This is a genomic window from Gillisella taibaishanensis, assembly GCF_001938985.1.
In the GTDB taxonomy this organism is placed as follows: domain Bacteria; phylum Pseudomonadota; class Alphaproteobacteria; order Rhizobiales; family Rhizobiaceae; genus Allorhizobium; species Allorhizobium taibaishanense.
Genome location: NZ_MKIN01000027.1, coordinates 113434 through 341864 on the forward strand (window position 1 = coordinate 113434; position 228431 = coordinate 341864).

The 228431-nt window shown below is 59.8% G+C and carries 215 protein-coding genes, 2 tRNA genes and 1 pseudogene (2 of these 218 only partly in view); 131 read left to right on the plus strand and 87 right to left on the minus strand.

Going from position 1 to position 228431, the window contains the following annotated elements:
* Positions 1 to 1097: the 3' portion of a GNAT family N-acetyltransferase gene (locus BJF91_RS22020; protein ID WP_075616679.1), read on the plus strand. Its footprint begins 121 nt before the window's first position; only the last 1097 of its 1218 coding nucleotides appear in the window; the start codon falls outside the window, past its left edge; the stop codon is at positions 1095 to 1097.
* Positions 1098 to 1168: 71 nt separating this feature from the next.
* Here BJF91_RS22020 and BJF91_RS22025 read toward each other — a convergent pair whose 3' ends face one another.
* Positions 1169 to 3511, minus strand: a complete 2343-nt coding sequence (locus BJF91_RS22025; RefSeq protein WP_075616680.1) for an exopolysaccharide transport family protein — start codon at positions 3509 to 3511, stop codon at positions 1169 to 1171.
* Positions 3512 to 3805: 294 nt separating this feature from the next.
* Here BJF91_RS22025 and BJF91_RS22030 point away from each other — a divergent pair, with 294 nt between their 5' ends.
* The 6 genes from BJF91_RS22030 to BJF91_RS25110 all read left to right on the plus strand — a co-directional run bounded on the left by BJF91_RS22030 (position 3806) and on the right by BJF91_RS25110 (position 10116).
* Positions 3806 to 4375, plus strand: a complete 570-nt coding sequence (locus BJF91_RS22030; protein WP_075616681.1) for a polysaccharide biosynthesis/export family protein — start codon at positions 3806 to 3808, stop codon at positions 4373 to 4375.
* Positions 4375 to 5547, plus strand: coding sequence for a glycosyltransferase family 4 protein (locus BJF91_RS22035; RefSeq protein WP_075616682.1), 1173 nt, complete (start codon positions 4375 to 4377; stop codon positions 5545 to 5547). Before BJF91_RS22030 ends, BJF91_RS22035 begins: the two co-directional genes overlap by 1 nt.
* A gap of 136 nt (positions 5548 to 5683) precedes the next feature.
* The gene (locus BJF91_RS22040) at positions 5684 to 7237 is read left to right on the plus strand and encodes an undecaprenyl-phosphate glucose phosphotransferase (protein ID WP_075616683.1); all 1554 of its coding nucleotides are present in this window, start codon (positions 5684 to 5686) and stop codon (positions 7235 to 7237) included.
* A complete protein-coding gene (locus tag BJF91_RS22045) occupies positions 7234 to 8610 on the plus strand; it encodes an O-antigen ligase family protein (protein ID WP_083943436.1) in 1377 nt (458 codons plus the stop codon). The genes BJF91_RS22040 and BJF91_RS22045 overlap by 4 nt, the downstream gene beginning before the upstream one ends.
* Positions 8603 to 9862, plus strand: coding sequence for a glycosyltransferase (locus BJF91_RS22050; protein WP_139310818.1), 1260 nt, complete (start codon positions 8603 to 8605; stop codon positions 9860 to 9862). Before BJF91_RS22045 ends, BJF91_RS22050 begins: the two co-directional genes overlap by 8 nt.
* 104 nt (positions 9863 to 9966) lie before the next feature.
* Entirely contained in the window at positions 9967 to 10116 is a 150-nt protein-coding gene (locus tag BJF91_RS25110) for a hypothetical protein (RefSeq protein WP_162843907.1), read from the plus strand.
* 206 nt (positions 10117 to 10322) lie between these two features.
* Here the strand turns inward: BJF91_RS25110 and BJF91_RS22055 are convergent, their stop codons facing one another.
* Positions 10323 to 11372: an extracellular catalytic domain type 1 short-chain-length polyhydroxyalkanoate depolymerase gene (locus tag BJF91_RS22055; RefSeq protein WP_075616684.1), complete on the minus strand. Its 1050-nt coding sequence runs from the start codon at positions 11370 to 11372 to the stop codon at positions 10323 to 10325.
* A 539-nt stretch (positions 11373 to 11911) separates the two neighbouring features.
* Positions 11912 to 11985: transfer RNA gene (locus tag BJF91_RS22065), tRNA-Pro, on the minus strand.
* A 269-nt stretch (positions 11986 to 12254) separates the two neighbouring features.
* On the opposite strand from BJF91_RS22065, the gene BJF91_RS22070 reads away from it, so the two are divergent.
* A complete protein-coding gene (locus tag BJF91_RS22070) occupies positions 12255 to 12767 on the plus strand; it encodes a 2'-5' RNA ligase family protein (protein ID WP_075616686.1) in 513 nt (170 codons plus the stop codon).
* A gap of 219 nt (positions 12768 to 12986) precedes the next feature.
* Positions 12987 to 13748 carry a hypothetical protein gene (locus tag BJF91_RS22075; protein ID WP_075616687.1) on the plus strand — a complete coding sequence of 254 codons (762 nt, stop codon included), beginning with the start codon at positions 12987 to 12989 and terminating at the stop codon, positions 13746 to 13748.
* A 146-nt stretch (positions 13749 to 13894) separates the two neighbouring features.
* Here BJF91_RS22075 and BJF91_RS22080 read toward each other — a convergent pair whose 3' ends face one another.
* On the minus strand, positions 13895 to 15379 hold the full coding sequence (locus tag BJF91_RS22080; protein ID WP_075617011.1) for an FAD-dependent oxidoreductase: 1485 nt from the start codon (positions 15377 to 15379) through the stop codon (positions 13895 to 13897).
* A gap of 63 nt (positions 15380 to 15442) precedes the next feature.
* Between BJF91_RS22080 and BJF91_RS22085 the strand changes: the two genes are divergently transcribed.
* Positions 15443 to 15913, plus strand: coding sequence for a MarR family winged helix-turn-helix transcriptional regulator (locus BJF91_RS22085; RefSeq protein ID WP_083943437.1), 471 nt, complete (start codon positions 15443 to 15445; stop codon positions 15911 to 15913).
* Positions 15914 to 16173: 260 nt separating this feature from the next.
* Positions 16174 to 16449, plus strand: coding sequence for a DUF982 domain-containing protein (locus tag BJF91_RS22090; protein WP_075616689.1), 276 nt, complete (start codon positions 16174 to 16176; stop codon positions 16447 to 16449).
* A 95-nt stretch (positions 16450 to 16544) separates the two neighbouring features.
* On the opposite strand, the gene BJF91_RS22095 is transcribed toward BJF91_RS22090, so the two are convergent.
* The 6 genes from BJF91_RS22095 to BJF91_RS22120 all read right to left on the minus strand — a co-directional run bounded on the left by BJF91_RS22095 (position 16545) and on the right by BJF91_RS22120 (position 21163).
* Positions 16545 to 17087, minus strand: a complete 543-nt coding sequence (locus BJF91_RS22095; RefSeq protein ID WP_075616690.1) for a MerR family transcriptional regulator — start codon at positions 17085 to 17087, stop codon at positions 16545 to 16547.
* A 223-nt stretch (positions 17088 to 17310) separates the two neighbouring features.
* Positions 17311 to 17649: an integration host factor subunit alpha gene (locus BJF91_RS22100; RefSeq protein ID WP_075616691.1), complete on the minus strand. Its 339-nt coding sequence runs from the start codon at positions 17647 to 17649 to the stop codon at positions 17311 to 17313.
* Between the two features lie 100 nt (positions 17650 to 17749).
* Entirely contained in the window at positions 17750 to 18721 is a 972-nt protein-coding gene (locus tag BJF91_RS22105; protein ID WP_075616692.1) for a beta-ketoacyl-ACP synthase III, read from the minus strand.
* A gap of 20 nt (positions 18722 to 18741) precedes the next feature.
* The gene (gene plsX / locus BJF91_RS22110; protein ID WP_075616693.1) at positions 18742 to 19809 is read right to left on the minus strand and encodes a phosphate acyltransferase PlsX; all 1068 of its coding nucleotides are present in this window, start codon (positions 19807 to 19809) and stop codon (positions 18742 to 18744) included.
* 230 nt (positions 19810 to 20039) lie between these two features.
* On the minus strand, positions 20040 to 20603 hold the full coding sequence (locus BJF91_RS22115) for a YceD family protein (protein ID WP_075616694.1): 564 nt from the start codon (positions 20601 to 20603) through the stop codon (positions 20040 to 20042).
* Complete coding sequence (locus BJF91_RS22120; RefSeq protein ID WP_075616695.1) at positions 20600 to 21163, minus strand: ubiquinol-cytochrome C chaperone family protein; 564 nt, start codon at positions 21161 to 21163, stop codon at positions 20600 to 20602. Before BJF91_RS22120 ends, BJF91_RS22115 begins: the two co-directional genes overlap by 4 nt.
* Between BJF91_RS22120 and BJF91_RS25450 the strand changes: the two genes are divergently transcribed.
* Complete coding sequence (locus BJF91_RS25450; protein ID WP_267890185.1) at positions 21162 to 21296, plus strand: hypothetical protein; 135 nt, start codon at positions 21162 to 21164, stop codon at positions 21294 to 21296. The two genes, BJF91_RS22120 and BJF91_RS25450, sit on opposite strands and share 2 nt — an antisense overlap.
* Before the next feature lie 254 nt (positions 21297 to 21550).
* A complete protein-coding gene (locus BJF91_RS22125; protein ID WP_407639903.1) occupies positions 21551 to 22060 on the plus strand; it encodes an outer membrane protein assembly factor BamE in 510 nt (169 codons plus the stop codon).
* 75 nt (positions 22061 to 22135) lie between these two features.
* Here BJF91_RS22125 and BJF91_RS22130 read toward each other — a convergent pair whose 3' ends face one another.
* The 4 genes from BJF91_RS22130 to ribH form a co-directional block, all read right to left on the minus strand.
* Positions 22136 to 24274 carry a sodium-translocating pyrophosphatase gene (locus BJF91_RS22130; protein ID WP_075616696.1) on the minus strand — a complete coding sequence of 713 codons (2139 nt, stop codon included), beginning with the start codon at positions 24272 to 24274 and terminating at the stop codon, positions 22136 to 22138.
* Between the two features lie 308 nt (positions 24275 to 24582).
* Positions 24583 to 25803, minus strand: a complete 1221-nt coding sequence (locus tag BJF91_RS22135; RefSeq protein WP_075616697.1) for an MFS transporter — start codon at positions 25801 to 25803, stop codon at positions 24583 to 24585.
* A gap of 90 nt (positions 25804 to 25893) precedes the next feature.
* Entirely contained in the window at positions 25894 to 26376 is a 483-nt protein-coding gene (gene nusB, locus BJF91_RS22140; RefSeq protein ID WP_075616698.1) for a transcription antitermination factor NusB, read from the minus strand.
* Positions 26377 to 26380: 4 nt separating this feature from the next.
* The gene (gene ribH, locus BJF91_RS22145) at positions 26381 to 26839 is read right to left on the minus strand and encodes a 6,7-dimethyl-8-ribityllumazine synthase (protein WP_075617013.1); all 459 of its coding nucleotides are present in this window, start codon (positions 26837 to 26839) and stop codon (positions 26381 to 26383) included.
* Between the two features lie 536 nt (positions 26840 to 27375).
* Here ribH and BJF91_RS22150 point away from each other — a divergent pair.
* Complete coding sequence (locus BJF91_RS22150; protein ID WP_075616699.1) at positions 27376 to 27732, plus strand: hypothetical protein; 357 nt, start codon at positions 27376 to 27378, stop codon at positions 27730 to 27732.
* A 59-nt stretch (positions 27733 to 27791) separates the two neighbouring features.
* Here the strand turns inward: BJF91_RS22150 and BJF91_RS22155 are convergent, their stop codons facing one another.
* The 6 genes from BJF91_RS22155 to BJF91_RS22180 all read right to left on the minus strand — a co-directional run bounded on the left by BJF91_RS22155 (position 27792) and on the right by BJF91_RS22180 (position 33505).
* A complete protein-coding gene (locus BJF91_RS22155) occupies positions 27792 to 28403 on the minus strand; it encodes a riboflavin synthase (RefSeq protein ID WP_075616700.1) in 612 nt (203 codons plus the stop codon).
* Positions 28403 to 29518, minus strand: coding sequence for a bifunctional diaminohydroxyphosphoribosylaminopyrimidine deaminase/5-amino-6-(5-phosphoribosylamino)uracil reductase RibD (ribD, locus tag BJF91_RS22160; protein WP_075617014.1), 1116 nt, complete (start codon positions 29516 to 29518; stop codon positions 28403 to 28405). The genes BJF91_RS22155 and ribD overlap by 1 nt, the downstream gene beginning before the upstream one ends.
* A 15-nt stretch (positions 29519 to 29533) precedes the next feature.
* Positions 29534 to 30010: a transcriptional regulator NrdR gene (gene nrdR / locus BJF91_RS22165; protein WP_015915579.1), complete on the minus strand. Its 477-nt coding sequence runs from the start codon at positions 30008 to 30010 to the stop codon at positions 29534 to 29536.
* A gap of 9 nt (positions 30011 to 30019) precedes the next feature.
* On the minus strand, positions 30020 to 31309 hold the full coding sequence (glyA, locus tag BJF91_RS22170; RefSeq protein ID WP_075616701.1) for a serine hydroxymethyltransferase: 1290 nt from the start codon (positions 31307 to 31309) through the stop codon (positions 30020 to 30022).
* Positions 31310 to 31511: 202 nt separating this feature from the next.
* A complete protein-coding gene (locus BJF91_RS22175; protein WP_075616702.1) occupies positions 31512 to 32846 on the minus strand; it encodes a L,D-transpeptidase family protein in 1335 nt (444 codons plus the stop codon).
* A 377-nt stretch (positions 32847 to 33223) separates the two neighbouring features.
* Positions 33224 to 33505, minus strand: a complete 282-nt coding sequence (locus BJF91_RS22180; protein ID WP_139310819.1) for a DUF5681 domain-containing protein — start codon at positions 33503 to 33505, stop codon at positions 33224 to 33226.
* A gap of 73 nt (positions 33506 to 33578) precedes the next feature.
* Between BJF91_RS22180 and BJF91_RS22185 the strand changes: the two genes are divergently transcribed.
* Positions 33579 to 34358 (plus strand): hypothetical protein, encoded by a 780-nt coding sequence (locus BJF91_RS22185; RefSeq protein WP_139310820.1) that lies wholly within the window; start codon positions 33579 to 33581, stop codon positions 34356 to 34358.
* A 450-nt stretch (positions 34359 to 34808) separates the two neighbouring features.
* Complete coding sequence (locus BJF91_RS25595; protein WP_162843908.1) at positions 34809 to 35171, plus strand: HNH endonuclease; 363 nt, start codon at positions 34809 to 34811, stop codon at positions 35169 to 35171.
* Positions 35172 to 35260: 89 nt separating this feature from the next.
* On the opposite strand, the gene ldtR is transcribed toward BJF91_RS25595, so the two are convergent.
* Together ldtR and BJF91_RS22195 are read right to left on the minus strand one after the other, a co-directional pair.
* Positions 35261 to 35773 carry a transcriptional regulator LdtR gene (gene ldtR / locus BJF91_RS22190; RefSeq protein ID WP_075616705.1) on the minus strand — a complete coding sequence of 171 codons (513 nt, stop codon included), beginning with the start codon at positions 35771 to 35773 and terminating at the stop codon, positions 35261 to 35263.
* A gap of 149 nt (positions 35774 to 35922) precedes the next feature.
* The gene (locus BJF91_RS22195; protein WP_075616706.1) at positions 35923 to 36339 is read right to left on the minus strand and encodes a DUF6163 family protein; all 417 of its coding nucleotides are present in this window, start codon (positions 36337 to 36339) and stop codon (positions 35923 to 35925) included.
* 253 nt (positions 36340 to 36592) lie between these two features.
* Between BJF91_RS22195 and hemB the strand changes: the two genes are divergently transcribed.
* The 3 genes from hemB to BJF91_RS22210 all read left to right on the plus strand — a co-directional run bounded on the left by hemB (position 36593) and on the right by BJF91_RS22210 (position 39192).
* Positions 36593 to 37606, plus strand: a complete 1014-nt coding sequence (gene hemB, locus BJF91_RS22200; RefSeq protein WP_075616707.1) for a porphobilinogen synthase — start codon at positions 36593 to 36595, stop codon at positions 37604 to 37606.
* A 187-nt stretch (positions 37607 to 37793) separates the two neighbouring features.
* Complete coding sequence (locus BJF91_RS22205) at positions 37794 to 38252, plus strand: RDD family protein (RefSeq protein ID WP_075616708.1); 459 nt, start codon at positions 37794 to 37796, stop codon at positions 38250 to 38252.
* 166 nt (positions 38253 to 38418) lie between these two features.
* Positions 38419 to 39192: an arginyltransferase gene (locus tag BJF91_RS22210; protein WP_075616709.1), complete on the plus strand. Its 774-nt coding sequence runs from the start codon at positions 38419 to 38421 to the stop codon at positions 39190 to 39192.
* A gap of 4 nt (positions 39193 to 39196) precedes the next feature.
* Here BJF91_RS22210 and BJF91_RS22215 read toward each other — a convergent pair whose 3' ends face one another.
* Both BJF91_RS22215 and BJF91_RS22220 read right to left on the minus strand, forming a co-directional pair.
* A complete protein-coding gene (locus BJF91_RS22215) occupies positions 39197 to 40975 on the minus strand; it encodes a sensor domain-containing phosphodiesterase (protein WP_075616710.1) in 1779 nt (592 codons plus the stop codon).
* 351 nt (positions 40976 to 41326) lie between these two features.
* The gene (locus BJF91_RS22220) at positions 41327 to 42373 is read right to left on the minus strand and encodes a class I SAM-dependent methyltransferase (protein WP_075616711.1); all 1047 of its coding nucleotides are present in this window, start codon (positions 42371 to 42373) and stop codon (positions 41327 to 41329) included.
* A 320-nt stretch (positions 42374 to 42693) separates the two neighbouring features.
* Between BJF91_RS22220 and BJF91_RS22225 the strand changes: the two genes are divergently transcribed.
* Positions 42694 to 44718: a putative bifunctional diguanylate cyclase/phosphodiesterase gene (locus tag BJF91_RS22225; protein WP_075616712.1), complete on the plus strand. Its 2025-nt coding sequence runs from the start codon at positions 42694 to 42696 to the stop codon at positions 44716 to 44718.
* 154 nt (positions 44719 to 44872) lie between these two features.
* Here the strand turns inward: BJF91_RS22225 and parC are convergent, their stop codons facing one another.
* Positions 44873 to 47149, minus strand: a complete 2277-nt coding sequence (gene parC, locus BJF91_RS22230; protein WP_075616713.1) for a DNA topoisomerase IV subunit A — start codon at positions 47147 to 47149, stop codon at positions 44873 to 44875.
* A 198-nt stretch (positions 47150 to 47347) separates the two neighbouring features.
* Here parC and BJF91_RS22235 point away from each other — a divergent pair, with 198 nt between their 5' ends.
* On the plus strand, positions 47348 to 48559 hold the full coding sequence (locus tag BJF91_RS22235; protein WP_075616714.1) for a hypothetical protein: 1212 nt from the start codon (positions 47348 to 47350) through the stop codon (positions 48557 to 48559).
* Positions 48560 to 48913: 354 nt separating this feature from the next.
* Here the strand turns inward: BJF91_RS22235 and BJF91_RS22245 are convergent, their stop codons facing one another.
* Together BJF91_RS22245 and aspS are read right to left on the minus strand one after the other, a co-directional pair.
* The gene (locus BJF91_RS22245; RefSeq protein ID WP_075616715.1) at positions 48914 to 49447 is read right to left on the minus strand and encodes an FUSC family protein; all 534 of its coding nucleotides are present in this window, start codon (positions 49445 to 49447) and stop codon (positions 48914 to 48916) included.
* A gap of 4 nt (positions 49448 to 49451) precedes the next feature.
* Complete coding sequence (gene aspS / locus BJF91_RS22250) at positions 49452 to 51257, minus strand: aspartate--tRNA ligase (RefSeq protein WP_075617015.1); 1806 nt, start codon at positions 51255 to 51257, stop codon at positions 49452 to 49454.
* Between the two features lie 217 nt (positions 51258 to 51474).
* On the opposite strand from aspS, the gene BJF91_RS22255 reads away from it, so the two are divergent.
* From BJF91_RS22255 to BJF91_RS22280, 6 genes are all read left to right on the plus strand, one after another.
* Positions 51475 to 52710 carry an MFS transporter gene (locus BJF91_RS22255; protein WP_075616716.1) on the plus strand — a complete coding sequence of 412 codons (1236 nt, stop codon included), beginning with the start codon at positions 51475 to 51477 and terminating at the stop codon, positions 52708 to 52710.
* An 87-nt stretch (positions 52711 to 52797) separates the two neighbouring features.
* Positions 52798 to 54225 carry a multicopper oxidase family protein gene (locus BJF91_RS22260; RefSeq protein ID WP_184412760.1) on the plus strand — a complete coding sequence of 476 codons (1428 nt, stop codon included), beginning with the start codon at positions 52798 to 52800 and terminating at the stop codon, positions 54223 to 54225.
* A 253-nt stretch (positions 54226 to 54478) separates the two neighbouring features.
* Positions 54479 to 55633 carry a ribonuclease D gene (gene rnd / locus BJF91_RS22265; RefSeq protein ID WP_075616717.1) on the plus strand — a complete coding sequence of 385 codons (1155 nt, stop codon included), beginning with the start codon at positions 54479 to 54481 and terminating at the stop codon, positions 55631 to 55633.
* On the plus strand, positions 55633 to 56130 hold the full coding sequence (locus BJF91_RS22270) for a GNAT family N-acetyltransferase (RefSeq protein WP_075616718.1): 498 nt from the start codon (positions 55633 to 55635) through the stop codon (positions 56128 to 56130). The genes rnd and BJF91_RS22270 overlap by 1 nt, the downstream gene beginning before the upstream one ends.
* A gap of 38 nt (positions 56131 to 56168) precedes the next feature.
* A complete protein-coding gene (locus BJF91_RS22275; protein ID WP_075616719.1) occupies positions 56169 to 57149 on the plus strand; it encodes a small ribosomal subunit Rsm22 family protein in 981 nt (326 codons plus the stop codon).
* A complete protein-coding gene (locus BJF91_RS22280) occupies positions 57146 to 58156 on the plus strand; it encodes a DUF2891 domain-containing protein (RefSeq protein WP_075616720.1) in 1011 nt (336 codons plus the stop codon). Before BJF91_RS22275 ends, BJF91_RS22280 begins: the two co-directional genes overlap by 4 nt.
* Here the strand turns inward: BJF91_RS22280 and BJF91_RS22285 are convergent.
* The gene (locus tag BJF91_RS22285) at positions 58140 to 59501 is read right to left on the minus strand and encodes an Nramp family divalent metal transporter (RefSeq protein ID WP_075616721.1); all 1362 of its coding nucleotides are present in this window, start codon (positions 59499 to 59501) and stop codon (positions 58140 to 58142) included. The genes BJF91_RS22280 and BJF91_RS22285 overlap by 17 nt on opposite strands.
* 278 nt (positions 59502 to 59779) lie before the next feature.
* On the opposite strand from BJF91_RS22285, the gene mntR reads away from it, so the two are divergent.
* Positions 59780 to 60289 carry a manganese-binding transcriptional regulator MntR gene (gene mntR, locus BJF91_RS22290; RefSeq protein ID WP_407639906.1) on the plus strand — a complete coding sequence of 170 codons (510 nt, stop codon included), beginning with the start codon at positions 59780 to 59782 and terminating at the stop codon, positions 60287 to 60289.
* Positions 60290 to 60316: 27 nt separating this feature from the next.
* Here mntR and ppx read toward each other — a convergent pair whose 3' ends face one another.
* The 4 genes from ppx to BJF91_RS22310 form a co-directional block, all read right to left on the minus strand.
* Positions 60317 to 61837, minus strand: coding sequence for an exopolyphosphatase (gene ppx / locus BJF91_RS22295; RefSeq protein ID WP_075616722.1), 1521 nt, complete (start codon positions 61835 to 61837; stop codon positions 60317 to 60319).
* Positions 61838 to 61868: 31 nt separating this feature from the next.
* Positions 61869 to 64073, minus strand: a complete 2205-nt coding sequence (locus BJF91_RS22300; RefSeq protein ID WP_075616723.1) for an RNA degradosome polyphosphate kinase — start codon at positions 64071 to 64073, stop codon at positions 61869 to 61871.
* Positions 64074 to 64285: 212 nt separating this feature from the next.
* Positions 64286 to 64990 carry a DnaA regulatory inactivator HdaA gene (gene hdaA / locus BJF91_RS22305; protein ID WP_075616724.1) on the minus strand — a complete coding sequence of 235 codons (705 nt, stop codon included), beginning with the start codon at positions 64988 to 64990 and terminating at the stop codon, positions 64286 to 64288.
* Positions 64991 to 66130: an AI-2E family transporter gene (locus BJF91_RS22310; RefSeq protein WP_075616725.1), complete on the minus strand. Its 1140-nt coding sequence runs from the start codon at positions 66128 to 66130 to the stop codon at positions 64991 to 64993. It lies immediately after the preceding gene.
* A 295-nt stretch (positions 66131 to 66425) separates the two neighbouring features.
* Between BJF91_RS22310 and purM the strand changes: the two genes are divergently transcribed.
* A complete protein-coding gene (gene purM, locus BJF91_RS22315; RefSeq protein WP_075616726.1) occupies positions 66426 to 67499 on the plus strand; it encodes a phosphoribosylformylglycinamidine cyclo-ligase in 1074 nt (357 codons plus the stop codon).
* Positions 67496 to 68167 (plus strand): phosphoribosylglycinamide formyltransferase, encoded by a 672-nt coding sequence (purN, locus tag BJF91_RS22320; protein ID WP_075616727.1) that lies wholly within the window; start codon positions 67496 to 67498, stop codon positions 68165 to 68167. The genes purM and purN overlap by 4 nt, the downstream gene beginning before the upstream one ends.
* Here the strand turns inward: purN and BJF91_RS22325 are convergent.
* The 7 genes and pseudogenes from BJF91_RS22325 to BJF91_RS22355 all read right to left on the minus strand — a co-directional run bounded on the left by BJF91_RS22325 (position 68157) and on the right by BJF91_RS22355 (position 74225).
* Positions 68157 to 68935 (minus strand): annotated as a pseudogene (locus tag BJF91_RS22325) (sulfite exporter TauE/SafE family protein). The gene purN and the pseudogene BJF91_RS22325 overlap by 11 nt on opposite strands.
* Positions 68932 to 69369: a YeeE/YedE family protein gene (locus tag BJF91_RS22330; RefSeq protein ID WP_075616728.1), complete on the minus strand. Its 438-nt coding sequence runs from the start codon at positions 69367 to 69369 to the stop codon at positions 68932 to 68934. The pseudogene BJF91_RS22325 and the gene BJF91_RS22330 overlap by 4 nt, the downstream one beginning before the upstream one ends.
* Positions 69366 to 69773: a YeeE/YedE family protein gene (locus BJF91_RS22335; protein WP_075616729.1), complete on the minus strand. Its 408-nt coding sequence runs from the start codon at positions 69771 to 69773 to the stop codon at positions 69366 to 69368. The genes BJF91_RS22330 and BJF91_RS22335 overlap by 4 nt, the downstream gene beginning before the upstream one ends.
* A complete protein-coding gene (bigR, locus tag BJF91_RS22340) occupies positions 69770 to 70117 on the minus strand; it encodes a sulfite-sensing transcriptional repressor BigR (protein WP_075616730.1) in 348 nt (115 codons plus the stop codon). Before bigR ends, BJF91_RS22335 begins: the two co-directional genes overlap by 4 nt.
* Positions 70111 to 71397, minus strand: coding sequence for a bifunctional sulfur transferase/dioxygenase Blh (gene blh / locus BJF91_RS22345; RefSeq protein ID WP_075616731.1), 1287 nt, complete (start codon positions 71395 to 71397; stop codon positions 70111 to 70113). The genes bigR and blh overlap by 7 nt, the downstream gene beginning before the upstream one ends.
* A 132-nt stretch (positions 71398 to 71529) precedes the next feature.
* A complete protein-coding gene (locus BJF91_RS22350) occupies positions 71530 to 72114 on the minus strand; it encodes an NUDIX domain-containing protein (protein ID WP_075616732.1) in 585 nt (194 codons plus the stop codon).
* Positions 72111 to 74225: a molybdopterin-containing oxidoreductase family protein gene (locus tag BJF91_RS22355; RefSeq protein WP_083943439.1), complete on the minus strand. Its 2115-nt coding sequence runs from the start codon at positions 74223 to 74225 to the stop codon at positions 72111 to 72113. Before BJF91_RS22355 ends, BJF91_RS22350 begins: the two co-directional genes overlap by 4 nt.
* A gap of 74 nt (positions 74226 to 74299) precedes the next feature.
* On the opposite strand from BJF91_RS22355, the gene BJF91_RS22360 reads away from it, so the two are divergent.
* Together BJF91_RS22360 and BJF91_RS22365 are read left to right on the plus strand one after the other, a co-directional pair.
* Positions 74300 to 75151: a 23S rRNA (adenine(2030)-N(6))-methyltransferase RlmJ gene (locus BJF91_RS22360; RefSeq protein ID WP_075616734.1), complete on the plus strand. Its 852-nt coding sequence runs from the start codon at positions 74300 to 74302 to the stop codon at positions 75149 to 75151.
* Between the two features lie 52 nt (positions 75152 to 75203).
* Complete coding sequence (locus BJF91_RS22365) at positions 75204 to 75800, plus strand: glutathione S-transferase family protein (protein WP_075616735.1); 597 nt, start codon at positions 75204 to 75206, stop codon at positions 75798 to 75800.
* A gap of 129 nt (positions 75801 to 75929) precedes the next feature.
* On the opposite strand, the gene BJF91_RS22370 is transcribed toward BJF91_RS22365, so the two are convergent.
* Complete coding sequence (locus BJF91_RS22370; RefSeq protein ID WP_075616736.1) at positions 75930 to 76568, minus strand: outer membrane protein; 639 nt, start codon at positions 76566 to 76568, stop codon at positions 75930 to 75932.
* A gap of 405 nt (positions 76569 to 76973) precedes the next feature.
* On the opposite strand from BJF91_RS22370, the gene BJF91_RS22375 reads away from it, so the two are divergent.
* From BJF91_RS22375 to BJF91_RS22395, 5 genes are all read left to right on the plus strand, one after another.
* Positions 76974 to 77744 carry an SDR family oxidoreductase gene (locus tag BJF91_RS22375; RefSeq protein ID WP_075616737.1) on the plus strand — a complete coding sequence of 257 codons (771 nt, stop codon included), beginning with the start codon at positions 76974 to 76976 and terminating at the stop codon, positions 77742 to 77744.
* Entirely contained in the window at positions 77741 to 79768 is a 2028-nt protein-coding gene (uvrC, locus tag BJF91_RS22380) for an excinuclease ABC subunit UvrC (protein ID WP_075616738.1), read from the plus strand. The genes BJF91_RS22375 and uvrC overlap by 4 nt, the downstream gene beginning before the upstream one ends.
* A 276-nt stretch (positions 79769 to 80044) precedes the next feature.
* Positions 80045 to 80635 carry a CDP-diacylglycerol--glycerol-3-phosphate 3-phosphatidyltransferase gene (gene pgsA / locus BJF91_RS22385; protein WP_075616739.1) on the plus strand — a complete coding sequence of 197 codons (591 nt, stop codon included), beginning with the start codon at positions 80045 to 80047 and terminating at the stop codon, positions 80633 to 80635.
* Positions 80632 to 80889 carry a molybdopterin converting factor subunit 1 gene (gene moaD / locus BJF91_RS22390; RefSeq protein WP_075616740.1) on the plus strand — a complete coding sequence of 86 codons (258 nt, stop codon included), beginning with the start codon at positions 80632 to 80634 and terminating at the stop codon, positions 80887 to 80889. Before pgsA ends, moaD begins: the two co-directional genes overlap by 4 nt.
* 4 nt (positions 80890 to 80893) lie before the next feature.
* A complete protein-coding gene (locus BJF91_RS22395) occupies positions 80894 to 81364 on the plus strand; it encodes a molybdenum cofactor biosynthesis protein MoaE (RefSeq protein ID WP_075616741.1) in 471 nt (156 codons plus the stop codon).
* On the opposite strand, the gene BJF91_RS22400 is transcribed toward BJF91_RS22395, so the two are convergent.
* Positions 81354 to 82253: a branched-chain amino acid ABC transporter permease gene (locus BJF91_RS22400; protein WP_075616742.1), complete on the minus strand. Its 900-nt coding sequence runs from the start codon at positions 82251 to 82253 to the stop codon at positions 81354 to 81356. The genes BJF91_RS22395 and BJF91_RS22400 overlap by 11 nt on opposite strands.
* 71 nt (positions 82254 to 82324) lie before the next feature.
* Here BJF91_RS22400 and BJF91_RS22405 point away from each other — a divergent pair, with 71 nt between their 5' ends.
* Positions 82325 to 82903, plus strand: a complete 579-nt coding sequence (locus tag BJF91_RS22405; RefSeq protein WP_075616743.1) for a CGNR zinc finger domain-containing protein — start codon at positions 82325 to 82327, stop codon at positions 82901 to 82903.
* Positions 82900 to 83433: a hypothetical protein gene (locus BJF91_RS22410; RefSeq protein WP_075616744.1), complete on the plus strand. Its 534-nt coding sequence runs from the start codon at positions 82900 to 82902 to the stop codon at positions 83431 to 83433. The genes BJF91_RS22405 and BJF91_RS22410 overlap by 4 nt, the downstream gene beginning before the upstream one ends.
* A gap of 76 nt (positions 83434 to 83509) precedes the next feature.
* Here the strand turns inward: BJF91_RS22410 and ndk are convergent, their stop codons facing one another.
* Positions 83510 to 83932, minus strand: coding sequence for a nucleoside-diphosphate kinase (gene ndk, locus BJF91_RS22415; protein WP_075616745.1), 423 nt, complete (start codon positions 83930 to 83932; stop codon positions 83510 to 83512).
* Between the two features lie 200 nt (positions 83933 to 84132).
* Here ndk and BJF91_RS22420 point away from each other — a divergent pair, with 200 nt between their 5' ends.
* Complete coding sequence (locus BJF91_RS22420; protein WP_139310821.1) at positions 84133 to 84963, plus strand: helix-turn-helix transcriptional regulator; 831 nt, start codon at positions 84133 to 84135, stop codon at positions 84961 to 84963.
* Positions 84964 to 85093: 130 nt separating this feature from the next.
* On the plus strand, positions 85094 to 85654 hold the full coding sequence (locus BJF91_RS22425) for a YbhB/YbcL family Raf kinase inhibitor-like protein (protein ID WP_083943440.1): 561 nt from the start codon (positions 85094 to 85096) through the stop codon (positions 85652 to 85654).
* 29 nt (positions 85655 to 85683) lie between these two features.
* Here BJF91_RS22425 and BJF91_RS22430 read toward each other — a convergent pair whose 3' ends face one another.
* Positions 85684 to 86367, minus strand: coding sequence for a glutathione S-transferase family protein (locus tag BJF91_RS22430; RefSeq protein ID WP_075616747.1), 684 nt, complete (start codon positions 86365 to 86367; stop codon positions 85684 to 85686).
* 177 nt (positions 86368 to 86544) lie between these two features.
* On the opposite strand from BJF91_RS22430, the gene BJF91_RS22435 reads away from it, so the two are divergent.
* The 4 genes from BJF91_RS22435 to BJF91_RS22450 all read left to right on the plus strand — a co-directional run bounded on the left by BJF91_RS22435 (position 86545) and on the right by BJF91_RS22450 (position 92421).
* Positions 86545 to 87048: a DinB family protein gene (locus BJF91_RS22435; RefSeq protein ID WP_075616748.1), complete on the plus strand. Its 504-nt coding sequence runs from the start codon at positions 86545 to 86547 to the stop codon at positions 87046 to 87048.
* 42 nt (positions 87049 to 87090) lie between these two features.
* Positions 87091 to 88974, plus strand: a complete 1884-nt coding sequence (locus BJF91_RS22440; protein WP_075616749.1) for an ABC-F family ATP-binding cassette domain-containing protein — start codon at positions 87091 to 87093, stop codon at positions 88972 to 88974.
* 534 nt (positions 88975 to 89508) lie between these two features.
* A complete protein-coding gene (locus BJF91_RS22445; RefSeq protein WP_075616750.1) occupies positions 89509 to 91416 on the plus strand; it encodes a HAMP domain-containing methyl-accepting chemotaxis protein in 1908 nt (635 codons plus the stop codon).
* Positions 91417 to 91587: 171 nt separating this feature from the next.
* On the plus strand, positions 91588 to 92421 hold the full coding sequence (locus BJF91_RS22450) for a polysaccharide deacetylase family protein (RefSeq protein WP_075616751.1): 834 nt from the start codon (positions 91588 to 91590) through the stop codon (positions 92419 to 92421).
* A gap of 52 nt (positions 92422 to 92473) precedes the next feature.
* Here the strand turns inward: BJF91_RS22450 and BJF91_RS22455 are convergent, their stop codons facing one another.
* The gene (locus BJF91_RS22455) at positions 92474 to 92923 is read right to left on the minus strand and encodes a DNA polymerase III subunit chi (RefSeq protein WP_075616752.1); all 450 of its coding nucleotides are present in this window, start codon (positions 92921 to 92923) and stop codon (positions 92474 to 92476) included.
* A 15-nt stretch (positions 92924 to 92938) separates the two neighbouring features.
* Positions 92939 to 94432, minus strand: coding sequence for a leucyl aminopeptidase (locus BJF91_RS22460; RefSeq protein WP_075616753.1), 1494 nt, complete (start codon positions 94430 to 94432; stop codon positions 92939 to 92941).
* Positions 94433 to 94738: 306 nt separating this feature from the next.
* Between BJF91_RS22460 and BJF91_RS22470 the strand changes: the two genes are divergently transcribed.
* The 7 genes from BJF91_RS22470 to rsmA all read left to right on the plus strand — a co-directional run bounded on the left by BJF91_RS22470 (position 94739) and on the right by rsmA (position 103533).
* Positions 94739 to 95572: a phosphatase PAP2 family protein gene (locus BJF91_RS22470; protein WP_083943441.1), complete on the plus strand. Its 834-nt coding sequence runs from the start codon at positions 94739 to 94741 to the stop codon at positions 95570 to 95572.
* 129 nt (positions 95573 to 95701) lie between these two features.
* Positions 95702 to 96877, plus strand: a complete 1176-nt coding sequence (gene lptF, locus BJF91_RS22475; RefSeq protein ID WP_075616755.1) for an LPS export ABC transporter permease LptF — start codon at positions 95702 to 95704, stop codon at positions 96875 to 96877.
* Positions 96874 to 97962 (plus strand): LPS export ABC transporter permease LptG, encoded by a 1089-nt coding sequence (gene lptG / locus BJF91_RS22480; RefSeq protein WP_075616756.1) that lies wholly within the window; start codon positions 96874 to 96876, stop codon positions 97960 to 97962. Before lptF ends, lptG begins: the two co-directional genes overlap by 4 nt.
* Positions 97962 to 100295, plus strand: coding sequence for an LPS-assembly protein LptD (locus BJF91_RS22485; protein ID WP_075616757.1), 2334 nt, complete (start codon positions 97962 to 97964; stop codon positions 100293 to 100295). The genes lptG and BJF91_RS22485 overlap by 1 nt, the downstream gene beginning before the upstream one ends.
* A gap of 414 nt (positions 100296 to 100709) precedes the next feature.
* Positions 100710 to 101657 (plus strand): SurA N-terminal domain-containing protein, encoded by a 948-nt coding sequence (locus BJF91_RS22490; RefSeq protein WP_075617019.1) that lies wholly within the window; start codon positions 100710 to 100712, stop codon positions 101655 to 101657.
* An 8-nt stretch (positions 101658 to 101665) separates the two neighbouring features.
* Positions 101666 to 102706, plus strand: a complete 1041-nt coding sequence (gene pdxA, locus BJF91_RS22495) for a 4-hydroxythreonine-4-phosphate dehydrogenase PdxA (protein WP_075617020.1) — start codon at positions 101666 to 101668, stop codon at positions 102704 to 102706.
* Positions 102706 to 103533 carry a 16S rRNA (adenine(1518)-N(6)/adenine(1519)-N(6))-dimethyltransferase RsmA gene (gene rsmA / locus BJF91_RS22500; protein ID WP_075616758.1) on the plus strand — a complete coding sequence of 276 codons (828 nt, stop codon included), beginning with the start codon at positions 102706 to 102708 and terminating at the stop codon, positions 103531 to 103533. Before pdxA ends, rsmA begins: the two co-directional genes overlap by 1 nt.
* A gap of 11 nt (positions 103534 to 103544) precedes the next feature.
* Here rsmA and BJF91_RS22505 read toward each other — a convergent pair whose 3' ends face one another.
* From BJF91_RS22505 to fabD, 8 genes are all read right to left on the minus strand, one after another.
* Entirely contained in the window at positions 103545 to 104219 is a 675-nt protein-coding gene (locus BJF91_RS22505; RefSeq protein ID WP_075616759.1) for a class I SAM-dependent methyltransferase, read from the minus strand.
* Between the two features lie 50 nt (positions 104220 to 104269).
* On the minus strand, positions 104270 to 104932 hold the full coding sequence (gmk, locus tag BJF91_RS22510) for a guanylate kinase (RefSeq protein WP_075616760.1): 663 nt from the start codon (positions 104930 to 104932) through the stop codon (positions 104270 to 104272).
* A gap of 3 nt (positions 104933 to 104935) precedes the next feature.
* Complete coding sequence (locus tag BJF91_RS22515; RefSeq protein WP_075616761.1) at positions 104936 to 105826, minus strand: YicC/YloC family endoribonuclease; 891 nt, start codon at positions 105824 to 105826, stop codon at positions 104936 to 104938.
* Between the two features lie 58 nt (positions 105827 to 105884).
* Positions 105885 to 107147: an endolytic transglycosylase MltG gene (gene mltG, locus BJF91_RS22520; RefSeq protein ID WP_184412757.1), complete on the minus strand. Its 1263-nt coding sequence runs from the start codon at positions 107145 to 107147 to the stop codon at positions 105885 to 105887.
* Positions 107148 to 107421: 274 nt separating this feature from the next.
* Positions 107422 to 108684, minus strand: coding sequence for a beta-ketoacyl-ACP synthase II (gene fabF, locus BJF91_RS22525; protein ID WP_075616762.1), 1263 nt, complete (start codon positions 108682 to 108684; stop codon positions 107422 to 107424).
* Positions 108685 to 108905: 221 nt separating this feature from the next.
* Positions 108906 to 109142 (minus strand): acyl carrier protein, encoded by a 237-nt coding sequence (locus BJF91_RS22530; RefSeq protein WP_015915517.1) that lies wholly within the window; start codon positions 109140 to 109142, stop codon positions 108906 to 108908.
* A gap of 336 nt (positions 109143 to 109478) precedes the next feature.
* Positions 109479 to 110216 (minus strand): 3-oxoacyl-[acyl-carrier-protein] reductase, encoded by a 738-nt coding sequence (gene fabG, locus BJF91_RS22535; RefSeq protein ID WP_075616763.1) that lies wholly within the window; start codon positions 110214 to 110216, stop codon positions 109479 to 109481.
* 128 nt (positions 110217 to 110344) lie between these two features.
* Positions 110345 to 111289 carry an ACP S-malonyltransferase gene (gene fabD, locus BJF91_RS22540; RefSeq protein WP_075616764.1) on the minus strand — a complete coding sequence of 315 codons (945 nt, stop codon included), beginning with the start codon at positions 111287 to 111289 and terminating at the stop codon, positions 110345 to 110347.
* Positions 111290 to 111497: 208 nt separating this feature from the next.
* On the opposite strand from fabD, the gene BJF91_RS22545 reads away from it, so the two are divergent.
* From BJF91_RS22545 to rplI, 8 genes are all read left to right on the plus strand, one after another.
* Positions 111498 to 112541: an aldo/keto reductase gene (locus BJF91_RS22545; RefSeq protein ID WP_075616765.1), complete on the plus strand. Its 1044-nt coding sequence runs from the start codon at positions 111498 to 111500 to the stop codon at positions 112539 to 112541.
* Between the two features lie 235 nt (positions 112542 to 112776).
* A complete protein-coding gene (locus BJF91_RS22550; protein ID WP_075616766.1) occupies positions 112777 to 113700 on the plus strand; it encodes an RTX toxin in 924 nt (307 codons plus the stop codon).
* Positions 113701 to 113840: 140 nt separating this feature from the next.
* Entirely contained in the window at positions 113841 to 114884 is a 1044-nt protein-coding gene (locus BJF91_RS22555) for a M4 family metallopeptidase (protein ID WP_075616767.1), read from the plus strand.
* Positions 114885 to 114968: 84 nt separating this feature from the next.
* The gene (locus BJF91_RS22560; RefSeq protein ID WP_075616768.1) at positions 114969 to 115262 is read left to right on the plus strand and encodes a protealysin inhibitor emfourin; all 294 of its coding nucleotides are present in this window, start codon (positions 114969 to 114971) and stop codon (positions 115260 to 115262) included.
* Between the two features lie 286 nt (positions 115263 to 115548).
* Entirely contained in the window at positions 115549 to 116001 is a 453-nt protein-coding gene (rpsF, locus tag BJF91_RS22565; protein WP_075617022.1) for a 30S ribosomal protein S6, read from the plus strand.
* A gap of 12 nt (positions 116002 to 116013) precedes the next feature.
* Positions 116014 to 116262, plus strand: coding sequence for a 30S ribosomal protein S18 (gene rpsR / locus BJF91_RS22570; RefSeq protein WP_015915510.1), 249 nt, complete (start codon positions 116014 to 116016; stop codon positions 116260 to 116262).
* 130 nt (positions 116263 to 116392) lie between these two features.
* Positions 116393 to 117397, plus strand: coding sequence for a DUF2232 domain-containing protein (locus tag BJF91_RS22575; RefSeq protein ID WP_075617023.1), 1005 nt, complete (start codon positions 116393 to 116395; stop codon positions 117395 to 117397).
* Between the two features lie 31 nt (positions 117398 to 117428).
* A complete protein-coding gene (rplI, locus tag BJF91_RS22580; protein ID WP_075616769.1) occupies positions 117429 to 118004 on the plus strand; it encodes a 50S ribosomal protein L9 in 576 nt (191 codons plus the stop codon).
* Between the two features lie 121 nt (positions 118005 to 118125).
* Here the strand turns inward: rplI and BJF91_RS22585 are convergent, their stop codons facing one another.
* Both BJF91_RS22585 and BJF91_RS22590 read right to left on the minus strand, forming a co-directional pair.
* On the minus strand, positions 118126 to 119136 hold the full coding sequence (locus BJF91_RS22585; RefSeq protein WP_075616770.1) for a cupin domain-containing protein: 1011 nt from the start codon (positions 119134 to 119136) through the stop codon (positions 118126 to 118128).
* 83 nt (positions 119137 to 119219) lie between these two features.
* Positions 119220 to 120020 carry an alpha/beta hydrolase gene (locus BJF91_RS22590; protein WP_083943442.1) on the minus strand — a complete coding sequence of 267 codons (801 nt, stop codon included), beginning with the start codon at positions 120018 to 120020 and terminating at the stop codon, positions 119220 to 119222.
* A 588-nt stretch (positions 120021 to 120608) separates the two neighbouring features.
* On the opposite strand from BJF91_RS22590, the gene BJF91_RS22595 reads away from it, so the two are divergent.
* The 4 genes from BJF91_RS22595 to BJF91_RS22610 all read left to right on the plus strand — a co-directional run bounded on the left by BJF91_RS22595 (position 120609) and on the right by BJF91_RS22610 (position 124454).
* A complete protein-coding gene (locus BJF91_RS22595) occupies positions 120609 to 122105 on the plus strand; it encodes a replicative DNA helicase (RefSeq protein ID WP_075617024.1) in 1497 nt (498 codons plus the stop codon).
* A gap of 148 nt (positions 122106 to 122253) precedes the next feature.
* Positions 122254 to 123036 (plus strand): transporter substrate-binding domain-containing protein, encoded by a 783-nt coding sequence (locus tag BJF91_RS22600; RefSeq protein ID WP_210288999.1) that lies wholly within the window; start codon positions 122254 to 122256, stop codon positions 123034 to 123036.
* Positions 123037 to 123126: 90 nt separating this feature from the next.
* Positions 123127 to 123798, plus strand: coding sequence for an amino acid ABC transporter permease (locus BJF91_RS22605; RefSeq protein ID WP_075616772.1), 672 nt, complete (start codon positions 123127 to 123129; stop codon positions 123796 to 123798).
* Complete coding sequence (locus tag BJF91_RS22610; protein ID WP_075616773.1) at positions 123795 to 124454, plus strand: amino acid ABC transporter permease; 660 nt, start codon at positions 123795 to 123797, stop codon at positions 124452 to 124454. Before BJF91_RS22605 ends, BJF91_RS22610 begins: the two co-directional genes overlap by 4 nt.
* A gap of 8 nt (positions 124455 to 124462) precedes the next feature.
* Here the strand turns inward: BJF91_RS22610 and BJF91_RS22615 are convergent, their stop codons facing one another.
* Positions 124463 to 125317 (minus strand): helix-turn-helix transcriptional regulator, encoded by an 855-nt coding sequence (locus BJF91_RS22615; protein ID WP_075616774.1) that lies wholly within the window; start codon positions 125315 to 125317, stop codon positions 124463 to 124465.
* Between the two features lie 194 nt (positions 125318 to 125511).
* Between BJF91_RS22615 and alr the strand changes: the two genes are divergently transcribed.
* The 9 genes from alr to BJF91_RS22660 all read left to right on the plus strand — a co-directional run bounded on the left by alr (position 125512) and on the right by BJF91_RS22660 (position 136265).
* Positions 125512 to 126675, plus strand: coding sequence for an alanine racemase (gene alr, locus BJF91_RS22620; protein WP_075616775.1), 1164 nt, complete (start codon positions 125512 to 125514; stop codon positions 126673 to 126675).
* 88 nt (positions 126676 to 126763) lie between these two features.
* Entirely contained in the window at positions 126764 to 127771 is a 1008-nt protein-coding gene (locus BJF91_RS22625) for a LysM peptidoglycan-binding domain-containing protein (protein ID WP_075616776.1), read from the plus strand.
* A 134-nt stretch (positions 127772 to 127905) separates the two neighbouring features.
* On the plus strand, positions 127906 to 129306 hold the full coding sequence (radA, locus tag BJF91_RS22630) for a DNA repair protein RadA (protein ID WP_075616777.1): 1401 nt from the start codon (positions 127906 to 127908) through the stop codon (positions 129304 to 129306).
* Positions 129307 to 129496: 190 nt separating this feature from the next.
* A complete protein-coding gene (locus tag BJF91_RS22635; RefSeq protein WP_139310836.1) occupies positions 129497 to 130477 on the plus strand; it encodes a UDP-glucuronic acid decarboxylase family protein in 981 nt (326 codons plus the stop codon).
* Complete coding sequence (gene galE, locus BJF91_RS22640; protein ID WP_075616779.1) at positions 130474 to 131448, plus strand: UDP-glucose 4-epimerase GalE; 975 nt, start codon at positions 130474 to 130476, stop codon at positions 131446 to 131448. Before BJF91_RS22635 ends, galE begins: the two co-directional genes overlap by 4 nt.
* Positions 131449 to 131552: 104 nt before the next feature.
* The gene (locus BJF91_RS22645; protein ID WP_075616780.1) at positions 131553 to 132869 is read left to right on the plus strand and encodes a UDP-glucose dehydrogenase family protein; all 1317 of its coding nucleotides are present in this window, start codon (positions 131553 to 131555) and stop codon (positions 132867 to 132869) included.
* A gap of 244 nt (positions 132870 to 133113) precedes the next feature.
* Positions 133114 to 133713 (plus strand): CvpA family protein, encoded by a 600-nt coding sequence (locus BJF91_RS22650; RefSeq protein ID WP_075616781.1) that lies wholly within the window; start codon positions 133114 to 133116, stop codon positions 133711 to 133713.
* 245 nt (positions 133714 to 133958) lie between these two features.
* Positions 133959 to 135449: an amidophosphoribosyltransferase gene (gene purF, locus BJF91_RS22655; RefSeq protein WP_075616782.1), complete on the plus strand. Its 1491-nt coding sequence runs from the start codon at positions 133959 to 133961 to the stop codon at positions 135447 to 135449.
* Between the two features lie 78 nt (positions 135450 to 135527).
* On the plus strand, positions 135528 to 136265 hold the full coding sequence (locus tag BJF91_RS22660) for an SDR family NAD(P)-dependent oxidoreductase (RefSeq protein WP_075616783.1): 738 nt from the start codon (positions 135528 to 135530) through the stop codon (positions 136263 to 136265).
* 32 nt (positions 136266 to 136297) lie between these two features.
* Here BJF91_RS22660 and BJF91_RS22665 read toward each other — a convergent pair whose 3' ends face one another.
* The 8 genes from BJF91_RS22665 to BJF91_RS25120 form a co-directional block, all read right to left on the minus strand.
* Positions 136298 to 137383 carry a glycosyltransferase family protein gene (locus tag BJF91_RS22665; RefSeq protein WP_075616784.1) on the minus strand — a complete coding sequence of 362 codons (1086 nt, stop codon included), beginning with the start codon at positions 137381 to 137383 and terminating at the stop codon, positions 136298 to 136300.
* Complete coding sequence (locus tag BJF91_RS22670) at positions 137380 to 139350, minus strand: glycosyltransferase family 2 protein (RefSeq protein WP_075616785.1); 1971 nt, start codon at positions 139348 to 139350, stop codon at positions 137380 to 137382. The genes BJF91_RS22665 and BJF91_RS22670 overlap by 4 nt, the downstream gene beginning before the upstream one ends.
* A 329-nt stretch (positions 139351 to 139679) precedes the next feature.
* Positions 139680 to 140543, minus strand: coding sequence for a glucose-1-phosphate thymidylyltransferase RfbA (gene rfbA, locus BJF91_RS22675; RefSeq protein ID WP_075616786.1), 864 nt, complete (start codon positions 140541 to 140543; stop codon positions 139680 to 139682).
* A 126-nt stretch (positions 140544 to 140669) separates the two neighbouring features.
* Positions 140670 to 141575, minus strand: coding sequence for a dTDP-4-dehydrorhamnose reductase (gene rfbD, locus BJF91_RS22680; RefSeq protein WP_075616787.1), 906 nt, complete (start codon positions 141573 to 141575; stop codon positions 140670 to 140672).
* On the minus strand, positions 141572 to 142633 hold the full coding sequence (gene rfbB, locus BJF91_RS22685) for a dTDP-glucose 4,6-dehydratase (protein ID WP_075616788.1): 1062 nt from the start codon (positions 142631 to 142633) through the stop codon (positions 141572 to 141574). Before rfbB ends, rfbD begins: the two co-directional genes overlap by 4 nt.
* Positions 142634 to 142791: 158 nt before the next feature.
* Positions 142792 to 143349, minus strand: a complete 558-nt coding sequence (gene rfbC, locus BJF91_RS22690; RefSeq protein ID WP_075616789.1) for a dTDP-4-dehydrorhamnose 3,5-epimerase — start codon at positions 143347 to 143349, stop codon at positions 142792 to 142794.
* Between the two features lie 180 nt (positions 143350 to 143529).
* Positions 143530 to 145179 carry a glycoside hydrolase family 28 protein gene (locus BJF91_RS22695; RefSeq protein ID WP_075616790.1) on the minus strand — a complete coding sequence of 550 codons (1650 nt, stop codon included), beginning with the start codon at positions 145177 to 145179 and terminating at the stop codon, positions 143530 to 143532.
* 118 nt (positions 145180 to 145297) lie between these two features.
* On the minus strand, positions 145298 to 145456 hold the full coding sequence (locus tag BJF91_RS25120; protein ID WP_162843909.1) for a hypothetical protein: 159 nt from the start codon (positions 145454 to 145456) through the stop codon (positions 145298 to 145300).
* 103 nt (positions 145457 to 145559) lie between these two features.
* Here BJF91_RS25120 and cysS point away from each other — a divergent pair, with 103 nt between their 5' ends.
* The 13 genes from cysS (at position 145560) to rarD (ending at position 155364) form a co-directional block, all read left to right on the plus strand.
* Positions 145560 to 146945: a cysteine--tRNA ligase gene (gene cysS / locus BJF91_RS22700; protein WP_075616791.1), complete on the plus strand. Its 1386-nt coding sequence runs from the start codon at positions 145560 to 145562 to the stop codon at positions 146943 to 146945.
* A 127-nt stretch (positions 146946 to 147072) separates the two neighbouring features.
* Positions 147073 to 147474, plus strand: a complete 402-nt coding sequence (locus BJF91_RS22705; protein WP_075616792.1) for a VOC family protein — start codon at positions 147073 to 147075, stop codon at positions 147472 to 147474.
* A 75-nt stretch (positions 147475 to 147549) separates the two neighbouring features.
* Positions 147550 to 147801, plus strand: coding sequence for an antitoxin (locus tag BJF91_RS22710; RefSeq protein ID WP_075616793.1), 252 nt, complete (start codon positions 147550 to 147552; stop codon positions 147799 to 147801).
* Positions 147798 to 148223, plus strand: coding sequence for a type II toxin-antitoxin system VapC family toxin (locus tag BJF91_RS22715; protein WP_075616794.1), 426 nt, complete (start codon positions 147798 to 147800; stop codon positions 148221 to 148223). The genes BJF91_RS22710 and BJF91_RS22715 overlap by 4 nt, the downstream gene beginning before the upstream one ends.
* A 2-nt stretch (positions 148224 to 148225) precedes the next feature.
* The gene (locus BJF91_RS22720) at positions 148226 to 148714 is read left to right on the plus strand and encodes a GFA family protein (RefSeq protein WP_075616795.1); all 489 of its coding nucleotides are present in this window, start codon (positions 148226 to 148228) and stop codon (positions 148712 to 148714) included.
* The gene (locus tag BJF91_RS22725) at positions 148711 to 149181 is read left to right on the plus strand and encodes a GFA family protein (protein ID WP_075616796.1); all 471 of its coding nucleotides are present in this window, start codon (positions 148711 to 148713) and stop codon (positions 149179 to 149181) included. The genes BJF91_RS22720 and BJF91_RS22725 overlap by 4 nt, the downstream gene beginning before the upstream one ends.
* Positions 149178 to 149684, plus strand: coding sequence for a GFA family protein (locus BJF91_RS22730; protein WP_075616797.1), 507 nt, complete (start codon positions 149178 to 149180; stop codon positions 149682 to 149684). Before BJF91_RS22725 ends, BJF91_RS22730 begins: the two co-directional genes overlap by 4 nt.
* Positions 149677 to 150633, plus strand: a complete 957-nt coding sequence (gene pip / locus BJF91_RS22735) for a prolyl aminopeptidase (protein ID WP_075616798.1) — start codon at positions 149677 to 149679, stop codon at positions 150631 to 150633. Before BJF91_RS22730 ends, pip begins: the two co-directional genes overlap by 8 nt.
* Position 150634: 1 nt before the next feature.
* Positions 150635 to 152251 carry a citramalate synthase gene (gene cimA, locus BJF91_RS22740; RefSeq protein WP_075616799.1) on the plus strand — a complete coding sequence of 539 codons (1617 nt, stop codon included), beginning with the start codon at positions 150635 to 150637 and terminating at the stop codon, positions 152249 to 152251.
* 110 nt (positions 152252 to 152361) lie between these two features.
* Positions 152362 to 152742: an ArsR/SmtB family transcription factor gene (locus BJF91_RS22745; RefSeq protein ID WP_075617027.1), complete on the plus strand. Its 381-nt coding sequence runs from the start codon at positions 152362 to 152364 to the stop codon at positions 152740 to 152742.
* Positions 152735 to 153190: an arsenate reductase (glutaredoxin) gene (gene arsC / locus BJF91_RS22750; protein WP_210288998.1), complete on the plus strand. Its 456-nt coding sequence runs from the start codon at positions 152735 to 152737 to the stop codon at positions 153188 to 153190. The genes BJF91_RS22745 and arsC overlap by 8 nt, the downstream gene beginning before the upstream one ends.
* Before the next feature lie 9 nt (positions 153191 to 153199).
* A complete protein-coding gene (arsB, locus tag BJF91_RS22755) occupies positions 153200 to 154231 on the plus strand; it encodes an ACR3 family arsenite efflux transporter (RefSeq protein ID WP_075616800.1) in 1032 nt (343 codons plus the stop codon).
* Positions 154232 to 154452: 221 nt separating this feature from the next.
* Complete coding sequence (rarD, locus tag BJF91_RS22760; RefSeq protein WP_075616801.1) at positions 154453 to 155364, plus strand: EamA family transporter RarD; 912 nt, start codon at positions 154453 to 154455, stop codon at positions 155362 to 155364.
* A 54-nt stretch (positions 155365 to 155418) separates the two neighbouring features.
* Here the strand turns inward: rarD and BJF91_RS22765 are convergent, their stop codons facing one another.
* The gene (locus BJF91_RS22765; protein WP_075617028.1) at positions 155419 to 156051 is read right to left on the minus strand and encodes an LOG family protein; all 633 of its coding nucleotides are present in this window, start codon (positions 156049 to 156051) and stop codon (positions 155419 to 155421) included.
* Positions 156052 to 156210: 159 nt separating this feature from the next.
* On the opposite strand from BJF91_RS22765, the gene BJF91_RS22770 reads away from it, so the two are divergent.
* From BJF91_RS22770 to BJF91_RS25125, 5 genes are all read left to right on the plus strand, one after another.
* The gene (locus tag BJF91_RS22770) at positions 156211 to 158187 is read left to right on the plus strand and encodes an Ig-like domain-containing protein (protein ID WP_075616802.1); all 1977 of its coding nucleotides are present in this window, start codon (positions 156211 to 156213) and stop codon (positions 158185 to 158187) included.
* 294 nt (positions 158188 to 158481) lie between these two features.
* On the plus strand, positions 158482 to 160368 hold the full coding sequence (locus tag BJF91_RS22775; RefSeq protein WP_075616803.1) for an ABCB family ABC transporter ATP-binding protein/permease: 1887 nt from the start codon (positions 158482 to 158484) through the stop codon (positions 160366 to 160368).
* A gap of 131 nt (positions 160369 to 160499) precedes the next feature.
* Positions 160500 to 161198 carry a phosphatidylserine decarboxylase gene (locus tag BJF91_RS22780; RefSeq protein WP_075616804.1) on the plus strand — a complete coding sequence of 233 codons (699 nt, stop codon included), beginning with the start codon at positions 160500 to 160502 and terminating at the stop codon, positions 161196 to 161198.
* A 41-nt stretch (positions 161199 to 161239) separates the two neighbouring features.
* Positions 161240 to 162139 (plus strand): CDP-alcohol phosphatidyltransferase family protein, encoded by a 900-nt coding sequence (locus BJF91_RS22785; RefSeq protein ID WP_075616805.1) that lies wholly within the window; start codon positions 161240 to 161242, stop codon positions 162137 to 162139.
* 297 nt (positions 162140 to 162436) lie between these two features.
* The gene (locus BJF91_RS25125) at positions 162437 to 162592 is read left to right on the plus strand and encodes a hypothetical protein (RefSeq protein WP_162843910.1); all 156 of its coding nucleotides are present in this window, start codon (positions 162437 to 162439) and stop codon (positions 162590 to 162592) included.
* Positions 162593 to 162696: 104 nt separating this feature from the next.
* Here the strand turns inward: BJF91_RS25125 and BJF91_RS22790 are convergent, their stop codons facing one another.
* Entirely contained in the window at positions 162697 to 163464 is a 768-nt protein-coding gene (locus tag BJF91_RS22790) for an SOS response-associated peptidase (protein WP_075616806.1), read from the minus strand.
* Between the two features lie 71 nt (positions 163465 to 163535).
* Between BJF91_RS22790 and BJF91_RS22795 the strand changes: the two genes are divergently transcribed.
* From BJF91_RS22795 to BJF91_RS22825, 7 genes are all read left to right on the plus strand, one after another.
* On the plus strand, positions 163536 to 163982 hold the full coding sequence (locus BJF91_RS22795; RefSeq protein WP_075616807.1) for an NUDIX hydrolase: 447 nt from the start codon (positions 163536 to 163538) through the stop codon (positions 163980 to 163982).
* Positions 163983 to 164049: 67 nt separating this feature from the next.
* A complete protein-coding gene (locus BJF91_RS22800) occupies positions 164050 to 164499 on the plus strand; it encodes a TIGR02301 family protein (RefSeq protein WP_075617029.1) in 450 nt (149 codons plus the stop codon).
* 99 nt (positions 164500 to 164598) lie between these two features.
* On the plus strand, positions 164599 to 164856 hold the full coding sequence (locus tag BJF91_RS22805; RefSeq protein ID WP_075616808.1) for a hypothetical protein: 258 nt from the start codon (positions 164599 to 164601) through the stop codon (positions 164854 to 164856).
* A gap of 17 nt (positions 164857 to 164873) precedes the next feature.
* Entirely contained in the window at positions 164874 to 165653 is a 780-nt protein-coding gene (locus BJF91_RS22810; protein WP_075616809.1) for a hypothetical protein, read from the plus strand.
* A gap of 247 nt (positions 165654 to 165900) precedes the next feature.
* Positions 165901 to 166743, plus strand: a complete 843-nt coding sequence (gene ygfZ, locus BJF91_RS22815) for a CAF17-like 4Fe-4S cluster assembly/insertion protein YgfZ (RefSeq protein ID WP_075617030.1) — start codon at positions 165901 to 165903, stop codon at positions 166741 to 166743.
* A gap of 91 nt (positions 166744 to 166834) precedes the next feature.
* Positions 166835 to 167446, plus strand: coding sequence for a YfbR-like 5'-deoxynucleotidase (locus BJF91_RS22820; protein ID WP_075617031.1), 612 nt, complete (start codon positions 166835 to 166837; stop codon positions 167444 to 167446).
* A complete protein-coding gene (locus BJF91_RS22825) occupies positions 167443 to 167985 on the plus strand; it encodes a tyrosine phosphatase family protein (RefSeq protein ID WP_075616810.1) in 543 nt (180 codons plus the stop codon). The genes BJF91_RS22820 and BJF91_RS22825 overlap by 4 nt, the downstream gene beginning before the upstream one ends.
* Before the next feature lie 185 nt (positions 167986 to 168170).
* Here BJF91_RS22825 and BJF91_RS22830 read toward each other — a convergent pair whose 3' ends face one another.
* The gene (locus BJF91_RS22830) at positions 168171 to 168818 is read right to left on the minus strand and encodes an EF-hand domain-containing protein (RefSeq protein WP_075616811.1); all 648 of its coding nucleotides are present in this window, start codon (positions 168816 to 168818) and stop codon (positions 168171 to 168173) included.
* Positions 168819 to 169211: 393 nt separating this feature from the next.
* Between BJF91_RS22830 and BJF91_RS22835 the strand changes: the two genes are divergently transcribed.
* The gene (locus BJF91_RS22835; protein ID WP_075616812.1) at positions 169212 to 169856 is read left to right on the plus strand and encodes an HD domain-containing protein; all 645 of its coding nucleotides are present in this window, start codon (positions 169212 to 169214) and stop codon (positions 169854 to 169856) included.
* A gap of 5 nt (positions 169857 to 169861) precedes the next feature.
* Complete coding sequence (locus BJF91_RS22840) at positions 169862 to 170719, plus strand: MOSC domain-containing protein (RefSeq protein ID WP_075616813.1); 858 nt, start codon at positions 169862 to 169864, stop codon at positions 170717 to 170719.
* On the opposite strand, the gene BJF91_RS22845 is transcribed toward BJF91_RS22840, so the two are convergent.
* Complete coding sequence (locus BJF91_RS22845) at positions 170716 to 171894, minus strand: MFS transporter (protein WP_324615729.1); 1179 nt, start codon at positions 171892 to 171894, stop codon at positions 170716 to 170718. The genes BJF91_RS22840 and BJF91_RS22845 overlap by 4 nt on opposite strands.
* A 726-nt stretch (positions 171895 to 172620) precedes the next feature.
* On the opposite strand from BJF91_RS22845, the gene BJF91_RS22850 reads away from it, so the two are divergent.
* Positions 172621 to 172869, plus strand: coding sequence for a hypothetical protein (locus BJF91_RS22850; protein ID WP_075616815.1), 249 nt, complete (start codon positions 172621 to 172623; stop codon positions 172867 to 172869).
* Here the strand turns inward: BJF91_RS22850 and recO are convergent.
* Entirely contained in the window at positions 172803 to 173594 is a 792-nt protein-coding gene (gene recO / locus BJF91_RS22855; protein WP_075616816.1) for a DNA repair protein RecO, read from the minus strand. The two genes, BJF91_RS22850 and recO, sit on opposite strands and share 67 nt — an antisense overlap.
* Positions 173595 to 173900: 306 nt before the next feature.
* On the opposite strand from recO, the gene BJF91_RS22860 reads away from it, so the two are divergent.
* Positions 173901 to 175034 (plus strand): AbrB family transcriptional regulator, encoded by a 1134-nt coding sequence (locus BJF91_RS22860; RefSeq protein WP_083943445.1) that lies wholly within the window; start codon positions 173901 to 173903, stop codon positions 175032 to 175034.
* 6 nt (positions 175035 to 175040) lie between these two features.
* Here the strand turns inward: BJF91_RS22860 and era are convergent, their stop codons facing one another.
* The 6 genes from era to rpoZ form a co-directional block, all read right to left on the minus strand.
* Positions 175041 to 176021: a GTPase Era gene (gene era, locus BJF91_RS22865; protein ID WP_210288997.1), complete on the minus strand. Its 981-nt coding sequence runs from the start codon at positions 176019 to 176021 to the stop codon at positions 175041 to 175043.
* A gap of 10 nt (positions 176022 to 176031) precedes the next feature.
* Positions 176032 to 176751: a ribonuclease III gene (gene rnc / locus BJF91_RS22870; protein WP_075616817.1), complete on the minus strand. Its 720-nt coding sequence runs from the start codon at positions 176749 to 176751 to the stop codon at positions 176032 to 176034.
* Entirely contained in the window at positions 176748 to 177491 is a 744-nt protein-coding gene (gene lepB, locus BJF91_RS22875) for a signal peptidase I (protein WP_075617034.1), read from the minus strand. The genes rnc and lepB overlap by 4 nt, the downstream gene beginning before the upstream one ends.
* A 725-nt stretch (positions 177492 to 178216) precedes the next feature.
* Positions 178217 to 178369: a DUF3563 family protein gene (locus tag BJF91_RS22880; protein WP_075616818.1), complete on the minus strand. Its 153-nt coding sequence runs from the start codon at positions 178367 to 178369 to the stop codon at positions 178217 to 178219.
* 253 nt (positions 178370 to 178622) lie between these two features.
* A complete protein-coding gene (locus tag BJF91_RS22885) occupies positions 178623 to 180905 on the minus strand; it encodes a RelA/SpoT family protein (RefSeq protein WP_075616819.1) in 2283 nt (760 codons plus the stop codon).
* A 178-nt stretch (positions 180906 to 181083) separates the two neighbouring features.
* Positions 181084 to 181482 (minus strand): DNA-directed RNA polymerase subunit omega, encoded by a 399-nt coding sequence (gene rpoZ / locus BJF91_RS22890; RefSeq protein WP_075616820.1) that lies wholly within the window; start codon positions 181480 to 181482, stop codon positions 181084 to 181086.
* Between the two features lie 289 nt (positions 181483 to 181771).
* Between rpoZ and BJF91_RS22895 the strand changes: the two genes are divergently transcribed.
* The 4 genes from BJF91_RS22895 (at position 181772) to BJF91_RS22910 (ending at position 186080) form a co-directional block, all read left to right on the plus strand.
* Positions 181772 to 182350, plus strand: coding sequence for a LabA-like NYN domain-containing protein (locus BJF91_RS22895; RefSeq protein ID WP_075616821.1), 579 nt, complete (start codon positions 181772 to 181774; stop codon positions 182348 to 182350).
* Positions 182351 to 182897: 547 nt separating this feature from the next.
* Positions 182898 to 184403: a globin-coupled sensor protein gene (locus BJF91_RS22900; RefSeq protein WP_075617035.1), complete on the plus strand. Its 1506-nt coding sequence runs from the start codon at positions 182898 to 182900 to the stop codon at positions 184401 to 184403.
* A gap of 91 nt (positions 184404 to 184494) precedes the next feature.
* Positions 184495 to 185565 carry a bifunctional transcriptional activator/DNA repair enzyme AdaA gene (locus tag BJF91_RS22905; protein ID WP_075616822.1) on the plus strand — a complete coding sequence of 357 codons (1071 nt, stop codon included), beginning with the start codon at positions 184495 to 184497 and terminating at the stop codon, positions 185563 to 185565.
* Positions 185566 to 185795: 230 nt separating this feature from the next.
* Entirely contained in the window at positions 185796 to 186080 is a 285-nt protein-coding gene (locus tag BJF91_RS22910) for a hypothetical protein (protein WP_075616823.1), read from the plus strand.
* Positions 186081 to 186196: 116 nt separating this feature from the next.
* On the opposite strand, the gene smpB is transcribed toward BJF91_RS22910, so the two are convergent.
* A complete protein-coding gene (smpB, locus tag BJF91_RS22915; RefSeq protein WP_075616824.1) occupies positions 186197 to 186673 on the minus strand; it encodes an SsrA-binding protein SmpB in 477 nt (158 codons plus the stop codon).
* Between the two features lie 135 nt (positions 186674 to 186808).
* Positions 186809 to 187693, minus strand: coding sequence for a 4-hydroxy-tetrahydrodipicolinate synthase (gene dapA, locus BJF91_RS22920; RefSeq protein WP_075616825.1), 885 nt, complete (start codon positions 187691 to 187693; stop codon positions 186809 to 186811).
* Between the two features lie 222 nt (positions 187694 to 187915).
* On the opposite strand from dapA, the gene BJF91_RS22925 reads away from it, so the two are divergent.
* Complete coding sequence (locus BJF91_RS22925; protein ID WP_234801700.1) at positions 187916 to 190027, plus strand: lytic transglycosylase domain-containing protein; 2112 nt, start codon at positions 187916 to 187918, stop codon at positions 190025 to 190027.
* Between the two features lie 111 nt (positions 190028 to 190138).
* Positions 190139 to 191029, plus strand: a complete 891-nt coding sequence (locus BJF91_RS22930) for an alpha/beta fold hydrolase (RefSeq protein WP_075617036.1) — start codon at positions 190139 to 190141, stop codon at positions 191027 to 191029.
* Between the two features lie 70 nt (positions 191030 to 191099).
* Here BJF91_RS22930 and BJF91_RS22935 read toward each other — a convergent pair.
* Positions 191100 to 191190, minus strand: a tRNA-Ser gene (locus BJF91_RS22935).
* Positions 191191 to 192058: 868 nt separating this feature from the next.
* Between BJF91_RS22935 and BJF91_RS22940 the strand changes: the two genes are divergently transcribed.
* Together BJF91_RS22940 and BJF91_RS22945 are read left to right on the plus strand one after the other, a co-directional pair.
* Positions 192059 to 193108, plus strand: coding sequence for a porin (locus BJF91_RS22940; RefSeq protein WP_075616827.1), 1050 nt, complete (start codon positions 192059 to 192061; stop codon positions 193106 to 193108).
* A 135-nt stretch (positions 193109 to 193243) separates the two neighbouring features.
* The gene (locus tag BJF91_RS22945) at positions 193244 to 194281 is read left to right on the plus strand and encodes a porin (protein WP_075616828.1); all 1038 of its coding nucleotides are present in this window, start codon (positions 193244 to 193246) and stop codon (positions 194279 to 194281) included.
* Positions 194282 to 194747: 466 nt separating this feature from the next.
* Here BJF91_RS22945 and BJF91_RS22950 read toward each other — a convergent pair whose 3' ends face one another.
* Positions 194748 to 195965 carry an NAD(P)/FAD-dependent oxidoreductase gene (locus tag BJF91_RS22950; RefSeq protein ID WP_139310826.1) on the minus strand — a complete coding sequence of 406 codons (1218 nt, stop codon included), beginning with the start codon at positions 195963 to 195965 and terminating at the stop codon, positions 194748 to 194750.
* Positions 195966 to 196262: 297 nt separating this feature from the next.
* Here BJF91_RS22950 and BJF91_RS25390 point away from each other — a divergent pair, with 297 nt between their 5' ends.
* The 3 genes from BJF91_RS25390 to BJF91_RS22965 all read left to right on the plus strand — a co-directional run bounded on the left by BJF91_RS25390 (position 196263) and on the right by BJF91_RS22965 (position 198458).
* Positions 196263 to 196616, plus strand: coding sequence for a hypothetical protein (locus BJF91_RS25390; protein ID WP_075616829.1), 354 nt, complete (start codon positions 196263 to 196265; stop codon positions 196614 to 196616).
* A gap of 171 nt (positions 196617 to 196787) precedes the next feature.
* Positions 196788 to 197198 carry a PilZ domain-containing protein gene (locus tag BJF91_RS22960; RefSeq protein WP_075616830.1) on the plus strand — a complete coding sequence of 137 codons (411 nt, stop codon included), beginning with the start codon at positions 196788 to 196790 and terminating at the stop codon, positions 197196 to 197198.
* Between the two features lie 147 nt (positions 197199 to 197345).
* Positions 197346 to 198458: a pyridoxal phosphate-dependent aminotransferase gene (locus tag BJF91_RS22965; protein WP_075616831.1), complete on the plus strand. Its 1113-nt coding sequence runs from the start codon at positions 197346 to 197348 to the stop codon at positions 198456 to 198458.
* A gap of 90 nt (positions 198459 to 198548) precedes the next feature.
* Here the strand turns inward: BJF91_RS22965 and BJF91_RS22970 are convergent, their stop codons facing one another.
* The gene (locus BJF91_RS22970; RefSeq protein ID WP_075616832.1) at positions 198549 to 198815 is read right to left on the minus strand and encodes an SEL1-like repeat protein; all 267 of its coding nucleotides are present in this window, start codon (positions 198813 to 198815) and stop codon (positions 198549 to 198551) included.
* Positions 198816 to 199371: 556 nt separating this feature from the next.
* Here BJF91_RS22970 and BJF91_RS22975 point away from each other — a divergent pair.
* The 3 genes from BJF91_RS22975 to BJF91_RS22985 all read left to right on the plus strand — a co-directional run bounded on the left by BJF91_RS22975 (position 199372) and on the right by BJF91_RS22985 (position 201614).
* Positions 199372 to 199689, plus strand: a complete 318-nt coding sequence (locus BJF91_RS22975) for a DUF2147 domain-containing protein (RefSeq protein ID WP_075617038.1) — start codon at positions 199372 to 199374, stop codon at positions 199687 to 199689.
* A gap of 172 nt (positions 199690 to 199861) precedes the next feature.
* Complete coding sequence (locus BJF91_RS22980) at positions 199862 to 200050, plus strand: hypothetical protein (RefSeq protein WP_075616833.1); 189 nt, start codon at positions 199862 to 199864, stop codon at positions 200048 to 200050.
* Between the two features lie 61 nt (positions 200051 to 200111).
* Positions 200112 to 201614 (plus strand): AMP nucleosidase, encoded by a 1503-nt coding sequence (locus BJF91_RS22985; RefSeq protein WP_075616834.1) that lies wholly within the window; start codon positions 200112 to 200114, stop codon positions 201612 to 201614.
* Positions 201615 to 201629: 15 nt separating this feature from the next.
* Here the strand turns inward: BJF91_RS22985 and BJF91_RS22990 are convergent, their stop codons facing one another.
* Complete coding sequence (locus BJF91_RS22990) at positions 201630 to 202610, minus strand: lysylphosphatidylglycerol synthase domain-containing protein (protein WP_075616835.1); 981 nt, start codon at positions 202608 to 202610, stop codon at positions 201630 to 201632.
* Positions 202611 to 202728: 118 nt separating this feature from the next.
* Between BJF91_RS22990 and BJF91_RS22995 the strand changes: the two genes are divergently transcribed.
* From BJF91_RS22995 to BJF91_RS23010, 4 genes are all read left to right on the plus strand, one after another.
* Positions 202729 to 203730, plus strand: coding sequence for a glycosyltransferase family 2 protein (locus BJF91_RS22995; RefSeq protein WP_075616836.1), 1002 nt, complete (start codon positions 202729 to 202731; stop codon positions 203728 to 203730).
* Position 203731: 1 nt separating this feature from the next.
* Positions 203732 to 205255 carry an ArnT family glycosyltransferase gene (locus BJF91_RS23000; protein ID WP_075616837.1) on the plus strand — a complete coding sequence of 508 codons (1524 nt, stop codon included), beginning with the start codon at positions 203732 to 203734 and terminating at the stop codon, positions 205253 to 205255.
* A 186-nt stretch (positions 205256 to 205441) separates the two neighbouring features.
* Entirely contained in the window at positions 205442 to 206062 is a 621-nt protein-coding gene (locus BJF91_RS23005) for a PadR family transcriptional regulator (RefSeq protein WP_083943448.1), read from the plus strand.
* Between the two features lie 2 nt (positions 206063 to 206064).
* Positions 206065 to 206352, plus strand: coding sequence for a DUF2218 domain-containing protein (locus BJF91_RS23010; RefSeq protein ID WP_075616838.1), 288 nt, complete (start codon positions 206065 to 206067; stop codon positions 206350 to 206352).
* A 29-nt stretch (positions 206353 to 206381) separates the two neighbouring features.
* Here BJF91_RS23010 and BJF91_RS23015 read toward each other — a convergent pair whose 3' ends face one another.
* Positions 206382 to 207752 (minus strand): aspartate aminotransferase family protein, encoded by a 1371-nt coding sequence (locus BJF91_RS23015; RefSeq protein WP_075617040.1) that lies wholly within the window; start codon positions 207750 to 207752, stop codon positions 206382 to 206384.
* Positions 207753 to 207909: 157 nt separating this feature from the next.
* On the opposite strand from BJF91_RS23015, the gene BJF91_RS23020 reads away from it, so the two are divergent.
* The 5 genes from BJF91_RS23020 to BJF91_RS23040 all read left to right on the plus strand — a co-directional run bounded on the left by BJF91_RS23020 (position 207910) and on the right by BJF91_RS23040 (position 214991).
* Positions 207910 to 209265 (plus strand): glutamine synthetase family protein, encoded by a 1356-nt coding sequence (locus BJF91_RS23020; protein ID WP_075616839.1) that lies wholly within the window; start codon positions 207910 to 207912, stop codon positions 209263 to 209265.
* Between the two features lie 308 nt (positions 209266 to 209573).
* Positions 209574 to 211172 (plus strand): peptide ABC transporter substrate-binding protein, encoded by a 1599-nt coding sequence (locus tag BJF91_RS23025; protein WP_075616840.1) that lies wholly within the window; start codon positions 209574 to 209576, stop codon positions 211170 to 211172.
* 174 nt (positions 211173 to 211346) lie between these two features.
* Positions 211347 to 212270, plus strand: a complete 924-nt coding sequence (gene oppB / locus BJF91_RS23030) for an oligopeptide ABC transporter permease OppB (RefSeq protein WP_075616841.1) — start codon at positions 211347 to 211349, stop codon at positions 212268 to 212270.
* Positions 212263 to 213384 (plus strand): ABC transporter permease, encoded by a 1122-nt coding sequence (locus BJF91_RS23035; RefSeq protein ID WP_075616842.1) that lies wholly within the window; start codon positions 212263 to 212265, stop codon positions 213382 to 213384. Before oppB ends, BJF91_RS23035 begins: the two co-directional genes overlap by 8 nt.
* Positions 213385 to 213386: 2 nt before the next feature.
* Positions 213387 to 214991, plus strand: a complete 1605-nt coding sequence (locus BJF91_RS23040; RefSeq protein WP_075616843.1) for an ABC transporter ATP-binding protein — start codon at positions 213387 to 213389, stop codon at positions 214989 to 214991.
* A 46-nt stretch (positions 214992 to 215037) separates the two neighbouring features.
* Here BJF91_RS23040 and BJF91_RS23045 read toward each other — a convergent pair whose 3' ends face one another.
* A complete protein-coding gene (locus BJF91_RS23045) occupies positions 215038 to 215946 on the minus strand; it encodes a diacylglycerol/lipid kinase family protein (RefSeq protein WP_075617041.1) in 909 nt (302 codons plus the stop codon).
* A 335-nt stretch (positions 215947 to 216281) separates the two neighbouring features.
* Between BJF91_RS23045 and BJF91_RS23050 the strand changes: the two genes are divergently transcribed.
* Complete coding sequence (locus tag BJF91_RS23050; protein ID WP_075616844.1) at positions 216282 to 217559, plus strand: MFS transporter; 1278 nt, start codon at positions 216282 to 216284, stop codon at positions 217557 to 217559.
* Between the two features lie 2 nt (positions 217560 to 217561).
* On the opposite strand, the gene BJF91_RS23055 is transcribed toward BJF91_RS23050, so the two are convergent.
* Positions 217562 to 217957, minus strand: coding sequence for a winged helix-turn-helix transcriptional regulator (locus BJF91_RS23055; protein WP_075616845.1), 396 nt, complete (start codon positions 217955 to 217957; stop codon positions 217562 to 217564).
* Between the two features lie 122 nt (positions 217958 to 218079).
* Here BJF91_RS23055 and BJF91_RS23060 point away from each other — a divergent pair, with 122 nt between their 5' ends.
* From BJF91_RS23060 to BJF91_RS23070, 3 genes are all read left to right on the plus strand, one after another.
* Positions 218080 to 219105, plus strand: coding sequence for a zinc-binding alcohol dehydrogenase family protein (locus BJF91_RS23060; RefSeq protein ID WP_075616846.1), 1026 nt, complete (start codon positions 218080 to 218082; stop codon positions 219103 to 219105).
* Between the two features lie 485 nt (positions 219106 to 219590).
* Entirely contained in the window at positions 219591 to 220967 is a 1377-nt protein-coding gene (gene mgtE / locus BJF91_RS23065; RefSeq protein ID WP_075616847.1) for a magnesium transporter, read from the plus strand.
* A gap of 138 nt (positions 220968 to 221105) precedes the next feature.
* A complete protein-coding gene (locus tag BJF91_RS23070; protein WP_075617042.1) occupies positions 221106 to 221411 on the plus strand; it encodes a hypothetical protein in 306 nt (101 codons plus the stop codon).
* 421 nt (positions 221412 to 221832) lie between these two features.
* Here BJF91_RS23070 and BJF91_RS23080 read toward each other — a convergent pair whose 3' ends face one another.
* From BJF91_RS23080 to BJF91_RS23090, 3 genes are all read right to left on the minus strand, one after another.
* Positions 221833 to 223110, minus strand: a complete 1278-nt coding sequence (locus BJF91_RS23080) for an SAM-dependent methyltransferase (protein ID WP_075616849.1) — start codon at positions 223108 to 223110, stop codon at positions 221833 to 221835.
* Positions 223111 to 223467: 357 nt separating this feature from the next.
* Positions 223468 to 224568 (minus strand): branched-chain amino acid aminotransferase, encoded by a 1101-nt coding sequence (locus tag BJF91_RS23085; protein ID WP_075616850.1) that lies wholly within the window; start codon positions 224566 to 224568, stop codon positions 223468 to 223470.
* 269 nt (positions 224569 to 224837) lie between these two features.
* Complete coding sequence (locus BJF91_RS23090) at positions 224838 to 226499, minus strand: electron transfer flavoprotein-ubiquinone oxidoreductase (protein ID WP_075616851.1); 1662 nt, start codon at positions 226497 to 226499, stop codon at positions 224838 to 224840.
* 406 nt (positions 226500 to 226905) lie between these two features.
* Here BJF91_RS23090 and BJF91_RS23095 point away from each other — a divergent pair, with 406 nt between their 5' ends.
* Positions 226906 to 227691 (plus strand): SDR family oxidoreductase, encoded by a 786-nt coding sequence (locus BJF91_RS23095; RefSeq protein ID WP_075616852.1) that lies wholly within the window; start codon positions 226906 to 226908, stop codon positions 227689 to 227691.
* A gap of 201 nt (positions 227692 to 227892) precedes the next feature.
* Positions 227893 to 228431, plus strand: the beginning of a protein-coding gene (locus BJF91_RS23100; RefSeq protein WP_075616853.1) for an efflux RND transporter periplasmic adaptor subunit. The gene runs 772 nt beyond the window's last position; only the first 539 of its 1311 coding nucleotides appear in the window; the start codon lies at positions 227893 to 227895; its stop codon lies off the right edge, out of view.

Consider the following 228431-nt stretch of genomic DNA (forward strand, 5'->3'; position numbering starts at 1 on the left):
TCGAGCGCGACAACGCGATCTCCCTGCATCAGAGCTATGACTGGTGCCGCGCCTGGGTGAAAACCCATGGCAATCCGCTTGCCATCGTCAGCGGTCGCAGTGATCAGGGCCACCGCTTTATCCTGCCGCTGGAAATCACCCGCCCAACGATGATCCGCAAGGCGAGCTTCATCGGCACGCGGTTTACCAATATCAATACCGGCCTGTTCGACCCGGCCTTTTTACGCCAGCCCTCGCCCATGGATGCGGCCCAGTTCGGAGCTAAGATCATCGCAGCGCTGGACGGGCGGGCCGATCTTATCCATCTCGGCAACGTGCCGCTCTCCTGGCGCGGTCTCACCCATCCCCTGGCCGGGCTCTGCGCCATCGAAAATCAGAACCACACTTTCCAACTGCCGCTGCTCGGTGATTTCGAAGCGACGCTGGCGCAAGTGAATGCCAAGCGCCGACGCAAGAAATATCGCAACCAGGTGCGCAAGTTGGAGGCGATCGGCGGCTTCGAACATGTGATCGCGTCAGGCGAGGATCAGAAGGCCTGGTTGCTCGACCTGTTCTTCCAGCAGAAGGCGGTCCGGTTCGAAGCGCTCGGGCTTCCCGATGTATTCCACGAGCCGGAAACGCAGGCCTTCTTCCAATTGCTGCTGCAATCTGAAAATGGCGGCCTCGACGTTCCCCTGGAACTGCATGCCCTGAAGCTGCATGGCACCCAAGAAGGCAAGATTGCCGCCATTGCCGGCCTATCGCGCAAGGGCGATCATGTCATCTGCCAGTTTGGCTCGATTGACGAGAGCCTCGCCCCGGAAGCCAGCCCCGGCGAGCTGCTGTTCTGGCTGATGATCGAGCAATGCTGTGCCGAAGGGGCGAGCCTTTTCGATTTCGGCATCGGCGATCAGATCTACAAGCGCAGTTGGTGTCCTGTCGAAACCGTCCAGCACGATATCCTCCTGCCCGTAACAGCCATAGGCCATCTCGCAGCAACGGCAGAGCGCGGCCTGACCCGGTCTAAGGCCGCGATCAAGGCGCACCCGCAGCTCTACGGCTTCCTGCAGAAACTCCGTGCCCGCAGCACCGCACCGGCGCGTGAGGCGGAAGACTGACGGCATCGACCGAGGCTTGATCAGACCACCAGAATAATCGAGCGCACAGGCTCCCTGCTGTGCCCAAAGCCTCACGCCACGCGACGGTCGTCTCCATCAGGCGAGGCAGGCGTCGCATCGCTCATCAGCACCAGATCGTCGTAACCGACGGCTTCGAAAGCGGCCATGATGCGGGCGAGTTCGTCGCGATCCGGATCGGGCGCGGACAGGATGACTTCATGCTCCTGCGCCTTGCAGAGGTCGACGACATTGTCGGCGCTGGCAGGACCGCATTCGATCAGCACGAGGTCATAGACATCGGCGAGCGCCTCGACCACCATCGACAAGCGCTCGACGCCATGCAGCGCCAGCCGGATATCGCTATTGCCCTTCGGCACGATATGGGCGCCGGACAGCCGATCGGAGTGAATGGTTTCGCCGAAGGCGACGTCGCCGCAGAGCAGATCGGTGACACCGGGCAGATCCGGCCGCTCGGCCATTAAAGCGGTGGGATGGCCGGAGCCGGTCATGTCGATCAGGATCACGGTGCGCCCGGCCTTGGCCACGGCCCGCGCCAGCAACACGGTCGCGGCAGACCCGTCATCGCCGGAGGGCGAGATGACCAGGGCTTTCGAGACGCCGTGGCGGGTCAGGTAGCGGGCAACCGAAGCGATGGAGAATTCGTGGTCGGCGCCATGCTCTTCGCCGAGATGCTCTTCACCACTTTGCTCTTGGACGTGATCGGCCTCGGCAGAAGTCGCTTCGAAGCTTTCGACGGCAGCGGCCTCGATGGCGTCATCAGCCGGGATGCGATGATTACGGGAAGATGCCGCATGGCCCTGCATGAAGGCTGCGGTCTCCAACACGGCTGCCCGGCTTGCGGCGGCAGCGGCTGCCGTCTCCGTGGCAACGCGCCTGTCGCTCTCAGGTGTAGCTGTCCGACTGCGTGGCAAGGGAGGCTCGGCATAACCGTCTCGACCAGTATCGCGGCGCGGATCACGGCCAGTATCTCGATTCGGATCAACAGGACCGACTGGCCGCAAGGCCCTTCCGCTGAACAGTTCAGCCAGCATGACCACGATCATGCTCAACACCAGCGCGGCGATGCCAGCGACGACTGTGATCGGCAGGACCTTGGGAAAATTCGGTTCGCTCGGTTCCGATGCGCGGGAGATCACACGGGCGTCGGCTGGGGTGGCATTGCTGTCCAGCCGGCTTGTCGCCTCGCGGTAGCGGGCCAGATAGGTTTCCAGCAGTTGCCGCTGGGCGCTCGCTTCGCGCTCAAGTGCTGCAAGCCCGACCTGGCTGTCGCCGGCTTTGGCGCTTTCGGCCTTGGCGGTGGTCAGCTGCTTGTCGAGCTGGGCTTCGCGCATGCGTGCCACTGTGGCATCATTTTCGAGGCTGGAAACGACTTTACGGGTCTCGTCGGTCAATTGCTGGCGCAGGTTGGCGAGCTGGGCCTTCAGCGCCTTGATACGCGGATGGCCATCGAGAAGGCTGGTTGAGAGGTCGGAAATCTGTGCCTGTACGGCGGCTTCGGCCTGCTTCAACTGCTGGACGGCAGGCGAAGCCATGACAACGTCGATATTGTCGGTGGGACGGCCCGCCTTCAGCGCCGTACGCGCGTTTTCGGCGCGGGCCTCGGCATTGGCGCGGTCGGCGCGCACCCGCGCCAGCTCGGTCGAGATGTCGTTCAACTGCTTGGAGGCAAAAGTACCGCCCTCACCCGTCGAAAGTAGATCGGCACCACGGCGATAATCGGCGACCTTCTTCTCGGCTTCGGCAACCTTCTGGCGCAGATTGGCGATTTCGGGCTCCAGCCAGCGGGCGGCGTCCTCGTTGCTGTCGAGCTTGGCGCCGCTCTGCACAGCCAGATAGACCTTGACCATTTCATTGGGAATGGCCGCGGTGAGCTTGGCGTCTTTCGAGGAAAACTCGATGCCGATGACCCGTGACTTCTCCACCTGATAGACCTGAAGCTTATCGAGGAAGGTGCGGATCACCCGGTCTTCCGGCGCAAGATCCAGCGGGTTCTTCTTGAGATGTAGCATGACCATCAGATCCGACATCGCGGACGGATGCAGATCGGGATCGAATTCCGGCAATTCGTAGAGCTTGAGGTCCTTGACCACTTGGCGGATCAGATCAGCGGAGCGAAACAGCTGAACCTGGCTGGCGATATTCAACTCGTCGAGGACAGGCTCGGAAGCCGCAGACTTGGCGTTTTCGGCATCGTAATTGGGCGCGCGCGGCTCGATCAGCACGGTGGTCTCAGCGCGGTAGGTGGGACGGATCAGGCTCGACCCGACAAAGGCAACGCCGGCCGCGAGGCAAGCGATCGCCAGAATGCGGCCCTTCCGCTGCCAGACGGCGCGAAACAGCTGCAACAGATCGATGTCCACATCCTGATGGGCGGTGACCGGCTGACCCGACATTCCATCCCTCCTTTTAATGCACCGGACCGAAACACACGGGAACCGGTCTTTGAGGCACTCCGACGCGAAAACAAAAAGCGAAGCACCGTGCAAATTCCGTTTTCCCGCAGGTCCTCTCGTATGGCGGGACGGTAAATGAACATAGTAACTCAACCGTTAACTGCTGCATCTCTCGTTGGGCGAAAACAACCATTGCAGCACATCTAGAAAGAGAGGCGACTGTTATCTTTACACTCTCTTAACCATACTGACCGATAAGACGGTGATTGTCTTTTATTGGGAGCGCGACTGCGCATGGCCACCGCGAAACAGATCTTGCTGGCATTCGCCGTCATCCTGCTGGCGGTGCTGTCCGGCTGCTCCACCTACAAGCCGGCACCGAAAGTCTTCAACGAAGCGCTGACACAGCCCTACCGGCTCGACAGCGGCGATCGGTTGCGCATCACCGTGTTCGACCAGGCAAGCCTTACCAATACCTATACGGTTGACCAGGCGGGCTATATCGCCTTCCCGCTGATCGGCCAGGTGACCGCGCGCGGCACCACCATGCAGCAACTGGAAGGCACGATTGCCCAGCGCCTGCGCAAGGGCTATCTGCGCGATCCCGACGTCAGCATCGAGATGGATCGCTACCGCTCCATCTTCGTGATGGGCGAAGTCGGCCAGCCCGGGCAATATTCCTACGTGCCTGGCATGACCGTGCAGAACGCCATCGCCGTGGCCGGCGGCTTTACCAGCCGTGCCAACCAGCGCGATGTCGACGTGACCCGCAAGGTCAATGGCACGATCGCCACCGGCCGCGTGCCGATTACCGATCCGATCATCGCCGGCGACACAGTCTATGTGCGTGAACGGCTGTTCTAATGCCGGACACGAAGCCGGATAGCTCCGACGAAAACCGGGCGCTGCGGATCATCCACTGCTTCCGCTCGCCGGTCGGCGGCATTTTCCGCCATGTGCGTGATCTGGTGGAGCATCACGATGCTCAAGGCCATTCTGTCGGCATCATCTGCGACAGCACCACCGGCGGCGCCCATGAGGACGCCCTGTTTGCAGAATTGCAACCCAAGCTGAAGCTCGGGCTGGTGCGCCTGCCAATCCGCCGCGCCATCGGCATAGAGGATATTGCGGCAGTCAGAACCTGCTATCGCCATATCAAGAGCCTGCAGCCCGATGTGCTGCACGGCCACGGCGCCAAGGGCGGTGCGCTAGCACGGCTGATCGGCACGGCGCTACGCGCACAGGGATCCGATGTGATCCGGCTTTATTCCCCCCACGGCGGCAGCCTGCATTATCGCCGCAGTCGGCCGATGGGCCGGGTGATCTTTGCGCTGGAACGGCTGCTGGAGCAGAAGACCGAGGCCATCGCCTTCGTCTGCGGCTTCGAGCAATGGTCCTACCGCACCAAGGTCGGCACGCCCAAATGCACGTCTCGACTAATCCTCAACGGTATCAGCGAGAGCGAATTCCGACCGATGCCGGCTGGTAGAGACGCTGTCGACTTCGCTTTCGTCGGCATGCTGCGTGATCTCAAGGGCCCCGACGTGTTCATCGACGCGGTCATGGAGGCAGAACGTTTGCTGGGGCGGCCGCTATCAGCCGTCGTTATCGGCGACGGCCCGGACCGTGATCGATACGAGCGCCGGATCGTGGAGCACGGCGTCGGCCGGCGCATTAAAATGCTGCCGGCGATGCGCGTGGCGGAGGCCTTTACCTATAGCAATATCGTCGTCGTTCCATCGCGGGCGGAATCCATGCCTTACATCGTGCTCGAGGCGATTGCGGCCGGCAAATCAGTGATTGCCAGCGCCGTTGGTGGCATTCCCGAAGCACTGGGCAAGACCAGCGCAGCGCTGGTGGCGCCTGATAACGTCGAGGCGCTCGCCGCCGTCATGGTCAAGGCGCTGAGCGAACCCGGCTGGCGTGATGCCGTCATGCCGGACCCGACAGAATTCCATGCCAGGTTTTCTGCCTCGGCCATGGCCAACCAGATGCTCGATCTCTACCGCAGCCTGCTGAAAACGCGCGCGGCCTGAGATCGACAGCAAAAACAGATATGCTCCATCGTTTGACAGCGGTGGTAGCGTGCTTCATCGTGGGACAAAGGTTGCAAAAGCTAAATATTTTTTAGCTTCTTTGCGGTAGTCCAGTCTGGCAAAATGAATTGCCGCGATGAAGGCGCTAGAGACTTTGGATGTAGCAAAGCTCCGTCAGAAACTGAAAGAAGAGGCCGAGCAGAAGACTGGCGGCCCACCCGGCTCGTCACCATCGGCGGCCGGTTTGTCACCACTCGCCGCCCGTGTGGCGGAACAGCTGCGCCGCGCCAACCGCTCTCCCAGCATGATACTCGGCCAGTTCGGGCTGATGGAATTTTCCTGGCTGGTGGCTACAAGCCTTTTGGCCGGATGGCTGTTTGTCGGCAGCAGTTCTGAGAGCCTTCTCTATCAAGCCGGTCTCGGCGCGCTCGGAGCCGGGATTTTCCTGGTCTTCGCCCAATTTGCCGACAGTTTCCAGATCCATACGTTGCGCAGACCCAAGCGGTCGCTCAAAAGGGCGTTGAGCTGCTGGCTCCTCGTGGTGTTCCTGATGCTCGGCGTCTGCCTGTTGCGCAATGCGCAATTGCCGACATTCTATTGGCTGGCCGGCTGGGCGTTGATGTCGGCGGTGCTTATCGTCATCGAGCGTTACGCCATGGCGTTGGCGATCCGCAATTGGACCCGAAACGGTATTATCGAGCGTCGCGCCGTCGTGGTCGGCGGCGGCGAACCAGCCAAACAGTTGATCCGGGCGCTGGAAAGCCAGACGGACAACGATATCCGCATCTGCGGCATTTTCGACGACCGACAGGGCGATCGCTCCCCCAGCATCGTCGCCGGCTATCCGAAGCTTGGCACGGTTGCCGAATTGGTCACCTTTGCCCGCGAAACGCGGATCGACATGCTGATCATCGCCCTGCCGATTACAGCAGAAGCGCGCATTCTCGAGCTTTTGAAAATGCTCTGGGTCCTGCCGGTCGATATCCGTCTTGCCGCCCATTCCAACAGCCTGCGCTTTCGGCCGCGCGCCTATTCCCATATCGGCGACGTGCCGATGCTTGATCTGGTCGACAAGCCGATCCGCGATTGGGACTCGGTGGCCAAACGCGTCTTCGACATCGTCTTCAGTCTGGGTGCGCTCGCGGTCTTCTGGCCCGTGATGTTGCTTGCCGCCATTGCCATCAAGGCAACCTCCAAGGGACCGGTTCTGTTCGTGCAGAAACGGCATGGCTTCAACAATGAAGTCATCAAGGTCCTGAAATTCCGCTCGATGTATACGGAAATGAGCGACCCGACCGCCAAGCTTGCCGTTACCAAGAACGATCCGCGTGTGACCCCGATCGGCCGCCTGCTGCGCAAATCGTCGATGGACGAGCTGCCGCAGCTGTTTAACGTGCTGCGCGGCGATCTATCGCTGGTGGGACCGCGCCCGCATGCCGTACAGGCCCAGACCCGCGACCGCCATTATGGCGATATCGTCGAGAGCTATTTCGCCCGCCACCGCGTCAAGCCTGGTGTCACCGGCTGGGCCCAGGTCAAGGGCTGGCGCGGGGAAGTCGACACCGATGAGAAGATCAAGGGTCGCACCGCTTGCGATCTCTATTATATCGAAAACTGGTCGCTGCTGCTGGATCTTAAAATCCTGGTCATGACGCCGATCAGCCTGTTCAATACGGAAAATGCCTATTGAGCGCCGCCCTCACCCATGCCGGAGGCCCGCTCGGGCCGCGGGTCTTGCGGCCAAGGCTTGCCGCCCTGCAGCTGACCGCATCGGCGCTGGTGGGGTTCGGGGTGTTCCTGCTCGGTTTCGTGTTCATGGAGCCGGCGCCCTATGAACTGTTCATGGCGATGCAGATCCCGCTCTGGTTCATCCTCGGCCTGCGCATCTCGCGCGGCACCGCTCCGCTTCTGGCACTGATGCTGACTTTCAATGTCGGCGGGCTGATCTCGCTGACCACCATGGCCGATCTCGATGTCGGGCCGCTCTATATCGCGGTGTCGACCTTCCTGGCGCTAACCTCGGTATTTTACGCGGCAATCATCGAGGAGCGGCATGAGCGGCTTCGGCTGATCTTTCGGGCCTGGGTGCTGGCGGCGGTGGCAACGGCTCTGCTTGGCATTCTCGGCTACTTCCATGCCTTTCCGGGCGCCGAGATGTTTACCCGCTACGACCGGGCCATGGGCGCCTTCCAGGACCCGAACGTGTTCGGCCCTTTCTTGATCGCGCCGTCGCTTTACCTGATCCACGGCCTGTTGACCGGCAAGCTGATGGCCGCGCCCTGGAAAATCCTCGGCTTGCTGATCATAGCGCTCGGGGTCTTTCTGTCGTTTTCGCGGGCGGCCTGGGCGCTGTTTCTGTTCTGTGCCATCGCCATGGTGCTGATCCTGCTGATCAAGGAGCGCAGCAGCGCCTTCCGGCTGAAGATCGTACTATTGTCGCTAACGGCGGCGATTGCTCTTGTTCTGGCGCTGGTCGTTGCCCTGCAATTCCAGCAGGTGCGCAATTTGTTCTCCAGCCGCACGCAACTCGTGCAGGACTATGATGGCGGCCATCTCGGCCGGTTCGAGCGCCACAAGATCGGCTTCCTGATGTCTATGGAAAGGCCGCTGGGCATCGGGCCGATGGTGTTCAGCAAGATCTTTCCGGAAGACGAGCATAATATCTGGCTGAAGACGCTGACCTCCTATGGCTGGCTCGGCTTCCTCTGCTTCGTGTCAATGTTGATCTGGACGATCTGCTTCGGCTTTCGGTTGCTACTGTACGACCGACCGTGGCAACCTTATCTGATGATCGCCTGGATTACGCTGATCGGCCATGCCGGGATCGGCAATGTCATCGATATCGATCACTGGCGTCATGTCTATCTGCTGTTCGGTGTTCTCTGGGGATGCCGGGCACTGGAGCGACGCTGGCAAAGACAAAACATACAACGGCAAACCCACCAAAAGGGTGAGGCATTCTTGCCAGTAAGCAGGCATACCAGGCCATGGGCCGGGCCGCACCAGCTTGCGACAGCAGGAAGACCAGCCGTAAAAACAGGTCGGGGGAAGACGGATGTCTGAGAGATATGAGGAGGATCAGGGCCCGCCCTTGCGGATCCTGCAAGTGTTGGAGCCAAGCGGTGGCGGCGCCGGCCGGCATTTCATCGATCTCTGCGCCGGGCTCGCGGCCCGCGGCCAGATCGTAACGGCAATCTATTCGCCAGTGCGCGCTGAAGACCGTTTTGTTTCGGAACTGTTCGCGCTGCCCCTTCACGAGGTCATCTCGCTTGACATGCGCCGGGCCGTCGGCCCCTGGGACTTCGGTCATGGCAGGGCGTTGCGTCAGTTGATCCGCGAAAAGGGGCCTTTCGACATCGTGCATGGCCATAGTTCCAAGGCTGGTGCGCTGACGCGGCTTGCGACACTGCCTGGGCGCAGTCCGCCGGTACTCTACACCCCGCATGCCTTTCGCACCATGGACCCGACACTCGGCTCCAAGGGGCGCCTCGTCTATGGTGGCGTCGAGCGGCTGCTGGGTCGGTTCTGCAGCGACCGGGTCATCTGTGTTTCGCCAGACGAGTATAACCATGCCCTGGACCAGGGTTTGCCGGCGCGGATCCTGCGGATCGTCACCAACGGCGTCGCCTATCCGCCGAGCGACCAGCGCGCGGTGATGCGCGCCAAGTTCGATCTTGCCGCCGACCAGTTGGCTTTCGGCTTCATCGGCCGCTTCGTTGCCCAGAAGGCGCCGGAACGACTGATCCGCGCCTTTGCCGAGGTCGCCGACCGTATGCCCAATGCTCGGCTGGTGATGATCGGTAGCGGCGAGCGGGAGGCAGAGGTGAACGCCTTGATCCAGGAACACGGCCTTGCCAACAAGATCCGCATCCATGGCGAAATTCGTGGCAACGACGCCATCCAGGCCTTTGACGTGCTGGTGGCGCCAAGCCGTTACGAAGCCATGTCCTACGCGATGCTGGAAGCCGCCGCCGGTGGCCTACCGATGGTGCTGAGCCGGGTCGGAGGAACCAGCGTCGTGCTGGAAGACGGCATCAACGGCTTCTCCGTACCCAATAGCGACGACACCGGCCCGCTGGTCGAGGCGATGATGGCGTTTCGCGATCCCCTCACCCGCGCCCGGCTTGCCGCCGGCGCCCTTGCAAAGCGCGGCAATTATCGGCTTGAGACCATGGTGACGCGCACATTGGCTGTCTACCGCGATCTCTTGCCTATCGCCGTGCCCAATTCGCTTATCGCGGCCGGCCAGATCTCTGATGAGAGCAGCGGACGACGCACTGATCCGTCTGCTGGAAAAAGCATGCCATCGAGATAGCTGACCGCTCGCAATAAGTTGTTTGAAATGGCAGGGAACTTATTGGCTATTGTCGCATTGTTTCGTGCGCAGACCCGATCGGTCCGCGGACAGAAGAGGTCAGAATGAGAAGTACGAACGGTCTTTACTTGATTATCGGTGCCCTAGTCGTGGCTGTCATCGGGCTTAGCGCCTATGTCTACCATGAGGAAACCAAGCCCAAGGGTGTCGAGCTCAGCATCGGCAAAGATGGCGTGGCCGTCGAACAGAAATAATCGACAGTAAGGCGGCTCCTAGCGCCGTCTCTACAGCACCCTATTGAGAAATTGGAACCGTCACGATGCTGTAAGCTTTTGCTTTAGCATCAAGACCTTCGAAAGCCGGTTCCAATTTCCGGCCAATGCCTTAACGGAATTTAAAAAAAGCGCCGCGCATCTCTGGATGCCGGCGCTTTTCTCTTTTCCAGACCTGCTCAATACAGTCAGGCGACCTTGCGCTTGCCAGCAGCAGTGCCAAGCCCCCAGCTTTCAACCAGCAAGGACGGCAGATGCATGTCGCTGGCCAGCATATACGGCATGGCGCGCCCCTCAACGGGTTTGATCGGCAGGCCGTGGCCATGGTTATTCAGAAGCGCGTATTCGACTTTCACGGCACCTGTCTCGTCGCGCCAAACGTAACCATCGTCGCGACCATAGCGGACCGGCTGTGCCTGGCCGCCCAGAAGCCCGTGCACGGCGAGCCATTGGATTACAAGCGAATCGGCATTCTTCTGGTGGACAACGTCGTCCTCCCTGCCCTGCCAGATGGAAATTCGCGGCCATTGCTGGCCTTCGGGCGCCGCCTGAAACACCAGTTGAGCCCATTCCTCCGGGGTCTTGGTAGTGCCGCTATGCATGAGACCCAGCGCGTTCATGGCGTCGCGCGCGCCACCAACGGGAAGACCAGCCACGACAGCACCGGCACTAAACACCTCCGGATAGGCGGCCAGCGCCGCCGCCGTCAACGCGCCACCGGCGGAGAGGCCCATGATGAAAACCCGGTTCGCGTCCAGGCTATGGGCCTCGACCATGGCGTCGATCATCTGGCGCACCGAGCCGGTCTCGCCACGGTCGCGTGCCACAGCACTCGGGCGGAACCAGTTGAAGCAGCCATTCGGATTGTTGGAACTGCGCTGTTCGGGATAGAGCAGCGCGAAACCGTGTTGACCGGCCAACCGGCTCCAGCCGCTGCCTTCATCGAATTCCTGGGCGGTCTGGCCGCAACCATGCAGCACAACGACCAGCGGCGCACCGGCTTCCAGGCCCGGCGGCACGTAGCACATCATTCGGAGATGCCCGGGATTGCTGCCAAAGCTCGTAACCTCGGCTAGAGGAGCGGGCGCGGCGCGACGGGCTTTCGACACGGAGGCCTTCGGAGGCGTGGAGGACTTGGTAGCAGGAGCAGCGCCGTCAATCAGCTCGACAAAGGCCTTCTGCAGCTTTTTCTGCCGACGGACCACGGCGGCCATCGACTTTGGAACATTCAATCGCATTTCATCTGCCTTCCTGACGGCTGCATTCTCTCGTCTGCTTCGCAAGCCGCCAAATGTCTCGGCCCTCACTTTTGTTCATCATTATTTTCGGATCGTACCAGACATCTCCCGATACGACCCAGGGATCAACGAAAAGCATATTGCTGCACTGCATCCAATATAAGGCATTGCTGCGGTTTAATCGATAGCCAGGGACGCCGAGCCTTGGCTTGAAGAGCCCATAGAATCCCTTAAGTCGGAAATATCGCTTCAAAAACAAAAGACTGACAGAAGAAGATTTTTATATGCATTGCACAACGGATCTAGCTCTTCAACCTGCGACCGCCTCCCAAACCTGCCGCCAATCCGGCAATTCTGCAGCAGTTTATAAGTGTTGCAGCATGTTATGTGCATTTGGTTAAGCGCCAAGAAGACCAATGTCTTAGAGGACACCAATGCAAACAGTCTGGCGCCCATGAAAAAGAGAAAGCCAGCCACTCATGGAGAGAGGCTGGCTTTCAAACTTAAAGCTAGCTGCAAGAGCAAGCCTTTGAAAAATCTCGGAATGGCGGGATTCGAACCCACGACCCCTTGACCCCCAGTCAAGTGCGCTACCGGGCTGCGCTACATTCCGTCAAGCTCCTAAGAGCAAGATGCGTATAGGTTTTCCGCCTTTGGCGCGCAAGCGAAAAATGCGGCAGGAAAAATAAAAATCGGAACAAGAAGACGCCAAATGCAGGCGATAGGGCAGAAAGTCCACGAATGTCCCGCTTTGTTCATCCAGAATGGTAGAACCCAATGGCGCAGCTAACCACATAGGATGGAAGCCCGTTAGCCTCCACGCGGAACCGACCGGTTGGGTATGACAAGCTGGACACCACCAAAGGAGGAATTGTTGAGCAGATGAAGACAGTCCAGCCACTCATTCTGACCGCACACATCGCCCCGCAGGATCTTGAACCGTTCGAGCGCCTGCGACAGGAGCATTTTCCATCCGATCGCAACTTTCTAAGCGCGCATCTCACGATGTTTCATCGGCTACCGGGGGAATATACCAGCCGCATCGTCGAGATCATCGAAGATGTCGGTCAGAGAAATGAACCTATTGCCGTGGAGGTCTCCAGCGTCCGCCATCTCGGCAACGGCGTCGCCTATTCCATCGAAAGCCCGCAATTCCTGGCCGTCCATGCCGAGCTGCGAGCGGCATTCATGCCGTGGCTGGGCGGGCAGGACATGCAGAAGTGGCGGCCGCATATCACGGTCCAGAATAAGGTTTCGCGTCAGACGGCTGATGCGCTTCACCGAAGGCTTGTCGCCGATTTCCAACCCGTCCTCATCAACATCATAGGGCTGGATCTCTGGCGCTACCTTGGCGGCCCCTGGGAGCACAAGACGACGACGCTGTTGCGGGCTTAGAGTCACTGACCTGATCTATCGCGGTCAATCGCGTTCGCCGCCGTTCCAACAGCTTCCTCGCTATCAGGCTTCAGTCAAAAGGCCTCGCGGCACGTCAGCAAAATCTCGCCCTTATCTGCGAAGTCAGTATGCTGCCATTGACGCTGCTGCGAACACCACTATTTCGCATAAATTGCGTCGTCTCATGTATTTGCGTGCAATCTCCGACAAGGGTTTTGAATGTCTGTTTCAATCCGCGTTTTTGCCATTGCGACCGCTTTTGCCGTTTCTTCAGTTCAGGCATCTGCCGAATTGCCGATTCATGCGCAAACATATCTGAACCAGAGCATCCATAAGCTCGATACCATTGCTCGTATTCGTCGCGCGGAAGGCAGCCTCCCAACACTAGCAGACGCGAGGGATGCGAAAGTTTTGGAAGCGCTATGGGATCGCAAAGCAATTCTCGGCAATGGGCCCTATCGCTCGACAGATGTGCCAATTCTTCTCGACATATTCGAGAAGGAAAATGCAGTGTTCAAGACATATATGCTTTTCTCGTCCGATCCGCAAAAGCTGCCGCAAACCGATCAAAATGCGGCTTTCTTCCAAAACGAGATATCTCGTTCTTCGGCGTTTCTACTCACCGTCTGTTCCTCCGCCGTTGAAGCGCTGGCGGATTTTGTTGCCCAGTTGAAACCCAGCGAGTTCAATGATGCAAGACGACAGGGACTGCAACAGACTCGACTGGGAATTCAAGAGTTCGTCAGCAGCGCAGTGATAATGATGCGCAGCCCCGCGCTTCGGGCAGAAAACCGCGTAATAATTGCTGATGCTTTGCAGGAAAATGCAAAACAGTTGGCGGCGACCATGTCGATTGTGGATCGCCAAGCGCTGGCGGCGATCGCGTCAACTGTTACGACGCCAGAGATAGCGCCGCAGCTGAGGTCGTTTACCGCGGCGATGCAGAGTACCGATTGCGTTGGCCTGTGCCTCATCCCGTAAGACCGTCCGCACAGCGCCGGCGGTTCTGATGGTGTCCGAGGCCGGAATGGATCGTGCAGACGCCAGATTCTAGGGATCTCCGAAGGTATTGAACCTTGGCTCGTCTCTCGCGCTCCGATCGAGAGCCAAGGCAAGACTTTACCCGTCTATAAGCCAACATTTGCCATGTAGGTTTCCAGAACCGCGTCTTGGCCCGCCGAGACGATTGCTCCGATGTAGCCGTCCGGACGCACCAGCACCCGATCGCCAGTCGCAACGCCGTAGGTGGCGTGGAATTGTCCGGCTTCATCGATCAGGTCACCGCGCTCACCGAATGTGTGCACGTGTAAGCCCGGCCGGGCGCTTATGGGCGCGGCCTCGTGGGTAAGGAGTGTCCAGTGGGATCCTTTGAATAAATCGAACAACCGATGCTGCTGTCCGGCAGTGCCTCGGATCAACGCGTCGGGCGCACGGTCGCCAGCGAACACTTCACCCTGCCGTTCCGGCGATTCCACCGCGAGTGGCGATAGCGGATAACCAATGTCGAGCTGTTGAACGCTGCGACCGCGTCGCATCACGCCTCGCTTCATCGCATCGAGCAGATCGGTCGCAAGACCAAGCATGGCTTGCGCTACAGGTCTGCGTTCAGCCTCATAGGTATCGAGCAGGTCCACCGGCGCACCGCGTATCGCTGCAGCCAGCTTCCAGCCAAGATTATAGGCGTCTTGAACACTGGTGTTGAGACCCTGGCCGCCTGTTGGGGGATGGATATGTGCGGCATCTCCAACAAGAAACACGCGGCCGACACGATAACGATCGGCAAGCCGGGCGTTCATCGAAAAGGCCGAAGCCCATGATACCGCGTGCACGAGAAGATCATCCCGGCCAGTCCGCCCCCGCAGCAATGCAGTCAGCCCGTTTGCCGTGAGGTCGATGTCACCCTCAAGCGGGATCGGCCCTTGAAGCTGGAAGAGGTCAGTTCCCGCCAAGGGGCATACTGAGATCTGCCGCCCCATGTCTCCCTCGCCAAAGCGGTGCCAGACGTCACGCGAGAAACCGGACAAGGTCACGTCGGCAACGAGGGCACGCACGCCCAGTGTTTTGCCTGGAAAGCCGACATCCAGCGCATGACGGACGAATGAACGGCCACCGTCGGCGCCAACCAGCCATCTCACATGGATCGTCTCTTCTCCTGCCTTCGTCGCGAGGCGTGCCGTCACCGCCTCGTCCTCTTGTTCAAAGCCTAGGAGTTCGCAGCCAAATTCCGGTCGATGACCAAGCTCGGCCAGCCGATCACGCATCACCCGCTCGGTCAGGAATTGCGGTACCATCAGCGGCAGGTGATACGGTTCGGCAGATGTTGCCGGCTCGACCTCGAATACGTTGGAATCGGTAAAGCTGCCGTCGACTGCATACTCACGCTGCATGGGGTAATAGCCGCCCGCTGCGACAATCCGGTCCAGAATACCGAGATCTTCGAAAATCTCCTGCGTGCGGGGCTGTATGCCCTTGCCGCGCGAACCACGAAAGGGGTCGTCCAACTTCTCGATAAGCCTGAACGACACGCCCCGCCGAGCCAAATCAATCGCTAAGGTAAGACCGGCCGCGCCCGCACCGCAGATCAGAACGTCAGCATCGAAATTATTTGTCATATTGCTCTCCATATGTGTATTATGCACACATACAGACGAGGCCATTGGGAGTCAAATAAATACATGCAAAATACACTTACATCATCAATGCTGCGTGAGCTGCACAGTGCGCTGATCGATATCGTCAGCGTCATGAACCGCCCGCAACGCGACGAAACGATGGTTCGCGAGGCCGGAATTTCGCTTGATCGCGCCTTGTTCCCACTGTTGGTCATGGTGGAACGCTTGGGTCCGATCGGCATCGTGGACCTTGCCGATCGCGTTGGACGCGACCACACAACTGTGAGCCGGCAGGTCTCCAAGCTTGAGGCCCTTGGCTTTGTCGAGCGCAAACCCAGCGCAACGGATGGACGGGCGCGCGAAGCAACGATCACGCCCAACGGACAGGCACTGACTGAGAAAATCGATGTGGCGCGCGAGGCGATGGCGCGCTCCATCTTTGCAGACTGGCCGGAACAGGATGTTGTCGAGCTGATCCGGCTGATGCGGCGCTTCGCCGATGCCGTACAGGATGATGCGCTCGATAAGGGCTGATGTTATCCGTTGAAATAACAAGCGGTTTGATACCAGCAAGGCCTGCAAGCATGTTACCTGCAGGCCAGACGGCAAAGCGTGACCACCACGGTTTCGAGCCTGACTAAATGATATGGCGCCCGCGCCGATGGCAGTCTGGCGGCCCGAGCCAAACCACCTGGCGTATGCAGGTCGTGCCCTGCGCTGCTATTCGTCAATTAAGTGCTCATCGGCTGGAACCAAACGTTAACCGTGGCGTTATCGGCCGCGGAGAACATGACATGACAATAGACAAACACTTCCAGCGGCCGGTCGCACTTATCATTGCCGGAACCACCCACATGGTCAGCTCAATTCGGGAAGCCGCCTGGCTTCTGGCGGATCAATGGCCAGATTTTTCCTGCGAATATTTTCGGCGCGCGCTCTCCGCCTGTGCGGCCGCGCTTGAAGGACGCCGCTCAGCGTCCTATGCAAGGCGCGCTTTGATCCTTGCGGCACACCGGGCCAATCTGGCGATCACGGATAACCGCGAGCCGAACCTGATTGCCGCTCAATAACACGCTCGAACGACCAATCCAGATTTCGATAAAAAACGATGAAGCCGGACATATCTGCCCGGCTTTTCAACGTTTACGGGTCGCTCATGATATAACTAGCGGACCTGATCCAATAGTCGCTTGCATTCCAGCAGATCGAACAAGGTCTCCTGCAGCAGGGCGCGATCTTCCTTATTGACTGAACTTTTTCCGGCTGAGATGTCGAGGGTGCCATCATCGCTGCCGCCGAAGTTGAAAAAGCGGCTGGCGGTGCGCGATTTGGCGTGGCCGACGACCTGATCGTCATCAGTCCCTAGTTTCGGATCGTCATTGCTGGACTGGCCGGCGGCGACGAGAGCTTCCATCGTGGCGAGGTCGCCTGAGGCAACCGCCATCACAAACTTGTTGCCATTGGTCTTCAGCAGCTTCTGTACGCCCTTGATCGTATAACCATGATCATAGAGCAGATGCCGGATGCCCTTCAGCAATTCGACGTCATCAGGCCGATAATAGCGCCGGCCGCCGCCGCGCTTCAGCGGCTTGATTTGCGGAAATCGGGTTTCCCAGAAGCGCAGCACATGTTGGGGAAGATCCAGATCGTCGGCTACTTCGCTGATCGTACGGAAAGCATCAGGGCTCTTATCCACTGCGGACTCCATCTTCTCGCGATAAACCAGATCACTCGTTGCGTATAGAGCATCGGCCCAAAAGTGGGAACCGGTTTTCGGATACGTCCAATGCGAAAACAAAAAACGGTAGCAGGATGTAGATTCCGTTTCTTCGGCTCGGCGCTCTCGCAAAGGCGGCAGCTACTAAATCGCCGTCACCAAACCGGCACAAGGTTGCCGGGAGTTACTGCCTGTCTGCGGAAATTTGCGTCCGTCAACTCGCGGGATTGGCGGGTTTCTGCTTGGCCTTACGGGCAAGATGCGAGCGCAGAATACGCTGCTTCAGAACGTTGGACGCCTTGAAGGTCATGACCTTGCGCGGAGAAATCGGGACTTCCTCGCCCGTCTTCGGGTTCCGGCCGATCCGCTCGTTCTTCGAGCGGACCTGGAAGGTGGCAAAAGACGAAAGCTTGACCATTTCGCCGCGCACGATGGCGTTGCAGATCTCATCGATCACGGTTTCAACGAGTTCGGCCGACTCGGTGCGGGATAGACCGACCTTGCGGAAAACCGATTCAGCCAAATCCGCCCGCGTTACCGTTTTGCCAGCCATAGCAACCCCGTCCATCATCAGTTCTAAGTTATTATACTAAGAAGACTATTGCGATGAACGCTTTCGGTCAAGCGCCGTTAACAACTTGTTTTTGCGAGAACTACCAGCGCAACAGCACCGCGCCCCAGGTAAAGCCGCCGCCCATCGCCTCGAGCAGGACGAGATCACCCTTTTTGATGCGCCCGTCAGCAACCGCGACGGACAAAGCCAGCGGAATAGAGGCAGCTGAAGTGTTGCCGTGCTGGTCGACGGTGATAACGACTTTTTCGAGCGGAATGGCGAGCTTTTTGGCGGCGCCGTCGATGATGCGACGGTTGGCCTGATGGGGAACGAGCCAGTCAACATCCTCAGCGGTCAGGCCTGAGGCAGCAAAGGATTGCTCGATGACATCGGTGATCATGCCAACGGCATATTTGAAGACTTCGCGGCCTTCCATGCGCAGATGACCGACAGTTCCGGTCGTCGAAGGCCCGCCGTCGACATAGAGCTTGTCCTTGTGCGAACCGTCCGAGCGCAAATGCGCGGTCAGAACGCCGCGAACCGCATTTACGCCTTGTTCCTCGGAGGCTTCGAGCACGATAGCACCGGCGCCGTCGCCGAACAGCACGCAGGTGGTGCGATCCTCCCAGTCGAGAATCCGCGAGAAGGTTTCCGCGCCGATGACAAGCACCCGCTTTGCAAGCCCGCCGCGAATATAGGCATCCGCCGTGGTGATCGCATAGACGAAGCCGGTACAAACGGCCTGCACATCGAACGCAAAGCCGTGGGTCATGCCAAGCCGAGCCTGGATATTCACCGCCGTTGAGGGAAAAGTATTGTCCGGGGTAGAGGTGGCACAGACGATCATGTCGATATCATCAGCGGTGATACCGGCTGCCTCGAGCGCCTTCTTGGCAGCTTCGGCACCGAGCGAGGCTGTGGTTTCCCCCTCACCCGCTATGTAACGCTGGCGAATACCGGTGCGCTGAACGATCCACTCGTCCGACGTATCGACCATCGTTTCCATTTCGCGGTTGGTCACCACCCGTTTGGGCAAGGCCGAACCAATGCCGCGAACAACTGAACGAATCATGTTTCTCTTTGTCCTGTCCGTCACGCCGCTTCCGGGCCTGCGCTGGGAGACCCATTGCGCGCGGCCAAGGGATAGCGTGCGTGATAAAGTTTCAAATCGTTTTCAATCTTCTTGGTTAGACCGTTGCGCGCCATGTCGTAGCCCACTTCGATCGCCGCCGCGTAACCTTCAGCATCAGTACCGCCATGGCTCTTGATGACGATGCCGTTCAGGCCCAGAAACACGCCGCCGTTGACCTTGCGCGGATCCATCTTCTCCTTCAGGGCATCGAAGGCGCCCTTGGCAAAGAAATAACCGATCTTCGACATCAGGCTGCGCGACATCGCGGCCCTGAGATAGGTCGCGATCTGGCGCGCCGTGCCTTCCGCTGCCTTCAGCGCGATATTGCCGGTAAAGCCTTCCGTCACCACGACGTCGACAGTACCCTTGCCGAGATCGTCGCCTTCGACGAAGCCGGCATAGTTCAGATAGTCCAGCCCTGCCTCACGCAGCATGCGGCCGGCCTCGCGCACTTCCTCCTGGCCCTTGATTTCCTCGGTGCCGACATTCAACAGGCCGATCAGCGGACGATCAATCTGGAATAAAGCCCGGGCCATAGCGCCGCCCATGACGGCGAAATCGAGCAGCTGTTGCGCATCGGCACCAATGGTCGCGCCGATATCGAGTACGATGCTCTCGCCTTTCAGCGTCGGCCAGATGCCGGCAATCGCCGGACGCTCGACATTGGCCATGGTGCGCAGGCAGAATTTCGCCATGGCCATTAGCGCGCCCGTATTGCCAGCGGACACGACCACGTCAGCCTCGCCGGTCTTTACCGCCTCGATGGAGCGCCACATGCTCGACACGTAGCGGCCGCGCCGCAGCGCCTGGCTGGGCTTTTCGTCCATGCTGATCGCGACTTCGCAATCGTGGAGTACGGATTTTTCCTTCAGCTTGGGGAAGCGGGCAAGCAAGGGCTCGCATTTGTCCCGCTGGCCAAACAGAATGAATGTAATCTCCGGATGGCGTTCCAGGGCCCGTGCGGCTCCGGGGATGACGACTTCGGGACCGAAATCGCCTCCCATGACGTCGAGAGAAATTTTGACCACGCGTGCTATCCCTTCTTTTTCACCGTCTGGTGAAATTTTCGGCCAAAATACCGGTTTTGGTCTGCCGTACAACTGATTTATCGGCCTCCGTCAAGGCGCCGACGGATAATTTCACCCTGCGTCCGGCGAAAACGCGCCGACATTTTCCAGCAAATCCCCGAAAATCAGGCTCAATTTTCAGGCATTTGATAGCTCGAAAGGCATGACTGGAAAGTCTCGGCCCCGTCAAGCTAGTCCTTCTTCCAGTCCTTCAGCGCAGCAAAAGGTGACGGACGGATGATTTCCGCGCCGGCAGCTTCGGTGTGGCCTGCAAACTCGACGCCCGATTTGCGCGGATAGGGATCAATGGCCATGGCAGCAAATTCGGCAACGAGTGCACCAGCGTCGATCGTGTCACCGACAAAGGGTTCCGGCGAGTCCGGACCATCTGGATCCAGCACCATTTCGCCCTGGCCGTCGAGCACCAGGCGCGCGAGCTTTGAGCCCTCAGGCACGAAAACCTGTTCCAGAGATTCGCTGATCCGGCTTTCCACCGGTTCCAGCGTCACCACGCAAGCTTGAACGATCTCACCTTCCACCGTGCCTTTGATACGGACACCGTCCCGCTTCCAGCGATTGACCTGCAGCTCAGCCTTTAGCGAGCGCACGGAAAGGACCTTCCACAGTTTGGCCAAGCCTTCGCGCTCGACCTCATCCGCCTCGATGGTCACGCGCACGGCATTGGCGGAGACATGGGCCACCTTGACGGGGTAGGAAAAAGGAGTGTCCGAAGAAGAGCGTCCTTGCGATTTCATGGCTGAACCTGCTGTTGCGGAAGCGGAAGGGTGAGCGACCCGGTTATCACCGCCTCTTCCGTCATATCCAAAAGAAATGTCTCAGTCGTCGCGGCCCATCGGGCAAGACCGACCATAACAGGCGCGTTTTCCACAGCCTCGCCTTTGCCGCCTGGATGGATGTTGCGCCTGAAACCGGCGGCAAGCGCGTCCTCATCCTTCAAATCGAGTGCCTTGCCGTAGGTTTCAAGGCGGCCATAGAACATTCCGGCCAGTTTTTTCATCCGTTTGGGCACGGTTTGATCGCCCACGCCCAGTTCGCGGATCGAATGATCAACATCCTGGAAGAAGGCGTCGATAATCTCCTGGGCGATTTCCTGGCCGCTGCGTTCAGATTTCGCGGTGCGCCTCAGATAGAGAATCAGCACCAGCGACAGCATTTCGAACCGGCCCATTACCGTATCCGGCACATCGAGCGCCTCATAGAATATTGGCTGGCGGGCCGTCTGTGTCAGGAGTTCATACTGACGATCGACGATCCTGCGATTGCTTCGCCGGTTCTTGAACAGGGAGAAAATCATGACTGCGCCTCTGCTACCTCTTGCCGGCTCGTTGCGCATCGCTTTAGAGTTTTCTGTCTTCGGGAAAGCCGGTGACTACTTTCCCCTGACAAACTTTAGAAAAGGTCGTTACGACCCCAGCGATGTTGCATGATGGCTAAAGCTGGTTTACCGAAGCAGGGATGAATTGCAAAGGCGTCGCCAGGCGTTTTACCCTTGGGTTTTCCAAGGGAACGAATGGTATAACTCCTGTGGCGGTGAAACATATCCCGTTGGCGTCTTTTCGGTTTCCCCGGAAAGGCCACAATGATATGGCCAACACGCGAAGCGAAAAGCGCTTTATGTCGCTGGCGCAGGAAATTGAACGGCGCAAGAACGGTCCTGGCCTGCAGGCGGGCAGAAGAGAGCATGATGGGAGATGCAGCATTGAAGAGACGGTATTTCCGGTCCGACGCCCGGGCCATCGGCCTGGCAGCGATGACCCTGCTGATCGCAACCGGCGGCCTTTCCGGCTGCACGACCGGCGAAGTCTTCCACAACGGCTATATCGTTGATCCCAAGGCGCTGGATCTGGTGCCGGTCGGCTCCAGCCGAGAGCAGGTGCTTATCTCGCTCGGTACACCCTCGACCACAGCGACCTTCGATGGCGAAGTCTTCTATTATATTTCGCAGACCCGCAAACGGCCGGCAGCTTTCATGAAGCAGCAACTGGTCGACCAGCAGGTCCTTGCGATCTATTTCGATAAGGACGGCACTGTTGCCCGGCGCGCCAATTACAGCATGAAGGACGGCAAAGTGTTCGACATGGTCTCGCGCACCACACCGACCGGCGGCAAGGATCTCAGCTTCCTGCAGCAGATTCTCTCGGGCGGCAATGGCGCGGCCAACAGCGTCAAGAACATGCTCGGCTTCCAGTAAGCGGAGCGCCAACAGCTCAAAAAGAACCCGCGATCGTCACGACCGCGGGTTTTTTGTTTGTCGTTCGAAGACGGATCAACCCGCCAGGACGGCCAACAGCAGCAGCGCTACGATATTGGTGATCTTGATCGCCGGATTGACGGCGGGGCCGGCAGTGTCCTTGTAGGGATCGCCGACGGTGTCACCCGTGACCGATGCTTTATGCGCCTCGGAACCTTTCAGGTGGCGTGTGCCATCCTTATCGACAAATCCGTCCTCGAAGCTCTTCTTGGCATTGTCCCAGGCGCCGCCGCCCGAGGTCATGGAGATCGCGACGAACAGGCCGTTGACGATGACACCAAGCAGCGATGCGCCGAGCGCCGCGAAGGCCGAGGCCTTTGAACCGGAGACTAGCAGCACGCCGAAATACACGACAATAGGCGCCAGTACCGGCAGCAGCGAAGGCACGATCATTTCGCGGATCGCGGCCTTGGTCAGGATGTCGACGGCACGACCGTAATCCGGCTTGTCCTTGCCCTGCATGATGCCTGGCTTTTCCCGGAACTGGCGGCGCACTTCCTCAACGATCGAACTGGCCGCCCGGCCGACCGCCGTCATGGCGATGCCCCCGAACAGATACGGGATCAGCCCGCCGAAGATCAGGCCCGCGACCACGTAAGGGTTGGAGAGGCTGAACGAGATATCGCCGATGCCGGCGAAGTAGGGATATTTGTCGCCATTGGCGGCAAAATATTGCAGGTCGTTGGAATAGGCGGCAAACAGCACGAGCGCGCCAAGGCCGGCTGAGCCGATGGCATAGCCCTTGGTGACCGCCTTGGTGGTGTTGCCGACTGCGTCCAGCGCATCGGTGGATTTGCGCACTTCCGGCGGCAGATGCGCCATTTCCGCGATACCACCTGCATTGTCGGTGACGGGACCGAAGGCATCGAGAGCGACAATCATGCCGGCAAGACCAAGCATGGTGGTGACGGCAATCGCCGTGCCGAACAGGCCAGCGAGTTGGTAGGTGGAGATGATGCCGCCGATGATGACCAGCGCCGGCAGAGCGGTTGACTCAAGGGAAACAGCCAGACCCTGGATGACATTGGTGCCGTGACCGGTGACCGATGCCTGAGCGATGGAATTGACCGGGCGTTTGTTGGTTCCGGTATAGTATTCGGTGATCACGACGATCAGCGCCGTAACGACCAGGCCAAGAATGCCGCAGACGAACAGGTTGGTACCGCTGATGGCCCGGCCCGCGACCGTACCGATTTCACCCCAACCGATCGTAACCTGCGTTGCAACCGCCAAGCCGACGATGGACAGCAGGCCGGTGACGATCAGGCCTTTGTAAAGCGCGCCCATGATCGAGCCGTTGACGCCGAGCTTGACGAAGAACGTGCCGGCAATCGAGGTCAGGATGCAGGTGCCGCAAATGGCCAGCGGATAGATCATCGCGCTGTCGAGCACGGCGCTGCCGGCAAAGAAGATTGCCGCAAGCACCATAGTGGCGACGACGGAGACCGCATAGGTCTCGAAAAGGTCGGCCGCCATGCCGGCGCAATCGCCGACATTGTCGCCGACATTGTCGGCAATGGTGGCCGGATTGCGCGGGTCATCCTCGGGAATGCCAGCTTCTACCTTGCCGACGAGATCGCCGCCGACATCTGCGCCCTTGGTGAAGATGCCGCCGCCCAAGCGGGCGAAGATCGAAATCAGCGAGGCACCGAAGCCGAGCGCCACCAGCGCGTCGATCACGTCACGCGAGCCGCCGGCATGGCCGAGACCATAGGTTAGGACGAAATAATAGATGGATACGCCAAGCAGGGCGAGGCCTGCGACCAGCATGCCTGTTATGGCGCCGGATTTGAAGGCGATGTCGAGGCCGGCTGCAAGACCCTGGGCCGAAGCCTGGGCGGTGCGGACATTGGCGCGCACCGAGACATGCATGCCGATAAAGCCGGCAGCGCCTGAAAGTACGGCGCCGATCAGGAAGCCGATTGCGGCTTCGCCAGACAGCAGCCACCAGGCAAGTACAAACACGACCGCCCCCACGATCGCGATGGTCAGATATTGCCGGGCCAAATAGGCCTGCGCGCCTTCACGGATATAGCCGGCGATTTCCTGCATGCGCGGGGTGCCCTGGTCGGCTGCGAGCACCGCTCGCGTTGCCCAGACCGCATAGACCACGGAAATCAAACCACATAGAATTACGCCTAACAGCACTGCCATTCCAACGCCTCCCTGTTGTTTAGCGCCCTCTCCTCAAAGGACACCATTCACTTTCACAGGCAGAGTGCGCTTCCAAACCGGAAAAGGTCAAGAGTGCACAACCGGAATCGGAAACGCTCTACCGTGCCGTCGCGCAATCAAGAAAAGGCTGGAAAGTTCCGTGCTTGGCAGAGGCCGACAAGCCATGCTGAACCCGCTAGAGTTTGTCAGGGAAAAGTGGAAACAGGTTTTCCCGAAAAGACAAACGAAACAGAGGACTCTAGCTTCTGTCTGGTTCAATCTGAACCTGACAGAAGCTAGGGCCGCCCTTAAACTTGGCTGCGGCGGGCGGCCATCATTTGCAGGCCGATCAGCACAAGGCAGAGGATGGTGACAGGCCAGATCACCAGGTTCATCACCGACCAGCCATAGGCGGTAAAGACCTTGCCAGAAGAAAAGGACGAGAGCGCGACAGTGCTGAACAGCACGATGTCGTGGAAGCCCTGAACCTTATCAGCCTCCTGTGGCCGGTAGGAGCCGGCGACGATGGCCGTGGCGCCGATGAAGCCGAAATTCCAGCCCAGGCCGAGCAGCACCAGCGCGCCCCAGAAGTTCCAGAGTTCGATGCCCATATGGGCAACGACCGCACAGCCCATCAGGATGACGAGGCCGCAGGCAACAATCGTCTCTGGGCCGAAGCGGCGGATCAGCTTTCCGGTAAAGAAGCTCGGTGCGAACATGGCAATCACGTGCCACTGAATACCAAGCGTCGCCTGATCGGAAGAGAAGCCGCAGCCGATCACCATGGCCAGCGGCGCACCGGTCATCATGAAGGTCATCAGCGCATAGGTGCAGATACCGCAAATCATGCCGGTCATAAACCGCTGCGTCAGTACGATCTCTTTCAGCGGCCGCGTCGGTTGGTCGCTTGCATCATGCGCGCCATTCCCCTGCCCCAGATGCACGAAGCTGAGGATCGCGATGGCAAGCAGCATCAGCGGCGCAAGCGCAAGGAAGGCACCGGCAAACAGAACCGGTTCGAAAAGGTCCTTCAACCAGATCGCCAATTGGGGTCCGAGAATGGCCGAAACGATGCCACCCGCCAAAATCCAGGAGATCGCCTCGCCCTTGAAATAGCTGGGCGAGCTATCGGCGGCGGCAAAGCGGATTTTCTGGGTAAAGCCGCTGGAGAGACCGATCAGCATCAGGCCGAAAGCAAACAGCCAGAAATCGACCTTGAACAGGGCGAGCGTCGCAACCAGTCCGCCGAGAGCTGCCGAGCCGGCGCCGAGCATGAAGGCCACCTTGCGGCCAAACAACCGGGCGGCGATGGCAATGGCGACAGCGCCGAGCGCGGTGCCGATATTGAAGCCGGTGAGCGGCGCCGTTGCCAGCGATTTGTCGGCGCCAAGAAGCTGGTAGCCAGCCAGGCCGCCGAGCGAGAAGGACAGCGGCGCAACGGAGCCAAGAATGGCCTGGGCGCCTGAGAGAATGGCGACGGTGCGCTTGGCGGACCGCAGCTGATGTTCAAGCCCGACGCTGCCGTCCATTACACCTACCCCTCACCGGCTCGCTCCGCTCTCACGTGCGCTTCACGCATTTCCGGATGGGAAACCGGTTCCCACTATCCCTGGAAACGCTTATTTCGCAGCCGGCACTCTGACCTGCTTGGCGATCTTGTCGAGCACGGCATTGACCAGCTTCGGCTCGTCTTCCTGGAAGAAGGCGTGAGCGATCTCGACATATTCAGTCACGATCACGGCGACCGGCACGTCCTTGCGCTCCAGCAGTTCGAAAGTGCCGGCACGCAGAATGGCGCGCACGGTGCTGTCGACACGTGTCAGCGACCAGTCGTCCTGCAGGTGCTGGCGGATGAGCGGATCGATCTTTGTCTGGTCACGTACCACGCCGGCAACGATCGAGCGGAACCAAGAGGCGTCGGCCTTCAGATAGGTCTCGCCGTCGACCTCCTGGCCGAGACGGTGTTCTTCGTATTCTGCCACCACTTCCAGGACGCCGCTGCCGGCCATGTCCATCTGATAGAGTGCCTGAACCGCGGCAAGCCTTGCGGCGCCACGCTGGTTGGCAGTCTTTACCGGCGGTTTGTTGCTTTCGGTCGTCATAGGTTCAGCCACCAAATTTCTGCTTCAAGGCAATCATCGTCAGGGCGGCGCGTGCTGCAAAGCCGCCCTTATCCTTGTCCGAGCGCTTGACGCGGGCCCAGGCCTGCTCGTCGTTTTCGACGGTCAGGATGCCGTTGCCGATCGCAAGCGATTCCGACACGGACAGATCCATCAGCGCGCGTGAGGATTCGTTGGCGACGATATCGAAGTGATAGGTCTCGCCCCGGATAACCATGCCGAGCGCAACGTAACCGTCATAAACCACGCCGCCATTGTCGGCACCATCAAGCGCCATGGAGATCGCCGCAGGAATTTCCAGGGCGCCCATGACCGTGACGATATCATAGCTCGCGCCGGCCTCGTCAAGCGCCGCCTTGGCACCCGCCAACAGCTCATCGGCCATGTCGTCATAGAAGCGCGCCTCGACGATGAGGAGATGCGGTGCAAAAGATTGGTCGGACATGGAGTCACCCCGAAGCGGATGGAAAAAATGGCGATGATTGGATGCGGGGTCAAACCACGCCCGCCCCGGAATGGCAAGCTTTTTTCGCCATGACTGGGTGAAATGCGCTGCACCAGGCATGTCAGCACATTAATGTGAGAGGGGTCGGCGAGCAGCAATTTGGAGCCGCAAACTTGAGCTTGACTGACTGACAAGTCATCGGATGTGGTGGAGCCCCCGGCATCGAGATCGTTGTCTAACTGCCGCAAGCCCTTCTTATGTATGAATTATTCCGCAGCTTTGCCGTCAACCTTGACGTTGGGGCAGAAGCCCGGCCAGCGAGCATTTCGGCGCGCGCTAAAAGCGGCGATTTGATGGAAATCAAGATGACAGATTTGTAACGCGTACTGAACCGTTCAGGTCTGGAAATCTCCTCTGTTGCAGCGCAAATCTAGGGTGCCGGAACGTCATGATCTGACAAAGGCCCGCAACAGGCAGGGTCACAATCAGAAACTTCATGAAGTGCACCGGTCGTGTATTGGATCAGGAGATTACCGATGAATCGTGTCGGACAAGTACTCAGCGCTTCCACTCTTGCCGCCGTTTCCTTTGGCGGCGCCTCCCAGGCTGCTATCGAATTCGTGTCTGAGGATGGCAAGTCTCACCAGTTGCACTCAATCGTCGGCAAGCGGCTGACCGTGGTGCCGCTGCAGGGCTTGCAGAGTTCCGACCCATTGCATCAGGTCGTGAAGACCGAGGATTCGCATTCCAGCCAGGCCCGCCGGCTGCAAGCAGCCATCATCGCCGATCCAAAATTGATGCGGCACATGGAAAGCCATCAGGTCGATGTTACCACTATTGTTGGTTTGGCCCAGGCCGATGACGGCAGCGTCACGGTGTTCACCTCAGCCTAAGGTCACCGCCGCCCGAAGGGCGGACATACGGGAGGGGCTGGCGCCCCTCACCGACCTGTTCAGGCTCGCGGAAACTCGGCGAGCCTTGCGGCATAGCGGGCCATAGTGTCGACTTCGAAATTCACGAAATCGCCGACCTTCCGGTCACCCCAGGTGGTCACCTCAAGCGTATGGCGGATCAGCAGGATGTCGAAGTCGCAGCTGGCGACTCCGTTGACGGTCAGCGAGGTTCCGTCCAGCGCGACGGAACCTTTTGGTGCGACGAACCGGGCAAGATGCTCGGGTACGCGCAGCGTGAAGCGCGTCGCGTCGCCCTCGGATTTGATATCGAGAATTTCGGCCATGCCATCGACATGGCCGGAGACGATATGGCCGCCCAGTTCGTCACCAATCTTCAGTGAGCGCTCGAGATTGATACGGGTGCCCTTCTTCCAGCCGGCGATCGTCGTCAGCCGCAGCGCTTCTTCCCACGCTTCCACTTCGAACCAGCGGGCATTGCTGCCCTCTTCCGGCAGGCCCGTGACCGTGAGGCAGGTGCCGGAATGGGCGATCGAGGCGCCCATGTCGATGGTCGAAGGATCGTAGCTGGTGGCGATGCGCAGCTTGACGCCTTCCTTTAGGGGAACCACGTCCTCGACTGTGCCGATGTCGGTAACAATGCCGGTAAACATCAGAGATCCTGCTCAAATTCATCAAAACGGTCGGCGCCAAGCATCAAGCTGCGCCGATGGCGGAACGTTCCCGGTATATTGGCGGGGTCGAGCGGCGATGCAACCCCGTCACCGCTGATTTCGTCCGGCCCCTGATAAAGATGAATACGATCCACCAGACATGCCTTCAGGAAAGCATCGGCTGCAGCCGCCCCGCCTTCCACCATCAGCGATGAAATGCCCTGCACTGCCAGTTGCCGCAGCAGATCGTGAAGATCGGTGACCGGCCAGACATGCACGCCGGCGTCTTGCAGGGCGCTGCGGCTTTGCTCGAAGCTTTCCGTGCAGGTAAATGTCGAGGGTTCGCCACAGGCGCAGAGGGTTTGCACCGTACGGGCGCCGCGCACCAGTTTCGAGCCAAGCGGCAATTCCAGTCGCCGGTCGAGAACGATACGCAGCGGCGAGCGATGCCCCTGCCCCGACAGCCGGACGGTCAGTTCGGGATCGTCGGCCTTGGCCGTGCCGATGCCGACAAGAATAGCGTCGCTCTCGGCGCGCAGCAGCTGCACCTGGGCCCGTGCGATCGGACCTGTAATTGCCACCTGCCCCTCGCCCGGTTTGGTACCGAGCCTGCCGATCATGCCGTTGCGCGACAGAGCCAGTTTCAATGTTACATGCGGGCGCTGCTTCGTCTGGCGGGTGAGGTAGCCGGCAAGGCTATAACGCGCCTCTTGCTCCAGCACGCCCGTCACGACCTCGATCCCGGCTCCCGCCAGAATCAACAGGCCGCGCCCCGAGACACGCGGATCAGGATCGGTGACGGCCACGACCACCCGCGCCACGCCGGCTTTAACCAGCGCATCGGCACAGGGTGGTGTCTTGCCGTGATGGGAACAGGGTTCGAGTGTAACGTACGCTGTCGCGCCGCGTGCTCTTTCACCAGCCAGGGCCAAGGCCTGCACCTCCGCATGCGGTCTGCCGCTGCGAGCGGTGACGGCGGAGCCGACGATCTTGCCATCGGCGACGATGACGCAGCCGACCGAAGGATTGGTCAGCGTCTGCCCGAGATGGCGGCGACCCATCCGAATGGCTGCGCCCATGAACCGCTCATCGTCGGAGAGATCGGGGTCAGACAGATCGGGCACGCCTGCTTACCCCGGCTCGTGATCTTGCGAGATCTTCGCGGTAATTTCGGAAATCACCTGCTCAAAATCCTCGGCATGGGAAAAATCCCTGTAAACCGAGGCATAGCGCACAAAGGCCACGTCATCGAGGCTCTTCAAGGCTTCCAGCACCTGCAGGCCGATCTGCTCGGAGGAGATCTCAGTCTCACCCGAGCTTTCCAGCCGGCGTACGATGCCGGAGACGGCCCGTTCGATCCGGTCGCGGTCTACAGGCCGCTTGCGCAGCGCGATCTCGAAAGAGCGCACCAGCTTGTTGCGATCGAACGGCGCCTTGCGGCCCGTCTTTTTCAGCACGGTCAGCTCGCGCAATTGCACGCGCTCAAAGGTGGTGAAGCGGCCGCCGCAGTCCGGACAGATCCGGCGCCGACGGATGGCACTATTGTCCTCCGCCGGGCGCGAATCCTTGACCTGTGTATCGTCCGAACCGCAAAACGGGCAACGCATCTCGCCGCCTTACAGGTAAGGATACATCGGGAAGCGGTTGGTGAGCGAGACGACCTTGTCACGCACGCCCGCTTCCACGGCAGCATTGCCTTCATCGGAATTGGCAACCTTCAGGCCGTCGAGGGTCTCGGCGATCAGATTGCCGATTTCCTTGAATTCGGCTTCCTTGAAGCCGCGGGTCGTGCCGGCAGGCGTACCGAGGCGGATACCCGAAGTGACGAAAGGCTTTTCCGGGTCGAAAGGAATGCCGTTCTTGTTGCAGGTGATGTAGGCGCGGCCAAGAGCTGCCTCGGCGCGCTTGCCGGTGGCGTTCTTCTTGCGCAGGTCGACCAGCATCAGGTGGTTGTCGGTACCGCCGGAAACGATGTCGAGATTGTGCGAGATCAGCGTGTCGGCCAGGACCTTGGCATTCTTGACGATCTGCGCGGCGTAATCCTTGAAGGACGGCTGCAGCGCCTCACCGAATGCCACGGCCTTGGCGGCGATGACATGCATCAGCGGGCCGCCCTGCAGGCCGGGGAAAACGGCCGAATTGAACTTCTTCGCCAGATCCTCGTCATTGGTGAGGATCATGCCGCCGCGCGGGCCTCGCAGCGACTTGTGGGTCGTGGTCGTGGCAACATGGCAATGCGGGAACGGCGACGGATGCTGATCACCAGCGACGAGACCGGCGATATGGGCCATGTCGACCATCAGGTAAGCACCGACGCTGTCGGCGATTTCGCGGAAACGCTTCCAGTCCCAGATGCGGGAATAGGCAGTACCGCCGGCAATGATCAGCTTAGGCTTGAACTGCTCGGCCTTCTTGGCGATGTCTTCCATGTCGAGCTGGTGGTCTTCCTCACGCACGCCGTAGGAGACGACGTTGAACCACTTGCCGGACATGTTGACCGGCGAACCATGGGTAAGATGGCCCCCGGAATTGAGGTCGAGACCCATGAAGGTATCGCCGGGCTGCAGCAGTGCCAGGAACACGGCCTGGTTCATCTGCGAACCGGAATTGGGCTGTACGTTTGCGAAGTTGACGCCGAACAGCTTTTTGGCGCGCTCGATGGCAAGTTCCTCGGCAATATCGACGAATTGACAGCCGCCGTAGTAGCGCTTGCCCGGATATCCCTCGGCATATTTGTTGGTCATGATCGAGCCCTGCGCTTCCAGAACGGCGCGCGAGACGATGTTTTCAGAGGCGATCAGCTCGATCTCATGGCGTTGACGACCGAGTTCCTTTTCAATCGCGCCAAAAATCTCCGGATCGGCGTCGGCCAGGGGGCGGGAAAAGAAAGCTTCGGTAGTGGACATGATCGCGTTCTCCTGAAGGCGTTGATGCCTGCGCGTCTTAACGGTCTGCGCGTCCGAGAGCAAGACTGCACGCGACATTTGCCGATCAAACTCCGCAGGTCAGACAGGATACGATGGGTGGCCAGCTGTGGATTGGCCAGGAACCCAAAGAAAAAGGCCGGCGTGAAGCCGACCCCATTCGTCAAACCATGCGAAATCACACTTACTGGCGCGGCAGGTTATCGTCTTCGATGCTGCCTGGGTTCTGCTCGACGCCGATATTCGACTGCAGCGCCAGCTGCTGGTCGCCATCGCGCTTGTAAATATCGTCGCGGAACTGAACCACGCCGTCACGGGTCGACCATGCGGTGACGTAGACGATGTAGACAGGCACTTCCTGCGACAGCTTGATAACGTTGTTCTGGCGGGTCGAGATGACGCGCTCGATTTCCTGGCGCGGCCAGCCGGGCGTGTCTCTCAGAAGCCAGGTGGTCAGGTCGCGCACATTCTGAACGCGCATGCAGCCAGATGATTCGAAGCGCATCAGCTTGTTGAACAGGCCCTGCTGCGGCGTATCGTGCAGGTATTCATTGTTCGGATTGTGGAAGTTGATCTTGGTCGACGCCATGGCGTTTATCTTGCCGGGATCCTGACGGAACATCAGGTTCGGCGCCTTGGGCGCATTCCAGTCAACAGTTTCAGGCGCAACTTCCTGGCCCTTGTTGTCGAACAGACGGATATTGTTGCGCGTCAGATAGGTCGGATCCTTGCGCATCAGCGGCACGATGTCTTTCTCGACGATCGAGCGCGGTGCGGTCCAGTAAGGATTGAGGATCACTTCGTAGATCTTCGAGTTGATCACATGGGTCGGGCGATCGATACGGCCGACAATGGCATTGGTGCGCAGTGCCACGCGATCGTTCTCAACAGCTTCGATGTGCATGGCAGGAATGTTGACCATGACGAAGCGCTGCCCCAGATCGCCGCCGGACATGGACTGCAAACGCACCAGATTGGTGTTGAGCTGGTTGAGCCGAACATCGGCAGGCACATTCATGGCCTTGAACGTATATTCACCGATCTGGCCGTCAGTCGGCAGTCCGTGACGGGCCTGGAAACGTTTTACGGCGCCATCGACATAAGTATCGAAGGAGCTGGACATGCCGGCTTCCTTCGACAGGTCGCCCGAAATCACCAGTCGCTGGCGAAGGATCTGCACAGCCGGGTCGACGGCGCCAAGCCGCAGGCTGGTCGAGTTCGGGGGAATAGCCGGCCAGCCGCCTGCAGCGACGATCTGCTGATAGGAAGCGATCGCCTGCTGAACGTTGGGCAGGTTGCTCTGGCTCAGGATCGGGATATTGGAACTCACAGACGCAGAGGCACGCGAGCTTTGCGAGTCGAACTGGTCGTCCCAGTTGCCGCGCGAGCGGGCATTGATCAGGTCATCGACGGCAGATTGCGCAAAGGCCTGGCCAGCCAGCGAGGCCATGCCCAGTCCTGCAGCGCCACGCAACAAGGCTCTGCGCGAAACCGCAACCAAATTGTTCTTGTCTGCCATCTTCCTTCAATCCCTCAGCTCACCCGACAGGCCACGCCCGGCATGTGTGAAGCTTCATATAGAGCCCCCGCACGCCATTGCAATCGGCAAAGAACGCCGTGGTTCTCCAGTCGTTCCTAAACTTCGGCGCTCCCATATCAATATGGCCAAAGCTTGTCAGTTGCTAAACGGTCACAACAGTGTGTTGAATGCCCGCTGAAGCATCAAAAAATTGTATAACACTGTCATATGCAAGCAAAGGACGCTCAAAGCGTTGCTGTAATGGGCGGCGGCGCGGCCGACCCGCAGGGCTTTGTCCTGCTTTCCCTCGATGCAACGCCACCTATGGCGGCGCGAGTGGCGCAATCATACGCCACTCATTGCAACCTTACTGGTTGCTACATGATCTTTAGAGCTACAAGCGTGTCGCCATCTGCGACAGCTTTGAGGACAAGGTTAAGCGCGATCTTGCGGCACACCGGCATACCCTCAATCTCTTCGGTGAGAGCGTTGAACTCGCCTTTGATTACGGTCTGTAAAAGCTTTTGAAGCTCGGCTTTGATGCTGACTGCGCCAACCGGACGGCCAGCAGGGTTGCCCGATACCCCTTTAGGGAACGGCGTGCCAACCGGGCGCCCATCTGGACGCATAGGCGCTGCTTTGCCGCTGTTACTCTTCATGGGATAACGATGCCGCACCCATCGATACTTGGCAACAACTTCTGCTAGTGTAGCCCGACTTATGGAGGCGACTGTGGGTTTGAAAAATCGTATTTACCGGGAAGCAATATCAATCGCGCTGCAAAAACATTTTCCCGAACGTATCCCGCTATCGCTGCCGCAAGCAGCCACAAACGACTTCTACTCAGTCGAGCTGCTGGAGCCTGACACTGGAAGGCGTAGCGCGCTGGTGACTGGTTACAGTGGTGACAATTACGAGGGCCAATATTACAACGAGCCTACCGGTAGTGGCGCAAAGGCCAGCATCATAAAGCGCGTCGTGCATGAGTATGGCTTCAAATATCGTCATTATTTCCGTGGGTACGAATTCGGCGGCACTTCTCCGCTGATGTTCATTATCGGCCATTATACTCGCTACCACCGCATACTGATCACCCTCGATACGTTTGCTCAGCGCCGCTTCAATAAACGACCACTAGCACGCCGCCACCGCATTGAGGTGCTTAGAATGTTCGTTGATAAGACAACCGAAGACCTTAGATATGCGGTATCGCATGTGACTGTTGTGGAACAATTGTACAGCCTTAGAAGCTTCGCCCATCCGCAACGCGATGTAACACTGAACTACTACAATCTCCTCCTACGGTCACTCCGCTCTGATGGTCATTTGGATTATGAGGACCACACCTACCGACTGAATGGAGCAGGAATGGCAGCACTCGACCGCTATGTTATGGAAGAGAAACGTCATAACCAGTCAATCCGACAGCAGATTGTCCTATCTGTCCTGACATTTGCGCTTATTCTGGTGGGCATCGGGCAAGCGTATATTACTTGGACCGCGCCATCCTAGGGCTCTACCCTCGCACGTATCAAGACCCTTCCGCCCGCAAGCGGATCCCCGCGAAGTGACTTGACACTTTCCACCTGCTACTCGCCGTGAGGCAGGGTTGCATGGGCAACCTTTGTCCTATTGCGTATCAGTTTCTGACGGTTCTTTAGAAGAGGTGCGCTGTCTACGATTTGAAGCCTTCGCCGCTGAGCTAGACAAATACGCTGGTGGGACCGCGCCACGTTCTGCGACTACGAAAACCAAACGCTCCAACGCCTTTGAACGATCCCTACCCTCTGGAACAGATTCTGCCAGATGGATAGCAAGCATAGTGTCCTGAACCTACATGGCTGACCGCTCGCTACCCAACGCTCCCGCACATCCAGAACCCAGCCATCCGCCGTCACCGTGACCGCATGTCCCTGCCCCCCCGGCAGATGACAACCGCGCACCAGCGACGGGACGCCGTGCTTGGCAAGTTCAGCCTGGCAACTGAAGGCAAAGGCCGAACAGTTATGCCACGGCGCTATTGATACCAGTCTTCTAGTTCTTCACCATTGCGACGTTAGAGCCTGTTGCAACCCCCAGCACCTTTACCAAGGAACTGCCAAGCAGAACACGGCGGACATGCTTCTCAGAGGTCGCAACGAGCCGATGCGTGGTTCATCCCACCCCAAGGCCAACCTTACGGAGGCGGATGTTGTCGCAATACGGGAGAGCAAAGTAGGAACCTGTGAGCTTGCCATCAGGTACGGTGTCAGCCCGTCCACAATCTCTGAGATTCGGAGATTTAAGAAGTACCGAGATGTGCAACGCATCTGTAACGCAGCGTAGCGCAACGGAGTGCATTTTGCTGCCACGTTGCGCCTATGCGTGCCATTTAGTGAACCGCAATAAGCAAACCGAAACAACACGATAGACTTTTACATTCGGTATGCAATTGTGTCGTTCCAGAAGCGGTCGAGACGCTGCAGCAGCTTGTTCATCTGGTTGAATTCATCGGGACCGATGCCGCCGACCTTCTGGATGGAGCCGACATGGCGCTCGTAGAGCTTGGCGACGGTTTCGGCGATGTCCTGGCCTTCAGGCGTCAGCGAGATGCGCACCGAGCGGCGATCGACGCGCGAGCGCGAGTGGTTGATGAAACCGAGGTCGACGAGCTTCTTGACGTTGTAGGAAACGTTCGAGCCGAGATAGTAACCGCGCGAGCGAAGTTCGCCGGCCGTCAGTTCGGAATTGCCGATGTTGAACAGCAGCAGAGCCTGGACGGCGTTGACGTCGTTGCGACCCTGGCGGTCGAATTCGTCCTTGATGACGTCGAGCAGACGGCGGTGCAGACGCTCCACCAGATGCAGCGAGTCGAGATAGAGGGAACGGATGGTCTGCTCTTCCTGATCGAGAGCGGGCATCTGCGGCTTGATCTTGGTCGTGTTCATATCTGTCTGCCTCACTGTTTGGGTGGCGGCCTTGTTGGTTTCCAACCGCCTTGTGAGTGACAATATCGAATGCAGATAAAATTCTATTTAAAACGCAGGCTTAACAGAGGCTTACCATTTGCCAAGCGTGTATCAGGGTAAATCAATCCTTATGCCGCCCGCCGGCGCCTCTCCAGGAGAATGACAAACCGGAAGGTAATGAAGACCACAGCGACAATCAGATGAAAGCCGATGATCAGCGGGTTATGCCCGAAGATATTGGGCCAGAGGCCATGCATCAGGATCTGTCCGCTGGCGGCAATGATCCAGATTACAGGACCCCAGGACACGGTCATCCACAGGCCGACGCCCGCGACCGGCAGCACGACCGCAAGGCCGCAAGCAGCGATGCGCCAGGGCACGGTCATCAGGTCGAAGCGGCCGAGCCCGTCACCGCCGATGCCCACGAGCAGGCCCCAGAACTGCAGCCCCAGCCACAGGCAGGCCAGCGCAACAATACGCAGAAAAATCACGAACAGCAGGTCCGCGAGACTGGGCTTTGGTGTTTGCACGACATCATCGATCATATCTGGACGTTACTGCATCTTGGCCCGAACCGGTACAGGCATCCGGCGGAAATCGTCATAAGCCACACCTCTTCTGTGACGGAGCCGGAGAGGGGGTCGGATTGCCGCAGTGGGCAAAGCCGCGCCACCGTGATAAATCCCGCATCGACGGAATGTCGGCACGAAAGCGGCCGGCTCTTGCAGCATTTCCGGAATCGCATCCAGCGACTCCTGACAGAAATGCAGGACATGACGAGATAGAGTGGAGACCGCGATGACCAATAAAACCCACCTTGTCGACGAGATTACCGGCCACCGGCGCATGCGCCGCAACCGCAAGGCGGACTGGACGCGGCGTCTGGTGCAGGAAAGCCGGCTGACGGTGGATGACCTGATCTGGCCGATCTTTCTCGTGCCCGGCAGCGGCATCATCGACCCCATTGCCGCAATGCCCGGCGTCAACAGGATGAGCGTCGACAAAGCGGTCGAAGCGGTCAAGGAAGCGGCAGATCTCGGCATTCCCGCTATCGCCACCTTCCCCAATATAGAGATGAACCTGCGCGACCAGACCGGCTCCCATATTCTTGAAGCCAATAACCTGCTCAACCAGGCGACAGCGGCGATCAAGAAAGCAGTGCCCAATATTGGGGTGATCACCGATGTAGCGCTCGATCCCTTTACCAGCCATGGGCATGACGGCATCCTGCGCGGCAGCGAAATCGTCAATGACGAGACCGTCGACCAAGTGGTGAAGGCAGCGATCCTGCAAGCGGACGCCGGCTCTGACATCATCGCGCCATCGGAAATGATGGATGGCAGGATCGGCGCCATCAGGCGCGGGCTCGATGCGGCCGGCCATCAGTCGGTTGGCATCATGTCTTATGCGACAAAATTTTCGTCCGGCTATTACGGTCCGTACCGCGAAGCGATTTCGACCGCTGGCCTGCTGAAAGGCGACAAGAACAGCTATTACATCAGCCCGGCCAACGGCACCGAAGCGGTCCGCGATGCCGCCATGGATGTCGAGGAAGGTGCCGACATGCTGATGGTCAAGCCCGGCCTTCCCTATCTCGACATCTGCTGGCGCCTCAAGGAAGCCTTCAGCCTGCCGGTCTTTGCCTATCAGGTCTCCGGTGAATATTCGCAGATCAAGGCGGCCGGCATGAATGGCTGGATCGACGAGGAACGGGTGATGATGGAAACGCTGCTCTGCTTCAAGCGCGCCGGCTGCGACGGCATTCTGACCTATTTCGCGGTTGAGGCTGCGAGGCGGCTCGCCAAGGCATAATTTCTTAAATCGACAACGGTTTGAGAGAAGATCATGCAGCCGGTCTAAAGTGTTACAGCGCCCTTTGCGCGTTCTATAAAACGCGCGGCGCTGTAAGGGCTGACGGGCCAGGCACCCTGCGCTGACAGGGCAATTGTATTTGCAGCAAAGACCTCCCATATGATCGTTATCTGTCAAGGAGACGATCATGAGCTTCGATCCGAATGTGACCACCGCGGTTCCGACCGATTGGCGCGCCTATAGCGGTGTGCTGTCGCGCCGGGTCTTCGCCTTCATCATCGACTACGTGTTGGTGGGCCTGCTTTGGGTGCCGGCGGCCGTGGTTGTCTTTTTCCTTGGGGTGATCACACTCGGCCTAGGCTGGCTGCTTTATCCCATCTTGTTCTTCATCGTCGCCGGTCTCTATTTCGGCCTGTCACTTGCCGGGGCTTCCCAGGCAACACCTGGTATGCGCGCCATGGGCATAGCAATGATCAGGGTCGACGGCACCAAGATCGATTTTATCACCGCCATTGCCCATCTCGCCCTTTTCTGGATCCTGAACTCAGTGCTGACGCCGCTGATTCTGTTGGCGGGCCTGTTTATCGATCGCTCCAGGCTGGCGCACGACTTACTGCTGGGTACAGCCGCCATCCGTGCCGGATGAAGCCAGCGGACAGCCGGCTACACACTGCAATCTTTCGTTGAACAACCAGATGATGAAATGAGGCAGTTGACGTTTTGAAATCTTGCGCCATGCTACGTCATGGACTTCGGCATGGCCGCAAGCCCCCTCGCCTTTCCGGGAGCCTCAGAGGACGTATCGACAAAGCATGAACACGCAGGCTGCTACGTCTCCGCAGTTTTATCTGACAGCGCCCGCGCCCTGCCCGTATCTGGCCGGGGAAATGGAGCGCAAGGTGTTCACCCATCTGGTCGGACCGCGGGCCACAGAGATGAACGACCTTCTCACCCAGGGCGGTTTCCGCCGCTCACAGAACATTGCCTATCGTCCGGCCTGTGAGACCTGCCGCGCCTGCGTTTCCGTGCGCATCATCGCCAAAGAGTTCCAGCCGAACCGGACAATGCGCCGCGTTGCCCAAGCCAACGCAGATCTTTCAAGCGCGGTATTCGCCGCCCAGCCGTCGACTGAACAATTTTCGCTGTTTCGCACGTATCTCGATCATCGCCATCAGCAGGGCGGCATGTCCGACATGTCGGCACTGGACTTTGCGATCATGGTGGAAGACAGCCATGTGAAGACCAAGGTGATTGAATATCGCCTGCCGCCGCCCGAAGATGGCGAAGGTCCCGGCGAACTTGTGGCCGTGGCGCTTTCCGATATTCTCAGCGACGGATTGTCGATGGTCTATTCCTTCTTCAATCCCGCATTGGAAAAGCGCTCGCTCGGCACGTTCATGGTGCTCGACCATATAACGCGAGCCAATGAGATGGGGCTACCGCACGTCTATCTCGGGTATTGGGTCAACGGCTCGCGCAAAATGGGCTACAAGATCCGCTTCCTGCCCCAGGAGCATCTGCTGAGCCAGGGCTGGACCCGGTATCAGCAGGATGCAAATCGCTCAGACCAGGACATCAAAACCTGACATCTCAGGCAACATCCTCCTGCTGCTGCGCGCCGTTGCGACGCCGCTGCAGCCAGTCCGACAAGAGATCGACTGCCATCGGTCGCGACAGCCAGAAGCCTTGAATTTCATCACAGCCCATCGCCTGCAGCAGGTCGGCAGCCTCTAGCGTCTCCACGCCTTCAGCCACGACGCGGTAGCCAAGGCTGCGCGACAGATTGATCATCGAGTGAACGAGAACCCGTTCCCGATTGCCGTTGGCCATGTCCGCGACGAAGGATCGATCGATCTTGACGACATCGGCGGGCAGTTTCTGCATATAGGCAAGGCTGCTATAGCCGGTGCCGAAGTCGTCGATGGCAAGGCGCACGCCATGATCACGCAGCGCGTGCAACAGGTCGAGCGATTTCTCGGTCTCGCTCATCACAGCCGTTTCCGTGAGTTCGAACTCGATATGGCCAGGTCGCACGGCATAGAGTTCCAGCTTTTCCAGCAGCAATTCCAGGAATTCCGGCTCGTTGAGATTCAGAGCCGAAATGTTGATCGACAGCTTGAGATCGACGCCCTCTTCCTGCAGCGCGGACAGATGCTTGAGCGCGTTGTCGATGACCCAGGCGCTCATCGCACGAACCTGGTTCGACGCTTCGATGATCGGCACGAACTCGGCCGGAGAGACAGAGCCCAGTTCTGGATGCGTCCAGCGCAGCAGCGCTTCGGCGCACTCCACTTTGCCCGTTTCCAGTGACAGGCGCGGCTGGAAAACCAGATGCAACTCGTCCGGCGTTTGCAGCGCCCGGGGAAAGTCCTGGAGCAGGCGGAAATTGCGCCGGTGCATCAGATCGCGGTCGTCGGAGAAGAAGGCGACACCCGTCTCGCTATTGCGGGCATCCTGCACTGCGCCCTGCATCGAGCGCAGCACATCTTCCGGCTTGGTCGTTTGCGGATTAAACCAGGTCAGGCCAATCGATGGCGTCATTGTCATGCGCAGGTCGGCCACCTTGCCGACATCGCCAAGCAATTGCTGCATGGCCGGGAGCAGTCCTTCGGCCGTTGCCATAGCTGACGGAAGCAGCGCAAATTGCATCGGGCCGACATGATAGGACAAGGTCTGCTGATCCAGCGTGTTTTGCAGGAACTGCGCCACGGCACGAATGACCGTATCGAGATGGGAAGGCCCCATGACCCGAGCTAATCGGTCGAACTGCAGGGTCTGCGCGAGATCAAGCACGCAGATTAGTCGCGGCTCTTTTCCGCCATGCTTGCAGATGTCAGCGAGATCGCTGAGCAGCTGGAAGCGGTTGGGCAAACCGCTTACGGCCTCGATACGTCCGACAGCGTGCTGCATTTCAATCTGCGCCATGACCATGGCCGCCATGTCGGTGAGCACAGTCATTTCACGCTCGCCGACCGCATGCGGCTTGGTGTCCAGAACGCACAGCGCGCCAAGACCATGGCCATCCGGCGTTATCAGCGGCACACCGGCATAGAAGCGCACGCCCGACTGACCAAGCGGGCTATCGATGTAATAGTCGTCTTTCTGGAAGTCATTGATGACCAGCGGCTGGCAGGTTTGCGCCACCTCGGCGCAGGGCGCTTTGAACCGTGGAATCTGATTATGCTCGATCCCGACCTTCGATTTGAACCACTGGCGGTCCACATCGGTCAAGGAAACGGCTGCAACCGGCAGGCCGAAGAACTGCGAGACGATGCGGGTAATGCGGTCAAAGCTCTCGCTCGGCAGGGTATCGAGTATCTTCAAGTTGCGCAGACTGGACAGTCTTGCCAGTTCCAGATCTCGATCCATCGACGTCGCTCTCCTTATGGGGGCGCAGCATCTTTCTATCGCTTCAGACGCTCTGCCATCCGAAGCGTGGCAGGACGTTCCGTTACGATAAAATCTGGCGCCGCTTCCATTCCTGCAAATTTAACAAGGCGAGACTGATTTCACGCCGCTTGAAGCAATATGGAACGAAAGCCTTTAAAACCAAGTGTGGAAGGGACAGGCGCAAAGGATCGAATGATCCTATGGTTATAGTCGCGTAAACTTAAGTGTTAAGAACAAAAGTAAACCCGGAATCGCGTGGATTCCGGGCGCTTGTTTCTAACGGTCCTGAGGTGTGGGAGTCACGTCGGACCAAAATCTCGGTAAAGGGATTTAGCCGATCTTGCGAATGAACCCGTAGACGACATTGCGATTGGCACCAAAGCGAACCTGCGCGTCAACATCGCCTTCCGGCGTGCTTGCGTGGATGATACGCCACATGTCAGGTTCAGAGCGCAACAACAGCGCCCAGTTCATGAAGGTCTCCATATAGCCGTCGACAACGATATCTTCAGCGAAGTTGGCAAACATGAAGACGCCATTCGGCTTCAGCATCGACAGGCACTTCTTGGTGAGCTTCACTGAAACCTTGTCGTTGAGGTAATCGTAGAGCCCGGCCGCATAGATGAAGTCGAACTTTCCGAGCCGGTGCTGATTGGTCAGCAGGCTGCGCACGGAGCCATCAACCGGTTCAATGCAGGTACCGGCAAAATCGCGGCGGATCGAACCAATGCTGAGCGGATCCTGGTCAAGCGCGACCCAGCGCTTGATGCGATTTTCCTGCAGCGCGACCGAACGATTGGCTTCCCGCAGATGCCCGGCCGCAATGGTCATGATCTCTACGTCTGCACCGCGCGAAGTGGCCATCTCGTCGACATGCTGCGTAAGAAGATCGCGACGTTCCCGCACGGCCACCGACGACGATGCGTCCTTGGTGTAGTTATAAATGGCGCTGCCCAACGGAGACGCATTGGCAATCTCTTCCGCTACGCTTTCGTGGCCGTAGATGAAATCGAGCAACTGTGCATCGCCGGAATATCCCCGCGGCTTGCTGAAAGACCAATTGGTGAAGGGGTCTTCGAGAAAATAGTCCGAAACCGCATGATTTTGCGCCATCGGAATCAGGGTTTGCCATATGGCGGGCGAAACGCGGTTACGGATCTTGTGAAGAGCACCTGCCATCCAATGAACCACTTCAGCAGGCGGTTTCTCCTGCTTAAACTGGGAGAGTGCCATGTTGAGCGCGAGGGCGAGCTCGGTTTCCGCCAGCATACGCTCGCGATCGTCGATCTTCTGACCTTTAGAAGAAAAAACTTCAGCTGCAATTGCGTCTGGCGTGACCAAGCTTTCACCGTCGAGGGCTGTATCTATATACTGCATGTTCGGCCTTCCTTTAATATCTTTGGAACAAAATTAACTGTTTGATAACTATAAAGTCTCCTTCGACAGAAGGCGACGAGGGATTTAAGCTTTTGTAGATTAAGGTTAATAGATGAATCGTCATCACATTCTTGAGGAAATGCTGTTTGACGCAGAGCAAATTTCCTATTAAAATTAGGGGCAAATTTACCGATTTTATAACTAATAAACTGAATTTAAACCAAATATACGAAGTCTGGTGCTGAGTTGGTGAATAGCGTGTATGGAGGGAAGGTGCGGCCTTCCCGGTAAGACGGCGAAACGCAGTGGAACAACCCAGCATGAATCAGCCAGGGGTCGACCTCGTAAGGATCGGTCGGCGTGATGCGCCAGACAGAAAGCGAATCGCGGAAGTCGTGAAACTGCATCAAAATCAGACAGAACCGGAGCGAATCGCAGCGGCGCGTCATGGCCTCTGGGTCGCGGTGATCGTCTATTTGTGTTTCTCTGTGCTGGACCACCTTCTAGTCCCTGACGTGGCAAGAACGCTGCTGAGCAGCCGTTTGGCGATTGGCGCGTTGGCGCTGGTCGCGTTGGAAACGCAAATGTTCCTCGGGCCGAAAGCTCGTTTGATCGACCTGACATGTGCATTGGCGCTTGTTGCCGGTTATGCGGGCTGGCTTTTCCCGGCCGCAACCACCGAATTTGTCGCCAATCTCCGATATTACATGGTCTTCGGCGCTATCTTCATGATGGGCGCCAACCTGTTTTTCGGTCTGCGCTTTCTTTTGTCGATGACGACTTCGGCTTCCGTGCTCGCTCTGTTCCTATGGGTGGTGATCAAAATCTTTGGGGCGGAAACCTCATATATCATCGCCTTGGGCACCTTCTACGTGACCTGCTTCGTGTTCACCAGCTATGTAAACTGGCGCCTCAACAAGGAGCGTTACAACGTCTTTCTCAATGCCCTTGAGGCGCGCAAGCAGAACAGGGAAGCCGTCGAGCGTGGCAAGGCGCTGCTGCGGTTGTCCAATACCGACTATCTGACCGGCGTCGAAAATCGCCGTGCCATCGATCAAAGACTCCGCGATCATTGGGCCGGCTGGCAAAATGCCGGAACGGCATTTGCCGCCATTCTGGTCGATGTCGATTTCTTCAAGAAATACAATGACTACTACGGTCATCAAGCTGGCGATCACTGCCTTGTGCTCGTCGCCAATGCGCTGAAGACGGCGCTCATACCGTTCAATGCTTCTCTCGGTCGCTATGGTGGAGAAGAGTTTATTGTTCTTGCGCCGACCTCGAGCCGTGACGACGTGGCGCAACTGGCGGAAACAATCCGCCAGACCGTCGAAAAGATGGCTCTCATCCACGACCAACGCAAGGATGGGATGAATGTCGTGACTGTCAGCGTTGGCGCAGCCTTTACCCGGGCGCGGTTCGGACCACGGCTCGAAAAGATCATCACGGAAGCAGACCGGGCGCTCTATTCGGCCAAGGCCAATGGCCGCAATTGCGTGCGGCTGTTCGATCCGAACGATCCGCAGAGCGGCGATGACAGCGAACATATAGCAGCCCTGCTGCGGGTTGCCGTTGCCAATGATCTGGTGTCTCTGGTCTATCAGCCGATCCTCAACCTCACGACCGGTGAGATCGATGGGGCAGAAGCGCTGATGCGGTTGAAGCTGCTGGACGGCACGCCGGTGCCGCCCTCTGTTTTCATTCCGATCGCCGAGCGGACAGGCTCCATCCTAGACCTCGGTCTCTGGACGTTGCGTCAGGCCTGCCAGGAAATCCTGGTGCCGGGCCATGCGCCTGTCGTGAGCGTCAATGTCTCGCCGATCCAGTTGAAGACGCGCGGCTTTGCTGCCGCTGTCGCGGAAATCCTCATCGATACCGGCGTGGATGGTCAGCATGTGGCTTTCGAAATTACCGAAGGCATCAACATGGACCGGCAGTCGGACATCCTGCGCTGCATCAAGGACCTGGAGAATATGGGCATCCGGATCTGGCTGGATGATTTCGGCACCGGCTTTGCCGGCCTGTCCTGGCTACGGCTCTTCAATTTCGACACGGTCAAGATCGACCGCTCCTTCCTGCAGGACAGCGATACGCCAAAAGGGCGTTCGATGCTGCGCGACATCATCGCGCTGGTGCGCAATCGCGGTCACCGCATCCTGGTCGAGGGCATAGAGACCGAAGAGCAGTTGAACCTGATGCGCCAGTTCGAAATCGACCATGTGCAGGGCTTCTTCATCGGCCGCCCGGCAACGCTTGATGTGTTCAAGTCGAAGCCACTCAACCATGTCAGCGCCAGCACCGACGACAATGATAACACGCCGATGGTAACCCATTCGATCAACTGATCGGGTGGCTGCTCACGACGTAAGCGCCGTGTTAGTCCGACTACAATAGTGGCGGAAAAGAAAAACGAGGGTGCATCTTACCGATGCCCCTCGCCTCAATGTCATAGCGATCTCGCTTTAAAACGACGCCAGCTTATGCCGGCGTCACCAGCGCTCAGCCGTTGAACTTGCCACTGCGCGGAAAGCCCTTCGGGACAGCACGGCCGGCGCCGGCGCGGTCGCCGAGCCATTCCAGCAATTCGTCCTTGTTGCGGGTGAAACTGCGGCCGGCGCTGTCTTCCCAGGAGAGGCCATCGGCCAGCGCAAAGCATTTCAGGTCGGAAACACCGCCATCCTTGTAGCGCTGCAGACGCACGCCCTTGCCGCGGCTCATTTCCGGGATCTGGGCAAGCGGGAAGACCACCATCTTTCGGTTTTCGCCGACGACGGCGACGTGATCGCCAGAGACGGGCACCACCAGCTTGGTCTCGTCAGGCATGGTGACATTCATCACCTGCTTGCCCTTGCGGGTATTGGCGACGATCTCGCTTTCCGAGACGATGAAGCCATTGCCACCGGTCGAGGCGAGAATCAGCTTGCGGTTCGGGTCGTGAACGAAGGCGGTCAGCACGTCCTGATCATTTTCCATGTCGACCATGATGCGGATCGGCTCGCCATGGCCGCGCCCGCCCGGCAGCTTGTCGCCGCCAAGCGTGTAGACCTTGCCGCCTGTCGTCACCAGCAGGATCTTGTCCGTCGTCTGGGCCGGGAAGGCCACGCGCAACCCGTCGCCTTCCTTGAAGGTCAGGGCGGCTTTGTCATAGCTGTGGCCCTTCAGCGCGCGAATCCAGCCCTTTTCCGAGATGACGACGGTGATCGGTTCTTTTTCGATCATCGCCTGCTGGATCGCATCGACATCGGCGTCTGGCGCATTGGCAAACAGCGTGCGGCGGCGGCCGATCTCGGTCGCCTTGGCATATTTCTTCTTCACCTCGCCAATCTCACCGGCAACGGTGTCCCATTGCTGCTTTTCAGACGCCAGCAGCGCTTCGATCTCGGCCTTTTCCTTGGAGAGCGCGTCATGCTCCTTGCGGATCTCGAATTCCTCGAGCTTGCGCAAATTGCGCAGCCGCATGTTGAGGATCGCTTCGGCCTGGTTGTCGGTGAGGTCGAAGCGAGCGATCAGCGCGTCCTTGGCCTCGTCCTCCTCGCGGATGATGCGGATCACCTCATCGAGGTTGAGATAGGCGATCAGCAAGCCGCCAAGGATTTCCAGCCGCCGGTCGATGGCGGCCAGCCGGAAGCGCGAGCGGCGCACCAGCACATCCTTGCGGTGGTCGAGCCATTCCAGCAGGACCTCGTTCAGCGCCATCACTTTGGGCACTTTACCTTGCGACAGCACGTTCATGTTGAGCGGGATGCGGCTTTCCAGCTCCGTCAGCTTGAACAGCGATTCCATCAGGATCGTCGGGTCAACCGTGCGGCTCTTCGGCACCAGCACGACGCGAACGTCCTCAGCTGACTCATCGCGAATGTCTTCCAGCAGCGGCAGGCGCTTGGCGATCAGCAACTCGGCGATCTTTTCGATCAGCCGCGATTTCTGCACCTGGAACGGAATCTGGGTGACGACGATCTGATAGCCGCCACGGCCCAGATCTTCCGTTTCCCATTTCGCCCGCACCCGGAAACCGCCGCGACCGGTGCGGTAGGTTTCCAGCATGCTTTCGCGGCTTTCGATGACGATGCCGCCGGTCGGGAAGTCAGGGCCTTCGATGCCGCCGCGCTGCGGATTGGCGGGATCGGCGAAGAGATCCTCCACCGTCGCGTCGCGGTTCTTGATCAGGTGAAGGGCCGCGTCGCAAAGCTCATGGGCATTGTGGGGCGGGATGGAAGTCGCCATACCCACGGCAATGCCGGACGCGCCATTGGCCAGCAGATTGGGAAAGGCGCCCGGCAGCACGACCGGTTCGTCGTCTTCCTCGTTATAGGTCGGACGAAAATCGACCGCGTCCTGCTCGATGCCCTCAAGCAGCAGAGCCGCGACATCGGTCATCCGCGCTTCGGTATAACGATAGGCAGCAGCAGAATCGCCATCGATATTGCCGAAATTGCCCTGGCCGTCGACCACGGGATAGCGCTGGGAAAAATCCTGGGCGAGACGCACCAGCGCGTCATACACCGACTGGTCGCCATGCGGGTGGAACTTACCGATGACATCGCCGACGATACGCGCGCATTTTTTGAAAGCGGAATTGGGCCGAATACCCATTTCGCTCATCGCATGGATGATGCGCCGATGCACCGGTTTCAAGCCGTCGCGCACGTCGGGCAGCGCCCGGTGCATGATGGTCGATAGCGCATAGGCCAGATAGCGCTCTTCCAGCGCGGACTTCAGATCGACCGGCGTGATGTTATCGCCGCCGTCGCCAGGTGGTAAAAGACTTTTTCCCATGGGTACTGCCTAACCGAGAACCCCCTGCACGGCAAGGATTCCGGGGGATGCGCTTGTGGATTATGGCCCGCCGGGCAGCCATCGGCTAAGATAAAATCAGATCTGCCTCACAAAAGGCGTGGCGAAGCCGCGCGTCGTCTTATAAAGGAGCTTGATCGCGCAACCGCGCTTATCCTTTTGTTTTAGAGGGAAATTGCTATGACGACACATAAATCCGCCGCGCTGCTTGCCGGTCGCCTCCTCTGGGCCAGTGCTGCCATCGCCATTCTCCCCTCCTCGGCGTTTGCGCTCGATGGCCAGGATCTGCTGGCCAAGATCAACGCCGCCTATGCCGCCGGCACCGCTTCGATTACTGCCGGCTCAGTCGACATCAGCGGCGATGTCGTCACCTTGCGTGACACCAAGTTGAAGCCCGCCAAGGGCGAAAATCAGACGCCTGTTTCGATCGGCGACGTGAAGATGAGCGGCGTCAGCGAGAATGAGGACGGCTCCTACGAAATCGACCGGGTCGACTTCCAGCCGCTGAACCTCGTCGAGAAGGGCTCGACCATCAATGCGTCGGATCTCTATCTGGCTGGCGTTACCATCCCGGCCAAGACCGACAGCGGCGATCTCGCCTCGCTGCTGGTCTATGAAAAGGCCCATGTCGGACCGGTCAGCGTCCGCTCGGAAGGCAAGGAAGTCTTGTCGATGGCGGAAGCCCAGGGCACCTCGACGATTGAGGACGATGGCGCCAGCGTTTCCTTCGACGGCTGGATCAAGGGCTTCAAGTTGGATCTCTCGACCATCGACGACCCCAAGAGCAAGGATGCAATCGAAAAGCTCGGCCTCTCCATGCTCGATGGCGGCATGACCGTAAAGGGCAGCTGGGAGCTACAGTCCGGCACGATCGATGTCGAAAGCTACGTGGTGGACTTCAAGAATGTCGGCAAGTTGAGCCTGTCGTTCAGCCTGTCCGGCTATACGCTCGATCTGGTCAAGCAGCTGCAGGAAACGGCCAAGGCGATGGAAGCCAACGCCAAGGACCCGCAGGCGCAGCAAGCTTCGGGTATCGCCATTCTCGGCCTGATGCAGCAGATGTCCTTCCTCGGCGCCGATATCCGCTTTGACGATGCCGGCATCACCGAGCGGGCGCTTGCCTATGCTGGCAGCCAGCAGGGCGTATCGGGCAAGGACATGGGCCAGATGGTCAAGGCCATGGTACCGCTGATGCTGGCCCAGGCCAAGCTTGGCGATTTCCAGAATGTCGTCACCGCTGCCGTCAACGCCTATATCGACAATCCGAAGAACCTGACGGTTTCGGCCACGCCGGAAAAGCCGGTTCCCTTCCCGATGATCGTTGGTGCCGCCATGGGTGCACCGGAAACCCTGCCGAAGGTGCTTGGCGCCAAGGTGACGGCGAACAACTGATCGCCGCATGAGGTCATGATCTGAAAAAGCCGCCGGATGGGCGGCTTTTTTGTGCCTATCTCTCGGGGCTGTCAGGCTCAAATCGAACCGGCTGCACCACACTACCCTTCTACCCGTGGCCCCCCTCTGCCTTGTCAGGCATCTCCCCCACAAGGAGGAAGATCGGATGCGGCCAGCCGTCCGCTTCTACCGATAGGTCGCCGTTTTCCCATTTACTAATGACTTTGTAAAACGAAGGGCCTGACCCTTGCCGATCTCCCCCCTTGTGGGGGAGATGTCCGGCAGGACAGAGGGGGTAAACGCGACATAAAAAGCGTTTGCGTCGGTCACGATGAAGTCAGACAAGACAACCTGCTATTTCCCGTCTGGCCCCTGCCCCGCATCGTCAGCGCTTTGTTCCTTGGCCTTGTCATGAAACCTGGTCGCATTGCGAAACAGGATGAGGGCAAAGGCGAGGCCGACACAGACGCCGACGATCACGTCCATCAGCCGCACCAGCCCGCCGGTGGCAGGGCCGAGGACGATGACCAGAAGCGCGGAGGCGCCTGCCTGGATCGGGGTGACGGGGGCAAGGTTGGGAAGCGCGCCAAGCAGCATGGCGGCGAAGACGGCAAGCGGGATCTGGATGCCGAGCGGGCTGATCGGCAGGAGGAAGATCACTTCGCCGACCGCAATGCCGATGGCAACGCCCGTCGTCAGGTTGATCGCCTGGCGCAGGTGGTTGGGAATACCAGGCGCAAGGCAGATGATCGCGGTAATGGCAGCGAAGATCGGCTGCTGATGACCGAACAGCCAATGGGCCGCATAAAACGCGAGCGCCGCAGCCAGGGCTGCGGCGACGGCATGGCTGAAAACATCCCGGATATGGCTGACCAGCCGGGACCACATGAGCTTAGTCCTTCTTCGGCGTCGGCACCACGCGCAGCGCCAGTTCGCGCAGCTGCGTCGGCGTGGCCGGCGACGGAGCGCCCATCAAGAGGTCTTGCGCCTGCTGGTTCATCGGGAACAGCGAGATTTCGCGCAGGTTCTTGGCGCCGACGAGTAGCATGATCACCCGGTCGACACCGAAGGCGCAACCGCCATGCGGAGGCGCGCCATACTGGAAGGCGCGGTAAAGGCCGCCAAAGCGCTCTTCGACATCGGTCTGGCTCAGACCGACCTTCTCGAAGGCCTTGACCATCAGTTCCGGCGACTGGTTACGGATCGAGCCAGAAGCGATTTCGAAGCCATTGCAAACCGCGTCATACTGATAGGCCTTCAGCGTCAGCGGGTCCTGGGTGTCGAAGGCTTCCTCACCGCCCTGCGGCATGGAGAAGGGGTTGTGGGCAAAGTCGATCTTCTTTTCTTCTTCGTTCCATTCGTAGAACGGGAAGTCGACGATCCAGCACATTTCGAACCGGTCACGGTCGATGATATCGAGCTCTTCGCCGGCGCGGGTGCGGGCTTCGCCGGCAAACTTGTAGAACTTGGCGGGATCACCGGCCACGAAGAAGCAGGCATCGCCGGCGCCAAGGCCGAGCTGAGCGGCAACGGCTGCCGTACGCTCTTCACCGATGTTCTTGGCGAGCGGGCCCGAGCCGGCGACCTTGCCGTCTTCTTCCTTCCAGAAGATATAGCCGAGACCCGGCTGACCGGTCGATTGCGCCCAGCCATTCATGCGGTCGCAGACGGCGCGGCCGATCGGGCCGGTCGCCTCTGTGTGCTTGACCGGGATCGCCCAGACTTCGACCTTCGGGTTCGAGGCAATCATGCTGGCGAAGATCTTGAAGCCGGAATCGCGGAAATGATCCGTCACAGCCTGCATGACGATCGGGTTGCGCAGGTCGGGCTTGTCGGAGCCGTATTTGCGGATCGCTTCGTCATAGGGAATGCGCGGCCACTGCTTCGTGACAGGCTTGCCTTCGGCAAACTGTTCGAAGACCTTGGTCATCATCGGTTCCATCGTCGCCCAGACGTCTTCCTGGGTCACGAAGCTCATTTCGACGTCGAGCTGATAGAACTCGCCCGGCAGACGGTCGGCGCGCGGGTCTTCGTCACGGAAGCAAGGCGCGATCTGGAAATAACGGTCGAAGCCGGCGACCATCAGCAGCTGCTTGTACTGCTGCGGCGCCTGCGGCAGGGCGAAGAACTGGCCTTCGTGAATGCGGCTCGGCACCAGGAAGTCGCGTGCACCTTCCGGCGAGGACGCCGTCAGGATCGGAGTGGTGTATTCGGCAAAGCCGATCTCGCCCATGCCTTGGCGCATGGCCGAAATGACCTGGGTGCGCTTGACGATGTTCCGGTGCAGCGTCTCGCGGCGCAGGTCGAGGAAGCGATACTTGAGGCGCACGTCCTCAGGATAATCGGGCTCGCCGAAGACAGGCAGCGGCAGTTCCTTGGCGGCCGAGAGGACCTCGATCTCCTTGGCATAAAGCTCGATTTCGCCTGTCGGCATGGTCTTGTTGATCGTCTCATCGGTACGGGCCTTGACGACGCCGTCGATGCGGATCACCCATTCGCCGCGCACGGTCTCGGCCAGCTTGAAGGCCGGGCTATCGGGATCGGCGACGACCTGGGTAATGCCGTAATGGTCGCGCAGGTCGATAAAGAGCACGCCGCCATGGTCACGGACGCGGTGAACCCAGCCCGACAGGCGCACGGTGGCACCGACGTCGGACTTGCGGAGAGCGGCACAGGTATGGCTGCGGTAACGATGCATTTCGAACGATCCTGGACATGTGTAAAAGGTCAGCACGGGCGCCACGGAGCGCAGTGGGCTGGCATGGAAAATCGGGCGGAAAAGCGCATGGCCGGCCCGATTTGTCAAGGCTACAGGCTTTTACGCTTTGGATTCGCGGTATATCGGCATCTCCTGCCGGACGAAATCCTGAATGCTGTTATAGTCCGACTCAGATTGATTTGAAATGCGGCCCGCCATGCATGATATTCGCCCGCTCCTGCCCCTGCTCGTCACCGCCGGCATTCTGATCGGCGGCAATGGCCTGCAAGGTACCTTCATTTCGCTGCGCGCACTCGACGAGGGCTTTTCCACGACGATGATCGGCGTGGTTGGCACCGGCTATAATATCGGCTTTGCCATAGGCTGCATCTATGTCACCCGGCTGATCCGGGAGATTGGCCATATCCGCGCCTTTGCGGGGCTGGCAGCCATTGCCTCGGCCGCCTCGATCTGCATGCTGATCTTCATTCACCCCGCCGCCTGGTTTTCAATGCGCCTCGTCCAGGGCATCTGTTTTGCCGGCCTGTTTGCCGTGGTGGAAAGCTGGCTGAATGCGCGGGTCACCAACGAGACCCGCGCGCGCACGCTCTCCATCTATCGCTTCGTCGATCTCGGCTCGGTCACCGTCGCCCAATACGTCATTCCCGCCGTGGGCATTGGCGGCGTCAATCTGTTTGCGCTGGTGGCCATGGCGCTGTCGCTGTCTCTCGTGCCGATTTCCTTTGCCGACCGCACCAATCCGACCCCGCCCCGGCATGTGGAATTCAATATTAAGGCGCTCTGGCAGATCTCGCCGCTCGCCACGGTCGGCTGCATCGTCGTGGGGCTGACCAATTCCAGTTTCCGCTCGCTCGGGCCAATCTATGCCGAAGGCATCGGCATGTCGGTAACGGCAATTGCCACCTTCATGAGTCTGGGAATTTTTGCCGGCGTGGTGCTGCAATATCCGCTCGGCCATTACTCCGACAAGCTGGATCGGCGCACCATCATTCTGGTCGCCGCCGGTGGCGCCATGCTGGCCGGCCTGTTCCTGGCTTTCGTGGCCGGCAGCAGCGAAGTCCTCAATTTCATCGGCATTTTCCTGTTCGGCGCCTTTGCGATGCCGCTTTATTCGCTGTGCTCGGCTCATGCCAACGACCATGCCGCCCCCGGCCAGCATGCGCTGGTCTCGGCCGGCACGCTGTTTTTCTGGTCCTGCGGCGCCGTTGTCGGACCAATGTTCGCGTCAATCCTGCTGGATCATTTCGGGCCGCGGGCGCTGTTTTCCTACATGGTCGTCGTGCTCGTGCTGTTCATTGCCTATACGCTGCTCAGGATGCGGGCGCGCGAGCCGGTCCCGACCGAAGAACGCCGCTACCGCTTCCGAGCCTTGCTGAGGACTTCCGCATTTTTCAGCAAGCTGGCCGCTCCCGGAACTGTGAAGAAGAAATAGCCGATTTGCCGCAGCCCGGCATATTGCTGAACACGGCAATCAACTTTAAGAGTTCCGGCATCCCGTATGATGCTGGAACCATTGCCCATGTCCATGCTTTCAAGCCGCCACCTCACCCGCCGCAATCTGCTGAAGGCGAGCGCGATCGTCGGCGCTTACGGTGCGGGGCTTGGCATTGCTAGCCGGGTGCAGGGGGTGCGCGACGCGTTTGCGGCGCCAACACCGTTGCAGATCGAGGCACGGTTCACCTCCGCCATGCTGGATGGCAGCCACGACACCAAGAAGATGATGAGCTTTGCTCTGCCCGGGCAGGCGGCGGCCATGGCGCCGACCATCCGCATGCGGCGCGGCGAGCCTTTTGCCGCAAGGCTCACCAACCATATCGACGATGCCACCACCATTCACTGGCACGGTTTGCGCATTCCCAATGCCATGGACGGCGTGCCGTTCCTGACCCAGCCTTACGTCTATGCCGGCGACGGGTTCGACTATGCCTTTACCCCGCCGGATGCCGGCACCTTCTGGTATCATCCGCATTGCAACACGCTGACGCAGATGGCGACCGGCATGACTGGAATGATCGTGGTCGAAGACACCAAGGACCCGGTCTTCGACGCCGAGATCGACCTCAATCTGCGCGACTGGCGGCTGGGCGACGATGGCCAGTTCATCGCGCTGTTCAAGCCGCGCGACACGGCGCGGGCCGGCACCTTCGGCACGGTGCGCACCGCCAACTGGCAGGTGGAGCCGCGCTATGACGCGCCGAGCGGCGGCTTCACCCGGGTGCGGATCGTCAATACCGACGTGACGCGGATCTACACGCTGAAGCTCGAAGGGGCGCAAGCCGTGATCATCGCGCTGGATGGCCAGCCGGTGCCCGCCATCCAGCCGCTCGATCTTGCGATCATTGCGCCCGGCCAGCGCATGGAATTGATCCTGAAAATGCCTGATAGCGAAGGCAGCGAGGCGCGGCTCATCGATATCCGGCCGAGCACGCCGAAGACCGTCGTCAGCTTCCGCGCTACAGGCGCTTCGCTGAAGCGGGATCTGAAAGAGGTGCCGCCGCTCTCGCCAAATCCGTTCGACAAACCCGATCTCGCCTCAGCCCAGCATATTCCGCTGGTTCTTTCGGCCACGGCCGAAAACGGCGCCAAGGAATCGATCTGCGGCACGCTCGGCTATTCCTTCTGGGCGATCAACAAAGTGACCTGGCCAGGCGATACGCCGGACCCGACGGCACCGCTGGCCGAGTTGAAACTCGGCAAGAGCTATATTTTCGACCTCGTCAACGACACGCCGCATGCCCATCCTATCCATCTGCATGGCATGAATTTCCAACTCATCTCCTCCAATATCCGCCCGGCTGTGCCGCTGATATCGGATACCTATCTGGTCATGCCGGACGAAAAGGTGCAGCTTGGCTTCGTCGCCGACAATCTCGGTGACTGGGTTCTGCACTGCCATATCATCGAGCATCAGAAGACCGGCATGACAAGCTATGTCAGGGTCGTCTGACTGATCGCGGGGAAGCGCCTGATTGCCCCCCCGCAGGGTTCGTCTCCAGGTGGAAAAGCGCGTTTATTGATGCAGCGCAGGCAGTGGGTCGAATGCCCTACAGCAACGTTGCAGGGAGGACACATTTCCATCACGATCCGTGAAAAACCGGGGAGTTTTCTGCTGCGGCCATCTCAATGGCTGTCATCAACTTGACAACCAAGGCTCAAGACGAAAGGAAAGAAATGATTTCGAAGAAAGATGTCGGGGCGAAATGATTTCCACAACTCAAGATTTAGAAGTCGCTTGCGAAAAACTGGCTGGGTCTGAATTTATCACGATCGATACCGAATTCCTGCGCGAGACGACGTTCTGGCCGGAACTGTGCCTGATCCAGATGGCAAGCCCTGACCTGGAAGTGATTGTCGACCCGCTGGCCGAAGGGCTGGATTTGGCGCCGTTTTTCAAGCTGATGGCCGATGGCAATGTGGTCAAGGTGTTCCACGCCGCACGTCAGGACATTGAAATTATTTTTCATCTCGGCAATCTCATTCCGCATCCGATCTTCGACACCCAGGTGGCGGCGATGGTCTGTGGTTTCGGCGACAGCGTCTCCTATGACCAGCTCGTGCAGAAGGTGAAGAACGTCCATATCGACAAGAGTTCGCGCTTTACCGATTGGAGCAGGCGTCCGCTCTCGGAGAAGCAGCTGGATTATGCGCTGGCCGATGTCACCCATCTGCGCGACGTCTACCTTTATCTGAAGACGGAACTTGAGCGCGAAGGCCGCGCCGGCTGGCTCAGCGAAGAAATGGCGATCCTCGAATCGCGCGAGACGTATGACCTGCATCCTGACGATGCCTGGCAGCGCCTGAAGATGCGGCTGCGCAAGCCGCAGGAACTGATGGTGATGAAGGCGGTTGCCGCCTGGCGCGAACGCGAGGCCCGCTCCCGCAACGTGCCGCGCTCGCGCGTCATCAAGGATGATGCGATTTTCGAAATCGCCCAGCAGCAGCCAAAAGATGTCGAGGGGCTCGGCCGGTTGCGCACTATTCCGAAGGGTTGGGAACGGTCTGTCTCGGCCGCGGCCATCCTGGAGGCCGTCAATGCGGCGCTGGCAATCCCAAAGGCCGATTGGCCGCAGGTGCAGCGCCAGAACCATGTGCCCGAGGGCACGGCGCCAGCCGTGGAACTCTTGAAAGTGCTGCTGCGACTGACCAGTGAAAAGCACGGCGTTGCTGCCAAGATGATCGCCAATACCGACGATCTCGAAAAGATCGCAGTCGAAGGCGAGCAGGCCGACGTTCAGGCCATGCACGGCTGGCGGCGCGAGCTGTTCGGCGATGCGGCGCTGAAGCTGATCAATGGCGGTGTCGCCCTGCGGTTTGTCGGCAAGAAGATCGAAGCCGTGGAATTCGTAGGCAGCTAATGGTTGGACTGCGTCCGGCCACCGAGGCTGACATTCCCGCCATGATGGAGGCCGAGCGTCAGCCGGGTTATGATGCCCTGGTCGGGCGCTTCACCACCCAGGAACATGTCGCCAATCTTGCCGATCCGACGGCGGCCTATCAGGTCGCCGTTGGTCGAGAGGGACAGGTGCTCGGCTTCGTCTTCTTCCGCGATCTCACCGACCCGCACGCCAACCTCTACATCAAGCGAGTCGTCGTTGCCGAGGCCAACAAAGGCACTGGCACGGCCATGTTGCGGCTCGCGCTCGCCTGGGCCTTCACCGAAACTTCCGCCTATCGAATCTGGCTGACGCATGTGCCGGAAAATCTGCGGGCGCACGCGCTCTACAGCAAGCTCGGCTTTCGCGAAGAAGGCCTGCTGCGCCAGGCATATGGCCGCGCCGACGGCACACGCGGAGATCTGGTGCAGATGTCGTTGCTGAAGCCGGAATGGACAGCTGCGGCCTCCATCCGGTAAATTTCCTAGACCCCTCTCGTTTAAGCCGGATCCTGCCCGTGGAATTGCCCGCATTGCTGAAAAGCGCCGTCGAGCGCATGTTGGAAAACCAGCCGCTCGATCCCCTGATGAAAGCAGCCGAGAGGCTGTCGAAGCGCTATCGCGGCGAAGTGCGTGACGGCCAACTGCATATCAGCGACGAGTTGGCAGCGCGCGCCTATCTCGCCGCCCGCCTGCCCGCCACCTTCGCGGCCGTGCGTGCCGCCATGGAAATGGTGACGGAGATTGATCCGGATTTCTCACCAAAGAGCCTGGTCGACCTCGGCTCTGGCCCCGGCACCGCCCTATGGGCCGCCGCCGATTGCTGGCCAGATCTCGACCAAGCCGTGCTCGTCGAGGCAAGCCCGGCCATCCGCGCCGTCGGCAAAACCCTGTCTGCGGCCCTGCCCTTTGCCTGCGTCTGGCAGGCCGGCGATATCATCAAGGCCTTTCCTGATCTCGTGAAGGCTGATCTGGTGACGCTCGCTTATGTGCTCGACGAATTGCCTGTCGATGCGGTCGCCAGCATCACGCAAAGGCTCTGGGCATTGACCGAGGGCACGGTCATCATTGTCGAGCCCGGCACGCCTGCCGGATGGCAGCGGATCCTGACAGCGCGCCAGACGTTGATCGACGCCGGTGCCCATGTTCTGGCCCCCTGCCCGCATGGCCAGAGCTGTCCGATCGTCAGCCCGGACTGGTGCCATTTTGCCCGGCGGGTCGCCCGCTCCCGGCTGCATCGGCAAGTCAAGCAGGGCGAAGTACCGTGGGAGGATGAGAAATATATTTTCATCGCCGCATCGCGCCAGCCGGTCGCATCAGCGGGTGGCGCCCGTGTTCTTGTCCCGCCGCGGCTGGCCAGAGGCATGGCCAAGCTGAAGCTCTGTCGCCCGGACGGCAAGGTTGAGGAAACAGTGATCAGCCGGCGAGATGGTGAAGTGTTCAAGCAGGCTCGCCGGGCCGATTGGGGTGATCTTCTGGTCTTGGAGGATGATGCATGATGCAGATGATCGACAAGGATATGGCGCAGCGGTTTGCAAGGATTGCCCTTGGCCACGTAACCCGAGAATATCCCAATCACATCATGCATGTCTTCGATGGGCCGGAGACCGATATTACGCCCTCGGCGCTGCATCCCGTGTTCTACGGCAGTTTCGACTGGCATTCCTGTGTGCATGGCTATTGGATGTTGGCGCGGCTGCTCCGGCTCCATCCTGATATGGCGTCGGCACCTGACATCCGCGCGCTGTTCGACACCATGCTGGCTGCGGATAAGGTCGAGGGCGAATGCCGTTATTTTGATCGACCGTCATCGCGGGGCTATGAACGCCCCTATGGTTGGGGCTGGCTTTTGAAGCTAGGGGCGGAACTTGAGGGTCATGAAAACCCGACCTGGGCCGAGGCACTTTCGCCGCTGACCCAACGGATCGTCGCTCGGTTCGAAGCCTTTCTCCCGCTTGCCACCTATCCGGTGCGGGTCGGCACCCATTACAACACCGCGTTTGCCCTCAGGCTCGCTGCAGATTATGCCGAGGCGGCGGGTAAGTACGGCTTCCTCAGCCTGCTGCAACAGACAGCACGGCGCTGGTATGGCGAAGACCGCCATTGCGCCGCCTGGGGCGAACCGTCAGGCGACGAATTCCTGTCGTCCTCGCTGATAGAAGCGGAATGCATGCGCAGGCTTTTGCCCGCTGATGACTTTGCACAGTGGTTTGCCGATTTTCTGCCTGAACTCGGCAAAGGCGAGCCGGCACATCTGATGCAGCCCGCAACTGTCTCCGATCGCAGCGATGGCAAGATCGCCCATCTCGACGGTCTCAATCTCAGCCGCGCCTGGTGTTTTCTGGCACTGGCTGCCACCCTGCAGCAGCAGGACCGGCGCCATACCGTATTAGCCGACGCCGCCGCCCGCCACCTTCAATCAGGCCTCAGTCACGTGGCGGGCGACTACATGGGCGAGCATTGGCTGGCGAGCTTTGCCGTGTTGGCGCTCACGCAGCGCCGGTAAACACGTCGAACAGCAGCTTGATATTCAGCGCGATGATGATGCCGGCGACGATCCAGGCCACCGCCGCCGTCGTGCGGGAAATGGCGAAGGTGCCCATCTTGCGCTTATCGCTGACGAATTGCACCAGTGGCACGACTGCGAAAGGCAGCTGCATCGACAGCACGACCTGGCTTAGCACCAGCAATTCGGCCGTACCCTTGTTGCCATAGAGCCAGGTGACGACCACGACAGGGATGATCGCAAGGCAGCGGGTCAGCAGCCGGCGCGCCCAGTTGGGAATGGTCAGCCGTAGAAAACCTTCCATGACGATCTGGCCGGCCAGCGTCGCCGTGACCGTGGAATTGATACCTGACGCCAGCAGCGCCACGGCAAACAGGGTAGAGGCAAGGCCGAAACCCAGGAGCGGTGACAGCAATTGATGCGCCTGTTCGATTTCGGCGACATCCGTGCGGCCATTGGCGTGGAAGACCACGGCGGCGACGATGAGGATCGCAGCATTGACGAACAGCGCCAGCATCAGCGCAATCGTGCTGTCCAGCGTCGCCCATTTGATCGCGTCGCGGCGGCCGCGCTCGTTGCGCTCATAAGCGCGAGTTTGGACGATCGAGGAATGCAGATAGAGATTGTGCGGCATCACGGTGGCGCCGATGATACCGATGGCCACATAGAGCATTTCCTTGTTGGTGATCACTTCCGAGGATGGAATGAACCCCTTGAGGACCTCTGCTACCGGCGGCTGGGCAACGATAATTTGCGCCAGGAAACAGAGCGCGATGATGGTCAGCAGCGACACCACGAAGGCTTCGAGAAAGCGAAAGCCCTTGTTCATCAGCATCAGCAGCAGGATCGTGTCGAGCGCAGTGATCAATGCGCCGGCGATCAGGGGGATACCGAACAGCAGTTGCAGCGCAATCGCCGTACCGATCACTTCGGCCAGATCGCAGGCAATGATCGCCAGCTCGCAGGCAAGCCACAGACAGATCCGCACCGGCGGCGAATAATGATCGCGGCAGGCCTGGGCCAGATCGCGGCCCGTGGCGATACCGAGCCGGGCTGATAGCGCTTGCAACAGGATCGCCATGAGGTTGGAGAGCATGATGACGGACAGTAGCGTGTAGCCGAATTGCGAGCCGCCGGCGATGTCGGTCGCCCAATTGCCGGGGTCCATATAACCGACGGAAATCATATAGCCGGGACCAGCGAACGCTATCAGCTTGCGCAGCCATGATCCAACTTTCGGCACGTGAACAGATGCATGCACTTCCGGCAGGCTCGCACGCTCTTCACCCGCAAGCGCAAAGCGCCAAGCCCCTTTCGGGGCCGAACTGATTTCCGGTTTCGACATATACCCTCGGCCTGCTTTTTATTGCGATTAATTCGCAACAATCTGCGCCCGATTCCAGAATTATGCAATAGGCTATATTCTATTGCCTTGGCTTGGTATCGTGGCTGACGGCATCGATTCCTATACGTTTCACGCCCTGCCATTCGGGGCCATCGACATCGGACTATTCATAGCCGGCAAGACTTGCTACTGCATCGCCTTGTCGAGAGCCGCCACAGCGCATGGTTGAAACCGAGACGGCAAGTACCGCAGACAATGAGGACCGAGATTTGGCGCGTATCACTCCAGCACATCAGCGCAGCGGCGCCCTCCCCGATGCCCATGCCCATTCGGAAGGGTTCCGGCAGGCGCGGGAAGCGCAGCGCAGCGCGCTGGTGGAAGATTATGTGGAGTTGATCGCCGACCTGATCGCCGAGGGCCAGGAGGCCCGCCAGGTCGACATCGCCGAACGGCTGGGCGTCGCCCAGCCGACTGTCGCCAAGATGCTGGCGCGCCTGTCAGAAAGCGGGCTGATTTCCCGCAAGCCCTATCGTGGCGTCTTCCTGACAGAGGCCGGCCAGAAGCTTGCAGAGGAAAGTCGCGAGCGGCATGAGACGGTCGAAGAGTTCCTGAAAATGCTCGGCGTGTGCGACAAGACCGCCCGGATTGATGCCGAGGGCATCGAACACTATGTCAGTGCCGAAACACTGGCGGCCTTTCGCAAGGCATTGACCGAAGGCGTAACCGCCTCGGCACCGCGAATGGCAAGCACGACTGAGGGCACGACTGAGGGCACGACAGAAGATTAAGCGCGGCTGTTTGCCCGAAACCCGGCCTTATTCGAAGCGGAAGGCCAGCCGCTTGCCGGTCAGTTTCGACAATTGCTGCAAGCGTCCGTCCAGCCGTTCGCCGGCGAAATCGTGATAATCCTTAGGCACTACGAATTCCAGATCGAGATCCGGCCGCTTCGAGCGCACGAAGAACAGATGGTCGACGACCCCGGGCATCGAAGCCGAAAACAGGTATACCACCCGCAGCAACCCGCCGAGCAGCTTGGCCCTGTCGAGCAAGCGCTGCGTCGCAATCGTCGCTAGAGGCCCGGTCTGGCCATCGTCGTGCAGGCCTTCGAAGCGATAGTAATTGGTGAGCGCGATGAAGGCGCGCCCGGGGTGGCTGATACCGACAAAGGAGGAATGGGCGATCAGGTTGAGTGCCTGCAAGCCACGATAATCGGGATGAGCACGCCAGCTGATATCGGCCAACAGGCAGGCGGCCTTGCGATAGCGCGCTTCCTCTTCCGTTTCCACAACGTCGAAAAACGGCATCATGTCGCCGGTCCACTGGGCCAGTTCACGCGCATGTTCCGGAGAGCGCGCCCGCAGGATGGCGAGTTCGTCAGCAGCCTCGACCAGCGGATCGAGCGCCTTCACCTCATCGGACAATTTCGAATAGAGATAGCCTTCGCGCACGCCCTGGGCGGAAAAACAGACGCGGGCCGGCTGCATCACTTCGAGCACTTCGCGCAACGCAACCGCGCCAAACGGAATGAGCGCCCGGCGGCTTTTCGACACCGTCTGCCAGGCTGGTGCGCGCGTGGCGACGCCGCTGATGATCTCGTCGAGAAACTGGATCATCTCGGCGGTCGCGACTTCATAGCCCTGCATCATGTGCAGCGGATAGTCGCGGATTTCCATGTGCAACTTGGCGATGTTGCGCCAGGTGCCGCCAACGGCGTAGAAAGTCCGGCCCTGCCCCTTTTTCAGGAGATCTGCGGAGCGAACCTGCTTGCGGGTAAAGCTTGCGGCCTTGTCCAGCGACCCATCCGAGAGTTCCGACAGGCGCAGCCCGCCGAGCGGCAGCGTAATGCCTTTGCCGATCTCCTGGCCGCGCACGTCGACCAGTTCCAGGGAGCCGCCGCCGAGATCGCCGGCAATGCCGTCGGGATCGTGAAAGCCGCTGATGATGCCATAGGCGGAATAAAGCGCTTCTTCCTCGCCCGAGAGAACCTGGATCTTGTGATCGAGAATCCGTTCGGCCTCGGCGATAAAGGCCGGACCATTCTGCGCCTCGCGAGCCGCAGCCGTCGCCAGCACATGCATGGAGACCGCGCGCGACTGCTGGGACAGCGCATGAAAGCGCTTCAGCGCCAGCAGCGCACGGCGCACTCCGTCCTCGTCCATCTTGCCGGTTTTGGCCAATCCCTTGCCGAGACCGCAGAGTACTTTCTCGTTGAAGAGAATGGCAGGCGCCCGCGAAAGCCCCTCGTAGATGACAAGACGAATGGAATTCGAGCCAATATCAACGACGGAAACAGGGGCAATTCCGGGGAGACGCCCCTGGGCTTCGGATTGAGTCATGCTTGTCCAGTTTGGCTATTCCGGTTCGGTTTCAGCTCTTGCGACCGGAAACGACCCCGGCAATGAGCTTCGGCGCGCTGGATTTCAACGATTCACCTCTGCCCGACAGGCTGGGGTTGGTCATGAAATACTGCTGTGCGTTGAAAGGTTCCTCTCCCGCACGCACTTCGATACGCCTCGACGTTCCATCGGGCAATATCTCGTAGCTCTGCTGGTTGTCAATCAGATTGCCCAGCATGATCTGCGACAGCACCTGTTCATGCACGGTTCTATTGACCAGGGGCACCAATGTCTCGACGCGCCGGTCGAGATTGCGCGGCATCATGTCGGCCGAACCGATATAGACCAGCGCCTTGTCCGAAGGCAGCCGGTGACCGTTGCCAAAGCAGAAAATGCGGCTGTGCTCCAGGAAGCGGCCGATGATCGACTTCACCCGGATGTTTTCCGAGAGGCCGGCGACCTGCGGCCGCAGGCAGCAGATGCCACGGATGACCAGATCGACTTCAACGCCGGCGCGGCTGGCGCGGTAAAGCGCATCGATGATCTCGGGGTCGACCAGCGAATTCATCTTCATCCAGATGCCGGATGGCTTGCCAGCCTCGGCATTGCGGGTCTCTTCCTCGATATGGCGCAGGATGCGCGAGCGCATCGTATAGGGCGAGACCGCCAGCTTCATGTTTTCCTCCGGCTCGCCATAGCCGGTGATGAAGTTGAAGACATTGGCCATGTCATGCGCAATCTTCGGATTGCAGGTGAAGAAGGACAGGTCGGTATAGATCTTGGCGGTGATCGGGTGATAATTGCCGGTGCCGAGATGGCAATAGGTCCGGAGCTTGCCATCTTCGCGACGCACGACCATGGACATCTTGGCGTGGGTTTTCAGCTCGATGAAGCCGAAGACCACCTGCACGCCAGCGCGTTCCAGGTCGCGGGCCCAGCGGATATTGGCCTCTTCGTCGAAGCGGGCTTTCAATTCCACCAGCGCCGTCACCGACTTGCCGGCATCGGCAGCGTCGATCAGGGCGCGCACGATCGGACTGTCGTTGGAGGTGCGGTAGAGCGTCTGCTTGATGGCGAGCACGTCAGGGTCGCGCGCAGCCTGGATCAGGAACTGCACGACGACGTCGAAGCTTTCATAGGGGTGGTGAACCACCATGTCCTTTTCGCGGATCGCCGCCAGGCAATCGCCCATATGCTCACGCACGCGCTCCGGAAAACGGGCGTTGTAAGGCTCGAACCGCAGGTCTTCGCGCGGCGCCTTGGTGATCTCGGACATGGTGTTCAGGGCGAGCAGGCCTGGCAGAACCGCGACGCGGTTGTCAGGCACGCCGAGCTGCTCGACCACGAACTGGCGCAGTGCTGCCGGCATTTCCGAGTCGGTCTCGATGCGGATAACGGAGCCACGGCGGCGGCGCTTCAGCGCCGTCTCAAAGAAGCGTACGAGATCCTCGGCCTCTTCCTCGACTTCAATATCGCTGTCTCTGATGATGCGGAAGGTGCCGTAGCCCTTCACTTCATAGCCGGGATAGAGCCGGTGGATGAACATGCCGACCACGTCTTCGAGCGTGATGTAGCGAATGAGGTTGCTCTCGTCGGGCAGGCGAATGAAGCGGTCGAGCGCGGTCGGCAGGCGCAGCAGTGCCGTCATCGGCTCCTTGCCGCGCAGGCTTTCCAGCTGCAGGCCCATGGAGAAGCCGAGATTGGGAATGAAGGGGAACGGATGGGCCGGGTCGATCGACAGCGGCGTCAGCACGGGAAACAGCGATTGCTCAAACTCGGCGCCGAGCCAAGTGCGATCTTCCTCCGAAAGTGCACCCGGACGGACGATCAGAATATCTTCCTTGGCAAGATACTGCTGCAGGACGGCAAGCGAGGCCTGCTGCTCCATCTGCAGATTGTCGATTTCCTTGAGGATGTCTTCCAGCTGTTCCACGGGGGTACGTCCATCAGGGCTCTTGATGGCAATGCCCTGTCGCACCTGGCCTTCGAGACCGGCAACGCGGACCATGAAGAACTCGTCCAGGTTGGCGGCGGAAATCGACAGGAAGCGCACGCGCTCCAGCAGCGGATGGGCGGTGTTCAGCGTCTCCTCGAGAACGCGGCGGTTGAACTGCAACCAGGAAAATTCGCGATTGATGAAGCGATGCGGGCTGGTGAGCAAATCCTCACGCGCGATCTCTTCTCCTGCCACGACAACCGCTTCCTGAGATGTCGCAGATTCCGTCACCGATTCCATATTACCCGCCCTTTTCCAATGCCTTGCAGCAAATCCACTCCGACCCTGCGTGTTTCATGCGCAGGCCTCCACCCTAAGAACTGCAGCATCCTTGCGGATGTGCGAGTCAGAGCCTTGCCGAACTATACCAGCAACACGACGTTCCTGTGACAACCTGTCCTGCAATGACAGGACGAACGACAACCGAGCCTTTGGCATCCAGCCGCACGCCGTCATGCCTCGCTCGGCGCCACCGTATCCAGCACTTCGCCGGCAAGCGCGCGGGAAATCTTCACCCGCCGCGCCAGCGCCAGCCGATCAAGCTGCTCGACAACACTCTGGGCTGCCGCCAGCGACCGTTCCATCCGCTGTACGATATAGTCGACGATACGCTCGTCCACAGCCAGCTGGCGGTCGGCAAACAGCTTGACGATCACCTGCGACAGCAGCGCCTCATCAGGCTCGCCGATTTCGGCAAGCGTCGCCGCCTTCAGGCGCGAGCGCAGGTCGGGGAGCTTCACCGGCCAGGATAGCGGCCAGGTGCGCGACGTCATCAGCAGGCTGGTGCCATGCTGCTTGACGCTGTTGATGACATGAAACAGCTCGACCTCGTCGAAATCAGCCCGGTCGGCATCCTCAAACAGCACAGGTCCGCGCGCAGCCACCGCCGCCGCATCGCTGCCGGACAATGGCAGAATGTCGATCGCCTGGCTTTCCGCGCGCCAGATTTCCGCAAGATGGCTCTTGCCCGACCCCTGCGGTCCCGAGAGGATAACCACAGGCGACGGCCATTGCGGCCAGGCATCGATAATCGCCACGGCCGCCGCAAGCCGGTCGGACACCAGCAGGTCGTCTCGGCCCGAGGCCGGACGGTGGCTGAGATCCAGCGGCAACTGTTCGCCGGTCTTTCGCTGCGCCATTTTCTTGATGTCTCGCATTTACCTCTCTGTAATCACGGGAGGCCGGACCTCCTTGATCACGGTGGCCTCCTCTCCATAATATAAATCGCTTTCAAGATATCGCCGCACGGCAAAGCGGACAAGCACGCCCACCGCTGCCGCGCAAGGCACGGCAACGAGTACGCCGAGAAAGCCGAACAGCGAGCCGAAGGCGAACATCGCAAACATTAGCCAGACCGGGTGCAGGCCGACGCTGGAGCCGACCAGCTTCGGCTGCAGGATATTGCCTTCCAGGAACTGGCCGGTGAAGAAGAACACCGCCGTGACCACCACCCAGAGATAATCCGGCCAGAACTGCACCGCCGCCATGCCAAGCGCCAGGATCAGACCGACGGAAGAACCGACATAGGGAATGAAGCTGATCATGCCGGTGAAGAAGCCGATCAACAGGCCGAAATTCAGCCCGATCAGCGACAGGCCGACTGCGTAGTAGATGCCGAGGATCAGGCAGAGCGAGCCTTGGCCGCGCACGAAGCCGGCAATGGTGCGGTTCATTTCGCGGGCAATCTCGCGCACGGCACCGATCTGGTTGCGCGGGATCAGGCTGTCGAGCTTGGCCATCATCCGGTCCCAGTCGAGCAACAGGTAAAAGGCGACGACGGGCGTCACCACCAGCAGCGAAATGATGTCGAGCAGCGCCTTGCCGGAATTCCACAGCTGGGAGAGCAGCGTACCGATGAAACCGGCGCCCTCGGCGAGATAGCGGGAGAAATTGCCCTTGAGCGCATCCATCTGGCTGCTGACCTGGCCATTCAACCACTTCGGCACCCAGGACGCGTTGGATTTGGCAATCAACGTCTGCAACTGGCTGACATAACCAGGGATATTGCTGATGAAATCGTTGAGCTGGGTGACGAGAATAGGGATGATCACCACCAGCGCCAGCACGAAGATCACCACGAAGGAAACGAGGATCAGCACGGTCGCCATCATCCGCGACAGGCCGAGCCGCTCCAGCCGGTCCGCGACCGGATCGAGAAAATAGGCGAGCGCCATACCGGCGACGAAAGGCAGAAGGATGGAGCTGAAGGTCATGAGGAAGGCGACGATAATCGCCAGCATGCCGATGACGAACAGGACCTGACGCCAAAAGACGGGACCGCTGACGCGCTTGACCATGATTGTTCATCCTTCCCTGGGAAATACCAGCCCTGCGGAATGCCGGCTTATCAGACCTTGAAATGGCGGACCGTCCGGATTTGGCCAGTGCCATAGGATCATGCCGATGGCATGAGATAGGCTGGCCGCGCTTGCAGGGTCAAGGTGGCATAGGCGCAATTCGCATTTGCGGCACCACGCGAAGCGGAAATCGACGAAAAAGCGGGGGTTTCTGGCCCTTGTGCTTGCATCGCGGCCCCACCCATGCCATGGCGGGCGCAAAAGCCAAACCCTGCCAACCAGCGGAGACGAACGGATGAGCCAGTCGGGGAAAAACGGTCTGACCTATAGCGATGCGGGCGTGGATATCGATGCCGGCAATCTTCTGGTGGAAAAGATCAAGCCTGCGGTTCGCTCCACCCGCCGCCCGGGCGCCGATGGCGAGATCGGCGGCTTCGGTGGATTGTTCGATTTGAAAGCCGCCGGCTTTACCGATCCGATCCTTGTGGCCGCCAATGACGGCGTCGGCACCAAGCTGAAGATCGCCATCGACGCCAATCTGCATGACACTGTCGGTATCGACCTCGTCGCCATGTGCGTCAACGATCTCGTCGTTCAGGGCGCAGAGCCTCTGCTGTTTCTCGACTATTACGCCACCGGCAAGCTCGACCCGGACCAGGGTGCTGCCATCGTCGGCGGTATTGCCGCTGGCTGCCGTGAGGCAGGCTGTGCGCTGATCGGTGGCGAAACCGCCGAAATGCCCGGCATGTATTCCGGTGGCGATTACGATTTGGCCGGTTTTGCCGTCGGTGCCGCCGAGCGCGGGCAGCTGCTGCCGGCCGGCGATATCGCCGAAGGCGACGTCATTCTCGGCCTTGCCTCTTCCGGCGTGCATTCCAACGGTTTCTCGCTGGTGCGCAAAATCGTCGAGCTCTCGGGCCTTGCCTGGGATGCACCGGCACCCTTTGCCGAAGGCGCAACGCTGGGCGCCGCCCTGCTAACCCCGACGCGTATCTATGTGAAGCCGCTGTTGAAGGCGATCCGCGAGACCGGCGCCTTGAAGGCGCTGGCCCATATCACCGGCGGCGGTTTTCCTGAAAACATTCCGCGCGTACTGCCGAAGCATCTGGCCGCTGAAATCGACCTGGCCTCGATTGCCGTTCCCCCGGTTTTCTCCTGGCTCGCCAAGACTGGCGGCGTCGCCCAGAACGAGATGCTGCGCACCTTCAATTGCGGCATCGGCATGATCGTCGTCGTCTCCGCCGAGCAGGCCGATGCGGTGACGTCGGTGCTGGAAGCCGAAGGCGAGCGTGTTGCCCGGCTTGGCCGCATGGTGGCGCGGGCCGAAGGCGCCCACGGCACCGTTTACAAGGGAACGCTTGGCCTATGAGCCCGGTCGCCCCTCCCCGGACAAAGAAGCGCGTTGCCGTGCTGATTTCCGGCAGCGGCTCCAACATGATGGCGCTGGCCGATGCCTGCCGCGAGTCGGATTTTCCGGCTGAAATCGTTGCGGTCTTTTCCGACAAGCCTGATGCCGGCGGGCTGGTGAAGGCTGAAGGGCGTGGCATTTTCACATCAGCCTTTGCCCGCAAGGATTATCCGGGCAAGCCGGAGCATGAGGCGGCTATTCTCGCCGCTCTCGAACAGGCCGAGCCCGATCTGATTTGTCTTGCCGGCTATATGCGGCTGCTGTCGGCCGATTTCATCCGCCGCTACCAGGGCCGGATCATCAATATCCATCCGTCGCTGCTGCCGCTGTTTCCCGGGCTGCACACCCATCAGCGGGCAATCGATGCCGGCATGAAAATCGCCGGCTGCACCGTGCATTTCGTCACCGAAGGCATGGACGAAGGCCCGATCGTTGCCCAGGCCGCCGTGCCTGTTCTGCCTGACGACACCGCAGATACGCTGGCCGCCCGCACCCTCACCGTCGAGCATCGCACCTATCCGCTGGCGCTGCGTCTCGTGGCCGAGGGTCTGGTGACCATGCTGGAGGACGGCCGCATTGCCCGCTCCGGTTATGTCGCCGATGGCGAGGCACGGCTGATCAGCGCGTGATAATCGTGTTGAGGCTCTTGTAGATCACATAGGCGGCGGTGACGAAGATCATTGCCGCAAAATTCGGTTCAGCGTGTTCTTGTGGGCGCCGAGCCGGGTCGAGGTCCAGGTGCCGAGGAGGCCGCCGATGAGGCCGCCGAGGATGAATTCCCCCGCAAGCGCCCAATCCACCAAGCCGGACAGGGCATAATTGATGGCCGTCGCCAGCCCGAAGGCGGCAACAGCAAGCAACGAGGTGCCGACCGCATTGATCATCGGCATGCCGGTGGCCAGGATCAGACCCGGCACGATCAGAAAACCGCCGCCGATGCCGAAGAAGCCGGATGCAGCACCGGTCGCCAAGGCCACCAGGGCCGTCATCAGGCACATGCGCGCATCGACCGGCTTTGGTGCGACCTCGAGGGTCTTTCGGGGCTGCAGCATCAACAGGCCGACCACGATCATGACGAGGCCGAACAGCAACAGAAGCTGTGACCCGTCCATGGCCTTGCCAAGCGACGAGCCGGCCAGCGCGCCGACAACGCCGAGCGCGGCAAACACCGCTCCGCAACGCCAGCGAACATGGCCCTTCAGGGCGTGGCTGACGAAATTGAGGATGGCATTGGCCGACACCGCCAGCGCCCCGGTGCCGATGGCGATATGCGGCTGCGACACGCCAACGACATAGAGCAGCAGCGGCGTTGCCAAAATGGAGCCACCGCCGCCGAGCAGGCCGAGCGTGAAGCCGACGAGACTGCCCGACCCGATGGCAGAAACGAGCGTGTTCATTGTCCGCGCCTCGCGAATACACGGTCATGCAGGACCATGCCGATCACCATGGCAGCAACAAAGGCGAAGCTCTTGCCATAGCCAAGTGGCAGGGCAGCAAGCGCTGGCCCCGGACAGAAGCCGTCAAGCCCCCAGCCGATGCCGAACACGGCGGAACCCAGGACCAATGGCAGATCGATGCGGGTCTTGTCCGGCCAGGCGAAGTGGTCTGCCAAAACCGGCTTCGGCAGGCGGCGGACCAGCGCCATACCGGCAAAGGCCGTGATGACGGCACCGCCAAGCACGAAGACCAAGCTTGGGTCCCAGGCACCGAAAACATCGAGAAATCCCTGGACGCGGGCGGGATCGAGCATGCCTGAGATCGACAGCCCGAAACCGAAAATAGTGCCGGACAGAAGTGCGGCGGCAGTGGTCTGGATGGCTTTGCTCGTCATAAGCTGCCCCTCAAGATTGTGACCGTGACCATCCCGGCCAGAACAAAGGTGACGACCGCCACCATGGAACGCGGCGACAGCCGAGCGAGGCCCAGAACGCCATGGCCACTGGTGCAGCCCGACCCCATTCGCGAGCCGAAGCCGACGAGCAGACCGGCCAGCACGGCCAGCGGCAGGCTGGCGGCGATGCTGACTTGCGGAAAGGCGCCGAACAGCACGAGATAAAGGATCGGACCGAGCATCAGGCCGACGACGAAACCTGCATTGATAGCTATGCCCTTTGCCTCGGCCAGCCGTCCGACAATGCCGCCGATCCCAGCGATGCGACCGGTAAGCATGAGGAACAAGATGGCCGAGCCGCCGATCATCACGCCGCCGATCAGGGAGGGAAGATACGCGATCATGGCGCATCCTCCTCAGCACAGAAAATGGTGAACAGGGCGGCGATCAGCTTTTGCGTCTTGGCTTCCGTCAGGCGATAGAAGATCTGCTTGCCGTCGCGCCTGGTCTCGACGATACCGGCGTCGCGCAGCACGGTGAGTTGCTGGGAGAGCGTCGGCTGGTGGATATCGAGCTTCTCCTCCAACTCCCCGACTGAGTATTCGCCTTCGACCAGCGTGCAGACAAGCATCAGACGGACCGGATGAGCGAGCGTCTTCAGATGACCGGCGACTTCATCGGCCCGTTCGCCCATGGCCTGCGGCGTCATGCCGGCATGGCGCTTGATTTCGGAAAACGGATCTACCATGCGGTGGTCTCCAGCAGGTTCAGCGGAATTTTCAGATAGCGACGGCCATTGTCTTCAGGCTCCGGCAAACGCCCGCCGCGCACATTGACCTGCAGCGCATGCAGGATCAGCTTTGGCATCGGCAGCGTCCGGTCACGGGCCTGGCGCAAGGCAACGAAGGCGGCCTCATCAGTACCGGCCAGATGCGGATTGGCGGCCTTCTGAAGAGCAACCGTGCTTTCCCAGCGCGGATTGCGGCCGCCCGGCTGATAATCATGACCGGTGAAAATCCTGACATCGTCCGGCAGCGACAGAATAGCCTGCATGGAGCCCCAGAGCATATGGGCATCGCCACCGGGGAAATCGGCCCGCGCCGTGCCGCTGTCGGGCATGAACATCGTATCATGCACAAAGGCCGCATCGCCGATGACATAGGTGACGGAGGCAAGCGTATGGCCCGGCGAAAACATCACCTTGGCATCGATGGAGCCGACCCGGAAGGTCTCGCCATCGCCAAACAGCCGGTCCCACTGCGATCCATCGGTCTGGAGCGCGGGCCAGTTGTAAATGCCCTTCCACAGGGTCTGCACGTCAATCACGTGATCGCCGATGCCTGTTGGAGCTCCGGTCTTGGCCTGCAGATAATGGGCGGCGGAAAAGTGGTCGGCGTGGGGATGGGTGTCGAGGATCCATTCCACCGTCAGCCCCTCAGTGGCGACATAGGCCAGTATCCGATCGGCATTTTCAGTGGAGGTCTGTCCGGACTTTTCGTCGTAATCAAGCACGGGGTCGATAATGGCGCAGGCCTTGGTGGCGGGATCGGAGACGACATATTGGACGCTCCAGGTGCGCGGATCAAAAAAGCCCTTCACCTGGGGGCGACGCGCCGCCTGACGTTCAAGCCAGGTAACGGCTGCGGACAGATCGAGACCCAGCCGCTCGCCCAGGGGCAGGATATCGTCGCGGCGCAGGCGCCCATCCAGGACCTCACCGAGAACATATAATAGGGCGGCCCGCAGGCCACTGCGGCAATGGGCAAAGACCTTGACGTCGCTACGGGTTGCGTGGCGGAAGGCATCCACATCCGCCTCGGTTAGATCGGCCATGGTGACGGGAATGAAATGATAGGTCAGACCGGCCTTCAACGCCGCCTCACGCTCCGCCTTGGTGCCGGGCGCGCCCTCTTCCTGGTCCGGGCGCAGGTTGATCAGCGTGGTAAAACCCGCCGCGGCGAGCGCGGCAAAATCTTCCAGAGTTGGTTGGCTGGAAATCGTCAATGTCTGCGAGATCTGGTGCGGCATAACGCGGCTCCTTTAACAATATACATTATAACATAATGTATATTGTTAACTTGCGCAAGCGCTAGGGCTCACGACAGACCGACACGGTCGCGTGATCTCAGCCGCTTTTGCGAAAAAAGGCGCGTTCTGGTCTCAGCGCAGATTGAGCGCCGCCCATTGCAACAGCATGATCGTCTTGCCGTCGACGATCTCGCCACGGCCGATCATCTCGACCGCTTCAGCCAGTGGCAGTTCCACCAGCTCCAGGTCTTCATGCTCTTCCTCAAGCCCGCCACCCTTGGAAAGCTTCTGTGCGTCCGTGATCTCGCTGTAGAAAAAGTGGATCTTCTCGGTAACCGCGCCCGGCGACATATAGGCGGTGAACAGGAAGCGCGGCTCGCCGATGTGATAGCCGGTTTCCTCCACCACTTCGCGGGTCACGGCATCCTTCGCTGCCTCGCCATCGGTCATGCCGGCCGGCACTTCCAGAATGAACGGCTTGTCGCCCATCATATAGGCGGGGATGCGGAACTGACGCACCAGGAGCGTTGTCTTTTTCAAGGGATCGTAGAGCAGAATCGCCACCGCATGACCACGGTCGAACACTTCCCAGCTCAGCCGCTTGGTGCTGCCATCCGGCTTAACATAGTCGAACACCATCTTGCGCAGATGGCTCCAGCCCTTCCACAGCGTCTTGTCCTCGACGACGGTGATGGACGTCTCGTCAAACTTGCTCATGATGCTTTTACCCAGACCTTGTTGTCATGAAAGGCGGCCCCGCCATGGGGGGCCGGTGCGTCGGCGCCGGTCAGGACATTGATGCCCTCGCCATCGAGATGCGCCTTGTTGGGCCAGAGGCCTTCGGCTACCAGCACGCCCGGCTTTACCGCTTGCGTGATTTCGGCATGAATGCGCAGCGACCCGCGGCGGTTGCCGAGCGTCACCACGTCGCCGGAGACAATACCAAGGCTCGCGGCATCGGCGGGATTGATCATCACCTGCGGCCGACCCTCCTTGTCACGGGAGGTCTTGGTTTCGGCAAAGGTAGAATTGAGGAAATTGCGCGCCGGCGAAGTCGCCAGCCGGAACGGATGCTCGGCATCGGCAAGCTCGATCACGTTGATCTGATCGGGGAACATGGGCAGATCAGCGACAGGACCGAACGAGCCCAGCACCTTCGGCGGCTTGTTGGGCGCAGGCGTGCCTTCCCAATCGGGCCGGAAGCGGAATTTTCCGTCGGGATGGGCAAATCCGTTGAGATAATGCGCTTCTTCGAAACCCGGCTGGCAATCCAGCCATTTTTCCTCGGCAAAGAAGCTGAAGTCCGGACGCCCGCTGGCGGCTAGCATGTGATCGATATGTTCGCGCTCGCTTAAGCCGAAGCCCGGCAGATGCACAACGCCCAGCCGCTTTGCCAATTCATCGATCACGAAGAGATTGGTGCGCACCGTCTCCGGCGGCTCGACCAGTTTCGGGCCAAGCAGCATATGGCTCTGGCCGCCACCGCGATAGAAATCGTCATGCTCGACAAACATGGTGGCCGGCAGCACGATATCGGCAAGCTCGGCAGTCTCGGTCATGAACTGCTCGTGCACAGCAACGAACAGGTCGTCTCGCAGAAAACCTTGCTTCACCAGCCGCTGTTCCGGCGCGACATTTACCGGATTGGTGTTCTGGATCAGCATGGCCGTCACAGGGCCGCGATGGCGCAGTGCCTCAGCATCCCCAGTCAGCACCCGGCCGATCTGGGACTGGTCGAGCATGCGGATATCAGGATCGACGAAAGCCGTGCCCATCAGCTCGGCCTTGTTGAGCTTGAAAATATCGCTGTTGGAGTGGAAGGCGCCGCCGCCTTCGTATTGCCAGCTGCCGAGCACGGTGGCCAGCGAGAGTGCCGCATGCATGGAGACAGCACCGTTGCGGCTGCGGGTAAAGCCATAGCCCAAGCGGAAGAAGGTCTTTTTCGTCGCACCGACGAGCTTGGCGAAGGCCTCGATCTCCTCGACCGACAGACCAGTGATATCAGCCGCCCATTGCGGCGTCTTGTCCTTGAGATGCGCTTCGAGACCGGCCGGATCATCGGCAAATTTTGCCATATAGGCGCTGTCGGCATAGCCGTCGCGGAAGGCGACATGCATGGTGGCGCAGGCCAGCGCCGCATCGGTGCCGGGACGCAGAATAAGGCCCATATCGGCCTGCTTCATCGTCGGATTGTCGTAGACATCGATGACGACGATCTTGGCGCCCCGGTTTTTGCGGGCTGCCACCGCATGGGTCATGACATTGACCTGGGTTGCGACAGCATTGGTGCCCCAGATGACCACGCAATCGGAGACCGCCATTTCACGCGGATCAGGGCCGCGCAGCGTGCCCGTGCCCATGACATAGCCGGTCCAGGCGAGATTGGTGCAGATCGAGCCGAAAAAGCCGGAATATTTCTTGGCATGACGCAGCCGCTCGATCGAGTCTCGCTGCACCTGGCCCATGGTGCCAGCGTAGAAATAGGGCCAGACCGCTTCAGTGCCATGGGCAGCCTCTGCCTTGACGAAGGCATTGGCGATTTCGTCCAGGGCATCGTCCCAGGATACGTCCTGCCAGCGCCCCTCGCCCTTTGCGCCAGCCCGGCGCTTCGGTTTCAGCAGCCGATCGGGATGGTACAGGCGCTCGGCATAGCGGGCGACCTTGGCGCAGATCACGCCGGCGGTGTAGCTATTGTCGCGCGCACCGCGCATGCGTCCGATGCGGCCGTCGGGGGCAAGATCCACCTCCAGCGCGCAGGTGGATGGACAGTCATGCGGACAGGCCGTATGACCGGTGGACTGTTTGAAGGCGGAGCTGACGATATTCATGGCAGAGTTATAGGCGAAGGCCCGCAGCCTCAAAAGCCCTATTCAAAAAATTCACCGAACCATCGGAAACGCGCATGAATTATCGCCACATCTACCACGCAGGCAATTTCGCTGACGTGCTCAAGCACGCAGTGCTGGCGCGGCTGATCGTTTATCTGCAGCAGAAGGACAAGGCGTTTCGGGTGCTGGATACCCATGCCGGCATCGGGCTCTACGATCTCTCCTCGACAGAAGCGCAAAAGACCGGCGAATGGCAAGATGGCATCGGCAAATTGCTTGAGGCCCAGCTGACGCCTGCGGCCGCCGAGGTTCTGAAACCCTATCTGGATGCCGTGCGGGCACTCAATCCCGAAGGCGGTATCGACCGCTATCCCGGCTCGCCGAAACTGGCACGCGACCTGTTTCGCCCGCAAGATCGTCTGTCGGCCATGGAGCTGCATCCCGACGATTCGCGTGCGCTGGCCCGGCTGTTCGAGGGTGATTATCAGGTGCGCGTCACCGAGCTGGATGGCTGGCTGGCGCTTGGTGCACATCTGCCGCCGAAAGAAAAGCGCGGCATCGTGCTGGTCGATCCGCCCTTCGAACTGGATGGGGAGTACGAGCGGCTGGTTGACGGTCTTGTCAAGGCGCATCGTCGATTCGGCAATGGCGTCTACTGCCTCTGGTATCCGATCAAGAAGGGTGCACCGATTGCCGCCTTCCACGAGGCGCTGAAGGAAAGCGGCATCCCTAAAATGCTTTGCGCCGAATTGTCGGTCAAAAGCGATCGGGATCTGACCGGTCTATCCGGCTCCGGCCTTATCGTCGTCAACCCACCCTTCACGCTGAAGGACGAAATGCATGCGCTGCTGCCCGAACTGAAAAGAGTCCTGGCGCAGGACCGGTATGCCTCGCAACGCTGCTTCTGGCTGCGCGGCGAAGAATGAGCCTCCCCATTCACATCAATATCACCCCATCTCAATCGCACAGGACCAAGTCATGAAGCTGCTTTATGCTCCCGCCTCGCCTTATTCCTCCAAAGTGCGGATGGCCGCCCGCGCCGTCGGCATCAAGCTCGAGGAGGTCAAGGTCGACACATCAACCAATCCGGCGGAACTGGTCGGCGCCAACCCGCTCGGCAAGATCCCGACGCTGATTGCCGATGATGGCCGGGCCGTATTCGACAGCCGCGCCATCATGCACTATCTCGACCGTGTCTCGGGCGGCGGCCTCTATCCGAAGAAGGACGAAAAGCGCACCGAGGCCGAGCTGCTGGAATCGCTTTGCGACGGCATCACCGATTGCCTGCTTGCCATCGTCTATGAAAAGCGCATGCATCCACCGGAAAAGGTGCACCAGCCCTATATCGATCGCCAGTGGGAAAAGGTGACGCGCGGCCTCGACTATCTCGAAGCCCATATGCCGAAGACCGGCAAGAAGCTGCACGGCGGTCATTTTTCCATGGCCGGCCTCGTCGGCTATCTCATGCTGCGCTTCCCTGGCGAATGGGAGGACGGCCGGGTCGCGTTGACCGAATGGCCGGCGCTCTTTGCCAAAAAATTCGAGGACTACCAGCTGCTTCGCCCGCAGGCTTGAACCAGATATAGCGCCGTGCGTTTCATAAAACGCATGGCGCTGCGTTCGCCGACAGGCCAAACGCCAAACCACAAACAAAAAAGCCCGGCGGTAAAGCCGGGCTCTTTTTATAAATACTGATCGAGCAGATCAGAACTTCATGCCGATACCAACCTTGACGCTCTGGTCGTCGAAGCCACGCGATACCTTGGAACCACCGATGTTGTAGTCCTTGTTCTGGTAATCGGTGTAGCGATATTCGACGCGGGTGGTGATGTTATTGGTCACCATAGCTTCGACACCGGCACCAACCGTGTAGCCGAGAGCAGCCTTGTTGTCGGAACCGCCGGCGCCGGAAATCTTGGTGTCGGCAGCAGCAACACCGGCCGTGCCGTAAACCATGAACGGGTTCAGATCGTAACCAACGCGGCCACGGATCGAGCCGTTAACGCCTTCCTTGCCGGTCAGGCCTGCGCCCGAGCGGCTGTCATGGCCATCATAACCGATATCGGCTTCACCACCGTAAACGATCTTGTCGTTCTGCATGTTGTAGCCGCCATAGATCTGGCCGCCGAATGCACGGGCGCTGAAGTTGCTGCCGTGCGAACGGCCCATGGTGTAGGTGCCTGCACCACCGACATAGGCGCCGGCCCAGTTGCTGACCGGAGCAGGCATATCGACGGCAGCCGGAGCTTCCGGAACTGACATAACGGCATCGGCAGCCTGAGCGCCGGTGACGAGGGAAAGACCGGCAGACGATGCCAGCAAGATCATAACGAGTGTACGCATACCAAATTCTCCTTCATTGACCGAACCGTGCCGACGCTATCGTCTCTGCCGGTCCGAATACTTGCACGGATGTCCCTGCCCGCTTCAGTCTGGAAAATGGCCCTCAATTGCGGAATTGGAAGAGCCGAATTGTGAAATATTTTAGGCAAACACTAGGCAAAATTTAGACGTTGCTTTCGCGCAACAGGTGATTTGTTAACCATAACAAATCGTAAACGCAGAATTACTATTCGTGATTGACGTTTTACTTTGGAAAACGTCACCCACGGACAAAAACCAGATTGTCAGAATTCGAAAAATCGCGGCCTTCAATAAGTCTTGCCGAGACATATATCTGAGCTGTCACCTCAGGTGGCGCCAGAGCTGCTTTCCTAACCGCCCCGGCCATAACAAAAGGTGAAGACAATGCCCGCCCCTTCCGCACCAAAAACGGCTCTCATCACCGCCTCCGCCAAGAGGATCGGCAAGGCGATTGCCGAAGACCTGGTCGCCCATGGCTTTGCAGTCGCCATTCACAGTCATAACTCACTTGCCGAGGCAGAAACTCTGGTCCAGGAGATAAGTTCCCGTGGGGGCAAGGCTGTGGCCCTGCAGGCGGATCTGCGCGACCTAAAGGCGACAGAGACGCTCGTTGAGCGGGCGGCAGCCGTGCTTGGCCCAATCGGCTTGCTGGTCAACAATGCTTCGATCTTTCTAGACGACAAGGCAGAGCAGTTCGACGCCGAGACGTTTGCCGCACATTTCGACATTCATGTCCGGGCGCCAGCAATCCTCTCGGCGGCCTTTCACAAGCAGTTGCCCCTGGATGGCGAGGGTCTGATCGTCAATATTATTGACCAGCGCGTCCTTGCTCTCAAGCCGACCTTCTTTTCCTATACGCTGTCGAAATCCACCCTCTGGACGGCAACGCGGACGATGGCGCAAGCTTTCGCACCGCAGATCCGGGTCAATGCCATCGGCCCCGGCCCGTCGCTGAAAAGCGAGCGGCAGGCGCAGGCGGATTTTCAGGCGCAGATCGACAGCGTGCCGCTGAAGCGCGGACCAGAGCTCGAGGAATTCGGACGCACCATCCGCTTTCTTTTTGACACGCCGTCGATCACCGGCCAAATGATCGCACTCGATGGCGGCCAGCATCTGCTTTGGCCCGGCGCAAATGGCATGGAGATTGCGGAATGACACCAGGGAAGCAGCCGGAAGGCGGCATTCTCTACGACGGCACTGAAGAGGACGACGACGACCAGGCGGTGGACGCCAGCGTCGCCGCCGTTCTGCCTGACATCGACTGGAACGAAGGCGCCCTGCATGGCAGCGGCCTGACCGGCGCCGACCTGATCGCCGAATTCGTCAAGAAGCTGCCCAACAGCCCTGGCGTCTACCGGATGATGAACGGTGACGGCGACGTGCTCTACGTCGGCAAGGCCCGCAGCCTGAAAAAGCGGGTCAGCAACTATGCGCAAGGGCGGCTGCATTCCAACCGGCTGACGCGGATGGTGCGCGAAACCGCGCATATGGAATTCGTCACGACCCGCACCGAGGTCGAGGCGCTTCTGCTGGAAGCCAACCTGATCAAGCGGCTGCGCCCGCGCTTCAACGTGCTTTTGCGCGACGACAAGAGCTTTCCCTATATCCTGATAACCGGCGATGCCCGGGCACCGGCCATCTACAAGCATCGTGGCGCGCGCGCGCGCAAAGGTGACTATTTCGGCCCCTTTGCCTCCGCTGGCGCGGTCGGGCGCACGATCAATTCGCTGCAACGCGCCTTTCTTCTGAGAACCTGCACCGACAGCGTGTTCGAGAGCCGCACGCGGCCCTGTCTTCTCTACCAGATCAAGCGCTGTTCCGGTCCCTGCACCCATGAGATCGACGATGCCGCCTATGGCGTGCTGGTCAAGGAGGCCAAGGATTTCCTCTCGGGCAAGAGCCAGAACGTTAAGGAAGCCATGGCGCGGGCCATGAACGAGGCGGCGGAAGAGCTGGATTTCGAGCGCGCCGCCGTGTTCCGCGACCGGCTGGCCGGGCTGTCGCATGTGCAGAGCCATCAAGGCATCAATCCGGCCGGGGTCGAGGAAGCCGATATCTTCGCCATCCATCACGAGGGCGGCCTCACCTGTATCCAGGTGTTCTTTTTCAGGACCGGGCAGAACTGGGGCAACCGCGCCTATTTCCCCAAGGCCGATCCCCAGATGACCAGCGCCGAAGTACTCAGCGCCTTTCTGGCACAGTTCTACGACGACAAGCCCTGCCCGCGGCAAGTGCTGCTGTCGGAGGGGATTGACGAGCAGGATCTTCTGGGCATGGCGCTCAGCGAAAAGGCTGGCTACAAAGTCACGATCCTGGTGCCGCAGCGTGGCGAGAAGAAGGATCTGGTCGAGCACGTGCATGGGAATGCCCGCGAGGCCCATGGCCGCAAGCTGGCGGAAACCGCTTCGCAGGAACGGCTGCTGAAAGGGTTTGCCGAGACCTTCACCCTGTCTTATGTGCCGCGCCGTATCGAGATCTACGACAACTCCCACATCATGGGCACCAATGCCGTGGGCGGCATGGTGGTGGCCGGGCCGGAAGGCTTCGTGAAGGGCCAGTACCGCAAGTTCAACATCAAATCGACCGATATCACCCCCGGCGACGACTTCGGCATGATGCGCGAAGTGATGACCAGGCGGTTTTCCCGGCTGCTGAAGGAAGTGGGCAAGCCGGATCGCACAGCGCCTCCCGAGGACGGCGCCGATGCCGGTTTCCCGGCCTGGCCGGACGTTATCCTGATCGATGGCGGCCAGGGCCAGATGACCGCCGTGCGCGCTATTCTGAAGGAGCTCGACATTACCGATTGCGTCACCGCAATAGGCGTTGCCAAGGGCGTCGACCGCGATGCCGGCCGCGAGCGCTTTTTCGTAGCAGGCAAGCCTGATTTTACCCTGCCGCCGCGCGACCCCGTGCTCTACTTCATCCAGCGCATGCGGGACGAAGCGCATCGCTTTGCGATCGGCTCCCACAGGGCACGGCGCAAGAAGGAAATGATCAAGAACCCGCTCGACGAGATCGGCGGAATCGGCCCGACCCGCAAGCGGGCGCTGCTCCAGCATTTCGGCACCGCTAAAGCGGTTTCGCGCGCCGCGATGAGCGATTTGATGGCCGTCGACGGCATTTCAGAGACGGTTGCACGACAAATTTACAATCATTTCCACGAAAACACTGGCGATTGACGAGGGCGGGCACAAAATGGCCGTTTCGCTCCCGGAAGTACACTGGAACGGCTTGACGATCGACACTCCCTAGTGGAATGAATTTGACATTCGATACCAATTTGCCGCGATCTCGGCGATCGAATGTCAAATTCGAAAATTCCACTAGAATCATAAGTTTGCTAGTGGTCTCGAAGATTTTGACATTTGCTTTCGAGGGTGCTGCAAGCGCAAGCAAATGTCAAAATCAGACCACTAGCGCCATCTTCTCGCGCACCGCAACAAAGACAGGGCATCATGGCTTCGCGTACCTACAGCATTCCCAACCTGTTGACTTACGGCCGCATTCTCGCCGTGCCGTTGATCGTCCTGTGCTTTTATCTCGAAGGTAAGTTGCAGAGTACCGACTTTGCCCGCTGGGCGGCGCTGGCGATTTTCGTCATCGCCTCGATCACCGATTTCTTCGACGGCTATCTCGCCCGAATCTGGAACCAGACCTCCAATATCGGCCGAATGCTTGACCCGATCGCCGACAAGCTGCTGGTCTCCACCTGCCTGCTGCTGATGGCAGCCGATACGGAAAAGACCATTGCCGGCTGGTCGCTCTGGGCGGCGATCATCATCCTTTGCCGCGAAATTCTGGTTTCGGGCCTGCGCGAATATCTCGCCGGGCTGAAGGTGAGCGTTCCCGTGACGCGGATCGCCAAGTGGAAGACCACGGTGCAGATGGTAGCGCTCGCCTTCCTGCTGGCAGGCCCAGCCGGCGACAAGGTGCTGCCGCATACGACTCATATCGGCATCGGTCTGCTCTGGATCGCCGCCATCCTGACCATGTACACCGGCTATGACTATTTCAAAGCTGGCGTCAAACATATGGTAGACGAATGAGTATCAAACTCGTCTATTTCGCCTGGGTGCGGGAAAAGATTGGCCTCGACGAGGAAGAGATTGCATTGCCTGAACACGTTAAGACCGGGGCGGATCTGATCGCCTTCCTGGCCGGGCGCGGCGAAAATTATGCCGAGGCGCTGCAATTTCCAAATGCGATCAGGATTGCCGTCAACCAGGAACATGTCGAGCATGACGAACCGCTGGCCGGTGCGCGCGAAATCGGCCTGTTTCCGCCGATGACGGGTGGCTGAGACCATGGTTGCGCCTATGATCCGCGTGCAGCGGGAGGATTTCGACGCTGCAGCAGAAAGCGCTTCGATCACCGATGGCCGCCGGGATATCGGTGCCCTCGTGTCTTTCGTCGGCCTCTGCCGCGACGAACAGGGGCGGCTCGATGCTCTGGAGCTCGAACATTATCCGGGGATGGCCGAAGCCGAGATGACCAGGATCGCCAAGCTTGCCATCGAGCGTTTCGATCTTCTGGCGATGACCGTCATCCACCGCTTCGGCAAGATTGCCGGTGGCGAGCAGATCGTGCTTGTCATAGCCGCCTCCAGCCATCGCCAGGCCGCCTTTGACGGCGCCAATTTCGTGATGGATTTCCTGAAGACCGCCGCCCCCTTCTGGAAGAAGGAGCATGGCAAGGACGGTACAAGCGGCAACTGGGTCGCCGCCCGCGACGCCGACGATGCGGCGCGGGAGAAGTGGACCCAGGTTACGGAATGAGCCTTTCCCGGCGGCTGGCGATCAGCAGGATGACCAGTGAGCCGGTGATGACGAAATCCTTCCAGACAATTGGGCCGTAGCCACTCCAGAGCGTTTCGGCGAGTGCCACGGCTGCGGCTCCAAGCGCCGCATGCAGCGGATGCGATTGTCCGCCGGCCGCCGCGATTAAAGCCACTTTGACCCCGAAAACCAGGCCCGCGCTAAAATCCATCGTGCCGTAATAGGCGGTGGAGAGAATGGCGGCGATGGTGGCAAGCGCACCGGCGACCAGAAAGCCTGCAACAAACACCCTGTCGGCATCGACGCCGCAGAAGCGAGCGGCGAGCGGATCGTCGGCGACGGCACGCCAGAGGCGTCCGAGCCTTGAGACGCGCATGACAATGGCCGAGGTCACGATCAGCAGGACCATCATTCCGGTATTGACGATCTGCAAGACGGTAAGGCTGGCGGTAAAGCCATCGGCATTCTTCATCAGCACGACAGGCTGATTGAGAAAGGGCGACAGCCAGATATCCCGCGACCCAGAGGCCAGCCGCGCGGTTTCCGACAAGAGGATCAGCACGGCAAGCGACGCGACCAGCAGCGCATTGGAAGACTGGCGAAACAGCGGTCGCATCACATGACGGCCAATGAAGGCACTGGCGCCCAGCGCATAGGCCAGCGCCGCGACCGCTCCGAGCCCCAGCGACGCTGGCAGGATCAGATAATAGCGGTTCCAGCCGATATCGGTAAACAGTACGAAGATCTGCCCGGCGAAGGCGAAGAGCGCTCCAAAGGTGATATCTACCCGCCGTGTCATCCCGAAGGATAGCGCATAGCCGAAGGACAACAGGCCATAGAGCGCCGCCAATGGCAGGGCATTCAGCACCTGTTGCAACAGATAGGCCATGACGAACTCCGGCAGGACGGTCGAGAAGAATTATAACTGGTAAAACAGGTTTTACCAGTTATAATTCTTCTATGAGCTTTACTTGGACCCCTCACCGTTTTGCCGGCGGCGCGCTGGCGCTCGACGTCGCCAACAGCGTCATCTTGCGTTTCGATCCGGCGCGCAGCCTCGACCGATTTGCCGTGCCAGACCAGCTGGCAGCATTTGCGCCGGCGGCGATGCAGTTCTGTGCGGAGCGCGCCCTGTTCGAGCGGCTCGATCCTGTGCAGCCAGAGACGCTCGGTGGGTTCATGGACTTGAGGGAAGCGGTGGATCGGCACTTTCGCTGCGGAGCTGCGGGCACTGGTTCAGCTGAAGAAAAGCGGGAGACGCTGGCGGATATGCTGGAGGCGTCCGCAGCGATGCTGCGGGCTGCGACATCGGAGACGGCAATCGAGGCGGCGACAGCGCATTCCGCCCTTCGGCTTCTGGCTGAGGTGCCGCAGCAGCGGTTGAAGATTTGCGGCCATTGCGGCTGGCTGTTTCTCGACCGCAGCAAGAACCGCAGCCGCAACTGGTGCGACATGGCCGTCTGCGGCAACCGGGTCAAAGCCAGCCGCCACTACCGCCGCCAACTGCAACAAGTGGCACAAGGGGAGCAAGAGCAATGACGCGATATCGCCCAGGCCTCACCTTGCTGGCGCTCCTGGCTGCGCTCGCGATCCCAGCGGGCTGCCAGCGCAGCGAGAAGAACGAGCCGCTGAAAGTGTCTGGCAAAGTCTTCATCTTCAATTATCGGCTGGCCAGCGCCACCTATGTCCTGACGCTGGCGCGCAACGGCCCGCTACCGGATGAGAGCTTTGCCGAAACCCGTTATGAAGATCCTCGCGGCGGTCCGCCGCTGGTCACGCGGACCAAGATCTTCCCTTTCTGGGAGAAGATCGCGCTGGAAAGCCCGCCGGTGCATTGCGTCGTCAAGAACCGGCCCTATGTGATTTCGATCCGGATCGTGGACGCCAAGGACAGGTCGATCCAGACCATCGAGACCTCCCTGACCTCGACGCTCGACCAGACGATCCTGCCGGCCCGGCCCCTCGTCGTCGGGCCGATCTACACGCCCAATCCAGATGTGTTCAAGGCGGATGGCAGCCAGGACTTTTCGCCCGAGACCGATTGCCCAGCACCGGCGGCAAAGACGTGAAGACAAATAAAAAACCGGAGCCTTTCGGCCCCGGTTTTGCAGATCAAGCATTCGAGACTTATGTCTCGATCAGGCTTCAGCCGACGATTTCGGTGGCCGAGAACCAGTAAGCGATTTCTTCGGCAGCGGTTTCCGGAGCGTCGGAGCCGTGAACCGAGTTTTCACCGATCGACAGGGCGAACTGCTTGCGGATCGTGCCTTCAGCAGCCTGGGCCGGGTTGGTGGCGCCCATGATTTCGCGGTTCTTGAGGATGGCATTTTCGCCTTCGAGAACCTGAACGATGGTTGGGCCAGAGGTCATGCCTTCAACCAGTTCGCCGAAGAAGGGGCGTTCCTTGTGCACGGCGTAGAAGCCTTCGGCTTCGCGCTTGCTCATCCAGACGCGCTTGGAGGCGACGATGCGCAGACCGTTGTCTTCAAAAACCTTGGTGATCGCGCCCGTCAGGTTACGCTTGGTTGCATCCGGCTTGATCATCGAGAAGGTGCGTTCAATCGCCATCGTCGTGTCCTTTGTTCGTAAGGGAAAGTGGGCGGTTTCTACCCGCACCGATTCGCGAAAACAAGGGGGATGGACGATTTTCACGGAGCCGTCATAATAGCCGGTCTTCCAAAGAAGTATTATGCGTGCGGAAACGCTCATTAAACCATATCGAGAGCCGTCCCTTGCTCAATTGCCTTTCAAAGACCCAGACTCGCTTCGTGCGCAAGCTGAATGACATTGCGGCGCATGTCTCGATCATCCAGGCATCAACCGGCACGTTTCGGCATTTCACGGTCGATCAGCCTGTCATCATCCGTGTCCGGCGCGGCTGGAAACGGGCGATTACAAACGAGTTGTCGCTGGAGACCTGCTCCGGTGAGCTGATTTTTCTGCCGCAGGGACTGGAATGCACGATCGTCAACGCCGTGGACTCCCATGGGATCTATCACTGCGATGCCTACGCGCTTTCGCATGATCTTCTGAGGGAGTTTGCCAGACCTGAGCTATCCGCGCCGGTTCAGCCAAGCAAGGTTCACAGCGATCCGGATTTTCTCCTCGCTCTCGACCGCACGGAGGCCGCCATTCACGCTGACCGTAGCGATCAAGAGCAACTCAATCGCCATATCATCGGCGAACTGATCCTGCGATTGCAGTCCATGGGGATCAGGGTCGGCGCGCATGGAGAGCCGAGCCTCGTGCAGCGGATCAGGACGATCGTCAAACAAGACCCGTCCTCCGACTGGAGCAGCGACGCCCTGGCGGCACGGCTTGCCATCAGCCCGGCAACCTTGCGGCGGAAACTTGCAGCCCAGGCCACGAACCTCACCGACATTCTTGCCGATGTCAGGATGACGGCCGCCCTTGGCCTGCTGCAGTCGACGGATATGCCGATCAACAGGATCGCGCTCGACGTGGGCTACGAATCCGCCTCCAAATTTGCCGCCCGGTTCCGCAACAGGTTTGGCTTGTCGCCCCATGAAATTCGGGTGCCGCAGGGGACGATTGAGCAATCCGGAGCGGAAATTGAGCGTTCGGGAGCCGCGCTGTAATCGGACGATCTCTACAACAGAGGGGCCATCTGGCGATGAGCGTTTCCGAAAGATCGGAATGCTATCGTCTTTACGCTAGCCCTTTTGCTTGCCCCCTTTGACCCGGAGCAAGTCCTTCTGGAGAGCCTTCATGCCTTCGATCCGTCACGCCCTGATCGCATTTTCAACCACCTGCCTGCTGGCGGCATTCACCGGTCCCAGCATGGCCGGCGGTTTCACCTTGACCAGCCCCGACGCGAAAGACGGCGGTACGCTCAGCGAACAGCAGGTGAGCAACGTGTTTGGCTGCACCGGCGGCAATCGCTCCCCTGCCCTTGAATGGAGCGGCGCGCCTGCGGATACCAAGAGCTTTGTCGTCAGTCTCTACGATATGGATGCCCCGACCGGCTCTGGCTTCTGGCACTGGGTGATGTTCGATATTCCCGCTGACGTCCATAAACTCGATGTGGGCATAACCGCCGACAAGGGCGCCCCGCAAGGCGCCATCCAGAGCCGGGCGGATGCCGGCGTGCCCGCCTATCTCGGCGCCTGCCCGCCTCCGGGCCAGAAGCACCGCTACGTCTTTACCGTCACTGCGCTGAAGGTCGACAAACTGCCGCTCGACAGCTCCGCCAGCGGCGCCCTGATCGGCTTCATGGGCAATGCCAATGCCCTTGCCAAAGCGACGATTACGACGACCTACGGACGTTAAATCCCACGGGCCAAACTTCGGCGGTGACGTCAGGCGACCTTGCGCCCGGCACCGTCGAAGAGGTCGAGGCAGCGTTCGAACCAATCCAGCGCCTTGTCATCTTGCGGTAGATGCACGGAGCCGGTCGTCACCTTCAGCCACTGCAGGGCTCCGAAGACAATGTAGTCGGCAAACAGCGGCTTTTCACCGCCGATGAAGGGCTGGGAGCGAAGCATGTGCCGCAGCGCCTGCAATTTGGCGGGAAAGGCGGCGATCGCGCCGTCCCGGTCAGGGAATACCTCTTCCAGCGGTTTGCCGAACAGCGCCTCGCGAGTCTTGCGGAAATGCGCCTGATCGGCGGGCGCGAGGATATTATAAATATCCATCAGCGCGATAGCACTGATGGCCGGGTGGATGGTGGTCTGGGAATAGCCTTCGACGAAACGGGCCATGGCCTTGCCCCCCTCGCCGCGAAACAGGCTCGGCCGGTCTGGATAGGCTTCCTCCAGATGCAGCGCGATCTGGAAGCTGTCGGATACAAGCTTATCGCCATCCCGCAGGATCGGCACCGTCTTGGAAAAACCGCCTTCGACCTCAGAAATTTCGGTGAAGGCCAGCGGCTTTTCTTCGAAATCCAGATCCTTGTGGCGCAGTGCCAGCACGATCTTCCAGCAATGCGGTGAAAACGGACGGCTGCGATCGGCACCGGCGAGCGAGTAGAGAATGGTCGTCATCGATATCTCCATGATGGCTACAAACTTCAGCCGAGAACGACAGCAAAATCAAATCAGGAATTTTCATGGCTCCCATCACCCCCCTGTGGCGGAAGCAATGTTAGATTGGACTCAAAGCCGTGAAGGCCAGCCCAGCCGACACCTGAAACCGAAGAGACCGACAACGAGGATTGAAGCATGATCGACCATTGGACGATGTTTGCGGGTTATAATGCCTGGGTCAATCAGAAGCTCTACGAGGCGGCATCCACACTGAGCGAGGAAGAACTGCACCGCGATACCGGCGCGTTCTTTAAGTCCCTGTTCGGCACGCTCAGCCATCTCGTCGTCGCCGATCAGATCTGGATGCAGCGACTGACTGGCGAGGGTCCGAGCCATCAGCGGCTGGACGACCGCCCCTGCCCTGACCTCGCCAGCCTTGCCGAAGAAAGACGAGCGACCGATGCCCGGATTGTCGCCTATTGCGCGGCTCTGACACCGGAGCAGCTGGCAGACGATATCGAGTACCGGAGGATTACCACCCCTGATCTGGTACGGCAGAACCTCGGCCAGGTGCTGGCCCATCTGTTCAACCACCAGACCCATCATCGCGGCCAGGCGCATATGATTCTGACCGTGCTGGGCAAGCCGTCACTGGCGCTTGATCTTCCCTATTTCCAACGCTTGCAGAAGCCAGCATGACGGCTCTTGCGTTAGCGGCGCATATCCGCCAAAACGCGGACCATGATTACCATCAATGACGTCTCCGCCCGTATTGCAGGCCGCCTGCTGATTGACCATGCCAGCCTTTCGCTGCCCACAGGCACGAAGGCGGGCCTTGTCGGGCGCAATGGTGCCGGCAAATCCACGCTGTTTCGGGTGATAACCGGCGATCTCGCGTCGGAAAGCGGCTCGGTATCGATCCCGAAAAGTGCCCGGATCGGCCAGGTGGCGCAGGAAGCGCCGGGGACCGAAGACAGTTTGATTTCCATCGTGCTGTCCGCCGACAAGGAGCGCACGGCGCTTCTCGAGGAAGCCGAAACGGCTACCGATCCGAACCGGATTGCCGATATCCAGATGCGGCTCGTGGACATTGACGCCCATTCGGCCGAAGCGCGGGCATCCAGCATTCTCGCCGGCCTCGGTTTTGACCAAGCGGCGCAGCAGCGCCCGGCCTCGGCCTTTTCCGGCGGCTGGCGTATGCGCGTGGCGCTGGCCTCGGTGCTGTTTGCCGAGCCAGACCTGCTGCTGCTCGACGAACCCACCAACTATCTCGATCTTGAAGGCACGCTGTGGCTGGAAGATTACATCCGCCGCTATCCGCACACCGTCATCATCATCAGTCATGACCGCGATCTCCTCAACAACGCGGTCAATGCCATCGTCCATCTCGACCAGAAGAAACTGACCTTCTATCGCGGCGGCTACGACCAGTTCGAACGCCAGAAGGCCGAGAACGACGAATTGCAGATGAAGGCCAAGGCCAAGAACGATGCGGCACGCAAGCATCTGCAAAGCTTCATCGACCGCTTCAAGGCCAAGGCCACCAAAGCCAAGCAGGCCCAGAGCCGCGTCAAGGCGCTGGAGCGGATGGGCACGGTTGCCGCCGTGATAGAGGATCACGTTCAGCCGATCACCTTTCCGGAGCCGGAAAAGCAGCCGGCCTCGCCGATCATCGCCATCAACGGCGGCGCTGTCGGCTACGAGCCTAGCAAGCCGATCTTGAAGGGGCTCAATCTGCGCATCGATGCCGATGACCGCATCGCGCTCTTGGGCTCGAATGGCAACGGCAAATCGACCTTCGCCAAATTCATCTCCGGCCGCTTGGCGCCGGAAACCGGTGAATTGCGGCTGGCGCCCAGCCTGAAGATCGGTTTCTTCGCCCAGCACCAGCTGGATGACCTGGTCCCCGAGGACACGCCGGTCGAACATGTTCGCCGGCTGATGCCAGCTGCCCCGGAAGCCAAGGTGCGCGCCCGAGTCGCCCAGATGGGGCTGGCTACCGAGAAAATGTCGACCGCCGCCAAGGATCTGTCGGGCGGTGAGAAAGCTCGGCTGCTGATGGGGCTTGCCGCCTTCCATGCGCCGAACCTGCTGATCCTCGATGAGCCGACCAACCATCTCGACATCGACAGCCGCCGGGCGCTGATTGAGGCGCTGAACGACTATGAAGGCGCTGTCATCCTGATTTCCCATGATCGCCATCTGATTGAAGCGACGGTGGACCGGCTGTGGCTGGTCAATAACGGCACCGTCACCACATTCGAAGGCGACATGGAGGAATACCGCGATTTGATTGTCGCTTCGGGCAAAAAAAAAGACGAAAAAATTGAAATAACCGCAGAAGCAGCCACCAAAGCCGACCAGCGCAAGGCCAATGCCGAAAAACGCGCCAGCCTGGCGCCGCTCAAGAAAAAGATCAATGAAATCGAGTCCCTGACCAAGAAGCTGGAGACATTGATTCAAGCGCTTGATGTGGAACTTGCAGATCCATCCCTCTATGAGAAGAACCCGGCCAAGGCTGCGGAAAAGATCAAGCAACGCGGCGAGGCCGCCGCCAAGCTTGCTGACGCCGAGGAACAGTGGCTGGATTTATCGACACAATACGAAGACGCAATGGCGGGCTGACGGCGTCATTCAGTCAAGTCGAGCACAACTATAAAGTGAAATTAACCCTACTTCGCACCAAATCTGGTAGCCAACTTCCCCTTCGCTTTGCCGCTAGGAAAGAAATCTCTGCTGCGCGCTGACTATTTTTGCGCTGCACTACTATGATGGCTGATTGCCGTCGTGCAGTAATCTCCTAATGCCCTGAATATTAACAGGTTTGCAGATGAACCCCTGCATTTATATGGCTAACGATGTATTAGCGATATTTTAAATATTAGAAAAGATCATCGCCCTCATGGACAGGCTAGCAAGATCCGTGCCGGTTTGCGCTGCCCAGTCCGGCCATTCAGCGCTCGCCCCGGCCTGAACCTCGTCTCGCAGCCGTTACTCTTACGGCAGCAAGTGGTTTTCTTTCGTTTTTCCTGACTGTGCTGCCTCCAGCACTTTGACACGATTGTATTCCCGGAGTCCGCGCAATGAGCTGCGCGGGCTGGTGCAAGCACGCCTGCTGACAAAGATGAGCTTTGGCGCGGGCCCCGTTGGAACAGACCAATGCATCTCAATCTTTCGCTCAAGACATCGCTGGCCAGCGCCTTTACCGGGCTGATGGTCCTTCTCGTCCTTCAGGGCTGGTTCGCCCTGTCGTCCATGTCCGGTGTTTTTGCCAATGTCGAGGGACTGGCCAAGACTGCCGTTCCGGCAGTCGACATCACCAACCGCCTCAATATCTCGCTCGCCAATCTGCGGGGGCTGGAAACGCGCCATATCCTCAGTTCTACGCCGCAGGCGGTGCAGGAGGCCGATGAGGCCCTGAAGAAAGAATTGCAGAAGATCGAAAAGCGCATGAAGACCTATGACGCGATGATTTCGCTGCCCCAGGAGCGCAAGGCTTTCGAGGCATTCAAGGTGGCCATGACCTCCTATGTGACAATTCATGACAAGATGGTGGCTCTCTCGACCAAGGGCGAGAAGGACAAGGCCGCTGCCCTGCTGACTGGAGACATGGTCACGGCCTATTCGGCCATGGATGATCAGGCCGACATTTTCCGCGACGCCAATGTCGACGCAGCCAATCACATGTACGAGGATGCGGCTTCGGCTTACCGACTGTCGCTCGCGCTCAATGTGCTTGTGCTGGTTTTGGGCGCGGCCGCTGGCATCGGCGCAATGATCTTCGTCTTCAAGGGCGTCTCCAACCCGATCGAGCGGCTGACCCGCTCCATGCGCCGGCTGGCGGACGGTGATCTCGCCACGCAGGTTCTCTATCTGGAGCGCCACAACGAGATCGGCGACATGGCGCGCGCACTCGAAGTCTTCAAGCAAAACGGGCTACGCGTGCAGATGATGAATGCCCAGGAACTGCATATGCGCCAGAAATGCGACGAGCTGCGCGATAGCATCGGCGAAGTGGTGGCTGCCGCCGTCACAGGCGATTTCAGCCAGCGTATCACCCGCGATTTCGATTTCGATGACTTGAACGCCTTTGCATCTTCTATGAACGAGCTTGTGCAATCGATCGATAGCGGTCTTGGTGAAACGCGCCGAATCGTCGCCGCTCTCTCCGACGGCGACCTGACTGACACCATGCGGGGCCAGTTTCACGGTGCCTTTGCCGAATTGCAGCAGAACGTCAACAGCACCATGGCGGCGCTGAGAGCCATTGTCGGTGAGGTCCGTTCCTCGATCGACATGATCAATTCCGGCTCCGGCGAGCTACGCTTTGCCTCTGACGATCTTGCGAAACGCACCGAACAGCAGGCCGCAGCACTCGAAGAAACCTCTTCGGCGCTTGAGGAAATCACCACGGCAGTGCATTCCTCAACAGAGCGAGCCCAGCACACCAGCCGCATGGTTGACGAAGCCCGGCGCAGTACAGAAGAATCGGCCTCTGTCGTTCACGACGCGGTCTCGGCGATGGGACGGATCGAGCAGGCCTCGGGCGAAATCGGCAATATCATCAACGTCATCGATGAGATCGCCTTCCAGACCAATCTTCTGGCCTTGAATGCAGGCGTCGAAGCGGCCCGTGCAGGTGAAGCTGGCAAAGGCTTTGCGGTCGTGGCTCAGGAAGTGCGTGAACTGGCGCAGCGTTCTGCAGGCGCCGCCAAGGATATCAAGGCGCTGATTACCAAATCCGGCGAGGAGGTCGATGTCGGGGTCCGGCTGGTCACCGCCACCGGCGATGCGCTTTCCAAGATCCGCGACCATGTGGTCGATATCAACGCCCAGGTCCACCAGATCGCCAATGCTGCCAAAGAACAGTCCTACAAGCTGAAAGAGGTCAATTCCGCTGTCAGCCAGATGGATCAGGTCACCCAGCGCAATGCTGCCATGGTCGAGGAAACCACCGCCAGCACCAACCAGCTGGCCGACGACGCCTCCAACCTCGCCCGGCTGATTTCACACTTCAAGCTGGATCCGGGCGGCCGGCGCCAAAGCTCGCAACGTCAGGCGGCCTGATTACTGCGCATTATAGACAGCACCGTGCGCCGAGACAGAGGCACGGTGCTGTCGCATGTCCATATGCATGGATATCGAGCCAAATAGATTAACCAGACTTAAAGCAAAGAAACGATTGGTTAACCATAAACTGGCTAGGTGATCGCATCGTCTTTCACGCAGAATCACCTCATGATGCTTCGTCTGCTCGCCAGCATTTCATTGGCTTTGGGCCTTACCGGCTGTGCCGGCAACCAGCTTGCCACATCACCCTCCATGAAAACCTCGTTTGCGCCGGTGACCACACGTCCCGCGCCGCTGAAGGCAGACGATCCCGTGGCCATGGAGCCGCAAAAATGGTCGGGCAAAACAGGCCATCTGGCGGGCCGTACGCTCACCGTTTCCAGCATCGGCGATATCAAGCTTGCCCCGAAGGAAGTGGTCCTGACCTTCGATGACGGCCCGGCGCTGACCAAGACAGAAACCATTCTCGATACGCTGGACCACTACAACGTCAAGGCGACCTTCATGATGGTGGGGGAAATGGCCAAGGCGCATCCGGAAATCGCCCAGGAAGTCTTGCGCCGCGGTCATTCGATCGGCAGCCACACCTTCCGCCATCCAAACCTGAAGGCGATGGCCTTCGATCAGGCAATGAACGAGATCATGCGCGGCGAAAAGGCCGTGAAAGATGCAGCAGAGGTCGAGACCGTCGGCTTCTTCCGCTTCCCCTATCTGGCCGACACCCACCGGCTCAGAACGGCGCTCGCTGCACGCGGCACCGTCGTGCTGGACGTCGATATCGACACCAAGGATTACTTCAAGGATCGGCCCGATGCTGTGCTGGACCGCACCATGGCAGCCTTCGCCGTGCACCATGGCGGCATCGTGCTGATGCATGACATCCACGGGAGAACCGTGACGATGCTGCCGCGTCTGCTCAATCGGCTTGATTCGGAAGGCTATAAAGTGGTGACGCTCCGCTACAGCACCACGCCGCCGCAGTTGATGGCGTCACGCCGCTGACAATGCGCCGCGCCCTGCCCGCCGATGCGGACAGGGATTTATCTCCGGTAGGTCACGCCTTCTTTTCCCAGCGGCCCTGATTGTTCTGCTGCCAATAGGTCAGGGCATGGCCCTCGCCTTTCAGCCGCTTCCATTCGCCTCTCGCCGTCTCCAGTTCGGCCTGGTCATGACCGTCGAATACGAAGACCACCCGCTCATACGTTAGCGGCAGGTCGGGCACCGCACCGTCGATATAAAAGCGCACCGTCGCCCCGTTCGGATTGTCGGCGCTGAGGCTGAGCAGGATCGGCTGCGCCTCCGGCCGCTCGCCGCTATCGGTGCCATGGGCAAGAAAGCTGTCGTCGCGATAGCTCCACAAATGCTGATCCAGCCGCTCGCAACGGCCGGGATCGCGCATTTCCACGCCGACTTTCCAGCCGCGCTCCAGGCTCTTTTCAAGCAGAGCCGGCAGCGCGTCCTCAAGTCGGGTTTCCGTCAGGTGATAGAACAGGACATCGGTCACTGTCTCGGTATCCCATCAAGCCTCATAGGCATCCCGAACCAGCCTGTCGAGCAGGCGCACGCCAAAGCCGGAAGCCCAGGACTGATTGATCTCGTCTTTCGGCGAGGCCATGGCCGTCCCGGCGATGTCGAGATGCGCCCAAGGCGTTTCACCGACAAAGCGCTTGAGGAACTGCGCCGCCGTGATCGAGCCGCCATGGCGGCCGCCGGTGTTTTTCATGTCGGCAAATTTGCTGTCGATCAGCTTGTCGTAATCCTTGCCAAGCGGCATGCGCCACAGGCGCTCATTGGTGGTAAGCCCCGCCTTCAGCAGGTTCTCGGAGAGCGCATCGTCATTGGAAAACAGACCGGCATGCAAGTTGGCAAGTGCCACCAGGATGGCCCCGGTCAGGGTCGCCAGATTGACCATGAAGGCCGGCTTAAAGCGGTCGTTGCAATACCAGAGCGCATCGCACAGCACGAGACGGCCTTCGGCATCGGTATTGATGATTTCGATGGTCTGGCCGGACATCGACGTAACGATATCGCCGGGGCGCTGAGCATTGCCGTCAGGCATGTTTTCGACCAGGCCGAGAATGCCGACTGCGTTGACCTTGGCCTTGCGGGCCGCCAACGTGTGCATCAGGCCGATGACGGCGGCAGCGCCACCCATATCGCCCTTCATGTCTTCCATGCCACCCGCCGGCTTGATGGAAATGCCACCAGTATCGAAGACCACGCCCTTGCCGACGAAGGCGAGCGGCTGGCTGTCGGGCTTGCCACCCTTCCACTGCATGATCGCCAGGCGCGGCGGCCTTACGGAGCCCTGCGCAACGCCGAGCAATGCGCCCATGCCAAGCGCCTTCATCTCGGTTTCGGTGAGGATTTCCACCTCGACCCCAAGTGATTCCAGCGCTTTGGCGCGATCGGCAAATTCGACAGGCCCAAGCACGTTGGGCGGCAGGTTGACGAGATTACGGGCGAGAATGACGCCATCGGCTACCGCCTTGCCATCCGCCGCAAACAGGTGCTCGGCCGCCTTGGCCACAGATGTCACCAAGGTGACGCGCACAGCCTTGGCTTCCTGGTCGTCGTCGTCCTTCTTCTTGGTCTTGTAGTCATCAAAGGAATAGGCGCGCAGCAGTATGCCGAGCGCAAAATTGCTGGCCGCCTCTGCCGTCACCGACAGTCCCTCGGCATCGAGGAAAACCGTCGCCGTCTCGGCGCCCTTCAGGTTTGCAGCCGCCGTGCCGCCGAGCCGCAACCAGTCATGAGGCGTCAGATCATCGGCCTTGCCGGCGCCGATAACGATCAGTCGGTCGGCCGGTGAGCCTGCCGGCGCAATGATGTCGAGTACGGACATCGCCTTGGCCTTGAATTTCGCTGTCGCTGCTGCCTTGGCGAAAATTCCTGAGGGATCGATCTGGCCAGCTGCCGCCGGCGCGCCGGCTTCGGCTTCCTTGAGGCTGAGTACCAGGCCCGCCTCAACGGTGGCGGTGGTGGCAAAGGAAATTTCAGGATTGATCGACATGGGGCTTACTCCGGCATTTCAGGATCGGTCGTGTCTGTCGCGTTAGGAAGCGCGATTTGGGTATCGGGCGATCATGTCGGTTTTGCGCGCGATTGCAACAGCAAGGATCGCCCCTCGCCTGAAGGCCGGCGAAACAGCTGCGCCATTGAGGATCAGCCCGTCAATGGTTGCCGAGAAAACACGGCCTTTCACAAAGTAAACATTTGTTATGAGCCGAAGACGGCGCCGTCTGGCCTTTGTCATGCAACATCTATAAGCATCAGCTACCATGAGACTGGTGGCCGCCGATCCTAACCGGACAGCGCGATGCCCAAGCCGAGCCTGAAGAGTTTGACGATGGATAGCAGCGCCCGCAAGTCGCAGATGATTATAACCGACCTGTTTGGCCGGCACTGTCGCCTGCCCGATCTCAGCCACGCTTCCGTCATGACAGCGGCGCTGCTGTCTTTTGCCTGGTTCATGCTGCTTGCTCTGTTCTATACGGCGCCCGGCATTGATGTCTCCGTCTCAGAATTCTTCTTCCGTGCCGGAAATTGCGGACTGCATGAAGCAGGCACGATCTGCGGCGGCTTTCCCGTTTCCCGGGAACCGGCCCTGAAGGTCCTCAGGCAATTCCTGTTCTACGTCCCGCATATGGTCGGCGTCGGTGTTCTCGTGGCGCTGATCGTGCAACTGGCAAAGCCCCGGGCGGAATGGCGCAGGGGCCGAATTGCCGAACTGGTCCTGTCTCTGGTGGCAACCGGGCTAGGCCCGTATCTGCTCGTAAACGTGTTCCTGAAAGACATGTCCGGCCGGCCACGACCAAACCAGACATTGTTTTTCGGCGGCTCCTTCGGCTTCGAGCCGGCGGGCAGCTTTGCCGGCGCCTGCGACCAGAACTGTTCCTTCATCTCTGGCGAAGCCGCCGGGGCCGGCTGGATCATCTGCATCATTCCGCTGCTGCCGCCCAAATGGCGCAAACGGATAGGCTGGCCACTGATCGTCGCCTCCCTGGCTTCGCCCCTGCTGCGGCTGGCGTTTGGCGCGCACTATCTCTCCGATGTCGTGCTGGGCTGGCTGTCCTCACCCGTCATCTTCGCCATCGTGTTTGCGGTCGCCAATGCGTTTGGCCTGTTGCGGGACCGCGACCGGCCAGCCTGACAAACCAGGCACATACAGCTGCCTGTTGCCAAGAAGCACCATAAAAAAATCCTGCACAGGTGATTGAAGCTTCGGCTCTTGTGTTTTGCCCCGGTGATGGGCAAATAGGCGCTATTGGCAGGAACCGGCATGAAGCTTCTCGAAACCTACATATTGCGGCGTGTCGCGCAGATGTTCCTGACGGCACTTCTGCCTGTGCTGGCAATCATCTGGACGACGCAGGTCCTCGCCCGCATCAATCTCGTGACAGATACCGGGCAGTCGATCGGGTCCTTCGCCACGCTGGCAACCCTGATCCTGCCGACCATCATCCCCATCGTTATGCCTTTTGCGCTCGTCATCGGCATCACCCAGAGCCTCACGGCGATGAACAACGATTCGGAGCTGGCGGTTATCGATGCGGCCGGCGCGCCGAGGTCTGTCATCTTGCGCCCGATCCTGCTGTTTGCACTCGGCATCAGCTTGATCACGCTTGTGATCACCAATGAGGTTCAGCCGAAGGTCAAGGTCGCCGCCCGTCAGATGATCGCCAATGCCTATGCCGACCTGTTGTCGACGGTGATCGAGGAAAAGACCTTCCGCAAGGTGGAGGACGGTCTCTATGTGCAGATCTCCCAACGCCTGGCGGGACGCGTGCTGAAAGGCCTGTTCGTCGCCGATTATCGCGACCCCGCCTACTCTCTGATCTACTACGCTCGTGAAGGGGCCGTCGACGAAACCGGCACAGCCCTGATCATGCATGATGGTGAAGTGCAGCGCAAAGCGCCGGGGGGCACCGTGTCCATCGTGCGCTTCGATTCCTACGCCTTCGACCTTTCCGACCTGACCGAGACACGCGGCAAGGCAAAAATGCGCCCGAGCGATCGGAGCCTCGGTTTTCTGCTCAATCCCGACCCCAATGATGATGACTACAAGGATCATCCCGGCGATTACCGGGCGGAACTGCACAAGCGCATGACCGAATGGCTGTTGCCGTTTGCCTTCGCGCTGATTTCGCTGGCCATTGCCGGCGACGCCCGCTCGCATCGCGAGGCGCGGCTGCATCCGATGGTATCAGCACTAACGCTGGCCCTCGTCTTGCGCTGGCTGACCTTCTACGCCTCCAACAAGGCCGAATCGAACGGCTTCTTCATCGTGCTGATGTATGCGACGCCGATCGCCAGCGGCGCGATCGCCACGCTGATGCTGATCCGGCAGAAGAAGTCGCAATTGCCCGCCCCGATCCGGCGCGTGGTCGACGTCGTGCGCTCCACCTTCCAGAAGCGGTTCGTTTCCAGCGGCCAGGACAATGGAGGCGGCGCATGATTCTCAACACGCTCAGCCGATACTTCCTAAAGCGCTATGCAATCACGGTATTCTGGTTCCTGATCGGCGTCGCCGCCATCATCTTCCTGATCGACTTCAGTGAAGTCAGCGGCCGCTTTTCCGACAACGAGCAATCGTCGCTGATCGGCATCTTCCTGCTGACATTGATGCGCCTGCCGCTGCTGTTGCAACAGACCGTGCCCTTCATCGCCCTGTTTGCCGGCATGGTGACGCTGATTACCCTCAACCGACGTTCGGAACTGGTCATTGCGCGCGCCGCAGGGATTTCGGTCTGGCAGTTCATGTTCCCCTTCCTGCTCGGCGCTTTCCTGCTTGGCTGCGCAACATCGCTGCTGCTCAATCCGCTTGCCGCCGCTGGACAGAATCAGGCTGCCACGCTGGAGGCGAGCTATAGCGACCCGGGCAAGGCCAGCAACAACAAGAATTCCGTGCCGTGGATGCGCCAGATTACCGGCAAGGAAGACACGATCATCGGCGCCTCCTCCGTGCTGGAGAACGGCACGCTGCTGACGCAGGCAGTGTTCATCCATTTCGATGGGCATGGACGAATCACGTCCCGTCAGGACGCACGCACAGCGAAGTTGCAAGATGGTTACTGGTTGCTTAAGGATGTCGTAGAGACCAAGCCTGGCGAAACGCCCAGACGTGAGTCTTCGGTACAAGTCAGCACCAATTTGAAACAGGAATTTGTACAGGAGCGTCTCGCACAGCCGGATACTGTTGCTTTTTATGAACTTTCTCAGAAAATTGCAGTTGCCAAGTCCTATGGCGTCTCGACGAAGAATCTGGAAACGCAGTTCCATTCGCTGCTATCCACACCTTTCCTCTTCGTTGCGATGACCCTGATTGCGGCGACTGTTTCACTCAAATTCAGCCGGTTCAACCAGTCACGTTCCGTGATTCTGGGTGGAATCATTTCGGGCTTCGTGCTTTATGTGACGACAGTGCTCGTGAAGGCGTTTGGAAGCAGCGGCGTCGTACCGCCATTCGTTGCTGTCTGGGTGCCTGTCATCGTTGCGACGGCGCTCGGGGCAACGATCCTGCTTCATCAGGAGGATGGTTAGTGGCGGCAATTGACCGCGGAAATATAAAACGGCTGTTCACAGCCTTGCTTGCAGGAGTTGCCTTCGTTGCAACCCTCACTCCCGTACACGTCGTGTACGCTCAGGAGCCTGCAGGTAATGGTCTTGTGTCTCCGAAAGTTCCGGCAGATGCGAAGCTTATGCTCGCAGCAAATGAAATGACATATGACAAGGACGCCCAAAAGGTGACCGCCGTCGGCGGCGTCCAGATCAATTACGCGAACTACCAGATGGTAGCCAAACGCGTCGAATACGACCAGAAGACCGGTCGGATGATGGCCTATGGCAATATCGAACTGATCGAGCCTGATGGTAACCGCATCTATGCCGACAAGATGGACGTGACCGACGACTTCGCCAATGGCTTCGTCAACAGTCTGCGGGTGGAAACCAATGACAATACCCGAATCGTCGCCCAGAAGGGCGAGCGGGTAAATGCCGAGCAGATGATCCTCTATAAGGGCGTCTATACCGCCTGCCTGCCCTGTGCCCAGCAGGGGCGCGCGCCCTTTTGGCAGATCAAGGCCGAGCGTGTCATCCAGAACGGCAAGACCCACACGATCCGTTTGGAAAATGCTCGCTTCCAGCTATTTGGCAAATCGATTGCGCTCATTCCGTCGATCGAAGTGCCCGACAATACCGTCAAGCGCAAATCTGGTTTCCTGTTCCCAGAGTTCAGCACAACGCAGAAACTCGGCTTTGGGGTCATCGTTCCCTATTACTGGGCGATTTCTCCGCAGACCGACGCAACAATCAAGCTCGGCGGCTTCTCCAGCCAGGGCGTGTTGCTCGATGCAGAAGTCCGCCATCAGTTCGAGGACGGCTTGGCGACCCTGCGCTTTGCCGGCATCGACCAGTTGAACAAGAGCAAGTTCGACGCCGACACGACAGATGCCGAGAAGGATTTTCGCGGCATGGTCGGTTCGACCGGCAAATTCGAGATCAATCCCCGCTGGACCTTCGGCTGGGACGTCATGCTTGAAAGCGATAATAACTTCGCGCGCACTTACGATCTGGAAGGGTTCAACCAGAAAACCCATACCAACCAAGTCTATCTGACCGGTCTCGGCGACCGCAATTCGTTCGACATGCACGCCTATTACTTCGACATCCAGGATGCCGATAGTAAGGACATAGCGGAACGCAAGCAGCCAATCGTCAGCCCGGTCGTCGACTACAAGTACTATGCGCCTGAGCCTTTCATGGGCGGAGAACTGTCGGCAACGCTGAATTTCACGGCGCTCACGCGCTATAACAGCGACATTCTCAACCTGAACAACGGCAATCAGCGCTTCAACGGCTTGAAGGGCAACTCCACCCGCCTTACCGGCGAAGTCGAGTGGAAGCGTACCTTCGATACGCCTCAGGGCGTGCTGCTGACGCCAATTGTCGCCGCCCGCGGCGATGCCTTCGGCAACAACATGAATGCCCCGGGCTCAACCTATTCCGGTGATTACAACGATACGGCCGGCGTCACCCGCTCAATGGTCACGGCCGGTATGGAAGTTCGCTATCCCTGGATGTTGAGCGCGCCAGGTAGCAATCACGTGATCGAGCCAATCGCGCAGATCTTCGTGCGGCCGGATGAGCAGCAGGCTGGACGTCTCCCGAACGAGGACGCTCAGAGCTTCGTATTCGACGCCAGCAATCTGTTCGAGCGGGACAAGTTTTCCGGCTATGACCGGGTTGAAGGCGGCACGCGTGCCAATGTCGGTTTGCGCTATACCGGCTCCTTCGACAGTGGCTATTCGATGCGCAGCATCTTCGGCCAGTCCTACCAGCTCTCGGGCAAGAACTCCTTTGCCTCTTCCGATCTGGTCTATGCAGGCAACGAATCGGGCCTCGAAACCACCCGTTCCGACTATGTCGGCATGGTCGGACTCGACACGCCCTACGGCATCTCGACGTCGGTCAATGCTCGTTTCGACGAAGAGAGCTTCGACCTGAAGCGCACAGATTCGGCAATCGGCTATCACAACGACCGGCTGCAGACGAACTTCATCTATACGCAGATCGCGGCACAGCCCAACTACGGTTATGACACCGAACGGGAAGAGATCCAGAATTCCAGCTCGGTCAAGATCGGCGACTTCTGGTCAGTGTTTGGGTCGATCACCTATGACATGAAGAAGGACAACATCAATCGCTACGGCATCGGCGTTTCCTATGCTGACGACTGCACGATCTTCTCCATCGTCTACAAAAACAAGGATGACGATGAGTCAGCCAATGACTGGTCGATCGGCGCGCGTTTGACCTTCCGCACCCTTGGCGATGTCAAGGTCGGGGACACAGATGTGACCGGCTTCAACTGATCACCTGTCTTGACGCCGCAGTCCACGCTAATAAAACCCGTCGCCTTCTGCCGAAGGCGACGGGTTTCTTGTTCGCCACGGCGGCAGTTTTCAAGGCCGAAAAGGCTGGATCGGTGCTGTTAAGAGCGGCTTTCTTGCGCAAAAGCCATTGTTTCGCCGCAGGGTTTGTGCAATCGATCCTGCGATAAAGCATTTCCAGCAAAACAGCTTGGCGATTTGGCAACGGGACAGGCCGGAAGATCAAGAGTTGCGCTTTGGCTGCTGCGGAATTCTTTGGGCCGCTTTCGGTTTAATGAATGATGCAGTAGATTCTGCCAAAAGAAACTTCATGCAGTTTCAAGACGGCGGGCCTGGATAGGATCATTGAGGATGCCGCGCGCCGAAGGCCGCAGTGGCATGGGAAAAGGACAGGTGATGACCTTGAGGAAGAGAAGTTTGCGCTCCGCAATCGTTGCATCCGTGGCTTTGGCGTTGGTCGCCGGCTTCACGCCTGCCGCCGTCACCCCTGCCCTGGCCGAGACTGACGTTGCTGTCGTGGTCAACAAGACCGCGATCACCAACACGGATGTCACCCGCCGCATGGCCTTCCTGAAGCTTCGCCATGAAACCGGCGATCTCAATAAGAAGGCTCGGGAAGAGCTGATCGACGAGCAATTGAAGCGCCAGGAAATCGCCCGGGTCGGCATGTCCGTCAGCACGTCGGAAGTCGATGCAGCCTTTGAGCGCTTCGCCGCCTCCAATAAGCTCAGCTCTCAGCAGATGGGTCAGATCATCGAGAAGGCCGGCGTCGGGGTCGAGCATTTCAAATCCTATATCGCGGTGCAGATGAGCTGGCCGCGGCTGGTCAATGCCCGTTATGCCTCGCGCTCTAAAATGAGCAGCCAGGAAATGGTAACGCGCCTCCTTGAGAACAAGCAAAAGCCTGTCACCACGGAATATACACTCAAGCAGGTTATCTTCGTCGTGCCTGTCGCCAAGCGCGCCACGCTGACCGCCAAGCGCAAGGCAGAGGCCGAGGCATCGCGTGCCAAGTTCCCTGGTTGCGACCAGGCGATGGATTTTGCCAAGAACTATCTCGACGTCTCGATCCGCGATCTCGGCCGTGTGATGCAGCCGGAGCTGCCAGGCGATTGGAAGCCGTTGATCGAAAGCGCCAAGGGCACGACAACAGGGACCCGCGTCACGGAGCGTGGCGTCGAATATCTGGCGATCTGCAGCCAGAAACAAGTCTCTGATGACTTGGCGGCCGAAGCTGTGTTCAAGGCTGAGGATCTCGGCAAAGCAGACAAGTCCAAGGGCGATCCAAACTCCGAAAAATACCTTGCCGAACTCCGGTCCAAGGCCCAAATCATCAATCATTGAGCATGAACATGTCAGATTCCAGCCAGCGTCTGCCCCTCGCCTTGACCCAAGGCGATCCTGCGGGGATCGGGCCGGATATTGCTCTGATCGCATGGACGAAGCGCAAGGCGCTCAATCTGCCTGCCTTTCTCTATCTCGGCGATCCAGCAGTGCTGAAAAGCCGTGCTCGGCTGCTGGGGCTTGATATTCCGCTCATCGAAACCGATGCCAGCGGCGCAATCGCGGCTTTTGGAAACGCCCTGCCCGTGCTGCCGATCCCGGTTGGGATCGATGTCGTGGCCGGGGAACCGCATGTGGCCACTGCCCGCTCGACCATTTCTGCGATCGAAACCGGCGTCGACCTTTGCTTGAAGGGCGAGGCTGGCGCTGTCGTCACCAATCCGGTCGCCAAAGCCATTCTATATGAAGGCGGCTTTGGCTTCCCCGGACATACGGAGTTTCTGGCCTCACTTGCCGAAAAGGCGGTTGGACGGCCGGTTATCCCTGTGATGATGTTGGCAGGCAGCCATTTGCGGGCCGTGCCCGTCACCATCCATATTCCGCTGAAATCTGTCGCGCCTCTTCTCAGTGAAGACCTGATCATCCGCACATGCCGCATCGCCCATGCCGATCTGCGCGACAAGTTCGGCATTGCCGAACCGAGACTTGCGGTTTCGGGCCTTAATCCCCACGCTGGAGAAAGCGGCGCCATGGGGAACGAAGACGAGGACATCATTGCCCCTGCCCTGACGATGCTGCGGGCGGAAGGGATCGACGCGTTTGGACCGTTGCCAGCCGATACCATGTTTCATGAAGAGGCGCGGCGCCGCTACGACGTCGCGATCTGCATGTATCACGATCAGGCGCTGATCCCGGTGAAGACGCTGGATTTCGACGGCTCGGTCAATGTGACCCTCGGCTTGCCTTTCGTGCGCACGTCTCCTGATCACGGCACCGCCTTCGGATTGGCAGGACAGGGCATTGCTCGCGAAAACAGTCTTGTGGCAGCGTTACGGATGGCGCTCGACATGAGCAATGCCTCGCCCACGCCGAGAGCGGAAACAGCCTGATGGCCGCACTGGACGGATTGCCGCCACTGCGCGAGGTCATCCAGCGCCATGGCCTGGACGCCAAAAAGGCCCTCGGCCAGAACTTCCTGCTTGATCTTAACATCACCCAGAAGGTCGCCCGCACCGCCGGCGACCTGACCGATGCCACCGTGTTCGAGGTCGGCCCCGGTCCCGGCGGCTTGACCCGGGCGCTGTTGGCGCTGGGCGCCAAGAAGGTGATTGCGGTCGAGCGCGACAGCCGCTGTCTACCGGCGCTTGCCGAGATCGCTGACCATTATCCGGGCCGGCTCGAGGTGATCGAAGGCGATGCGCTGAAGACCGATTTCGAGGCGCTCGCACCCCAGGGTCCGGTGAAAATCGTTGCCAATCTCCCCTATAATGTGGGCACGCAATTGCTGCTCAACTGGTTGATGCCACGGCAATGGCCACCGTTCTGGCAATCGCTGACGCTTATGTTCCAGAAGGAAGTCGGCGAGCGCATCGTTGCCGAAGCCAATGACGACCATTACGGGCGGCTGGGTGTGATCTGTGGCTGGCGGACAGAGGCGTATATGGCCTTTGACCTGTCTCCCCAGGCCTTCACGCCACCGCCCAAAGTGACGTCGACCGTGGTGCATCTGACGCCACGCGCCGAGCCGATCCAATGCGACCTGCCGAAGCTGGAAAAGCTGACCCAGGCTGCCTTTGGCCAGCGCCGCAAAATGCTGCGCGCCAGCCTCAAGCCACTCGGCGGAGAAGCGCTGCTCAACCGTGCCGACATCGACTCGTCGCGCCGGGCGGAAACCTTGACGGTCGAGGAATTCTGCCGGATCGCCAACCTGCTTTAATTTCTGGCGATTTAGCTTTCGGAAATCGGAGCCCGCAGCGTAAACAGCGCCACCCGGCCTTCCCGGCGGATCTCCACGTCGCGGAAATGGGCGCCAAGCGTCCGGGCGAGACCCTCTTGCGAATCGTCGCGATTACCGAAGACGCCCTTGGTATTATAGATCTTCATCAGCCGGCGCCCGAACGCGTTGTGGCCGGCGCTGTCGCCGAGGATCGTCGCACCATAAACGACACCACCTGGCTCCAGGTACGGAGCGAGATGGGCGACAGCTGCAGATTTCTCGGTCATGCTGCCGGGCAGGCAGTGATAGAGATAAAACAGCGAGATCGACGAAAACCGGCAACCGTCCGGCAGCGGATCCGGCTTCATCACATCGCCGACATAGGTGTCGCATGGTCGGCCGAAACGATCCATCGCAGCCTTCAGGCTGTTTGGGTTGAGGTCGAGCAGACTTATCTTCGCCTCGCGGCCAACCTCGGCCTCGGCCAGATAAAAGCCGGTGCCAACGCCGACATCGAGGTGATTGTCGCTGAGATGCGCCTTGAAGAAGGGGAGCAGAACGGAGCGGGTCGGGCAGGTCCAGGCAAAACTGTTGGACAGGCAGAGCACGACCAGATCGTAAAGCTTGAGGGCAAGCGGCGAATAGATTGCCGCACCGGAACCGCTATCGAGCACTTTGTCTGTCATCGGTTCCGTTCCCTTATGTGCGCCATCTGCGGTCGCGATAGCAATCTGCGTTAAAGCTTCGGCTCTTCCGTAACGAGATCCCGGACGAAATCGAACAGGCCCGGACGGCGGTCGCGACGCAGCCGCTCGGCCTTGACGATCGACTGCACGGCGTCAAAAGCGGAGTTCAGGTCGTCGTTGACGATGACATAGTCATATTCGCGCCAATGCTCGATCTCCGAGCGGGAATTGTTGAGCCGGGTCTGGATGACCGCTTGCGAATCCTCGGCGCGGCGATGCAGGCGCGATTGCAGCTCGGTCATGGTCGGCGGCAGGATGAAGATCGACACGACATCAGCCGCCATCTTCTCCTGCAACTGCTGGGCACCCTGCCAGTCGATATCGAAAAGCATGTCGCGGCCCTCAGACATTGCCACTTCGACCGGCTCTCGCGGTGTGCCGTAAAAATTGCCATGCACCTCGGCCCATTCCAGCAGCGCGTCTGAGGCACGCAGCCGCTCGAATTCGCGCTGGGAGATGAAGTGATAATGCACGCCTTCAATTTCGCTGCCGCGGCGCTGGCGGGTGGTGACGCTCACCGACATGCCGATTTGCTTGTCGATGTCCATCAGCGTGCGCGAAATGGTCGATTTGCCTGCGCCCGAGGGCGAGGAAATCACCAACATCAGCCCGCGCCGGGCAATGGTGGCGTTTTTGGACGCTGCAATGGACATGCCTTACTCCAGATTTTGAACCTGTTCACGGAACTGGTCGATCACGACCTTCAGCTCGATACCGGCGGCCGTGACAGCAGCGGCATTGGACTTGGAACAGATAGTATTCGATTCGCGATTGAATTCCTGCGACAGAAAATCGAGTTTGCGCCCGACCGGACCGCCTTCGCCCAGCAAACTGCGTGCTGCAGCCACATGCGCCTTCAACCGGTCGATTTCCTCGCGCAGATCGGCCTTGGTCGCCATCAGCGCTGCCTCGGCATAAAGCCGATCCTTGTCGAGCACGGGCGCGGAGGCAAGCAGTGTCGCCAGCTGCGTCGACAGCCGCCGCGCGATCTCCTCGGTGCTGCGCGACGGGTCAGCCTCGATGGCGAGCGCCAGCCGCTCGATCTCGGCGATATGACCAAGCAGCACGGCCTTCAGCGCCAAGCCTTCACGGGCGCGCATGTCAGCCAGCGCCGCCACGGCGGCTTCAAGCCCATCCAACAGCAGCTTGCGGCGGGTCGACAGAAGCTCGGCATCGTCCTCAGCCTCGCGCAGATCAACAAGGCCGCGGATCGACAAAAGCGTGTCGAGCGACAGGGGAGCCGAAGAGACGACGGTCGGTCCGAGTTGATCGCGCAATGCCAGCACGGCTTCGAGAGCATCGCGGTTGACCACGGCTTCCATACGATTTTCGCTTGATGTCAGCGACAGGGCGACCTGCAGATTGCCACGGCTGAGCCGGGTGGCAACCAGCGCCTTCACCTCAGTTTCCAGATCCTCTAGCCCCGGCGGCAGGCGCAGACGCACGTCCAACCCCTTGCCATTGACCGAGCGCAGCTCCCAGGCAAAGCGATAGCGGCCAATCTGTCCTTCATGGCGAGCAAAGCCGGTCATGGATTGCAGTGTCATCGTCAGTCTTTCTTTCCGGCTGACCGCATCTACGACAGGACGCGGTCGCTGTCTCCTGCTACTTCTTTTTAGCCGGCTTGGCGGGTGGCGGTGTTGGGCTTGGCGCCACGCTCGGATCGGCCTCCGGCTGGCCATCGACGGCCTGCTGCGGATCGACGCCCTTGTCGGCTTCCAGCTTGCGCCAGCGCTTCACATTGGCATTGTGCTCGTCCAGCGTTGCGGCAAAGACGTGACCACCCGTGCCATCGGCAACGAAATAGAGATCGTTACTGCGCCAGGGATTGGCGACGGCTTCCAGCGCCGCCTTGCCGGGGTTGGCGATCGGCCCTGGCGGCAGGCCCTTGATCAGATAGGTATTGTAAGGCGTCTGCTTCTGCAGATCGGACTGATAGATCGGTCGATCGGATGGTTTGCCGTCGCCGCCAAACAGGCCATAGACGATGGTTGGGTCCGATTGCAGCCGCATACCCTTTTGCAGACGGTTGAGGAAAACAGAGGCGACGTGGGCCCGCTCATCATCCTTGCCGGTTTCCTTTTCGACGATGGAAGCCAGCACCACGAACTGTTCCTTGGTCTTCAAACTGAGATCCGGTGCACGATTGGCCCAGATCTGATCAACGAGCCGCTTCTGGCCCTCCAGCATCTGATCGACGATTTCCTGACGCTTGGTACCGCGCGAGAACTTGTAGGTATCCGGGCGCAGGCTTCCTTCCGCCGGCAACGTCTTTGGCAGGTCGCCTTCCAGAACCTCATCTTTGGCGAGACGGTCGAACATCTGCTTGACCGTCAGGCCTTCCGGCATGGTCACCGAATAGAGGATCGACTTGCCGGAGCGCAGCAGGTCGAGAATATCCTTCATCGAGGCGCCGGCCTTGATCTCATATTCGCCAGCCTTCAGCGTGTTTCCGTCGCTCAGATAGGTCGCGGCCATGTAGCGAAAGATGCGAGCATCGGAAATCATGTCGTTGCGCTCGAGCCCCGTGGAAATTTCCGACAGACCGGCGCCATTGCGCACCAGGAAATTCGCGTTGGTCTGTAGCGGGCCCGGATCCTGAAAGGCAGAGACGACATAGAAGAAAGCAGCGACGGCAGCCAGGCAGGCGAAGACCATCAGGGTCATCAGGAAGTTCAAGAACACCACGACCTGGCTGCGCGCCCTGCGCGAGCGGCGCGGCGGCTGCGGTACTTTTTCCGGCCGCAAAGCCTCGGATGGGGATTTCGGAATGAAAGGACCCTGCTGCCGAGATGGCGGGATCTGGTTCTGCGGCTCGCCATTGCTGGAACGGCTGGCTTCTTGGTCGATGCGATCGCTCACCGGCACTCCTATTCTGTTCGGTCCTGGTGCTTTTGAGCAAGCATTACGGCAAAAGCGGGTTCCCAGCGCATGTCATCCCTACCTCACTGCAGGCGAGAGAACGGCAAACGCGCCTAGCGCCTTGCCATGATCAACATAGGAATTCGCTCTAGCACCATCTGCCTAAACAGGCAGCCCTCTTGACCCGATTCAATACGCTGAATGGACAGGGCCTTCAATACCGACGGTTTTTAAACAGACGGGAGACAAACGGCCCGCCTGTTGCGGCGGGCCGGAGGGATCAGCCTTCGTAACGACGCAGCACCAGGGATGCATTTGTGCCGCCGAAACCGAAGGAATTCGATAGAGCAACGCGGACGTCGCGCTTACGAGCCTTATGCGGCACGAGATCGATCTTCGTCTCCACGTCAGGCGTGTCGAGATTGAGCGTCGGTGGGCAGATGCCGTCACGGATGGCGAGCGCCGAGAAGATTGCTTCGACTGCACCCGCCGCGCCCAGGAGATGGCCGATGGCCGACTTGGTCGAGGACATCGAGATCTTCGACGCGCTATCGCCGACCAGACGCTCGACAGCGCCGAGTTCGATCGTATCGGCCATAGTCGAGGTGCCGTGGGCATTGATATAGTCGATATCGGATGCCTTCAGGCCGGCGCGCTTCAGCGCCATGGTCATGCATCGATAGGCGCCATCGCCGTCTTCGGCGGGAGCAGTGATATGGAAGGCGTCGCCCGACAGGCCGTAACCAACGACTTCGGCATAGATCTTAGCGCCACGCGCCTTGGCATGTTCCAGTTCTTCCAGAACGACGATACCGGCGCCCTCGCCCATCACGAAACCATCACGGTCCCGGTCGTAGGGGCGCGAGGCCTTGTGCGGATCATCGTTATGCTGAGTGGACAGCGCCTTGCAGGCGGCAAAGCCGGCAAGTGAAATGCGGCTGATCGGCGATTCGGCACCGCCGGCCACCATCACGTCGGCATCGCCAAAGGCGATCAGCCGGCTTGCGTCGCCGATCGCGTGGGCGCCGGTCGAGCAGGCCGTGACCACGGAATGGTTCGGGCCGCGCAACTTGTGCTTGATGGAGACATGACCGGAGGCGAGGTTGATCAGCCGACCGGGGATGAAAAATGGAGAAATGCGGCGCGGACCCTTGTCACGCAGCGTATAGCCGGCTTCGACGATGCCCTCGATGCCGCCGATACCAGACCCGATCAGCACGCCTGTAGCGCACTGGTCGTCATTGCTCTCAGGCTTCCAGCCAGCATCGGCCAGCGCCATGTCTGCAGCTGCTACAGCATACATGATGAAGGGATCGACCTTGCGCTGTTCCTTCGGCTCCATCCAGTCATCGGCATTGAAGGTGCCGTTGGTGCCGTCGCCAAACGGAAGGCGGCAAGCGATCTTGGCGGGAAGATCCTCGACCTCGAATTCTGTTACCTTGCGTGCGGCGTTCTGGCCGGCCAGAAGCCGTTCCCAGGTGACGTCGGTACCGCAGCCAAGAGGAGATACCATGCCGGTACCGGTGATAACGACACGTCTCATTCGCCCGTTCACCCCATTCATATAGAAGAAAGCTAAAGCACGTTTTCCGCAATCCGCCTCGATTGGCGTTGAACACATGCAGCGGATTGGAGACCTGCAGACAGGTCGCTAACGGAGCGACACAACACGCTGCAAAATCTCAAAACAATCATCGGGCCTGCGCAAGCGCAGCCCCGAAAAGGGGCGGAAACGAGCCCGCCCCATTAAGTGAGGTCAAGCGATCAAGCCTGAGCCTTTTCGATGAACTTGACTGCATCGCCGACCGTCAGGATCGAGTCAGCTGCATCGTCCGGAATTTCAACGCCGAATTCTTCTTCGAACGCCATGACCAATTCGACCGTATCGAGCGAGTCGGCACCCAGATCGTCGATGAAGCTTGCGCCTTCGACGACCTTGTCGGCTTCAACGCCCAGATGGTCAATAACAATTTTCTTTACGCGTTCTGCGATGTCGCTCATGTCGGTTTCCTCGACCTCTAATATAAAGGGATTGCCGTGATGGCCTTCCCACCCTGTTTTGCGCCCGCGGGTCCGAAGACGTCGCCGGCATTTGCGTTGAACCCGCTCTGCACACGTTCGTTCCGTGCTCACGGTCAGGCGCAAGACCTTCCATTGCTAGTCGGTTTCTGGCCTTTGCTGGCCAGTTTCCGGCCATTGCTGGCCGTTTTCCGACCATTTTCCGGGACGACTGCTCACAGTCCTCGCCCGATTAACATGGTTTAGGTCTGCCGGAAAGCCCGAAAATCGAAGCCATCTGATTGATCCCAGACCAATTAAGCGGGATTTGGCCTGTCTTCAGATCATCGCCATGCCGCCATTCACATGCAGTGTCTGGCCGGTTACGTAGCTGGCTTCCGAGGAGGCCAGGTAGAGAACGGCAGACGCGATTTCGGCTCCCGTTCCCATGCGTTTCATGGGGATTGCCCCCATGATTGTGTCTTTCTGCTTGTCGTTCAGCTTGCCCGTCATGGCGCTTTCGATAAAGCCCGGGGCAATGCAGTTGACCGTGACGTTACGGGCCGCGATCTCCTGCGCCAGCGACTTGGAAAAGCCGATCATGCCGGCCTTCGAGGCGCAGTAATTGGCCTGGCCCGGATTGCCGGTCACACCGACGATCGACGTGATGTTGATGATGCGACCATAGCGGCGGCGCATCATCGGATGGGTCAATTCGCGCGTCAGGCGGAAGGTAGAGGTCAGGTTGACCTCCAGCACGGCGTCCCAATCGGCATCGGACATGCGCACGAACAGGCCGTCCTTGGTGATGCCGGCATTGTTGACGAGAATGTCGACGCCTTCGAGTTCAGCTTCGGCCTTTTCGCCGAGCGCCTTCACTTCAGCGCGGTCGGAGAGATTGGCCGGGAAGATCTTGACCCGCTCGCCAAGCTCGGAGGCCAGCGCCTCCAGCTTTTCGACGCGCGTGCCATGCAGGCCGACGGTTGCGCCCTGCGCATGCAGCATGCGGGCGATTTCTTCACCGATGCCGCCGGTCGCGCCGGTTACCAGGGCCTTGCGGCCGGTCAAATCGAACATGTTCTATCCTCGTTGCTTCAAGACCCGGGCACGCCGCAGCGCTGCCCCCGGGGCCTTGGGGTGGAGAAAGTAAAGCCAGCACGTCCCGCCTCAGACCTCGCCAGGCCAATGGCGAACGCCGGAACGGCTCAGGCCAGCAGTGCGGTCAGCGCCGCTTCGATATCGGCAGGCGCGCCCACGGCCGTGCCGGTGATGTTCTTGTCGATCCGGCGCACCAGACCGCTCAGCACCTTGCCTGCACCGATTTCATAAAGAACCGACACGGCATTGTGGCTGAACCACTCGACCGTCTCGCGCCAGCGCACCTGGCCGGTGACCTGCTCGACCAGCAGCCGGCGGATCTCGTTCGGATCAGTCACCGGTGCGGCCAGGACATTGGCGATCAATGGCACGATCGGGGCCTTCATTTCCACCTTTGCCAGCGCCTCTGCCATCGCCTCGGCGGCTGGCGCCATCAGGCTGGAATGGAACGGTGCCGAGACCGGCAGCATGATCGCGCGCTTGGCGCCCTTTTCCGTGGCAAGAGCCGCAGCCCGCTCGACAGCGGCTGTTGCGCCCGAAATCACCAACTGACCACCGCCGTTGTCATTGGCAATCTGCACCGGGCCTTCCGTCGTCGCAGCCTTACAGACGGCTTCGACATCACCGTGCTCCAGACCGAGGATGGCGGCCATGGCACCAGCGCCAACCGGCACGGCAGCCTGCATGGCATTGCCGCGAATGCGCAGCAGCCGGGCGGTATCAGCCAGGCTGAAAGTACCGGCGGCACAGAGCGCCGAGTATTCGCCGAGCGAATGGCCGGCGACATAGGAAACCTTGCCCCGCAGCGAAAAGCCGCGCGCTTCCATGACCCGCAGTACCGCGATGGACACCGCCATAAGGGCCGGCTGGGCATTGGCGGTCAGGGTCAGATCCTCGGCGGGACCGTTCCACATCACGTCCGAGAGCTTCTGCCCGAGCGCGTCGTCCACTTCGTCAAAAACCGCCCGTGCTTCCGGAAAAGCCTCGGCGAGATCCTTGCCCATTCCGACGACCTGGCTGCCCTGGCCCGGAAATGTAAATGCGACACCCATGCGGTACTCCCTGCTATTTTCTCTCTCCAATTCACAAACTATCCTTGAGAGTCAAGCCTTAGCGGCCCGATCGCCCCCTCAACCCCGGTGAAGTCACAGGCTTTGAACGGCCCTCGACAGGCCTTGCGGATCGGAAATTTCCCTCTACATTCCCGCTCGATCCCTCCCCCGCTCTCCTTGAGCCGCATCAAAACCGAGACCATCAACAATGAAATACAACAGGCTTGGCCGCACGGATATCTCCGTCTCTGAAATCTGCCTTGGCACCATGACCTGGGGCAGCCAGAACACGAAGGAAGAGGCCTTCGCGCAGATGGATTATGCCCTTGAAAAAGGTGTGAATTTCTTCGACACAGCAGAACTCTACCCGACGACACCGCTCTCAGCCGACACCTATACCGACACTGAAAAACTGATCGGTCTCTGGTTCGAAAAATCCGGCAAGCGCAAAGACGTGGTGCTGGCAACGAAAGTCGCCGGCGCCGGCCGTCCTTACATCAGGGGTGGTGCACCGATCAACGCTGATACGATCCATCAGGCGGTGGATGCGAGCCTGATGCGGCTGAAAACCGATTATATCGATCTCTATCAAATTCATTGGCCCAATCGCGGTCACTATCATTTTCGCGGCGCCTGGAACTATGACCCCTCTACGCAGGATCGCGCAAAAGTGCCTGCCGAAATCACCGAAAAGCTGGAAGCGCTTGAGGATTGCGTCAAGGCCGGCAAGATCCGCGCCATCGGCCTCTCTAACGAGACCGCCTGGGGCACCCAGAAATTCATCGATATTGCCGAGCGCAAGAGCCTGCCCCGCGTCGCGACAATTCAGAACGAGTATAACCTCCTCTATCGGTCGTACGATCTCGACCTGGCGGAGCTGTCACATCACGAACAGGTCGGGCTTCTTGCCTATTCGCCGCTGGCTGGCGGCATCCTGAGCGGCAAGTATCTCGGCGGCGGCAAGCCGGCCGGCTCGCGCGGCTCTATCAACGGCGATATCGGCGGCCGCCTCACCCCGCATCAGGAACCCGCGACCCGCGCCTATCAGGACCTCGCCAACAGCCACGGCCTCGACCTCGCGCAGATGGCGCTCGCCTTCTGCCTGACCCGGCCCTTCATGGCCTCGGTCATCATCGGCGCCACCAGCATGGAACAGCTGAAGACTGATATCGGCGCGGCCGATGTGACGCTGTCGGATGAGGTGATGAAGGGCATTGCCGCCATTCACCGCCAGTATCCGATGCCGATCTGAGGCGAAAGACCTGCATCAAGAACCGAGGGGGTGGGCATGTCCTGCCCCTTTTTTCGTTAACCGCTTGCTCACCGCATTCTTAGCCAGCGCTGGCTTTACAGTTCTTTATATATAAGTGTGCCCTTATGAGAGCATTGCCGGGGAAGTGGGAACCGGTTTCCCGTCCGGGAATGTGCAAAGGCAATAGGTCTGACGCGGCGATTATCTGCTGCATCAGGACCGGGGATGGGCGACGATGAGCACGATCAACAGTTTTTACCGCGACCCCAATGCCGTCGCCTATGCCAGCCAGTTATTCTCAGGCTCGCGCCCGGCTGCCATTACGGCCAAGGGCCAGTCCCATCCCGGCACAGCCTTTGAAGATGGTTCCGTTCAGTCCAGCAGCCAACGGGCGCTGGCGCGGATCATCGAAATTCTCAGCCTTGGCGGCGACGACAGCGCGTCGGAGGCGAAAGTCACCGATAACCTCGGCTATATCACCCAGGCTTCGGGAAGCGAGGGTGACGATAAGCTGACGCTGACTGGTCGAGCCATCTATCAAGTCGAAACCGGTGCGGGCGACGACACCGTCATGGCAAAAACTGCTGCAATGAGTGGCGTGGCGCTCGGCGACGGCAAGGACAGTCTCAAGGCCAGCGCTGCACTGCTCACCGATATCGACGGAGGTGCTGGCGACGACGACCTGCAACTGACCGGCGCGTTGATCATGAACGTAACGGGTGGTGACGGCAACGATACGATCAAGGTTTCCGGCCAGACGCTGACTAGCATCGATGGCGGCGCCGGTGACGACACCATGTATCTCGAGGGCAACCGCATCTTTGCCTCCGGCGGAAAGGGTAACGACACCGTCACCATTCACCAGACTGGCACCATTCACCAGACCGGCAAGGATAGTGGTATTGCCGAATATGCCTTCGCCGCTGGCGATGGCAGCGACACGATCACCACGGATGGACCGCTGGCGCTGAAACTCGACGGTTACCAGCAGAGCGATATCACCATCTCCACCAGCGCCAACGCCATGACCATTAGCTTTGCCGGCTCGACGGATAAGCTGACCGTGGCCTTTGACGGCGCGGGTACCAAGGGCGCCACCCCCGCCTATGCATTTAGCAATGACAGTGGCCGCTTGACGCTGACGATCAAACCGACCTGATCTCTACCCGTCCACTTTTATGCCTTTTTGTCCTTGCGTAGCGACGCATGGAACCTGCTGCTGCCTGCCGAGTTTTCCCGGATAGATTTTAAAGACAACGCATATTCCCGTCGTCGGACAAATTATCCATGGAGGCTCGCATGTGCCGATACTGCCAGATCATTCCCGAAAAAGTGCTGATCGCCCTCTCCCATGACGAGGACCTGCCTGCCGACGCCAGAGAGCGGTTGACCGCCACGATGCGCCACGACCATCAGCTGCGCCAATTCCGTGACAGCGCCCGGCAGCTGGTCATGGCCAAGCGGCCGTTCCAGGCCTTTTCCGTCACCTTGACGCAGACGCCTGATATCCCGGTCTATACCTGCAATAACGGCATGACGCTGCCCGGCGTGCAGATTGCCGACCCCGGCAACTCCAGCGATCCGCAGGTGAAGACCACGTTCAACACGACCAGCGATGTCGAGCGCTTCTACCGCAGCGTTTTCAATCGCAACTCGATCGACGGCAATGGCATGACCATCCTGTCCTCGGTTCATTATGGCCGCGACTACAACAATGCCTTTTGGAACGGATCGCAAATGGCCTATGGCGACGGCGATGGCCAGATCTTCACCGCCTTCTGCGACAGCGCCGACGTCGTCGGCCATGAGCTCACCCATGGCGTCACGCAATATACGCTGGGCCTCGATTACGAGAATCAGGCCGGCGGCCTCAATGAGAGCCTGTCCGATGCCTTCGGAAGTCTATTCAAACAATGGGTTAAAGGCCAAAGCACTGATGAGGCCGACTGGCTGATCGGAAACGATATTCTCGGTCCCGCCGCCCGGCAGAAATACACCTGTTTGCGCGACATGGCCGACCCGACCAATGCCCATTGCATGGGCGGCCAGATCGCGCATTTCCGCGATTATCGCGACGGTATGGACCCGCATGAAACCAGCGGCATCGCCAATCACGCCTTCTATCTGATCGCCACCCGCCTTGGCGGCAAAAGCTGGGACAAGGCCGGGCCGATCTGGTATGATGCCCTGACGCGCAACGGCAGCAATCCAGATATGACGATGGCGGAATTCGCAGGCGCGACGAAAGCCTCGGCCGCCCGTCTGTTTCCCGGTGACACGGCCGTTGCAAAGGCAGTCGATAGCGGCTGGGCGGACGTAGGCATCGCCCTTGCAGGTGTCTAGGCTATCGCCGACGGCATTGCAAAACACGGACGAGATCCTATCTCGGTTCGTGACGACCTTTGTAAGCAAAGGGCACCGAGGGCCATGGAAGCGATGGATGAACTTATTCTGGAAAAGACCGGCGGCTTTGCCGGTTTCGGCGGTGTGAGATCAGCGCTGCGCAGCGATGGCGTCTGCGCGGTGGAAAAGCTCAGTCCAGAAGAACTGAGCCTGATCGAGGGCTTCTTTTGCGAAAACGGCACCGAACCCGCCAAGGTGGCCGATGGTTTTCGCTACCGGATCGTCTGGCCATCACGGTTCGGAACCCGTTCGGTCGAGGTTCCCGAAAGCCTCGTGCCTGAGGAAATCAAGGCGTCCGTGAAAGATCGGCTGCGGTAACGCAGCCTTCCAGACACAGCTATTTCGGGCTTCACCCTTGCTTTCCCGGCAAAAGCGCGTATAAGCCGCCCTGTTCGCAACACCCGGTCTATCGGCTGGTGGCTGAACGGAGGGCCGGCAGACTTATTCTGCCGACAGAAACGACAAGCGTTTCGGCCTCCCGTGTCTCCGCTCTCGACCGTCTCGTACAACGCTTTTCTTGCCCCGGGTATGCCCGATCAGGAGCAGTCGTTGAGGCTTAGCGCCGATCCGGGTGATGACACATCGCAAGAAAGGCAAAGCTATCATGGCTCTTTATGAACATGTATTCCTTGCCCGGCAGGATATGTCCGCACAGCAGGTCGATGCCCTCGTAGAACAGTACAAGGGCGTTATCGAATCCTTCGGCGGCAAGGTCGGGCGCGTAGAAAACTGGGGCTTGAAGTCCCTGACCTATCGCATCAACAAGAACCGCAAGGCTCACTACGCTCTCATGGACATCGATGCTCCGGCAGCCGCTATCCATGAAATCGAGCGTCAGATGCGCATCAACGAAGACGTTCTTCGTTACATGACCATCGCTGTTGAAGCGCACGAAGAAGGCCCGTCGGCCATGATGCAGAAGCGCGACCGCGACGACCGTCCGCGCCGTGACGGCGACCGTCCGGATCGTGGTGACCGCGGCGATCGTGGTCCCCGTGAAGGTGGCCGCGAGAGCTTTGGCGATCGTCCGCGCCGTCCGCGCGAAGACCGGGTATAAGGAGATCTGACTATGGCTGAAGTTTCCTCTTCCACGGTTCGTCGTCCGTTCCACCGCCGTCGCAAGACCTGCCCCTTCTCCGGCGCCAACGCTCCGAAGATCGACTACAAGGACGTACGTCTGCTGCAGCGCTACATTTCCGAGCGCGGCAAGATCGTTCCTTCGCGTATCACGGCTGTGTCGCAGAAGAAGCAGCGCGAACTGGCCAAGGCCATCAAGCGCGCCCGCTTCCTCGGCCTGCTGCCTTACGTCGTTGCTTAATAAAAGCTAATGTGACTTCGCGGCTCCCGTTTTCGGGGGCCGCATCCCTTCCGCGATGGGCGTGGATCGGAACGCATAAATCCCATGTTGAGGGCAGATGCCCTCTAACTGCCAGGCGCAGGACAGCGACGTGAAACAATTAGACGGGAAATTGCTGCTGACCGGCTTCCTTGCCGGCGTGACCGCCATCTTTCTGGTGCTGGCGGCCAATGCACAACCGTCTTTTTCCGCCGTCCTCTATGCCGCCTCTGCTCTTCCTGTGATGATCGTCGGTCTGCGCTGGGGCAATCTGCCCGCCATCGTCGCCATCATCACCGCCGCCATTGCCGGCGCGCTTGCGGTCTCGCCGCTGTTTGCCTGCGCCATGGCAGTCTTCACCCTGCTGCCGGCCGGCTGGATCAGCCATCTCGCCAATCTCGCTCGCCCTGCCTCCGAAATTGGTGGGCCGGACAAGCTTATGGCGTGGTATCCGCTGTCGGATATCCTGATGCATCTCTGCGGCCTGGTTGCTATCGGCGTGATCTTCCTCGGCGTCATGGTCGGCTATGACCGCGAACTGGTCAGCAACTTGATCGACGCGCTGATGGCAACGCTTGCCGAGCGCGACCCGACCAGCGCTGCGGCCATGGGCAATACGGTTGCCATCAAGTCGACCATGCTGCTCACCTTGCCGATCGTGCAGGGCGGGCTGTGGGTGATCATGCTGTTTGCAGCCTATTACATGGCGAGCCGCATCGTCGCTGCATCAGGCAATTCGACCCGTCCGCGTGAGGATATTCCGTCCGCACTGCGCATGAACCGTAACGCACCCTTCGTCTTCCTGGCTGGCATCGTCGCCTGTTTCGTGGGCGGCGTTCCGGCACTGATCGGCGCCACCATCTGCGGCACCTTCGGCGCCGGCTTCCTGCTTGGGGGCTTTGCTTCGCTGCATCAGCGCTCGCGTGGCAAGGAATGGCGGATACCGGCACTGATTCTCGCCTATATGGCATCACTTCTGGCCTTTCCGGCCTTCTTCATCGTCATTCTCGGGCTGATCGACACACGGCGGACAGTAGCCCTGACTCCGCCCCGCGGCGGCTCCGGTCCGGCATCCGGCCCCACTCCCGGAAATGATGGCAATACACCTGACACTTGAACTGACTAACGTGAATTGAAAGGATACCAGCATGCAAGTCATTCTTCTCGAGCGCATCGCCAAGCTTGGCCAGATGGGCGAAGTGGTTAAGGTTCGTGACGGCTTTGCCCGTAACTACCTGCTGCCGACCGGCAAGGCCCTGCGCGCCAACGCCGCCAACAAGACCCGTTTCGACGCTGAGCGCGCCACGCTCGAAGCCCGTAACCTCGAGCGCAAGGCTGAAGCCCAGACCGTCGCCGACGTTCTGGACGGCAAGTCCTTCATCGTCGTCCGTTCGGCTGGCGAAACCGGCCAGCTGTACGGTTCGGTCGCTGCTCGCGATATCGTCGATACCCTGGCTGCCGAAGGCTTCACCGTTTCGCGCAACCAGATCGAGCTGAACAACCCGATCAAGACCATCGGCCTGCACAAGGTTACCATGCACCTGCATGCCGAAGTCGAAATCGCCATCGATATCAACGTTGCCCGTTCCGCTGAAGAAGCCGAGCGCCAGGCCAAGGGCGAAAGCCTCACCTCCGCTGACGCCATCTACGGCGTTGACGAAGATGCCCTGCGTCCGGAAGACTTCTTCGATCCGGAAGCTGACCGCGACGGCGACGACGAATAAGACTGAAGATCGCGCCTGTCGCTGCTCCCGCAGCCAGGCGTACCTTCAAAGTCAAAACAAAACGCCCGGATCACTCCGGGCGTTTTTTTATGCGGAAAAGAAAGACAGAGCCGAAGACCGATCAGCCTGCAAGCTTTGCATCGGCAGCCACCCCATTGGCCATGGCCGCAAAGTCATCACCCGTGGCCGGCGCGAAGGTGAATTCTTCCGTCGCGGTTCCAAGCTCGTTCCAGAAGGACAGCCCATCACCATTTGCGGCACTGAGCAGCCAGCGGGCGCTGCCGCTCGTCACCTGCGAGGCATAGGCGGTTCCGGCGGGGATATTGGCGAAATCACCGGCCTGGAGATCGTGGCTTTCGCCGTTCAGGCTGAAGCGCAACGTGCCTTCAAGCAGATAGAGCGAGACATGGGTCTTGGCATGGGCGATTGCCGGTGCACTGGCGCCACGGCCGGCCTCGATGGTGCGCATGTCGGCGGCACCAGCGCAGATCTCATGCGGCAGCACCCGGGTGGAGAGATGGCCACCCAGGCGGTGGCGGGCGCCATAACCCGCCTGCAGCACATAGGAAGCCTGTTCGCCTGGCAGCACCCGGTCGGTGTCATCGCCATTGCCGACCTCGGCATAGACCTGCTCGGGCACCCGCATCACGCCGAATTGCCCCATGGCCTTGCCCATCCGCGAGAAGTCGAAGGGATGGTTTTCCGGCGGCAGGCCGGGCAGCTCCCAGGCCGCACCGGCGCTTCCGAAGAAACCTTCCCAGCCGCCGGGGGCGACAATGCCGAAAAACTGGGTATGCGGCGCCACAGATTGATAGGAGTGCACATCGTAAGGTTTGACATAGGCGAAGTCACCGTCAGTCAGCACGCGCGACACGCCGTTTGCCCAGATACGCAAACGGCCACGGGTGCAGAACCAGGTGTCGTGCTCCTTCTCATGGTAGTGGAGCGGGATCGGCTGGCGGTCGATCGTCGCTTCGCAGACCACGGCACCGTAACCGCCGGCGGTTTCATCCACCCCAGCCAGCACGCGAACGACTTGGCCAGCAACGTTGAAATGGGCACCCTCACCCTGGCGCAGGATATAGGGAACGGCCTTGCCCGGAAGGCTGGTGATCACGTCGGTCTTCGGCATCGTATCTGCCCTTTCGAAATTTTTGAGCGCGCCAAGGCGCTAACATATGGATTGATTAATGTGACGAGTGGCCCAGTGCCGGATCAGCTCGCGAACAGACGCTGGAAGAAAAGCCGGAGCGGGGCGGCCAGCCGGGCGGAAAAACTGCCGGCAACATCAGGACCTTCCTCGGAAAACCACAGATGCGGCGCCTCAGGCATTTCAAACGCTGTCACCGGATATCCGGCCTGGCGCAGCGCCCGCGCAAAGGCAGCCGATTGCTGCGGCGCGATGTCCCGGTCGAGATGCCCCCAGCACAGGAAGATGGGCATGCTGCGCCCATAGGTGATCTGCCGCAGCGGCGAGGCTCTGTGATACAGCAGTGGATCGGCAAAGGGTTTGACGCCCAGCAGCAGTTCAGTCTTGTCGGGTGCCGTGACGCTGTTGACCGCCAGATCCGCCTGCCAATGTTCCATCAGGTCATAGGCGCCGTAAATACCGGCAAACCCCTTGGGTTGCGGGCCGTCGAATTCGGGCGATAGGCTGACCAACGCGCCAAGATGGGCGCCAGCCGATGCGCCAAGCACGGCGATGCGCTTTGGATCGATTCCATACTGCGGCCCGCTCTCGGCAAAGAATTTCAGCGCGGCGGCGATATCCTCGGCATTTCCTGGAAATGCCGGCTTACCTGGCGCCGCCCGCCGATAGTCGACGCTGGCGAAGGCAAAGCCGGCCCGGGCGAAATAAGCGCCCCAGAGCTTGAGCGCGCCTCGATGGCCGCGAATCCAGCCGCCGCCGGAGATGCCGACAATCAGCGGAAACGGCCCGGCCCCGCCAGGCAGAAACAGATCTGCCGACAGCGCGGTGCCGTCCGCTTGGCTGTAGGTCAATGTCGTTATGGTCACGCTTTATCGCCTCCTCCTGCTACGCCGTCGCGCCTGGCATCGCTGCGATCCCAGGCCACGCCTCCCAATTACGCCTCCCAATTACGCCTCCCAATTACGCAAGCACTCCATCGCGGCACCGACTGCTCACCCGAAGTGCCTCCGCCTCCTTGGAGGCGACTATTGCACAAATTTCGGCCACGTAAAGAAAAATATAAATTCTGTTTCTATGCGCTATTTTGTATATAAAAACCAGTTGAACGAAGCGTGGCGTACAAGCATTGGATGTCGCCTTCTTGGAACGATTGATCTTTCCGGGTAAGAGGATGAATGGCCGGTGCGACGTGAGTCGCGGCAAGACACAGTCAATGACAAAAACTGCGTAGCTCGGTTTTTTTCACAGCGGCGTTGCAGGGCCTGTGAACTACTGTGTGAATCAAAAAGCGCCTTTTAACAGCGGCCCCGTCTCGCTAGTGGAAGGGGATACGGACCGGAATCGGTTCGAGACAAATTTTGCAGCAGGTATAAAATGCTTCAGCAGCGTGCCTTCTCCTAAGGCGGGCTGCGTGAGGATGCATCCTTCAGCCAAAGACGAAACGGATGAAGCCCATGAACGACGTTCCGCGCAGGCTCAACCCTGCCCAGCCGGCAGAGCCCCACTACCGCGAAGCCCCGAACAATCTCGAGGCCGAACAGGCTTTGCTTGGCGCGATCCTGGTCAACAACGACGCCTACTACCGCGTCTCCGATTTCTTGAAGCCCCCGCATTTCCATGAGGGCCTGCACCGCAAGATCTATGAGGTTGCCTCGGACATTATCCGGATGGGCAAGACCGCTAATCCGGTGACGATCAAGACCTTCCTGCCGGCGGATCAGAAGATCGGTGACCTGACCGTCGCGCAGTATCTGGCCCGGCTTGCGTCGGAAGCCGTATCGATCATCAATGCCGAGGACTATGGCCGGGCGATCTATGACCTGGCACTTCGTCGGGCGCTGATCCAGATCGGCGAAGACATGGTCAACATCGCCTTCGACGCGCCGCTCGACATGCCGCCGCAGGCGCAGATCGAAGACACCGAGCGCCGGCTGTTCGACCTTGCCGAAAACGGCCGCTACGATGGCGGCTTCCAGTCCTTCAACGATGCTGTGGCGCTTGCCGTCGACATGGCAGGTGCCGCCTTCGAGCGCGACGGGCATCTCTCCGGTATTTCCACCGGCATTCATTCGCTGGACAGCAAGATGGGCGGGTTGCAGCGGTCCGACTTGATCGTGCTCGCAGGACGTCCGGGCATGGGTAAGACCTCGCTCGCCACCAATATCGCCTGGAACATTGCGGCGGCCTATGAGCCGGAAGTGCAGCCTGACGGATCGTTCAAGGCCAAGAACGGCGGCGTCGTCGGCTTCTATTCGCTGGAAATGTCGTCCGAACAGCTCGCCACCCGTATCATGTCCGAGCAGACCGAAGTCTCCTCATCGAAGATCCGGCGCGGCGACATTACCGAACAGGATTTCGAAAAGCTGGTCGGCTTTTCCCAGACCATGCAGAAAGTGCCGCTGTTCATCGACCAGACCGGCGGTATTTCCATCGCCCAGCTTTCGGCCCGGGCGCGGCGGTTGAAGCGCCAGCGCGGCCTCGATTGCCTCGTGGTCGACTATATTCAGCTGATGACCGGCTCGGGCAAGTCAGGTGAAAACCGCGTTCAGGAAATCACCCAGATCACCACCGGCCTGAAAGCGCTGGGCAAGGAATTGAACGTGCCGATCATCGCCCTGTCGCAGCTTTCACGTCAGGTGGAAAGCCGCGACGACAAGCGCCCGCAGCTGTCGGACTTGCGTGAATCGGGCTCGATCGAGCAGGACGCCGACGTGGTCATGTTCGTGTTCCGTGAGGAATATTACGTGCAGAACCTCGAACCGCGCGACATGGCCGATCCGAAATATCCCGAGTGGGAAGCCCAGATGGAAAAGGTGCGCGGCACGGCCGATGTGATCATCGCCAAGCAGCGTCACGGACCCACCGGTACCGTCAAGCTCGCCTTCCAGGCGCAGTTCACCCGCTTTGCCGATCTCGCGGATCCCAGCTTCACGCCTTACGAAGAGGCATGATGACGTTTCGCACGCCCATCGCCTAGTTTTCAGGCAGATGAGCACCGAATATCCACGCACCGTGCGAAGCCGCCCCAGCCGGGCGGCTTTTTGCATAGTGGCATAGCAATTGCTTGTAATTGTGCATTATATCAATGTGGAGCACATCATGCATCGCCGTACCTTGCTGGCCCTCGGCCTTTCCCTTGCCACCTTTGCCGCCGCCCTGCCGGCCCACGCCGATGCGCTTAAAGACATTACCGCCAGGGGCACGCTGAAAGTGGCCGTGCCGCAGGATTTCCCGCCTTTCGGCAGCGTCGGCACCGACATGCAGCCAGTTGGCTACGACATCGACACCGCAGCACTGATTGCCAAGCAGATGGGCGTCAAGCTGGAACTGGTGCCGGTCACCAGCGCCAATCGCATTCCCTATTTGCAGACCAACAAGGTCGATCTGGTCATTTCCAGCCTTGGCAAGAACCCGGACCGCGAAAAGGTCATCGATTTCTCCATCGCCTATGCGCCCTTCTATAACGGCGTCTTCGCTCCTGCCGATGCCGCGATCAAATCGGCTGCCGATCTCGCCGGCAAGACCGTCGGCGTGACCCGCGGCGCGGTTGAGGATCTGGAACTGACCAAGGTTGCGCCTTCTGACGCCGTGATCAAGCGCTACGAGGACAACAACGGTACGATTTCCGCCTTCCTCTCCGGCCAGGTCGATGCTGTCGCCACAGGCAATGTCGTGGCCGCCGCCATCCTGGCAAAGAACCCGCCGAAGCGGCCGGAACCGAAATTCCTGATCAAGAACTCGCCCTGCTTCATCGGCTTCAACAAGAACGAGCCGGCGCTGGCCGAAAAGCTCGACAGCATCATTAAATCCGCCAAGGCCGATGGCTCGCTGAGCAAGATCTCCGAGAAATGGCTGGGCGCACCGCTGCCGGCCGATCTCTGATCGAATTGACGAGCATGATGCCGCCTTTTGGCGGCATGACCGCATCAGTCAGGCGGAGCCGACCGATCTGCTCCGCCAGCAGGATTTTCAATGCATTACGTTTTCGATTTTAGCTGGGTAAGCGAGTATTATCCTGTGATCCTGAAAGGGATCGGGGTGACGGTGGAACTGACCCTTGTGGGCGGCATCGTCGGCATCGCGTTCGGCGTGATCTGCGCCTGGTGCCGGGCGCTCGGTCCCAAATGGATCAAGCCGCCGGTCGCCACCTATGTGGAGTTGATCCGCAATACGCCATTTATGATCCAGCTGTTCTTCATCTTTTTCGGCCTGCCCTCGACCGGGCTGAAACTGACGGAAATGGAAGCCGCCAATCTGGCGATGATCATCAATCTCGGCGCCTATAGCTGCGAGATCATCCGCGCTGGCATCGAGGCGACGCCGAAAGGCCAGTTCGAGGCGGGCGCGGCGCTGGCGCTCAGGCCGCTGCAGACGTTCCGGCTGGTGATCCTCGTGCCGGCCCTGCAGAAGATCTGGCCGGCTTTGTCCTCGCAATTGGTGATCGTCATGCTGGGTTCGGCAGTCGTGTCGCAGATTGCCGCCGAAGACCTGACATTCGCCGCCAATTTCATCCAGTCGCGCACTTTCCGGGCCTTCGAATCCTACATGATCTCGACGGCGCTCTATCTGCTGTTGGCCATCGGGCTCAGGCAAGTGCTGGCCCTCATCGGCCGGCAGATCTTCCCACAGGGGGCGACCCGATGACCGAGTTCACGCTTTGGGATATTGCCCGTAATCTGCTGCTGGCCGCCCGCTGGACGCTGCTTCTGTCGCTGGTGTCCTTTGCCTGCGGCGGTGCTGTCGGCCTCGGCCTGTTGATGCTGCGGATTTCCAAGCAGCGCGCAGCCCAATTGTTTGCGCGCGGCTTCATCGAATTCTTCCAGGGTACGCCGCTGCTGATGCAGCTGTTCATCGCCTTTTTCGGGCTTGGCCTGTTTGGCGTCGATGTTCCGGCCTGGCTTGCCGCCGGCGTGGCGCTGACCTGCTGGACCGCAGCCTTCCTGACGGAAATCTGGCGCGGCTGCGTCGAGGCCGTGCCGAAGGGCCAGTGGGAAGCAGCCAAAAGCCTGGCGCTGACCTATGGCCAGCAGATGCGGCTGATCATCCTGCCGCAGGCGCTCAGGATCGCCATTCCCCCAACGGCCGGCTTTTCGGTGCAGGTGGTCAAGGGCACGGCGCTGACCTCGATCATCGGCTTCATCGAATTGTCCAAGGCCGGCACCATCGTCACCAACGCCACCTTCCAACCCTTCACCGTCTATGGCCTGGTGGCACTACTGTACTTTGCCATCTGCTTTCCGCTGTCGCGCTATTCCAAATATCTGGAACGCCGCTTTGGCGCGGCACCGGTCGGGCACTGATATTATCATCAACCTCGGCGGAACTGCGCCGGGGTAATCCCCATCCGCTGCTTGAAACTGCGGGTGAAATGCGCCTGATCGGCAAAGCCGCAGGCGAAGGCCACTTCAGCGGGTGGCATGCCCCTGACCAGCATAGCCCCGGCCTCGCGGATGCGCCGCAGCGTCAGATAGGCATGCGGGGTGATATGATAGGCGGCACGGAAAGCGCGGATCAGATGGGCGCGGCTGCAGCCCGCCAATTGCGCCAGCCGATCAAGACCGATATCCTCGGCAAAATGGCTGTGACGATAGTCTCGCACTCTTGCCATGGCGGGGCCTGTATGCGCGTACAGAGGCCTTGGGCCGAAGGCGCCGTGGCGGGTAAACAGCGCCAGCAGCACGCTCAGCATTGCCTCCTCGCCTTCCATCCCTGTGGTCCGCGCCTCCATCAGCAGGTGCGCAAGAGTGAAAGCCTGGGCCAGATCGGGATCATGGACGATCTGGCTTGGAAAGTTCGGCGTTGCCGTCAGTGCCCGCCCGCCCCGCTCCTCCAGCACCTCACGCATCAACGCAACGGACGGATAGATCATTCGATAGCGATAGACGCCATCGACCGGCCCGCCATCATGGATCTCTTCGGGATTGATCAGATAGAGATCGCCAGGCCCGCACATCTGCCGGCAACCGCGGATGGTCGCGATCTTCAACCCGGCCTCCATGGCGCCGATGCCGAAATGTTCGTGGGCATGCGGTGAGAAGCGATGGGTAACGAAAGTGGCGCTCATGCAATCCATGCCTGAAAAGCGCGCATCCCGCCAGAAACGGGTCTGTTCGCGGATAGGCGGCTGACGCAGAACAGCGCTGGGCGACGAAAGCATGTGCATGAGTGGACGATACCACCGCATCGTCATGTCAGTCTTGAAGAAAAGTGATAGGCTTGGCCATCATCCTACAGCGCCGTGCGCCATAAATGGCGCGCAAGGGTTCGCTGTAGCACATCAAATCTTCCGCATAATTTCTCCTTAAATCGATTCCGATTTAAGGAGAAATTATGCAATAGCCAAAGCAAAGCCGTTTCATGACCTCTGCCTCCTCAGTCATTCCGCCATCCGACGAGTTCCTGACCGCGCCGCTGCGCGCCACCATCGACCTACAGGCGCTGGCCGATAACTGGCGCGCGATGGCCAAGCGCTCCGGCAAGGCCCGGGCTGGTGCCGTGGTCAAGGCAGACGGCTACGGCATTGGTATCGAGGACGCCGGCCAGACGCTTTACAACGCCGGCGCGCGCGACTTCTTCGTCGCCCTGCCCTCGGAGGGCGCGACGCTGAGGACCTATGCGCCTGACGCCCGGATCTTCGTACTATCGGGGATCTGGGATGGGATGGAGCCATTCTTTTTCGACCACGACCTGGTGCCGGTGATTGCCAGCGAGGAACAGCTGGCCTTCTGGATGCGGGCGGTGTCCGAACATGGCGACCATCCCTGCGCGTTGCATGTCGACACCGGCTTCAACCGGCTGGGGCTGAGCCTTGATGATGCGCTGTTTCTCGCCTCCGATGTGTCGCGCCCGGCGAGCTTTTCGCCGGTGCTGATCCTCAGCCATCTCGCCTGCTCCGACGATCCGACCTCAGCGATGAACCGCAAACAGCTTGAATCGTTTCAGCAGGTTAGCGCGGCTTTCGACGGGATTGAATCAAGTCTTTCAGCTTCTGCTGGAACTTTCCTCGGACCCGATTACCATTTCGACCTGACCCGCCCCGGCATCGCGCTCTATGGTGGCGAAGCTGTCATCGGCCAGCCCAACCCGATGCGGCCGGTGGTCACCGCCGAGGCGCGCATCCTGCAGATCCGCGAGGCCAAGGCCGGCGAGACCGTCAGCTACGGCGCCACCTGCCAGCTTGCCCGTGACAGCCGCCTCGCTGTCGCCTCGGTTGGCTATGCCGATGGCTATCTGCGCAATCTTTCCGGCCATGGCACGGCCTTGCGCGAGACAGGCCTGCCGGGCGCCCACGGCTTCATCGCCGGCCACCGCGTGCCGGTCGCAGGCCGCATCACCATGGACATGACGATTTTCGACGTGACCGACCTTCCGGAAAAGGACGTAGCCGTTGGCGATTACATCGAGCTGTTCGGTCCGAACATGCCGATCGATGACGTCGCCCGCGCCGCCGGCACCATCGGCTATGAAATGCTGACAGGCCTCGGCCTGCGCTACGAGCGGCATTATCTGGAAGCGGAATGAATTAAGCGCTGTATGTAGCAAAAGTCACGTACTTTTAGTTGTATTTAAGCAATGATGCCCTCGCTGAATGTGCAGCCAGGGGCATTTCATGGACACGACTTTTTTCTACACAATTTTGAGCGGCGATACCTTTGCGGGCATTGCCACTCAGATCAATGGCTGTAAGGGCGTCACGGCAGCAGACATCAAAGCCGCCAACCCTCGCCCAGGCGTAGCGCTGGCCGGGTCGATCATCGCTATTCCAGCAAAGACCGTTGGCGCTTCTCCGCTGAATTATACGGTACAGCCCGGCGATACGTTTGATGACATCGCCACACACGTCAACGCGTCAGCAGGCGTTACCGCCAGCCAGATCAGTGCCGCCAATAAACGTGATTCTATAAATGGTCTGGAAACCGGGGAACTGATCGCCATCCCTCGCCACACGCAAAAGCTAGATACTACGTCGTCCACTACCCCAGCTGAAAATATTGGATATTGGGACAAGACATGGCACCGTGTTGCCGCTCCAGCCAATGCGACAATGGGCCTTGCCTTCAGTGGCTACTCCGACCCGAGCAAAGCTCTCGCCCAAAGCGCTACCGTGATCGCCAATCTTGCAGGCGTCAAATACATAACGCTTGGCGGTGGAAACCAAGACGGAAGCTTCAGTGTCCCCATCCTCGACAGCATCAATTCCGCTATTCGACACGGCGCTTTTTCCCATTGCCAAGGCATAGCCTATGATGTCGAAGAAGGCAGTAGCGGCCTCAGCGCGGCTTTTCGAAATTCCTTTTCCATCGCCAAGGCCGCCAGCCTTTCGGTGCTGGTGACCGTCAGCCACTCCACTCCCTTCGGAGTTGCAGATGCCAAGACCCTGATGGCCTCCTTCTTTTCCGATGCCAATATCGATTTCCTGTCGCCGCAGCTCTATACGAGCGGCAGCGAGACCAGCAATGATTGGGCAACGTCCGGCGGCGTGACCTGGGACGCCTATAAAGACGCCAAGGCGGCCATCGTGCCGAGCATCACCCATGCCAATCTCTATGATAATGCCCAAGCCACCTTTGCGCACCATCAGGTGAAGACTGCGGGCTACATTGTCTGGGACTGCTGAATAGGCGGCCACGGCGGTGCCGCCACTGTGGCAAACACGCGATTTGAAGCCTTGCATAACCGTGCCATTTCTCCTAACTGAGGAGGAAAGATTCACAGTTTGTTCCGCATTTCGGAACCGGCGAAAGGCACGGCATGGCCAAGGCCAAAACCCAATTCATCTGCCAGAACTGCGGCACGGTGCATAGCCGCTGGGTCGGCAAATGCGATGGCTGCGGCCAGTGGAACACCATCGTCGAAGAAGACCCGATGGGCGGCATCGGCTCCGGCCCCGGCAAGATGCCGAAGAAGGGCCGGCCTGTGGCGCTGACGACGCTGTCGGGCGAAATCGAGGAAGCGCCGCGCATTCCGACCGGGCTTGCGGAACTCGACCGGGCGACCGGCGGCGGCTTCGTGCGCGGCTCGGCGGTATTGATCGGCGGCGATCCCGGGATCGGTAAATCGACGCTGCTGATGCAGGCTGCCGCCGCATTGTCGCGCAACGGGCACAGGGTCGTCTATGTCTCAGGCGAAGAGGCGGTAGCGCAGGTCCGCCTGCGCGCCCAACGGCTGAACGCCGCCGACACCGATGTGCTGCTGGCCGCCGAGACCAATGTCGAAGATATCCTGGCGACGATTTCCGAGGGCAAGCGGCCCGATCTTGTCATTATCGATTCGATCCAGACACTGTGGAGCGACACCGCCGATTCGGCTCCGGGCACGGTTACTCAGGTGCGCACCGGCGTGCAGGCGATGATCCGTTTTGCCAAGCAGACCGGCGCGACGATGGTTCTGGTCGGCCATGTCACCAAGGAAGGGCAGATTGCCGGACCGCGCGTGGTCGAGCACATGGTCGATGCCGTGCTCTATTTCGAGGGCGACCGGGGCCATCACTACCGCATCCTACGCACCGTCAAGAACCGATTCGGCCCGACCGACGAGATCGGCGTGTTCGAAATGTCGGATAAAGGCCTGCGCGAAGTCGCCAATCCCTCCGAACTGTTTCTAGGTGAGCGCAACGAAAAGGCGCCGGGCGCTGCCGTCTTCGCCGGCATGGAGGGCACGAGGCCCGTGCTGGTGGAAGTGCAGGCACTCGTTGCCGCCACAGCGCTCGGCACCCCGCGCCGGGCGGTTGTCGGCTGGGATTCGAGCCGGCTTGCGATGATTCTTGCGGTATTGGAAGCTCATTGCGGCGTGCGGCTTGGCCAGCACGACGTCTACCTCAATGTCGCCGGTGGCTACCGCATCACCGAGCCGGCCGCCGACATGGCAATCGCTTCGGCGCTCGTGTCGTCGCTCGCCGGCGTCGCCCTGCCAGCCGATTGCGTCTATTTCGGCGAGATCAGCCTGTCTGGCGCAGTCCGCCCGGTATCGCATACGGCGCAGCGGCTGAAGGAGGCGGAAAAGCTTGGCTTTTCCAGCGCCGTTTTGCCCACCGCGTCGCCTGACCTTCCAAAGGGCAATCGCAAATGGGGCGAGATCGACAGCTTGCCGGATCTTGTCGCGCGCATCGCCGGCTCGAAACTGAAATCAAGCCAGCAAGCTGTGGAGGATTGACCGCAAACCGATCTTCGTCGTCGGGCCGTTGTAATTCTGGCACAAACTATGAAGCCGCTGAAGCGAACCGATTGGCCTTTGGCGAGTTTGGGACAGCGATGGATCATAATGGTTGATTGGCATAGGCCCGGAATTGACAGGGCCGGAAGCCTTCCCCTACATGAACGGCAACAGGTTGGACGAGGACGACATGGGAAAAACACGGACGGCATTGGTGACCGGCGGCGCTGGATTTCTCGGTTCCCATGTCTGCGCACGGTTGCTGTCCGAAGGATGCAAGGTCGTCTGCCTCGATAATCTGCAGACCGGCCGACTCAAGAATATCGAGCCGCTGCTGACCAATCCCTTGATGTCTTTCGTGAAAGCCGACGTGCGCGATCCGCTGCCGGATGGCGTTTACGACGAGATCTGGAACCTCGCCTGCCCCGCCTCGCCGCCGCAATATCAGATCGATCCTGTCGGGACGATGCTGATCAACGTGATCGGCATGAAGAACGTGCTGGATCTCGGCGTTGCCTGTGGTGCCCGGGTGTTCCAGGCTTCGACCAGCGAAATCTATGGCGACCCGCAGGTGCATCCGCAGACGGAAAGCTACCGCGGCGCTGTCAACACCATTGGCCCGCGTGCCTGCTACGACGAAGGCAAGCGCGCGGCTGAAACCCTCTGCTTCGACTATCACCGCCAATATGGCGTCGAGATCAAGGTCGTCAGGATCTTCAATACCTACGGTCCCAACATGGACCCTCAGGACGGGCGCGTCGTTTCCAATTTCATCGTTCGCGCCTTGGAAGGTGCGCCGCTGGAAGTCTATGGCGGCGGCAGCCAGACACGATCCTTCTGCTATGTCGACGACCTGATCGAGGGCTTTTTCCGGCTGATGCGGTCGGATGCCTCGATCACCGGCCCGGTCAATATCGGCGATCCCGGCGAATTTACCGTGCGGGAACTGGCCGACATCATCCTGGAAATGACCGGCAGCCGCTCTGTGATCATCGACCGTCCCCTGCCGGCTGACGATCCGCTGCTGCGTCGTCCCGATATTTCCCTGGCCGGCAAATTGCTGGGCTGGGCCCCAAAAGTGCGGCTGCGCGAAGGGCTGAAGCGATCTATCCCGTATTTCGCCACTGAAACCGGATGCGCCGTCAAAACCAATCTGGATACCCTGTCATGAAGCATATCCTCGTCGTCGGCGGAGCCGGCTATATCGGCAGCCATGCCTGCAAGGCCCTGTCAAAGGCCGGCTATACGCCCGTTGTCTACGACAACCTCGTGTATGGCCATGAAGATGCCGTGAAATGGGGACCGTTTGAGCGTGGCGATATCGCCGATGCCGCCCGGCTTGACGAGGTGCTGGCCAAATACAAGCCGGAATGCGTCATGCATTTCGCCGCCTTCGCCGCAGTCGGTGAATCGGTCACGGATCCCGCGAAATATTACAACAACAATATCCACGGCTCCGTCTGCCTGCTGGACGCCATGCGCCGTAACGGCATCAACACAATCGTGTTTTCCTCGACCTGCGCCACCTATGGCGAGGTGCGCAGCCTGCCGATCGTGGAAGAGGCCGAGCAAAATCCGGTCAATCCTTACGGCTTTTCCAAACTTGTCATCGAGCAGGCGCTCAAGGATTACGGCCGTGCCTATGGGCTGAAATGGGTGGCCATGCGCTACTTCAATGCTGCGGGCCTCGACCCGGAAGGCGATCTGGGTGAGCGTCACGATCCGGAAACTCATGCCATTCCGTTGGCCGTGCTCGCCGCGATGCGCCAGACCGAGTTCAACGTGTTCGGAACAGATTACGACACGCCCGATGGCACCGCGGTCCGCGACTATATCCATGTCTGCGACCTTGCAGATGCCCATGTGCGGGCAATCGACTATTTGCGCAACGGCGGCGAAAGTGGTGCCTTCAACCTTGCCACCGGCAAGGGCACATCGGTCAAGGAATTGCTGGACGCGGTGTCGCTTGCCGTCGGTTCGCCTGTGCCGATCAAATATGCAGCACGCCGGGCTGGCGACGCACCGGTTCTCTACGCATCCGGCGACAAGGCGCGTACGCTGTTGGGCTGGAACCCGCAATATACCGACATCAACCTGATCGTGAAGACGGCAGCGGATTGGTTCAAAGCCAACCGCAATTGAGGACGGTGGCACGGATTTTTGATCCGAGCCAGATCTCCTCTCAGATCGTCTTGTGACACGCCTCTTTTGGCAGGCCCCCTTTTGACAAGAAAGCGGCAGAATCGATGAATGTTCGCATTACCATGGTAGGCACTGGCTATGTTGGCCTGGTCACGGGCGCCTGTTTCGCCGAATTGGGCCATGACGTGATCTGCGTCGACAAGGACGAGCGCAAGATCGACATGCTGCGCCAAGGCAAGATGCCGATCTACGAACCCGGCCTTGATGAGTTGGTGCAGCGCAATGTTGTCGCCGGCCGCATTTCCTTCAGCACAGATCTTTCCGAAAGCGTCAAGGATCGGGACGCGGTCTTCATCGCTGTGGGGACGCCGACAGAGGCTGGCTCCGACCGGGCGGACCTCAAATATGTGTTTGCCGCTGCCGCCCAGATCGCAACTGCCGTCACCGGCTTTACGGTCATCGTCACCAAATCGACGGTACCTGTTGGCACCAACAGGCAGGTTTTCGATATTGCCAAGGCCAACCTCAATCCCGAGGCCGAGATCGCCGTCGCGTCCAATCCGGAATTCTTGCGGGAGGGTGCTGCGATCAAGGACTTTCTCGAGCCGGACAGGATCGTGGTCGGCGTCGACACCCCCCAGGCAGCCGAAGTGATGGAGCGCATCTATGCGCCGCTGCTGTTAAACGGCCAGGTACCCTTTCTCACGATGGGCATCGAGACGGCGGAACTGGTCAAATATGCCGCCAACGCCTTCCTGGCGGTGAAGATCAGCTTCATCAACGAAATGGCCAATCTCTGCGAAGCCGTCGGCGCGACGGTCGAAGATGTTGCCCATGGTATCGGGCTTGATAAGCGCATCGGCCGCGCCTTCCTCAATACCGGTCCTGGATGGGGCGGCTCCTGCTTTCCCAAGGATACGCGTGCATTGCTTGCCACGGCATCTGATGCCGGCGTCAAATCGCTCGTCGTGTCTTCGGCGGTCGATGTCAATAACCAGCGCAAGACCGACATGGTCAGTCGGGTTTTGAACGCGGCCGACGGCGATGTGAAGGGCAAGAAAATCGCCGTGCTTGGTGTGACATTCAAGGGCCAGACCGACGATATGCGCGACAGCACAAGTCTGATTCTACTGCCCGCCCTGCAGGAGAAAGGCGCAACCGTCGTAGCCTTCGATCCGTCCAATCCGCACGAAGCAGCCGCCCTTTTGCCGGGCGTGGAAATGACGCGCACGGCCCGCGAGGCTGCGACCGGTGCCGACGTTCTCGTCATCCTCACAGACTGGATGGTGTTCAAGACTTATAATTTCAAGGAGATTGCCAGCGTCATGGCGACACCTGTGATGGTCGATCTGCGCAACATGTTCAGCGCTGCCCAGGCGCAGAAGAACGGCTTCATCAACTACATCTCGCTTGGTCGCTAAGTTGAAGCCTTGCAAAATGCATGGTTCTTGTAAAATCCAGGCGAAAAGTCACATATCTGTCGTAGTGCGGCACCGGATTGATCCTTCCACTGCGTGACATCGTGGTGTAAGGAGGGGCCGCGCGAAGAGAGCGGTGACGGAGATAGGCTGCACTGGCCTGCGTTCAACCGCTCAGTCTTCCCGGGCGCCCGGGCCATTCCGGCGCCATGATCCTGTTTGGCGCCATGTCCTGGAGTTGACCTGAATGCCCATTACGATTTTCGACGGTATTGTCATCGGTGTCGTGCTGTTTTCAGCCGTACTGGCGATGATCCGCGGCTTCTCACGCGAGATCCTGTCGATTGCCAGTTGGGTTGGCGCGATTGCAGCGGCCTATTATCTGTACCCGATCGTCCTTCCCTATGTGAAGAACTATACCAACGACCAGCGCATCGCGATCGCAGCCTCGGCTGGTGGTATTTTCTTGATCGCGTTGATCATCATCTCCTTCATCACCTCGCGGATTGCAGACTTCATCATCGACAGCCGGATCGGCGCGCTGGACCGGACGCTCGGCTTCCTGTTCGGCGCTGCCCGCGGCATTCTGCTGCTGGTGGTGGCCGTGGCTTTCTGGAACTGGCTGATCGATGCCAAGCAGCGGCCGGACTGGGTGAACAATGCCAAGTCCAAGCCATTCCTCGATGCGCTTGTCGTCAAGCTGGAAGCGGTGCTGCCAGCCGATATCGAGCCGCAACTGCGCGCCCGCATCCTTGGCAAGCAGCAGGCTCCGGCCGAGGGCCAGGCTCCCGAGGAAGACGCACCGCAGACCACACCTGGTCAACCGGCTCCGGCACCGTCGAACTGACGGTTGCCGACACAGTTTCGCGACCTTATGGACGTTGATGGTTGGCATGCTTATATAGAGGCCAATCCAAGCGAGCGGTTCCGGCAAGACCGAATTGCTCAAGTCGATCCCGCTTCTAGCGGGATCGAATGATAGACATATCGAGTGCCACCGTTTCCTCGCAAGAACATCAGGCACTTGTCACAGCTTTTCGTCACCCGCGCACCCGTCTGCGACGCGCATGTATCGAGCAAAGGCTTGCTGCAATGAATCAGTCTATTTCCTCGACTTTCCTTGAAGACCTCGAAGGCGACACGCTGCATGAAGAATGCGGCGTATTCGGCATTTTGGGACATCAGGATGCGGCAACGCTGACGGCGCTTGGCCTGCATGCGCTCCAGCATCGCGGACAAGAAGCGGCGGGTATCGTCTCCTTCGACGGACGGCAATTCCATACCGAAAAGCATATGGGTCTGGTCGGTGACCACTACACCAATCCAGTGACGCTGGCGAAATTGCCGGGCTCGGCCTCGATCGGCCATACCCGTTATTCGACAACTGGCGAAGTGGCGCTGCGCAATGTGCAGCCGCTGTTTGCCGAACTGGAAGAAGGCGGCATCGCCATCGCCCATAACGGCAATTTCACCAATGGCCTGACACTGCGTCGCCAGATCATCGCGACAGGCGCCATCTGTCAGTCCACCTCGGATTCGGAAGTGGTTCTGCATCTCATCGCCCGCTCCCGCCACAGCTCGACCGCCGACCGCTTTATCGACGCGATGCGGCAGATGGAAGGCGGCTATGCGATGATCGCGCTCACCCGCACCAAGCTGATCGCCGCGCGCGATCCGATCGGTATCCGGCCGCTGGTCATGGGCGAACTCGACGGCAAGCCGATCTTCTGCTCGGAAACCTGTGCACTTGACATTATCGGCGCAAAATTCGTCCGCGATGTCGAAAACGGCGAAGTGATCATCTGCGAAATCCAGCCTGATGGATCGATCACCATCGACAGCCGCCGCCCTGCCCGGCCCCAGCCGGAGCGGCCCTGCCTGTTCGAATATGTTTATTTTGCAAGACCCGATTCGGTCGTCGCCGGCCGCAACGTCTACCAGACCCGCAAGGCCATGGGGATGAATCTGGCCAAAGAAGCTCCCTGCGACGGCGATGTCGTGGTGCCGGTGCCCGATGGTGGCACACCGGCCGCACTCGGCTATGCGCAGGCGAGCGGCATTCCCTTCGAATACGGCATTATCCGCAATCACTATGTCGGACGGACCTTCATCGAGCCGACGCAGCAGATCCGCGCCTTCGGCGTCAAGCTGAAGCATTCCGCCAACCGGGCGATGATCGAAGGCAAGCGGGTGATCCTGGTGGACGACTCGATCGTGCGCGGCACGACCTCGCTGAAGATCGTCCAGATGATCCGCGATGCCGGCGCCAAGGAAGTGCATATCCGCGTTGCGAGCCCAATGATCTATCATCCCGACTTCTACGGCATCGACACGCCGGACGCCGAAAAGCTGCTGGCCAATCAATATGCCGGTGCAGAAGCCATGGCGAAATATATCGGCGCCGACTCGCTCGCCTTCCTGTCGATCGACGGGCTGTACATGGCCGTCGGCGGCGAGGCCCGCAACCCTGAGAACCCGCAGTTCACCGACCACTATTTCACCGGCGATTACCCGACACGGTTGGCGGACAAGGAAGGCGAAAAGATGGGCCGCAAGGTCTCGGTCATGGCCAGCAACGGCTGAGACGTGGTCAATAAGGCCTGAGCCGGCTGCCGTCGGCCGGGCCTGGATATGCATGCGGGAAGAGGCAGGGAAGAGCATATGACTGTTGATCTGAAGGGGCGGATCGCGCTGGTAACGGGTGCATCGCGCGGTATCGGTTATTTTACAGCACTTGAGCTGGCCAAGGCCGGGGCGCATGTGATCGCCTGCGCGCGCACTGTCGGCGGTCTTGAGGACCTCGACGACGCGATCAGCGCCGCTGGCGGCAGTGCTACGCTGGTGCCCTTCGATCTCAACGATATGAATGCTATCGACGCGCTTGGAGGCTCTATCTTCGAACGCTGGGGCAAGCTCGACATTCTCGTGGCCAATGCCGGCGTGCTCGGCACGATTTCGCCGGTCGCGCATGTCGAGGCCAAGGTGTTCGAGAAGGTGATGACCATCAATGTCACCGCCACATGGCGCCTGATCCGTTCGATCGATCCGCTGATTACCAAGTCCGACCAAGGCCGCGCATTGATCCTGTCTTCAGGCGCCGCCCACAAATGCAAGCCGTTCTGGGGCCCCTACTCCGCCTCAAAGGCCGCTGTTGAAGCGCTCGCCCGCACCTGGGCGGCAGAGCATCAGCGCCTGCCGCTGAAGGTGCTCTCCGTCGATCCCGGCGCTACCCGCACGGCAATGCGCGCCCAGGCCATGCCGGGTGAAGATCCCGACACGCTGCCGCATCCATCGGACGTCGCAAAGGCGTTGCTGCCGCTGGTCGGGCCACAACAGACGGAAACTGGCAAGCTTTACATCGTGCGCGAAAACCGGATTGCCGATTATCCCGCCATCTAAAGCATTTCCAGGAAAAGCGTTAAAATCAAAGGTTATAGCTCGGGAAACAGCGGCGCAAAGCTGCGGCTCATCTGCGCCACCTTGGCGGCGATATCTGCGGCGCGTGCAGCCCGCATCTCGGGATCGTCGACCAGACGCAGGATTTCCTCGATCCAGACGCGCTCGTCATAAGGCAGGCGCGGATGGGCATCCTGCGGCCCGCCATCATAGGCAAGCGCGTCGGAAAACAGCCCTGCCGCACCAAGCCTGGCGACATCGATGAACTTTGTGCCCGCGCGGCTGTCGTTGGCCTCCGATGGCGCCAGCGGCACCAGCATGATGTCCACCTGAGCCGTACCCGCATAAACAAGATATTGCGGCCAGGACACCGGTGCTTTGACCGTGACCCGATCCATGCCACGCCAGATCTGGCGCGCCTTCTTGCCGGCAAAGACCTCGAACACGGTCTGCGGTCGCGCTTCCAGCACCTTGCGGATGACGGGTTTTAGAAAATGATGTTCCGCCACATGTACGCCCGTCGCGTGATAGGCAATTACCACTTTTTCCTCGGCAACAGCTTTTGCGCCTTCGCCTGTCTTTGGACGCCGTTCCCAGAGGCTTGCTGGCGGCGCCGGCGGCAGGATATGCGCCTTCGGCTCACCGATTGCCTGCACCAGCTGCGGCGTCGACAGCCAGATGATGTCGAGATGGCGGTTCAGCCGGCGTAGCGGATGGAGCGCGCGGTACCAGAGAAACAGGCTATAGGCGATATCGGCATCGCGGCTGGAAATCACCGCATGGATATCGTCGTCGAGCAGCAGACCGACGCCGGCCAAACGGTCAGCATGGGCTTCGATCCAGGCCAGCAGCGGTTTCGAGGCATAGCGGCAGACGACAACAAAGGCGCCATCCGGATCGAGGCCGGCGGGGTCGAAGCGCCTGATATCATGCACTTGATGCGGCGGCATACCCGCCGCCTCCAGGCGGACTGGAAGATAGTAGTCGAAGGTCGGATTGGGAACGCGACCAAACACCAGAATGGAGCGGACCGGCCGACGTGGCTTTCCCTCTGCGCCATCGCGCAGGCGCGGACGAGGCATAAGGCGTTCGAGCGCCAGCGGATACCACCATTTCTTCATGGAATGCGGCTTCCCGGTAGTCTGGCGCTGCGGGGAGACAGATCGCGCGGCACCGCCTCCAGCGAAAAATCGGCTGCACTCAGCGAGCAGTTCGGGTTGTAGCTCGGATCGTTGCCGATCACGGCCTGCCAGCGTTCGAACATGACCCTCTCTTCTCCGGCAAAGCGCTGCCGCTTTTCCTCAGTATCGTCGCGTCCCCGCGATACCGATTCCCGATGAACAAGGCGAGCATGCGGCGTCCAGACGATATCGAGGTCCAGCGCCCGCAGCTTGAGGCAATAATCGACGTCGTTGAAGGCGACCGGCAGCTTTGCCTCGTCCATGCCTGATACGGCGAGCCAATGGCTCTTGCGGGTCAGGAGACAGGCAGCCGTCACCGCTGACACATGTCGCCGCTGTGCCAGCAACCCCTGGTCTTCGCCGCCGTCGAGATCATGAAAATGAAAGCTGTGGCGGGCGATGGATCCTGCCCCCAAGGTGACGCCGCCATGCTGCACGTAGCCGTCGGGATAGAGCAGCAGCGCCCCGACTGCGCCGACCTTGGGATCGTCAAGTTCGGCGTTCATCTCGCCGAGCCAAAGCCGATCCAGCGGCTCGACATCGTTGTTGAGCAGCAGGATGCGTTCGTGCCGGGCCGCGGCAACCCCGAGATTGCAGGCGCGGGAAAAGTTGAAGGCGCCGGGCATGGCCAGGCGCCGCACATGGCCCTCCGCCTCGATCCGGTCGAGCAGGATGCGGGTGGCGTCTTCCTTGCTGTCATTGTCGATGACGATGATGTCCAACGCGCCCCGATCCGTGCGCTCGAGCAAGCCCTCAAGACAGGCCGACAGCAGATCGGCACGGTCGCGGGTCGGGATGATCACGGTGACCGGTGGGATCGATCCGCCCAAGCGCTGCAGGGGATGTGACGGCAGCGTCGCAGCCCGCGGTGCCGGGCGATGCATGAGAATGCGGGGCAGATGCAGAATATCGCCGGCTTGCGAGGCCTCAATGGCGAGCGCCTGCGGCTCCAACTGGCGAAGGTCGACCTTGTCGGGCAGACAGGTCGCGCGCAGCAGGATGCAATCGACAGGAAGCCAGCCGCTTTCGACCAGCGGCAGGTTCCACGCCGGCTTGAACAGAGGCGTAGCCTTCCCGCCGCTGCGGGAGACGGTGTCCTCGTCACAATAGACGCCAGTCGCCTGCGGGTGACGGATCAGGCAATCCACCATCCATTGCAAGGCTGATGGGGCGAGCGTCACCCCGGCCGGCAGCCGCATCCAGAAGCGCTCGCCCGTTTCAAGGCTATGAGCGAGATCGGTCTGCACATCCTCAGGCTCGACAAGCCGGTTGGCGCGATAGGTTTGATGCTTGAGGCTCTCATGCGAGGCCTCGCGGCCCCGCCCCTCACCCAGGATCGAGACCAGAACGAGCGGTGTCGGCGCATCGGTCAGGTTAGCGATTGCGGGTGGATGGTCATCCTCCATCTGCGCCCGTACGGCTCGCCAGTCGCGATAGGAGGGCGCAGACAGGGCCTCGAATTGCCGCAGAAAGCGGAAGGTTGCGCCCTTGATATTGCGGGCAGCCAGCAGGCGCAGCAAGGTCCGGGCCATCGACGGCCGGCGCAAGATCACCCGCGCGACCGCCTCGGCAGTCGATAGCGCCCGAATTTCAACCGTCGGCGGATCGATGGCTGGTTCTGAACGGCTGGTCTGCCGCTCTGCGTCGTGGGAAGGCACGGCTTCAAGGATGATACCGTCGAGATCGTCAGGCATCCAGCCGATGAAGAAGCCGGTCTGGTCGATCACCATGGAGCGCTGCAGCACGGCGGGAACTCTTCCCGCGCGGTGAAGCCGCAGGCGCGCGGAGCCTCCCAGAAACCCTGCCGGATCGCTCACCGTCACCATCACAGGCTTATCGGCAAGACGGCGGGCTGCCTCGCCGGTGACAACGCTCACCTGCGCTGGACCGACCGTCTGATCTGCCATGCGAATGCCTGTCTTCACGATGCTACACCAGAGACACAGCCGAACGATACGCTCTGCGGCAGGGATATTTTTTCACCAGGCCTCTCTTCCGGGCAGCGCAGGCGCGATGCGCTTGCCGCAGGCTCACAATGCTCTCGGTCTCGTCATCAAACAGTCTGACACGAGACCCTTTTCTTTTCGTTTACCTATTTTCCGAAAAGTAATGGCCCGCCATGCTCGCACCTGCGAGCAATCTGTTGAAAATTATGGTGCATATATAAACAGTTACAGCGCCCCACACGGTTTTGTGCACGGCGCTGTATCGCAGATAGCCACGTGAATTGAAAGCGTCAGAGCACTTTTTTCAGCAGATATTGGCCGTAAGTGCTCTTGCCATATTGCTGACCGAGCTTCTCCAACTGCGCCGCGTCGATGAAACCGAGACGATAGGCGATCTCTTCGGGGCAGGAAATCTTGAAGCCCTGGCGGCGCTCCAGGGTGGCGACGAATTCCGAGGCATCCAACAGGCTGTCGGGCGTACCCGTGTCAAGCCAGGCATAGCCACGGCCCATTTTCACCACGTTCAACCGGCCGCGTTCGAGGTAAACACGGTTGACGTCGGTAATTTCAAGCTCGCCGCGCGGGGACGGCTTCAGGTTGGCAGCGATATCGACGACATCCTTGTCGTAGAAGTAAAGCCCGGTCACGGCCCAGCTCGAGCGCGGCTCCTGCGGCTTTTCCTCAATGGAAATGGCCTTCAGATCCTTGTCGAATTCGACGACGCCATACCGCTCGGGGTCATTGACGTGATAGGCAAAGACCGTGGCGCCATCATTGCCGGCAACAGCGGTTCTGAAGAGATCGTTGACCCCATGGCCGTAGAAAATATTGTCGCCGAGGATCAGGCAGGATGGGTTGGAGCCGACGAAATCGGCACCTATGATATAGGCCTGGGCCAACCCGTCCGGCGACGGCTGCTCGGCATAGCTCAGGGAAATTCCCCATTTCGATCCATCGCCCAGCAGGCTCTGGAAATTCGGCAGGTCCTTCGGTGTCGAGATGATCAGAATGTCGCGGATACCGGCAAGCATCAGAGTCGACAGCGGATAGTATATCATCGGCTTGTCATAGACCGGCATGAGCTGCTTGGACGTGACAAGCGTCATCGGATGCAACCGCGTTCCGCTGCCACCAGCAAGGATGATACCCTTCATTGATAAAACTCCTGACACATCAATTCTGTCTATCTGTCATGCATTGATCGATAGAGCCATTCTTTCCGACAAACATGCCTTTTCAACGGCATGCTGGAAAAACGGTCCACCGTCCGTGGAAATACTCTAGCTGTCTTCGCCGTTTAGCAGCCGATCGACGACCAATTCGGTCGACGGCCTCCAGTCCGGCAGCCTGACACCGTGGACCGTCGCAAGCTGAGTGCAATCCAGTCTGGAATTGGCGGGCCGTTCGGCAGGCGTCGGATAGTCGCTGGCCGGGATCGGCGTCACCGTCGCGGAAGGGCCACCTTTTGCTTCCGAAAGCCGGAAGATCTCAGCCGCAAACTCTGCCCAGCTGGCTTCGCCTGTACCGGTCATATGAAAGATGCCACGCATCTCGGCTGCAGACGACGAAAGCAGATTTGTCCCAACCGCCAAGACGGCGTCAGCGATATCGAGCGCCGACGTCGGATTGCCGATCTGATCCGCGACGACATTCAAACCATCGCGGGTTTCGGCGAGCCGCAGCATGGTGCGCAGGAAGTTCTTGCCGAACGGGCTATAGACCCAGGCGGTGCGCAGGATGGCATGATTGTCGGTCGCAGCCGCCACCTTGCGCTCGCCTTCAAGCTTGCTGCGGCCGTAGACCCCGAGCGGTGCCACCGGATCGGTCTCGGCATAGGGTGCAGTTTTGCTGCCGTCGAAGACATAATCGGTGGAGATATGCAGGATCGGTACGTTGAGAAGCTTGGCGACACGGGCCAGTTCCCCCGGCCCTTCTGCATTAACGGCAAAGGCCGCAGCTTCCTCGCCCTCGGCCTGGTCGACAGCCGTATAGGCGGCGGCCGAGACGATAAGGTCGGGCTTCGCAGCCCGCATAGCCGGCTCGATTGTCGCGGGATCGCCGAGGTCAAGCGTTGGACGGCCAAGCGCGATCAACTCGATATCCTGACGGTCAGCCGCCCTTTCGATCAGGGATTGGACGACCTGACCGGCGAGGCCGGTGACGACAAAGCGCTTGCTGCTGCTCATTTGCCGGCAGCCGTTTTCAACAGGCCGAGCCGGCTGCCATCATAGCCCTTGCGCAGCGGTTCCCACCACCAGCGGTTTTCGAGATACCACTTCACGGTCTTTTCGATGCCGGTGTCGAAATTCTCCTGAGCCTTCCAGCCCAGTTCGGTTTCGAGCTTGGTGGCGTCGATGGCATAGCGCGCATCGTGGCCGGGCCGGTCGGTGACATATTGGATCAGCTTGTCATGCGGTGCGCCAGCCGGATGCAACTCGTCCATCAAGGCGCAAACACGGGTGACGACATCGATATTGCGGCGCTCATTGCGGCCGCCGACATTATAGGTCTCTCCGATCCGGCCGCGCTCGACGATGATATCAAGCGCACGGGCATGGTCCTCGACATAGAGCCAATCGCGGATATTGACGCCCTGGCCGTAAACCGGCAACGGCTTGCCCTCCAGCGCATTGATGATCATCAGCGGGATGAGCTTTTCCGGGAAATGGAAGGGGCCGTAATTGTTGGAGCAGTTGGAGACCACGATGGGCATGCCATAGGTACGCTCCCAGGCCTTCGCCAGGTGGTCGGACGCGGCCTTCGAAGCGGAATAAGGCGAGCTAGGGTCGTAAGGCGTGGTTTCGGTAAACAGACCGTCATCGCCGAGCGAACCGTAAACTTCGTCGGTCGAGACATGCAGGAAGCGGAAGCTTTCCTTCTCAACGCCCTCAAGCCCCTGCCAATAAGCGCGCGCACTTTCGAGCATGGTGAAGGAGCCGAGCACGTTGGTCTCGACGAAATCCTTGGCGCCGGTGATAGAGCGGTCGACATGGCTTTCGGCAGCCAAATGCATCACTCGGTTCGGGCGGAAGCTGGCAAAGGCAGCGGCCATCGCCTGGCCGTCGCAGATATCGGCCTTCAGGAAGCGATAGAGCGGATTGGCTTCGACTGAGGCGAGCGAAGTCAGGGTGCCCGCATAGGTGAGCTTATCGACATTGAGGACCTCATAGCCCTTGTCCAGCACCAGATGCCGCACGACGGCCGATCCGATAAATCCGGCGCCGCCGGTCACAAGTACACGCATGTCTTCCACTATCCCCTAGTGCATCGATCCAAACGAAAGATTCATCTGAGTTTGGACAAATCGATGCATAAACAAAAAACGAGTGCAAGAAGCATGAACGAATTGAATGGTTCGTGCACTCGCATTCATCGGCGGGCCCGCATGGCCCGCGTTCACGGCTAATAGACGAAATTCGTCTCGAGTTCACTCAGTGTCGGCTGCTTCCTGTCCTTGTCCGACAGGATCGCCTTGTCGGCATCAACAGGCCAGTCGATCCCGATCGCCGGATCGTTCCACAACAGGCCCCTGTCATGATCCGGGCTGTAATAATCTGTCACCTTGTAGCTGATGACCGTATCGGGCTGCAATGTGCAGAAGCCGTGAGCAAAGCCCGGCGGCACCCAAAGCTGACAGCCGTTTTCCGCCGTCAATTCGGCCGTAACGAACTGACCATAGGTTGGCGACCCCTTGCGTATATCGACGGCGACGTCGAGCAGTGCGCCGGCCGCACAGGATACAAGCTTGCCCTGAGCGCGCGGATTGAGCTGGAAATGCAGACCGCGGACCGTGCCGACTTCAGCAGAGAAGGACTTGTTGTCCTGCACGAAGGGGAACGACCCGACTTCGCTTTCAAACAGGCTCAGCCGGAAAGTTTCCATGAAATAGCCGCGCTGGTCTCCAAACCGCTTTGGCGTGATCAGAAATACGCCTGGCAGCTTCGTCGCTTCAAACTGCATTTTCGTCCCTTCGTCGTCATCTCTTCTGGCAATTAACCGCCCCGGCAAGCAGGGGCAAGCAAAATGCAGATGGGAGCCGTCTTAACCGAACAATTATGACGCTATTCGGACAGTGCGGACGATATAGCTCAACGTCCAGCACCTCTACATTGTAAAAAATCGACGTTTCTAGCGCCTTCGTTAGATCGGCGCTCCCTCAAGCATGGCGGAAAATGGCTGAAAGGCGGATGAACATTCGATCGGCGGCGCCATGTCGTCGTTGCCGGCGTCGATCAGGTTTACCACCCGCACCCGGCGGGCCGGATCGGCTTTCAACAGATCGGCAAAGCTGACTGGCCCGGGACCGAGCGTGATTGCGGCATTGAGCGGTGCGTCCTTGGAGGTCGGGTCGGCCGAACCTACGAGCTGCGGCGGCGCGCCATCGAACTGGACCGTGTCAAGGAAGAGGCTCAACGGCTGGTAACGGCTCTCGTCGCGGATGCCGCGCAGAACGATGCGGCCGGGAGTGCCGGACGCACTGCCGGTATAGCGCATGTTGCGCACGGTAATGCCGGAGAAGTCAGGCATCTTGTCGCCTGTCTTGTCGGAATAGCGGGTGTCGAACACCAAGGGTGCAGCGACATTGCGCATGCAAATATCCTCGTAGAGGACATTGCCGACTTTTCCGCCCCGCGAAGTGTCCGATTTGATCCTGAGCCCGTTGCCTTCAGGGCTGTCATGGCCATCCATCACAAGGTCAAAGACGTGAATATCGTCGACGCCGGAATTGGTTTCCGAGCCGATCGACAGGCCATGGCCATAGTAGAAGCGGTTATGGGCAAAGGTCATCCGCGTCGATGGCTTGTCGCCGCCGGCCTTGATCGCCACATGGTCGTCGCCGGTGCTGATGGCGCTATAGGCGAGCAAAACCTTGGTCGACTGGCCGGGATCGAAGCCATCAGTATTCTTGACGGTGTCCGGGGTAAAGCAGGTGGCCGGCGTCAGCTGGTCCGGCGTCGTGCCAGGCGGGCAGGCGTAGTCAGGCTTGGTATAAACAGCACTCGGGCTCAGGATCTTGATGCCCCAGGCGGTAAGCCCGGTCACGCCATTGCTGACGACATGAAAGTTTGGGCTATTGATGAGCGCGATGCGCGACAGCGTGAAATTCTCGCCGCCCTCCACTTCGAGCAGCCGGAAGACATGCTGGTTGAGCCCCTGTTTCGACTGCCATGCCACATCCCACCAGGAGCGCTTGCCAGCATTGTCGCCCGACAGAAGCAGCGACCCACCGCGCCCGTCGATCTTCCCCTCTCCGGCAACGCCTGCGCCCTTGGTATCCTTGGCAAGCAAGAGAGGCTTGCAGGTCTTATCCCAGGATGTATTGGCCGTGCCGCAATCGCCAGCGCCCTTGTCGTAATCCTTGGGGTCGCGGGAGGCATAGAGGGTAACGGGCTTGTCGACGAACAGGATCACGCCGCTTTTCAGCGTGAGCGGTCCCGTCAGAAAAGCATCCTGGCCATCCGTGCCCGCCGTGAGCTTGACCAACCCGCCCGCGCAGCCGTCGATCGCCGCCTGCAGGCGCTCCTGATCTGGATGAACGGCCTTGCCATCGGCATCCGCCGCATCGACGGAACCGTCTTTACTCGTCAGCGCCGCCGGCAGCGTGGCGCAGACCGTTGTCGGTAGGTCCGGCTCGGTGATCGATCCCCATTGGGTGGCGACGGCCGGCTCTGCGGCGCGTGCTGCAACAGCAGAGAGGCCGGCAATCAGCAGCGCGCAGGTGAGCTGCCTCGCAACAGCGGCTTGCAGACGAAAGATGGACGGCAGCGAAGCAGATGCGGAACCGGGCATGAGCAATCCTTGAAACGGCAATTTTCTAAAGGCGGAGTCTCCATCACGCCAATGCGAGATCTAGCGTGAATAAAGGCGCTCTGTGTTCAAACCGGTGATTGGCCCGAAATCAAGACCGTCAGATGCGCCGCAGCCGGCTCATCGGTAAAATATTTTCGCTGCCGATCAAAAAAATGCAGCATGGATCTCCAAGGCCGAAAAAGCCGTTGACCGAAGCCGTGGGTCGCGCCATAAAGCACGCCATGAAAACGAGCACCTGCATCATCTGCTGGAACATTATTCGCTAGCGCATGCGCTGGCCCGGCCGTTTTCGTCTCTTGCACAGTCCCAGATGACAAACGCTCCGGTCCAGCCGGGTATCATCACGTCTGGAGACCGCCATGGCCGAGGGCCTTAAGCTTTACAATACACTGACGCGCAGCAAGGTCGATTTCACCCCGATCGACCCTAAAAACGTGCGCATGTATGTCTGCGGTCCGACGGTCTATGATTTTGCCCATATCGGCAATGCCCGACCGGTGATCGTCTTTGACGTGCTCTACCGGCTGCTGCGGCATGTCTATGGCGAGGCTCACGTCACCTATGCCCGCAACATTACCGACGTCGATGACAAGATCAACGCGCGGGCGCTCAGGGATTTTCCTGATCTGTCGCTCAATGACGCCATCGCCAGGGTGACGCAGAAAACGGCCGACCAGTTCAGCGCCGATGTCGAGCGGCTTGGCAATCTGCCGCCGACGGTCGAGCCGCGCGCCACAGACAATATCGCCCAGATGATCTCGATCATCGAAACACTGATCGCCAAAGGTCATGCCTATGTGGCCAGCGGCGAAGTGCTGTTCGACACAAGGTCGATGGCCGCTTATGGCCAACTATCCAAGCGTAATCTCGATGAGCAGCAGGCCGGCGCCCGCATTGCCGTCGAGGCGCACAAGAAGCACCCGGGCGATTTCGTGCTGTGGAAACTCTCCAGTCACAATGAGCCCGGCTGGGACAGCCCCTGGGGTCGTGGCCGTCCGGGCTGGCATATTGAGTGCTCGGCCATGTCCAAGCGCTATCTGGGCGAAGTCTTCGACATCCATGGCGGCGGGCTGGACCTGATCTTCCCGCATCATGAAAACGAGATCGCCCAGTCCTGCTGCGCCAATGGCACCGACGTGATGGCAAACGTCTGGATGCACAACGGCTTTGTGCAGGTTGAAGGCCAGAAAATGTCGAAGTCGACAGGCAATTTCTTCACGATCAACGAATTGCTGGACACAGAGAGCTTCGGCACCCGCAAATGGCCGGGCGAAGTGCTGCGGCTGGCCATGCTGATGACCCACTATCGCGAGCCGATCGATTTTTCGGTGAAGCGGTTGGAGGAAGCAGAGCGGCTGATCGCCAAATGGCCGGCCGGTGACGCCGGTGATGCGGCACCGAACCAGAGTGTGCTTGACGCCCTTGCCGACGACCTCAACACGGTTGCCGCCGTGCAGGCTCTGCACGGACTGGCGTCATCAGCGAATGCCGATCCGACCAAGCTGCCAGTCTTTCTGGCCAGCGCAGCTCTGCTCGGCCTTCAGCCGAAGAAAGCCGAAGTCAGTGAAGACCTGTCCGCTGCAGTCACGGCCCTGGTCGAGATGCGGCTCGAAATGCTCAAGGCGAAGAACTTTGCGGAAGCAGACAAGATCCGCGACGATCTTCTGACCAAAGGCATTCAGCTAAAGGACGGCAAGGACAAGGAAACCGGCGAGCGCGTGACGAGTTGGGAGGTCAAGCGCTAGGCGGTTTGCGGCTCTTTCCCCTTCTCCCCAGCGGGGAGAAGGGGGCGGTAGCCGGATGAGGGGGCGAAGCAAAGCACCCCAAATGACGATTTTGGCAAGTCTTCGCTGATACTAGGGAACGACATCGATGATCGATCACATGAATATCAAGGTTGCCGATTTTGAACGTGCAAAGGCGTTTTACGATGCCGCCTTTGCGCCGCTTGGCGCCTCCCTGCTTTACATGGTGCCGGAGGAATACTCGAACGGCGTGAAAATGGGCGGCTATGGGCGCGAAAAGCCGGTCTATTGGCTTTATGAAGGCACACCGCCTGAAGGCTACCACCAGCATATTGCATTTGCCGCCGAAGACCGGGCTGCGGTCGACGCCTTCTACCACGCCGCCATTGCCGCCGGTGGCAAGGACAATGGCGCGCCAGGCCTGCGGCCGCATTACCATCCGAACTACTATGGTGCCTTCGTATTTGATCCCGACGGCAATAATATCGAGGCGGTGTGTCACAAGGCCGAGGACGACCTTACCCGCTAATTTGCGTCGGAGGTCGATCCAGCATATGCTAAGGCCTATGCTGGTGACTGGCCTGTACAGCTAAGGGAGGCGTCGATGAGCGCGACACAGGAAAGACATGTGCGGGTGTTCAAGAACGGCCGCAATCGTGCCGTGCGCATTCCCGTGGAATTCGATTTTCCCGGCGATGAGGTCATCATGCGCAAGGAAGGCGACCGGATCATTCTGGAGCCTGTCGTGAACAAGAAGGAAACCTTTGTCGCTTGGCTGCGCCAACAGCCACCGATCGAAGAAGATTTCCCCGATTTCGATCTACCCGAGCCTCCACCGAGGCCCGTTGACCTATGATCACCGCCCGCTTCATGCTCGACACCAATATCATATCGGATGTCGTGCGTAATCCAGCAGGACCGGCTGCCAATGTTTTGCAGACATTGAACAGGGACGATATCTGTATCAGTTCGATCGTGCTGTCGGAGATCCTGTTCGGGATCAGGCGCCGTGGGTCGGAGAGGCTTAGCAGATTGGTCGAAGGGGTGCTGGAGCGGATCGACGTCATTGCCTATGACGACGTGGCTGCCCGCAGATACGCCGATATTCGCACCGCGCTGGAAACCAGGGGAACGTTGATTGGGGCAACCGACCTATTCATCGCCGCCCACGCGCTGGCGCTGGATATGGTCCTGATCACCAACAATGTGCGTGAGTTCTCGCGCGTACAGGGACTGCAATTGGAAAACTGGCTCGAAACGGCCACGGAGGAGCAATAGCCATGTCAGAAACGGTCCATACCGGCGGCTGCCAATGCGGTGCCATTCGCTTTCGCTCAACCGGCACGTTGAAAGACTCTTCGATCTGTCATTGTCGCATGTGCCAGAAAGCGTTTGGCGCTTATTATGCGCCGCTGGTTTCGGCGCGCGGCGTCGCATTTGAGTGGACACGTGGCACGCTGAAGCATTTCCAATCGTCGAACGTCGTCAAACGCGGCTTTTGCGGCGATTGCGGCACACCGCTGACCTATGAGGCGCCTGACGGTATGGCGGTCGCGGCCGGCGCCTTCGATGATCCATCCGCCCTACCTCCGTCGCTTCAATACGGCACCGAAGCCAAGATCGGCTTTGTCGACCATCTGCACGCATTGCCGGGCCATCCGACGGAAGAAGACCTGACGAACGAGCCCTTCCTCGATGGCCTTGTTTCCTACCAGCATCCGGACCACGACACGGATCAATGGCCAACCGACAAAGGAGCAAGCGCATGAGTGAGATCTTTTCCGGCGGCTGCCAATGTGGCGCGGTGCGGTTTCAGGCGGCAAAGCTGGGCCGGCCGTCGATCTGTCATTGCCGTATGTGCCAGAAGCAGTTCGGCAGTTTCTTCGGCGCGCTGGTCACCGCCGATCAGGCGCATCTGACCTGGACGCGCGGCCAACCGAAGCTCTACCGCTCCTCGGCAAAGGTGAAGCGCGGCTTTTGCGAAAAATGCGGCACGCCGTTGACCTACCAGCATGCCGAGGGCGTGGAACTGGCCATCGGCGCCTTTGACAACCCGGCCGCCTTCGAGCCGGAAATTCAGGTCAATCACCACAAGCGCTTGCCCTGGATCGACACCTTGTTTGAAAAGCCGATCTATGAAAATGCAGATCAGGAAGCCGTCTGGGCGGGTATTGAATCCTTCCAGCATCCGGACTTCGATACGCCGGTCTGGCCGCCTGAGGATGACGGACAATGAGAGAGCAAATTCACTCCGGCGGTTGCCAATGCGGCGCGATCCGCTATCGGGCGACCGGCGCCGTCGGCAATCCGCATGTCTGCCATTGCCGCATGTGCCAGAAAGCCTCAGGCAATTACTTCCTGCCGCTCGGCTCCATCAAGCGCGAGCGGTTCACACTCGTGCGCGGCGAGCCGCAATGGTTCCACTCCTCCGATCTGGTGAAGCGCGGTTTTTGCGCCCATTGCGGCACGCCCCTGTTCTTCGACGTGCCGGAAGCGGATTTCATCAATATCACGCTGGGCTCGCTGGACGACCCCACCACGGTCAAGCCGGTCGAGCAGGCCAATCTCGACAGCAAGATGCCGTGGTTTGCCGACCTCGATAGGCTGCCGGTCGAGGCACGGGAGGCCAGTACGGACTGGCTGGCAAAGGTCGGCGAGAGCCAGCATCAGCATCCCGACCACGACACAGCAGACTGGCCGATGGACTGGCCCCAACATCAGGGATCGCCCCATGACTGATTTGCGCAGCTTCTACCCCGAAGTCGAGCCGTTCGAGACCGGATTCCTCGATGTCGGCGACGGCCATGTGATCTATTGGGAGCGGGTCGGCACCAAGGGCGCGAAACCGGCCGTGTTCCTGCATGGCGGCCCGGGCGGCGGCATCAATGCCAACCAGCGGCGGATTTTCGATCCCGCGCTCTATGACGTGATCCTGTTTGATCAGCGCGGCTGCGGCCGTTCCACGCCGCACGCGCATCTCGAAGCCAATACGACCTGGCATCTGGTCGCCGATATCGAGCGGTTGCGCCAGATGATCAGCGTGGAGCAATGGCTGGTTCTCGGCGGCTCCTGGGGCTCGACGCTGGCGCTGGCTTATGGGCAGACCCATCCCGAGCGGGTCAGCGAACTGGTATTGCGCGGCATCTATACGGTGACCAAGGCGGAAATGGACTGGTACTACCAGTTCGGCGTTTCCGAAATGTATCCGGACCGCTGGGAAAAATTCGTGGCGCCCATCCCGCTAACAGAGCGTCAAGATATGGTCTCGGCCTATCATCGTCGGCTGACGGGTGACGATAAGGCGGAGCAGCTGGCCTGCGCCCGCGCCTGGAGCCAGTGGGAAGGGGCCACGATTTCGCTGATCCCCGACCTCACGCAGATCGACACGTTCGGCGACGACCATTTTGCCATTGCCTTCGCCCGGCTGGAAAATCATTTCTTCATGAACCATTGCTGGCTGGATGAAGGGCAGTTGCTGCGCGACGCCCACAAGCTCACGGGCATTCCCGGCGTCATCGTGCATGGCCGCTATGACATGCCCTGCCCGCTGCGCTACGCCTGGGAACTGGCAAAGGCCTGGCCGGATGCCAGCTTGCATATTATCGAAGCCGCGGGCCATGCGATGAGCGAGCCTGGCATATTGGACCAGATCATCCGCGCGACAGACCGTTTCGCCGGGAAGGCATAAAATGACACGCGAAAAGATCACCCTGTTCGACACCACGTTGCGCGACGGCCAGCAGACGCCCGGCATCGACTTTTCCGTCGAGGACAAGATCGCCATTGCCGCCATGCTTGATGCCTTCGGGATTGATTATGTCGAGGGCGGCTATCCCGGCGCCAATCCGACCGATACCGCCTTCTTTTCCAAGAAGCGCACCGGACGCGCTCGTTTCACCGCCTTCGGCATGACCAAGCGCGCCGGCATTTCCGCCTCCAACGATCCCGGCCTTGCCGCGCTGTTGCAGTCGAAGAGCGATGCCGTCTGTCTTGTCGCGAAAAGCTGGGACTATCACGTCAAGGTCGCGCTCGGCTGCACCAATGATGAAAACCTGGACGCGATCCGCGACAGCGTCGAGGCTGTCACCGCCTCGGGAAAAGAAGCGCTGGTCGATTGCGAGCATTTCTTCGACGGCTACAAAGCCAATCCCGATTATGCGCTTGCCTGCGCCAAGACGGCTTATCAGGCCGGTGCCCGCTGGGTGGTGCTCTGCGACACCAATGGCGGCACGCAACCGCCGGAAGTCCGCGAGATCATCGCAGCCGTGATCGCAAGCGGCGTACCTGGCGCCTCGCTCGGCATCCACGCCCATAACGATACGGGCCAGGCGGTCGCCAATTCGCTGGCCGCCGTCGAAGCTGGCGTGCGCCAGATCCAGGGCACGCTGAACGGCATCGGCGAGCGCTGCGGCAATGCCGATTTGACCACCATCATCCCGACGCTCTGTCTGAAGCCGATCTATGCCGACCGCTTCGAAACCGGCATCGACACGGACAAGCTGCAGGATCTTACCCGGCTGTCACATGGTTTCGACGAGTTGCTGAACCGCTCGCCCTTTGCCCAGGCGCCCTATGTCGGCGCGTCGGCCTTCGCGACCAAGGCCGGCATCCATGCCTCGGCGCTGCTGAAGGACCCCAAGACCTATGAGCATGTGGAACCAGGCCTGGTCGGCAACTTCCGCAAGGTCATGGTCTCCGACCAGGGCGGCAAGGCCAATTTCATCAACGAGTTGAAACGGCGCGGCATTCCAGTCGCCAAGGACGATCCGAAGCTCGACCGGCTGATCGAGATCGTCAAGCAGCGCGAAGCCTCGGGCTATGCCTATGAAGGCGCCGATGGCAGTTTCGAACTGCTCGCCCACCGTACGCTGGGATCGGTGCCGGATTTCTTCGCCGTCGAAAGCTTCCGGGTGATGATCGAGCGCCGTTTCGACAGCAATGGAAACCTGAAGACGGTATCGGAAGCCGTGGTGAAAATGGTGATCGACGGCCAAGCGGTCATGTCGGTGGCCGAGGGAGACGGCCCGGTGAACGCGCTCGATATCGCGCTGCGCAAGGATCTCGGCAAGTTCCAGAATGAAATCGAAGACCTGGAATTGGCCGACTATAAGGTCCGCATCCTCAACGGCGGCACCGAGGCTATCACCCGCGTGCTGATCGAATCCACCGACGCCACCGGCGCCCGCTGGTGGACGGTCGGCGTCTCCGAAAACATTATCGATGCCTCCTTCCAGGCCTTGATGGACGCCATTGTCTACAAGCTGATGAAGAACCGGCAGCTGGCAGGACGCATCGCGGCGGAGTGAGCCGCAAGGGGTTTCTCGACCACCGAGTGATCAAAGGCCAGCAAAACTGCTGGCCTTATTCGTTTCATTGGTTTATCTAACATCTCAATTACTCTTGAGATGTTGAAATGTTGATCGAAAAACAAGCCCTCGATGCCTTTGCGGCACTGTCGCAGCCAACAAGATTGCGGATCCTGCGCATGCTGGTCGCAACCGGACCAGATGGATTGGCCGCCGGCGCGATCGGTGAAGCCATGGATGGCGCGTCCTCGTCACGTATCTCATTTCATCTTGCCGCGCTGGAACAGGCCGGCCTCGTGGAATCCAGGCGCGAGGGGCGGTCGATCATCTATAGCGCCGCCTTTCCGGTGCTTGCCGGTCTCGTCGAATTCCTGATGCGCGATTGCTGCCAAGGCAACGCGCAGATCTGCGCACCGGCAATCAACGCGTTCGCCAGTTGCAAACCGGTCGATGCCTGTAGCGAAGAGAAAGAAGGACCGTCCCATGCCTGAAGCCGCCAAGACCGCCCAGCCCATCGATATCGTGATCTATCACAATCCCGATTGCGGCACCTCGCGCAACACGTTGGCGATGATCCGCAATGCCGGCATCGAGCCGCATGTCGTGGAATATCTAAAAACGCCTCCGTCGCGGGGCCTGCTGGTGCAGCTTGCCGCGCGCATGGGCGCACCGCTCAGCGCGCTGCTGCGGGAAAAGGGCACGCCCTATGCGGAACTGGGGCTCGACAACCCCGATCTGTCCGACGATCAGCTGCTGGATGCCATTGCGGCTCATCCTGTTCTGATCAACCGGCCTATCGTCGTCAGCCCGCTCGGCGTCAAGCTCTGCCGACCCTCGGAAGAGGTGCTCGACCTGCTGCCACCGCAGCGAGGAGCCTTTATCAAGGAAGACGGCGAGCAGGTGGTCGACGAGCACGGCCGTCGGGTCGCGACGGCGTAAGGGGCGATCGTGTCGACATTCGAGCGCTATCTGACCCTCTGGGTGGGGCTTTGTATCGTGGTCGGCATCGGGCTCGGCCAGCTCACGCCGCAGGTCTTTCATGCCATCGGCGCCCTTGAGGTCGCAAAGGTCAATCTGCCGGTGGCCGTGCTGATTTGGTTGATGGTCATTCCGATGCTGCTGAAAATCGACTTTACAGCGCTCGGCACCGTCGGCCGCCATTGGCGCGGCATCGGCGTCACGCTGTTCGTCAACTGGGCGGTCAAACCGTTCTCGATGGCGCTGCTGGGCTGGCTGTTCATCGGTTGGCTGTTTCGGCCGCTGCTGCCGGCGGGCCAGATCGATAGCTATATCGCCGGCCTGATCATCCTGGCGGCCGCGCCCTGTACGGCGATGGTGTTCGTCTGGTCCAACCTGACCAGGGGCGAGCCGCATTTCACCCTGAGCCAAGTGGCGCTGAACGACGCAATCATGGTCATCGCCTTCGCGCCTGTCGTTGGCCTCTTACTTGGTCTTTCCGCCATCACCGTGCCCTGGGGCACGCTGGCCCTGTCGGTGGCGCTTTATATCGTCATCCCCGTCATCATCGCCCAAGTGCTGCGCCATCGCCTGATCGCAAGCGGCGGACAGATGGCGCTCGACCGGCTTCTGGCGCGGCTCGGGCCTGTCTCGCTCGTGGCGCTGCTGGCCACGCTGGTGCTGCTGTTCGGCTTTCAAGGGGAGCAGATCGTCGCGCAGCCGCTGGTGATCTGCTTGCTGGCCGTGCCGATCCTGATCCAGGTCTATTTCAACGCCGGTCTTGCCTATCTCCTCAACAGGCTGGCCGGGGAGCAGCACTGTGTCGCCGGCCCATCCGCCCTGATCGGGGCGTCCAACTTCTTCGAGCTGGCCGTTGCCGCCGCGATCAGCCTGTTCGGCTTCCAGTCCGGCGCCGCACTGGCCACCGTCGTCGGCGTCCTGATTGAAGTGCCTGTCATGCTGTCGGTGGTCTGGATCGTGAACCGCTCCAAGAGCTGGTATGAACGCGGCATCCCGCAATAATGCGCGGCGTTGAGAACGCCCCTGTCGCTAAAAAATATTCGCGGAATTGACCGATCCTTCAACGGAATGAATTTGCTGTTTGCGACCTGAAGGCGTATCGGCAGTAAAGAACGAGAGTGTCTCCGTACTGGACGGAGGCACTCTCAGCTTTGTTTTCAAGCATTTCCGGACGCAAACCCGCTTCGCACTTTTGCTGGAAATGCTCTAGGGATCGAAACACCATGACCGAGGCTGCCGCCCCAATGGCAGAAAACCGCGACAGTCTGCGCGGCTTTCTGTTTGCGCTTTCCGCCTATCTGCTCTGGGGCTTCCTGCCGCTCTACATGAAGGCTGTTGCCCATATTCCGCCGATGGAAGTCATCTGCCACCGGGTGCTGTGGTCGATTCCGGTTGCGAGCCTGGTATTGATCGTGCTGAAGCGCACCGACGATCTGAAGCGGGCGCTGCGCAATCCGAAAATGCTCGGCATGGCGGCGCTGACCGCCTGCCTGATCAGCATCAACTGGGGCATCTATGTCTGGGCGATCGGCGCCGGCCATGCGCTGGATACCGCACTCGGTTATTTCATCAATCCGCTGTTTTCGATCCTGCTCGGCGCTGTCCTGCTCAAGGAAAAACTCAAGCCCGCGCAGATGGCGGCCCTGGCGCTGGTCATTGCCGCCGTCGTCATCCTGACTGTCGATGCCGGCCGTCTACCTCTGATAGCGCTCAGCCTGACCTTTTCCTGGGGCTTTTACGCTTTCTTCCGCAAGACACTGCCGATCGGCCCCAACCAGGGCTTTCTGCTCGAAGTGCTGCTGCTGTCGCCCCTGGCGCTCGGCTATCTCGTCTATCTCGGCGTCACCGGACAATCGCATTTCTTTGGCTCGTCCGAGGGCAGCGTGATCAATAATACCGTGCTGCTGGCCTCGAGCGGGCTGATCACGGCCGTGCCGCTGATCCTCTACGCCAATGGCGCCAAACTGCTGCGGCTGTCGACCATCGGCATCATGCAGTATATCGCGCCGACGATGATTTTCCTGATCGCCGTCTTCCTGTTCGAGGAAGAATTCAGCACCGCCAAGACCATCGCCTTTCCAATGATCTGGGCGGCATTGGTGATCTATACGCTGCCGATGCTGCGGCGGCGCTAGAATTTCTCACGAAAAGGGAAACCGGTCTTCGGATAATCCGAAGACCAAATAAGACTATAGCTTCGACAAAACTTCGGCGTCGCCCTCACCTTCGGCGCCAACCTGCGCCAGCTCTTCCCAACGGCCGATGATTGTGGGCACGATCGCCTCGACATCGTCGATGACGAGCGGCTGAACCTTATGGCCTGTATGGACGAAGCCTTCCTGGCGCATGTGGTTCAACAGTTCCAGCATCGGAGCCCAGAAGCCGTTGACATTGGCAAACACCATCGGCTTTTCGTGCTGGCCGAGCTGACCCCAGGTCATGATCTCGACGATCTCCTCCAGCGTGCCGATCCCGCCCGGCAGGGTGACGAAGGCGTCGGCCCGCTCGAACATCTTGTGTTTGCGCTGGTGCATGTCCTCGGTGATGATCAGCTCGTTCAATTGACCGAGAGAATGGCGCGTTGCCTCCATATCCACAAGGAATTCCGGTATAATCCCGGTGACTTGGCCGCCCGCTGAGAGCACGCCGCTGGCGACCGCGCCCATGATGCCCTTGGTGCCGCCGCCATAGACGAGGCGCAGGCCGTGGGCGGCAATCGAGCGGCCAAGCGCCCGGCCTGCCGCCATATACTCGGGGTCACGTCCCGGCCGGGAGCCGCAATAGACGCAGATGGATCGAATCGTAGACTGATTTTCGCTCATGGCGCCAGAATGGCCGCGGGCGGCAGCACGGGTCAACAAAATTGACGAAAACTCCGGGAAGACAATGAACAAACAGGGTTCATCGCTTGTGCATTACTTAAGGAAACGCTAGCAGTTTCAAGGGATATGGCGGAATAATCCGCTCGGAGACTTTGGACTATGAAAAACCGTGCCGGTTGGCTGGCTCTCGGCGTGCTTGCCATTGCGACAGTATTGATGGTGTTTTTCGTGCTTCCGCAGATCGGCGGCGGCAAGAAAGGGGCAGGAACATCTTCCGCCCCGACGCAGCAGGCGGATGCGCCGGATGCGCAGCCTTCGACGGCGCCACCGGCAAGCGGAGAAGCCGCAGCCAAGATGCAGCGCCTCACCCAGGCCGCGCAGCAATCGGTCGCCAACCTTGAGAGCCTGTTTGCCGATCAGAAAACCCCGGCACCGGAGCTTTACGCCACAAGCCGCATTGCCGCCATGACCGCGCTGAAGGCGCTGAGCGACGCCGACCTGCCGACAGGGATCGAAGCCGGTCTTGCCGACAGCCTCGCCAAGGCCAAGGCCTCCGCTGCCCATGCCCTGCAGCTCATCGCCAAACTGCCGGCCTCGCCGCAGGATGCCGCCGTCTATGTCGCCAATATTGGCCGCGCCATGCGTGGCGAGCCGGAAGTCGCGATCAATCCTGATATGCCGCGCTTCGACGTGCTGCGCGTCGAAAAAGACGGCTCAACCGTGATCGCCGGCAGCGCTGCACCGGGCGCCAAAGTCGAAGTGCATGACGGCGCCAGCAACATTGCCAGCGCGACGGCCTCGCCGAACGGCGATTTCGCCATCGTGCTCGACAAACCGCTTGCACCCGGCGACCACTCGCTGGACCTGAAGGCCACCACCAAGGACGGCAAAACCATCGGTTCCGAGGAACAGGCAACCGTCTCGGTTCCCGCCGACAAGAACGGTCAGGTTCTGGCGATGGTGAGCAAGCCCGGCGAAGCCAGCCGGTTGATCACCGGGCCGCAAGACAGCCAAAAGGATGGCGCTGCTGCGGACCAGATCAACGGTGCCGACAAGCAGCCCCGCGTAGCAGCCGCCCAAGCAGCAAACCAGACCTCGGCCCCTGCCGATGCTGCAAACGGCGCAGCGCCGGCGCTATCGGCCGCCGATCTGCAGATCACCGCGGTCGAGCTTGAGGGCGACAAAATCTTCGTTGCCGGCAATGCCCAGAAGGGCCGTACCGTCACCGCCTATGCCGATGGCAAGCAGATCGGCTCCTCCGATGTGGACCAGAAGGGTCACTTCGTCGTCGAGGGCCAGATGCCGCTGTCGGTTGGCCAGCACATCGTCAGCGTCGACCTCAAGGATGCCAATGGCAAGGTGACGTTGCGCGCTTCCGTGCCGTTCAACAGGCCGGAAGGCGATCAAGTTGCCGTCGTAGCACCGGAAGCCAAGCCGGGCGCATCCGCCGGACCGGTCACGCCCGCGACCGTCGACAGCAACCTGTTCGACCGGCAGCGTGACACGCTGGCCAAATCCTTCGCGCTGCTCTCCAACCTGTTTGCCGATGGCAAGACACCGGCGCTGGAAAACCTCGCCGCGTCGCGTTCGGCGCTGGAATTTGCGCTGAAAGCCGTTGCCGACTTCCGCCCGACGCCGAGCACGGACCCGACCGTCAGCGCCTTCATGACCCAAATGGCGGGCAAAGCCAGCGAGGCTCTGGTTGCCCTGAAGCAGGTGCCGCAGGCCTCTGTGACGGCAATGGCGAGTGCGCTGCCGAACCTCAAGTCGCTGGTCGATGCAGCACTTGAGCCTGTTCCGTCCAACGTCGCCCAGGCTCAAGCCCAGACCCAGGTGCTGGCGGCCCAGACGCTCTCGCCGGGTGATGGCTCGACCCCGCCGACGCTGAGCCAGGCGCCGCTGACCGAAAGCAAGAATGCGGTGATCATCCGCCGTGGCGACACGCTGTGGCAGATCTCGCGCCGCGTCTATGGCCACGGCGTGCGCTACACCACCATCTATGTCGCCAATGCAGAGCAAATCAGCAATCCCGACCTGATCGAGCCTGGCCAGACCTTCACGGTGCCCGACAAGTCGCTGCCGGACGACGAGGCCGAGAAAATCCATCGCAAATGGATGCTGGAGCATAAGCGATAACGAATGCAGGCAGGACGGGCGACGGGAACCCTTTCGCGTCCTTGTCACCTGCACCTGCTAGGACTATATAAGCGATAACGAAAGACGGCCTCCAGCGCCGTGCGCCATATATGGCGCACGGCGCTGTAACACTTTATGTCTGCTGCATAATTCTCTCCTCAAATCGATTCCGATTTAAGGAATTATGCAGTAGAGCCGCCTTTTTCTTGACCCCTGTTTGGACCGCCCTTCCCTGCGGTTCAGCCTCCATCACCGCCGCACGGCAGTCAGCGCGATCGCGCTGAGGGACACATTATGCAACCCAAGAACAAGACGGTTTCGGCCGACAGCAGCAATCCCTGGCAGACCATCGTCAATCTCTGGCCCTATATGTGGCCGGCGGATCGGCGCGACCTGAAGATGCGGGTGGTCTGGGCCAGCCTGTTCCTGGTCATCGCCAAGCTGGTGCTGATGCTGGTGCCCTATTACTTCAAATGGGCCACCGACGCGTTGAACGGCAAGATGGACGCGACCGGGCTGCTGCCAGCCTTCATGCTCTCGGCTGTCATGCTGGTCATTGCCTATAATTTCGCCCGCATCGTGCAGATGGGCCTCAACCAGTTCCGCGATGCGCTGTTTGCCAGCGTTGGCCAATATGCGGTGCGGCGGCTGGCGCATCTGACCTTCAAGCATATGCACCAACTGTCGCTGCGCTTTCACCTGGAGCGCAAGACCGGCGGCTTGTCGCGGATCATCGAGCGCGGCACCAAGGGCATCGAGACCATCGTCCGCTTCACCATCCTCAATTCCGTGCCTACGGTGATTGAATTTGCGATGACGGCGGCGATCTTCTGGTGGGGCTATGGCTTTTCCTATCTGGCCATTACCGCCGTCACCGTCGCCGTGTACGTCTGGTTCACCGTCAAGGCCTCGGACTGGCGCATCGCCATCCGCCGATCGATGAACGACAGCGACACGGATGCCAATGTCAAGGCGATCGACTCGCTGTTGAATTTCGAGACCGTCAAATATTTCGGCAATGAGGAGATGGAAGCGCGTCGCTTCGATGCCTCCATGGCCCGCTATGAAAAGGCCGCCACCCAGGTCTGGACCTCGCTCGGCTGGCTGAACTTCGGCCAGGGCGTGATCTTCGGCATCGGCATGACGGTCATGCTGGTGTTTTCGGCGCTGGCGGTGCAGCGCGGCGAGCAGACAATCGGCGATTTCGTGTTCGTCAACGCGCTTTTGCTGCAGCTCTCCGTTCCGCTCAACTTTATCGGCATGCTCTACCGGGAAATCCGCCAGGGCCTGACCGATATCGAGCAGATGTTCGAGCTGCTCAATGTCGAGCCCGAGGTGCGCGATGCGCCCAATGCCAAGCCGCTTGAGATCGGCAAGGGCGCCATCACATTCGAAAATGTGCAGTTCGCCTATGATCCGGCCCGTCCGATCCTGAAAGGCATTTCCTTCACCGTGCCCGAGGGCAAGACGGTTGCCGTCGTCGGTCCTTCCGGGGCTGGCAAGTCGACGATCTCGCGCCTGCTCTACCGGTTTTACGACGTCCAGGGCGGCGCGATCCGCATCGATGGCCAAGACGTGCGCGAGGTCACCCAGAACTCGCTGCGCGCCGTGATAGGCATGGTGCCGCAGGATACCGTGCTGTTCAACGATACCATTGCCTACAACATTCGTTATGGCCGCCCCGGCGCCAGCGACGCCGAGATCGAGGCCGCCGCCGAGATCGCCCAGATCGACCGCTCGATCCGCGATCTGCCGCAAGGGTACAATACCATGGTCGGCGAGCGCGGACTGAAGCTCTCGGGCGGTGAAAAGCAGCGTGTTGCCATCGCCCGCACAGTGCTGAAGGCGCCGCCGATCCTGATCCTCGACGAGGCGACGTCGGCGCTTGACACGACGACCGAGCAGGAAATCCAGGCGGCTCTGGACATCGTGTCCAAGAACCGCACCACGCTTGTCATCGCCCACCGGCTGTCGACAGTGATCGGCGCCGACGAGATCATCGTGCTGCGCGCCGGTGAAATTGCCGAACGCGGCACGCATGCGGAACTTCTCGCGCAAAACGGGCTTTACGCTTCGATGTGGAACCGCCAGCGCGAGGCAACCCAGGCCGAGGAACACCTGCGCCAGGTGCGTGAAAGCGACGATCTCGGCGTGGTGATCCGGCTGCCGCCCGCCGTCTGACGATGGCGCGCAGGCTGGCCGGCCAGCGCCTTCAGGTTCGAGTCCGGTTGCGAACGGTGGCCGCCATTGCCCACCGAGCCGTTTCGAGGTAGTCACCTCGGTCAAGAAGTTTTTCAGGAGAAGTCCAGCCGATGTCCTTGTTCGATACGATCCGCAATACCCTCGTTCCCGTGCATAAAGAGGGCTACATCTTTGTCGGCGCCTTTTTCCTGGGGTCGCTGGTGCTCGGATGGATCTGGGAGCCGCTGTTCTGGGTCGGCTTGGTGCTGACGCTTTGGTGCGCTTATTTCTTCCGCGATCCCGAGCGTGTGACGCCGCAGGATGACGATCTGGTGGTCAGTCCCGCCGATGGCCGTGTGTCGATGATCCAGATGGTGATCCCGCCGGAAGAATTGCGGCTGTCGACCGAGCCGATGCTGCGCGTCTCTATCTTCATGAACGTGTTCGATGTTCACATCAACCGCGCTCCGGTACGCGGTGCTGTGCGCCAAGTCGTCTATCGCGAAGGCCAGTTCCTCAACGCCGAACTGGACAAAGCCAGCAGCGACAATGAGCGCAACTCGCTGGTCATTGACGGACCGCATGGCACAATCGGCGTCGTTCAGATTGCCGGCCTCGTTGCTCGTCGGATCCTGTGCTGGACCGTGCCGGGCCAGGTGCTCGGCACCGGCGAACGCTTCGGCCTGATCCGCTTTGGCTCCCGCCTCGACGTCTATCTGCCGGCTGGCGCGGAACCGCGCGTGGCCGTCGGCCAGCGCTCGATCGGTGGCGAGACCGTGATTGCCGAATACGGCTCGGCCAAGGGCCCGGTCATCAGCCGCCGCAGCTAAGCGGCTGCATAACGAGACCGCAGCACGGAGACCAGGCAGCCATGACCAGCGACACGCCGAACGATCACGACAAGGTCGCCAATCAGACCGCGACAGCGGACAGTGCCGTTGACGGCCATGCGGATCAGCAGGAGGTCAACAACGCCTCCCGTGGTCCGCGGCTGCGGGAAATTCCGCTGCGGCTGATGGTGCCAAACCTGATCACCGTGCTCGCCATCTGCGCCGGCCTGACCGGCGTGCGGCTGGCCTTCGAGGGGCGGTTCGAACTTGCGGTCGGCATGGTCCTGGTCGCCGCCTTTCTCGATGGCATCGATGGGCGCATCGCCCGTCTGATGAAGGCCACGTCAAAATTCGGCGCCCAGATGGATTCGCTCGCCGATATCGTCAATTTCGGCGTTGCGCCGGGGCTGGTTCTCTATGTCTACGTGCTCGATCAAGCCCGGTCTTTCGGCTGGATCGCCGCTCTCGTCTTTGCCATTGCAGCAGGTTTGAGGCTGGCGCGCTTCAACGTCATGGAAGAGCGCGCGATCAAGGCGCCCTGGCAGAGTGCCTATTTCGTCGGTGTGCCGGCGCCAGCCGGCGCACTGCTGGTGATGCTGCCGATCTATCTCGGCTTTCTCGGCGTCGACCCCTCGCCTGGCGTTGGCTTTGCCTCTGCCGCCTATACGTTGTTGATTGCTTTTCTGCTGATCAGCCGCCTACCCGTGTGGTCGGGCAAATCGGAAAAGAAAGTGCGCCGCGACTTCGTGCTGCCGCTGACGCTTGCTGTCGTGCTCTATGTGGCACTGCTGATGAGCTATACCTGGGAAGTTCTGTCGGTGACCGTTATCGTCTATCTGGTCTCGCTGCCCTTCGGCGCACGCGCCTGGAAGCGAAAATATGGCACCCTGACCGTGTTCGATGACATCCATCACGGCGCGGGCATGGACCGGGGCCTCTGATTCGAAGAGCCCTTTCGAAGGTCGTGATATCACGATTTTTCAGCGTAACCGCCCCGTGCCCGGTGTTTGCAGCGGCCGAAACTCCCTGAAACGCAGGGGGCAAGCGGAAAGGTTGTAATATAGATTCACGAAAAGTAGCGCTCTTTGATTTAAATTAATTTGCTTTCTTCACGAATTTGTCATGTTCTCGAGAGCGGTTCGATACTGTTGGCATGGATGTCGCAGCGAACCATCCACCGAGAGACGGAGCAGCCAAGAAGAGACTGCCCGCCGAGGAAACATTTTTTGGAGATGACAATGCCAGCCCCCGCCGTGTCGCAGACGAACGAACCGCAGCAGCCGGTTCAGGCGCCGATCAAGCTCGAACTGAGCGACAATTACGGACCGATCGGCCTGAAGGCCGTTATTGCAGCCTCCCTGATGCTGCAGCGCAAGGCCAAGAAGGTCGCGTAACGCATTCCCCGTCCGCAGGAGCCCCAGGCTCACGGACAGCTTGGAATGCCACAGATTAGGAAGCGTTGCATGAACGCTTCCTCAAAATCTATCGTGCCGAACCGTCAAAACAGCGAAAGCTGGGTATTGCCCGGCTTGTCTTGCGTTTTGCGCTCATCCGGCTGCGGCGCAAGAGCCATCGGCGTCTGAAGATCGGCGCCTGTGTTGGCGACCTTGTTGACCTTGTCGGACACGGGGATTGCCTCGAAGACATCCTCGCCCGAGGGCCGCATGAGATCGGCAACGTGGCGTGGCTCGTTGGTCTTGCAATCCAGCCAGCGACTGAAATCTTCCGGCTGGATGACAACGGGCATACGATTGTGAATAGCACCGATGCGGCTATTGGCTGACGTCGTCAGGATCGCCCCTGTGTCGATTTCCGAACCGTCGGCGGCCGCAAAGGTCTCGACCAGACCGCCGAAGGCCACCACCTTGCCCTTGAGCGGACGGATCCAATAAGCCTGCGGCTTGGCGCCACTGTCTTTCGCCGGACGGTGCCACTCATAGAAGCCCGACGCGGGAATGAGCACGCGGCGATGGCGCATGGCACCACGAAACGAGGCTTTCTCCGCTGCCGTCTCGGAGCGGGCATTGATCAGCAGCGGAAAATCAGCGGGGTCCTTTACCCAGCCCGGCAGAAATCCCCAGCGCACCAGAAGCGATCGCCGATCCGGCAGATTGCTGCCGGGAATGCCGGCATCGGCAGCGCCGACGGTCAGGATCGGCTGGGTCGGGGCGATGTTGAACCTCGGCGGAAAACCATCGATCTCGTGAAGACCGAAAGTCTCCATGATCTCTTCAGGCGTCACGGTCAGAGCAAAACGTCCACACATGGGCTTGTCTTCGCAGCCGCAGCGCCTATCGTCAAGCAACCGACTGAACACAGGATCGAAGGCAGGATTGCATGACTGACGAACAGGTTTCGACCCCGATCACCTTTGCGCCAGCCTCCTCCGCCATCGTGATCCGGGATGGCAGGCTGCTGCTGGTCAAGCGCTCGAAGCCGCCAGCAGCCGATCTCTACGCCTTCCCAGGCGGACGCGGCGAACGGGGCGAGACACCTGAAGAGACGGCATTGCGCGAGTTGAAGGAGGAGACCGGGCTTGATGCGCATAGCCCCCGATTATTTGTCAGCTACGACCTTACTCCAGATCCCGGCGGGCCCGCGCATCATCACTTCCACCTCTCCGTCTTCCTGGTGACGCTCGCGGATCCGTCTGCCGAAGCAGTGGCCGAAAGCGACGCGTTGGAACTCGGCTGGTATACTCCTGACGAGATCCGTCACCTACCCGCGCCGGCCAGCGTGGTCGATTGCGTGGAAAGACTGGTGGCTGCCGGGGAAGCGTCGTAAAATGACGGCTTCGAATCTCTCAGCGGCCAAAAGGCCTGATGAAGGCGGATCGCCGCTACGGACATGCATGACACGAGCCCTGCTGCTGCCCTTTCTTGCGCCTGCCCTTCTCTGCCTGATCGCAGCCGCACCCGTTGTGCCTTCCGGCAAGCGGCCGGGCGACGCGCCTTCGTCTTCACCGGCTGCAACCTCGTCCGTGGCCCCTGCCCCTTCCGTGCCTTACGATAGGCAGCTCACCAAGCTTTCGGAAATTCTGGGTACCGTCACCTATTTGCGCAATCTTTGCGCGGGCAAGCCGGAGCCGCAATGGCGGGCGGCCGCGGAAAAGTTGATCGCGCTTGATGCCGGCAACGAACCGGCCCGCCAGCAGGCTCTGACGGCCGCCTATAACCGAGGTTACCGGGCTTTCGCTGCCATACATGCCTCTTGCACTTCCCAGGCGCGACTGGCAGAAAGCCAGTATCGTGCCGAAGGCGCAACACTTGTTCGAGAAATGACCGCGCGCTTTGGAAATTAACCAATAATTCACACGAATTGGCATTCGCCCGTGTCGTTTTGACAAAACACTGATAGAGTCGTTAACAGCTGAGTAAGTATCGCTTCGAGGACATGCAGAATGGAACCACGCCGCAACGAGATTGACGACATGATCGTTCATGAAAAGATGCAGGCTGCCCTCGAATATCAGAACGAGGCTTGGGCCGATGGCATGGCCGATGGTATCGAGCCGGAAATTATTGCCGATGCCGCCATTGCGCTTGCTATGCGCGAAACCATCCGCATCCATGGCGAAGATGGTGCAGAAGCCATGCTCGAGTCCTTGCGCGCCCGCATGCTGGCCGGCGAGTTTTCTCCCACGCGTAGTGTTCAGTAAGGTTCAGAGGCAAGACGATGCGTAAGGCATGCCAGACCGCGGCCAAGGCCACCGGTCGCAAGAATGATGTAAAGACAGTCCTGGCCAGCGGCCTGATTGCAGGCTTAGCCCTTCTGGCGCTTCCCGGCAGCGGCTTTGCCCTGTCGGAATTGCAGGGTGCCGCCGCCAAGGATGGCGCCCAGGCAGGCCAGCAGCCCGCCGCCGAGCAGCCCGGCCTTCCGGCCGATGGCAGCGCGCCAGCCAAGCCCGCAGCCCCAGGCTCTGAGCCGCAGCAGGCAACGCCAGCAGACAAGGCCAAGGGTGCCGCCGCCGAAGCCGGCCAGCGCGCCCCTGTCGAAGTGATCCACGATATAAGCAAGGCACCGGAACCGGTGCGCAAGATGCGCGAAAAGCTGGTCGAGGCCGCGGCATCCGGCGATCCGGAACGGCTTCGGGCTTTGCTGTCCGATGGCAAGGAACAGACGGCGCTGGCGCTCGGCAATGACAATGGCGATCCGATCCAGACGATTAAGAGCGTATCGGGCGACCCTGACGGCCTTGAAGTGCTGGCGATCATGCTCGACGTGCTGCAGACCGGCTTCGTGCATGTCAATGCCGGCACTCCGGAAGAGGCTTATGTCTGGCCCTACTTCGCTGAAAAGCCGCTGAACTCTTTGACACCGCCCGAAAAAGTGGAATTGCTGCGGCTGATCACCGCCGGCGACTTCGAGAGCATGCTTGAAGTCGGCAATTACAATTTCTTCCGCATCGGCATTTCGCCCGACGGCAAATGGAAATTCTTCACCGCCGGCGACTGAGGCTTGGGCTTTTCCTGCAAACCGCTCAGCGGGAGCAGATCAAGATTGCGCAGAGCCGCCTCATGGCGGCTTTGTTCATTTGGGCAGGCTTCGCAAAACGTGCGGCAGACCGACAAGCACTTGTCTTTGCCAAGCACCCGGCGTCACCCCATCTCCATCTTGGAAAACCATCGCACCGAATCCTATTTTCGGTACAATGCTATGGCGTTCGGTGCGAAGAACGCGCGAAAAGGTATCGGATCGTTTCATGCCAACCGCTTTTCTTGATGACAGGGCCTTCATCTCGGTCACCGGGACAGATGCCGCCCATTTTCTCAACAATCTGCTGACGGCGGATATCAGCCTGACCTCTGCCGGACAGGCGGGGCCATCAGCGCTCTTGACGCCCCAGGGCAAGATCCTGTTCGACCTGCTGGTCTATCCCCAGGCGGATGGCTATCTGCTGGAAGTGGCTGCAAGCGAACGCGACAACCTGATCCGGCGGCTGACGATCTACAAACTGCGTGCCGCCGTGACGTTGTCGGCGACGGATCATGCCGGCGTCACCGTGTTCTGGGGTAGCGACTGGCCGGCAGATGGCGCAGAAGATCGTCGCTTTGCCGCCGCCGGCGTGCCGCTGTGGCGGGTGCCGGGCAAAGTCGATGGCTCCGGGACGGATGCGGCAGCCTATACGGCCCAGCGCATCGAGACCGGTGTCGCCGAAGCCGGGTTGGATTATCCGCTTCAGGATGCTTATCCGCATGACGTGCTGTTCGACCTCAACGGCGGCGTCTCCTTCAAGAAGGGCTGCTATGTCGGTCAGGAAGTGGTGTCGCGCATGCATCACCGCAAGGCAGCACGCCGGCGCATTGCCGTGGTCAACTCCGACGCTCCGCTTCCCGTAACAGGCACAGAACTGCGTGTCGACGGGCGGCCGCTCGGCACGCTCGGCACCGTGCTTGGCGACAAGGGGCTCGCGATCGTGCGCATCGACCGGGCGGGCGAGGCCATGGCCAAGGGATCGGCCATCCTGGCTGGCGATCTGGCGGTCACGCTGCATTTGCCTGACTGGACCGGGCTTGCCTTCCCGGCTAGCGCCGACGAGGACTGAAATGGCGGCCTCCCCTCCTTCTGCACCCCGCGTGGCCTCCTTGGACGTCACTCTGACTGAGCCGCCGGAGACGGCGCGAGCCTGGCAGCGGATGCTGTCCGGTCGCCGTCTCGATCTGCTCGATCCCTCGCCGCTTGATGTCGAACTGTCAGACATTGCCCACGGTCTGGCGCGGGTGGCGCGCTGGAACGGTCAGACGGTCGGCGATCACGCATTTTCCGTTGCCCAGCATTGCCTTGTCGTCGAGGAGATCTTTCGCCGCTGCAACAGCAAATATTCCGCCAATGACCTGCAGATGACCCTGCTGCATGATGCGCCGGAATATGTGATCGGCGACATGATCTCGCCGTTCAAGGCGGTGGTCGGCGGCGGCTATAAGCTGGTGGAGCACCGGTTGGAGGCGGCCATTCACCTGCGTTTCGGCCTTCCGGCCCATCCCACCGCAAATCTGAAAAGCCTGATCAAGAAGGCCGATTGCATTGCCGCTTATTTCGAGGCGACCGAGCTGGCCGGCTTTAGCCGGGGCGAGGCGGTCAAGATCTTCGGCCAGCCGCGCCATATCACCGCCGACATGCTGCCGCTCGGACCGATGCCGGCCACCGAGGCACAACGCCGGTTTTCCGAACGTTTCGAGGCAATCGAGCAATTGCGCGCGCAAGAGCCGGCGACAAAGAAGACGGCTGGAAAGGCCTCCACACCATGACGTGTTTCGTTGTCAGCCCTCTATCGCGCCTCGCAGAAATGGCCGTGCGTCACAAGGCGCGCGAGATGATCAGCCTTCTCGCCAAGGGTCAGGATTTTCACCGCCCGGCGGTTATCAACGCGGAACGGCATCTGACGCTGTCGATGAACGATATCAGCTTTGCCGGCACCGGCGATCTTATCGCCCCGCAGGAGGCGCATGTGCGAGAGATCATCGAATTCGCCAAGGCCTGGGACAGCTCGGCACCGCTTTTGATTCATTGCTGGATGGGCGTCTCGCGCTCGCCGGCGGCAGCGATGATCGCCAGCCTAGCGCTCCATCCAGATCAGGACGACGAGGCGCTAGCCCAGGGCCTGCGGCTGGCCTCGCCCTATGCGACGCCAAATAGCCGGATGATCGACATCGCCGACGGTCTGCTGATGCGCGGCGGCCGATTTGCAGCAGCAGTGAAACGGCTGGGACGCGGCAAGGATGCAGACGGAAACGCGCCCTTCGTGCTGCCGCTTCGCGCAGCGGACTCAGTGGCCGGAGCGGCCTGATAGGCAGGGCGATTCTTTAGGAAGGAATTGGCGCGGCATAGGCATCATGTCTCCATGCCGGCGGTCTTCGAAATGCGCCCCTGCGGGCGGCGTGCAGCCTCATGGCTGCCAGGTCTTACAGCGACAGGATCAACCCATCAACGAACCGGCGCGTGCCGGACCGGTCTTACTGTAGAGTCAGCCGTTCAGGCAGACGCTGTCTGGGCATTCGTGTCGGTCGTGCTGGTATCGTCAGCGGTACCGCCAGCGGAACGATAGGCTTCGATCACAGACCGCATCTGATTGAAGACATCGTCCATGGTGAAGCTGTCGTCGCTGCTGGTGCTATCGCTGTCGCTGCCGAGAAGGCTGCTGAGGCTCGGCATGCCACTCGAACCACCCATGCCGTCCATCATCTGCGAACGAGCTTTGTCATGGTCCGACTTCAGCTGATCTTCGGTGAGGTAGCCGGCCTTGTCGCTGTCGAGCTTTTCGAACAGCTTGGTGGCATCGTCTTCCGACATTTCCTTCGGACGATTGGCAACAAATTCGCTTTGGGTGACCTTGCCATCACTATCGCTATCCATGGCAGCGAAATGGCTCTTTTCGCGGCTGTCTTCGGTGGAAGACGCATCGCCGCGAGACAGCACAAGCGCCATCAGGTCGCTTGAAAGTTGCGAGGAAACGCCGGTGGCAGCGCTGTCGCTGAGAACGGTCGGGTCCTGGGTTCTGGTAGAGGCGGCCGCCTGTTCTTCTGCAGACACGACTCCGTCGCCATTGGTGTCGAGGCTGGATGTCGTGCCGACATTATAGGACGACACGGCAGAAAGAGACGTTGAAGAAACGCTCGTCATGATAAAATCCCTGTCTAGGTTTCATTTATTTTTTGGCGTCGCACATACGCGAGACAGGAAGACGCTTTGCGAGGGCTATCGTGATTTGGGGTGATCCGTCAAAAGTCAATTGTTATAGGTGATAATTTATAGCCAGTCCCGCAGACTGGCTCCTCGAAAATTAACCCACTGAAATATAAGATCTTCTGAACCCCCCGCAGCTGGATTTACCCCTGCCGTCAGCCTCAGTCACGCAAATGTGCGGATCAAACGAGCAGCGATGGCGCCGGAAAGCATCGCTCCGGCTCATCCAATCAGGATTTCGCTGCATTCCCGGCCGTTTTGCAGGATGATGGCGGGATCAACTGATTCCCTCCGCCCGGCAATCCCGCAGACACCAAAAGAGACAAGCCAATGATCGCTGCAGCCTTCACGCCCTATGACGATTTGGCCGAATGGCTTCTGCCGCATGCCACTGAGGGTGATGACGGTTCCCATGATGTCGCTCACATCCTTCGGGTGTTTAAGAACGCCATGCGCATCCATGCCGTCGAAGGCGGCGATGGACCGGTGCTTGCCGCTGCCGTGCTGCTGCACGATTGCGTTTCCGTTGAGAAGAACTCGCCTCACAGAACCCAGGCCTCAAGGCTGGCCGCCGAAAAAGCGGAGAGTATTTTGGCCGAGCGTGAGGAATGGTCGAAGCCTCGGATCGAAGCCGTCGCCCATGCCATTCTCACCCATAGCTTTTCGGCCAATATCGCGCCCGAAAGCCTGGAGGCGAAGATCCTGCAGGATGCGGACAGGCTGGATGCGATCGGTGCCGTTGGTGCGGCCCGCTGTTTCTACATTGCCGGTCGGCTTGGCTCGGCGCTCTACGATCCAGCGGACCCTGAAGCCAAGGATCGCCCCCTGGACGACAAGCGCTTTGCCATCGACCACTTCCAAACAAAACTGTTCAAGCTGGCCGATGGCTTCCAGACCGAAACCGGCCAAGCCTTGGCCCGGGCGCGCCATGTTCGCCTGCAAACCTTGCTTTCTAACTTTCTCGATGAGATCTGACGCCGATGTTTGTTTCTTCCCTTCACATCTATCCGCTGAAAAGCGCTCGTGGCATCGCGCTTGACGAGGCCGATCTTCACGCAGCGGGGCTTGTCGGCGACCGGCAATTGATGCTGGTGGCACCGGATGGTCAATTCGTTACCCAGCGCGAACTGCCGGAACTGGCGCGGCTGCAGGTGCAGCAAGACGGCGACGGGTTTCGCCTCTGGCTCGACGAAAACAGCCGCGTCAGCGTGGCGGCAGACGATTTTTCGCAGCGAAAGCCAGTTTCCGTATGGCGCTCGGTTGTCGATGCCGCTGTTGCAGCAGATGCGGCCAATGCCACGCTGTCGGACTGGTTCGGGCGGCCGTTGCAACTGGTGCTGTTTGATGCGCAGGCGCGGCGAATGTCCAATCCCGACTGGGCAGGCCCGGATGCGCCGGTGCGGTTTGCCGACGGCTATCCGGTGCTGATCACCACCACGGCTTCGCTCGAGGCGCTTAATGCCGATATGGAAGCACGCGGCGAAGGTACGGTGCCCATGGACCGGTTTCGGGCAAATATCGTCATCGACGGTGCCTTGCCCTGGCAGGAGGATCGCTGGGCGGCGATCAGGATCGGCGGCCTGCGCTTCGATCTCGTCAAGCCGTGCAGCCGCTGCATCATGACCAGCCAGGACCAGGCGAGCGGCGCGCGCAGCGTTCCCTCGCCCCTTCCCGCCATGGGCCGGCTGCGAATGTCCGGCGACCGGCGCGTGCCTGGCCCGCTGTTTGGCTGGAACGCCGTGCCGCGTGACGAAGGTCGGCTCAAGCTCGGCAATACGGTAGAGGTGCTGGAAGAGCGGCCCGAAGGCATAGCGCTGAAGATGCGGCGCGAACGTTAAGCAACCGACGCAACGCCGGCCACCACCGCCGGCCTGCGACGATTGAGGATCACCAGCAGAATGCTGGCAAGGCCGCAGCAGGCGATGGCCAAGCCAAGGATGGCGCTGCTGCCGATGCGGTTTAGCAGGCCCGCAAGCAGCGGCGGCGCGGCGGCAGAGATTACGTTGAGCGGCAGGGCAATGCGGGTGGTTGCCTTGGCAAAGGCGGCCTTTTCGTAAAACACCAGCGGCAAAGTGGCGCGAGCGACGGCGAGCGCACCGCTGCCAAGCCCATAGATGGCGATGAAGCCGATGACCGCGATGTGGGCGCCATTGCCGAACAACAATAACAGCATGGCGAGAAGGACGGCGATCCCGGCGAATAAACCCGTCGTCAAGCCGTCCCAACGGCCGCCTCCGAGAAAGTCGACGGCGCGCGCCCCAACCTGAATGACGCCGAGCATTGACCCGAGCGTGACGGCCTCGGCAAAACTCAGGCCCTGCACCTGCAAAAGCTGGATCAGCACGGCGGAAAAACCGAAGGTGACGAAGGCATTAAGCGCAATCGCCGCGACGATCAGCAAAAATATGATGCCCTGCTCGCGAGCCACGGGTGCTTCTGCGGTACTGGGCGCCAGCGGCGGCGGTCGCCGATGCCGCGGTAAAACCAGTGCATAGAGCGGCAGGCAGACCAGAGCGATCAGGCCAGCATAGACAAGGCAGGTGCCGCGCCAGCCCAGCACCTGCGCCAGAAGCGCGGCAAGTGGCCAAAACAGGCTGCTCGACAAGCCGGTGGCCAGCATCAGCGCGCCGATCGCGCTGCGCGCCTTCGGTCCGGCGATCTCGTTGAGCACGATATAGGCAGGCGTTGTCAGCGTTGCCGCACCGGCTAAGCCGAGCAGGCCCCAGGAGAGAATATAGAGTTCAGGGCCTCGGGCGGCGGCCAACAGGCAAAAAGCGAGGACGAACAAGAGCACGCCTGCCATCATCGTCAGCCGTGTCCCATGGCGGATGAAGACCTTCGCCAGAAATGGTGAAGCAAGGCCCATGGTCACGTAGAAAATGGAATTTCCGGCAAAGACACCAGCGATGTCCATGCCAAGATCGGCGGCAACGCTTCGACCGACCACGGCCAAAAGCCCGACCGTACCCCAACTGATGATTTGCGTGACGGCAAGTACGGCCAAAACGGGCAATAATTTTCTCTGATCTGCCGAAAGCCGCATCGCTGGTCTCATGATCCCAGTGCCTATTCCAGGACGTGAAAACTGATTCTCGAGTGAGACAGTCAGGATAGCACGGGACTTCTACCGTATTTGTGACACGATCAGCTGTCGCGAAAGCGGGCCATTTAAGGCGAGCAAGTCAGCGATTTGTCCCATTTTTGTCAGGGCTGTGACAGCAAGCGCCATAAATCCCCCTCCAATTGCACGGGCGCCAAAAGCCCTAACCCGCGAGAACCCGGTATTATACCGCAATGCGAATGCTGTTTTGCAAAATGAGGCATTCCGGATTCATTTTGCCACGAAAGCTTCATATTCTACCGTTCACAAAAATATATTTTGTTTTTGATCATAACGCCATTGACGGAATGCGGGATTGATCTTACCTTCGTGACAGTCGATGAGGCTACTGCTCGCTCAACTTTAGCGGGTTTGGCAGCCAACGATCCGAGAAATCGGTCGTTACCGTCGGTAAGTGTTCGAGAATGAACCGGGTCCATGACCGGTCAGATGCAAGGAGGTACAGCAGATGCGCATACTATCGCACGACGCAACGCGCTCCTCGCACCTATGCCCGCTTGGCGTGAGAGACGTTATGACGATGTCTGTCACCTGCTGTCGAATGTGAAGCGCTCTTAAAGCAAGACCACCACAATTGATCGACGTTTGGCCTGCGTAAAAGTAGGCGGGGATACACCTATGGAAAAGCAAGTTATCGAATATGCCGGCGTGCCGGTTGGAATCAGCGTCCCCGAAGGCAATCGGGTGAAGTTCATCGCCGTCAAATTTCCGGTGATCGAGCTGGATGGCGGCATCTATGGCAGTGTCGCCGAGTTGCAGCGCGCCATTCGGACGCACATGAAAAACTCCGGCGAAGGCCTTTACGGCAGCTTCGCAGGCGCGCGCTCGGCTTCGGCTGCTGCAGCCAAGGCCTTCAACGCGGCCTGACGAAACCCTTCGCGCGCGGCTCCGGGATCGAGGCCGCGCGGCTCGTAGACATGTCTCTGCAGAAAATAGCCGGTCAGGCGAAAAGCCTGTTGCAGCGCAGTTTCCTCGGTCGCCGGGGCGGCAGGGGCAACGCTTGTCTCAGCAGGTTCGGGCCGCAGAAAGTCAGGCAGCGCCAGAAGCCGATCGGCATAGGGAAGCCCGGCTGCGTGCGACACCGCCCGACCAGTCTTCGGAGAAACGAAGACCAGATCCCGTCGCAAGCCGGTTGCGGCGCAGGCGGTGAGATCGAGGCCAAAGCCGAGATCGTTCAGGATCTCCAGTTCGAATCGAATGAACAATTCACCGGCGGCAGACGGCTCGTGCAGGTGATCGAGAATGATATCCATTGCCTCGTAGAGATGCACATGCGGTTCGCGCTCCGGCAACAGCCGCAGCAGGGCCGCGAGTGCCTGCACGCCATAGACTGCGGTGGCCGAATCCATCAGATGTCCGGCGCGCAACCGCACAGGCTCGATGCGAAAATCGCCCAGATGCTCTTCCAGCCGCGCCCGCCAGGTGACGTCGACGACATTGCCGGGCTGCAGCACCGGCTGCATGCTGCGCGAGCGGCCGGACCGCACCAGGCCTAGGTGCCGGCCACGGGCATAGGTCATCAACTCGGCAACGACGCTCGTCTCGCCGTGCCGCCGCACCCCCAGAACAATGGCCCGATCGCTCCATTCCATGCGTTGCTTTTATACGAGCCTGACCGCTTCGCCCATGAAAAAGTCTGTTGGCTGAAGGCCGCGTCTGCGCGCATCGCATAACGGCCATGCGGGAACCCGATTTGGGGCATTTTGCATGGCAATCATGGCGAGATAACTTTATACACGGCGATAGCAGTTTTTGCCGTACCATCTTGAGTATGCAAGACGTCGGGTTGGCCGTCTCGTGGGGACGCCGGTATGGCTCTCGATGGTTTCATCTCCAGTCGATCCCAAACAATCCTCCGCCCTGCCCGCCACACGACCATCCCTTCGAAATGGCATGACATGACAGAAAAGACAGTGAACAGCACCGAGGCCACAACGCACAGACCAGTTGGCGACGGCCTGTTGACCGCCCTTCCCGTCTCGGCCAAATGGCTGCTGCTGCTGCTTGCTTCTGGCGCTGTCGCCGGGGCGCTTGAATATGTCCGTTTTCCTGCGGCGTTACTGCTCGGGCCAATGGTGGCGGCCATTGTCTTTGCCACCAATGGCGCGCGCCTGGCGCTGCCACGACCACCCTATATCGCGGCGCAAGCGTTGGTCGGCTGCATGATTGCGGAATCATTGAGTGGGGATATCCTGCGGCGGTTCTTTCAAGATTGGCCGCTGTTTATCGGCGCGACACTGTCTGTCATCGCGCTCAGCTCCGTTCTTGGCTATGTCATGGCCAAGCGACAGGTCCTGCCGGGCACCACCGCCGTTTGGGGCAGTTCCGCGGGGGCCGCCTCTGCCATGGTGCTGATGGCGGAAGCTTACGGCGCCGATACGCGCCTGGTCGCCTTCATGCAATATTCGCGGGTGTTATGCGTTGCCTCGGCTGCGGCAGGCATGGCGGCTTTCGTCTTCAACATCGCCGGTGCGGTGCCGCCGCCACTGGTGTTCTTTCCGCCGCTCGACGTCATGGCACTTGCCGAAACGCTGGCGATCACCGCCGTGTCATCAGCTGCCGGTCACTATTTGAAAGTACCTGCCGGCACCATGCTGGTGCCAATGCTTGTCATGGCGGTGCTGCATTCCCTGGGGTGGGTGACGATCGAGCTGCCGCTGTGGCTGCTGGCGGCGGCCTATACTATGGTGGGCTGGCGCATTGGCCTTGCCTTTACCCGCCGGCTCCTGCTGCACGCAGCGAAAGCCCTGCCGCAGGTGGCGTTGTCGATCCTGATCCTGATCAGCTTCGGCGGCTGTCTCGCCTTTTTGCTCTGGTATCTGCTCGGCGTCGATCCGCTGACCGCCTATCTCGCGACCAGTCCCGGTGGACTGGATTCGGTGGCGATCATTGCCGCCACCACCCATGTCGATCTGCCTTTCGTGCTGGCGCTGCAGACCGCTCGCTTTCTGCTGATCCTGGCGCTCGGGCCATCGATATCGAAGCTGATCGCCAACCGGATCAAGCTCAGCCAGACAGGCACGACGGCATAGGCAGGTTTAATCCCTCGGGAATTCCAGACCCATTTCGCGGAAGCGTTCCGGGTCGTTGCCCCAGTTTTCACGCACCTTGACGAACAGGAAGAGATGCACGGGCTGCTCGAGGATCTCGGACATTTCCTTGCGCGAGCTGGTCGAGATCGACTTGATCGCGTCGCCATTCTTGCCGAGCACGATCTTCTTCTGGCTGTCGCGCTCGACATAGATCACCTGCTCGATGCGAACAGAGCCATCCTTGCGCTCTTCCCATTTTTCGGTTTCGACATGAGACGAATAGGGCAATTCCTGATGCAGGCGAAGGAAGAGCTTCTCGCGAGTGATTTCGGCGGCGAGCTGGCGCATCGGCAGGTCGGAAATCTGGTCCTCGGGATAGTACCAGGGGCCTTCGGGCAGGAAATCGGCGAGATAATCCATCACGTCTTTGCAGCCAGAGCCGTTGGTGGCCGAAATCATGAAGGTGCGCTCGAACTTCACGACCTCGTTGGCGGCGGAGGCAAGCTTCAACAGGTCTTCATGGCGGACCTGGTCGATCTTGTTCAGCACCAGGATTTTCGGCTGATGCACATCCTTCAGCGCTTCAAGGATCGCCTCGCCATCGCCGCGCAAACCGCGCTCGCTGTCGATCAGCAGCAGAATGACATCAGCATCCTTGGCACCGCCCCAGGCTGACGTGACCATGGCGCGGTCCAGCTTGCGACGCGGCTTGAAAATGCCGGGTGTGTCCATGAAGACGATCTGGGCATTGTTGTGAATGGCAATGCCGCGCATCACCGCCCGGGTCGTCTGCACTTTGTGGCTGACGATCGAGACCTTGGCGCCGACGAAGCGATTGACCAGCGTCGACTTGCCGGCGTTGGTCGGGCCGATCAAGGCAACAAAGCCGGAATGGGTCGGTTGCGCCACGGTGTCGGCCACGGCGGCTTCATCCACGGCAGATGGGGCCGCGCTATCATCGGCGGAGTGGTTGTCATTCTCGGTCATTGTCATCCAATCAATCTGCGGCGGCGGAGCGGGTCCACACGCCTTCACGTTCCAAGAGCCGGGTCGCGGCGGCCTGTTCGGCAGCGCGCTTCGACCGGTCCACCCCGGTTTCGGGGGCAAGCTTGCCGATTTCCACAGTTACCGTAAAGCTCGGATCATGATCCGGTCCGGTGCGGTCTGCAACACGGTAAACGGGCGTCGTTGCATATTTTGCATGCGCCCATTCCTGCAATTCAGTCTTTGCGTCGCGCCTGCCAGCGTCCTGGCGAATGGCGCGGTCGGCCCAGAATTTCAACACGAAGGCGCGCGCCGCTTCGAGACCGGCATCAAGGTAGATGGCGGCGATCAGGCTTTCCACCACGTCCGCACGCACGTTCAGCATGTTCTTGTCAGTCAGTTTCTTGACGTCGGCGCCAGTGCGGATGAAGCGGTGCAGCTGGATTTCATCGGCCACCGCCGCGCATGTCTCGGCGCTGACCAATTGGTTCAGCCGCACAGAGAGCTCGCCTTCGGCGGCGGACCGGAAGGTCGTAAACAGATGTTCGGCAACGCAGAGGCCGAGCACACGATCGCCCAGAAACTCCAGGCGCTCGTAATCGCTGCCCTTGGCCGGCTTGGCGCTGGAATGGGTCAAGGCCCGATCCAGCCGCTCTTTGGTGATAAAGTGGTAGCCGATCACGGCTTCCACCTTTTCGCGCTCTTCGGCACTCAGGGCTTTTGGAGCCTTCATTTCACGACCTTGAACAAACGATCCCAGCGCATGTTCGACGGCCACTTCCAGATTTCGCGGAAGGAGGTGTTGTTGCCGAGCGAGAAGAAGATCACCGAGGCGCGGCCGACAAGGTTTTCAGCAGGCACCATGCCAACATCGAAACGGCTGTCAGCAGAATTGTCGCGGTTGTCGCCCATCATGAAGTAATGACCAGCCGGCACGACAAAATCGCGTGTATTATCGCCAGGACCGTTCGGGATTTCGTCAAGCGTGTCATAGGTCGCGCCACTGTCGAGCGTTTCGCGGAATACAGGCACGTCGCGGCCGGCGTCCAGCTTGTAGTCGGACGTGAAGGTTCCATCCGCCACCTTCGGCACCGGCTTACCATTCACGTAAAGCACACCGTCAGTGACCTGGATATGATCGCCCGGCAGGCCGATCAGACGCTTGATGTAGTCGATGTCAGGGTTTGGCGGAAAGCGGAACACGACGACATCGCCGCGCTTCGGCTCGCTTGCAAAGATACGGCCAGAAAACAGGTCCGGAGACAAAGGCAGCGAATATTTCGAATAGCCGTAGGAGAACTTGTTGACGAAAATGTAATCGCCCACCAGCAGCGTCGGCATCATAGAGCCAGATGGAATGGTGAAAGGCTGGAACAGCACGGTGCGGATTACCATCGCCAGCACCAGCGCCTGGATAATGACCTTGATATTCTCCCAAAGGGCATTCTGCTTGTTTTCGACTTTATCCGTCACGCGGGTCTCTTTCATAAATCGTCAGTCTGCAGTTTCTCTAGTCTTTTCGGACCGAACCGGCAACGGCAAAACCACCGCAAAACGGCGCTATCACGCGCTTGCGTCAGGATCGCGGCACTAGGGCACGGCAGGCGAAGTCGCACATTCGCCGGACCTGGACAGAGATTTGAAAGAGAGTCCTGCCGTCTGGGGCAGTTCTTAAGTCACGGGGAGAAAGCAGGAGCGCTACAGCAACGGTTCATCCGAACCAGCAATCCGCAGAATGCGGTGACCGTTCCGGGCAATGCCGCTGGATTGGCGATGCCAATCATAGACGCGCCGAAAGCAACATTGCGTCGTGTCAGACGCGGTTAGTTACATTGGCAACATCAGGCTCGAGTGATCGGGCACCATCTCTACCGCGCTCTACCGCGCACGCCAACGCATTGTGCGCCCCGGCGTGAATGTTGCTAGCCATTTGGCTATCTGAAACGTTGAGATAATCTGGACCATTCATGGTCTTGGGAAGCAGAGCCAATAACGACCGCATATTTTTCGATCAGACATCTGCCACACGGCGTGGCTGGACGCGCCACGCCTTCATTCCCAGGTAGTTCCGTCTTCAAGCCCCGGACAACGCCGCGACCATCTCGTCTTGCTACGCCCATCGTGCAGGCGTCACTCTCTCTACCGCCTCACCGGGCTGCAAGTTTTCACAGGGCAGCCATGCATCAGGCGTATAGATATTAACGAATGCGACGGAACAGGCCACCGTCAATTTCGCGCTGGCGATATTCCAGATCCAGGCGATCGTGAGCAGCATTGAGGTAGGCCATTTCCCGTTCCTGGGAAGTAGGAACGCGGAGGGCGCGGGCAAACTTGCGAATAGGACCAAACATTGTCGTATCTTTCCGTCTTGAGTTCGTGTCGTCTTTGTTTCGACAAGACGGAATATACGTGTGCACCGCACAAAGAACCAGAGACAAGACGCCAAGCCAGCCATGCGCTGTATGCATGCCATCGTTAAAATCGACGGGAAATTCGTAACATCTGCCCGAAATTTGATCAGGAACAAGGCGTAAGTCTTAAAACCTGGGCAGCGAGGCGCCGAACCGGCGGCTCGCCGGCCGCCGGCAGGATCTTATGCTGATATCAGTCGTAGATCCGTTTCGCCGTGGCCACGCAGTCGAGTTCCTTCAACTGCGACAGCAGCTGGTTGAGCTGGCGCAGGTCCCAGACATCGAGATCAAAGGCCATTTCGGTAAAGTCGGCTGCAACCCGGACCATGCTAAGCACGCGAATATTGATGTCGAGGCCGGCGATCAGTTGCGCCACCTTGGCCAGCGTGCCCGGCTCGTTGATGGCGTTGATCAGGATGCGGGCGTGGAAGCGCGACTTGTTGGCTTCGTCCAGATCCCAGCGCACGTCGATCCAGCGCTCAGGCTCATCGTCATATTTCTGCAGGGCAGAGGCCTGGATCGGGTAGATGATGATGCCCTTGCCATCTTCCATGATGCCGACGATGCGGTCACCCGGCACAGCGCCTGCAGCGGCAAAATGCACTTCGAGATTGCCCGCAAGACCGCGGATCGGCAAAGGATCCTGCTCGTCCTCTGGGCTAGTCGCAGCCGGAAGCCCGCCTGCGGCGAGGCTGGCATCGGGTTTCTTGCCTTCGCCCTTCTTACCGTCCCCCTTGCCGACCTGGGGAAGCTTGAACATCATGCCGCTTGCCGAGCGCATGTTGAACCAGCCTTCATCCATGGCCGGCTTCACGGTGACACGTTCGTCCTGATAATCGGGGAAGACGGCGCGCAGCACGTCGAGCGAAGAGACTTCGCCGCGCCCGACGGCAGCAATCGCGTCTTCGACATCCTTGTGGCCGAGCCGATGCAGCACGGGCTTCAGGACTTCGCGCGAAAATGTCTTGCCGGCCCGCTCGAAGGTGCGTTCCAGAATGCGGAAGCCCAGGCCGGAATATTGCTTTCGGATCGCCATGCGGGTAGCACGGCGGATAGCAGCGCGGGCCTTGCCGGTGACGACGATTTCTTCCCAGGCCGCCGGCGGAACCTGCACGCCGGAGCGGATGATCTCGACTTCGTCGCCATTGTTGAGCCGTGTCACCAGCGGCATGATACGGCCGTTGATTTTGGCGCCGACGGTGGTGTCGCCAATGTTCGTGTGAACGGCATAGGCAAAATCAATCGGCGTGGCGCCACGCGGCAGCGCGATCAGCTTGCCCTTCGGCGTGAAACAGAAGACCTGGTCCTGGAACAGTTCGAGCTTGGTATGCTCCAGGAACTCTTCCGGATTATTGGCCTCGGCCAGCGCCTCGATCGTGTGACGCAGCCAGGAATAGGCATTGCTTTCGCGCGAGAGCAGATCGCCCTCGCCGCCGCCTTCGCCATCTTTGTAGAGCGCATGGGCCGCGATCCCGTATTCCGCGATCTCATGCATGCGCCGGGTGCGGATCTGCAGCTCGATACGCTGGCGCGACGGGCCGACAATGGTGGTGTGCAGCGAGCGATAGTCGTTCTGCTTGGGCGTCGAGATATAATCCTTGAACCGGCCGGGCACGACACGCCAGCGGGTGTGGACAATGCCAAGCGCCCGATAACAGGAGGCAACACCGTCGACCAGAATGCGGAAGCCATAGACATCCGACAGCTGCTCGAAGGACAGCGACTTCGACTGCATCTTGCGAAATACGGAATACGGCTTCTTCTGGCGGCCCTTGACCGAGGCCTGCAGCAGGCCATTGGCGACCAGGAGATCGCTGAGCTCATCCTCGATCTTCTTGATCAGACCTTCGTTGCGCCGCGACAGTTCCTCGAGTCGCTTGGTAACGGTCTCATAGGCTTCCGGATTGATATAGCGGAAGGAGAGATCCTCCAGCTCGTCGCGCATGTCCTGCATGCCCATGCGGCCGGCGAGCGGCGCATAGATTTCCATGGTTTCCTCGGAAATCCGGGCGCGCTTGTCGGGACGCATGTGTTCGAGCGTGCGCATATTGTGCAGGCGGTCGGCGAGCTTGACGAGCAACACCCGCACGTCGTCGGAAATCGCCAGCAGCAGCTTGCGCAGGTTTTCCGCCTGCTTGGCCTTTTTCGACACGAGGTCGAGCTTCTTCAGCTTGGTCAGGCCTTCGACCAGCCGGCCGATATCCTCGCCGAACAGTTCGTCGATCTCGGCCCTGGTTGCCGTGGTGTCTTCTATCGTGTCGTGCAGCAGCGCGACAGCAATGGTTGACTCGTCCAGATGCATTTCCGTGAGGATGGCGGCCACTTCCAGCGGATGGGAAATATAGGGATCGCCGCTTGCCCGTTTCTGCTGACCATGCTTTTGCATTGCATAGACATAGGCCTTGTTGAGCAATGCTTCGTTGGCATCGGGCTTGTACTTCTGTACCCGCTCCACGAGCTCATATTGCCGCATCATGCCAAGGCTACTCCATCTCAAGAAAACTGGGCTCAAGAAAACAGGGCGAAAGAATACCGGGGAAAAGACAAGCCGACCGTCAAAAAAACTGCCAAAAGAAAAAGCGCGCCAATCTTGCGATTGACGCACAATGATTTCTGGTGATCGTAGCGCCTAAACGTGTCGGTGCAAGAGCGTCTTAGTAGTCGTCGCTCTTTTCCGGCGGAACCAGGCCTTCGATGCCGGCCAGCAGCTCTTCTTCCGACATCTGGTCGAAGGCGATTGTTTCCGGCATATCTTCTTCGTCTTCGCTGCGGCTGGTCAGCTGACCTTCTGCAACGGCGGCGGCATCCTGCTCCGGCTCGTCGACTTCGACATGCTTCTGCAGCGAGTGGATCAGGTCTTCCTTGAGGTCGTCGGGCGAGAGGGTCTCGTCGGCGATCTCGCGCAGAGCAACGACAGGGTTCTTGTCGTTGTCGCGATCAATGGTGATCGGCGCGCCCTGGGAAATCTGCCGGGCGCGGTGACTTGCCAGGAGTACCAGTTCAAAACGGTTGTCGACCTTGTCGATGCAATCTTCCACGGTGACGCGTGCCATGGTCTGTCCTTCTTTTTAATATTTATTCCTGAGGGATTGACAGATCGGATACAGGTATTATCGCCGGAGTTCAAGTTTTTCCTGAGGCCCGTTTCTGACGGATTCAACCGGGGAATTGTAAAAAAAAATCGGAAGCAATGAAGATTCAATCAACAGGCGGTTGGAATATGGCCTATCGCTGGATAGATAATTCATATATGATTAAATGATAATACATTGAGTCGGGCCCGGCCCGCGCCTGGGCCATAGAAGGTGCAGCGCTGATGTATAGAACAAGGGATGTTGAAGGATGTTTGATCCAAGAGAGAAAATAGCGCTGTTTATCGACGGTGCCAATTTATATGCCGCGTCCAAGAGCCTCGGCTTTGATATTGATTATCGCAAGCTGCTGAAAGCTTTCCAGAAGCGGGGTTACCTGCTGCGAGCTTATTATTATACGGCTCTGATCGAAGATCAGGAATATTCCTCGATCCGTCCGCTGATCGATTGGCTCGATTACAACGGCTACAAGGTTATCACCAAGCCGGCCAAGGAATTCACCGACTCCATGGGCCGCCGCAAGGTCAAGGGTAATATGGACATCGAACTGGCCATCGACGCGATGGAACAGTCCGAGACCGTCGATCACCTGGTAATCTTCTCAGGCGATGGCGATTTCACCACGCTGGTCGAAGCGTTGCAGCGCAAGGGCCGCAAGGTATCCGTGGTATCGACCATGTCGACCCAGCCGCCCATGATCGCCGACGATCTGCGCCGCCAGGCCGATCATTTCATCGATCTCGTCTCGCTGAAGGCCGAAATCGGTCGCGACCCGAGCGAGCGTCCGGTTCGCACGACTGAACCGATGCTTGCTGAGCCGCATGTCTGATCAAGAGGCCGGTTCGATCCAGCCGTTAGTTTGACCGGTCCGCCAGGGCCGATCGCATGGGAGCCGCGCCTGCAGCCAAGGGCGCGACCCCCGTTCTGATGTTTTCTCCAGGCAATTGTGCTTGACACTCATCGCGCCCGCCCTTTGGCATGCCTAGTGTCCGTTACCGCCCGCCGTGACGGGAAACAGCCATTTCTTTGATAATTGTGACGCATATCACAATAAAATCATCTTGCGCCGTTTTGGGTGCAATCCCATCGTAGCCCCCTGTATCTATTGCCTTATCGCGGTTCTCACCCCTGTTGGTTTTCAAGGGTTAGGCTTTGAATTGTTCTGCGCCCCGCCCATCACGCATGCGCCGCGTTATTCTCTTATTAAAGATCAAGCTATTAACCTTTGGGCAGGAGACGGATCCGGTCGCTCGCGCAACCGTAAAATAGGTTAGAGCGCGGGTATGGGTGGCATCAGGAAAGCCGCCGGTGATGTCACGACCATGGTTCAAAAACGATTTTCAGCGCGGTGATTTATGACGACGGTATCCAAAGATATGTTCTCCGGAAATAACAGTGATCTTCGCGAAAGAATGGCTTTCCTGCATCTGACGGCTGAGGATCTCAGGACCGTCGCCGCCTTGCAGCCAATCGTCGCCCAGTCTATCGGCCCGACCCTCGACGCATTTTATAATACTGCCAAGCAGCATCCCGACGCGGCGAAGTTCTTCTCCAGCGACAGTCACATCGCCCATGCCAAGCAGAAGCAGATCCAACATTGGAGCCATCTTCTCTCCGGCCATCTCGACGGCGTCTATGTCGCTTCGGCCACAACGATCGGCCATACCCATGCGCGTCTCGGGCTCGACCCGCGGTGGTATATCGAAGGTTATGGGCTTATCCTGTCCGGTCTCGTTTCCGCAGTTTTGGAAAACGAACTACGCGGCCTGTTTACCGGTCGACTTAAGGGCGTCATCCCGAAAGTCTCGGCGCTGATCCGCGCCACGCTGCTGGATATGGATTTCGCGATTTCCACCTATGGCGAGGCGCTACGCGAGGAACGCGCCAAGGCGGCAGCCGAGCGCGCTCGCGTCGAGGACCAGCAGAAGCAGGCACTGGCCGCACTCGACACGGCGCTGGCAGCACTGAGCAACGGCGACCTGACGGCAACGATCAACACGCCGCTCGCCGAGCAATACGAGGCATTGCGTGCCAATTTTAACGCTGCCCTTGCCGCCCTCTCCGACGCCTTTGCCGATATCAATCATGAGGCCAGCCAGATCAATGCCAATACCCGCGAACTGACGCGGGCGACCGACGACATGGCCAAGCGCACCGAGCAACAGGCTGCAGCGCTTGAACAGACAGCCGCCGCCCTTGAGGAAATCAGCGTCATCGCCAAGCAATCGGCTGCCCGCAGCCGTGAGGCCCAGACCGTCACCAGCCATGCCGCCGAAGCCGCTGGCAAGTCGGGTGAAATCGTCGGCAATGCCATCACCGCCATGGGCGCGATCGAGGAAAGCTCGCAGAAGATCTCCTCGATCATCAGCGTGATCGACGAAATTTCCTTCCAGACCAACCTTTTGGCACTGAACGCCGGTGTCGAAGCGGCGCGTGCTGGCGAAGCCGGCAAGGGATTTGCCGTTGTCGCCCAGGAAGTGCGCGAACTGGCCCAACGCTCGGCCAATGCCGCCAAGGAAATCAAAGGGCTGATCGACCGCTCATCGCGTGACGTCGCTAACGGCGTTGCCCTCGTCAACGAGACCGGCGAAGTGCTGCGCACGATTAGCACTCAGGTGCGGGAAGTCGACGGCCACATCGCCGCCATAGCCCAGGCTGCCCAGGAACAGGCGTCCGGCATGGGCGAGATCAACGCGGCGATTTCCAGCATGGATAAACTCACCCAGCAGAATGCTTCGATGGTCGAGGAAACCAATGCCTCGACGCATACGTTGCAGGGTGTATCAAGCTATCTGTCGACGTTGCTTGCCCGGTTCCAGACCGGCACCAGCAAGGCGCACGCACCGCGCGCAGCCACCTATCACCAGAGCTACGCCGCCTGATTACCGGAACTTCGGCAGAATTTTTTGATACGGGCATATCCATGCCCGTTTTTCGGCGGCGGCAGCCCGCCGATTGCGGTAAAATTTGGTCATGTTGTTCACACGCCCCACCGATGACCGCCTCTACACCGCCCTTGTCAACAGGGATGCGTCCTATGACGGCTTTTCCTATGTCTGCGTCACCTCGACCCGGATTTTCTGCCGGTTTACCTGCACGGCGCGCAAGCCCAAGCCTGAAAACTGCCGCTTCGAAGACACGATTGCCGCCTGCCTTGAAGGCGGCTTCCGGCCCTGCAAGCGCTGCCGACCGCTGGTTGCCTATGGCAATGCCGATCCGCTGGTGCAGGATCTGACGCAACGGCTGGAGGCAGAGCCAGCACGGTGCTGGCGCGAGACCGATATCGTCGCGCTGGGGCATGATCCCTCCACGGTGCGGCGCGCCTTCAAGCGGCGATTCGGCATGAGTTTCATCGAGATGGCACGGCTACGCCGGCTCAGTCTCGGAACCGAAAGCCTTGTTGCTGGCGACGCCGTGATTGATGCGCAGCTCGATGCCGGTTATTCCTCCGGCAGCGGCTTTCGCGCCGCCGTCACGCAATTGCTGGGTCAGGCGCCGGCTCGGCTGAAGGGCCAGCTCCAAAATCGGGATCTCCTCAAGGCGGATTGGATCGAAACACCGATCGGGCCGATGTTGACGATCGTCGACGACCACGCGCTGCATCTCTTGGAATTTGCCGATCGCCCTGCCCTGCCCAAGGAGTTGGACCGGCTGAAGACCCGGCAGGGCTGTGGCATTGCGGTGGGGCGAACGGCCATCACCGAGCAAATTGCCGCCGAGCTTGCACAGTATTTCAACGGCGTCCCAGACAGTTTTAGCGTCAGGATCGCGGGCCACGGAACGCCTTTCGAACGGCAGGTCTGGCAGGCCTTGCGTGCCATTCCGGAGGGAGAGACGCAGAGCTACGCCCAGGTCGCAGCAGGCCTTGACCGAGCAAGTGCCGTCAGGGCTGTGGCTCGCGCCAATGGTGCCAACCAAATCGCCATCGTCATCCCCTGCCATCGTGTCATCGGCGCCGACGGCAACCTCACCGGTTATGGCGGCGGACTCTGGCGCAAACAGTGGTTGCTGAACCACGAGCGACGCATGGCCAGCAACGCATAAATTTTTATGATCATTGGTATCAGAAACATTCGCTGGACGAATTGACGCAGCTCCGGCATTTATCGCCACGTTCACTGGCAGCGCGGAAATCTCTGGAAACAGCATGAACGGCATTAGGCCGACATGCTGCCGGTCTGCCGCCCTTTTCACCCTCAACCCCAATCGCCAGCCTGCGCGTTTCCTTTGAAACGCAGGCTCCTGTTCTCGTGCTCGCTCGAAAGGAAAAGCTCATGCGCACGACAGATCCGACGAATAACAGTGTTGTCACGGTGCCCACGCGCGGCTTTGCCCGCCGTTTCGCTCCGGCTTATCGCTGGATCATGTCGGTTCTGACCGGCGTGATCCTGCAGCGGGCCAAGCGAACACCCAGCAATGATCTGAGCAACCTCAACGCCCATCAATTGCGCGATCTGGGGCTTGATCACCGCGATCCTATGTTCCGCGAGGAACAGGAGCGGCAACGCCAAGCCCGGCTTGCTGCCTATGCGTTTCTGACAGGCATGAGCGGCCGGTAAAAGGCTGCTTGCCGTAGAACACAGCACCACGCTCGGATGTCGCCCTCATGGGCGGCATCCGTCGGATTCATATGGTTTTCTTGCAGAGTTAAAATCGATGAGCGGAGGCTTGTGCCTCAGCCGGTCTTCAGCAGCCGGCTCTTCTGGCGATTCCAGTCGCGTTCCTTCTCGGTCTCGCGCTTGTCGTGCAGCTTTTTGCCCTTGGCGAGAGCCAGTTCCAGCTTGGCACGGCCCTTTTCGTTGAAGTAGATCTTCAACGGCACCAGCGTCATACCCTCACGATTGATGGAGACACGCAGGCGGTTGATCTCACGCTTGCTCAACAGCAGCTTGCGGCGGCGGCGCGGTTCGTGATTGAAACGGTTGGCCTGTAGATATTCCGGCAGATGCGAGTTGATCAGCCAGATCTCGTTGCCCTCGTCCGATGCATAGGATTCGGCAATATTGGCCTTGCCTTCGCGCAGAGACTTAACCTCGGTTCCGGTCAGAACCAGGCCCGCTTCATAAGTGTCGATGATCTCGTAGTTAAAGCGCGCCTTGCGATTTTCCGCGACGATCTTGTTGATGGTGCGCTGGCTGCCTCTGGGTGCCATGAACTCTGTCCAATCCGACTATTTTCTTGCTTTTCGTTGAATGCCGGCGGGTCAATGCTCCGGTCTGCCAACTCTAATGTAATATAGCCGCGTCCCGATTGGAAGAAGCCGGGGCATATCCGCCCCGGCAACAGCTCAATTCATCAATCCCGCATGCTGAAGCGCGGCATCGATGGCCGCCTCGGTCGAGGCTTCCAGCGTCGACAGCAGCGGCAGGCGGACGGTGCGGCCCATGCGGCCGAGCCTGGACAGCGCATATTTGGCGCCGCAAAGTCCCGGCTCCAGGAAGATCGCCTTGTGCAGCGGCATCAACCGGTCCTGATAGGCCAGCGCCTTGGCAAAGTCCCCGGCCAGCGTCGCCGCCTGGAATTCGGCACACAGCCGTGGTGCCACATTGGCGGTCACGGAAATACAGCCGACGCCGCCATGGGCGTTGAAACCGAGCGCGGTGGCATCCTCACCTGACAGCTGGATGAAATCAGAGCCGCAGGTGATGCGCTGTTCCGACACCCGCTCCAGCTTGCCGGTCGCATCCTTGACGCCGACAATGGTCTTATGAGCGGCCGCAAGCTTGCCCATTGTCTCCGGGCTCATGTCGATCACCGAGCGCGGCGGAATATTGTAGATGATGATCGGCAGCGACACGGCTTCGGCGATTGCCGAGAAATGGGCGATCAGCCCCTTCTGGGTCGGCTTGTTATAATAAGGTGTCACGACAAGCACGGCATCGGCACCAGCCTTTTCGGCATGCTGGGCCAGATCGATGGCTTCGAGCGTGTTGTTGGAGCCGGCGCCGGCGATAACAGGCACGCGCTTGGCTGCCACCTCGATGCAGAGCTCCACCACCCGTTTGTGCTCGGCATGGGTCAGCGTGGGCGATTCGCCCGTGGTGCCAACAGGCACCAGGCCGGTGGACCCTTCGGCGATCTGCCATTCGACGTGGTCGGCAAAAGCTTTCTCGTCAATAGCACCGGTTTCGGTAAAGGGGGTGACGAGGGCGGGCATGGAACCCTGAAACATGCATAGACTCCCAACGGCCACCACATCGCTGCCCAGCCGTAATTTCGCAATCAAACGCGGGCACATTACTGCCTGGCCCGCAGCCGTACAAGCGCGGTTCCCGTGGTTTTATGACAGATTTTCAATGGGAATTTTCGTCGCATTGACGGCTTTTCATTAAGCATTCATTAATCCGGGTCAGAGTTAATGGGAGCTATGCGCATTTTCCCGACGAGTTCGCCGATGAAACGGACATTCCTGCCGACGCTTGCCAGAACGACCGCCCTGGCGACAGGTCTGCTCGTGCTGACTTCGGCCGGCCTTTCTTGGGCGATGCCGCTGCTGGGTGACGCGGATGCGCCAACACCTGCCAGCAGGCCGGCCGCCCTATCGGCGGCCTCGACCACGTCTCCCGGCAATCCTGGCATATCCGGAGATATTACCGGCTCCATTCCCGTCGTCGCCCCCATGCCGGCCGAGCGCTCGCCGCTGAAGTCCGGGCTCGACGCGCTCTCGGCGCGCAATGGTGCGCTTGCCCTGTCCATCCGCGATTCGATGCCGCAGGGCCTCGACCGGCATATGCTGACCTGGTCGATCGCCATGTCCGGCCTGCCCGGCATTCCCTCGGCTGAAATTGCCAATGCACAGCGCGAACTGAAGGGCTGGCCGGGTCTTTCAGCCTTCCGCGCCAACTCGGAGCGGGCGCTCTACCGCGAAAATCCGCCTGCCGGTGATGTTCTGGCCGCCTTTGGCGAGACGACCCCGGAAACGCCGGAAGGCACCGTTATCCTCGCCCGCGCCCTGATCGCCAGCGGCAACCGTAGCCGCGCCATGCATCTTATCAAGGATCTCTGGCGCACATCGCCGATGGATACGCCGGTCGAAGACAGGATCCTCGCCGAATTCAGCGGACTTCTGACCCGCGCCGATCATAAGGTGCGGATGGACTACCTGATGTATCGCGGCCGTAGCGCTCAGGCCAAGCGCTTTGCAACATTCGCCGATGCGCAGAGCCTCTATGCCGCCTGGATGGCCGTCAACAGCCGCTCGCCCAAGGCGCCTGCACTAATTCAGGCGGCCGGACAGCGCTTTGGCAACGATCCAGCGCTGATCTTCATGCGCATCGAATACCAGCGCCGCCAGGACAATTACCAGGAAGCGGCCAAGCTATTGACGCTGGCGCCGCGCGATCCCGAGCGGCTGATCAATCCCGGCGAATGGTGGAACGAGCGGCGCATCGTGGCGCGCGGTCTGGCCGACGACGGCAAATATCGGCTGGCCTATCAGGTCGCGGCCAATCACAGCGCCACCGACCCTGTTGATATTGCCGATGCCGAATTTCATGCCGGCTGGTATGCCCTGCGCGGGCTGAACGAGCCAAAGGCCGCCGCCCAGCATTTTCGCCGGATTCTGGATGCGTCTAACCGACCGCTGTCGGCTTCGCGCGCCTATTATTGGCTGGGACGCACCGACGAGGCCGAGGGCAATCCGGCTGCAGCCCGCCAGGACTTCGCCCGCGCCGCAGAATATCCGGGCACTTTCTACGGCCAGCTTGCAGGCGCGCGGCTGAAGCAACCGCGACTCGATATCCGCTATCCGACCCCGACGGACGAAGATCGTCGCCGCTTTACCAGCCGCGAAGCGATCGTCGCCATCGATCGCTACAAGGCTGCCGGCTATGAATGGCGCGGAGCAAGCCTTTACCGGGCTCTGGCTGAACAATTGCAGAGCCCTGGCGAACTCGCGCTGCTGGCGTCCAAGGCCGAGCGGGCGGGCAATCATCAATTGTCGCTGCAGGTTGGTAAAACCGCCTATGGTCGCGGCATCAATGTGCCGGCGCTGGCCTTCCCGATCGGTGTGATCCCGGCCTCGGCCAATATCGCCGGCTCCGGCAAAGCGCTTGCTTATGCCATCGCCCGCCAGGAAAGCGCCTTCAATCCTGCCGCCGTTTCGGCCGCCAATGCCAAGGGCCTGCTGCAGTTGATGCCGGCCACGGCCAAAGCGGTCGCCAAGCGTCACGACATGGCCTTTTCCGCCGACCGGTTGACGCAGGACGCCGGTTATAACGCGACGCTCGGTGCCCATTATCTTGGTGAGCAGATCGACGCTTTCGGCGGCTCCTATATATTGACTTTCATTGCCTATAATGCCGGACCAAAGCGCGTGCCGGAATGGATCTCGCGCTACGGCGATCCACGCGGCATGCCGATCGACGATGTCGTCGACTGGATCGAGCGTATCCCCTTCCCGGAAACCCGCAGCTACGTTCAGCGGGTCATGGAAAACTACCAGATCTATAAGACACGACTTGGTCAGAGCGCCGATATCGAGCACGATCTTCGCTACGGCCGTTAAAGCATTTCCAGGGACAGCAGTAACCGGCTTCCCGCCCGGATATGCGCAAGCACAGCTCGGAGCAACTGGCGTCTCGGCGCGCTGCCGGCATCGACAACAGGAGTGAAGGCAGTGCAGCAGGCAGAGAGCGGATCTTTCACAGATAGAACTATTGCCGCAGCCGACGGTATCCGTCTGTTCGTGCGTGATTTTCCGGCTAGCGAAATACCTGACACGCTCGATCTGCCTCCTGTGGTGTGCCTGCCGGGGCTGACGCGGAACCACCGCGACTTCGCACCTCTTGCCGTGCATCTACAACAGGCCGGGCGGCAGGTCGTCTGTATCGATTCGCGAGGACGCGGCGGCTCAGACCGCGATCCCGATACCAAGAATTACAATCTCCTGACGGAAATGGCCGATGTCATCACCGTGCTCGACGCATTGTCGGTCGCCAAAGCTGATTTTATCGGCACGTCGCGTGGCGGCCTGATTCTGCATTTCCTCGCCGGCCTGCATCCCGACCGAATTCGGCAGATAATCCTCAACGACGTCGGCCCGGTGCTGGAAAAACAGGGGCTGATGGCGATCCGCGATTATCTAGCCGCGGGTGGCGGCCCAAAAAGCTGGGCAGAGTGCCCCAACTATTTGAAATCCGTGCATGGCCCGACCTTCCCGGCGCTCCAAGAGGCGGATTGGCAAGAAATGGCGATTGCGCTTTATCGCGACGAAAATGGCGTTCCCATTGCCGATTACGATTCGGCCATCGCCGGTCAGATCGCCAATATCGATTTCAGCCAACCGATCCCCGACCTATGGGCACAATACCAGGCGCTTGTCCCCTACCCGCTTTTGATTCTGCGTGGCGAGCATTCGCAACTGCTGTCGATTGAAACCGTAGAAGAGATGCTTGCGCGGCACCCGAAGGCGAAACAGTCCACGGCTCAAGGCCAAGGCCATGCGCCCCTGCTGCACCTGACGCAACTTGCCGCCGAAATCACGGCATTTCTCGCGCAAGGCGGTTGAAAAACACGCGATGAAGACACCAATCAGCTCTTGCAAACATTGGACCATGATACTGATTTTATGAATTTGATGGCGGAGAGGATGGGATTCGAACCCACGATACGCTTTTGACGTATACTCCCTTAGCAGGGGAGCGCCTTCGACCACTCGGCCACCTCTCCGGTGCGGTCTGATTATGTCGTCATAGATTCGATTGCAAGCGCTTTTCGCGTTCTTTCCCGGATAAAGCTTCTATTGATCGAAGGGGTATCAGCATTTCCACGGAAATCAGGAACCGGCTGACCATCCAGAATGCGCAAGAATGAAATGCACGAGTGAGGAGCCGCGAGTTCGCCGGCCGACCGGCTCCCCTTATAGAGAGACACTCCTGATCGTGTCAGCGACGAGGATCACACGGCCCTAGCAAGCGTCAGGCAATGATCCTCCTGTTTGGTAGAATCTGTTTTGAATCCTCCAAAAGACACAACGGAGCCGACTCGCGTCCTGGACTTTTCACCTTGCGACTCGAAAACCGGTCCGACCGAAGAGCGAGAATCACAGCCGTCTAAAATAGAATCACCTGCCATTTCCACAGGCCGGCGTCCGATTTTGCGACAAAGCCGCCTGCAGCAAGAGAACGAATAGAATGCTCTCCCTCCGCCGGGACCATGACAAACGACCGGCAAATGTCGTTCCGCGACCTCGAATCGGCGGCTATTGCCGTATTTGGACACAACATGAAATTCACGTCGGGCCTCAATCAGTCGCGGCTAATCGTTGTTTTTCAAAGATTTTCTTAACAAAACGTAAACGAGACAGTCCTGCATGAGGCCACTTTGTGTCCTTTCAGCAACATCATTTCGGGAAGGCTATGGCGAAACCGGTCGCTTTGCTGTTTGTCGATTGCAAGCGCGGCAACGTTTTGTATTTTCAAATCCAGAAGCGAGGCGGTGGATCGTCCGTTTCAAACGTAAACGGGAATGGGGGCAGGAAACGCTGTCCTTCAGCCAAACAAGCCCAGACCCTATTGAAACTTGACTGGAGGTCATTATGAACATCAAGAGCCTTCTTCTCGGCTCCGCTGCGGCTCTCGCAGCAGTATCCGGCGCCCAGGCTGCTGACGCTATCGTCGCTGCTGCTCCGGAACCCGCTGAATACGTCCGCGTTTGCGACGCCTTCGGTACTGGCTATTTCTACATCCCCGGCACCGAAACCTGCCTGCGCGTTAAGGGCTACGTTCGTTTCGAAGTTCAGGGCAACAGCAACGACGGCGACTCGTCCTGGGCTGGTACCCGCGACTGGAACGCTCGTACCCGCGGTCTGGTAACCTTCGACGCCAAGAACGACTCTGAACTCGGCACGATCGGCTCCACCATCACTGTCCGTACCTGGGCTGATGAAAACGGCGGCAGCCTCGAACTCGACGAAGCCTTCATCACTGTTGCTGGCTTCCAGGTCGGTGAGTTCTACAACTACTTCGATACCGGCCTGTCTGGCGAAACCGACGACCTGGGTTCGAACCGTCTGAACTCGATCGCTTACAACTACAAGTCTGACACCTTCTTCGCCGGCATCGCCGTCGACGAACTGACCGGCTTCTACAGCCGTTCGCGTGACCTCAGCCAGGCTGATCCTTACGGCAAGAACAACCGCGTTGGCGTTGAAGGCCAGGTTGGTGCGACCTTCGGTCCGATCACCGCTACCCTGCTCGGCGGCTGGGATGCTGCTGCAAACGACGGTGCCGTTCGTCTGCTCGCTACCGCAAACGTTGGTCCTGGTGTTCTCGGCGTTGCCGGCCTGTACTCCACCGGCGCTTCTGCATACTACGACAAGGCTGAGTGGACTGTTGCTGCTGAATACGCTGCAAAGATCACCGACCGCCTGACCCTGACGCCTGGCGTTCAGTACTTCGCCAACACCCAGATCACCAGCACTTCTGGTGATTACGGCGGCCGTGACATCTGGAAGGGTGGCCTGACGCTGGACTACAAGCTTGCTGAAGGTCTGACCACGAAGGTTTCCGCTCAGTACCAGGATCATGCCTGGAGCAACAACGACGACGTATGGTCCGGCTTCGTTCGCCTGCAGCGTTCGTTCTAATTATCTCGTAAGAGATAAAAAGATTGTCCAGGCCCCGTTGGGATACGGGGCCTGGTCAGTATGCCGGGGGGCACACTACAAGAGCGGTTGATAGAGAGTTGTCTCTATTTCCTAACGACAAACTGGAGATCAAACATGAACATCAAGGGCCTTCTTTTCGGCTCCGCTGCGGCTCTCGCTGCAGTATCCGGCGCTCAGGCTGCCGACGCAATTGTTGCCGCTGCCCCGGAACCAGCTGAATACGTTCGCGTTTGCGACGCTTTCGGCACTGGCTACTTCTACATCCCCGGCACTGAAACCTGCTTGAAGATGAGCGGCTACGTTCGTTTTGAAGTTCAGGGCGCAAGCAACAACAGCCTCGGCCAGGACCGTAACTGGAACGCTCGTACGCGTGGTCTGTTGACCTTCGACGCCAAGAACGATTCCGAACTCGGCACGATCGGCTCCACCATCACTGTCCGTACCTGGGCTGATGAAAACGGCGGCAGCCTCGAACTCGACGAAGCCTTCATCACTGTTGCTGGCTTCCAGATCGGTGAATTCTACAACCCTTGGGATAGCGATCTGTCCGGCGAAACCGATGATATCGGTTCGAACCGTCTGAACTCGATTGCTTACAAGTACAAGGCCGACAACTTCTTCGTTTACGGCTCCGTTGACGAACTGACCGGTTACTACAGCCGTACCCGCGACCTCAGCCAGACGGATCCGTTCAGCAAGAACGACCGCGTTGGTCTCGAAGCTCAGGTTGGCACGACCTACGGCCCGATCACCGCGAACCTGCTTGGTTCCTGGGACTTCGCAACCAACAACGGCGCTGTCCGTGGTTTGGCAACGGCTGAAGTTGGTCCTGGCGAATTCGGCATTGCCGCTATCTACTCGACCGGCGCAAGCGCTTACTACGACCTTGGCAAGTGGACTGTTGCTGCTCAGTACGCAGCAAAGATCACCGACAAGCTCAGCCTGACCCCTGGCGTCCAGTACTGGAACGAAACCCAGGTTGACTCGACCGGCGATTACTTCGGCCGCGACATCTGGAAGGCTGGTCTGACGGTTGACTACAAGCTGGCTGAAGGCCTGACCACCAAGGTTTCGGCTCAGTACCAGGACCACGACTGGGACGGCAACGACGACGTATGGACCGGTTTCGTACGTCTGGAACGCAAGTTCTGATCTGATCAAGATCGTCTGACGATCTTAGCCTCCGGGTTCGCGCCCGGAGGTTTTTTATTGTCCGCACTGCTGTTTAAAGCGGGCTTGTTTGCGGATTTTTCGGACGCGAGATCACGTCGCATTTATCCTGGACATGCTCTCAGCCCAGTGCATGATTCCTTAAATGGGAACAGCGTCCTTAGTGTGCGTTAGAAAACGTACGGCGCTGTGGCGCAGATGCTTTGAAGATGAACTTGGCAGGGCAAAGCTGCCTTCAAGTGAACAACGGTGTCTCAGCACGTCTCGAAGCGCTTGGATGCGCCACACAACGGGCATTCTGACATCATTATCGAATCCTGCCCCTCCCGGCCCTGAGCAGGTCAAGGCTCAGCCCGCAGAAACGAGGCCTGACTTCCAGACGAACGACAATGTCAGCATCTAACGCGTGGCCAAACCGGTTTGATTCGGACAATCGAGAGGACAGCCTCTAAGCCAGCAATTGCTTCAGGTCGGCATCGGGATTGGCAACCACGCGTGGGTCGGCCTCACGGCCCATCTCGAGCAGCTTCTTGCCCGCCACATAGGCCTTCGCGTCATTGATGGCATCGACGGCAAGGAAACGCCCTTGGCGATAATACCAGACGGAGAGGCTGCCTTCTCGCTGGCCGCGCCGGGTGATCGTCTCGTCATATCCGAGATTGAGGCCGGCGGTTTGCAGTTTCAGGTCATACTGATCCGACCAGAACCAGGGCTTGGGTCGATAAGGCACCTCTGCGCCGGCAAGGACGGAGGCAACCGCTTCGCCTTGGTCGACGGCGTTCTGAACCGATTCCAGCCGCACGCTCCCCTCGCCCCAAGGCAGCAGCGCACAATCGCCAGCCGCGAAAATATCAGGGTCCGAGGTGCGCGCCCTGTCGTCGACGACGATGCCGTTCTGCACTGCAAGTCCTGCGGCACGTGCCAAGCCATCATTGGCGGTCGCACCAATGCCGACAATCACCAGATCTGCGTCAAGCAGAGTTCCGTCAGACAATTCGGCTCCCGTAACGGCTCCGTCCATTCCAATCAGCCGCTTGAGGCCAGTTGTCTCGCGGATCGTCACTCCGTGCGCCTCATGTACGGCCCGAATGGAACTCGCGGTCTCCCTGGCGGCGACCCGTGCCAAGATCCGATCCGCCATTTCGATCAGGGTTACCTCAAGCCCGAGATGGCGAGCAACAGCGGCAGCCTCGAGACCGATATACCCACCGCCAATGATCAGCAGCTTGCTACCCGGCTTCATAACGGTGGCGAGATGATCCGCGTCTGCCTTGTCGCGGATCGTGTAGACGCCGGCAAGCGTGCCGCCGATCTCGCCAGGCAGGTGGCGCGGCGTCGATCCGGTCGCCAGCACAAGCTTATCGTAGGCGAGCAGCGAACCGTCTTGAAGCCGCAATTGTTTGGCGACGCGGTCGAGTTCCTCGACCCAGGTGGAAAGTCGCAAGCCGATCCGATTTTGCTCGTACCATTCCGGCGGGCGCAGCAACAGTCGGTCGAAGGTCATCTCGCCAAGCAGGTATTTCTTCGACAATGGCGGCCGCTGATACGGCAGGTCGGGCGCAAGGCCAACCATGGTGATCGGTCGCTGATCATCAAGCGCGCGCAGCTTGGCTGCCACGGAAAAACCTGCTTGGCCGGCGCCGACAATCACCAAAGTATTTTCCACGTACACGCCTCCTTGCGCCATCATCTGAGCCTACCGGCTGTCATCAGGGCATCTTTGCCGTCAAGGGGTAATTAGCTGGGCTCTGGCCGTCAAGCTTAGCAGGGCTGAACATGCGAGACCGACCGGTCAAACATTCGGGACCAGGTAGGCTCTTACCCGAAACCGTCTCAGCATGGCACTTTCTCACAGCTGGAACGCGGCGCCAGTGGTTTGACAATTTTATCGGTCAAGTGGGGCAAACCATTAGGAAACCTGCGCTAAACTGGGTTCTCAAGAAGGAGAGGAAGGAGCGGTTCCATGCCGTTGCAGAACAGCCCTGACGCAAAAAAAGACATTCCGCGGGACCGTGTCTATCAGAAATTCACCATAGACCGTCCAGGCAGAATCATTTTCGTCGGCCATCACCTCAGCACCAAAACCACCGTGCGATGCCTGATCCGCCGGATCTCGCTGCATGGCGCGGAATTGGAAGTCAGTCGCTTCCTGCCGGTGCCAAAGAATTTTTTTCTGGAGATCCTCGGCATCCGCGACGAAATCGGCTGCACAATAATCCACCGCGAACAAGAAAAGGTGCTCGTCGGCTTCAACATGCTGATCGACCCGGAATTTCTTCATCACGTCGTAAAGCTGTCATTCGAGTTTGGTCAATAATGGCACAGCCATCATTTGCCGCAACCCTTTAAGGTTGCATCTATTCTTCGAATTCTTCTTTTAGTTTCTAAACTTGGCGAACTAGGTTGGATTTGATTGAATCAGTTCAACACTCTGCAACACCCCTGCGGCACAATTTAGTGCATAGACCGAACGATCCGAGGACACATCATGCAGCAGGGAACCCATCTGGCGACAGTGACGTCCGAAATGTACGAGCGGCGCTGGGACCGGTTTCAGGTCCGCAGGCCGGCACGCATCATGGCGGTCCGGCCAGGCCTTAGTGGCGTAACCATGCGAAGCGCGACGATCCTCGATATTTCCCGCGGTGGTGCCGGCCTTGAACTGGATACGGGCATCGGTTTGGGCAGCCATTATTATCTGGAAGCGCTCGGTATCGCGAGCCGGATCGGTTGCGCCGAAGCCTATCGCAACGGCAATCGGGTCGGGGTGAAATTCCTGATGCCAATTTCCGAAGTATTGCTGCAGCGGATCATCCGCACGGACTTTGTGATGAGCGCCGCCGACAAGGACAATGCAGGCAAGACCGTTGCGCCCGGCATGGGCAGGATGGCGCGCTAAAAGAGGGGCAACCGTTTTTCACTGCCTCGGCAGGCACAAGCCGAAGCATTTTCCATCAGCCTTCCCAATCGCAGAGTTACAGGCCTTGGCGAAGGGAACCTCGCTTCCTATCCTCAGCATCATCGATTCGCGCCAGGGGCTAGGTTCATGTCCACGTTTTCGCGGTTTACGCCGCTCGCCTGCAGTCTTCCCGCAATCGTTCCCTTTGTCGGTCCAGAAGCGATCGAGCGTCAGCGTGGTCTGCCCATCCGGGCTCGCATCGGCGCGAATGAGAGTGGTTTTGGTCCCTCCCCTAGAGTGGTCTCCGCTCTGGCTGCTGCCTCGCAAGACATCTGGAAATATAGCGACCCTGAGAATTTCGGGATCAGGACGGCGCTGGCTGCGCACCACGGTCTAAAGCCCGAGCAGTTCGCCATTGGCGAAGGCATCGACGCCTTGCTTGGGTTGATCGTGCGCCTGGTGATCGAGCCAGGCCTACCGGTCGTCACCTCACTCGGCGGCTATCCGACATTCAATTTTCACGTCAACGGTTTCGGCGGGCGACTGGTTACCGTTCCCTATGTCAACGATCGTGAAGATCTCGAAGGCTTGCTTGCCGCCGTCAAACGGGAAGATGCACCGCTTGCCTATCTCGCCAATCCCGACAATCCAATGGGAAGCTGGCATACGGCTGAGGATGTCATCGCCTTTGCGCGGGCCCTGCCTGATACCTGCCTGCTGATCCTGGATGAGGCCTATGGCGAAACCGCCCCGGCTGGGGTCATTCCACCGGCGGATGCGCTGATCGACCTGCCAAATGTGCTGCGGATGCGCACCTTTTCCAAGGCCTATGGTCTGGCTGGCGCCCGGGTCGGCTATGCGATCGGCACGCCCGGCACCATCTCGGCCTTTGACAAGATCCGCAATCATTTCGGCATGGCGCGCTCTTCGGTCGTGGGGGCTCTCGCAGCACTTGAGGATAAGAACTATCTGACCGAGGTCGTCGCCAAAATCGCAGATGCCCGTGCCCGCATTGCAGCCATCGCCGAAAATAACGGTTTGAAGCCGCTGCCTTCAGCCACCAATTTTGTCGCTGTGGATTGCGGCCGCGACGCCACCTTCGCACGGGCGGTGGTCGATGGACTGATGCAGCACGGCGTTTTCATCCGCATGCCGGGCGTCGCGCCGCTCAATCGCTGCATTCGCATCAGCGCAGGGCTGCCTGCCGATCTCGACCTTCTGGAACAGGCTTTGCCGCAAGTGCTGAAGGGCCTGCGTTAAAGCAGAAAACCGCCGCACAACAAAAGACCGCGCCGGCCTTGTTTCTGCCGGTCGCGGTCAATTTGTGAGTGAATGGATGAAGGCGGTGGATCAGTGGGAGGTCATCCATTCACGGGCTTCGCGCAAGGCTTCAGCCAGTTGGCTCTTGCTCATCGTTGCCGCCAGATCGGCCCTGAGGCCAACCGAGCGGTCGCAGCCCTTGATAGCGGCGACATTGAGCCACTTGTGGGCGGCAACCAGATCCTGGTCGCAGCCACGGCCGGTGGCATACATCAGGCCCATGATGCGAAAGATATCGGCCTTCGGCTGGCTGCCAAGCGTGGCCATATCGTCTGCCTGCATATCGAAACGTGCCATGGTCCTGTTCCTGTCCTTCTTGACGTGGTCTTTTGTTTTTTCTCCTCTTCCTCCGGCCGGTTCACCGGCGCGGAGAAGAGAGGCAAGTCCCTGTTTTTATGTCTGAACCGTCACCCGCCTTGCGATCTTGCGTCGCTTGTTCGGCAGCTGCGGTGCGGCAGGTTTTCCCTGCTCGTTTGATAGGTTCAGTATGCAGCGGCGGTTTCAAAATGGCCTTAAAAGGCGTGCTTAACGGGTCGCAAACAGCGCCTAAACCCTTTATCAACTTGTGTTTTTGTTAAGCATCACAAGGGCCGGTTTCCCGGCAAATAGAGGTTAATTTTACCGATCTTTTACGGTTGTGATTTAACCCTTTGTTGACCACGATCACGATGTCTGAAAAATCGATGCGGATTTCTGTCTGCGCGGCAAACGCCTCAATGATGGCAACAGCGCTATTTACCTTTACGTGCGCGTCATTTAATTTCGCAGTCCTGTCGCCCGACGAGACGATCGGGAGCGGAGGATCTTGGAGGATAATATGAAAATCACCCTGCTAGCTGCGGCAGTCGCGGCTATGACCGTCACGACCATGAGCGTCACCGGCGCCTTTGCAGCTGAGCCAATCGAAGGCAAATGGAAGACGGCCAGCGGAGAAACCGCCGAAATTGCCACCTGCGGCACCGCCTATTGCATCACCCTGAAGACCGGCAAGCATGCCGGCAAGCAAATCGGCAAGCTCAGTGGCTCGGGCGCAAGCTATACCGGCGAAGTCACCGATCCCGATGCCGACAAGACTTATTCAGGCTCGGCCAATGTGCAAGGCAAGTCGCTCAATCTGAAAGGATGCGTGCTGGCTGTACTTTGCAAGAGCCAGACCTGGACCCGGATGTAATATGCTGTTTCCGCGCCGGATCGAACCGGCGCGGAACCCGGCTGTCGGCAACGCGGGTCGCTCACCTCGCAACAGCCGTTTTGGACGCGCGAAAAGCTTTTTGCCCACACCTGTTCAGTTTCGCGACAGGTAGATCGCCTTATAGTAAAATTCCAGCTATCGGGGGATGTAAATGACAGAGATTGCGTGGCGGTTGACGGCAGTGACACTGATCATGGCGCTGTTTGCAGCGGCCTTTTCCATGATTGTTTCCAACCATTCGCGCACGCCTTACAGCCTTAGCAGCGGCATGTCGCAAGACAGAGGCTTTATCCCAGGCAACAACGGTTTTACCGGCGTAAATTCCGCTGTATCGGGATAAAATCCTGTCGCCGGCGCAATCGTGTCGTTTGCTTGTTATCGAGACCGTATTATAAAGTCTCATGAACAATAGAATCGTCACATCCATTCCTGCCCATGTCATCAGCCCACCGGCCTCCGAGGCACGGGTTTTTACCGATGCGGCCGAAGCGGTCGATGCGATCACTGAGATCTACGAGCGCAACACAGCTTTCCTGATCGATGCCTTTACCGCGCTTGCCAATGGTGCGCCAATTGAGGGACGCTACCGCGCCTTCTACCCCCAGGTTAGCCTCGAGACCAATAGCTTTGGTCATTTGGACACGCGCCTGTCCTATGGCCATGTGACGTCGCCAGGCGTCTACACGACGACGCTGACCAATCCGAAACTGTTTCGCCATTACCTGAAGGAACAGTTGAGTCTGTTGATGCGCAATCACCAGGTGCCGGTCACGGTCAGCGCATCCACAACACCGATCCCTCTGCACTTTGCCTTTGGCGAGGGCGCCCATGTCGAGGCCTCGGCAGCAGGCTTTTCCGACATCCAGCTGCGCGACATCTTCGACACGCCCGATTTGACGACCACCGACGACGAGATCGCCAATGGCGAATACGAGCCGCCGGCCGGCGAGCCCTTTCCGCTGGCGCCGTTTACCGCGCAGCGGATTGATTATTCGCTGGCGCGGCTGTCGCATTACACTGCGACCAGCGCCAAGCATTTCCAGAATTTCGTGCTGTTCACCAATTACCAGTTCTATGTCGACGAATTCTGCGCCTATGCCCGCACGCTGATGGCCAATGGCGGCGATGGCTATACCGCGTTTGTCGAGCCGGGCAATATCGTGACCCAGGCCGGCGAAACCGCGCCCTCGTCGGGCACACCGCTCGGAAGGCTGCCGCAGATGCCGGCCTATCACCTGAAGATGAAGGGTCATGCCGGCATCACCATGGTCAATATCGGCGTCGGCCCCTCCAATGCCAAGACGATCACCGACCATGTCGCCGTGCTACGGCCGCATGCATGGCTGATGCTCGGTCACTGCGCGGGCTTGCGCAACAGCCAGCGGCTCGGCGACTACGTGCTCGCTCATGCCTATGTGCGCGAGGACCATGTGCTGGATGACGACCTGCCGGTTTGGGTGCCGATCCCGGCGCTCGCCGAAGTGCAGTTGGCGCTCGAGGATGCGGTTGAGGAAATCACCGGCTACGAAGGTTTCGAACTGAAGCGGATCATGCGCACCGGCACGGTCGCGACCATCGACAACCGGAACTGGGAATTGCGCGACCAACGCGGCCCGGTGAAGCGACTATCCCAATCGCGCGCCATTGCGCTCGACATGGAATCGGCCACCATCGCCGCCAATGGCTTCCGCTTCCGGGTGCCCTATGGCACGCTCCTCTGCGTTTCCGACAAGCCGCTACATGGCGAGCTGAAACTGCCGGGCATGGCGACGGCCTTCTACAAGACCCAGGTCAGCCAGCATTTGCAAATCGGCATCCGCGCCCTGCAGAAGCTTGGCGCCATGCCGCCCGAAAAACTGCATTCGCGCAAGCTCAGAAGCTTCTTCGAGACCGCATTCCAATAATTCGCCTGCACGCGGTCAGACGTTCCGATCTCGCGATGGAAACAAAGCGTGCAGCGCCAGCGACAGAGCGGCGCTGATCAGGGCCGAGACGATCACGATCAGGTGCAGATTGACGGCGGCCTTGGCGAGGCCGTCCATATCGTCGACGGCACCGAGCGCGGCAGCACCGGCGACGATGCCGGCCGGATAGGTGCCAACGCCCGCCGGCGCGTGAAACGGCAGGACCGAGGAAAGTTCACCGCCAAGCGCGCCACCGAAGGCCGCGGCAAGCGGTGTGACCTGCATCAGACTCAAGACCCAGGCAAAGACCAGAACCTTGGTACCCCAGGTGACGACCGTCATTGCCCAGGCACGCAGGAACGCGGCCTTATGGGCGGGAAGCCCGGCCTCGACACCTTCGACCATCGACAGCAGCTTTCCGGAAAATCGGGCCTTGGCAAAAGCAAGCACCGGACGTTTCAGCGCAAAGCCTATCAGCGGCAGGATCAGGAACACGGCCCAGGCGAGCCAAAGTGTCAGGCCCCAGCCGGACAGCAGCGGTCTGACCAGCACCAGGCCAAGCCCGCCAGCTGCCAGCAGCGCGTGCAGGTCGAGCAGACGCATGACCAGCAGGGCAGACGTGCCCGACAGCAGCGGCACCGCAAATTCTGAGCGCATCAGTAAGGGAAAACTGGTTTCGCCACTTCGGAACGGCAGCAGGATATTGAGAAGATTATGAACCTGGGCGAGATGAAACAGTGCCGTGAACCGGCCTGCAGTCTCCTTGGGGAAGTAGTCGTAAATCCGCCAGGCGCGCACCAATGCCGTCGAGACCAGCAGGGCGAGCGCCAGCACCACCGTTGAAAAACCGAGAGCCCGCCATTGTCCAAGCACCATCGCCCAGCCCCAGATGGCTTCCACAAAAACGCCATAGGCGGCGATGGCCACGAAGGCGATCAGCGACACGCCGTGGCGTTTTATCCACGATTTATCGTAGCTTTGCTGGATTGAGGTCATTGCCCTGTCAGTTCCGAATTGCGTGGCAGCGCCGGTTCCTATAACACCCGCAGGTGTAAAGGCCAGTCTTTTTCCGGAGTTCCCCGTGCCTGCAGATGCGCCGCAAGATCGTTTCGCCATGACCGGCGAAAGCCCCTCCACCTCTCCCACGGAGCCCTCCATCGAGCTATCGGTCGTCGTGCCCTTCATGAACGAGGAGGACAATATCGGCCGGATGATCGAGCGGGTGATGGCGGCCCTGAAGGATTTCGGCAAGCCGTGGGAACTGATCGTAATCGACGACGGCTCCACGGATCAGACGCTGAACCGCGCCCGGGCCTATCTCGGCCGCGAGGGCCTCGACCTGAAGATTATCGAATTCCAGCGCAATTTCGGCCAGGCGGCTGGCCTGCAGGCCGGGTTCGACGCAGCGCGTGGCCGGTTGATCGCATCGCTCGACGGCGACCTGCAGAACGATCCGCATGACATTCCCGGTATGATTGACGAGCTTGAGAGCCGTGATCTCGACCTGCTCTGCGGCTGGCGCAAGGCCCGCCAGGACGCGCTCGTGCTGCGCAAGATCCCGTCGTGGTGCGCCAACCGGCTGATCGGCAAGGTCACCGGCGTCAAGATCCATGATTACGGCTGCGGGCTGAAGCTCTATCGCGCCCATATCATCAAGCAGATCAGCATCATGGGTGGCATGCACCGGTTCATCCCGGCCTGGGTGGCGAGCGTGATCCCGTCCTCGCGGATCGGCGAGACCGTGGTCAATCATCACGCACGCCAGTTCGGCACATCGAAATACGGCATTTCCCGCACGGCCCGCGTCGTGCTCGACCTACTGGCCGTGCTGTTCTTCATGCGCTTTCGTCAAAGGCCGGGCCATTTCTTCGGGATGATCGGCTTCTTCATCGGTACGCTCAGCGCGCTGATCCTGTTCTACCTGTTCGTCATCAAACTGATGGGCGAGGATATCGGTACGAGGCCGCTTCTGCTCGTCGGCGTCATGTTGTTCCTCGCGTCGATCCAGATGATTACGACAGGCATCGTCGCGGAAATGCTCACCCGCTCCTATGACGCGCCACGCGCCTATGTGGTGCGCAAGACCTACCGGACAGTTGAAAACGGGAACGGCTGAGATGATCTCGACGCTCCGGCAAAAGCCCGCCTCGCTTTTCCTGCTGCTGGGCGCCTATTTCATCGTTCAGGTGCTGGTGCGGCTTGCGCTGCCGGCATCGCTGGAGCTCGACGAGGGCCAGCAACTTTATTACGCGCAGTGGCTGTCGGTGGGCTATGACAGCCAGCCGCCCTTCTACAACTGGATACAGCACGGGGTGGTCGAACTGCTCGGCCCAAACAGGCTTTCGCTGGCGCTGCTGAAAAACCTGATGTTGTTTGCAAGCTATGGTCTGGTGGCGCTCGCCGCAGCCCAAGTGCTGAAGAGCCGCGATCTCGTCATCATCACCTGCCTTAGTCTGCTGACAATGCCGCAGGTGAGCTTTGAGGCGCAGCGCGACCTGACCCATACCGTCGCGTTGATCTTTTGTACGGCTCTGTTTGCCTTTGCCATGCTGCGCACGCTGAAGGCCCCGAGCGCGTGGAGCTATGCGCTGACCGGCGTTGCGATCGGCTGCGGCTTCATCTCCAAATACAATTTTGTGCTATTGGTTGCGGCAGCCCTGCTGGCGATCCTGGCTGAACCGGCCTTTCGCCGCCGCCTGTTCGACTGGCGGCTGTTGCTGACCACCGCCGTCGCCATCGCCATCGTCACACCGCATGCCCTGTGGTTCTTCCAGCATATGCAAGAAGCGACAAGCAACACGCTGGGCAAGATGACCGATGATGACCTGACGGGTATGGCGCAGATCGTGGCGGGCATGAAATCGCTCTCGACGGCCGTGATTGCCAGTGCGGCTCCGACGCTTCTGCTTCTGCTCATTCCCTTTGCCGACATTGTTGCGTCGTCGAGGCGCACACATCCACAAGCATCAATGCTGCGGTCCGGCAACGAATGGAGCCGGCTGATCGGGCGGATGATGCTGATCGTCATCGTCGCCTTGGCGTTGATGGTGCTGTTCGGCGGTGTCAGCGCCATCAAGGACCGCTGGCTTGCCCCCTGTTTCCTGCTGCTGCCGCTTTACCTTTGCCTGAAGATCGAGGCAGCAGGGCTTGAGACACCGGGCCAATTGCGCCGCTTCATGGCTGTTGCGCTTGCCATCATGGTCATCGTTCCCGCCGTGCTCTATGGGCGGGTGGTCGGCGCCGGGATCATCGGCCATTACCAGAAGCAGAACGTGCCTTACGAGCAGGCGATCCAGGCTGCGCTTGCCTCCTCGCCCAGCCGGCCGATCTTGGTATTGACCAGCGACCAGCAGATGGCCGGCAATATCCGTCTCCACGCACCCGACATTCCAGTGACGATGACCGACAACAGCGGCGTTGCGGCACCAGCAAAGTTCGATGCCCAGCATCCCCTCCTGGTGATCTGGCGCAATTTCGGCAAGCCCAATCCGCCGCTGCCACAGTCGATGAAGGACTGGATCGCCGCTTATCCCGGCCTTACAGCCCAATCCTTCGGCGAAGTCGCCCTGCCCTTCCTGCATGGCCGACCGCATTCGCTCTACTCCTTCGGCTACGCCGTCTACTATTCCACGACACCTTGATAGGATTTCCCCGGGGGAAATATTGACCCCGGTTTTCCTGAAAATACCTGCAGAAATTAAACCCTGAGTTTGTCTGGTTCGATTTGAACCGGGCAGCTTCGTGGTGGCAAAAAATGCACTGCGCCCTCTTGATTCGATTTTTCTAAGATATATCTTAGACCCATCGAAACCTATCGGAGATATACAATGCGCTTTTTTCATAGAGAGCATGGCGACGACCACGGCTCGCGCGGTTTTCATCGCGGAGTGCCGCGCGAGATGATCGAAGCCCTGCATGCCATGCGCGGCGGGCCATTTGGCCACAAGGGACCCGAGGGTCGTCATGGACGCGGTCGCGACGGCGAACGGCGGCGAATGTTCGAAGCCGGTGAACTGCGGCTGGTGCTTTTAAAGCTGATTTCGGAATTGCCCCGCCACGGCTATGACCTGATCCGCGAGATCGAGCGGCTGTCCGGCGGTGCCTATGCCCCGAGCCCTGGCGTCGTCTACCCGACCATGACGCTGCTGCTCGATATGGGCTTGGCCGAGGAACAGCAGAGCGACGGCGCCCGCAAGCTCCTCGGGATTACCGAAGCCGGCACCATCCATCTTGCTGATAATGCCGAGGCGGTAGAGGTTGCTATGGCCCGCCTAACTGCCCTTGCCAAGATGACCGAACGCACCGATGCCGGGCCGGTGCGCCGGGCCATTCATAATCTACGGACTGTCATTCATGAGCGGCTATCGCAGGACGACGTCTCGCGCGACACTCAGCTAGAGGTCGCCCGGATTCTCGACGAGGCCGCCAGCAAGATCGAAAGGCTTTGACCATGACCAAGACCATTGCCACCATCCAGACCGAAAACGGCTGGAAATATGTGCAGCAACTGTGCAAGCACTGGAGCCATAAACTGACCGTCGATCTCGGAGATCACACCGGCACCGTCACCTTCGACCAGGCCAAGGCCGTGATGACCTGCGACGAAGCCGGCCTCACAGTCACCATCGAGGCCGAGAACGAGGATCTGCTGGAGCGTTACAAGGGCGTGGTCGCAAGCCACCTCGACCGCTTCGCCTTCCGCGAGGCGCCGCTGCCCTTCGAGTGGAAGGCGGCTTAAAGCAAATACCGGAGCGCTCCAAAGCAGCCCTATTCGCTGACATTATCCCGTAGCCAATCCAGTGCCTGACCGAGCGTTTCGATCGCCTGATCGACCTCGGCGCGGGAAATGATAAAGGGCGGGGAAAACAGCATGCGATCGCCGGTGGCGCGGACAATCACGCCACTGGCAATACACTGATTTCGCACCTGCGCGCCGACATCGTCGGGCTTGGCAAACCGGCGCCGGCTGGCCTTGTCGGCGGTCAGCTGCACGGCCCCGATCAGGCCGATGCTGACGACTTCGCCGACCCGCTCGTGATCGGCAAGCGAGGCAAGCGCCTTGGCAAAGTAAGGGCCGATATCGTCGCGCACCCGCTCCACCAGCTTTTCCTCTTCGAGGATCCGGATGTTTTCAAGAGCGGCGGCAGCGCAGACCGGATGACCGGAATAGGTATAGCCGTGATTGAAATCGCCAACCTCGTCGATCAATACCTGCGCCACCCGATCCGAAACCAGCACACCACCGACAGGCAGATAGCCTGAGGACAGGCCCTTGGCGATGGGAGCAAGATCCGGCTCATAGCCGAAATGTTGGTAGCCGAACCAACTGCCAAGCCGCCCGAAGCCGCAGATCACTTCATCCGAAACCAGCAGAATGTCGTGTTGCTTGCAGATCCGCACGATCTCCGGCCAATAAGTCGACGGCGGCACGATCACCCCGCCCGCCCCCTGCACCGGTTCGGCAACGAAAGCCGCGACATTATCAGCGCCGAGTTCGAGGATTTTCGCCTCCAGTTCCCGTGCCGCCTTCAGGCCGAAATCGTCAGGCGAAAGGGTGCCGCCCTCGCCATACCAATAGGGCTGGTTGATGTGGTGAATGCCCTCGATTGGCAGATTGCCCTGCTCATGCATGTATTTCATGCCGCCCAGCGAGGCGCCGGCAACGGTCGAGCCGTGATAGCCATTCTTGCGGGCGATCACCTGGGTCTTGGTCGGTTTGCCCAGCGCCTTCCAATAGACCCTGGCGATCCTGAACCAGGTATCGGTCGCCTCGGAGCCGGAATTGGTAAAGAACACATGGTTCATGTTCGGGCCGGCAAGGCTTGTCACCTTCTGCGCCAGCAGCGTGGTCGGCGGCGTCGTCGAGCCGAAGAAGGTGTTGTAATAAGGCAGTTCCTGCATTTGCGCGTAAGCGGCATCGGCGATCGACTTGCGGCCATAGCCGACATTGACGCACCAGAGACCGCCGAAAGCGTCAAGATATTTCTTGCCCGTCGCATCCCAGATATGCACGCCCTCAGCCCGCTCAATGATCCGCACGCCGGCCTCGTTCAACTTCTTCGTGTCGTTGAACGGATGCAGGTGATGGGCGGCATCGATGGCAGCGAGATTGGAACGGGCGGCTGGGTTCTCATTCATGGCGGGCATCCTGTGGCGCGTATTCTGGGCAGATATTCTGAGCGAGGTGTTGCATTGAAAGGCGACAATTTATCCGCTACGACCATGACGATATGCCGATCCTTTGGCAAGAAGCGGGGTATTTCGCTGGCCGCTTTTGCCCAACCAGAGCTTGCCGATGACCGTGTCCGAGACCGCCGCTCAGCCCCTAATCGATCCACAGGCTCGCATCGAAATCCTGCTGGTGGGTATGAATGGCGATCTGCGCGGCAAGATGATCCCGCTCGGCGCGGAAGATAAGGTGTGGAAGAACAGCGTGCGCCTGCCCGCCTCCACCCAGTCGCTCGACATCTGGGGCGACGACAATGACGATCTAACCGGCATTTCCCTCACGCTCGGCGATCCCGACGGGCTCTGCATCCCCGACAAGCGCTCGGTGGCCGCCATGCCCTGGGCTCCGGCAGGCTCGAAACAGGTGCTGGCGACCATGCATACGCTGGACGGGCAACCGCATTTCGTTTGCCCGCGCGCCATTCTTGCCCGCGTGCTGGAGCGGTTTTCGGCGCTGGGCCTGACGCCTGTCGTGGCAACGGAACTTGAATTCTACGTGATGGAAGACGACTGGCGCGAGACCGGCAAGCCAGTGCCGCCGAAGGCGCTTACCTATCGCGGCGAGCCGAACGGCTTCCAGCTCTACGACATGCGCGCCACCGGAGCGATGGAGGACTACCTCGCCACCGTGCGAGCCTATGCCGATGCCATGGGCCTGCCTGCGGATGCGACCACGGCGGAATTCGGCCCCGGCCAGTTTGAAGTCAATCTGCTGCACCGGGCCGATGCGATGGCGGCGGCAGACGATTGCATCTATCTGAAGCGCGTCGCTGAATTTGCCGCTCGCCGGCACGGGCTGAAATCCACCTGCATGGCCAAGCCCTATGGCGGAGAGGCCGGTTCCGGCCTGCATGTGCATGTCAGCATTATCGACGCGCAAGGCAACAACATTCTGGACGCCAAGGGCGGCGAGCCGGTCAAGCTGAAATCGGTGACGGCGGGCATGCTGCAAACCATGCGCGATGCGCAATTGATCTTTGCGCCCTTCGCCAATTCCTATCGGCGCTTCCAGCCGGGCTCTTTCGCGCCCGACCGTATCGACTGGGGTTTCGGCCATCGCGGCACCGCAATCCGCATTCCCGACAAGGATGGCCCGGCAGCCCGTATCGAACACCGGGTGGCTGGCGCCGACGCCAATCCTTATCTGCTGCTATCAGCCATTCTGGGCGGAATACTGAAGGGGCTGACCGCCGATCTCGACCCCGGCCCGGTCACCACGCCACAGGCGCCAGCGGCAGACACCGAGCTGCTGACCCACGATTTTCTGACCGCCGTCGATGCCTTCCGCCGGTCTGATTTCATCGCCGATATCTTCGGCAGCCAGTACCGTCAGCTCTATGGCGACACCAAGCGCAAGGAAGCCATCACCTACCTGCGCACCGTGTCGGATTTCGATTACAGTACCTACCTGCCACGGCTGTAATGGACGCTGTGGGACCGGCTTATGATGGCAGCGCCCAAGACGGCCTGCGCAAGCTGATCCTTAAAAATCCGGGGATTTCATAAAATAATTCTCATTCTACCGGCAGCGGCAGAAAACCACTCCGCCTATGACCCCAAAATGACCGCTGCAACTCCTCCGCTTGTGGAAAACACCATACTGTCTTCGCAAGCCGTTAAACTTGTCGCAAACCGACAATGTTTTTTTGAAGGCAGGGGTTGTTTTTTGTGCAGTTTTACCATTTGGTCAACACCCGAACCAATTCCCCATGGGCGTGGAGACAATATAAAATGACGCAGAAAACCATCCGATTGGCAACAGCAATTCTGGCAGGGTCCCTGCTGCTTGGTGCAAGCAGTGCACTGGCTGAAACGGTACTGCGGCGCGGTAATGGCGCCGAGCCGAAGTCGCTTGATCCGGCACATATTTCGATCGATATCGAAGGTCACATCATGCAGGACCTGTTTGAAGGTCTCGTGGTGTTCGACAATGCCGGCAAGATCCAGCCGGGCGTTGCCGAGACCTGGAAAATTTCCACGGATGGTACTGTCTACACGTTCAATCTGCGCAAGGACGCCAAATGGTCCGACGGCTCGCCGCTGACGGCAGGCGATTTCGTCTTCTCGCTGCAGCGTGAGGAAAATCCAAAGACCGCCGGCGAATACGCCAATATTCTCTACCCGATCAAGAACGCCCAGAAGGTCAACAAGGGCGAACTGCCGATCGAGCAGCTCGGCGTCAAGGCCGTAGACGACCACACGCTGGAAATCACGCTGGAACAGCCGACCCCGTTCTTCCTCCAGTTGATGACGCACTACACCTCGCTGCCAATCAGCAAGGCCAATTACGAGAAGTTCGGCGAGCAGTTCGTTAAGCCTGGCAACATGGTGTCGAACGGGGCCTTCAAGCTGCAGGCGCATGTGCCCAATGACAGCCTGACCGTCGTCAAGAACGAGAATTATTGGGACGCTAAGAACGTCAAGCTCGACAAGGTTATCTTCTACCCGATCGACGACCAGGCAGCCGCCCAGCGCCGCTACGAAGCCGGCGAACTCGACGTCAGCTACGGCATGCCGCTCGACCAGCTGAAGCGCCTCAAGGCAAGCTTCGGCGCCCAGGTTCACGCCACGCCAGCACTTTCGACCGAATATTATGCCTTCGACACCCGCGAAGCGCCCTATAGCGACGTTCGAGTCCGCCAGGCACTGTCGATGGCCGTCGACCGCGATTTCGTCGCCAACGACATCCGCTCCGGCGCGGTCACGCCCGCCTACAGCTTCGTGCCGCCGGGCATGGAAGGTTATGGCACCGGCCCGCAGCCGGAATTCGCCAAGCTGTCGCAGATCGACCGGGAAGACAAAGCCGTCGAGCTGATGAAGGAAGCCGGCTACGGCAAGGGCGGCAAGCCGCTCAACATCGAAATCCGCTACAACACCAATACCGACCATGAGCGTCTGGCGACTGCGATCGCTGATATGTGGAAGACCACGTTCGGCGCCACGGTCAAGCTGACCAATCTCGATGTCGCCTCGCATTATTCCTACCTTCAGGAAGGCGGCAAGTTCAACGTAGCCCGCGCAGCCTGGGCTGCCGACTATGCCGACCCGGAAAACTTCCTGGCGCTGCAGATCGGCGACAACAAGACCTTCAACTACCCGCATTGGAAGAATGCCGAGTTCGACGCGCTGATGGCGGAGTCCTACAAGGAAACCGATCCGGCAAAGCGCATGGAAATCATGAAGAAGGCCGAAGCGATCCAGGTCAAGGACCAGCCGATCATGCCGCTCTACTTCCGCTCCAATTTGTGGATGGTCTCCACCAAGGTACAGGGCTGGGGCGATAATGGCGTCGATTGGCACCTCTCCAAGTATCTGAGCCTGTCCAAGTAACCTCGAGGGAGAGCGACGCGCACGACCTAAAGGCAAAACACCTAGAGTCCGCCAGGTTCAGCCCGAACCGGACGGACTCTAGGGCATTTTTGTTTCGTTTGTTTTTCGGGAAACTCGACAACCATTTTCCCCTGGCAAACTCCGAGGGTTCGGCCGCGCGTCTGCTATTTGACCATGATCAACTTTGTCCTACGCCGACTGATGAGCGCGATCCCTACGATCTTCATCGTCGTCACCATTTCGTTTTTCCTGATGCGTTTTGCGCCGGGCGGCCCATTCAGCCTGGAGCGGCCGCTGCCGCCGCAGACGATGGAAAATATCATCGCGACATTCCATCTGAATGATCCGCTGTGGAAGCAATATCTGCATTATCTCGGCAATGCCTTCACGGGCGATTTCGGCCCGAGCTTCGTTTACAAGGACAATACGGTCGCGCAGCTGATGTCGCAGGCCCTGCCCTATTCGATCCGGCTTGGCGGCACCGCACTGATCCTTGCGCTTGTCATCGGCGTCATCCTCGGCACCGTGGCTGCACTGCGCCAGAACGGCTGGATCGACTTCACCTTGATGTCCTTTGCAACGATCGGCATTACCGTGCCGAATTTCGTGGTCGGGCCGGTGCTGACACTGATCTTCGCGCTGTCGCTGTCCTGGCTTCCGGCCGGTGGCTGGGGCGATGGATCGCTTTATTATCTCGCTCTGCCGATCACCGTTCTGGCGCTGCCTCAGGTGGCAATCATCGCCCGGCTCACCCGCGGCTCGATGATCGAGGCTCTGCATACCGACCATATCCGCACGGCGCGCGCCTATGGTCTGCCGTCGCGCACCGTCGTCATCACCCATGCCATGCGCGGCGCTCTGCTGCCGGTCGTATCCTACCTGGCTCCGGCTGCTGCCGCACTTCTGACCGGCTCGGCTGTCGTTGAAAGCATTTTCACCATTCCCGGCGTTGGCCGCTTCTTCGTCATCGGCGCCTTGAACCGCGATTATCCGCTGGTCATGGCAACCGTGTTGCTGGTGTCGATTTTCGTGATTGTCTTCAATTTGCTTGTCGACATCGCCTATGGCCTACTCGATCCGAGGGTCCGTCATGACTGATACATCCATTACATCGCCCGCCGTCGAAGGCCGCAGCCTCGGACAGCTGGCGCTCCTGCGCTTTCGCCGCAACAAGCCTGCCATGGGCGGCTGCGTCATACTGCTGCTGATCGCGCTGTTCTCCTTCGTGGGCCCGTTGTTCAGCAGCCATAGCTACGACCAGGTGTTTTCGTCCTACGTCTCGGTGCCGCCGAGCTTGAAGCCCTTCCCTGACCCTGCCTCGCTGCAGCAGGTCGCCGAAGGTGCCGCAACCCGGGCACGGCTGAAGCTTGACAGTTTTACCCTCGAAAGCGGCGTCTTTACCGTCAAGATCTCTTCCGACAAGCCGATCGATCCGCGCACCGTGCGCTATTTCGACCGGGTCAACGAGTTCCATGATACGCGCGTTGCAGAGACCTCGGCCGATCAGATGTCGATGACGTTGACCGGCCGCGTCACCCAGGAATATTTCTTCTTCGGCACCGACAGCAACGGTCGCGACCTGATGGTGCGCGTCATGCTGGGCGGACAGATCTCGATTGCCGTTGGCCTTGCTGCAAGCCTCGTGTCGCTCGGCATCGGCGTCATCTATGGCGCCACCTCGGGCTATCTCGGTGGGCGCGTCGACAATATCATGATGCGCATCGTCGAAATCCTCTATTCGCTGCCCTTCGTGTTTCTCGTCGTGGTCATGGTGGTGTTCTTCGGCCGCTCGATCCTGCTGATGTTCCTGGTGATCGGCGCGGTACAATGGCTTGAAATGGCCCGGATCGTGCGCGGCCAGACGCTCTCGCTCAAGCGCCGGGAATTCGTTGGCGCTGCCGAAGCGCTGGGGCTGAACGACTGGCAGATCATTCGCCGCCATATCATCCCCAACACGATCGGCCCAGTCATCGTCTTCGTCACCGTCGTGGTGCCGCAGGTGATCCTGACGGAAAGCTTCCTGTCCTTCCTCGGCCTTGGCGTACAAGCGCCGCTGGCGAGCTGGGGCACGCTGATTTCCGATGGCGCCCAGAATATCCAAAACACGCCGTGGCTGCTGATCTTCCCGGCCGTTTTCTTCGTCGTCACCCTGTTTTCGCTCAATTTCGTGGGCGACGGGCTGCGCGACGCGCTTGATCCCAAGGACCGATAAGCATGGACAAGACCGAAAACCAGACGGTACTGACCGTCAAGGACCTGAAGGTCACCTTCACGACGCCCGATGGCGAGGTGAATGCGGTCAAGGGCATTTCCTTCGATGTCAGGAAAGGCGAGACGCTCGCCATCGTCGGCGAATCCGGCTCCGGCAAGAGCCAGACGATGATGGGCATCATGGGCCTGCTGGCCGCCAATGGCCGGGTCTCCGGCTCGGCCCGCTACGGCGCGACGGAACTGGCCGGCGCCAGTCTTTCGACGCTGAACGCGGTGCGCGGCTCGAAGATCACCATGATCTTCCAGGAGCCGATGACCTCGCTCGACCCGCTCTATACGATCGGCCGGCAGATTTCCGAGCCGCTGGTGTTCCATCGCGGCATGAGCAAGTCAAAGGCCCGCGCCCGGGTGCTGGAACTGTTGAAACTGGTCGGCATTCCCGAGCCGGAACGACGCATCGACAGCTATCCGCATGAGCTTTCCGGCGGCCAGCGCCAGCGCGTGATGATCGCCATGGCGCTCGCCAACGAGCCCGACCTGCTGATCGCCGACGAACCGACGACAGCACTCGACGTGACCATCCAGGCCCAGATCCTCGATCTGCTCGCCGACCTGCAGAAGCGCTTCGGCATGGCCATCGTGCTGATCACCCACGATCTCGGCGTGGTCAAGCATGTGGCCGACCGGGTGGCGGTAATGCGGCGCGGCGAAATTGTCGAACAGGGCAGCCGCGACGATATCTTCGAGCGACCGCAGGTCGACTATACGAAAATGCTGCTGGCTGCCGAGCCATCGGGCACCAAGGCCCCGCCACCAGCCGATGCGCCTGTCATTCTCGAAGGCCGCAATGTCGTTGTCGATTTCACCATCCGCTCCGGCATCCTGTTCAAGGGCAAGTCGAAATTCCGTGCCGTCGACCATGTCAATCTAAAGCTGCGCAAGGGCCAGACCATCGGCGTCGTCGGCGAATCCGGTTCGGGCAAGTCGACACTCGGACGGGCGCTGTTGAAGCTGCTCTCGGCCGATGGCCGTTTCAGCTTCGAGACCACGGATATCTCCGCTCTCGATCGGGCCGGTATGCGGCCCTATCGCCGCCAGCTGCAGCTGGTGTTCCAGGACCCCTATGGCTCGCTATCGCCGCGCCAGACGGTGGGCGAGATCATCACCGAGGGCCTTTATGTGCATGAGCCGAGCTTGAGCCGCGCCGAGCGCGACAAGCGGGCGATTGCGGCATTGAAGGAAGTCGGTCTCGATCCGGCCTCGCGCAACCGCTATCCGCACGAGTTTTCGGGCGGCCAGCGCCAGCGCATCGCCATCGCCCGGTCGATGATCCTGAAGCCCAAAGTAGTGATTCTCGACGAGCCGACCTCGGCGCTCGACCGCTCGGTGCAGCGCCAGGTGATCGAGCTTTTGCGCGACCTGCAGCAGAAGCACGATCTGTCCTACGTCTTCATCAGCCACGACCTGTCGGTGATCAAAGCGATCTCGGACCATGTGATCGTGATGAAGAACGGCAAGATCGTAGAGGAAGGCCCGACGGAAGAGATCTTCGACAGTCCGGCAGAGGATTATACCAAGGCGCTGATCGCCGCCGCCTTTACCCATTGAATGCAAAACGCCCGGTCAAGCCGGGCGTTTTCATGACGACTTGCCTTCAGATTGCGCCGGGCGCCACGAGAACCTGCAATTCCCCTGGGTGTATCCTGATCTCGACATCGCGCGGCATGCGCAACAACTCCCCGTCGATGACGCAGGCCACGCCCTGGCGGTGCTTGGGGAAATGCAGTTTCACCACGTCAGCGGTCGCAGCCGTCACCGCCTGATTTTCCGTGAGCTTGCCGCGCAATATGTCTATGGCAAGGCCGGCCACGCCCGATGGGTCGAGCGGCGAGGCAAGATAAATCCCGAGCTTGCCGGTAGTCAGATCCTCGGCATAGAACAGCGGATTGGTATCGACCGGATTGTTGCAGACCGAAATGGCCGAGACTTCCTTGCGATCCAGCTTGCCATCGGCGTTGATGTCGAACATCACCTCAAAGCGGGGCGGATTGAACATCACGCTCAAAGCAGCACTTGTGCTCGCCCGCATCTTGCCGAAACGCGAGGCATAGTCCATGCGGTTGCGCAGCCGCACCATGCGCGAATGCAGCCCGGCGGAAAACTGGTGCACATAGGGCTGGCCATTGGCGGTGGCGATATCCACCCTCTGCACCTCGGCTGTAGCGAGAACTTCAAGCACTTGCCAGATTTCGAGCGGCAGCTTCAGCGAGCGGGCAAACAGGTTCATGGTGCCGGCTGGCACCACGCCAAGCGGAAGGCCAGCTTTCCAGGCGATGCCTGCGGCAGCTGAAATCGTGCCGTCGCCGCCACCCGCAATCAGCGCGTCGTAGCCTCCGTCAGCCGCTTTTTTGATGGCGCTGACGATATCGCGTCCGGCAACTGCCTCGGTCTCAAGCGTATGGCCCGCGTCGCGAAAAATTGTTTCGGCGCGTTCGCAATAGGCGTTCATGTCGGTGGTGCGGAAGGTGCCGCCCTCCCGGTTGAAAATAGCCTTGATCCTCACTGACGCCCTGCTCCTTTTGCCGCGATTGGCATGACTGCCGCCGTCCTCCGGATGCATGCCAACCTCCAATAACGGACTGTCGGCAATAATGTTGCATGCGTCTGCTGCAAATCGGGTTTGCGCTGGCAAAGATCAAGATCGGAACGAAGTTTCTACCGCGGCGCACAAATCCATGCTAAACATTGTTCAAATCGCTTTGACTATGCTCAGGTGCAGGACGCTTGTCGTGCCCGCAGCCTGTTCCTTTGAATGCTTTCACCCTTTAGGCGGCAGCCCGGACTGCCCTTGCTATCGATAACGCCAGCCAGCTCCCATGGCCCGGCGAGGATGATGTCATGAACGATACGACCACATTTGCCTCTTCAGCTGCAAAACAAGCGCAGCCGAGCCATCAGTCGGTTCCACAACCACAGCAACACAGCGAAACGCCGGTCCGCACCCCTGCGATTGCGCCGCGCACCGCCCTGTTGATTGAGTTCGCGCTTGCGGTCGGCGGCTTTGGTATCGGCACTGGGGAGTTTGCCGTGATGGGCCTGCTGCCCGATGTGGCGCAGACCTACGGGGTCAGCGTGCCCGAGGCTGGGCGGGTGATCAGCGCCTATGCGCTGGGTGTGGTGGTCGGCGCGCCGATCATTGCGGTTCTCTCGGCCAAGCTGCCGCGCAAGACGCTGCTTGTGCTGCTGATGGGCCTGTTTGCGCTCGGCAATATCACTAGCGCGCTTGCCCCCGGCTTCCTGAGCTTTACCGCGCTGCGCTTCATCACAGGCCTGCCTCATGGCGCCTATTTCGGCGTCGCTGCCCTGGTTGCCGCATCCATGGTCGAGCCGCACAAGCGGGCACGGGCCGTGGGCCGCGTCATGCTTGGGCTGACCATAGCAACTCTGCTCGGTACACCGCTTGCCACCTTCCTCGGGCAGTTGATGAGTTGGCGCGCCGCCTTCCTGCTGGTCGGCGGTATTGCGGCACTGACGGCGGTTCTGATCGCGATCAATCTGCGCAAGGACAAGGTGGCCGAGGGCGCCAGCATCAAGCGCGAACTCGGCGCCTTTGCGCGGCTGCAGGTCTGGCTGACACTCGCCGTTGCCGCTGTCGGCTTTGGTGGCATGTTTGCAATTTTCAGCTACATCGCCAAGACCACGACAGACACAGCCGGGCTGCCGGCCTCAATGATCGCCGTGGTACTGGCCTTGTTCGGCATCGGCATGAATGTCGGCAATGTGCTGGGATCGCGCATGGCCGACCGCTCGCTGAACGGCACGATCGGCGGCATGCTTGCCTTCAATGTCGTACTGATGGCAATCTTTTCACTGACGGCGGCCAATCCGGTCATGCTGTTCATCTGCGTGTTCCTGACTGGCTGCGGCTTTGCCGCCTGCCCTGCCGTGCAGACGAGGCTGATGGATGTCGCTGCCGATGCCCAGACGCTGGCAGCAGCCTCCAACCATTCCGCCTTTAACATCGCCAATGCGCTTGGCGCCTGGATGGGCGGCATGGTGATCACTGAAGGCTACGGCTATGGCGCCACCGGCTATGTTGGCTCGGTTCTCTCGCTTCTGGGGCTCGTGGTCTTCCTGATTTCGGTGGCACTGCAGCGTCGCTCCGCTGCGGCCTGACATCAGGCGACGGAACGATCGCTCTCCTCCCCGTCCGCCTCTATCTGCCTTTCGCCATTTTCACACCGGACATGGCGCTGGCCCCAGGCATCGAGCGCCATGATCACGGGCCGCAGGCTCTGGCCGAGCGGCGTCAGCGCATAATCGACACGCGGCGGTACCACGGGAAACACCGTGCGGGTAATCAATCCGCTCTCTTCCAGCTCGCGCAATTGCTTGGTCAACATCCGCTGAGTCACCGACGACAGACGACGGCGCAGCTCACTGAAGCGCAGCGTGCCGTCGCTCAGCAGATGGTAGAGGATGACGCCTTTCCATTTGCCGTCGAGAAAGCTCAGTGTCGACTCCACAGGACAGCCGGGAAAATGATTGGTCATCTTTGCGCGAGGACGCGACATGGACAGTATCCTTTTTGGTACTGAGGGCAAAATAGGTGCCTACGGACAGAAATTGTGCATTCTTGTCCAATCCGATTTTATGACCTTAATAAGCCGCGTGCAAACAACAATGGAGAGATACCATGCGCGCAGTCGGATATTACGCCTCCCAGCCGATCACCGCCGAGGATGCCCTTGTGGACCTTGATCTGCCGATGCCGAAAGCTCACGGTCACGACCTGCTGGTCGAGGTCAAGGCGGTTTCGGTCAATCCAGTCGACACCAAAGTCAGACGCAGCCAGCAGCCCGAGGCTGGCCAGGCGCGCATTCTTGGCTACGACGCCGCCGGTGTCGTCACGGCGGTCGGTGAGGCCGTCACCCTGTTCAAGCCTGGCGATGCCGTCTACTACGCCGGCGCGATCAATCGGCCGGGCACCAATAGCGCCTTCCACCTCGTCGATGAACGGATCGTCGGTGCAAAGCCCCAAACGCTGAGCTTTGCGGAAGCCGCCGCTCTACCGCTGACGGCGATAACCGCCTATGAAGCGCTGTTTCATCGCCTGAATGTCGCGATCCCGGTACCGGGGGCGCTTCCAGCCGTATTGGTGACTGGAGGCGCCGGCGGCGTCGGCTCGATTGCCATCCAGCTCATCAAACACCTGACGGATCTCAAGATCATCGCCACCGCGTCGCGGCCTGAGACCCGTGATTGGGCGCTGGCGCTCGGCGCTGATCATGTCATCGACCATTCCAAGCCGCTCGCCGGAGAATATGCCGCGCTTGAACTGGATGCGCCCGCCTTCGTTTTCTCCGTCGCCGGCAGCGACGATCACGCTGCCGACCTCGCCGACATCATCGCGCCGCAGGGCCGGCTGGCGATCATCGACGACCCCAGCTCCGGCTTCGACGTAATGAAGTTCAAACGCAAGGCAGTCTCGGTCCACTGGGAAATGATGTTCGCGCGGCCAGTCTTCCAGACACCTGACATGATCGAACAGCACAGGCTGCTCAACCATGTCGCCGTCCTTGTCGACGAAGGCAAGATGCGCACGACGCTGTCGCAGATCATCGGTCCGATCAATGCCGAAAACCTGAAGAAGGCCCACGCCCTCGTCGAAAGCGGTCGGATGAAGGGCAAGGTGGTGCTGGAAGGGTTCGAGGCCGCTTAACACTCCTCAGCCGCCAGATCGGGGCCGCGTCGTTCGCCGGCCCCGATCTGCAATTACGGTTAAAGATCCGTGAGAATGCAGATGATGCGTAGCGGCCTTGTGAAGCTTCAGGCTCCAGGGAAGGCTGCAACGGCAATCTATTGTATTAGCTCAACAAATTTCTCGCGCGACTTGTTGATGGCATTGCAAATACGGCACCGCCAACAGTCCTAAATCGCACGCTGCCGCCAATCACCGATTTGTGTATTGCGCCGCATGATTTTACCGTGGTTTGCGCCGGCTCCACCCCCTTGACTTTGGGCAGGGAGAGGCGCAGCTAATAGGGACGCGCAAGGGGTTATGCGCGGATTTCAACGGAGTCATCGATAAGATGCCAAGCGACAGTAGCAGTCGATTGTCCATGCCGTACGCGGCCTTCCTGCTCTGACACTCCGTCAGCTTGCCGGTCGGTTGCGCTACGGCGGATCGACAGAAAGGCAAGCATTATGAATATCCAACGCTTCCCTCTGCGGGCCGGCCATGCTGCCCGCCATCTTCTCAACGACAGCCTGAATGTCGTCACCGTTTCCGAGCGGATCGAGCAGCTGAACGCGCTCGACGTGTCAGAGGCCGCCGCTGTGCTGGCCGGTGTACCACAGCAAAAGGCACTCCGGATCATTGCCCGACCAGAACTGGTCCATGCCGCCCAGATCATCGCCGCCCTGCCGGTGGAAACCGCCGTGCGCCTGCTGAAGGCCACTGCCCATGACCGGGTTGCCGACATCTTCCAGGCCATGGACGAGCGTTGCCGCACCGCGATCTTCTCGCGGCTCGATGCAGCCACCGCCCATGCCGTCGAACATCTTATGGCCTATCCGCAGCGCACCGCCGGCTCGATCATGACGACGGAATTCGTCAGCGTGCCCGACGACTTTACCGTCGCCGAAACGCTGGCCCATGTGCGCCTGGTGGAAAATGCCAGCGAGACCGTCTACGCCATCTATTTGCTCGACCACATCACTCGCATGCTGGTCGGCGTCGTCACGCTGCGCCGATTGATCACCGTGCCAGCCGAAGCACCAATCCTGTCGGTAGCGCAATGTCACGGCGTCGTGCATGCCAGCCCGTTGATGGCACAGGAGGAAGTTGCCCGGCTGATCCGCCGGCACAATCTGCTCGCCCTGCCCGTCACCAATGACGATGGCCGCATGCTCGGCATCGTTACCGTCGACGACGTCATCGATACGATGATCGCCGATACCACCGAAGACGCCCAGAAATTCGGTGGTATGGAAGCGCTTGGCAAGCCCTATATGCAGATCGGCTTTGCCGGCATGGTCAAGAAGCGGGCCGGCTGGCTGGCCGCCCTGTTCCTCGGCGAAATGCTGACCGCCAGCGCCATGCAATATTTCGAGGGCGAACTCGAAAAGGCCGTGGTGCTGACCCTGTTCATCCCGCTGATCATGAGCTCAGGCGGCAATTCCGGCTCGCAGGCGACCTCGCTGATCATCCGGGCGCTTGCCGTGGGCGAGTTGAAGCTATCGGACTGGTGGCGGGTGGCCCTGCGCGAACTGCCGACCGGCATGACGCTCGGCGCCATCCTTGGCCTGGTCGGCTTTGCCCGCATCGCGCTCTGGCAGCATATGGGGCTCTATAACTATGGTGAGCATTGGCTCCTGGTGGGCTTCACCGTGTTTGCCGCCCTGATCGGCATCGTCACCTTCGGCTCGATGGCCGGCTCTATGCTGCCCTTCCTGCTGCAACGCCTGCGCCTCGACCCCGCCAGCGCCTCGGCCCCTGCCGTGGCAACACTGGTCGATGTCTCGGGTCTGGTGATCTATTTCACGGTGGCGCTGGTGATTTTGAGCGGGACGCTGCTGTAACGAGCGATTTGGGATCAGGCCGCCCGGCATTGGCTCGGGCGGTTTTTGCCTGTAAAGCAGCCGAAGCGATAATTGCGCCCGCTATGCCCTCCTTATATGTTGGTCCGCGCAGTGGCACTGTGCTGCCGTGGGGTCATCATGCCATTTTCAGAAGAAATGCTTTGGGATCACATCAACGACGGCTGGAGCAGCATGTCGTTCAAGCAGCGCAACCTGTGGAATGCTATCAAACGGATGCCCGAAGAATGGGAAATCCGAGAGAATTATCGCGTTTGGGTGGTGGCACTGATGGGCGAGACGGCCATCTACTATGATCACATTGAAGAGGAATTCGCTCTTGCCCAATGGTCACAGTTCGGCAACATTGGTAATTGCAAGTCGTCCAGTTGGACGTTGCCCCAGGCTGTTCAGATGCTGATGAATACCATTGAGACTGGTTGGTGAGGCCCCGCCGTGAACCACCCGGCCCTCTTAAAAAGCAAAGACTTTACTTGTCGCGAACCGAGACCATCCGAGCGCCTTGTAGACTTGAACCGACAGAGGACGGGTAGCCATCCTACTTGGGAGTGCAAATAACGTACATGGGACGGCCGTTCACCGCTTTGCCTGTAACCGGTGTTCCCCTGGGAAAGATGCTAAAGCCAGACGCCGAAGTCCGATCCGCGATGAATGTTACGTTTTTGGGACATGCCTTTTGCGCCTTGGTGACGCAAGCGACAACGTCGACAGGGCATTCGAATGTGTCTGCGGCGTCAGCAGTTGCCGAGGCGGCCAAAATCATGAAAAAGCTCAAAATCCAACGTCGCATGATTTCTCTCTGGATGATGGCTGCGTATCCTATGCGTTTTGTTGACGCGTAAAAGCTTTAGCCACCCCTCTCTCGCAAAATATAATCCCGCGTCAACGGCAGAACATTGTTTTTCTTGCAGATCTGGATCTGGAACACCACGAGATCCTCGTAATGGAAGGCGGCTTCGGCGGTCGCGAGGTAATAGTCCCACATCCGGCAGAAGCGCTCGTCATAGAGGGCGGCAGCGTCGGACCAGCGGGCGGTGAAGCGGGCGCGCCAGTGGTTGAGCGTCTTGGCGTAATGCAGGCGCAGCACTTCGACATCTGTTATCGTCAGGCCGGCGCGCTCGATTTCTGGGATGATTTCCGACAGCGCCGGGATATAGCCGCCCGGAAAGATGTATTTATCGAGCCAGGGCGTGGTGAAGCCAGGCGTTGCCGAGCAGCCGATCGTGTGCAGCACCATCACGCCGTCATCGGCCAGCAATTTGTTGCAGGTCTTGAAGAAGGTGCCATAGGCGGCAAGACCGACATGTTCGAACATGCCGACTGAGACAATCCGGTCAAACGTGCCCTTCAGGCTGCGATAGTCCATCAGCTGAAAATCGACCTTGCCGGCCTCGCCCTCGGGCTTGCGCGGCCTCTGCAGCGCGTATGCAAGCTGTTCTTCCGAGAGGGTGACGCCGAGCACTTCGCCGCCGACTGCCTTGTCGGCCAGATGCAAAGCAAGACCGCCCCAGCCGCAGCCGATATCCAGCACGCGCTGCCCGGGGGCAATGCGCAGCTTGGCGGCCAGATGCTGCTTCTTGGCCAGTTGCGCCTCGTCCAGGCCCTGATCGTCATGCTCGAAATAGGCGCAGGAATATTGCCGGTCTGGATCGAGAAACAGTTCGTAGAGCCGGGCATCGAGATCGTAATGATGCGCCACATTCTGCTTGGAACGTCCCGGCAGATTGCGATGACGGAAAATCCTCAACCGGGTGCGCAGGTTGTCGATGATGCGAGCGATAAGCGGGTGCGTGGCGTTCTGGGCCTCGCGAAGCATCATCGAGACAAAATCGAACATGGTGCCGCGCTCGACGACGAAGCGCCCATCCATATAGAGCTCGCCAAGCCGCATATCGGCATCCATCAGCAGGGCCCATTGCGCCGACGTGTCCGTGAAGCGGACCACGACGAGTTCGCCGGTTCTGTCGCCGAAAGACAGCGTCCGGCCGCTGGCAGTGATCACATCAAGAGCGCCCACGGTGACGATGCGGGCGAGCGCCGATTTCAGGATGCGGTCGGAAATAGCGGTGAAAATGTTGAATTTACGCGGTTTCAGGCGGTCTGCACTTCCAGGATACGATGCCATGATCGCAATGCCTTCCAGAACGGCTCCGGGAAGAAGGGCCTTCCTCCCGCAGAACAATAAAAGCGGGATCTAAGGGAGGATCGGATCCGCAGACCCCTGCACCGCACCTGTCAAGCCACGCAGTCGTGTGTAAGAATAGATTATGCAAAAAATATGAAGGGCCAAAGCAAGAACAGGCGTATATTTGCAGCTACAAAAGTAAAATGTCACGCAATACTAATTCACTGTATCATACTGCTTTTTAAGGCATATGTGACGAAGACAGCCTCCTAATTGTCGCCCAAACGCTTAAAGCGAACTAAAAAAGGCCGAGATCAATCCCGGCCTTTTTTGGTGCTATATTTGCTGCTGTCAGGCTCAGACGCCGGCGATATGACGAACCCAGCCATGCGGGTCATTGCTCTTGCCGCGCTGGATATTAACCAGTTGCTCGCGGATCTTCGTGGTCGTCTCGCCGGTTTCGCCGGTGCCGATCGTGAAGCCGCCGCCGGAGAATTTGACTTCACCGATGCCGGCAACGACGGCGGCGGTGCCGCAGGCAAAGGCTTCCTTGAGCTTGCCGCTCTTGGCGTCTGCCTGCCATTCGTCGAAGGAATAGGGCCGCTCATGCACGGCGACGCCCTGGTCCTTGAGCAGCGAGATCAGCGAATTGCGGGTGATGCCGGGCAGGATCGTGCCGCCGAGTGGCGGGGTCACCAGCGAACCATCGTCCATGACGAAGAAGACATTCATGCCGCCGAGTTCTTCCACCCATTTATGCTCGGCTGCATCAAGAAACGCGACCTGGTCACAGCCATGCTCGACCGCTTCCGACTGGGCAATCAGGCTTGCCGCATAATTGCCACCGCATTTGGCGGCACCGGTGCCGCCGGGTGCTGCGCGGGTATAGTTTTCCGAGACCCAGATCTTTACTGCCTTGGCGCCGCCCTTGAAGTAAGGGCCGACGGGCGAAGCGATGACGCAGAAGATATAATCGCGGGCCGGACGCACGCCGAGGAAGGCTTCCGAGGCGAACATGAAGGGGCGCAGGTAGAGGCTGCCCTCACCTTCAGGGATCCACTTGGCATCGGCGCCAACAAGCTTATCGATGGCCTCGATGAACAGTTCTTCCGGAATTTCCGGCATGGCCATCCGCCGGGCGGATTCGTTGAAGCGGCGGGCATTTTCCTGAGGCCGGAACAGCACGACCTTGCCTTCCGCCGTGCGGTACGCTTTCATGCCCTCGAAGATTTCCTGGGCATAGTGCAGGACCGCAGAAGCCGGATCAATGGCAAAGGGGCCACGAGCGGTAATCTCGCCGTCATGCCAGCCCTTCACCACATTCCAATGGAGCACGGCCATATGATCGGAAAACAGCGTGCCAAAGCCGAGGCTTTCAAACGCCTTGAGGCGATCAGCCTCCGGCATGGGATTGGCATTGGGCTTGATGGTAAATTCCGGCAGTGCGGCGGCAGACATGGCAGATGACCTCCTCAGATGGGCGATAGGTCAATAATGCTGACCTATCTATATCAGCTATAGACGATCATCAGCTTTCACAAGCCTTTTCAAGGGCAATCCGGTACGGTTGCAAAAAATATCTATTCAGGCCGTCTTATACAGCGATCTCGCTCGCACCACGTCAATGGCGGCGCGAGCCGAGCTGCATTCCATAATCGAATATTCGAGTAAACCGGTCCTTCGCCTCTTCCCTGACGGAGGTCCGTGCGGACCGCCTTACCCGAACATTACATGTTCGGGTAAACTGGTCCTTCGCCTCCTTGCGGCGGCACCCAGGTGATGTTCTGGTTCGGGTCCTTGATGTCGCAGGTCTTGCAGTGGACGCAGTTTTGGGCGTTGATGACGAAGCTCGGCTCGCCGTCCTTTTCCACCCATTCATAGACCCCGGCGGGACAGTAACGGTTTGACGGGCCGCCATAGACGCCGAGCTCGGAGCTTTTCTGCAGGGCCATGTCCTTGACCTTCAGATGCACCGGCTGATCTTCCTCGTGATTGGTATTGGACAGGAAGACTGAGGACAGGCGGTCGAAGGTCAGCACGCCATCGGGCTTGGGATAGTCGATCTTTTTGTGCTTGGCGGCCGGTTCCAGGCTTTCCGCATCGGTCTTGCCGTGGCTGAGGGTACCGAAGACGGAAAAGCCCAGCAGTTGGTTGGTCCACATGTCCAGCCCGCCGAGCGCCACGCCGAGCACCGTGCCGAGCTTCGACCACAATGGCTTCACGTTGCGAACCCGCTTCAGGTCCGTGCCGATGGCGGTGTCGCGCCAGGCGTTTTCGATTTCGACCGGCTCGTCATTGGCGCGGCCTGCAGCAATGGCTTCGGCGATCTTGTCGGCGGCCAGCATGCCTGAGAGCACGGCATTATGGCTGCCCTTGATGCGCGGCACGTTGACCATGCCGGCGGAACAGCCGAGCAGCGCCCCGCCCGGGAAGGACAGTTTCGGCACCGACTGATAGCCACCCTCAGTAATGGCGCGGGCGCCGTAAGACAGGCGCTTTGCGCCTTCAAACGTGTCGCGGATTGCCGGATGGGTCTTGAAGCGCTGGAATTCCTCGAACGGGTAGAGATAGGGGTTCTTGTAATTCAAGTGCACGACGAAGCCGACGGCGACCATGTTGTCTTCGAGATGGTAGAGGAAGGAGCCACCACCGGTCTTCATGTCGAGCGGCCAGCCAAAGGAATGCTGCACCAGGCCGGGCCGATGGTGTTCCGGCTTGACCTGCCACAGCTCCTTGATGCCAAGGCCGAATTTCTGCACGTCGCTGTCACGCGACAGATCGTATTTAGCGATCAACTGCTTGGCGAGCGAACCACGTACGCCCTCGCCGATCAGCACATACTTGCCGAGCAGTTCCATGCCACGGGTAAAGTTCGGACCGGGTTCGCCGTTCTTCTCAATGCCCATATCGCCGGTGGCAACGCCGATCACAGCGCCAGCGTCGTTATAAAGCACTTCGGTCGCGGCAAAGCCGGGATAGATTTCGACGCCCAGCGCTTCGGCATGGGAGGCGAGCCAACGACAGACATTGCCGAGCGAGACGATATAATTGCCGTGATTGTTCATCAGCGGCGGCATAAAGGCGTTCGGCAGCCGGATGGACCCGGCCGGGCCGAGGAAAAGGAAGTGGTCGGCCGTGACCTCTGTCTTGAAGGGATGATCGGCCTCTTCGCGCCAGCCGGGCAGCAGCTTGTCGACACCGATGGGATCGACGACCGCACCAGAGAGGATATGGGCGCCGACTTCAGCCCCCTTTTCAAGGACGACGACGGTGAGATCAGGATTGACCTGCTTCAAGCGAATGGCGGCAGATAGACCCGCCGGCCCCGCCCCGACGATCACCACGTCGAATTCCATGCTCTCGCGCTCGGGCAGCTGTTGTTCGCTCATCGTTTTCTCCGCTCGGCTTATCCCCATATAGCCCTCTTCCTTGTCAAATCCAGCCCGACTTGTCGAGCCGGGTTGCGACAGGCGAAGGCCCGAAATCCCCGCAGGGCGTTATGAGGCGCCAGAATATCTTCCCTTTACGTTCACGTCAATTGAAAGACGCTCAAACAGACGCTGCCGCGCTGTCTCGTGGAAGCGTGACAAAGGGAGAAGTTACTGAAATGGCGAATGACGGGAAGACCAGCTTGGAGACGGTTTCCGCAATGACTGATGGAGCCGTCGCAGCACTTGATGCGAGGTGACCGGCCCGGCGGATATTCACCACCACTCTCGGCTGAAGGGCTTTGATTTTGTCCGGATCACTCGTTACGGTCGCTAAACAAATTTATTCGTAAAAGAGGATTTCACCATGGATTTCGGCATCTCCGGCAAACGCGCCCTCGTTCTTGCAGCCTCGCGCGGCCTCGGGCTTGGCATTGCCCGCGCGCTCGCCGCCGAGGGCGCGCAAGTGCTGATCTGCGGCCGCACGCAAGAGAAGCTGGCCGCCAACTGCGCCGAAATCACTGCTGCCGGCGGCAAGGCAGATTATGTCGTAGCGGATCTTGCCGACGATGGATTTGTTTCGACCATGGTCGAGGCCGTGGCGCAGAAGCTTGGCGGCATCGACATTCTCGTCAACAATACCGGCGGCCCAGTGCCCGGTACGGCAGAAGAGATGGACGAGGCAAAGCTGCACATGTTCTTCCAGTCGATGGTGGTGCGGGTGATCACACTTACCAATGCGCTTCTGCCGCAGATGAAGGCGCAGGGGTTTGGCCGCATCCTGACCGTTGCCTCCTCCGGCGTCGTCGAGCCAATCGGCAACCTCGCCCTTTCCAATACGCTGCGTGGCGCACTGGTCGGCTGGAACAAGACTTTGTCCAGCGAGATTGCGCCTCTCGGCATCACTGCAAACCTGCTTCTGCCCGGCCGCATCCATACCGACCGGATTGACGAACTCGACGGCGCCAATGCCAAGCGTCAAGGCAAGTCTCTGGACGAGGTGCGCGCGGCCTCGATCAAAACGATCCCTGCCGGACGTCTCGGCACGGTCGAGGAATTCGCGGCGGCCGGCGCTTTTCTATGTTCGGCCCCGGCTGCCTATATCACCGGCACAATGGTGCGGGTGGACGGTGGCGCTGCCAAATCGTTGTAATACCGGCAAGGTTTCCCGTTCCGGTCGCCCGTTTTAGTGACTAGCCAAGGATATCATCACTAAAACGGGCTTTATTACAGGAATTTAAGGAGAACTCACTTCGAGTTGATCGATAGTGTGCGCCACCGTTATTTTCGCAGTGCATTAATTCAATAATGATAGGGGTTATAGACCAGCTCTAGCTTCGTCAGGCCCGAACACATGAAAAAATTCTGGACCGCTTCCAGCATCATTGCAATTCTCGCCGTTGGTGGGTGGATTTACCGCGATCATATTCCCTATCTAGACAAAGTGCCTGTCCTGTCAGGCTATGTGCACAAGTCGGGCACGCAGACGGCGGATGCCAGCACGCAGGCACCTGGTCAGGACGCCGGCAAGTCAGGTGGACAGGCAAGCGGTGGACAGGCTGGTGGTGGGCAGGCTGCTGGCCAAGGCGGATCGGGCAAAGGTGGCGGCAAGCGCAACGGCGGGCCAGCATCGGTAAAGACGATTGCGGCAGCCATGGGCAATCTACCGATGGACGCGACGGCGACAGGCTGGGCCGAAGCCGAGGATACGACGACGCTTGCAGCGCTGCAAAGCGGGCTGTTGCAGGACGTGATCGCCAAGGACGGCCAGGAAGTGAAGGCCGGCGATCTGATTGCTCGGCTGGACGACCGCATTGCCCAGGCGACCGTCGACAAGGATAAGGCCAATATCGTCGCCGACGAAGCAAGCCTTGTCGAATATGACGCTGCCTT

What these genes read in the sequence shown, in the direction of transcription:
- BJF91_RS22990 (WP_075616835.1), bottom strand. Translation starts at nt 202,610, where the DNA reads ATGACCTCAATCCAGCAAAGCTACGATAAATCGTGGATAAAACGCCAC.
- rfbB (WP_075616788.1), bottom strand. Translation starts at nt 142,633, where the DNA reads ATGCGTGTACTTGTGACCGGCGGCGCCGGATTTATCGGATCGGCCGTC.
- BJF91_RS22470 (WP_083943441.1), top strand. Translation starts at nt 94,739, where the DNA reads ATGCCCAAGCCGAGCCTGAAGAGTTTGACGATGGATAGCAGCGCCCGC.
- BJF91_RS22375 (WP_075616737.1), top strand. Translation starts at nt 76,974, where the DNA reads ATGCCCGCCCCTTCCGCACCAAAAACGGCTCTCATCACCGCCTCCGCC.
- BJF91_RS23000 (WP_075616837.1), top strand. Translation starts at nt 203,732, where the DNA reads ATGATCTCGACGCTCCGGCAAAAGCCCGCCTCGCTTTTCCTGCTGCTG.
- BJF91_RS23090 (WP_075616851.1), bottom strand. Translation starts at nt 226,499, where the DNA reads ATGAGCGAACAACAGCTGCCCGAGCGCGAGAGCATGGAATTCGACGTG.
- BJF91_RS22905 (WP_075616822.1), top strand. Translation starts at nt 184,495, where the DNA reads ATGTTGTTCACACGCCCCACCGATGACCGCCTCTACACCGCCCTTGTC.
- BJF91_RS22835 (WP_075616812.1), top strand. Translation starts at nt 169,212, where the DNA reads ATGATCGCTGCAGCCTTCACGCCCTATGACGATTTGGCCGAATGGCTT.
- rfbC (WP_075616789.1), bottom strand. Translation starts at nt 143,349, where the DNA reads ATGCAGTTTGAAGCGACGAAGCTGCCAGGCGTATTTCTGATCACGCCA.
- glyA (WP_075616701.1), bottom strand. Translation starts at nt 31,309, where the DNA reads ATGTCCACTACCGAAGCTTTCTTTTCCCGCCCCCTGGCCGACGCCGAT.
- BJF91_RS22310 (WP_075616725.1), bottom strand. Translation starts at nt 66,130, where the DNA reads ATGGTCAAGCGCGTCAGCGGTCCCGTCTTTTGGCGTCAGGTCCTGTTC.
- BJF91_RS22195 (WP_075616706.1), bottom strand. Translation starts at nt 36,339, where the DNA reads ATGATCGATGATGTCGTGCAAACACCAAAGCCCAGTCTCGCGGACCTG.
- rpoZ (WP_075616820.1), bottom strand. Translation starts at nt 181,482, where the DNA reads ATGGCACGCGTCACCGTGGAAGATTGCATCGACAAGGTCGACAACCGT.
- BJF91_RS22670 (WP_075616785.1), bottom strand. Translation starts at nt 139,350, where the DNA reads ATGGCAGATCAGACGGTCGGTCCAGCGCAGGTGAGCGTTGTCACCGGC.
- BJF91_RS22445 (WP_075616750.1), top strand. Translation starts at nt 89,509, where the DNA reads ATGCATCTCAATCTTTCGCTCAAGACATCGCTGGCCAGCGCCTTTACC.
- BJF91_RS22765 (WP_075617028.1), bottom strand. Translation starts at nt 156,051, where the DNA reads ATGAGCGAAAATCAGTCTACGATTCGATCCATCTGCGTCTATTGCGGC.
- BJF91_RS22650 (WP_075616781.1), top strand. Translation starts at nt 133,114, where the DNA reads ATGCCCATTACGATTTTCGACGGTATTGTCATCGGTGTCGTGCTGTTT.
- BJF91_RS22705 (WP_075616792.1), top strand. Translation starts at nt 147,073, where the DNA reads ATGATCGATCACATGAATATCAAGGTTGCCGATTTTGAACGTGCAAAG.
- BJF91_RS23040 (WP_075616843.1), top strand. Translation starts at nt 213,387, where the DNA reads ATGGACAAGACCGAAAACCAGACGGTACTGACCGTCAAGGACCTGAAG.
- BJF91_RS22800 (WP_075617029.1), top strand. Translation starts at nt 164,050, where the DNA reads ATGACACGAGCCCTGCTGCTGCCCTTTCTTGCGCCTGCCCTTCTCTGC.
- BJF91_RS22270 (WP_075616718.1), top strand. Translation starts at nt 55,633, where the DNA reads ATGGTTGGACTGCGTCCGGCCACCGAGGCTGACATTCCCGCCATGATG.
- BJF91_RS22985 (WP_075616834.1), top strand. Translation starts at nt 200,112, where the DNA reads ATGAACAATAGAATCGTCACATCCATTCCTGCCCATGTCATCAGCCCA.
- dapA (WP_075616825.1), bottom strand. Translation starts at nt 187,693, where the DNA reads ATGTTTCAGGGTTCCATGCCCGCCCTCGTCACCCCCTTTACCGAAACC.
- purN (WP_075616727.1), top strand. Translation starts at nt 67,496, where the DNA reads ATGAGCCCGGTCGCCCCTCCCCGGACAAAGAAGCGCGTTGCCGTGCTG.
- BJF91_RS22405 (WP_075616743.1), top strand. Translation starts at nt 82,325, where the DNA reads ATGAGCTTTACTTGGACCCCTCACCGTTTTGCCGGCGGCGCGCTGGCG.
- BJF91_RS22805 (WP_075616808.1), top strand. Translation starts at nt 164,599, where the DNA reads ATGGAACCACGCCGCAACGAGATTGACGACATGATCGTTCATGAAAAG.
- BJF91_RS23010 (WP_075616838.1), top strand. Translation starts at nt 206,065, where the DNA reads ATGACCAAGACCATTGCCACCATCCAGACCGAAAACGGCTGGAAATAT.
- BJF91_RS22125 (WP_407639903.1), top strand. Translation starts at nt 21,551, where the DNA reads ATGATGGGAGATGCAGCATTGAAGAGACGGTATTTCCGGTCCGACGCC.
- BJF91_RS22625 (WP_075616776.1), top strand. Translation starts at nt 126,764, where the DNA reads ATGGACACGACTTTTTTCTACACAATTTTGAGCGGCGATACCTTTGCG.
- BJF91_RS22810 (WP_075616809.1), top strand. Translation starts at nt 164,874, where the DNA reads ATGCGTAAGGCATGCCAGACCGCGGCCAAGGCCACCGGTCGCAAGAAT.
- BJF91_RS22215 (WP_075616710.1), bottom strand. Translation starts at nt 40,975, where the DNA reads ATGGATCGAGATCTGGAACTGGCAAGACTGTCCAGTCTGCGCAACTTG.
- BJF91_RS22365 (WP_075616735.1), top strand. Translation starts at nt 75,204, where the DNA reads ATGAAGCTGCTTTATGCTCCCGCCTCGCCTTATTCCTCCAAAGTGCGG.
- BJF91_RS22545 (WP_075616765.1), top strand. Translation starts at nt 111,498, where the DNA reads ATGAAATACAACAGGCTTGGCCGCACGGATATCTCCGTCTCTGAAATC.
- BJF91_RS22220 (WP_075616711.1), bottom strand. Translation starts at nt 42,373, where the DNA reads ATGCAGTATATAGATACAGCCCTCGACGGTGAAAGCTTGGTCACGCCA.
- BJF91_RS22505 (WP_075616759.1), bottom strand. Translation starts at nt 104,219, where the DNA reads ATGACAGACAAAGTGCTCGATAGCGGTTCCGGTGCGGCAATCTATTCG.
- BJF91_RS22235 (WP_075616714.1), top strand. Translation starts at nt 47,348, where the DNA reads ATGACGACACATAAATCCGCCGCGCTGCTTGCCGGTCGCCTCCTCTGG.
- BJF91_RS22885 (WP_075616819.1), bottom strand. Translation starts at nt 180,905, where the DNA reads ATGATGCGGCAATATGAGCTCGTGGAGCGGGTACAGAAGTACAAGCCC.
- BJF91_RS23055 (WP_075616845.1), bottom strand. Translation starts at nt 217,957, where the DNA reads ATGTCGCGTCCTCGCGCAAAGATGACCAATCATTTTCCCGGCTGTCCT.
- BJF91_RS22730 (WP_075616797.1), top strand. Translation starts at nt 149,178, where the DNA reads ATGAGAGAGCAAATTCACTCCGGCGGTTGCCAATGCGGCGCGATCCGC.
- BJF91_RS22150 (WP_075616699.1), top strand. Translation starts at nt 27,376, where the DNA reads ATGAATCGTGTCGGACAAGTACTCAGCGCTTCCACTCTTGCCGCCGTT.
- BJF91_RS22285 (WP_075616721.1), bottom strand. Translation starts at nt 59,501, where the DNA reads ATGTCGAAACCGGAAATCAGTTCGGCCCCGAAAGGGGCTTGGCGCTTT.
- bigR (WP_075616730.1), bottom strand. Translation starts at nt 70,117, where the DNA reads ATGGTAGATCCGTTTTCCGAAATCAAGCGCCATGCCGGCATGACGCCG.
- BJF91_RS22135 (WP_075616697.1), bottom strand. Translation starts at nt 25,803, where the DNA reads ATGGACGGCAGCGTCGGGCTTGAACATCAGCTGCGGTCCGCCAAGCGC.
- BJF91_RS22130 (WP_075616696.1), bottom strand. Translation starts at nt 24,274, where the DNA reads ATGGCAGTGCTGTTAGGCGTAATTCTATGTGGTTTGATTTCCGTGGTC.
- BJF91_RS22355 (WP_083943439.1), bottom strand. Translation starts at nt 74,225, where the DNA reads ATGAATATCGTCAGCTCCGCCTTCAAACAGTCCACCGGTCATACGGCC.
- BJF91_RS22840 (WP_075616813.1), top strand. Translation starts at nt 169,862, where the DNA reads ATGTTTGTTTCTTCCCTTCACATCTATCCGCTGAAAAGCGCTCGTGGC.
- BJF91_RS22850 (WP_075616815.1), top strand. Translation starts at nt 172,621, where the DNA reads ATGGAAAAGCAAGTTATCGAATATGCCGGCGTGCCGGTTGGAATCAGC.
- BJF91_RS22400 (WP_075616742.1), bottom strand. Translation starts at nt 82,253, where the DNA reads ATGGCCTATCTGTTGCAACAGGTGCTGAATGCCCTGCCATTGGCGGCG.
- BJF91_RS22430 (WP_075616747.1), bottom strand. Translation starts at nt 86,367, where the DNA reads ATGACGACCATTCTCTACTCGCTCGCCGGTGCCGATCGCAGCCGTCCG.
- BJF91_RS22900 (WP_075617035.1), top strand. Translation starts at nt 182,898, where the DNA reads ATGTTCTCCGGAAATAACAGTGATCTTCGCGAAAGAATGGCTTTCCTG.
- BJF91_RS22105 (WP_075616692.1), bottom strand. Translation starts at nt 18,721, where the DNA reads ATGATTCGTTCAGTTGTTCGCGGCATTGGTTCGGCCTTGCCCAAACGG.
- rfbD (WP_075616787.1), bottom strand. Translation starts at nt 141,575, where the DNA reads ATGAGCAGCAGCAAGCGCTTTGTCGTCACCGGCCTCGCCGGTCAGGTC.
- purF (WP_075616782.1), top strand. Translation starts at nt 133,959, where the DNA reads ATGAATCAGTCTATTTCCTCGACTTTCCTTGAAGACCTCGAAGGCGAC.
- BJF91_RS25120 (WP_162843909.1), bottom strand. Translation starts at nt 145,456, where the DNA reads ATGTTCCAGCAGATGATGCAGGTGCTCGTTTTCATGGCGTGCTTTATG.
- oppB (WP_075616841.1), top strand. Translation starts at nt 211,347, where the DNA reads ATGATCAACTTTGTCCTACGCCGACTGATGAGCGCGATCCCTACGATC.
- BJF91_RS22880 (WP_075616818.1), bottom strand. Translation starts at nt 178,369, where the DNA reads ATGTTTGGTCCTATTCGCAAGTTTGCCCGCGCCCTCCGCGTTCCTACT.
- BJF91_RS22260 (WP_184412760.1), top strand. Translation starts at nt 52,798, where the DNA reads ATGTCCATGCTTTCAAGCCGCCACCTCACCCGCCGCAATCTGCTGAAG.
- BJF91_RS22225 (WP_075616712.1), top strand. Translation starts at nt 42,694, where the DNA reads ATGAATCAGCCAGGGGTCGACCTCGTAAGGATCGGTCGGCGTGATGCG.
- smpB (WP_075616824.1), bottom strand. Translation starts at nt 186,673, where the DNA reads ATGGCACCCAGAGGCAGCCAGCGCACCATCAACAAGATCGTCGCGGAA.
- BJF91_RS22055 (WP_075616684.1), bottom strand. Translation starts at nt 11,372, where the DNA reads ATGCGATTGAATGTTCCAAAGTCGATGGCCGCCGTGGTCCGTCGGCAG.
- BJF91_RS22725 (WP_075616796.1), top strand. Translation starts at nt 148,711, where the DNA reads ATGAGTGAGATCTTTTCCGGCGGCTGCCAATGTGGCGCGGTGCGGTTT.
- BJF91_RS22965 (WP_075616831.1), top strand. Translation starts at nt 197,346, where the DNA reads ATGTCCACGTTTTCGCGGTTTACGCCGCTCGCCTGCAGTCTTCCCGCA.
- rsmA (WP_075616758.1), top strand. Translation starts at nt 102,706, where the DNA reads ATGGCCGCACTGGACGGATTGCCGCCACTGCGCGAGGTCATCCAGCGC.
- nusB (WP_075616698.1), bottom strand. Translation starts at nt 26,376, where the DNA reads ATGACGACCGAAAGCAACAAACCGCCGGTAAAGACTGCCAACCAGCGT.
- BJF91_RS22180 (WP_139310819.1), bottom strand. Translation starts at nt 33,505, where the DNA reads ATGAAGAGTAACAGCGGCAAAGCAGCGCCTATGCGTCCAGATGGGCGC.
- BJF91_RS22530 (WP_015915517.1), bottom strand. Translation starts at nt 109,142, where the DNA reads ATGAGCGACATCGCAGAACGCGTAAAGAAAATTGTTATTGACCATCTG.
- uvrC (WP_075616738.1), top strand. Translation starts at nt 77,741, where the DNA reads ATGACACCAGGGAAGCAGCCGGAAGGCGGCATTCTCTACGACGGCACT.
- BJF91_RS22860 (WP_083943445.1), top strand. Translation starts at nt 173,901, where the DNA reads ATGACAGAAAAGACAGTGAACAGCACCGAGGCCACAACGCACAGACCA.
- BJF91_RS22085 (WP_083943437.1), top strand. Translation starts at nt 15,443, where the DNA reads ATGCAAAATACACTTACATCATCAATGCTGCGTGAGCTGCACAGTGCG.
- BJF91_RS22330 (WP_075616728.1), bottom strand. Translation starts at nt 69,369, where the DNA reads ATGACGAGCAAAGCCATCCAGACCACTGCCGCCGCACTTCTGTCCGGC.
- BJF91_RS22040 (WP_075616683.1), top strand. Translation starts at nt 5,684, where the DNA reads ATGAAGGCGCTAGAGACTTTGGATGTAGCAAAGCTCCGTCAGAAACTG.
- BJF91_RS22035 (WP_075616682.1), top strand. Translation starts at nt 4,375, where the DNA reads ATGCCGGACACGAAGCCGGATAGCTCCGACGAAAACCGGGCGCTGCGG.
- BJF91_RS22370 (WP_075616736.1), bottom strand. Translation starts at nt 76,568, where the DNA reads ATGCGTACACTCGTTATGATCTTGCTGGCATCGTCTGCCGGTCTTTCC.
- BJF91_RS22460 (WP_075616753.1), bottom strand. Translation starts at nt 94,432, where the DNA reads ATGTCGATCAATCCTGAAATTTCCTTTGCCACCACCGCCACCGTTGAG.
- BJF91_RS25450 (WP_267890185.1), top strand. Translation starts at nt 21,162, where the DNA reads ATGACTGCGCCTCTGCTACCTCTTGCCGGCTCGTTGCGCATCGCTTTA.
- rpsF (WP_075617022.1), top strand. Translation starts at nt 115,549, where the DNA reads ATGGCTCTTTATGAACATGTATTCCTTGCCCGGCAGGATATGTCCGCA.
- mgtE (WP_075616847.1), top strand. Translation starts at nt 219,591, where the DNA reads ATGAATATCCAACGCTTCCCTCTGCGGGCCGGCCATGCTGCCCGCCAT.
- BJF91_RS22550 (WP_075616766.1), top strand. Translation starts at nt 112,777, where the DNA reads ATGAGCACGATCAACAGTTTTTACCGCGACCCCAATGCCGTCGCCTAT.
- BJF91_RS22440 (WP_075616749.1), top strand. Translation starts at nt 87,091, where the DNA reads ATGATTACCATCAATGACGTCTCCGCCCGTATTGCAGGCCGCCTGCTG.
- BJF91_RS22175 (WP_075616702.1), bottom strand. Translation starts at nt 32,846, where the DNA reads ATGGCAGACAAGAACAATTTGGTTGCGGTTTCGCGCAGAGCCTTGTTG.
- BJF91_RS22050 (WP_139310818.1), top strand. Translation starts at nt 8,603, where the DNA reads ATGTCTGAGAGATATGAGGAGGATCAGGGCCCGCCCTTGCGGATCCTG.
- rnd (WP_075616717.1), top strand. Translation starts at nt 54,479, where the DNA reads ATGATTTCCACAACTCAAGATTTAGAAGTCGCTTGCGAAAAACTGGCT.
- pgsA (WP_075616739.1), top strand. Translation starts at nt 80,045, where the DNA reads ATGGCTTCGCGTACCTACAGCATTCCCAACCTGTTGACTTACGGCCGC.
- BJF91_RS22090 (WP_075616689.1), top strand. Translation starts at nt 16,174, where the DNA reads ATGACAATAGACAAACACTTCCAGCGGCCGGTCGCACTTATCATTGCC.
- arsC (WP_210288998.1), top strand. Translation starts at nt 152,735, where the DNA reads ATGCCTGAAGCCGCCAAGACCGCCCAGCCCATCGATATCGTGATCTAT.
- BJF91_RS22820 (WP_075617031.1), top strand. Translation starts at nt 166,835, where the DNA reads ATGCTGTCCGGTCGCCGTCTCGATCTGCTCGATCCCTCGCCGCTTGAT.
- BJF91_RS22080 (WP_075617011.1), bottom strand. Translation starts at nt 15,379, where the DNA reads ATGACAAATAATTTCGATGCTGACGTTCTGATCTGCGGTGCGGGCGCG.
- cysS (WP_075616791.1), top strand. Translation starts at nt 145,560, where the DNA reads ATGGCCGAGGGCCTTAAGCTTTACAATACACTGACGCGCAGCAAGGTC.
- aspS (WP_075617015.1), bottom strand. Translation starts at nt 51,257, where the DNA reads ATGCATCGTTACCGCAGCCATACCTGTGCCGCTCTCCGCAAGTCCGAC.
- BJF91_RS22095 (WP_075616690.1), bottom strand. Translation starts at nt 17,087, where the DNA reads ATGGAGTCCGCAGTGGATAAGAGCCCTGATGCTTTCCGTACGATCAGC.
- BJF91_RS22635 (WP_139310836.1), top strand. Translation starts at nt 129,497, where the DNA reads ATGGGAAAAACACGGACGGCATTGGTGACCGGCGGCGCTGGATTTCTC.
- recO (WP_075616816.1), bottom strand. Translation starts at nt 173,594, where the DNA reads ATGGAATGGAGCGATCGGGCCATTGTTCTGGGGGTGCGGCGGCACGGC.
- BJF91_RS22795 (WP_075616807.1), top strand. Translation starts at nt 163,536, where the DNA reads ATGACTGACGAACAGGTTTCGACCCCGATCACCTTTGCGCCAGCCTCC.
- BJF91_RS22450 (WP_075616751.1), top strand. Translation starts at nt 91,588, where the DNA reads ATGATGCTTCGTCTGCTCGCCAGCATTTCATTGGCTTTGGGCCTTACC.
- BJF91_RS22595 (WP_075617024.1), top strand. Translation starts at nt 120,609, where the DNA reads ATGAACGACGTTCCGCGCAGGCTCAACCCTGCCCAGCCGGCAGAGCCC.
- BJF91_RS22720 (WP_075616795.1), top strand. Translation starts at nt 148,226, where the DNA reads ATGTCAGAAACGGTCCATACCGGCGGCTGCCAATGCGGTGCCATTCGC.
- BJF91_RS22610 (WP_075616773.1), top strand. Translation starts at nt 123,795, where the DNA reads ATGACCGAGTTCACGCTTTGGGATATTGCCCGTAATCTGCTGCTGGCC.
- BJF91_RS22980 (WP_075616833.1), top strand. Translation starts at nt 199,862, where the DNA reads ATGACAGAGATTGCGTGGCGGTTGACGGCAGTGACACTGATCATGGCG.
- BJF91_RS23035 (WP_075616842.1), top strand. Translation starts at nt 212,263, where the DNA reads ATGACTGATACATCCATTACATCGCCCGCCGTCGAAGGCCGCAGCCTC.
- BJF91_RS22780 (WP_075616804.1), top strand. Translation starts at nt 160,500, where the DNA reads ATGTCCTTGTTCGATACGATCCGCAATACCCTCGTTCCCGTGCATAAA.
- BJF91_RS22030 (WP_075616681.1), top strand. Translation starts at nt 3,806, where the DNA reads ATGGCCACCGCGAAACAGATCTTGCTGGCATTCGCCGTCATCCTGCTG.
- ribH (WP_075617013.1), bottom strand. Translation starts at nt 26,839, where the DNA reads ATGTCCGACCAATCTTTTGCACCGCATCTCCTCATCGTCGAGGCGCGC.
- alr (WP_075616775.1), top strand. Translation starts at nt 125,512, where the DNA reads ATGACCTCTGCCTCCTCAGTCATTCCGCCATCCGACGAGTTCCTGACC.
- BJF91_RS22395 (WP_075616741.1), top strand. Translation starts at nt 80,894, where the DNA reads ATGGTTGCGCCTATGATCCGCGTGCAGCGGGAGGATTTCGACGCTGCA.
- BJF91_RS22360 (WP_075616734.1), top strand. Translation starts at nt 74,300, where the DNA reads ATGAATTATCGCCACATCTACCACGCAGGCAATTTCGCTGACGTGCTC.
- BJF91_RS23085 (WP_075616850.1), bottom strand. Translation starts at nt 224,568, where the DNA reads ATGTCTGCCGCCGCACTGCCGGAATTTACCATCAAGCCCAATGCCAAT.
- BJF91_RS22300 (WP_075616723.1), bottom strand. Translation starts at nt 64,073, where the DNA reads ATGGAATCGGTGACGGAATCTGCGACATCTCAGGAAGCGGTTGTCGTG.
- BJF91_RS22410 (WP_075616744.1), top strand. Translation starts at nt 82,900, where the DNA reads ATGACGCGATATCGCCCAGGCCTCACCTTGCTGGCGCTCCTGGCTGCG.
- galE (WP_075616779.1), top strand. Translation starts at nt 130,474, where the DNA reads ATGAAGCATATCCTCGTCGTCGGCGGAGCCGGCTATATCGGCAGCCAT.
- BJF91_RS22205 (WP_075616708.1), top strand. Translation starts at nt 37,794, where the DNA reads ATGAGCTTCGATCCGAATGTGACCACCGCGGTTCCGACCGATTGGCGC.
- BJF91_RS22710 (WP_075616793.1), top strand. Translation starts at nt 147,550, where the DNA reads ATGAGCGCGACACAGGAAAGACATGTGCGGGTGTTCAAGAACGGCCGC.
- BJF91_RS22790 (WP_075616806.1), bottom strand. Translation starts at nt 163,464, where the DNA reads ATGTGTGGACGTTTTGCTCTGACCGTGACGCCTGAAGAGATCATGGAG.
- BJF91_RS22075 (WP_075616687.1), top strand. Translation starts at nt 12,987, where the DNA reads ATGTCTGTTTCAATCCGCGTTTTTGCCATTGCGACCGCTTTTGCCGTT.
- BJF91_RS22960 (WP_075616830.1), top strand. Translation starts at nt 196,788, where the DNA reads ATGCAGCAGGGAACCCATCTGGCGACAGTGACGTCCGAAATGTACGAG.
- BJF91_RS22940 (WP_075616827.1), top strand. Translation starts at nt 192,059, where the DNA reads ATGAACATCAAGAGCCTTCTTCTCGGCTCCGCTGCGGCTCTCGCAGCA.
- radA (WP_075616777.1), top strand. Translation starts at nt 127,906, where the DNA reads ATGGCCAAGGCCAAAACCCAATTCATCTGCCAGAACTGCGGCACGGTG.
- BJF91_RS22895 (WP_075616821.1), top strand. Translation starts at nt 181,772, where the DNA reads ATGTTTGATCCAAGAGAGAAAATAGCGCTGTTTATCGACGGTGCCAAT.
- rarD (WP_075616801.1), top strand. Translation starts at nt 154,453, where the DNA reads ATGACCGAGGCTGCCGCCCCAATGGCAGAAAACCGCGACAGTCTGCGC.
- BJF91_RS22560 (WP_075616768.1), top strand. Translation starts at nt 114,969, where the DNA reads ATGGAAGCGATGGATGAACTTATTCTGGAAAAGACCGGCGGCTTTGCC.
- lptG (WP_075616756.1), top strand. Translation starts at nt 96,874, where the DNA reads ATGATTCTCAACACGCTCAGCCGATACTTCCTAAAGCGCTATGCAATC.
- BJF91_RS22645 (WP_075616780.1), top strand. Translation starts at nt 131,553, where the DNA reads ATGAATGTTCGCATTACCATGGTAGGCACTGGCTATGTTGGCCTGGTC.
- fabF (WP_075616762.1), bottom strand. Translation starts at nt 108,684, where the DNA reads ATGAGACGTGTCGTTATCACCGGTACCGGCATGGTATCTCCTCTTGGC.
- BJF91_RS22155 (WP_075616700.1), bottom strand. Translation starts at nt 28,403, where the DNA reads ATGTTTACCGGCATTGTTACCGACATCGGCACAGTCGAGGACGTGGTT.
- BJF91_RS22660 (WP_075616783.1), top strand. Translation starts at nt 135,528, where the DNA reads ATGACTGTTGATCTGAAGGGGCGGATCGCGCTGGTAACGGGTGCATCG.
- BJF91_RS22665 (WP_075616784.1), bottom strand. Translation starts at nt 137,383, where the DNA reads ATGAAGAAATGGTGGTATCCGCTGGCGCTCGAACGCCTTATGCCTCGT.
- BJF91_RS22255 (WP_075616716.1), top strand. Translation starts at nt 51,475, where the DNA reads ATGCATGATATTCGCCCGCTCCTGCCCCTGCTCGTCACCGCCGGCATT.
- BJF91_RS22825 (WP_075616810.1), top strand. Translation starts at nt 167,443, where the DNA reads ATGACGTGTTTCGTTGTCAGCCCTCTATCGCGCCTCGCAGAAATGGCC.
- BJF91_RS22995 (WP_075616836.1), top strand. Translation starts at nt 202,729, where the DNA reads ATGACCGGCGAAAGCCCCTCCACCTCTCCCACGGAGCCCTCCATCGAG.
- pip (WP_075616798.1), top strand. Translation starts at nt 149,677, where the DNA reads ATGACTGATTTGCGCAGCTTCTACCCCGAAGTCGAGCCGTTCGAGACC.
- lptF (WP_075616755.1), top strand. Translation starts at nt 95,702, where the DNA reads ATGAAGCTTCTCGAAACCTACATATTGCGGCGTGTCGCGCAGATGTTC.
- BJF91_RS22830 (WP_075616811.1), bottom strand. Translation starts at nt 168,818, where the DNA reads ATGACGAGCGTTTCTTCAACGTCTCTTTCTGCCGTGTCGTCCTATAAT.
- BJF91_RS22615 (WP_075616774.1), bottom strand. Translation starts at nt 125,317, where the DNA reads ATGCACATGCTTTCGTCGCCCAGCGCTGTTCTGCGTCAGCCGCCTATC.
- purM (WP_075616726.1), top strand. Translation starts at nt 66,426, where the DNA reads ATGAGCCAGTCGGGGAAAAACGGTCTGACCTATAGCGATGCGGGCGTG.
- cimA (WP_075616799.1), top strand. Translation starts at nt 150,635, where the DNA reads ATGACACGCGAAAAGATCACCCTGTTCGACACCACGTTGCGCGACGGC.
- BJF91_RS22435 (WP_075616748.1), top strand. Translation starts at nt 86,545, where the DNA reads ATGATCGACCATTGGACGATGTTTGCGGGTTATAATGCCTGGGTCAAT.
- blh (WP_075616731.1), bottom strand. Translation starts at nt 71,397, where the DNA reads ATGCCGCACCAGATCTCGCAGACATTGACGATTTCCAGCCAACCAACT.
- BJF91_RS22695 (WP_075616790.1), bottom strand. Translation starts at nt 145,179, where the DNA reads ATGCCCGGTTCCGCATCTGCTTCGCTGCCGTCCATCTTTCGTCTGCAA.
- BJF91_RS23070 (WP_075617042.1), top strand. Translation starts at nt 221,106, where the DNA reads ATGCCATTTTCAGAAGAAATGCTTTGGGATCACATCAACGACGGCTGG.
- BJF91_RS22555 (WP_075616767.1), top strand. Translation starts at nt 113,841, where the DNA reads ATGTGCCGATACTGCCAGATCATTCCCGAAAAAGTGCTGATCGCCCTC.
- BJF91_RS23050 (WP_075616844.1), top strand. Translation starts at nt 216,282, where the DNA reads ATGAACGATACGACCACATTTGCCTCTTCAGCTGCAAAACAAGCGCAG.
- BJF91_RS23005 (WP_083943448.1), top strand. Translation starts at nt 205,442, where the DNA reads ATGCGCTTTTTTCATAGAGAGCATGGCGACGACCACGGCTCGCGCGGT.
- BJF91_RS23060 (WP_075616846.1), top strand. Translation starts at nt 218,080, where the DNA reads ATGCGCGCAGTCGGATATTACGCCTCCCAGCCGATCACCGCCGAGGAT.
- BJF91_RS23015 (WP_075617040.1), bottom strand. Translation starts at nt 207,752, where the DNA reads ATGAATGAGAACCCAGCCGCCCGTTCCAATCTCGCTGCCATCGATGCC.
- BJF91_RS22210 (WP_075616709.1), top strand. Translation starts at nt 38,419, where the DNA reads ATGAACACGCAGGCTGCTACGTCTCCGCAGTTTTATCTGACAGCGCCC.
- rpsR (WP_015915510.1), top strand. Translation starts at nt 116,014, where the DNA reads ATGGCTGAAGTTTCCTCTTCCACGGTTCGTCGTCCGTTCCACCGCCGT.
- ygfZ (WP_075617030.1), top strand. Translation starts at nt 165,901, where the DNA reads ATGCCAACCGCTTTTCTTGATGACAGGGCCTTCATCTCGGTCACCGGG.
- BJF91_RS22490 (WP_075617019.1), top strand. Translation starts at nt 100,710, where the DNA reads ATGACCTTGAGGAAGAGAAGTTTGCGCTCCGCAATCGTTGCATCCGTG.
- ldtR (WP_075616705.1), bottom strand. Translation starts at nt 35,773, where the DNA reads ATGAACACGACCAAGATCAAGCCGCAGATGCCCGCTCTCGATCAGGAA.
- BJF91_RS22025 (WP_075616680.1), bottom strand. Translation starts at nt 3,511, where the DNA reads ATGTCGGGTCAGCCGGTCACCGCCCATCAGGATGTGGACATCGATCTG.
- BJF91_RS22715 (WP_075616794.1), top strand. Translation starts at nt 147,798, where the DNA reads ATGATCACCGCCCGCTTCATGCTCGACACCAATATCATATCGGATGTC.
- BJF91_RS22425 (WP_083943440.1), top strand. Translation starts at nt 85,094, where the DNA reads ATGCCTTCGATCCGTCACGCCCTGATCGCATTTTCAACCACCTGCCTG.
- BJF91_RS22600 (WP_210288999.1), top strand. Translation starts at nt 122,254, where the DNA reads ATGCATCGCCGTACCTTGCTGGCCCTCGGCCTTTCCCTTGCCACCTTT.
- BJF91_RS22100 (WP_075616691.1), bottom strand. Translation starts at nt 17,649, where the DNA reads ATGGCTGGCAAAACGGTAACGCGGGCGGATTTGGCTGAATCGGTTTTC.
- era (WP_210288997.1), bottom strand. Translation starts at nt 176,021, where the DNA reads ATGACCGAGAATGACAACCACTCCGCCGATGATAGCGCGGCCCCATCT.
- BJF91_RS22335 (WP_075616729.1), bottom strand. Translation starts at nt 69,773, where the DNA reads ATGATCGCGTATCTTCCCTCCCTGATCGGCGGCGTGATGATCGGCGGC.
- moaD (WP_075616740.1), top strand. Translation starts at nt 80,632, where the DNA reads ATGAGTATCAAACTCGTCTATTTCGCCTGGGTGCGGGAAAAGATTGGC.
- fabD (WP_075616764.1), bottom strand. Translation starts at nt 111,289, where the DNA reads ATGGGTGTCGCATTTACATTTCCGGGCCAGGGCAGCCAGGTCGTCGGA.
- BJF91_RS22280 (WP_075616720.1), top strand. Translation starts at nt 57,146, where the DNA reads ATGATGCAGATGATCGACAAGGATATGGCGCAGCGGTTTGCAAGGATT.
- BJF91_RS22770 (WP_075616802.1), top strand. Translation starts at nt 156,211, where the DNA reads ATGAAAAACCGTGCCGGTTGGCTGGCTCTCGGCGTGCTTGCCATTGCG.
- rfbA (WP_075616786.1), bottom strand. Translation starts at nt 140,543, where the DNA reads ATGAAGGGTATCATCCTTGCTGGTGGCAGCGGAACGCGGTTGCATCCG.
- BJF91_RS22785 (WP_075616805.1), top strand. Translation starts at nt 161,240, where the DNA reads ATGACCAGCGACACGCCGAACGATCACGACAAGGTCGCCAATCAGACC.
- BJF91_RS22120 (WP_075616695.1), bottom strand. Translation starts at nt 21,163, where the DNA reads ATGATTTTCTCCCTGTTCAAGAACCGGCGAAGCAATCGCAGGATCGTC.
- ndk (WP_075616745.1), bottom strand. Translation starts at nt 83,932, where the DNA reads ATGGCGATTGAACGCACCTTCTCGATGATCAAGCCGGATGCAACCAAG.
- BJF91_RS22605 (WP_075616772.1), top strand. Translation starts at nt 123,127, where the DNA reads ATGCATTACGTTTTCGATTTTAGCTGGGTAAGCGAGTATTATCCTGTG.
- BJF91_RS22945 (WP_075616828.1), top strand. Translation starts at nt 193,244, where the DNA reads ATGAACATCAAGGGCCTTCTTTTCGGCTCCGCTGCGGCTCTCGCTGCA.
- BJF91_RS23095 (WP_075616852.1), top strand. Translation starts at nt 226,906, where the DNA reads ATGGATTTCGGCATCTCCGGCAAACGCGCCCTCGTTCTTGCAGCCTCG.
- rplI (WP_075616769.1), top strand. Translation starts at nt 117,429, where the DNA reads ATGCAAGTCATTCTTCTCGAGCGCATCGCCAAGCTTGGCCAGATGGGC.
- BJF91_RS22350 (WP_075616732.1), bottom strand. Translation starts at nt 72,114, where the DNA reads ATGAGCAAGTTTGACGAGACGTCCATCACCGTCGTCGAGGACAAGACG.
- BJF91_RS22925 (WP_234801700.1), top strand. Translation starts at nt 187,916, where the DNA reads ATGAAACGGACATTCCTGCCGACGCTTGCCAGAACGACCGCCCTGGCG.
- nrdR (WP_015915579.1), bottom strand. Translation starts at nt 30,010, where the DNA reads ATGCGTTGCCCGTTTTGCGGTTCGGACGATACACAGGTCAAGGATTCG.
- BJF91_RS22585 (WP_075616770.1), bottom strand. Translation starts at nt 119,136, where the DNA reads ATGCCGAAGACCGACGTGATCACCAGCCTTCCGGGCAAGGCCGTTCCC.
- hdaA (WP_075616724.1), bottom strand. Translation starts at nt 64,990, where the DNA reads ATGCGAGACATCAAGAAAATGGCGCAGCGAAAGACCGGCGAACAGTTG.
- BJF91_RS22115 (WP_075616694.1), bottom strand. Translation starts at nt 20,603, where the DNA reads ATGAAATCGCAAGGACGCTCTTCTTCGGACACTCCTTTTTCCTACCCC.
- BJF91_RS23025 (WP_075616840.1), top strand. Translation starts at nt 209,574, where the DNA reads ATGACGCAGAAAACCATCCGATTGGCAACAGCAATTCTGGCAGGGTCC.
- BJF91_RS23080 (WP_075616849.1), bottom strand. Translation starts at nt 223,110, where the DNA reads ATGGCATCGTATCCTGGAAGTGCAGACCGCCTGAAACCGCGTAAATTC.
- BJF91_RS22515 (WP_075616761.1), bottom strand. Translation starts at nt 105,826, where the DNA reads ATGACACTGCAATCCATGACCGGCTTTGCTCGCCATGAAGGACAGATT.
- gmk (WP_075616760.1), bottom strand. Translation starts at nt 104,932, where the DNA reads ATGTCCATTGCAGCGTCCAAAAACGCCACCATTGCCCGGCGCGGGCTG.
- BJF91_RS25110 (WP_162843907.1), top strand. Translation starts at nt 9,967, where the DNA reads ATGAGAAGTACGAACGGTCTTTACTTGATTATCGGTGCCCTAGTCGTG.
- hemB (WP_075616707.1), top strand. Translation starts at nt 36,593, where the DNA reads ATGACCAATAAAACCCACCTTGTCGACGAGATTACCGGCCACCGGCGC.
- BJF91_RS22070 (WP_075616686.1), top strand. Translation starts at nt 12,255, where the DNA reads ATGAAGACAGTCCAGCCACTCATTCTGACCGCACACATCGCCCCGCAG.
- BJF91_RS22910 (WP_075616823.1), top strand. Translation starts at nt 185,796, where the DNA reads ATGCGCACGACAGATCCGACGAATAACAGTGTTGTCACGGTGCCCACG.
- fabG (WP_075616763.1), bottom strand. Translation starts at nt 110,216, where the DNA reads ATGTTCGATTTGACCGGCCGCAAGGCCCTGGTAACCGGCGCGACCGGC.
- pdxA (WP_075617020.1), top strand. Translation starts at nt 101,666, where the DNA reads ATGTCAGATTCCAGCCAGCGTCTGCCCCTCGCCTTGACCCAAGGCGAT.
- BJF91_RS22775 (WP_075616803.1), top strand. Translation starts at nt 158,482, where the DNA reads ATGCAACCCAAGAACAAGACGGTTTCGGCCGACAGCAGCAATCCCTGG.
- ppx (WP_075616722.1), bottom strand. Translation starts at nt 61,837, where the DNA reads ATGACTCAATCCGAAGCCCAGGGGCGTCTCCCCGGAATTGCCCCTGTT.
- BJF91_RS22970 (WP_075616832.1), bottom strand. Translation starts at nt 198,815, where the DNA reads ATGGCACGTTTCGATATGCAGGCAGACGATATGGCCACGCTTGGCAGC.
- BJF91_RS22245 (WP_075616715.1), bottom strand. Translation starts at nt 49,447, where the DNA reads ATGTGGTCCCGGCTGGTCAGCCATATCCGGGATGTTTTCAGCCATGCC.
- BJF91_RS25125 (WP_162843910.1), top strand. Translation starts at nt 162,437, where the DNA reads ATGCCAGCCCCCGCCGTGTCGCAGACGAACGAACCGCAGCAGCCGGTT.
- rnc (WP_075616817.1), bottom strand. Translation starts at nt 176,751, where the DNA reads ATGAAGGCTCCAAAAGCCCTGAGTGCCGAAGAGCGCGAAAAGGTGGAA.
- parC (WP_075616713.1), bottom strand. Translation starts at nt 47,149, where the DNA reads ATGGGAAAAAGTCTTTTACCACCTGGCGACGGCGGCGATAACATCACG.
- BJF91_RS25390 (WP_075616829.1), top strand. Translation starts at nt 196,263, where the DNA reads ATGCCGTTGCAGAACAGCCCTGACGCAAAAAAAGACATTCCGCGGGAC.
- BJF91_RS22975 (WP_075617038.1), top strand. Translation starts at nt 199,372, where the DNA reads ATGACCGTCACGACCATGAGCGTCACCGGCGCCTTTGCAGCTGAGCCA.
- BJF91_RS23020 (WP_075616839.1), top strand. Translation starts at nt 207,910, where the DNA reads ATGACCGTGTCCGAGACCGCCGCTCAGCCCCTAATCGATCCACAGGCT.